The following is a 230,153-nucleotide window of genomic DNA, read 5'->3' as shown; positions in this document are numbered from 1 at the left end:
GTGAGGTCATGACGGGCACCCGCGGGTACGGTCCCCACGAGGTCTCCGGTGGTGATGGTCTTCTTGGTCGTTGATCCATCTACCGGAGGCCTCACTCATCTCCGCCGACCGACACGCGCTGGCCGACGACGAAGATCCACTTTCTAAACAGGCGCTAGTGCTTCCCGCCGGAGGTTCGTCGGGGGTATCGGTGGATCCAGCTTCTCGCTGGGCGTGGCGGCGGACAGCCCTCGTACCGGGCGTACTCGGGCTGGTCGCCGCTGCGTCCAGCGTGGAGCTGGGCCGCCGAGACCCTTGGCGAACCTCCGGCGGGGAGCACTAGGCCGCGCTGGAACGTCGTGTACAGATCGTGGTCGAGCACGGCGATGGCGACCGTCCTGCTGGGAACGGTGTTCGGCGCAACCGTCGGCTGACCCCGCAGTGCGGGCTCGGAGACGCTCCCTCGATGAGGGCGTTGACGACGCCGAGCCCTGGGCCGAGAGTTCTGGAAGGCAGTCCCTCCGAACCGCGCTCCGGTCGGGTCGAGCGCTTCCGGCCGGAACCCGATTCAGTGTGTGCCTACGCAGTGCAGGTGGAGGAGAGGCGTGAGCCAGATGTCGTCGTCGGGGCCGTTGCCGGCCGCGTTCTTCGGTCACGGCAACCCGATGAACGCGCTCGAAGTGAACCGGTACAGCCAGGCGTGGCGGGCCTACGGGCAGGCAGTGGCGCGGCCCCGCGCGATCCTGGTCATCTCGGCGCACTGGTACATCCAGGCCACCGCGGTCACCGCGATGCCCCGGCCGCGCACCATCCATGACTTCTTCGGCTTCCCCGAGCGGTTGTTCGAAGTGGACTACCCAGCTCCGGGGCTGCCGGAGCTTGCCGAGGAGGTCAGCGATGTGGTGCACCCGATGTGGGTCGGGGCGGACCTCGACTCCTGGGGCATCGACCACGGCACCTGGTCGGTGCTGACGCACGCGTTCCCGGCCGCCGATATTCCCGTCGTGCAGCTGAGCATCAACGCGAACAAGCCGTTCGACTACCACCTGGAGCTGGGAGCGAAGCTGGCGCCGCTGCGGGAACGCGGGGTGCTCGTCGTGGCCAGCGGGAACGTGGTGCACAACCTGAGGGGCATGAGCCGTCACATGACCGACGACGGCTACGACTGGGCCAAGCGGTTCGACGAGGCCGCCAAGGCGGTGATGCTCGATGCACCGACCGAGGCCGCGACACTGGACGCCCACCGCGAGTACCAGCAGGCGGTGCCGACCCCCGACCACTTCATTCCGCTGCTGTACCTGGCCGGCCTCGCCGGCGCCGCCGGTGGCGGCGGTACCGAGGTCCTGGTGGACGGCTACGCGTACGGGTCGCTGTCGATGACCGCCTACACCCTGGGGCTTTCCTGTCCCATCGACGCTCAGCTCCCCGGCACGCCGGTGTTCCCGACGGACGTGCCAGGCGACTCCTCGAACATCTGACCCGCTGCAGCATCCATCTACTACGTCCACGCGCCGTGGCACCGTGCCGGCCGAGTGGTCATCCGACGGTGGCGTGGGTCAGCGGGACGTCGAGGTCGGTGAGCCGGTTGGCGTCCACTTGCGTGCCGGATCGGATCAGCTCCCGGATCGGTTCTGTCACCTCCCAGACGTTGACGTTCATCGCAGCCGTGAGGCGCCCGTTGTTCAGCCAGAACGCGATGAACTCGCGGGTCGCGGTGTCGCCCCGGATCACGACGTCGTCGTGGCCGTCGGGGTCGGTGTACCCGGTGTACTCCATGCCGAGGTCGTACTGGTCGGTGAAGAAGTACGGCAGCCGGTCGTAGCTGGCGGCCCGGCCGAGCATGGTCTGGCCGGCGATCACCGGCTGGTGCAGCGCGTTGGCCCAGTGTTCGACGCGGAGCTGCCGGTGCAGCAGCGGGTGGTAGGCGTTGGCGACGTCGCCGGCGGCGAGGATGTCGCGGTCGGAGGTGACCAGGTGCCTATCGACCAGGACGCCGTTGTCGACGTTGAGCCCGCAGGATCGGGCCAGCTCGACGTTGGGGACGACCCCGATGCCGACGACGATGACGTCGGCCTCCAGCTCCGTGCCGCCGGTGAGCAGCACGGTGCCGGCGGACGACGGGTCGCCGGCAGCTGGCCGGATGGCCTTGACGGTGACCCGGCAGCGCAGGTCGACATCGTGGTCGCGGTGCAGGTCGGCGAACACCTTCGCCACCCGGGGTCCGAGGACGCGGAGAAGGGGCAGCTCGGCGCGTTCGAGCACCGTGACCTCGGCGCCCGCGCCGCGGGCGGCGGCGGCGGTTTCCAGGCCGATCCATCCTCCGCCGATGATCACGACCTTGGCGCCGGGCCGGAACGCGGACGCGAGGTGGTCGCTGTCATCGAGGCTGCGCAGGTAGCGCACACCGTCGAGTTCGGATCCGGGCACCGTCAGCTTGCGTGGCGTTGCGCCGGTGGCCAGCAGCAGCTTGTCGTAGTGCAACCGGCCGCCGTCGCCGGTCACGATCTCGTGTGCGCGGCGGTCGATCGCCGTGACCGGGGTGTCGAGGCGGAGTTCGACCTGGTGCTCGGTGTACCAGTCCGGCGGGTGCACGTAGACGGTGTCGCGGTCGGAACTGCCCTGTAGGTATCCCTTGGACAGCGGTGGCCGCTCGTAGGGCCGGTGCGGCTCGGCGCCGAACAGGACGATGCGTCCGTCGAAGCCTTCGGTGCACAGCGCTTCGGCGGCCTTCGCTCCGGCCAGTCCAGCGCCGACGATGGCGAACGTGCGTGGATCGCTCATGTGGGATCTTCCTCTTCTCCGCCGCCACGTTTCGCGGCCGCGAGCTTCTGCTGGAGGGTCTCTGCGAGGGCGGCCCAGGACTCCTGGAACGTGGTCAGGCCGTCGTGCTCGAGCTTGTCGACCACGTCGTCGTAGTCGATGCCGAGATCGGCGAGCGCCGCCATCGCCGTGGCCGCGTCGCCGTAACGGCGGCGGATGGTGTCTCCGCGCACGACGCCGTGGTCGGCCACGGCGCGCAGGGTGGCTTCGGGCATCGTGTTGACCACGCCGCCCGTGACCAGTTCGAGGACGTAGCGGGTGTCGGCGTAGGCCGGGTCCTTGACCCCGGTGGAGGCCCACAACGGGCGCTGTGGTCGCGCCCCGGCCTCGGCGAGTGGCCGCCATCGGTCGGAGGCGAAGACCTCCGCGTAGCGCTGGTGGGCCAGTCGCGCGTTGGCGATCGCAGCGTGGCCACGCATGCCCTTCGTCTCGACGGAGCCGACCGCGTCCAGGCGCTGGTCGATCTCGGTGTCGACCCGGCTGACGAAGAAGGAGGCGACCGAGGTGAGCCGGGTCAGGTCGTGGCCGGCGGCGCGGGCCCGCTCCACACCTTCCAGGAAGGCGCCCATCACCTCGGCGTAGCGCTGCAGGGAGAAGATCAACGTGACGTTGATGCTGATGCCCTCGGCCAGGCACTGCGCGATGGCCGGCAACCCGGCCCTGGTCGCCGGGATCTTGACGAACAGGTTGGGCCGGTCCACCAGCCACCACAGCTGGCGGGCCTCGGCGACCGTCCGCTCGGTGTCGTGCGCGAACCGGGGGTCGACCTCGATGGACACCCGGCCGTCCACGCCGTCGCTGGCATCATGGGTTCCGCGCAGCACGTCACAGGCCCACCGCACGTCGAAGGTCGTGATCATGCGAGCGGCCTCCTCGACCTCGACGCCGCGCATGGCAAGATCGCTGAGCTGTTGGTCGTAGCAGTCGCTGTGGCTCATCGCGCGCTGGAAGATCGTGGGGTTGGTGGTGACCCCGACGACGTGGCAGTCGCGGACCAGGTCCGCGAGGCTGCCCGAGGCCAGCCGGGTGCGGCTGAGATCGTCCAGCCAGATGGCCACCCCGGCTGCGGTCAGCTCGGCGAGCGGATCAGCCACGACGACTCCCGGTTGCAGCCGAGCCGGCCCCGGTGGTCAGGGCCAGGAACTCGGCGCGGGACCGGGGATCGTCCCGAAGACCACCGAGCAAGCTCGAGGTGACGGTGCTCGTGCCACCGGCGCGTACGCCGCGCAGGGTCATGCACATGTGCTCGGCCTCGATCACCACCCCGACCCCGCGTGGCTTCAGGTGGGTCTGCAGCCAGTCGGCGACCTGCTTGGTCAGCCGCTCCTGGACCTGGGGTCGGCGGGCGAACAGCTCGACCACCCGCGCGAGCTTGGACAGGCCCAGGATCCGCTGGCCCGGCAGGTACCCGACGTGCGCGGTGCCCAGGAACGGGAGCATGTGGTGCTCGCAGACCGAGTGCACCGGGATGCCGCGGGCCAGCACCAGCTCGTCGTAGTCCTCGTCATTGGCGAACGTGGTCAGGTCGAAGGACCGCGGGCTGAGCATCTCCGCGTAGGCGTGCGCCATCCGACGGGGCGTGTCGGCGGTCGCGCCGCCGTCCGTGGCTACGCCGAGCGCGGTCAGGAAGGCCGCCGCGGCACGCTCGGCGCCGACGAGGTCGACACCCTCGACGGGAGGAACGACCCGCAGCGGAGTGGGCGGCGGGAACGCGCGAGCCGGCGAGGTCACGACGTCCGCCCCCAGTGACGCACCCAGGAACCGCGGTGACCGAACGCGGCGGCGAGGCGTGCGAGGGCCAACGCGCCGACGAGCAGCCCGAAGTCGCGCAGGGCGATGTCGTAGAAGCCGCCGAGGAGCAGCAGGTTGACGATGATGCCGGCCAACCAGGCGGCCACGACGTACCCGCCGATGCGCGGCGACACCGCGACGAGCACACCGGCAAGGATCTCCACCACGCCGACCGCGAGCATCGCCTGGTGGGCAGTGCCGGGTACGAGACCGTCGATCTGCGGGGCGAGGTAGCCCTCCCAGTCGGTGAGCAGCCCGAAGAACTTGTCCAGCCCGAACAGCACCGGCGCCACGGTGAACACGGTGCGCAACAGCAGGAACGCCTGGTGAGCGGCCGGGCCGGGGTCGATGCCTGGACGGGGTGCCGGGGTGTCGCGGTGGGTGGTCATGATTTCCTCCAGGCTCTAAAAGACGATAGCGTGGACGTTAGAGCGTCCCGCCTGTTACGTCAATGCCTGTGTCTTTTAGAAGGAGTCGATCATTGGACGAGTTCGTGTCGCAGGTCAGCGGGGTCAGCGCGCTCGCCGAGCCGGCGCGCCGCGCGCTCTACCTCTACGTCGCCGCGCAGCCCCAGCCGGTGAGCCGGGACCAAGCCGCGGAGGGCGTCGGCCTGCCCCGGCACACCGTGAAGTTCCACCTGGACAAGCTGGTGGAGGAAGGACTGCTCGACACCGAGTTCCGGCGGCTGTCCGGTCGGAGCGGCCCGGGCGCAGGACGGCCGACAAAGCTGTACCGGCGTTCCGCCCGGGAGGTCGCGGTCACGCTGCCGCCGCGGCACTACGACCTGGCCGGGCGGATTCTGGCGGGCGCCGTCGAGGCCGCCGCCCGCGACGGGGCCCCCGTCCTCGATGCGGTGCACCGAGTGGCCACCGAGTGCGGACGTCGCCTCGGGGCGGAGGAACAGCTACGCGACAGAAGCCCCGCTGCGTCCCCGCTCGACGACGTCGCCATGACGCTCGCCGGTCACGGATACGAACCGCGCGCCCAGGACGGCGTGCTCGAGCTCGCGAACTGCCCGTTCCATGCGCTGGCCCGGGACCACACCGCCCTCGTGTGCGGCATGAACCTCCACCTCATCAGGGCCATGCTCGGCGAGCTGGGCCACACCGACGTGCAGGCGAGGTTGGATCCGGCGCCGGGTAGGTGTTGCGTGACCCTGACCCGCGCGCCGGCGTAGATCGTTCAGGACGGGCGCCTTACTGGCAGAAGGGCCGTCCGGCGCCGTCAGGACCCGGTCGAAGTGACACCTTCGGCCGACAGCTGGCACACCCGGCACAACGTGGTCGTCGGGATCGCGGCGAGGACGGCGATCGGGATGCCGGCGTCACAGGCGCGACACCGGCCGTAGCCGCCCTCGCTCATCCTGGCCAGCGCGAGCTCGATGTCCGCCAGGGCCCGCCTGGCACCGCTGACGAGCAGGGCGCGGACTTCACGCAGCGCTCGAGCCGCGTCCCCGTCCGTCGCTCGAGGGCCGTACCCGATCAACGACGTCCCGTTCTCGTCGTGGGCGAGGAGATGAGCGAGCTGCTCCTCGCGGAAGTCACGTTGCCGCTCGAGCTCGTCCCGCAAGGCGGGTAGCTGCCGCACCAACCAGCGGGCGCCGGCGTGCTGACGCCGCGACGACGCGAGCGACGACTGAACCATGCTGACCTCCACGAGACTGGAGAACGGCCGGAACGGCACCGGCACCGCACGGACGGGCCGTTACGGCAGATGCGGGCCATGACGCGGGGCGGTGGCGCGGCCGGGTACCGCTCCCGGGCGGCGGGCCCTGACCTGCTTCCACCATGCGCGCCCCCGGGCCGGCGGGGCAGGGGATGTCATCGGCCGAGAACGCTGAGGTTGTGTTGCCGGGCCCCGGCAAAGCGACCGGACGACAGCCGAGGTCGGGAGCCACCAAGCACCCCTCGGCCGGGCGCATCGATCAAGCTCCGTCGGAGTCGCTCGTCACCGGTTCGTCGTGCCAGGTGGGGAGCGCGAGCGTGGAGTCCATCCGGCGCAGTTCGTCGCGATGCAGAGCGCTGAGGCGGCCCAGGATCTGCTCCCCGTCGGCGGTCAGCTGTACCCGCACCGCGCGCGCGTCGTCGGGATGTGGCACGCGCTCGACCAGGCCCTGCCCCTGCGCCCGGTTGACCAGCTCGACCACGCTGTGGTGGCGCAGCTGCAGCCGGTCGGCCAGCTCCCGCACCGTCGCCCAGTCCCGTCCGGGGAATCCCTTCAGCGCCAGCAGCAACTGGTACTGCTGCGGCGTCAGGCCGTGGCTGCGCACCGTCTCCTCGCTGAAGCGCAGGTAGCGGCGGATCCCGAACCGGAACCGGGCCAGCGCCTCGAAGTCCTGCTTCGTCAGCGCTCCGGAGCCTGCCTGCCCGTCGTCCGCCGCCACGGTCACATGACACCACTCATCCGCCCCATCTCGCTCCGTCACGTTCGAACTATATCGCCTCACGATACATCGTGCTACGATACAAATCCTTGATCACGAAACCGGCTGCCGCGAGGCAGGAGCTGATCAGGAGGTGCACCGTGCTCAGTGACCGTGAACGGGAGACGCTGCGCGAGGTCGAACGCCGACTCCTGATCGAGGATCCGGAGTTCGCTCGATACTTCAAAGCTCGCGCGCAACGCCTGCCCCACCCCGCCGACGGGCTGGGCATCAAGATCTTCCTGATTGCCGGGCTTCTGATCAGCGCACTCGTGCTGGTCGCCGGGTCGCTGGGTGGAGCAGCGGCATTCGCCGCCGCGACCGGGCTCATCTGGCTGACGTGGCGGTGGGCAGGCCGGATGGACCAGCCGCCCCCATGACGGGCCGATCACCGACCGGGCCGGCCGGCTGATCGTCGAGAACCGGAACGGCCGAATCCCACGGACGGAAGCGGAGGACAAAGATGATCACCATCGTCGTGCTGATCGCGGTCGTGGCCGCGGCCCTGGCGCTGGTCGGCTCGAGCGTCCGGATCGTCACCCAGTACGAGCGGGGCATCGTGTTCCGCTTCGGCCGGGTCCTGCCCGAGACCCGGGGCCCCGGGCTGGCGCTGATCGCCCCGGTCGCCGACCGGCTCGAGAAGGTCAACATGCAGATCGTCACGCTGCCGGTGCCTTCCCAGGACGGGATCACCCGGGACAACGTGACCGTCCGGGTCGACGCCGTCGTCTACTACCGGGTCGTCGACCCGGTGCGGGTGGCCGTCGACGTGCAGGACTACGGCTCGGCGATCCTGCAGGTCGCACAGGCGTCGCTGCGTTCGATCATCGGCAAGAGCGAGCTGGATGACCTGCTGTCCAATCGGGAACGGCTCAACCAGGGCCTCGAGTTGATGATCGACAACCCGGCGGTCGGGTGGGGGGTGCACATCGACCGCGTGGAGATCAAGGACGTGGTCCTGCCGGATTCGATGAAACGGTCGATGTCACGGCAGGCCGAGGCCGAGCGGGAGCGCCGGTCCCGGGTGATCACCGCGGAGGGTGAGCTGCAGGCCTCGCAGAAGCTCGCTCAGGCCGCCGAGGTGATGGCCGAGCATCCGGCCGCGCTGCAGTTGCGGTTGCTGCAGACGGTGGTCGAGGTGGCCGCGGAGAAGAACTCGACGCTCGTGCTGCCCTTCCCGGTCGAGCTGCTGCGCTTCCTCGAACGGTCCACCCCGGCCGAGGCCCGCAGCGGCGACCCGGCGACCGTTCCCGAGCCCACGCCGGCCATGACACGGCCGGAGACCAACGGCGCCGGCACGGCCGAGTCGTCAGCACCCGCGAAGCCGATCGTTCCCGCGGCCACGCACGCGGCGGTGCAGCCATGAAGCCGGATGAGGCGCGGGGGCCCGTCGTCGTGGGGGTCGACCACGTCGGCTCCGCGAGCGACGCCGTGGACTGGGCTGCTGCAGAGGCCGCGACCCGCGGATGTCCACTGCGGATCGTGCACGCGATCCATCCGCTGCTTCCCGCGGATCCCTACGGAGTCGGCTCGCCGATCGAAAGTCTCGTCATGGCAGGAGCGGCAGCCCGGTCCGTATTGCAGGGCCACGCGGCTCGCGCCCGATGCGTGGCGTCCGACCTGGAGGTGACGACGCGGCTGCTGTGCGGATCCGCGACATGGGCCCTGCTCGACGAGGCGAGCCGCGCCCGGCTGCTCGTCATGGGCAGCCGCGGCCTTCATGGTCTTCGCGCGCTGCTGGCCAGGTCGGTGTCGGTTCGGGTTGCCGCGTGCGCGCCCTGCCCAGTCGTCGTCGTCCGAGCCGAACGAGCCGAGGATCGTTCCGGTGCCTCGCCGCGGGTCGTCGTCGGCGTCCATTGCGACTCCGCATGCAGCCCTGCGATCGGGTTCGCGTTCCAGGCCGCCCAGCAACGCGGTGTCCCTCTTGCCGCCGTGCACGCCTGGGACCCGGACCCTCCGGCGGACCTGGAAGCGGTTCACGCCCCCTCGACGATGGCCGAGGCCGCCGCGCGCAGGACCCTCGAGCGCGCTCTCCAGCGGTGGCACGCCCGGTACCCCGACGTCCCGGTCGTCACCAGGCTCGTCCGCGGTGACCCCGCTCGCGCCGTGGCCGCCGAGTCCCGCGGTGCGGCCTTGGTCGTCGTCGGTTCGCGAGGACGAGGGCGGTTGACGGGAACCGTGCGCGGGTCGGTGAGTCAGGCGGTGCTGCGCCACGGCCGCGGCCCGATCGCGGTGGTTCGCCACGGCCTGGGCCACTCGAGCACCCGCCGGGCCCGCTACGGCTTCGGCGCCGCGACGGGGCGCTGACTAGTGCTAGCGCAACGGGTCGAACGGGATCAGTGCAGAGGGCGTCCGGCCGGTGGTGATCGCCTCGGCCAGTAACTGTCCGGTGAGCGGGCCCAGCACGATCCCCCACATGCCATGGCCGCCCGCGGCGAACACCCGGGGGGAGGTCGTCCGACCGATGAGAGGGAGGCCGTCCGGGGTGCAGGGGCGTGAGCCGACCCAGTCGTCGTGGCGGTCGCCCAGTTCGAGCCCGCCCAGGAACGGCCGAACGGCGTCGACGAGGGCTCGGGCGCGGCGAGGATCCCACGGTTCGTCCGGGCGCCGGAACTCCATCATCCCGGCGACCCGGAGCCGATCGCCCAGCGGCGTGCACGCCACGCGCTGGGCAGGCAGGTAGATCGGGCCTGCCGGCATCTGCCGGGTCGGCACGCTGAAGCTGTAGCCGCGTCCCGCCTGCACCGGCCGGCGGATTCCGAATCGGCGCGTGAGCCGGCCGAGCCACGCCCCGGTGGCGACGACGACCGCGTCGAAGCGGCGTCCGTTCTCCTCGGAGTGCACGGCCACGTGGTCGCCGACGTCGCGCACGTCTCGGATCTCGTGATCCTCGAGAATGGTCGCGCCCCGCGCCCGGACGGCGTCGGCGAGGGCCCGGACGTATGCCGGAGGGTTGATGTACCGCTGCCCGTGCAGGCGTACCGCTGCGCCGACCTGCTCGGTCAGCGCGGGCTCGAGGCGCCGAGCCGCTGCCCCGTCGAGCACCTCGAAGTCGACCTTCTGGCCGACCGAGCGCATCGTCTCGAACTCCTCGAGCAGGTCGCGCCGGTCCGCCTCGTGGGGAAAGCACAGCAGGAACGGATCTGCTCGGTGCGTGGGTGTGACGACTCCCCCGGCGCCGAGCTCGTCGAACGCATCCAGCGCGCGGTCGTTGACCGTCACGTAGGCCTCCATCGCCCGACGCCATTGCCGTGCGGTGCATCGGCGGGCGAAGCCGAGGAGGAACCGCCACAAGCGCAGATCGGCGCGGATCGGCAGGTACACCGGCGAGCTGGGATCCGCGACCGCACGCATCCCGTAGCGGAGCACCGCCGGGTCGGGCAGCGGGGTCGTGAGAGCCGGGGCGAGCCACCCGGCATTTCCCCATGAGGAGCCCGCGGCGACCCGGCGCCGTTCGAAGATCGTCACCTCGACCCCGCGTTCCTGCAAGAACCATGCGGTGGCCAGCCCCACCATGCCGGCACCGATGACCGCAATGCGGTGCGGACGTCCACGCTCGGTGTGGGCTTCCTCGACCGGGCACGGCCAGGACGGGCGATCCGTGTGGGGCAAATGCGACACACCACCACGTTGCCGAGGCGGGGCGGTGCCGTCGGGAGCCGGCCCCGGCCAACTTGGGAGGGGCGTTGTTGCCGCAGTGCGGCAAGGCTGCGCGAGTGCACGTCCAGAAGGGCTTCCCGCAGCACCCGAGACTCCCGCGTATCCCGCTCCGGCACTGTGCGCACGGTCGCGCCGAGCTTCCGGCGAGCCCGCCCGATCGAACCCCGCGTGACGGTCCCCGCGGCGCGGGCATTTCGCCGGGCGGGACTTCGCAGGGGTCGAACCCGGCAGACTCCGCGACGTCGCCATTGCCGGTGGCCGGAAACAGCTGAGTCATCGCGGCATCGCCGTCGAGCAATGCCGACGATTCGGGCCTTTTGTGCTCGACGTCGTCGTATCGTGATGCGTGAGCACGGCCGGACCCGGCCGTGCTCATTCTCATCCGGGCATGGCGCGCTGCGTCGGCTGGTCTTTGCCGGGAGCGCGACCGAACGTCCACCGCCGATCGAGGAGCACGATGACGACCGACAGCCAACAGGTCTGGTTGACCCGGGATGGCTACGAGCAGCTGCAGGAAGAGCTTCTGAGGCTCGTCAAGGAGCGGGCCGGGGAAGCACCTCCGGACGGGCGGTCGGGGGTGGCCGACGGTGCCGGGGACAGCTCGGGCGAGGACCCGTTCGCCGTTCGGCGGGAGCGGGATCATCGGATCCGGAAGTTGCAGCAGATGCTGCAGGACCCGATTGTCGGCGGAGTGCCCCCCGATGACGGGATCGCCGAACCGGGAATGGTGCTCACGGTCTCCTTCGCCGACGGCGGGGACGAGGAGACGTTCCTACTGGCTGAACGGGAGAAAGAGGTCTACCCCGACGTCGAGATCTGCTCGCCGGACTCGCCCCTCGGCAGGGCGCTCGTCGGCGCGAGGGAGGGTGAGCAACGCCGGTACCAGCTGCCGGACGGTCGGGTGATGACCGTGACGCTGAAGCGGGCCGTGCCCTACGGCACCCACTCCGGCTGAACCCGGGCACGGCCCAGCCGATACGAGTCCAGGCGCACGGCCGGGATCGGCCTGCACGAGCGGTGCGGACCCGCTGCCGGGCTCCAGCAACGTAGCGGGTGCCGAGTTCGCCGAGGAGGACCCCTGCCGGCAACTCCACGCACAGGCAGCGTGGAAGGTGCCCGATGGGGCAGAAGGGCATGCAGATCGACCCCCTTGACGGTCTGCATGCCCTTCTCGTCGGGTTCGAACCGTCTCTGACCGACGTGCGCTTCCGGCGATCCGAGTCAGAGCTCGATCGGAGGCTGTGATGGGTGTGTCCGTGAGCCTGGACCAGGTGAGGTGCCGCAGTGAGGCCCGACATCATGACGTCGCGCCACCTCGAGCCACCGCCCTCCCGGGTGCGGATCTCGACATGAACCTGGTCGCGTGGATCGTGGAACGGGCAGGAGTGCGATGCCTGATCGAGACCCCCGATGACGGCACGACCACGATTCTGGCCGAGCCACAGCTTCGGAACGGCCGGACGCACTGGGCCGTTCGCGCCACGCGGGTCCGCGCACCCGACCCCGACCGCTGTGACCACGTTCGCGTCGGGCCGAACAACGACAGCCCGACGGCGATGCGCGTCCTGGACCCGGACGAACGTCGGCTGGCCGCGCTCATCGTCGCCCAGGCACTCCGCGTCGAGCCGGAGGAGACGTTGACGTCCGGCGAGGTCGAGGCACTCGGGCTCGGGTAGCGCCGGGCTCGAGGTGATCTGGACGCACCCGGCCGGACGTCATGACCTGGTCAGGAGTCGGCGACGGTGTCCTCGGTGAGGAGGGCCGGCGGCGCCTGCAGGTCGCGGGCCCGGAACAGCATCGCGTGCTCGACCCCCATCTCCTTGCCGTTCAGCGCGAGGAACATCGGGATGAAGTCCGCGGGCGCGGGATGGTCCGGGAGCGCGGCCAGATATGCGGCGTGCGCCTCCAAGGACGCGACGCCGCGTCGCAGCGGTTCGCCGGTGACGTCCACACCGTGGGTCACGCCGGGATCGCCGGCGATCGCGGGGACGAGGATCCAGCGCACGCTGCACGGTTCGAGTCCTTCGTCGTCGACCTGCTCGGCGAAGACCCACCGGTTGCCGGCATCGCGCACCGCATCGAGGGTGGCCAGACCGGCGACACGATGGTCGGCCTGGTCGTAGCCCATCGGCGTCTCGACCGCGTACCCGAAGGTGACCACGACGTCCGGCTGGAACCTGCGGATCTCCCGGCAGATGTCGCGGCGCAGATCCAGGCCGTAGACGAGCATCCCGTCGGGGTGTTCGAGCACGGTGAGGTGCTCGACGCCCACGGCCGCGCACGCGGCCCGTTGCTCGCCGAGGCGCAAGCGCGCGGTCTCCTCGGGCGGGTTCGGCATGCCTGCCTCCCCCCGTGTGAGCAGCAGGTAGCCGACTTCGATCCCGCCCGCGGTCCAGCGCGCGACGGCGGTGGACGTGCCGTACTCCATGTCATCCGGGTGCGCGACGACGCAGAGCACGCGCCGGAAGGACTCCTCGGGCAGGGCAGGCACCAGCTCGGTCATCGGGCGAACCGTCCTTCCGTTGCAACGTTGCGACGACGGCGAGTCCAGCGATACGCGCGCTGCTCAGTGAACCCTGCAACGGAACGATGACCAAGCTCGGACGAACCTCAGCAAGGTCCTGGCCACACCGAGGGCCTTCGGTAGGAGGTCGACTCCGGCATCCAGGTCCTGCGTGAGCGGGTCGACCGGAGCAGACTCTGGCAGATGAAGTGGCGTCGGGTGTTGCCACTGGCCGCCGCAGCCGGGGTCGCCGCGCACGACCTCGTGCAGCGCCGGCACGCGTTGCTGCGCAACTTCCCCGTGATCGGGCACGGCCGCTACCTCGTCGAGAGGATCGGGCCCGAGCTGCGGCAGTACATCGTCGCGGGCAACGACGAGGAGCGCCCGTTCAGCCGCGACCAGCGACGCTGGGTGTACGCCTCGGCCAAGCTCGAGAACAACTACTTCGGCTTCGGCACCGACAACGACGTGGAGCACACGCCGGGCTACGTGATCGTGAAGCACCGGACGTTCGGCCGCGCCGTGCCCGCGTCGAGTCCCCGCGTGGGACGAGAGGCGTGGCTCCCCTGCGCCAAGGTGCTCGGTGCCGCCCGCGGGCGCAGACGCGCGTTCCGCCCGGACTCGGTCGTGAACATCTCCGGGATGAGCTTCGGGTCGCTCTCGGGCAACGCGGTGGCGGCGCTGAACAAGGGCGCGGCGCTCGCCGGGTGCATGCAGAACACCGGCGAGGGCAGCGTCTCGCCCTACCACCTGCTCGGCGGGGAGCTGGTGTGGCAGATCGGCACCGGCTACTTCGGCTGCCGTGACGAGCGCGGGCGATTCGACCTCGCACGGCTGAAGGACGTCGTGGCGGCGGCCCCGATCCGCGCGCTGGAGGTGAAGCTCAGCCAGGGCGCCAAGCCCTCGCTGGGCGGGCTGCTCCCCGGTGTCAAGGTCTCCCCGGAGATCGCCACCACGCGCGGGGTCCCCGTGGGGCGCGACTGCGTGAGCCCGTCCCGGCACGCCGAGTTCACCGACACCGACGAGCTGCTGGACTGGGTGGAGATGCTCGCCGCGGAGACCGGCCTCCCCGTCGGCATCAAGTCCGCCGTCGGTGACATGGAGTTCTGGGACGAGCTGACCCGGCTCATGGCCGACACCGGACGCGGCGTCGACTTCGTCAACATCGACGGCGGCGAGGGCGGCACTGGGGCGTCGCCGCTGGTCTTCACCGACTCCGTCGCCCTGCCGTTCCGGATGGGCTTCAGCCGGGTCTACCGGACGTTCGCCGAGCGGGGGTTGCACGAGCAGGTCGTGTTCGCCGGCGCGGGGAAGCTGGGGCTACCCGACAACGCCGTCACCGCGTTCGCGCTCGGTGTCGACCTGGTCTACGTCGCCCGCGAGGCGATGCTCGCGATCGGCTGCATCCAGGCCCAGAAGTGCCACACCGACACCTGCCCGACCGGCGTGGCGACGCAGAACCGCTGGCTCGCCCACGGTCTCGACCCGGAACTGAAGTCCGTGCGGGCGGCGAACTACATCCGCACCCTCCGCCGCGACCTCCTGAAGGTGGCAGAGGCCACCGGTGTCGAGCACCCCGCCCTGATCAGCACGGACGACGTCGAGATCCTCACCGGCCAGACCGTGGGCACGCCGCTGCACGAGATCTACGGCTACGAACGCGGCTGGGGCCATCCGTCCGCCGCCGATCGGGCCGAACTCGTGAAGCTCATGGCGGGGACGGCATCGCAGGGCGGTTCGGCGCAGCCCTCGCCCACCGCCGCCGGTCGATCCTGAGGCGGCCCGATCGGGGTGCGGTCACGAGCGGCCCCCTGCAGCCCGAGCGGCCCGGGCAGCACTGCTCGGCGAACGCGGCGCGGAGCTCCGGCGGGCCCACGACCTCGATGTCGGCGTCGAAGCGGGCCAGTACGGCCGCGAGGCCGGGCCACGACCAGGAGCCGGCCGTCACACCACAGCGGTGCTCGTCCAGTGCCTCCACGACAGCATCACCGGCGAAGGGGATCACCTCGGCGGCGGGCAGGGCCAGCACCGGCGCGGTGGGCACCCGCCTTCGGCATGCTCACCGACCGCTTCGGCGTCATGTGGATCCTCGACGTCGCCGCCGGCGCCTGATCACGACGCCGCACCCACGCACACGTTCATGCTCGAGCTCGTGCGGACTCGCCAATGAGGTCCTCGGACCGCTGGAGGTGCCCGAGCAGCTCGCGGTTCACGATGTCGGGGGCCTGCTGGTGGACCCCAGTGCCCGGCCCCCTCCACGACCACGGTGCGGAGGTCGGCGAACGTCCGCTCGGTCGTGTCCACGCGCATGAAGGTCGTGACGGGGTCCTCGCCACCGGTGATGAAGAGGGAGGGCCTGCGGATCACGTGGTCGAGGCGGGTGCACGCCTCTCGCCAGTTGTCGTCGATGTTGCGGTAGTAGCCGAGCCCGCCCGCGAATCCCGTTTCCCGGAATCGGTCGACGTACTGCGCGAAGAGCTCCCGCGGCAACCAGGCCGGCGGGCTCACCGGCTCCGATCCTTCTATCAGCTCGTAGCGGTCACGGAGGATCGCGGCCAACGTGCGTGCCACGTCGTGCTCCAGCATCGCCTCGGACGGACCGGGCTCCTGGAAGCGGATCTGGTAGAACTGCTCGCCCCAGCGGGCGCGCAGGATGTCCGTCGGTGGAGCGGGGGCCGGGAGGACGTGGGGCACGCTGAGACCGGTCAGCGAGGCGACCGCCTCCGGGTGGTCGACGCCGACCTGCCAGACGCGCGCGGCGCCCCAGTCGTGGCCGACGAAGTGGGCGGTCGTCGCGCCTTCGTGCTCGAGCAGTCCGACGAGGTCGAGGGCGATCTCGCGCAGGGCGTAGGCCGGCCGGGCGCTCCGGCCGTACCCCCGCATGTCGACGGCGACGACCCGGAATCCCGCGGCGACCAGGGCGGGCACCTGGTGCCGCCAGGTGATCGAGAGGTCGGGGAAGCCGTGCGCGAGCACGACCAGCGGCCCTTCGCCACGCACCTGCACGGCGAGATCGACGCCGTTGACCCGCCAGGTCTGTGGCGACGTCATGCGAGCGGCCGTCCGGACGCTTCGGGCAAGGGAACCACCAACACCCGCGCCGTGTTGCATATCTCGCCGTGGCGGCGATGGCGTGCTGCTCGTCGCGGTAGCGCTCCCACACCGCGGTGAACAGCTCGCCCTTGCCGCCGAAGTGGTGGTAGAGCTCGCGCTGCGAGGGCCGGCCCTGTTCCCGGGGCTCCTCGACTCCGTCCTCGCCGCCGCAATCAACCGGGCACCGCCTGGCGATCCGGCTGTGCCGGCCCGGCGCCGTCGACCGGTTCCTCGTCAGAGCCGCCAGGACCGCAGCCAGACCGCCTGCGGCGACTGACGCAGGGCGGACAGGGTGGCGTCCGGCAGCACGGTGTCGGTGTCGGTGAGGACGTACCCGTGTCCAGCGCGGGTCGACAACGACTGGCCGACCACGTTCACGCCGGCGTCTGCGAGCACCCGGTTGATCCCGGCCAGCACGCCGGGCAGGTTCTCGTGCAGATACCCCATCCTGAACGCGCCCTGCGGGTGCGGTGCGGACACCTGCGGCAGGTTGACCGAGAGCGCCGTACTTCCCCCCTCGACGAACCCGAGCAGCTTGTTCGCGACGAAGTGCCCGATCTCCTCCTGCGCCTCCTGCGTCGAGCCGCCGACGTGCGGGGTGAGGATGACGTTGTCGAGGCCCCGCAACGGCGAGTCGAACGGGTCGCCTTGCGCCTTCGGCTCGAGCGGGAAGACGTCGATGGCGGCGCCGGACAGGTGCCCGGACAGGATGTGGTCACGCAACGCGGCGTCGTCGACCACCATTCCGCGGGAGGCGTTGATGAACACCGCCCCCGGCTTCATCATCGCGAACCGCTCGGCCCCGAAGAGCCCCGCGTTGCCGGGCCTGCCGTCGACGTGGATGCTCACCACGTCCGCCTCGGCCAGCAGCTCCTCCAACGACCCGACCCGACGCGCGTTGCCGTGCGCCAACCGGTCGGCGGTGTCGAAGAAGATCACCCGCATGCCGACGGCCTCGGCGACGTTGGACAGCTGGGTGCCGATGTTGCCGTAGCCGACGATGCCCAGCGTGCGAGCGCGGACCTCGTGGCTGCCCTTCGCCGACTTGTCCCACACACCCTCGTGCATCCGCTGGGTCTTCTCCGTGAGCCTGCGGGCCAGGGCGACGATCTCGCCCAGAACCAGCTCGACGACGCTGCGGGTGTTGGAGTACGGCGCGTTGAACACCGCCAGGCCCCGGTCGGCCGCAGCCTCCAGGTCCACCTGGTTGGTCCCGATGCAGAAGCACCCCACCGCCAGGAGGTCCTTCCCGGCATCGAGCACCGCAGGCGTGACGGTCGTGTTCGAGCGGATCCCGAGCACCGACACCCCCGGCAGCTCGGCGGCCAGCTCGTCCTCGCTCAGCGAGCCCGAACGCACGTCGACCTCGAAGCCCGCACGCCGGAACGCCGCTGCCGCGACCGGGTGGATGTTCTCCAGCAGCATCGCTCTCACCCGGCCAAACCTAGGCGTGGACGGCATCGCGCCGATACCCGGCTCGCACGTCGCCCACCCACGATCACCGACCGGGTGGCACGACGCCGGGTCACAGGACGGAAAGACCGACGCCCGCCGCCGCGGTCAGGGCGCCAGGTAGTTCGCGGCGGCGATGGCGGCGACGAGCCCGGGCTGCTCGGCCCGCAGGTGCGCGATGGCGGCGGTGAGATCGCTGGGCCGCTCCCCCTCGCCGAGCATCCATCGCGTCTCCGCCCGCGCGACCGGGATCTCGAAGCCGACGATCCGCGGCACCCGCCGCGCCACACCCGCCTCACCGAGCTCGTCCACCCGCCACTGTCCGGGCCGCCCCCGCTCCATGTGCTCCACGAGCATCCGGACGCACCGGAGGGTGTGCGCATCGTCCGGCGAGAGCGCCGGGGTGCCGTGCGCGTGGACGGCCTGATAACCCCAGGTGGGAGCCATCTCGCGCCCCTCGTACCAGGACGCGGAGATGTAGGCATGCGGCCCGTGGAAGACCGCGACGGTGGGCGCGCCCGCCCCGAGCGCCTCCCCGTGCGGGTTGGCGCGCGACAGGTGCCCGACGACCACCGCGCGCTCCCCCGCCTGCGCCTGCAACAGCAGCGGGAGGTGCGAGATGTGGATCGTGTCGCCGAACGGCGTGACGAGCGTGGCCAGCGGATGCGCGGCCACGAGCGCCGCGGCCTCCACGTCGATGCGGTAGGGGTCGAGCTCGCGGCGCACGTGGTCGCCTCACATTCCGAGGTGCTGCCTCGTCGGACCTGCAGAGGTGACCACCATCCCCGAAGGAGACCGACGCGTGGAACCCGTCAACGCCGCGATCGTCTACTACAGCGCCACCGGCACCGTGCACGCACTGGCGCGAGCCGTGGCGGAGGGCGCGGAGAAGGCAGGCGCCGAGGTGCGGCTGCGCAGGATCGCCGAGACCGCGCCGCAGGCGGCGATCGACGCCAACCCGGCATGGGTGCAGCACCTGCAGGATTCCGCCGACGTGCCCGTGGCCGCCCTCGACGACCTGGGGTGGGCCGACGTGGTGCTGTTCGGCACCCCCACCCGCTTCGGCAACCCGGCCGCGCAGCTCAAGGCCTTCATCGACACGACAGGTCCGCTGTGGTTCGCGGGCGGGCTCGCCGGGAAGGTGTTCTCGGCGTTCACCGCCAGCAACACCGCCCACGGCGGGCAGGAGTCCACGATCCTGGCGCTGAGCAACGTCTTCTACCACTGGGGCGGGATCATCGTGCCCCCCGGCTACACCGACCCCGTCCAGTTCCGGTCGGGCAACCCCTACGGCGCCTCCCACGTGGCCGGGGACGGCCCGCCCGGTGAGGTCGCCGTGGAGGCGGCCCGCTACCAGGGCCGGCGGGCGGTCGAGACCGCGGCCGCGCTCAAGGCCGGCCGCGCGGCGTAGGGGACGGACATGGGAAACACGCCCGAGGACGAGGTCGGCGCGCTGCTGGACGAGCGGGTCGAGGCCTGCCGCGCCAAGGACATCGACCGGCTGATGGCGCTCTACTCCCCCGACGTCGTCTACTTCGACGTCGTACCCCCGCTGCACTTCACGGGGACCGACCCGGTGCGCCGGAACTTCCAGCGCTGGTTCGACGAGTACGAGGGCCCGATCGGCCTCACGACCGTCCACCAGCAGGTCGCGGTGAGCGGGGACGTCGCGTTCGCGCACATGATCCACCACGACACCGGGCCGCTCGACACCGAGAGCGCGACGCACGAGCAGGTCGAGGACCGCAGCCTGTGGCTGCGCTCGACCGTCTGCCTCCGCAGGACCGAGCACGGGTGGCGGATCACGCACGAGCACATCTCGCTGCCCGTCGACCTGCGGACCATGCAGGCCGTGCTGGACCTCACGCCCTGACCGGTCAGCGGACGCCGCACCGCCGTCATGATCGATCCGAGCAGCATCTCATCGCTACCGCGTCCGCACTGACGTGCTGCTCACGGCCACTGCTTCCATAAGATCGCCGACGTGCCGGGCACAACGGAAGCCAGGAGCGTGCCGATGTCACTTGCCGACGTCCGTCATGAGATCGACCGACTCGACGATCGGATCATCGAGCTACTGGCCCTCCGCCAGCGGCAGGTCGCCCGTGCAGCGGCCTACAAGCGCGACGAGGAGGGCGTTCGCGCGCCGGATCGTCGCAGACAGATGATCGAGCGGTTGCGCACCCGTGCCGCGGAGGTAGGAGTGGATCCCGACGTCGTGTCCCAGATCTGGAACGCGATGATCGACGCCTTCACCGAACTCGAGATGCGAGAACACAAGGCATCGGGGCCGCAATGAGGCAGCGGCGTGAGGTTCTCCACGAAAGATGTGGGCGGGATGTCGAGACCGGCTGGACAGCTCCGTCCCAGGGGCAGATGCGGCCGGCGTGGCCGCACCACCCCACGTACCGGAAGGACAGCCGCCATGGCCATCGCCGAGGACCTCGACCGCGCCACCGACTCGCAGTGGGACTGGGTCGCCGAGCACACCCGCACGTACCTGGGCTCGGGCGGCACAGAAGGTCATGAGAACAACGGCGTGCGCACCCTCGTGCTCGCCACGACCGGACGCCGGACCGGTACGCCTCGCCGCACCTGCCTGATCTACGGCACCTCGGGCGACGAGTACGTCGTCGTCGCCTCCAAGGGCGGTTCCGAGCAGGACCCGGCATGGTTCATGAACCTCGAGGCGGACCCCGGCGTCGGGGTGCAGGTCGGCACCCGCCGGTTCACCGCACGCGCCCGCGTCGCGTCCTCGGCCGAGCGCCCGGCGCTCTGGGCCCAGATGGTGGACATCTTCCCGCTCTACGACGACTACGCCCAGAAGACCGACCGCGAGATCCCGATCGTCCTGCTCACCCCGCTGGGCGGACCCCGTTAGCGCGGTTGGTCTCCGCCGGGCGCGTCCTCCATGCGGCGCTGCCCGGCGGCAGGACCGGGATGGGCAGATGCCGCCTCCGCACGGTCCGGCCGCAGGAGGAGCTCCGGTGGACAAAGCGGATCAGGGCTACTGATCCCCGCGCAGGTAGCGGGTCACCATGGCGACCAGCTCGTTCTCGAACGTCTCGACGGGGATGGTCCGCGGGGCCGCCATGAACTTGTGCGTGTTCATCTCCACGGTGAACAGGATGATCTCCGCGGCGACGTCGGGGTCGCCCACGCGGATGTCGGGGTGTCGGCCGATGACGTCGCGGACCTGGGCCGTGCGCAGCTTCCCGTGCCGGTCGATCGTGTCGAGCAGCTCCTGGGAGACCGGCGCCTCCTCGATCATCACCCGGAGCAGCCGGGGATCGTCGCTGTGGTTGTCGATCGCGTCGCGGATGAACGCCCGGACCGTCGCCTCCAGCGTCCCGGGCGAGAGGTCGAGCTCGTCGACGTCGGTCCAGGTGCCGCGGTCGATGTGCTGGATCAGGAGCTCGGCGAGGATGGCGTCCTTGTTCGGGAAGTACTGGTACAGCGAGCCGATGGAGATGCGGGCGCGCTCGGCGATGCGGTTGGTGGTGCCGGCGGCGTAGCCGTGCTCGGCGAAAACGTGAGCAGCCGCGGTGAGGATGCGCTCGCGCGTGAGCTCGGCGCGCACCTGACGAGGCTTCCGACGTGGCTCCAAGCGGCGGTTCGCCGACGGCATCCCGGTCCTCCTCGGAGGCGGCAAAAGCGAGTAGCAAATACCTGAGCTAAAGCTCACAATAGCGCTATGAGCTGCGAAAACAAGTCGACCGGTGCCGTCTCGTGATCCCGAAGCTGCGGCTGCCCCAGGCGCGCACGATGATCACGCTCGAGGTGCGCCGCCGCGAGTCGCTGACGCCGAGCTTCGCGAGCCTCACCCTCGGCGGGCCGGCGCTGCAGGACCTGATCGTGGCCGGCGGCGACCAGACCGTCCGGCTGTTCTTCCCGCGCGAGGGCCAGACCGCGCTGCGGATGCCGACCGCGTCGAACGAGGCGTGGATGGCCCAGGTGCTGCTGATGCCGAAGTCGGTCCGCCCGCAGGTCCGGAACATGACGATCCGCCGCGCCCGGCCCGCCGAGGACGAGATCGACATCGAGTTCGCCCTGCACGGCGACTCCCCCATGTCGTCGTGGGTGCGCCGGGTGCGGCCGGGGGACCCGGCAGGCATCTTCGACATGGGCACCACGTACCGGCCGCCGGAGTACGCGCAGTCGCAACTGCTCGTCGGCGACGAGACCGCGCTGCCGGCCATCCTGGCGATCGTCGACCAGGCGCCGCCGTCGCTGACCGCAGAGGTCTACCTGGAGGTGCCGACCTCGGCCGACGCGCGTGACGTGGTGGCGCCGCCCGGGGTGCGAATCCACTGGTTCAGCCGCGACGACGTCCCGGAGCAGCGACCGGGAGCCGTCGTGCTGGAAGCGGTTCGCCACGCGGCGATGCCGCCCGGCCGCGTCTACGCGTGGATCGCGGGCGAGTCCCGGCTGGCCACGTCGGTGCGGCGGCACCTGGTCAACGACCGCGGCGTGCCGAAGGCGGACATCTCGTTCGCGGGTTACTGGCGGCACGGCTGGTCCGCACCGGGCTGAGGGGGATTCCGATGCAGTCGAGCGCACTCCACCGCATGACGACGGTCGACGAGATCGAGGGGGCACTGGGACGGCCGCCGTCGATGATCATGCTGAAGCAGATCAGCGCCCTCGACGAGGGCTGCCGGACGGTACTGGCGCATTCCCCGCTCGCGGGTTTCGGCTACCGCGACGCCGACGGCGTCAGCCGCACGACGTTCATCGGCGGCAGACCGGGATTCGTACGCGTCCACTCGCCCACGCTGATGTCGTTCACCCTGCCCGATGGCGAGGCGCACGGCCCGGTGTCGTTCGTCTTCCTCCTGCCGGGCGTCGGGGAGACGTTGCGCGTCAACGGTTCCGTGGCCAGGCGGAAGGGTGCCGAGACGTTCGTCGACGTCGAAGAGGCGTACGTGCACTGCGCGCAGGCCGTCATCCGCTCGCGCCTGTGGCAGCCACCCGCTCCCACCGAGCCTGCGCCCGCGGTCGAGGGCGAGGGCCCGCTGTGCGGACCCGGCGTCGCCGAGTTCCTCGCCGCCGCCCCGTTCCTCGCCCTGTCCACCTGGGACGGGACGGGCGGCAGTGACACCAGTCCGCGCGGGGACCGGCAGACCGTTGCGCGGATCCTCGACGGCCGGACGCTCGTCATCCCGGACCGCAAGGGCAACAAGCGCGCGGACAGCCTCCGCAACCTCCTCCAGGACGACCGGCTCTCGTTCGCCGCCCTCGTCCCGGGGCGGACCGGTGTGCTGCACGTCAGAGGGCGGGGCTCAATCACCGACGATCCCGCGCTGCTGGAGACGATGGCGTTGCGCGGGACTCCCCCGCACGCGGCGCTGCTCATCGACGTCGAACACGCCGAGGTCACCGCCAGCGACGCCGTGACCCGGTCGCGGGTGTGGACCGCGGCCGCGCATCTCGAGACCGGCGCGACGCCGGACCTGATCGCCCTGGCCGGGGACCACCTCGCAGCGAACACGGCCGAAGCCGGGAACGGCCTGCTCGGTCGCGTGCTCGAGGTCGTCGCGGGGATCCCCGGGATCACCCGGGTGTTGCGGCTGGTGACGGACCGCGCCTACCGGTCCGGGCTGCGGAAGGAGGGCTACGAGGACGTCGAGGTCGGCTCACGCCGCGGCAGGCGACCGAAGGGTCCCGCCGTCGATCCCGCGGCGGTGAACCCGTTGCGGGAGGTGCGGATCGCCGAGGTGCGCCGGGAGACGCCCAGCGCGGTCACCCTCGTGCTGGAAGACGCCGAGCGCCCGGGTTCCTTCGACTTCCGGGCCGGGCAGTTCTTCACGCTGGTCGCGGACTTCGACGGCCGACCGGTGCGGCGTGCCTACTCCGCGTCGTCGGCGCCCGGGGCATCGCGGCTGGAGGTCACGGTCAAGCACGTCGAAGGCGGCCGGTTCTCGACCCACGTCCACCGGAACCTGCGCGCCGGCGACCGACTGTGGCTGCGCGGTCCGTCCGGGGCGTTCCACGTCGATGCGGCGGCGCACGACGTCGTCCTGATCGCCGCGGGCAGCGGTGGCACGCCGATGATGAGCATGATCCGCACCTTGCTGGCGGCGCCGGCCGCCGGCTGGATCGCGCTGCTCTACAGCAACCGCAGCGAGGAGGAGGTCATCTTCGCCGACGAGCTCCTCCGGCTGGAGAACGAGAACCCGGAGCGGTTGTCGGTCACGCACGTCCTGACCCAGGAGCGCGGGCGGCTCGACACCGCGGGCGTCCACAGCTGGCTCACCGAGCTGCGGCCGGCAGAGGACGCCCGGTACTACGTGTGCGGACCCGAGGCGCTGATGGACACGGTCCGGGGCGTCCTGACCGGGCTCGGCGTGCCGGACGACCGCGTGCACCAGGAGCGCTACACCAGCGGAGCCGACCCGACCGCCACGGCCACCGCGCCGCAGCAGATGATCGTCGAGCACGGGACGCGCGAGGTCGGCTCGGTGGTGGTCGAGCCCGGCCAGACGCTCCTCGACGCCGGGCTCGCGGCGGGGCTGCCGATGCCGTACTCGTGCACGGTCGGCAACTGCGGGGACTGCATGGTGAAGCTCCGCAGCGGGGAGGTCGCGACGAACGGGCCGAACTGCCTGACGCCGCGGCAGAAGGCCGACGGGTACGTCCTGACGTGCGTGGGATGCCCGCTGTCGAAGGTCGTCCTGGACATCGCCGAGCGGTGACGGCAGGTGATCCACCGGCCGGTGATCACGGTGTCCACCTTCGCCGAGAGAGTCGAGGAGGTGGTCGGCAGCATGTTGAAGAAGTCCGAGCGCACCGGCAGTCGTGGCGACGGGCCGTCGGCGCTCGCAGGTCACGCGGGCTCGATCTCGAGCGAAGTCCCGGAGCGAGCCTTCGCCCGCCTGCGGTTCCGCGCCTTGATGGCGAGCCGCAGCACCACCGAGCGAAGTGCCTCCGCGGGGCGGCTCGACGGCACGAACATCTGCTGCTTCAACCGTGCGATCCGCTGGTGCTTCCTGATGAACGGACGCAACCGCGACTCCCACGCGGCCAGTGCGGCCTCCAGTTCGTCCGGGTTCTCGCGCAGCGCCCTGCCCAGCTCGGCACCACCCAGGAGAGCGGAGGTCGCCCCCATTCCCGAGTAGAGGTTCGGACACCACGCCGCATCGCCCAGCAGCACGACCCGTCCGTTGCTCCACCGCGGCATCCTCACCTGGTGCACCGAGTCGAACAGGAACTCGGGAGCCTGCTCCACGGCGTCCAGCGCGTGGCGCACCGCCGGGTCGTCCATCCCGGAGAAGACGGTGCGCAGGCGCTGGATCGGGGATCCGGTGAACTGGCCCGCGACGTCATCGGTGCGGTAGGTCAGCAGGACGGTCGGGGCCCGATCGGCCAAGCCGAACACCCACACGGCACGGCCCGCGCGGGCGCTGATGATGCTGTCCGCCGCGGCGAAGGACGGCACCTGCTCCTGGAGCTGGAACGCGCAGATCATCGCGTTCCACGTCGTCATGTAGTCCTCGTGCGGGCCGAAGACCATCCGGCGCACGCCCGACCTCAGCCCGTCCGCGCCGACCACCAGGTCGAAGCCCTCGCAGTACTGCGCGCCGGTGCCGGCGTCCTCGAGCAGCACCTGCACCTCGCCGCCGGTGTCGTCGATCGCGACGGGCCCGGTCGCGAACCGCACGTCGACCCGCCCGCCAGCCGTCCCGTCCCCGGAGATGCCCTGCCAGAGCGCGGCTTCGATGTCACCGCGGAGCACTGCTGCGGGATCGCCCGGCTGGTGCAGGAACCCCACACCCGGCTCACGGTCCCCGCGTCGGGTCAGCGACCAGGCCTTCCCACCGTCCGGCGGGTTGCGCGTGTGCAGGTGGCCGTCGACGCCCAGATCGACCGCCGCCTGCCGCCCCTCCGGCATCAGTCCGACGAAGTAGCCACCCCGTCGGCGCTCGGGCGCCCGCTCGACGATCACCGGCGTCCATCCGGCCTGCCGGAGCCCGATCGCCGCGGCCATGCCGGCGATCCCCGACCCCACGACCAACGCTCGCTCCTGCACGATGCCCTCCTCGTTCTTCCTCGGTCGGGCCCGATCAGTCCGGGACGACGACGGCGCGGGTGCGCCCCTGGTGCGCCCATGCCTCGCCGATGCGGCTGAGCGGGTAGGCGGTGTACGGCGCGTCGAAGGTCCCGTCGGCGAAACGGGCGAGGACGTCGGGAATCTCGGCGATCATCTGCGCCTTCGAGACCGACCCGGTGCCACTTCCGGTCACCCGGATCCGCCGGCTGCGCAGCAGCGCAGCGGGCAGCGCCGCGTCGGTTCCGGCGAGCGACCCGATCTGCACGTAGTCGATGTCGGCGCTCTCGTCCACGCCGCCGCCTCCCAGCGCGGCGAAGGCGGCCTCGGCAACGCGGCCCCACACGAAGTCGAGCACGAGTGGGGGCGGCGCTTCGGCGAGGGCAGCGCCGAGGGCGGCCGCCCATGCGGCGGGTTCGGCGTGCGCGAGCGGAACGGTGACGGCGCCGAGACCGCGCAACCGCTCCAGCGCCTCGGGGTCGCGCCCGGCCGCGATGACCCGGTGCGCCCCGAGGGCCAGCGCCGCCCGCACGGCCAGGCTGCCCGACATGCCGGTCGCCCCGAGGACGAGCACGGTGCCGAGCGCGCCCACCTCCTCGCGCCGGGCGATCAGCGGCATCCAGCCCGACATGCCGGGGTTCATGCCGGCGGCGACCGCGAGCGGATCGGCCCCGGCGGGCAGCTCCACCTCGAACGGCGTGACCAGGCGTTCGGCCATCGTGCCCCACGGCGGCCTGGGGAGGCCGGTGTAGACCAGGCGCCCGTCCTCGGTCCGGGCCACGGCGTCGACCCCCGGCACGAGCGGGTACGCCCCGTTGCTGCCGTAGTGGCGGCCGGAGGCCAGCCCGCGGACGACGTGGTGCAGACCCGCACCCACGAGCCGCAGCGGCTCCCGGCCGGGCCGCTGCTCCGGGTCCGGGAAGTCCGCGTAGACGGGTGCCGCGTCCGGGGTGCCGACGACTGCAGCGCGCATCAGAGTCTCCTTAACTAAGTTCAGCAGGTTTGATACCCACCGTCCCTGAACATTGTTAAAGTGTCAAGCGTGGCGAAAGGCATCTCCCGGGAACGGATCGTGGCGGCGGCACTCGAACTGCTCGACGAGAAGGGCATGGACGGCCTCACCGTCCGTGCGCTCGCCGCTCGGCTCGACGTGCAGGCCCCCGCGCTGTACTGGCACGTCCGCAACAAGCAGGAGCTGCTCGACGAGATGAGCACCGTCGTCATGCGCCGCGTCACCGGCGCCCTGTCGCAGATCCCTGCCGGCTCCGGTTGGCGGAACGACCTCGCCGCCTACGCCCGCGTCCTGCGCTCGGAGTACCTGCTCCACCGCGACGGCGCCCGCATCTTCAGCGGCACGCGCATCTCCGACCCCGACGTGGTGCGGGCGAAGGAGCCCTGGCTCGCACGTTTGACCGCGGCCGGATTCACCCTCGCCGAGGCGGACGACGCCACCGATCTGGTCACCGCGTTCGTGGTCGGCTTCGTCATCGAGGAACAGGAGCGGGGGCAGTCAGCAGAGACCGACCCGGGGCGGTACTCGCTCACCGGGCGCGACGCCTGGCTGGGCGAGGACGCCGAACTGGTCAAAGCTGCCGGGCACCTGCGCGACGACGGTGACCAGCGGTTCGAACGGCATCTCGGCATGGTTCTCGACGGGCTCGCAGCCCGGCTCGGCAGCTGACGGCCATGGCCTACACCGTGCTCGTCGCCGACGACGACCGCGCGATCCGCGAGTCACTGGGCCGCGCGCTGGAGCTCGAGGGACACCGCGTGGTCGGGGTCGACGACGGCGTGCAGGCGCTGACCCGTACCCGTCGTGAAGGTTTCGACGTGCTCGTCCTGGACGTGACGATGCCCGGCCTCGACGGGTTCGGGGTCTGCCGGGTCCTGCGCGCGGACGGGAGCCGGATCCCGGTGCTGATGCTCACAGCGCGGGTCGAGACGCCGGATCGGGTGGCCGGTCTCGACGCAGGCGCCGACGACTACCTGCCGAAGCCCTTCGAGCTCGACGAGCTCCTGGCCCGGCTGCGGGCGCTACTGCGCCGGGCCGCCCCGGCCGACGGCGACCGCGAGCCCACGCTGTCGGTCGGAGACCTGCGGCTCGATCCGGCAGCCCGGCGCGTCTGGTGGGCGGCCACCGAGCTGACCCTGACCAAGACCGAGTTCGACCTGCTCGAACTGCTCATGCGCAACGCGGGGGTCGTGCTCGACCACACACAGGTCTACGAGCGGATCTGGGGCTACGACTTCGGTGCCGACTCGAAGAACCTGGCCGTCTACATCGGGTACGTGCGGCGCAAGCTGGCCGCCGCGGGCGCCCCGCCCGTGATCCACACGATCCGCGGGGTCGGCTACACGGTGCGCCGGGCGTGAACCTCGGGACCCGGCTCGCGCTGGCCTTCGCCGCGGTCGCCGCCGCCGTCGCCGCAACGGTCGGGGTACTCGCGTTCTACTCCGCGGTCGAGCGCGTCACCGGCGAGGTGGACCGCGCCCTGCAGACCGCCGCGATCGCGGTCGTCGACGGGTACGAAGAAGTGCTCCACACCCCGGTCGCCGACCTCCCCGATGGCTCGCCGGACGGGGGCGGTGACCGGTCCCGGCCGCTGATCGCGCAGCGCATCGCACCCTATGGCACCGTCACGCCTCTCGGTGGGCGGCCGGTGACCCTCCCCGTCGGGCCCGCGGACCGCGCGCTGGCCTCCGGCACCGTGCGGGGCGCGACGAGCACCACCGAGGTGGCCGTCGGCGACGCCAGCCACGGCGTGGCCTACCGGGTGCTGACCACAGCGCTCGGCGGGGGGCGCGGAGCGGTGCAGGTCGGCATCGACATCAACCTGTCCCGCCAGGTGCTGAGCGGGCTCGCGAAGGAGGTCACCCTTCTCGCCCTGCTGGTGACGGTGGTCGCGGCGGGGCTCGGCTGGCTACTGGCGCGCCGGATCGCCCGGCGGCTGGTCCGGCTGACCACGATCGCCGAGGACGTCAGCGCCGCCGGACCGGGGGCCGGTGAGGTGCCGGTGGAGGGACGCGACGAGGTGGCCCGGCTGTCGTCCTCGTTCAACACGATGCTGCGCAGGCTCGCAGCGTCGCGAGAGGCACAGGAGCGGCTGATCCAGGACGCCGCGCACGAGCTCCGCACCCCGCTGACGAGCCTGCGCACCAACGCCAGCGTCCTGCGCCACCTCGACCGGCTCGACCCGAGGTCGCGCGGGCGACTGCTCGCCGACGTCGAGGGCGAGACCCGGGAGCTGTCCCACCTCGTCGAAGAGCTGATCACCCTGGCGTTGGCCCGTCGCACCGACGAGGAGGACGACGACGTCGATCTGGCCGCGGTCGTCCGAGCTGCCGCCGACCGGACCCGGCGGCGGACCGGGCGGGAGATCAGGATCGCGTCCGACGGCACCCGGGCACGCGGGCGACGCCACGCCCTGGAACGTGCGGTCGGGAACCTGCTCGAGAACGCGGCCAAGTTCGACGTCCGCGCCACCGGGCCGATCGACGTCGGTGTGCACCGGGGCACGATCACGGTCTCCGACCGCGGACCCGGGCTCGCGGCAGGCGACGTCGACCGGGTCTTCGACCGGTTCTACCGGGCGGGCACCGCGCGATCGCTGCCCGGCTCGGGACTCGGGCTGGCCATCGTCGCCGACGTCGCCGAGGCGCACGACGGCACGACGTTCGCCCGCAACCGGCCGGGCGGCGGCGCCACGATCGGGATCACGATCGGCGCGGACCGCCTCTTACCGGACTCCGTCCCGCATCATGATCCTGGTTCACCGGTGCCCGAGACAGTGGTGGGGAGCTGATCCCCGCACCGTCCAGGAGTGCCCGTGCCCGCCCCCGCTCCCCCTCTCGAGGTCTCCCCCACCCGGCAGGCCACGACGAGCGCCCCCGCCACCGGGTTGACCGCCGCCCAGGTGGCCGAGCAACACCGTGCAGGTGCCACCAACGCACCGGTGACGGGCACGTCGCGCAGCTACGCGGCGATCGTGCGGACGCACGTCCTGTCCACCTACACCACGATCCTGTTCTCGATCGGTGTCGTGCTGCTCGTGCTGGACCGCCCCGCCGACGCCCTCACCAGCGTCGGGGTCGGCCTGGCCAACGCGCTGATCGGGGCGGCGCAGGAGTGCCGCGCCAAGCGCAAGCTGGATCGGCTCTCCCTGCTGGACGACGCCGCCGTCCAGGTGCTCCGCGACGGCGCCGAGATCGTCGTCCCCGCGGCGGAGGTCGTCCGTGGCGACCTGGTGCGCGTTCGCGCCGGCAGGCAGGTCGTCGTCGACGGGCCGGTGGTCGCGGGGCACGTCGAGGCCGACGAGTCGCTGCTGACCGGCGAGCCGGACCCGGTTCCCCGCGGCGTCGGTGAGACCCTGCTGTCGGGCAGCCACTGCGTCGCGGGGAACGGGTGGCAGCGCGCCGATCTCCTCGGCGCACGGAGTCACGCCGGCCGGCTCACCATGGAGGCGCGCAAGCTCACCACCGAGCGGACCCCGCTGCAGCGCCAGATCGACAGCGTCGTTCGCCTGACCATCACCCTCACCCTCGCCCTCAGCGGGATCGTGCTGGGGCAGGCCGTCCTCCGGGCAGAGTCGTTCCTCGCCATCGTGCAGATCACCGCGGTGCTCGTCGGCCTGGTGCCCTACGGCCTGTTCTTCCTCGTCGCCGTCGCCTACGTCCGGGGCGCAGCCCGCATCGCGCAGCGCGGCGCCCTGGTGCAGCAGGTGAACGCGGTCGAGTCGCTCAGCCACGTCGACGTCGTCTGCACCGACAAGACCGGCACGCTGACGACCGGTCGGCTGACGGTGTCGGAGATCCTGCCGCTCGGCGGGAACAGATGCGACGACGTGCGGGCCGTGCTCGGCCGGTACGCGGCCTCGGTGACAGATGCGAACCTGACCTGCACCGCACTGGCCGCCGCGGTCCCCGGCGATGCGTGGCCGCTGCGCGACGAGATCGCCTTCACCTCCTCGCTCCGCTGGTCCGGGCAGGTCACCCGGGACGGAGCGGCGTGGGTCCTCGGCGCGCCGGAGGTGGTCGCTCCGCACCTGCGCCCTGAGATCGACGGCTGGGGGATCGACGACGAGGTCGTCGCGGACCGCGCGAACCGCGGGCTGCGGGTCCTGCTGCTGGCACGTGCCACGCGCCGCGGTGCGCCGCTGCGCGGCGACGACGGCCGGCCCGCGCTACCCGCCTTGGCGCCGGTGGCGCTGGTCGTACTCGTCGACGAGCTGCGCGGCGAGGTCGTGGAGAGCGTGCGCCGCTTCCGCGAGAAGGGGGTGGCGATCACGGTGCTCTCCGGCGACGACCCACGCACGGTCGCGGCGCTGGCGAACCTGGCCGGGATCGCGGCCGGCACCCCGGTCGCCGGTCCGGTCCTCGACACCCTCGACGACGACGCGCTCGACGAGCTGGTGGAACGCACCACCGTGTACGGGCGGGTCACGCCGGAGCAGAAGGAGCGGGTCGTCGCCGCGCTGCGCCGCCGCGGGCACCACGTCGCGATGCTGGGCGACGGCGTCAACGACGCTCGCGCGCTTAAGCGGGCGCACATCGGCGTCGCGATGCGCTCGGGCAGCCCGGTCACCCGCGACGTCGCCGACATCGTGCTGGTCGACGACTCGTTCGCCGCGTTGCTGCCCGCCCGCACCGAGGGCCGTCGGATCATCGACGGGCTGTCGACCTCGTTGTACGTGTTCCTGCCCCGGCTCGCCGTGCAGGCACTGGTCATCCTGATCACCACGGCGCTGGGGCTCGCGTTCCCCTACACCCCCGCCCAGGGCGGCCTGACCGCGCTGACGGTGGGGATTCCGGCGCTGTGCCTGACGATGTGGGCGCGCCCGACCGCTCCCGACCCGCACCTCCTCCGCACGCTCGCCCGCTTCGTCGCCCCCGTCGCGGTCGTCACCGCGACGTTCGGCACGCTCGTCTACGCCCTGCTCCACGCCTGGCTCCCCGCCAGGCTCCGTGCGGGCGCGATCTCCGCGGAGGAGCTCGCGAGGTTCGAGGCCGGCACCGGCGTGGCCCGCAGCGAACCCGGGTTCGTCGAGGCCGCGGCCACCCTCGGTGCCCAGACCGGCATGTCCGCGTTCACCACGCTGTCGTCGTTCGTGCTGCTGCTCTTCCTGAAGCCGCCACACCGGTTCTTCGCGACGTGGACCGCACCGGTCCCCGACCGGCGGCCCGCCTGGCTCGCCGCCCTGCTCGCGGTGACGTTCCTGATCGTGGCGGCGGTGCCCGTGCTCGCGTCCTCCTTCGGCCTCGCGGTCGTGCCCGAGCTGTTCGCGATCGCGGTGCCCGCGGCACTCGTCTGGTACGTGGCGCTCGCGGTCGTCTTCCGCTGCCGTGCCGCCGACCGGCTGGCCGGCCTCGCGCCGCGGCAGCCGCGACGTGCCGCCGACCCGGTCACGCGGTGACGGCCACCGCGGCCGCGGTCCTCACGGCGCTGGCCGACGATCCGCTGCGGGCTGTGCTCCTGGTCGTGGTCGGCGCCCTGCTGGAAGGCCCGGTCGTGACGGTCACGGCCGCTGCCCTCGCCGGCGTGGGCGTGCTGTCGTGGTGGAGTGTGTGGCTGGCCGCCGTCTCGGCCGACGTCCTCGCGGACACGCTCCTCTACGCGCTGGGCCGGCACGGCGCCCAGGGCCGATCGCGGCGGATGCTGGTGCGCCTCGGGCTCACCGACGAGCGCCGCGAGGCGCTGACCGTCCAGGTCCGCGCGCATCTGCCACAGGTCGTCGTCTCCGCCAAGCTCGTCGACCTCGGCGCGGTGCCGGCGTTCCTCGCGGCAGGGCTGGCCGGGGTGGGCCTCCGGCGCTTCCTCACCTGGGTGGTCCCCGCCACGATCGTGCGGTCGGGCGTCCTGGTCGGCATCGGGTTCCTCGCCGGGACGCGGTTCTCCGAGGACCTGGCCAGGCGCCCGTGGCTGCTCGCCGTCGGCGGCCTCGCCATCGGAGTGGTGCTGATCGTCGGTCGCGCAGCGATCACCCGACTCGCGGAACCGCGCAGCCACGTCACCGAATAGCTGCAAGATCCGCGGGGAGCGGCACACTGGAGCCATGACGGCCGCGCTCGTCCCCCGGGAACGGCGGGTGCTCGCCCCCGGCGCGGTGCACGTGCCGGACTGGCTCGCCCTGGACCGGCAGCGGCAGCTCGTGCGTGCCTGCCGGGAGTGGGCGAGCGAGGGGCCGGGGATCCGCGCGGCCGTGATGCCGAACGGCACCCGGATGTCGGTGCGGAGCGTGTGCCTGGGCTGGCACTGGTACCCGTACCGCTACTCCCGCACCCGGGACGACCAGGACGGGTCGCCGGTGGCCCCGTTCCCCGAGTGGCTCGGGGATCTGGGGCGCGAGGCCGTCGCCGCCGCCTACGGCGCCCCGGAGCGGGCCCTCGACTACCGGCCCGACATCGCGCTGATCAACCATTACGGCGAGGGCGCGAAGATGGGGCTGCACCGCGACAGCGACGAGCACGCGCCCGACCCCGTCGTGTCGTTCAGCATCGGGGCGGCGTGCGTGTTCCGGTTCGGGAACACGGAGAGCCGCGGGCGGCCGTGGACCGACGTCGAGCTGCTCTCCGGCGACCTGGTCGTGTTCGGCGGCGAGAGCCGGCTGGCCTACCACGGTGTGCCCAAGCTGCTGCCCGACCGCGTGGTGCCCGACACCGGGCTGGCGGGCGGCCGGCTCAACATCACGCTGCGCGTCTCCGGGCTCCGCTGACGACCCGGAGCTCCATACCGTCTTAGTCCGTCAGCTTCCTGGCGTCCTTTCCGTCCTCCACCACGTGCGCGCCGATCCGGAGTGCCGTCGGACGCAGCACCTGGTGGATCGCGCCCGTGCTCGTCACCGCGCTGTCGACGAGCGTGAATCCCGACGGTGCTGAGTCCGCGTCGAACAGCCGCTTGCCGATACCGATGACGACGGGGCACACCAGCAAGCGGTACTCGTCGACCAGTCCGGCATCGTGCAGCGTCCGGGCGAGCTGCCAGCTCCCGTGCACCTGCAGTTCGCGGCCCGGACGGTCCTTGAGCGCCTTCACGGCCCCGACGGGCTCGGCGGAGATCACCGAGACGTTCTTCCAGCCCGGGTCGGTGAGCGTCGACGAGACGACGTGCTTCGGCAGACCGTTCAGCTTCGCGGCCACGACGTCACCGGGGTCGGTGACGTGGGACCAGAAGCCGCGGATCATCTCGTACGTCGACCGGCCGAGGAGGAACTCGTCGGCGTGGTCGAACCAGCCTCCGACGATCCGGCCGAAATCCTCGTCCACGGTGAAGGGCACCTGCCATCCACCCCGGTCGAAACCGCCGCCGGCGTCCTCCTCGGGGGAGCCGGGGCTCTGCATCACGCCGTCGAGGCTGACGAACTCGTGCACGATGAGCTTCATCGGATGTCCTTTCGTACGAGGTCGACGCACCCTCGACCGCATCGGGGCACAGAGCGCATCGGGTGAAGGCGGTCGGGCTCGGCACGGCATCCCGCGGCTCGGCTTCCGGCCACCGGAGTTCCTGACGCTCCTGCTCCGGCTGCGGGGTGGTCGGCGGCGACCCCGTACCGGAGCGAAGATCGGATTCGCCGACGCCGGTTCTGGATGCTTGCCTCGCTCGGGTCTGTGCCGCGCCGACCCTTTCTCATCCGACCCCGGATATGAAGAAGACGCTTGGACAGCATTCGCCTGGATCTTGCCATCGGCGACGGAGAGCGAAGGCAGCCACTCATGAAGAATGCACGGGCGGATCGTGACAACACGCACCTGTGGTCTGCGCGGCGTCGTCTCCAAGCTCGGGAACATGACACTTCTCTCGAGCCCTGTCGAGGACGGGGACCACCGTCGCGCGGGCGGAGTCGAGCACAGTCGGTTTCGGGTGAGCCCGGCGGATGTCGCGCTGGCGGTGACGCGCCGATGGCCCACCGCCCTCGGCGTCGCCGCTGGCGCGGACGCGCTGATCGGCGAAGTGACCGATGAGACCACACGGGGCTACGCCGGCACACTGCCGATCCTGCCCTTGCTCTACGTGGCCGTGGTGTTGCTGCGCCGGCGCAGCGCGACCTGGCCCGTGCTGTTCGTCTGCCTCGCCCTGGTCGTCGGCCTGGGAGTGCAGGACTGGGTCGAACCCACCGTGGTCATCCTCGCCGTGGCACTGGCGGCGACGATCTGGGGTACCGGGCACGGACGGCACCGAGACCACGAGTTTCGGCTGCAAGTGGCCGGGATGGTCGGCTTCGGTGCACTCGCGGTGGCCGGTTTGCTGGCTTCTCCCGACCTCGCCCGATACCTCGTGGCTGCAGGTTGGCTCGCTCACGGGGTGTGGGACTACTGGCACCTGGCCAGGAACCGTGCTGTTGCACGCTCGTTCGCGGAGTGGTGCGGAGCGCTCGACGTCGTGGTGGGAGCGAGCTTGATCATCGGGCCGATGCTCTGACCACCTCCACCGGCCTCGCCGGACCCGGAAGTTCGACCATCTCACTGGGACTGGGCGAGGATTCGCTCGCGGGGAGGGACGGGTGCGGAACCTGCCGGCGGGCAGGCCCGGCGCACGACCAGTACGCCGTGGACGACCCCGCGCTACGCGTCGTCTGGGAGTACGCCGCCGGCCTGGACGTGCCCCTCTACCTGCACCGGCCAACGGTGTCGACACCCCGCACGTGCTCTCCGGGCACCCGGAGCTCACCGGGCCCATGTGGAGCTGGGGCACCGACACCGCCTCCCACGTGCTGCGGCTCGTCTTCGGTGGCGTCTTCGACGACTTCCCCGAGGCCAAGCTGCTGCTCGGCCACATGGGCGAGGGCCTGCCCTACGCGCTCTGGCGCCTGGACTCGCGCTGGGCCTTCCACGACCACCACGGCATCGAACTCTCCCGCGGCAACCCCTCGGCCTACCTGCGGCACAACCTCTACATCACCACCAGCGGCGTGTGCGACGCCCCACCGCTGCTGTGCGCGCTCCTCGCGCTCGGCTCCGACCACATCCTCTTCGGGACCGACTACCCGTTCGAGGACATGGGCACGGCCACCGAGTTCCTGCGCAACGCTCCGATCAGCGAGGCCGATCGGAGCAAGATCGCGCACGGCAACGCAGAACGCCTGCTCCACCTCTGACACCGCGCGCCGCTACGGGTGGGCGCCGGTGTCACGCGTCAGTTCGGCGGACGAGGAGACGCGTCGGCGGCGTCGATCCGGGACTCCTGGAAGCCGACGACCGCTTCACCGTTCGTCCTCGCCCACTCGGTCAGCATCGCGATGGGCTCCTCGAGGGAGCGACCGAGCTCGGTCAGGCTGTACTCGACCCGCGGTGGCGCCTCGGCATAGACACGGCGCTCGACGAGACCGCTGTCCTGCAGTCGGCGGAGCGTCTGCGTCAGCACCTTGCGTGAGACGCCGCCGATCAGCTCGACGAGCTCGCCGTGGCGCAACGGGCCCTTGCTCAGGGCGAAGATCGTGACCACGGTCCACTTGGTCGCGATGATCTCGATCGCCAACCGGGCCGGGCAGTCGGTGAGGAAGACGGTGCCGGGGCGAAGGCTCACGAGCCGAACGTTACCCATCGGTACCTATCGGCTCCCTAGCGTCGTGCTGAGCGCGCCACCGGCGCGCCTCGCCGGCCGACGCCGAGCGCCCCTCCCATCGGAAGGAACTGCCATGCCCACCCGGCACAGCACCTACGTCCTCGTCCACGGCGCGTGGCACGACGGGCAGGTGTGGAACCGCGTCGCTCCGCTGCTCGAGGCACGGGGGCACCGTGTCTTCGCACCGTCACTGACCGGTCACGGCGACAAGGCACACCTGCTGAGCCCCGAGGTCGGGCTGACCACGCACGTCGACGACGTCGTCGGTCTCGTCCTCGAGGAGGACCTGCACGACGTCGTACTCGTCGGCCACAGCTACGCCGGGATGGTGATCTCGACCGTGGCGAACCGCGTCCCGGAACGCCTCGCCGGCCTGGTGTACGTCGATGCGATGGTGCCGACGCACGGCGAGAACGCCATCGACGTCATGCCCGTCACCCAGATGATGATCGACGGGGCCGCCGGTGACGACGAACCGTGGCGCATCCCGCCGCTGCCGGAGCTCCCCGCACCGCTCGGCCTGTTCGGCGTCACCGACCCCGACGACGTCGCATGGCTCACGACCACGCTCGGCGACGAGTCGGTCCTCTGCTTCGAGCAGCCCGCCGAGATGGACAACCCCGCGCAGGAATCGATTCCCCGCACCTACATCCTCTGTGTCGGCAACGAACCCGAGGGGCTCATCCGCCGGCCCGTTCCCGCGTTGCGGCCCGACGGCGAGCCGACCCGGATCCACGAGCTGAACAGCGGACACGACTGCATGATCACACGGCCTGCTGAGCTCGCGGGACTTCTACTCGAGAGCGCGTGGCGCAGCGCCAGCGCGTCGCGGACGAGGTGGTAGGGGATCCCCATGGTGCGCACGATCGGGACCAGCTCGTCGTCCGCCCGCGGCGCGAATGCGTCGGGCGGGGTGAGGAGTCGCTGCGCCGCGACGCCCTGCACGGCAGCCTCGTGCGCATCACGAACCGCGAGACCGACTTCGGCGGCGCCCGCCTGCCGAAAGGGGCGCCGCTCCTGCTGCTGCTCGGATCGGGGAACCACGACGAGACGAAGTTCCCGGACCCGGAGACGCCCGGCTACGAGCCGACCCCTCGTCAGGTGGTGACGCCGGAAGGCGTTGCCACCGGCTTGGCATCGCCTCGGAGCCGAGAGGGTCGCCCAGAGCCTTCGAGGACTACTGGGCCGGCCGTGTCATGGTCAGATGACGCGGACGCTGTCGGCCTGCGGCCCCTTCTGGCCCTGGCTGGTCTCGAAGGAGACCCGCTGGCCCTCCTCCAACGACTTGAACCCGCTGCCCTGGATGGCCGAGTAGTGAACGAAAACGTCCTTCCCGCCGTCGTCGGGGGCGATGAAGCCGAAACCCTTTTCCCCGTTGAACCACTTCACGGTGCCCTCAGGCATATTTCCTCCTAGTGCGTGCTTGCGACGACGATCGTGCCACCTCACGGTGGCAGGGGCACGTCCCGTCCCTCGCACGCGGGACGACCAGCGACGCCGCCACGGCCCGCGGGGCCTGGGTGACGCGTAGCCGGGTGGCCATCACGCCAGCCGGGCGATCTCCTCGGCCACCCGTACCGGCCGGTGCGCGTGGAGATCGTGGTCGCCGCCGTGGAACTCCACGAGCTCCGCGTTCGCCAGGGCGGTGGCCGCTTCGGTGAGCTGTTCGCGCTTCCGGGCAGGGGTGGCGTCGCCGGTCGCCGCGAGCAGCAGCACGCGGCACCGCACCAACGGGTAGAGGGTCCGTGGCCGGTGCCGGAGCAGGCTGCCGATGATCGCGCGATGCCGCTCGCGCTCCAGTCGCGGCGTCACGCTGCCGTCGGCCCGCTCGCGGAGGTTGCCCAGCACCCCCTCGACGGCCGCGTCCGACCAGTCCGGGTGACCTGCGTGCAAGCTGGCGCGCACCGCCGCCGAGGTCACGCCGTCGAACCGCGGCGGCGCCAGCACCGACCACGCCGCGTCGAGGTCGGGGAACTGGTCACCGAGGTGCAACCACCCACCGTCGACGAGCGCGAGCCCGTGCACGAGCCCGGGACGGTCGGCGGCGAGCTGGAGCGCGATGTTGCCGCCCCACGCGTGCCCCGCGACGACGGGCGCGCTCCATCCGAGGTCCGCGCAGACCGCGGCGAGGTCCTCGGCCGCCAACCGTGTGGGGTCGGTCGGAGCCGCGTCGAGGTCGTCGGTGTCCGTGTCCGGGACGTCCTCGGACGAACCATGACCGCGCAGGTCCACCGCGACCACCGGGTGACCCGCCTCGGCGAGCCGCGCGGCGACGCCGTCCCACAGCTGGGCGTTGGACGACAGACCGTGCACCAACAGCACCGGCCGGCCACCCCCACCGCGCCAGGAGCGCGCGCCCAGCCCCGCCGGTCCGACCGTGGCCACCTCGGGCATCAGCACCTGGAGAGCCTAGGGGCGCTCAGGCGGAACCGATTCGCCGCCGCTGGTTCAGCTCTCCGCGCGGCCGGCGAGCGCGCTGCGATGGGCGGCCACGGTGCAGCACCTCGGCCGCCCGTGCGCCGCGCCGAGCGTCTGCGGGTGGCGCACGCCCTGCGCAACCTGCCGCGCATCCGTGAGGCGTTCGCTGCCGGGCAGCTCCCCTACTCGAAGGTCCGGGCGATCACCCGGATCGCCGGGCCCGACACCGCGACCCTGACCCGGCTCGCGGCCGAGATCACCGCCGCGACGCCGGGTATCCGGGCAGCCATTCCGATGACCGCAACGGCGGCCTCCATGTCCTCGGCGGCTTCTGAGGCGGCGGTCATGTCTCCGGCCGGCCCGAACGTGCAGAGCCTCCGTACATCATCAGCCGATCACTCGGTTCACCCGGCAACAGTCATCCCCCCATCGATGCGCCCTGTCGCGGGTGACCGCTGGCCCGGCCTGGATCTGCTTCAAATCCGGGCGGCGGTCCTTCGCTGCCCGACAGCGGCGCCGGATGTTCCGGATCGACCTCTCAGCACGTCGGCCGGCGGGCAGTCAGGGTGCGCTCGGCGCCGGCTCCGCGTTCCCGACGACGGCGCGGGCGCCGGTGCGCTCGGCGCCGATGCCGGCGGCGATCACGAACCCGATCCCGACGACGGCGCTCCAGCCCGGGACCTGGTGCAGTGCGACCAGCCCCACGGCCAGCGCGATCGCCGGCTCGAGCGCCATGAGCGTGCCGAACGCCGCTGTGGTGAGGCGACGCAGCGCGAGCATCTCCAGGCTGAACGGCACCACTGGGAGCAGCACGGCGAGTCCGAGCCCGACGAGCAACAGCTGCAGGTCGAGAGCGTCGAGCACCGCCGACGCATCCGTCAGTGCGACGACCACGGTGGCGGTCACGGCCGCGACCGGCATCGAGACCGCGAGGCCACGCAGGCCGGTCGCCTCGTCACCGACCTTCTGGGTCAGCACGATGTATCCGGCCCAGCAGACGGCAGCGGCCAGCGCGAACCCGACGCCGACGAGATCGGCTCCGCCGTGCCACGGCTCGGTGAGCAGCAGCACGCCGGCCGCGGCGACGAGCGCCCACAGACGCACCCGTCCGCGGCCCCGCGCGATCGCGACACCGAGCGGGCCGAGGAACTCCAGTGCGCTCGCGGTGCCGAGCGGGATCCGAGCGACGGCCGCCATGAACAGGAAGGTGAGGCCCGCCGTCACCACTCCGAGGAGGGCACAGGTCAGCAGGCCGCGGCGGGTGAACTCCCCCAGCGGCGGCCGGACGAGGACCGCCAGCAGGAGCCCGGCGAACGCGAGCCGGAGCCACGCCGTGCCTTCGGCGCCGAGGCGGTCGATGAGACCGACGGACACGGCGAGACCGAGCTGGACGCAGAGCATGGCGGCGACCGCGAGCACGGTGCCGAGGCGAGGGCCGGAGCGCATGACCCCTAGTACAAGCCACACCGACCGTTCGCGTCCACGTGACTTCACCGCACATATCGTTCATGATTCATGAATGGAAACCCGGCGCCTCGAGCTACTGGTGGCGCTGGCCCGGCTCGGCTCGATGCGCGAGGTGGCCGACGAGATGGGTGTCACCACATCGACGGTCTCGCAGCAGATCGCCGCGCTCGCGCGGGAGACCGGAACCGTGCTGCTCGAGCCGGTGGGGCGCCGGGTCCGGCTCACTCCCGCCGGACGGCGGCTGGCCGACCACGCCCTCACGATCCTCGCCGCGGTGGATGCGGCCCGCTCGGACCTGGACCCGGCCGCCGAGCCCGAAGGCACCGTACGGGTCGCCGGGTTCGCGACGGCGATCCGGCGGTCGCTGCTCCCACTACTGGCCTCGTTGGAGAGCACCCGGGTGCGGATGCTGATCGCGGAGCACGAGCCCGCCGAGGCACTGGACCTGCTCGCCGAGGACGCGGTCGACCTCGCCCTCGTCTACGACTACGCGCTCTCGCCGCGGACCTTCGACGATCGGTTCGAGGTCACTCCGCTGTGGAAGGCGCGTTGGGGCCTCGGGGTGCCTGCCGAGTCCGCCGTAGGAGGCCTGCCCGCCGCCGCGGGAGTGGACCGATATCGCGATGACGGCTGGATCGTGAACTCCCGCAACGACGCCGACGAGCGGGTGGTCGCCGCACTGGCCGCACTCGCCGGTTTCACACCCCGGATCGCGCATCGCGCCGACAGCCTCGACCTGGTCCAGGACCTCATCGCCGCAGGACTCGGAGTGGGCCTGCTGCCCGAGGGGATGCCGATGCGCTCCGGCGTGCGCCTGCTCCCCTTGCGCGAGCCCGTAGTGCTGCTCCGGGCGTTCGCCGTGGTCGGACGGGGTCGCGCCGCATGGGCCCCGCTGGCGATGGTCGCAGGCAGACTCGTCCGCTAGGGACCGTCGTCAACCGGTGACGGTGCGGCGGGACGGGAACTCCGGTCGGCGGCGTTCGGCGAAGGCGGCAAGACCTTCGCGCGCGTCGGCTGAGGTGAAGGCCTTCTGGCCGTAGAGGGCCTCACTGTGCCATGTCCGAATCGCGCCGCGGCAGCGTCCGCCCGCCTGCGATCTGCCCGGCATGACGCAGGCCCCGCACGATGCACACATCGACGCGACCGTGGCCGTCGACCCAGGCGAGGCTGCCGCCGCCGGCCGCGCCACCCGGACCGCGAGCCTCAACCCCTCCGCACCAACGGCTGGAGGGGCAAGCTCACCGGCACCCCGGGCGTCGCCATGGTGACCCGCGGGCCGGGTGCGGCGAACGCGTTCGTCGCCGTCCACACCGCATGGCAGGACGCCACTCCGCTCACCGCCTGCGCGTCGGGCCCGTGAAGATCGTCTCCGACGGCTCGCTCATCGGCCGCTCCGCGGCGGTCCACGAGTGCTACTGCGGCGAGCCGGACAACCTGGGCGTCCTGCAGCTCACCCCGGAGGAGCTGCACGCCGCCCTCGTCGCGTACCACATGGCGGGCTGGACGGTCGCCACGCACGCGATCGGCGACCGGGCGATCGACCACGTCCTCGACGCGATCGCCGAGGCCCAGCGCCGCCACCCGCGCGAGGTGCGCCACCGCATCGAGCACTTCGCGATCGCCTCCGACGAGCAGGTGCGGCGGTGTGCCGACCTGGGCGTCATCCCCGTCCCGCAGGGGGTGTTCATCTCCGACTTCGGCGACGGCATCCTCGAGGCGATCGGCCCGGAGCGCTCGGCGGGCACGTACCGCATGCGCTCCCTGCTCGACGCCGGCATGATCGTCCCCGGCTCCACCGACTCCCCTGTCTCGGACGCGAACCCGCTCGTCTCGATCCACGATCTCGTCAACCGGGTCACCGGTGGAGGGCAGGACTTCGCGCCCGCCGAACGCGTGAGCGTGGCGGAGGCGCTCACCGCCTACACCTACGGATCGGCGTACGCGGTCAGCCGCGAGGCCGACCTCGGCCGGATCACCCCCGGACGGCTCGCGGACTTCGTCGCGCTGAGCGAGGACATCCTCGCGATCGACCCGGCCGGGATCAGGGACCTGCACGTCACGGCGACGGTGATCGGCGGCGAGGTCGTCTTCGAGCGCGGCGAGGACTCGGCCTGACCCCGTCCTCGTGGTGCGGTGACGTGCGTCGCCGCCCGCTCCGGGCGGCGACGCCGTGACGTCACACCGGGACGGGGCCGGCCGCAGGCTCGGCCATCCCGGCCCCCTCGATCGCCGACGACGCGGCGGCCCGCATGCGGCGGAGCAGCCGTGCGGTGACCGGGCGCACCAGCGGGTGCTGGCCGCCGTTGGCGGCCGCCTCGGCACGCCACCTCTGCTCGCGCGACCGGAAGATCTCCGGGTCGGCCAGCTCGGTGCAGTCGAGGGTGTCGTGGTCGAGGTCGATGGTGATCGTGTCGCCGTCCTCGATCAGGGCGATCGGGCCGCCGAGTGCCGCCTCCGATCCGACGTGGCCGATGACCAGACCGACCGACCCTCCCGAGAAGCGCGCGTCCGTCATCAGCGCGACGGAGATGCCCTTCTGCCGGCACAGGGCCGTGATGCGTGAGGTCGGGTCCAGCATCTCGGGCATGCCGGGCGCACCCCGCGGGCCCTCGTAGCGGATGACGACCATGTCCTGGTCGGCGAAGACGTCCGGCGTGTCGATCAGTGCCCGCAGCAGGTCCTGCTCGCTGTCGAACACCCGCGCGCGGCCGACGAACCGGTTGTCGACGATCCCGGTCTCCACGCCGGCTAGCTTGATCACCGCCCCGCCGTCCGGCGCGATGTTGCCCGACAGCATGCGCAACCCGCCGGTCTTCTTGAACGGCTCCGCCATCCGGAAGACGACCTCTCCGTCCGGCGCGGGCGGGTCGAGCCGTGCGACCTGCTCCGCCAGGGTCTCCCCCGTGCACGTCAGCGTCGAGCCGTCGAGGACGCCGCCGTCGAGCAGCTCCTTCACCACGACCTGCACGCCCCCGACGGCGTCGATGTCCACCATGCTGTACCGGCCGAACGGGCGGGCGTTCACCAGCACCGGCACGCTGCGGGACAGCTGGTTGAACTCCTTCTGCGACATGACCTCTGTCCAGAAGTCGATGCCCGCTGCGCGGGCGATCTCGGGCGCGTGCAGGACCACGTTGGTCGAGCCGCCCATCGCGATGGCCACGATGGTGGCGTTGCGGAACGCAGCAGGCGTGGCCAGGTCGCGCGGCGTGATGCCGCGCTGGGTCATGATCTCGAGGCAGTCCACGAGCTGCTCGGGGAACACCTCCACCCGCCGCGGGTCCTCGGACGCGGGCGAGACCATGTGCAGCGGTTCGAGGCCCAGCAGGGCGATGAACGACTGCATGGTGTTGTAGGTGAACATCCCCCCGCAGCTGCCGTACCCGGGGCAGGCGTTGCGCGCCCAGCGCTCCCGCTTCGCCGGGTCCGGGTCGCCCGCCACCTGGAAGCAGCTGACCAGGTCGATCGTCTCCCCCGTCTCGGGATCCGTGCCCGGGCGGATCGAGCCGTCGGAGAGCACGACGGCGGGGACATTGCGCTCCATGATCGCAGCGGCGGTGCCGACCGGCGGCTTGTCGCAGGCCACCACCGCGATGACGCCCCGGATGTCGCTGCCCTCGAAGTGCAGCGACAGGCCGTCGTTGGTCGTCTCGCGACCGATCAGCGAGTAGCGCATCTGCGGCGTGCCGTTGCGCTGGCCGTCGGAGATGCCGCCGGAGTAGTTCGGTGCCAGCAGCCGGACCGGAAGGTCCCGCTCGCCGATCCGCCGTCCCATGGCGGCCTGGATGGCGTCGACCTTGTCGCTGACGCCGATGTAGCACACGCTGTCACCGAGGGTGCCGACGACACCCCAGGGCGCACCGTGGATCCGGTCGACGTCCTGGCCCAACGCCCGTGCAGTCGCCACAGCCTGGCAGTCCTGCCCAGGCCGCCACACGTCCTGACCCCCTGTCGTGCCCATCCGTCCTCTTCTCCGCCATACGGTCTCCGACTCGTCGCGAGCGCTGGGATCGGGCGAGCGCAGTCGGAGAGCTGCCGCACCCGATCCTTCCACAGGGTCGCTCGGGTGCGGCTCGCCCCGGCGCCGGAGACGGGTCGCTCCCGCAGTCCGCACCGCCGCACTCGCGTTGTCCCTCGACGGCGCCCCGGTTCTCAGCACGCCGCAGGAACGCCGACGCGGCACTCCGGGGGGAGCTCAGACCCCTGGTCGAGCCGGCGACGGCTCCGCGACGAGAAGGTCGTGCAGCGTGAGCTGTTCGAGCTCGGCGGTGATCGCGCCGGCCACCCGGCTGTCGAGGGATGCCAGCGCCGCCTGCACCCTTCGCCCCACCGCACAGGCCGGATCGGGGCCGTGCAGGCCCAGCATCGGCCGGCTCGGTGCCCGAAAGCTACTCACCGGCCTATCCCCGCCACCCGGTGACGACCGCGACCGAGGCCCTCACCGTGCAGGCCGCGACCGGTGGAGGGCTGACGCTGGGAGTAGGGCCGAGTCATGCCTGGTACATCCAGGACCAGCTCGGCATCCCCTACACCTCGCCCGTTCGGCACACCCGCGAGTACCTGACCGTCCTACGCCCCTTGCTGAACGGCGAACACGTGCGGCACTCGGGAGAGTTCTTCACCGTCGACACGAAGCTCGACGTCACCGCCCCGCCCCCCAGGCTGCTGATGGCGGCACTGGGGCCACGCATGCTCGAACTGGCCCGGGAGCTCACCGACGGGGTCGTGACGACGTGGGTCACACCCGAACTGATCGCCGAGCACGTCGCGCCTCGCGTCGGAACCGACATCCGCATCGTGGTCCAGGTGATCACGATGCTGAGCACCGAACCCGACCGTGCCCGCGAGAACCTCGCTCGTGACTTCGCCGCGGTCGGTGACATGCCCGCGTACCACGCATCCCTCGGGCGTGCGGGGCTCTCGAGCCCGGCCGACACCGTCGTCATCGGCGACGAGACGACCATCACCAACGCCTTGGCCCGATTCCGCGACGCCGGAGCCACCGACGTCGTCGTCTCCCCTCTCGGGACCTCCGCCGACCGAGCGCGGACCCTCGACCTCGTCGGGAGCTTCTCGCGGTGAGACGAGGCCATCGTTAATGTCGGTAAATCGATCGGGCGGCTTGTTAGCGTTCTCGGGTGCCTTCTCAGCGCGCCCTACTGCCGCGGTCGAAACCGGCCGCCGCGGGGATGTCGTCCCGCGCGGTTGCCGCGCTGCTGGACCGACTGGAAGCGAAATCGGTCGAATGTCACTCCATCATGGTGGTACGCCACGGTCACGTCGTCGCCGAAGGCTGGTGGGCGCCCTACTCGGCCGAACGCCCGCACCTGCTCTACTCGGTGACCAAATCGTTCACCTCGGTCGCCGTGGGGCTGGCGATCGCCGACGGGCTGCTCTCACTGGATGACCGGGTGGTGGACATACTGCCCGACCACGTGCCGGCCGACGTCTCCGAGCAGGGACGCCGCATCACCGTCCACCACCTGCTGTCCATGACAGCCGGACACGGCACGGACAGCCTCGACGAGGCATGGCGACTGGAACCGGGCGACCTGGTCAAGGGATTCCTGCGCGTACCGTTTCCCGAGGCCGAGGGGACACGGCACGCCTACGACAATCCGACCACCTTCGTCCTTGCGCGAATGCTGGAACGGGTCACGGGCCGCGGCCTCCCCGAGTTCCTCGACGAGCGCCTCTTCGAGCCCATGGGTATCGATCACGCCGAGTGGGACCGGGTGGCGAGCGGTGCCGCCTTCGGGTTCCACGGGCTGCACCTCACGACCGAGGCCGTCGCCGCGTTCGGTGAGCTGCTGCTGCGGGGTGGCCGCTGGGGCGAGCGGCAGCTCGTCCCGCGCGAATGGGTGGAGCTCGCGACCAGGCGGCACGTCGAGACCCTGCCTCCCGCGGACGGAGCCGGAAACCCCGACTTCCTGTGCGGTTACGGGTACCAGTTCTGGATGTCGCGGCACGGTTTCCACGGAAACGGGTCCTTCGGCCAGCAATGCGTGGTCGTCCCGTCGCACGATCTCGTGGTCGCTGTGACCAGCGGCCACCCGAACGCGGACTCGCCGGCACAGGTCGTGCTCGACGCGATCTGGGAGTGCCTGCTGCCCGACGTGGACGAGCCGAGGGCCGCCGGGGACGACGGCTCCCGGGACGACGAGATCCTCGCCGAGCGGCTGCGGCGGCTGTCGCTCCCGGGGGTGTCGGGTTCGGCTGCCGCGTCCCATTCCGGGGCGACGAGGATCGACGCCTCGGCCGAGGATTCGGCCCTGCCAGACGGGACTTCAGTGATCGTCGACCCGGTGGACGGCGGCTGGCTCCTCCAACTCGGATCGTCGTCCTTCGAGGTCGCGGTCGGTCACGGCGAATGGCGGGAGAGCTCGCCGCTCGGCCGCCCCGTCGTCGCGACCGGTGCCTGGCAGGGCGACAGGTTCGTCGCCGACCTCTACGTCATCACCACGCCACACCGGGTTCGGCTGGTGGTCGACGCCGGGGCAGGGACAGCGGTGGCGACGTGGAGCACCGTGCCCCTGACCGGCCCCAGCCTGGAACTGCACGTGAGGTCGCCGCTGATGACACAGCCCGACCTCGCGTAGGTGACATCGGCGTGGCTCACGGGTCGACCGGCTCGCCGAGTGCCTCCAACTCCGCGACGAGCCAGTCCCGGTAGTCCAGCACGGTGCATCCGAAGAGGTCCGGCGGTTGGCTGGTCACGATGCGGGGGACGCGAAGGGATTGGCGTCCGCGTGCCGGTGACCCCAGACGTCCGACGTCCCGAAATCGTGGGGGATCCACCCCTCGCCCACCTCGATGCCACCGCATCCGATCTCGAGGTGGAACCCGCTGGGGTTCCTGACGTAGAACGAGATGGCCTTGTCGTTCATGTGCCGGCCGAGGCTGATCGAGATCGGCACGCCGTTGGCCAGGGCCCGGTCGTGAGCGCGCCCGACGTCGTCGATCGAGCCGTGCTCGATCTCGAGGTGGTGGATGGACGGGGTGTCCGCGCGCGCCAGCGCGATGCTGTGGTGAGTGGCGTTGCAGCGCAGGAAGTACAGGCCGGGAGCGCGGTAGTCGGTCAGCCTGAACTCGAGCACGGACTCGTAGAGCTCACGGAGCTCGGCGAGCTCCGGACCGGCCAGCACGATGTGCCCGAGACCGGTGACCCCGGGTCGCGCATCGGCCGGGCGGGCCGGACCGGTCCGCACCTTGGCCTCACCGACCGCCAACTCCACCCGGTAGCCGACGGGGTCGGTGAACCAGCGGAGCCGGGTGGCACCGCGCAGCTCGACCTCGTCCGCGGATCCCTCCCCGACAGCGAAGCCGGCGTCGGTCAGCCGCTGGGTGAGCCTGTCGAGCTCGCGCGGGGAATCGACGATCCACCCCACCTCCCGCGGGCGGTCCTGCGCGGACGGATGCAGCGCGAGGCGGTACTTGAACTCGTCGAGCTCGAGCAGGGCCACCTCCTGCGTACCGATCTTGGCGGGCGTGACCCCGACACCCAGCGTGCGCCCGAACAGATCCACCCACGCGTCGACGTCGGTGACCTCGAGACCGACGTAGCCCAGCTTGCAGATGCCCATGACGGCCTCATCCCTCCGACGTGGCGGCCGCGGCTCCGCCCTGCAGGAACTCTCGAACGATGTGGTTGAACTCCGGCGCACGCTCGTACTGCACCCAGTGCCGGCATCGGGGAAGAACGCGCAGCTCCGCGTCGGGGATGCCGCGCAGGATCGTCGACGCCCACGTCAGCGGCACGGTCTGGTCCTCCCGGCCCCACACGAGCAGCGTGGGTGCACCGATCCGCGCCAGGTCGGGCGTGAGGTCGCCGAAGTTCGGAGGGATCGGCAGCTCGGGATGAGCCCGCAGGCTCGACTCGTACCGCTCGTCGATCAGCGCATCGGTCGCCAACGACTCGTCGTACACCATCAGACGGACGAACTGTGCCATCGCCTCCCGTGAGGGCTTCTCGGCCGCCATGTAGCCGAAGAGGTGCTCCAGCCCCACCGGCCACGGCGGCGCATCCTCAGGGAGAACGCCGCCGGGCGCCATCAGAACCAGTCGATCCACCCGCTCCGGATGGGCCACGGCGATCCGCATCGCGACGCCGCCGCCGTAGGAGTTGCCCACCAGATGGGCTCGGTCGATCCCGAGCGCCGTCATCGCGCGGCACACGCGTTCCGCCGCGTGGAAGATCAACGGCTCGTCCGTCGCGGACCGTGGCGAACGGCCCCAACCCGGAAGGTCCACCACCACGTTCCGGTAGGCCGCGAAGGCCGACAGGTTCGCCCCGAAGTTGCTCATGCCGGTGGCACCCGGCCCCGAACCGTGCAGCCACACGACCGGACTGCCCGTACCGAACTCGGTGTAGGCCAGTTCGGCGTCCCCGACATCCACCATGGTCGTCACCCTGGCGCCTCCATCCGTCGTGTATGTAACGCTCACTATACGACTCCGCGTCGCGTCATCACATGGCCCGCCCCCGACTCGACGCGCGATCGCGCAGATGTGCCGCCGATGCCCGCGGTTCGGACACGGGCACGGCGCTGGGGTTGACCTATCTCCTCACGGCCGCTGTTGCCCGCCTCCACAGCGCAGGCCGTCGACCAGGACTCCGACCATCCGCCGCCCGTGCTCGGGCCCGCGTCCGGGCACGGGCCGGCACAGCTGGGCGACGGCGTACAGGAGGTCCTCGGCGCCGATGTCGCCGCGGATCGCCCCCGCGGCCACGCCGGCGTCGAGCAGCGCCGAGAGGGTGGGTCCGAGCCGTTGCATGAAGTAGTCGGGCAGCCCGGCGAACGCCGGGTCGCCCGCGTGCAGCGCCGAGGCGAGCCCCCGTTTGGTGCCGAGCAGCTCGACGTACCGGTCGATCCACCGTTCGAGCGCCTCCGCCGGCTCGAACGCGGCAGCCAGTGCCGGGCCGGCCTCGGCGACGGCGTCGATCCCGCTCTCCACCACGGCCTTCACCAGGTCCGAGCGCTGCGGGAAGTGCCGGTACAGCGTGCCGACCCCGACACCGGCCAGGTCGGTGATCTCCTTCGCCGGCGCGTCCACCCCGGAGGCGTCGAAGACGGTCCGCGCGGCCTCGAGCAGCGCGTCGACGTTGCGCCGCGCGTCGGCGCGCCGCCGGCGCGGCGCCGGCGTCGTGTCCTGCGTCACTCCACCACCTCGGCTTGCATAAGCGGAATGCCATTCCGTATAGTTCCGGAAAGTTATTCCGCTTACGGTACGGCATCCCCGGCCGCGCCGACCAGCACGAAGGAGAGATCCGTGCAGTACCGCACCCTCGGCCGGACCGGCATCAAGGTCAGCCCCTACGCCCTCGGCGCGCTGATGTTCGCGACGTCCATGGGCAACGACCCCGGGGACTCCGCCCGGATCATCCACAAGGCCATCGACGCCGGCATCAACGTCATCGACACCGCCGACGCCTACGGCGACTCCGAGGAGGTGGTCGGCGAGGCGCTGAAGGGCCGCCGCGACGACGTCGTGCTCGCCACCAAGTTCAGCCGTCCCACCGGGCAGGACCCGAACCACCAGGGTGCCTCGCGACGCTGGATCGTCACCGCCGTCGAGAACTCGCTGCGACGGCTGCAGACCGACCACATCGACCTCTACCAGCTGCACCGCCCCGACCCCGACACCGACATCGAGGAGACCCTCGCCGCGCTGACCGACCTGATCCGCAGCGGCAAGGTCCGCGCGATCGGCGCCTCCCACTCCTCGGCCGCCGACATCATCGAGGCCCGGTGGGTGGCCGAGCGGCGCGGCCTCGCGCGGTTCCACACCGAGCAGCCCGCCTACTCCATCCTCAACCGCGGCGTCGAACGCGAGGTCCTGCCCACCGCCCAGCGATTCGGTATGGGCACCCTGGTCTGGGGCCCGCTCGGGCAAGGGCTGCTCACCGGACGCGCCCGCCGCGACCAGAACGACCTGCGCCGCGCCGGCCTGGTCCGGCACCTCACCGACGAGCACCGGCTCGACGTGGTCGAGCAGCTCGTCCCGCTCGCCGCGGAGGCGGGCCTGCCCATGACCCACCTCGCGATGGCGTTCACCATCAGCCACCCCGGCGTCACCTGCGCGCTCCTCGGCGCGCGGACCGAAGCGCACCTCGACGACCTGCTCGCCGGCCTCGACGTCACCCTCTCCGACGACGTGCTCGACCGCATCGACGAGATCGTCCCGCCCGGCAGCGACATCGGTGCGCTCGACCAGGCCTACCAGCCGCCGGCCATCCAGGACCCGAGCCTGCGTCGCCGGCCTCTCGCCGCACGCGCCGCGGCCTGAGTTCCCCGGTGGTCCTCCGTCGAGCCGATTACTGCGGTCCGGCGCACGTCACGTACCCGTCACTGCCCCGGGCCGCCTCACTGTCGCACCAATCCGCGGATCAGGGCGACGAACGGGGCAACGTTCGAGCTGTACGTGGCCCCGTCGAGGCTGTTGGCCACCGACAGCCCGTCGGTCATGGCCCGCCCGAGGACGGCCAGCTGCTCGACCATGGCCTTGCCGTCCTCGTCTCCGTGCGGCGCGAGGACGGGGGTGAGGGCGTCCACCCAGGACGCGTGCGCAGAGTCGCGGATGCGCCGGACGGTGGCGCCCACCGTCTCGGAGTCCTTGTGCGGGCCGACGCTGACGGCCAGCAGGAGACGAAGGTAGTCCGGGCGCCGATCGAGGGAGTCGCACGCCGCCGTGAACCACGCCTCGAGGCGATCGATCGGCTCGAGACCGTCGAACGAGGACGGGTTCGGGAACAACGCGTGCAACTCGTCGAAGGTGCGCTCCAACAGCGCGGCCAGGACACCGAGCTTGTTGCCGAAGTGGTAGTAGACCGAACTGGCCGGCAGCCCGGACTGCGCGCACAGGTCCGAGACGGCCATGCCGTCGTAGCCGTTCTTCGTGATGAGGTCTCGAGCCGCGTCCAGGATGAGGTCGCGGCTGCTCGCGCCGACAGTGGACGATGTCGAGCCCGGTTCCCTCACCACGGAGCCATGATAGGTACGGCTCCGCGCAGGAACGCCGCCCCTGCCTGATGCTCCGCGGTTCGTGCCACGTGCTGCGACCGCTCCCCCGGGTCCCGCCGCCTCGACACCGGAGCGCCGGCCGGCGGGTCGAACGAGGCGACCGTCCTCCCGGGCATCACGCCCAGCTCCGGTAGTCGTCATCGGGCAGCGGATGGTCGACCGGGGTGACCCGGGAGTAGACGGCCGTCAGGCAGCCCGGGCAGAAGAGCTGCCGGAACACCACCTCGGCATCGACGTAGACCGACGGGTCACGCCAGATGTGGGGTCCGGCATCGGTGGGCGGGGCGTCGCGGCGGGCGAGCGCCGCCACCAAGTCTCCGCCGTCCAGGCGCCCGATCTCCGTGCCGCAGTGGGTGCAAGTGACGGTCCGCCCCGCCGGCGTGTCCAGGACGGCGAGGTTGTCGTCGAGGCGTCGCGAACCGACGAGGTCCGGCTCGACGATCGGCGCGAGCCACGCGTCGGGCAGACCCGACTCCACCGCGCGTCGGCGCCGGATCTTCTCGCGAGTCTGGTCGGTCGCGGTCTCGTCCACCTCGCCGTTCTCCAGGAGGACGACGCCGTAGACGTCGCGCGCGGCGGCGGCCGAGACCCGCACCTGCAGCACGTCGTCGCGCACGCTCTCCGCGGGACGCAGCAGCGGATCGCCGTAGCCCCCGCCTGCCTGCCAGTGCAGGAACAGCGCGTCCCCGGGCCCGAGAATCGACTCCCCCTCGCAGGGCAGGACCTCGATCTCGCCGCCGAGCTCGTCCAGGGCGGCGGGAACGGCCGTCGCGCCGGCGAGCCGGGGCACGTCGACGCCGCGCACGACCAGGTCGAGCTGGGAGTTGCCCGGGTAGCCGCCCGTGAGGCCGACGTTCTGGTTGGCGACCTTGCCGGTACCGGACACGACCAGCGACATCGTGCCGTGCTGGTCCGGGTGCTGGACATAGCAGACCGAACCGCTCATCCCACCCCGCTGCCGACCCGGCCCGCCCGAGTCGGTCTGCTCGCGGCGCCACAGCGCGACGAGCGGGTAGAGGTACTCGGTCATCTCGACGTCAGGGGCCCGCGCGGAGGGGATGATGAGCCGGCCGCCGGTGTCGACCCCGTCGTGGTGCACCTGGGCGCCGTAGCCACCGGCCATGACGTCGAAGACCGGCGTGACGAACCCCTTGCTGCCGCCGCCGCGAACGTCCACACCGGACACCACGCACAGGTCGGTGGTGCCGTTGCAGATCGACTGCACGTCGGTGCGGTGCGCGGGTTCGGCGTCGAGCATCTTGGCGAGCACCTCGGCGACGAGGTTGCCCGCGCCCCACGCCGGTCCGAAGGGACCCTTGCCCACCGCGGCCGGGAACGAGGCGTTGGTGATGGTGCCCTCGTCGGTGATGATCTCGAAGCAGCGCATGAGCCCGCCCGCCGCCCACGGGATGTCGCCCGCCAGCAGCGGCAGCATGGTGAAGACGATCCCGGCGCGCAGGCCCGGGTACGGGCAGTTGATGATCCCGGTCTGCTCGGCGGTCCCGCGGAAGTCGAAGACCAGCCGGTCCCGCTCCTTCGTCATCGCCACCTTGATCGCGTGCAGACCGCGGTCGCCGGTCTGCGACTGCTCCTGGTAGCCCACCGCGGTCCAGGTGCCCTCGGGCAGGGCCGCGAGCTTCGCCCGCAGGCGGCGCTCGGCGTCGTCCATCATGCGGCGCATCACCGCCTTGACGGTGTCGACGCCGTACTTGGCGATGAGACGGAGGATCTGCTCCGCCGCGCCCTTGTTCGCCGCGATTTTCGCTCGCAGGTCCAGCCCCACCATGTGCGGGAGCCGAGAGCGGCGCACCCACGCGTCGGCGACGTCGCGCTGCAGCACCCCACCCCGGACGACCTTGATCGGTGGGGTGGGGAGCGCCTCACCGAACACGTCCTGGGCAGAGGGGCTGAACGAGCCCGGGCGCGGGCCGCCCAGGTCGACCTGGTGGGCGATGGCCGTCGTCCAGCCGAAGAGCCTGCCCTCGTGGAAGATCGGAGCCAGGATCGCCGCGTCGTTCTGGTGCAGCCCGCCGCCGATCCACGGGTCGTTGCACAGGAACATGTCGCCCTCTTCGATCCCCGGGTTGTCGCTGCGGTGGCGCAGCGTCCAGGTGATCGCGAGGTCCATCGAGCCGATGAGGCCGATGTTGTAGGTGCCGACCTGGACCTGCTCGCCGAGCTCGTCGCAGATGGAGAAGTTGAAGTCGTTCGACTCCGTGACGACGTGCGAGCCCGACATCCGCCGCAGCGTCTCCCCCATCTCCTGGGTGATCGCCCAGAGCCGGTGCCGGACGACCTCGTAGGTCAGGGCGTCGACCTGCTCGGCCTGCTCGTCGTCGATCTCGTGCAGCGGCAACGCGGGCGAGATCTGCGCCAGCAGCTCGGCGCGAGGGAGGGGGCGGCTGGTGAACTCGTCCGCCCCGGGAATCGTCGATGCCATGGGAGTCGTCCTCACTGGTAGCCCGTCCTCATCGGTAGCGCAGCACGAGGTTGCCGAGGCGGTCGACGCGGCCGGTCACACCGGCGGGGACCACGACCACGGTGGTCGGCACGTCGACGATCGCAGGCCCGGTGATCTCGTGGCCCGCGCGGAGCCGGGCGTAGTCGTACACGGGGGTGGGCACGAAGCCGATCTGGGAATCGAGGCAGACGGCGCGTTCCTCGAGGAGTGCGCCGGCCGGGTCGGGGCCGTCGGCCCGCCCGAGATCCGGCAGCACGACGGGGAAGCCGAGGGACGCCTTGGCCCGCATGCGGTAGGTGATCGCCTGCACGCCTGCTTCGCGGTAGCCGGCTCCGGAGCCGTTGATGCGCTCGTACTGTTCTTCGAAGCGCTCGAGGATCTCGTCGCCGGTGCGGTGGGTGAACCCCGTGTCCGGGAGGGTGACCGCGAGCTCGTTGACCTGCATGGAGTAGCGCAGGTCGATCTCGCGCTGCAGCGTCACGTCGTGGAACTTGACCTTCTGCTGGTCGAGGGCGCGCTCGAGGTCGGCCTCGAGCCGGGCGTAGTGGGACTCGAGCACGGTGTGGTCGACCGGGAAGGACGACGGATCGGACAGCTCGGCGCTCAGGGCGACGTCCGAGGCCGCGAGCCCGTATGCCGAGAACGCGGACGCGACGGGCCCGAGCGGCACGACTACCTCGCTCACTCCGAGGTCCTGGCAGTAGCCGGCGCAGTGGGCGGGGCCGGCGCCCCCGAAGGCGTAGGCGACGAAGTCGCGGGGGTCGTAGCCCGCCTGCACGACGGCGCGGCGCAGGAGGTCTCCCGCCTGCGCGTTCTGCACCTCGTGGATGGCGATCGCGGCTTCTTCGACGGTGAGCCCGAGCGGCTGCGCCACGTGCTCGCGGATCGCCTCGCGGGCCAGGTCCAGCCGCAGCGGCTTGCGCCCGCCGAGGAGTCCCCGCTCGCTCAGGATGCCGAGCACCAGGTTCGCGTCGGTGTTGGTGGGCCGCGTGCCGCCGGCTGCGTAGCAGGCGGGGCCGGGGACCGCCTCGGCGCTCTGCGGGCCCAGCCGGAGGTTCCCGCCTGCGTCCACCGCCGCCAGCGCGCCGCCGCCGGAACCGATCGTGTGCACCCGGATGGTCGCGGCGTTGATCGGGAACTGGTTGACGATGGAGCCCGGCGCCATGACCGGCGCCCCGTCGACGATCAGGCCCGCGAGGAAGGTCGTGCCGCCGACGTCGGTGGTGATGACGTTGCGGTGCCCGAGCTGCTCGGCCAGCCGCTGACCGCCGATGACGCCGCCGGACAGGACGGACCCGACCGTCGTGATGGCGTGCTCGGGCGCCCGGTCGGCCGTGATGGTGCCGCCCTCGCTCTGCATGACCAGCAGCGGGCCCTTGAGCCCACCCTCCTCCAGCTGCTCCTGCAATGGGGTCAGGTAAGTGCGCAGGCGGGGCCCGACCTGTGCGTTCATGATCGTCGTGGAGGCCCGCGCGAACTCGCGGATGCGCGGGCTGACCTCGCAGGAGAGCGTCACGTACATCTCGGGGGCGATCTCGTGGATCAGCTCGCGGACCCGCCGCTCGTGGGCGCCGTTCTTGAACGACCACAGCAGGCACACCGCGATCGCCTCGACGCCCTGCTCCACCAGGGTCCGCGCGACGCTGCGGACCTCGTCCTCGTCGAGCGGGACCAGGACCGTGCCGGCGTGGTCGATCCGCTCGGTGACCTCCAGCGCGCGGTACTTCGGGATCAGCGGCGCGGGCTTGCGCTGCCGGAGGGTGTCCTGGATCTCGTGGGCCGAGCGGCCGAGGGTGCGGCCCTCGGCGTTCATGATGTAGATCGAGTCCCGGTGCCCCTTGGTGGCGATCAGCCCGACGTCGGCGACCGTCCCCTGGACCAGCGCGTTGATCGAGGCCGTGGTGCCGTGCGCGATGTAGTCGGTCTGCGCGAGCAGCTCACCGACGCCGATGCCCAGCTCGGCGGCGAGCTCCTCGATCGCACGCATGACGCCGACCTCGCGCTGCGGCGGGGTCGTCGGCGTCTTGGCCGAGACGATCCGGCCGGCGCCGTCGGAGGCGACGGCGTCGGTGAACGTCCCGCCGACGTCGATGCCCAGTGCGTATGGCATGTGCTCTCCTGGTGGGTTCTTACCGCTGGTGGGCGGCCCCGCGCCCGGTGACTGTCTGCAGCAACTCGTCGGGCCGGCCGTCCGCGCCGCCCATCCAGGCCACGTGCTGGTCCGGGCGCACGAGCAGGAGCGCGGCCGGATACCGGTCGGGCAGACCTGCGGGCAGATCGACCACGGTGAGGGGAACCTTCTGCTCGCCGGCCGCCTCGATCCACGACTCGACGTCGACGCCGGTGTCGGTCCGCAGCAGGGTGAAGTCGGGTCCGAGCACGTCGAGCACGGACCGGCCGTCGGGGAGCCAGGCGTGCGGCAGCCGGAAGCCCACCCGCGCCCGCTCCTGGTAGTCGCCCATGCTGATGACCGGCTGCTCCTCGCCTCCGACCACCAGCGGCGAGCCCGCGTAGTGGTAGCCGAAGCTGAAGCCGTCGGGCGAGTACCGGTGCGGCTCGGTCACCGCGAGCCGGTCGGCGAGCGCCGCGCGGGCGCGCTCGCCCTCCGGGCCGGCCAGGTGGATGTCGGGCGAGACCTCCGCGAGGGACGCCCGCGCGGCCGAGGCCACCGCGCCGGCGAACTGCTCCCCCACCGGCTTGCGTTCGGACTCGTAGGCGGCCAGCAGGTCCGGCGGCGCCCAGCCGTGGTGCACCGCCGCCAGCATCCAGCCCAGGGTGGCCGCGTCCTGGATGCCGGCGTTCATCCCGAACCCGCCGACGGGGATCCAGAGGTGGGCGGCGTCGCCGGCCAGGAACACCCGCCCGTCCCGGTACCGCTCGGCCACCAGCTGGCGCCCGGTCCAGCGCACCACGCCGAGGACCTCGTGCTCGACGGGGCCGCCGACGGCCTCTCGCAGCAGTCGCTCGGGGTCCTCGCCGTCGGTGTCGTGGTCGGGGTCGAAGGCGACGTGGTGGAGCCACAGCTCGTCCCCGTCGATGGCGATCAGTGATGCGAGGCTGCGGCCGTAGGTCCAGTACGTCCACGCCCGGTCGCGTGCGGCCAGCCGCCCCAGCTCGGGCGAGCGCACGAACGTCGAGACGAACTTCCGGATCGCGTCCACACCCTGGTAGCGGATCCCGAGCTGCCGCCGGACCGCGCTGTGGGGGCCGTCGCAGCCGACCACGTGGTCGCAACGCAGAACCCGCGTGGCGCCCTCGTGCTCGCCGGACTCGACGACCGCCTCGACGTGGTCCACGTGCCGGCGCAGCTCGATCAGCCGGGTACCGCGTTCGAGGGTCAGCCCGGGGAGCTCGCGCGCGTGCCGCTCCAGGATGGGTTCCAGGAACAGCTGCGAGATCCGGTGCTGCGGCTCCGGGGTGGGCCAGGAGTCCCTGCCGACCCCGGCCAGCACCTCGGCGGCGGACGGCAGGTCGAGGCGGAAGATCTCCTCGCCGCGCAGCGTCGTCCGGTACTGGACCGAGCTCGGGTGGTCCTCGGGCAGGCCGGAGCGCCGGATCTCGTCGGCGATCCCGAGCCGCCGGAAGATCTCCATCGACCGCGCGGACGTCGTGTTGCACCTAGGGTTCACGGGCCGCTCGGTCGTCGCCTCCACGACGTGGCACGGCACACCGCGCCGCGCGAGGTCGATGGCGAGGGTCAAGCCCGTGGGCCCGGCGCCGACGACGAGGACACCGACGCGGTTCTCGTGACTGCCGGCTTCGTCGTTCATGCGCTCAGGAACTCCCCCACGAGGGTGCAGAACTCGTCCGGTCGGTCGACGTGGATCCAGTGACCGGCCCCCGCCACGACCTCGAGGCGCCCGCAGGGCAGAGCGTCGACCAGACGCCTCGAGACGTCGACCGGGCTCACCTGGTCGCGCTCCCCGTGCAGGGCGAGGACCGGGGTGCGCACGGTCGCGGGGTCGACGCGCGGCGCGTCGGCGACGTCGTCGAACATGGACCGGAAGGCGGCCTCGGCGCCGGGGCGCAGAGCCTGCTCCAGCCGGCGGGCCGCGAGGTCGTCGAGGAGCTCGCCGTGGGCGCGCTCGTCGGCGACCAGGCGGGCGAGGGCGGCGCGCATGGACTCCCTCGTGGGCTCGTCGTAGAAGGGGACGGTGCCGGGCAGCGGCCCGGTGCCTGCGCCGCCCATCAGGACGGCGCGCTCGACCCGGCCGGGCGCCGCGGCCATCAGAGCCAGCGCGGCGGCACCGCCCGCGGCCGAGTTGCCGACGAGGTGCACGCGCCGCAGCCCGTGATCATCGAGCAGGCGTACCACCTGTCTTGCCCGGGCCCGGGCCCAGGCGGCCGGCCCGCGGAGCCCGCCGACGCCGGCCTCCCCTCCCGCGATCTGCGTGCCGAAGCCGAGCAGGTCGGGAGCGAGGCAGCGGAACCCGGACGAGAGCCGGGAGCGCACCGTCGCCCAGTTGCTCGCGGCGTCGACACCCGGTCCGCCGCCGTGGAGCAGGACGAGGACCGGACCCCGGCCGGCATCCTCCGAGACGCTTGCCACCTTCACCTCCTGTATGGAACGCACGCTATAACAGATCCTGTGTTCACCGACGACGGTCGCGCCAGCTCAGGGCAGCTCGCCCGCCGCGAGCGGCGGATACAGGTCCGATGGATGCCCAGGTCCGACCGCGTCGGCGCGGTGGACATGCGCGGCGTAGATGACCGCCATCCCGCGCAGGCGCGCTGCGTCCAGGACCTTCTGGGTGGCCGGGAGCATGCGGCGGCCCTCCGGGAACTCCAGCGGCGCCCCCACCTCCACGAAGTCGTTCTGCATGTCGACGACGAGCACCGCCGTGCGACCGACGTCGACCACGGGTGCGTTCACGAGTCCCTCCCGACCTGGGATGACACGCCTTGCGTCGCCGCTTCCTGGGCGACTCCGGACGGGCCGGAGGGAGCCGACGGACCCCCCTCGGTCGCACGGGGAAGCGACTCGCGGGCGAGCAGCAGCGTTGCGCCGGCACCGACCACGGCCGGCCCGGCGAAGATCAGGAACATCGACCCGGGAGTCCATCCTGCCTGCAGCAGGAACCCCGCCAGCAACGGCGCCAGCACGGCACCGAGCCTGCTCACCGCGACGGCCAGTCCGAGCGCCGTCGCCCGTGCCCCGGCCGGGTAGAGGACCGGGACGATGACGTTGATGCCCGACACCGAGCCGTTGAGCAGGAGCCCCACGAGCACGGCCACCACCAGCGCGCCGGCCAGCGACCCCAGGGAGACCGAGAAGAGGACCAGTGCGATCGCGGCGCCGAGGAAGTAGGCCGCCGTGAGCCGCCGGGGCTCGACACGCATCGCGAGGAACCCCAGCAGCACCGCACCCGTGACGCCGCCGAGGCTGAACAGCACGCCCCCGCTGACGCCCTGCTGGTCGGACATCCCCGCCTGCAACAGCAGGCCCGGCGTCCACGAGCTGGCGAAGTAGAACGTCATCTGCGCCGCCGTGAACGCGATCCAGACCAGCACGGTGCGCAGTGCGTTGCGGCCGCGGAAGACCGCGTCGAGGGCCACTTTCCGGGAAGCGGGCACGGCCTGCGGCAAGCTCTCGACCGGCGGGTGACCGATCGAGACGAGAATCCGGTTCAACCGGGCTAGAGCGTTCCGAGGACGGCAGATCACGAGGTAGTCCATCGACTCGGGCAGGTAGCGCACACCCACCGCGAACAGGATCGCGGTGGCGACGCATCCGAGCACGAACACCGCCCGCCACCCGTACGGACCCATCAGCAGGCTCGTCGCGACGCCGGCGATGATCGCGCCGAGGCCGTACCCGGTGGTGATCAGCGCAACGACCAGCCCTCGCCGCCTGTGGTTGGCGTACTCCGAGGCCAGCACCGGCAGGCTCGCCGCCATCGCCCCCACCGCCGCGCCCGTTACGAGCCGGCAGACCACGAGCTGCCCGAGGTCCTGCGCCACGGCCGCGGCCAGCATGCCGAGCGAAGCCAGGGCGAGACAGCCCAACGTCAGGCGACGACGACCGATTCGGTCGGCCAGCGGGGCGAGGAACAACGCCCCGACGGCCATGCCCGCCAGGCCACTGCTGAGCAGGATCCCCAACTGCGACGGTGACAGGCCCCATTCACGGGCGATCGTCGGCCCGACGAAGGACGTCACCAGGAGGTCGAACCCGTCGACCAGGTTGATCACGAGACACAGGGCGACCGCCCTGGCCTGGACACGACTCATCGGTGCGCTCTTGACCTGCTCAAGGACGCTCATACGAACCTCGCTTCGTTGCGACGTTGCGACCCGGGCCCGCGCACGCGGGCCGTGAGCCGATGTGGAAGAAGGCGTCGACCGAGCGATACGCTCTCTGTATGGAACGCTCACTCTACAAGATCGAAATGTTGATGGCCACCCCCTTACCGGGTCCAGCCCGGACGGCCGGTCACGGGACGTCCGCCGGCGCCCTCACGGCGAGGCGCGACGGGGCAACGCGGCGCCCGTCCTCGCAGCGTCGATCACCGCGCGGCCAGCGCTGACGACGGCGCTGCCGCGGTCGCGCGAGCAGTGGCGTGCATCACTTTTCCTTGCGGTGACAGACCCGGCGCGGAACCGTGATCGCTAGGTAGACGAACCAGTTCGTCTACCTAGCGGAGAAGGGCTCACCAGCAAAGCGGATCGTCTCGCCCGTGTTCCGCGGAGCCGCTCGCCCGCCAGTCGATCCGACTGCCCACTTCATCTGCACCATTCGGAAGGATCAACCATGACCACCGCTGCCGCGTCGAGTTCGACGGGGAACGCGTCCGTTCTTCGATATCTGTATTTCGTCCGTTTCGGGTTCGCGATCGTGTGGGCCGCCTTGATGTTCGCGGTCGGGTCGGGCGTCGGGCCCGTGAGCGTGACACTGATCGTGCTGTACCCGTTGTTCGACGTGGCCGCCGCGATCGTCGATGCCCGCTCGTCCGGGGCGAGCGGATCGGCCCGGCTCCTGTACGTGAACATCGCGATCAGTTCGCTCGCCGCGATCGGCCTTATCGTCGCCCTCACCTCCGGCATCCCTGCGGTCCTGCGGGTGTGGGGCGTATGGGCCGTCGTCGCGGGGATCGTCCAGCTCGTCGTGGCCCTCACGCGCCGCAAGCTGGGCGGCCAGTGGGCGATGATCGCCAGCGGCGGCATCTCCGTGCTCGCGGGCACCTCGTTCTTCGTGCAGGCCGCCGCCGACGGCCAGACGCTGGGCAGGGTCGCCGGCTACGCCGTGCTCGGCGGGATCTTCTTCCTCGTCTCGGCCCTGCGCCTCGGCCGCGCTGCGAAGGGCAACTGACATGACCACCACTTCTGATGTCGCCGCCTTCGACGTCATCGTGATCGGCGCGGGCCCGGTCGGGGAGAACGTCGCCGACCGCGCGGTGCAGGGCGGGTTGAGCGTGGCCATCGTCGAGCGGGAACTGGTCGGCGGTGAATGCTCCTACTGGGCGTGCATGCCCACCAAGGCGCTGTTGCGCAGCACCGCGGCGGTACGGGCGGCTCAGCGACTGCCCGGCGCACGGGAAGCGGTGACCGGCGGCCTGGACACCGCGGCGGTGCTGCACCGGCGCGACAACTTCGCCTCGCACTGGAAGGACGACGGACAGGTGTCCTGGCTGCAGCAGGCCGGGATCACCCTCTACCGAGGACAGGGGCGCATCAGCGGCCCCCGCACCGTCGACGTGCCCGACAGCACCGGCGACGGCAACGGCACGGTCACGTTGACCGCACGCCACGCCGTGGTCGTCGCCACCGGGACCAGCGCACTCGTCCCCGACGTCCCCGGGATGGCGGCCGCGGCACCGTGGACCAGCCGGGAAGCCGCCACCGCCCACACCGTCCCGGCCCGGTTGGCCGTCATCGGTGGCGGTGTGGTGGCCATGGAGATGGCCACCGCCTACGCCGGCCTCGGCTCCGTCGTGACCGTGCTGGCCCGCGACGGGGTACTCCCCACCGCCGAGCCGTTCGCCGGTGAACGGGTCACCGAAACCCTGGAGAAGACCGGGGTGTCGATCCGGGTGGGCGCCGAAGCCCACGCCGTGCGCCGCGACGACACCGGAACCGTGCACATCACCCTCGCCGACGGTGAACAGGTCGAAGCCGACGAGCTCCTCGTGGCCATCGGGCGCCGCCCCAACACCACCGACCTGGGCCTGGAGGCTGTCGGTCTGACACCGGGTGCCTGGCTGACCGTCGATGACACCCTGCGTGTCCTCGACGCCCACGGCGGTCCGGTCGGGGACGGCTGGCTCTACGCCGCCGGGGACGTCAACCGCCGGGTGCTGCTCACCCACCAGGGCAAGTACCAGGCCCGCGCCGTCGGCGACCTCATCGTCGCCCGCGCCCGCGGGGCGCACGTCGACGACCGGGCATGGGGTCGGCACGCGGTCACCGCCGACGAACGCGCCGTGCCCCAGGTCGTGTTCACCGAACCCGAAGTCGCCTCCGTCGGACTGACCGCGGCCGCCGCCACCGAAGCCGGCCTGCGCGTGCGCATCGTCGACCACGACCTCGGCGCCGTCGCCGGAGCCGCCCTGCACGCCGACGGCTACGACGGACACGCCCGCATGGTCGTCGACGAGGACCGGAAGGTCATCGTCGGATTCACCCTCGTCGGCCCCGACGTCGCCGAACTCCTCCATGCCGCCACCATCGCCATCACCGCCGAAGTCCCCCTCGATCGGCTCTGGCACGCCGTCCCCGCCTTCCCCACCCTCAGCGAGGTCTGGCTTCGACTCCTTGAAACCTACGAACGACCCGCATGACACAACCGCTCGCCACCCCGCTCGGTCCTCCCCATCGACCGCCCTGCCCAGTCCGTGCGGAAACCGACGGAGCGGCGATCAGAGAGGTCGCCGCGCTACGACGTAGAGGCGGTCGGTGGGCGTCTCGACGTCACGGAGTGGGGAACGCAGGTACCACTCGATGTCCACCAGTCCGGCGGCGCGGACGGCGTCCACCACCTCGGAAGGGTCGTGCAGCACGAATTCCAGGTCGACGGGCGCACCGAAGAGCTCGTCGACGTGGCGCACCTCCTCACCTGCGTGCAGCGCGAACGCCAACCGCCCGCCGGGGACCAGCACCCGGGCGAGCCCGGCGATCACGGCCGGAAGCTCGGAGGTGGCCATGTGCACGAACGCGTACCACGCGGTGATCGCCGACCATCCCGCGGCGGCGCGCGGTCTCAGCAGGTTCGTCAGGTCGCCGACCTCGAACTCCAGATCCGGGAACAGGTTCCTGGCCTGGTCGATCATCGCGGGCGACAGGTCGACGCCGACCACAGAGGCCCCGGACGCCGCGAGCCGGGCGGCAACGTGTCCCGGCCCGGTACCGACGTCCGCGACCGGTCCGCCGTCCGCGTCGCGGGCGATGCGGTCGAGCAGCCAGCAGTCGAACGGTTTGTGCTCCAGCTCGGCCGACAGTTCCCGCGCGTAGCCCGCCGCGGCGGCGTCGTACCCGGCGAGCACACGGGCGTCGCGGACATCGGCGCCCGCGGCGATGACGACGTCCCGATCGACGGGCGCGGGTGGGGGTGTCGCCTCCGGCAGCGGGCCGAGCAGATGAGCCCACCGGCGATCCTGCTGACCCGGCCTGCGTTCCAACTCGACGACCAGGGGCTCTGACCGCGCTGCGAGCCCGCGGAGCGTGGCCTCCACCTCGGTGCGATCCTCGAACGGATGCAGCCGCGCGGCCCGGCTCCGCAGCTCGCCGGGGGTCTGCGGCCCACGCAGCAACAACACGGTCAGCACCGCCACTTCGGGCTCGCCGATCCCGACGTGCTCCTCGAGCCGCTGGTGGAACTTCACGACCCGGGATCCCGCGCCGGTCCACACCGGGCGGACCAGCTCGCGGTCCCTGAGCTCCTTCAGCGTCGCCTGCAGCAGCGAGTCGTCGTAGTCGGTGACCGGATCACGGCTGCTCGCCTGGTTGCAGGCGGTGCGCAAGGAGTTGAGGGTGAGCGGGTAGCTCGCCGGGACCGTGCGTTGCTTCTCCAACAGCGCACCGAGCACCCGCTGCTCGACGGCGGACAACTGCGGTCGTGACTCGGCCACGCCGGGAGCGTAGTACTCCCCCAGCATGATGATCATCACCCTTGCCGATCAAGGGTCCGCTCGGCGGCGGCGACCACGAGCGCCTTCGGCCACGCGACGCCCCGGTCGTCCATGGCCGTCGTCACGACCATGAACGCCCGGACCCGTTCGCCGGGTGGTGCAGCAGGGGCAAGGGCAGCCGGAAGCAGGCGCCCTCCCCCAGCGCCGTCTCCAGTTCGACGTCCCCGTCGTGGGCACGGGCCAGCGACCGCGCATGAACTCGCTCATGCCCGTGTCGGCGATCAGCCGGCCGCGCCCGATGACCACCAGGTGGTCGGCGGTCTGCGCCATCTCGCTCATGAGGTGGCTGGAGACGAGCACCGCCCGGCCCTCGCGGGCGAGCGACCGCATGAAGTCCCGGATCCAGCGGATGCCCTCCGGGTCGAGGCCGTTCACCGGCTCGTCGAAGATCAGCACCCGCGGGTCGCCGAGCAGCGTCGCCGCGATCCCGAGCCGCTGCCGCATGCCGAGCGAGAACTCCCCGGCACGGCGGCGGGCCACCCCGTCCATGCCGGTACGGGCCAGCACCTCGGCGACCCGGCGGCGCGGAAGGCCGTTGCTCGCGGCCAGCGCGAGCAGGTGGTCGTACGCCGTCCGGCCACCGTGCACCGCACCGGCGTCCAGCAGCGCACCCACCTCGGCCAGCGGCACGGGCAGGTCCCGGTAGCGCCGGCCGCCGATCGTGACCGAGCCCCCACTCGCGGCGGCCAGACCATGATCATCCGCATCGTGGTGGACTTGCCGGCGCCGTTGGGACCGAGGAACCCGGTGACCTGCCCGGCGGAGACGGTGAACGACAGGTCGTCCACCACGGTCCGGGGCCCGTACCGCTTGGTCAGCTTTCTCACTTCGATGCTCGCCACAGCCGGGATCGTGGCGACCCGCTCCGGCCGGTTCCTGGGAGCTTCTGTGCGAACCCTGTGAATCCACGGCTCCGAGCTCGCCCCGCGGGCCCCGCAGCCGCGGGACTCACAGGAAGGTCTCCGGGAGGTGTTCGGAGGGAGGGGTTGCATCCGATCGGAGCGACGATCTAGATTTTATCAAATGTTTGACACGACTGAGGCCTCCGAGCTCCCGCTCTCCGGAGTGCGGGTCGTCGACGCGGCGACGATCTACGCCGGCCCGATGATCGCGACCCTCCTCGGGGACTTCGGCGCTGACGTTGTCAAGGTCGAGCACCCGCGCGGCGACGGCCTGCGTTCCTGGGCGTGGCACAAGGACGGCGAGTCGCTGTGGTGGGCCCTCGTCGGGCGCAACAAGCGCGCGATCACGCTCGCACTGTCCGATCCGCGCGGCGCGGACCTGCTGCGGCAGCTGCTGGCCGAGACCGACGTCTTCGTCGAGAGCTTCCGGCCGGGCACGCTCGAACGCTGGGGTCTCGCCCCCGACGACCTGTTGCGGGTCAACCCGCGGCTCGTGGTCGTGCGCGTCTCCGGGTTCGGCCAGACCGGCCCGTACCGGACGCGGCCCGGCTTCGGCACCCTCGCAGAGGCGATCTCCGGCTTCGCCGACACCAACGGGCAGGCGGACGGGCCGCCGGTGCTCCCCCAGTGGCCGCTCGCCGACGGCGTCGCCGCCCTCGCAGGCGCGTTCGCGACGATGACGGCCCTGCGCCACGCCGAACGCACGGGCGAGGGGCAGGTCGTCGACCTGTCGATCTACGAACCGCTGTTCTGGATCCTCGGCGCCCAGACCACCGCCCACGACCAGCTCGGCATCGTGCCGAGCCGCCAGGGCAGCCGCACCGCCTTCAACGTGCCGCGCGAGTGCTACCGCACGCGGGACGGGCGCTGGGTCGCGCTGTCGGGTGCGACCACCGCCACCGGGCGGCGGATCCTGCGCGCGGTCGGACGCGACGACCTCGCCGACGCACCGTGGTTCGACGAGATCACCGGGCGCATCGCCCACCGCGACGAGATCGACGAGGCCATCGCGAGCTGGGTCGCCGACCGCGACAACGACGAGGTCCTCGCGACGTTCGAGGCCGCAGGCGCCACCGTCGGGCCGGTCTACTCGATCGCCGACATCGCCACGGATCCGCACTTCGACGAGCGGGGCAGCATCACCACCGTCGAGCACCCCGCACTGGGCCCCCTGCGGATGCAGGGCCTCATCGCGAACCTCACCCGCACCCCTGGCCGCATCCGCACCCCCGGGCCGCTGCTGGGCGAGCACAACGACGAGATCCTGCGCGACCTGCTGGGGTGCCCGCCCGACGAGCTCGCACGGCTCGTGTCCGAGAGCGTCGTCGGGCCCAGCGGCACCCGGCCGGAGGTCCCGTCGCCCGAACCCGCCCCGGACGCCCCGTCCGTCCGCACGAGCTGACCGAACGGCATCGCATCTCAAGGAAGAGGACAACCCCCGGATGTCGACAACCACCCCACCGGAGCCGCGGCAGGTCCGCCGCGTCGCCCTCGCCAGCGGCATCGGCACGATGCTCGAGTACTACGACTTCTACCTCTACGGGGCGCTCTCGGCCACGATCTTCGGTTCGCTGTTCTTCCACAGCACGGACCCGGCGGTCGGCACCCTGCTCGCCCTGGCCACCTTCGGTGTCGGCTTCGTCGCCCGCCCGCTGGGTGGGGTGATCGCCGGACACTTCGGGGACCGGGTCGGGCGCAAGTCGGTGCTGATCGCCACGCTGGGGCTGATGGGTGCCGCGACCGTCGGGATCGGCCTGCTGCCCACCTACGAGACCATCGGCATGGCCGCTCCGGTCCTGCTCGTCACGCTGCGCCTCCTGCAGGGCCTCGCCCACGGCGGGGAGTGGGGCGGGGCGGCGATCATGACGGTCGAGCACGCCCCCGAGGGCCGCCGCGCCTTCTACGGCACCTGGCCGCAGATGGGCGTCTACGCGGGGATCGTCGTGTCGAACCTCGTGCTCGGCGCGTTCCTGCTCCTCCCGGAGGACCAGTTCCGTTCCTGGGGCTGGCGCGTCCCGTTCCTGCTCGGCTTCGTGCTCGTGGTCGTCGGGCTGTACCTGCGGCGGTCGATCACGGAGTCACCGGAGTTCACCCGCGCCGCCGCGCAGGCCCAGGAACCGGTCAAGGTCCCGATCGTCGAGGCTCTGCGCACGAGTGGACGCAGCGTCTTCGTCACCTTCGGCGCCAAGGCGGCCGAGACCGGCACGTTCTACCTGATCACGGTGTTCGCCCTCACCCTCGCGAACCGCGAGTCCGGGCCTGGCCAGAGCGTCGCGCTGAACGGCGTGCTCGTCGCGAGCCTCGTCGCGATCGGCACCGTGGGCCTGTTCGGCGTGCTCGCCGACCGCGTCGGCCGCAGGCCGGTGTACGTCTTCGGCGCCGCGTTCATGGCGGTGTTCGCCTTCCCGTTCTTCTGGCTCGTCGGCACCGGTTCCTCCGGTGCGCTGTGGGTCGCGCTGGTCGTCGGGCTCGCCGTCGGCCACGCCTCGATGTACGGCGCCCAGACCCAGTACTTCTCCGAGCTGTTCGACGCGCGCGTCCGCTACAGCGGCGCATCGCTCGGCTACCAGCTCGGCGCGGCGCTCATCGGCGGGTTCACCCCGCTCATCGCCGCCGCCCTGATGCTGCGCTCGGGCGGCGAACCCTGGCCCGTCGCGCTCTACATCATCGGACTGTGCCTGGTGACAGTCCTGGTCATCACACTGTGGGGCCGGGTCCGCACCCGCACGACGACGCCGGCACCCGCGGCCGGCGCGCCCACCGCGTTGTGAAGGAGATCCAGCGGATGACGACGATTCCCGACCGCACGCTCGCGGCGGTCGTCCGCGCGTTCGGCGAGCCGATCGGCATCGAGGAGGTGCCGGTGCCGCCCACGGTCGAGGCGGGCGGCCTGCTCGTCGAGGTCGTGGCGTGCTCGCTGTGCGGCACGGACGTGCACTGCTGGGAAGGCTCCTTGGCCCTCGACATCCGGCTGCCCCTGATCCTCGGGCACGAGATGGTCGGGCGGATCGTCGCGATCGGCGAGGGCGCGGACGTCGACTCCGTCGGCCAGGACCTGCGGGTCGGCGACCGCGTGATCTGGACGCACTCGTTCTGCGGGCGCTGCGAGATGTGCACGCGCAAGCGGCCCGCGATGTGCCTGAAGCGCACCGCGTACGGCCACGTCTCGATGCAGGAGTGGCCGTACCTGATGGGCGGGTTCGCCCGCCACTCCTACGTGCTGCCGGGATCGGGCCGGGTACGCGTACCGGAGACGATCCCGGACGCGCTGGCCAGCATGGCCAGCTGCGCGCTGCGCTCCGTGGTCAACGCCGTGGAGCAGGCCGGCCGGGTCGGCCCGGAGCACACCGTGGTCGTGCAGGGGGCGGGCCCGCTCGGGATCCTCGCCACCGGGCTCTTCGCACAGGCGGGCGCGGGGCGGGTCGTGACGGTCGGCGCGCCCGCCGCGCGCCTGCAGCTCGCGACGGAGTTCGGCGCCGACGAGGTGATCTCGCTCGAGGACACGCCCGACCCCGCCGACCGGCTCGCCCGCGTCCGCGAGGCGACCGACGGGCTGGGGGCCGACCTCGTCGCGGAGTTCTCCGGGCACCCGGCCGCCTTCGCCGAGGGGGTCGAGATGGCCGGTCTCGGGGCCCGCTACCTGGTGGTGGGTCAGCTCGGGTCCGGCACCACGCCGATCGCGCCCGGCACGATCACGAAGAAGAACCTCACCGTGATCGGCTCGTTCTCCGGCGACGTCTCGCACTACCACAAGGCCCTCACGGTGCTGGAGCGCTACGCCGACCGGCTGCCCTTCGACCGGCTCATCAGCGGGCAGTACCCGCTCGACCAGGTCAACGACGTGATCTCGCGCATGCAGGCGTTCCAGGAGATCAAGCCCGTGCTGCTGCCCGCCGCCACCTCATGACACCACGCACGCTCGCAGGAGGTTCTCCTCGATGACCGTCCAGGACCGGATCGACACCGGTACCGACCTCGTCGCCACCCTCGCCTCGACCGCGCGGTCCGGCGCCGGCACCGGGGGTCCCGTCGCCCTGCCGATGCTCGTCGGCGGGCAGTGGACCGGCGCCGTGGACGGGGCGGTGTTCGACTCGTACGAGCCGCGCAACGGCGGAGTCTGGGCCACGCTCCCCCGGTCGTCGGCCGCGGACGTCGACCGCGCGGTCTCCGCGGCCCGCCGGGCGCTGACCGGTGCGTGGTCGCGGGTCAGCGCCGCCGACCGAGCCCGCTTCCTGATCCGCATCGCCGCGGTCGTCGACCGGCACCGGGAGGAGCTGGCCGTGATCGAGTCGCGCGACAACGGCAAGCCGCTGCGGGAGGTCCGCGCCGAGATCGACGCGATCGTGCGGTACTTCGAGTACTTCGCAGGCGTCTGCCAGACCGTCCTGGGCGAGACGCACCCGCAGCCGGCATCGGCGTTCAGCTACACCCGCCGCGAGCCCGTCGGGGTGGTGGGCGCGATCGTGCCGTGGAACTCCCCGCTGCTCATGCTGGCCTGGAAGCTCAGCCCGGCGCTCGCGGGCGGAAACACGATCGTGCTCAAGCCCGCCGAGGAGACCTCGGTGTCCTCGATCGCCTTCGCGCACCTGATCGCCGAGGTCGGGCTGCCGGACGGGGTGTTCAACGTGGTGACCGGGTTCGGCGAGTCGACGGGAGCCGCGCTCGTGGCGCACCCGCAGGTCGACAAGATCGCCTTCACCGGGTCGACCGAGGTGGGCAGGCAGATCGCCGCCACGGCCGCGGCCGACCTCAAGCTCGTCACGTTCGAGCTGGGCGGCAAGTCCCCGACGCTCGTCTTCGCCGACGCCGACCTCGACGCGGCCGTGCACCGCACCGCGTACGGCATCTTCTCGGCGGCAGGCCAGACCTGCCAGGCGGCGTCGCGCATCCTCGTGCAGGACTCCGTGCACGACGAGTTCCTCGACCGGTTCGCCGCGCTCGCCCGGCGGATCCGGGTCGGTGACCCCCTGGCCGAGACGACCCAGATGGGCTCGCAGATCTCCGCGCAGCACCGCGACAAGATCGCCGGTTACGTGGAGAGCGGCACGCAGGAGGGCGCGACGCTCGTGTGCGGCGGCTCCCGGCCCACCGAACCGGCGCTCGCTGACGGCTACTACTTCACCCCGACGATCCTCGACGGCGTCGACAACTCGATGCGGATGGTCCGCGAGGAGATCTTCGGGCCCGTGACCGGGGTGATGACCTTCACCGACGAGGCCGACGCACTGGCCAAGGCCAACGACACCGAGTACGGCCTCGCCGGGTCGGTCTGGACCCGCGACGTCGCCAGGGCCCACCGGGTCGCCGCCGGCATCGAGGCCGGGCTGGTCTGGGTCAACACCACCCGGACGATCAACCACCTCGTGCCGTTCGGCGGCTACAAGCAGTCCGGCTACGGCCGGGAGGGCGGCCTGCAGGTCATGGAGCACTACACCCGGGTCAAGTCGGTGTGGGTGGACATGCAGGACGAGCTCCCGAACTGGTACGCGGACTGACGATGGGAGCGAGGAATCCCGCACACCTGCGGCTGCGCACCCTGCTCTTCGTGCCCGGCGACCGCCCGGACCGCATCCCCAAGGCCGCCGCGGCGGGCGCCGACGGGATCGCGATCGACCTCGAGGACGCGGTCGCCCTGTCGCGCAAGGACGCGGCCCGACACGCGGTCGCCCAATCGCTCGGCGCCCTGCCGCCGAGCGGGCCGGTCGTCACGGTGCGGATCAACGCCGTCGACACCGGCCTCGCCGAGGCGGACGTCGACGCGCTCGAGCCGGTGCTCGACCGCGTCCACCTGGTGATCGTCCCGATGAGCTCCAGCCCGGACGCCGTCCGCGCGGCGGCCGCCCTCCTCGGGAAGGCCGAACGCCGGGCGGGCCTGGAACCGGGCCGCACGGGGATCATCCCGCTGGTCGAGACCGCGGCCGGGATCGCGGAGGCGCGCGAGATCGCCGCCGCCGACGAGCGGGTGCACACCCTCGCCTTCGGCCCGGCCGACCTCTCCCGGGAGCTCGGTGTCACCCCCACCGCCGACTGCGAGGAGCTGTTCGTCGCGCGCTGCCAGCTGGTGCTGGCCGCGGCGGCCGCCGCGAAGCCGCAGCCGATCGACGGGCCCCACCTCGACCTCGACGACGCCGATGGCCTCGCGCGGTCCGCGGCGAAGGCGAGGCGCCTGGGGTTCGGGGGCAAGCAGGTGCTCCACCCCCGCCAGGTCCCCGTCGTCGCCTCGGCGTTCGCCCCGACCGCCGACGAGCTGCGGTGGGCGCGGCGCGTCGACGAGGCCTTCCGCACGGCGGAAGCGGCCGGTGTCTCCTCCATCCGCCTCGACGACGGTACGTTCGTCGACTACCCGATCGCCCACCGTGCCCGGGCCCTCCTCACCGAGGACGACGACTCGCAGCACGGCCACGAGCAGAGCCCGAGGAAGCCCTCCGCATGAGCCCCGACTCCCCGCGCATCGTCGTGACCCGCGCGCTTCCGCCCGCCGCACTCGAGCCGCTGTACTCCGTCGGTCCGGTGTGGGTCTCCCCGCACGACCGGCCGCTGTCCGTCGCCGAGCTGCACCAGGCCGTCGACGGCGCGAGCGCGATCATCAGCATGCTCAACGACACGATCGACGACGACGTCCTCGACGCGGCGGGTCCGGACCTGCGGATCGTCGCGAACACGGCCGTGGGCTACGACAACCTCGACGTGCGCGCGATCACCGCCCGCGGGGCGATCGCGACCAACACACCCGGCGTGCTGGTCGACGCCACGGCCGACCTCACCATGGCGCTGCTCCTGGACGTCACGCGGCGGGTGTCCGAGGGCGACCGGCTCGTGCGCTCCGGGGCGGGGTGGTCGTGGGACATCTCGTTCATGCTCGGGTCCGGGCTGCAGGGCAAGCAGCTGGGCATCATCGGGATGGGGCACATCGGCCAGGCCGTTGCGGCGCGCGCCGCGGCGTTCGGGATGGACGTCGTGCACCACTCCCGGCGGCCCGTCGAGGCGGGCGGTTCCCGCCCGCTCCCCCTGGACGAGCTGCTGGCCACGTCGGACGTCGTGTCACTGCACTGCCCGCTCACGGTGCAGACCCGCCACCTCATCGACGCCGACGCGCTGCGGTCGATGAGGAGCAGCGCCTACCTGGTCAACACCGCCCGTGGGCCGATCGTCGACGAGGCCGCGCTCGCCGCGGCCCTCGCCGACGGTGAGATCGCGGGCGCCGCCCTCGACGTCTACGAGAACGAACCCGAGGTGCACGACGCCCTGCGCGGGCTCCCCAACGCCGTGCTGGCCCCGCACCTCGGGTCGGCCACGGTCGAGACGCGGACCCGCATGGCCGAGCTGGCGGTGGAGAACGTCGTCGCCACGCTCCTCGGGAAGGATGCGCCGACACCGATATCGGTACCGTCCACCTGACGCGGGGACCGACCAGGAAGGGGCTCGATGCCGGGCAAGCGGGATCGCGGGACGACGACCAAGGCCGAAGAGGCCTTCACCGTGATCCGGCGGCAGATCGAACGCGGGCAGCTCCCCGGCGGCGCGAAGCTGACCCTGCAGAGCCTCTCGGACGAGATGCAGATGAGCCTGACGCCCATCCGCGAAGCGCTGCGGATGCTCCAGGCGCACGGTCTCGTCGAGTACCGCCCCCACCACGGACACGTCGTCACCCGTTACTCGATCCCCCGCGCCGAGGAGATCTACCTGCTCCGCGAGACGCTCGAGCCGCTGGCGACCCGCCTCGCGGCGCAGCGGGCGTCCGAGCGGGAGCTCGAGGAGATCCGCGGGCTGCACGAGGAGTTCCGCGCCGCCGCCGAGAAGGAGGACGGCGGGCAGGGGGTGATCGTCGACCTCAACGCGCTGTGGCACCGGGCCGTGTACGAGGCCGCCCACTCCGGGTTCCTCGACGACTTCATCGACCGGCTCTGGACGGGCGTGCCGTACCAGGCGATCTGGTTCATCCACCGCCGCCACCGCTCGGTGCTCGACCACTCGGCGGTCACCGAGGCGCTGCTCGCGCGCGAGGCCGACGCAGCGGGATCGGCGATGCTCAACCACATCGAGCGGGGCAAGAAGGCCACGATCGAGCACCTGCGGGCCATCGGTGCTCCCGAGACCTGACGCCGTCGCTGCCCACGACCGGGAGCACCCCGCCACCGCGGATCATGAGCGTGAAGATCGCGGGTGTCGGTCGTCCATGGCTGTCGCGACAGCCATAGGGAACCGATACTGCGGATCAGCGGGACCCGTCATCGCGTCCAGCCGGTGCCGGGCGGTGCGGCGTTCCGCGGACCGGCCGTCGGAGGCCGCAGCAACAGCGTCCTCGTAGGAGTCGAAGCCGGCGATCACGCCACCGTAGGCCAGGTCACGAGCGCACGAGCGACGCGATCGGATCTTTCGGGGCCGGCTGGGTGTCAGGCGGTGGGCGGGAGGACGACGACCTTGCCGGCCAGCGTGCCTGCGGCGGCCTGGGCGTGGATGGCCGGCAGCTCGGCCAGCGGTACCCGCTGGGCGACGTCGACGCGCAGCTCGCCGCGGTCGATCAGCGCCACCAGCCGGGACAGCTGTTCGGCATCGTTGCGGACGAAGACGTCGATCCCGCGCACGCCGCGCTCCTCGTCGGTGGGCGCGGGCATCCACACCGTCGTGTTCACCACGACACCGCCCGGGCGGACCAGGCCGGCCAGCGCGGCGAGCTCGGCCGGGTCGATCGGCGCGAGGTTGAGCACCACGTCGACCGGCTCGGCCACCGCCGCGGTCACCCCGGTGGTGGTGTGGTCGATGATCTCATCGGCGCCGGCGGACTCGACCGCCGCGCTGCTGCGCGGGCTGGCCGTGGCGATCACGTGCGCCTCGGCCCCCTTGGCCAGCTGCACGGCGTAGCCGCCGACCGCTCCGCCAGCGCCGTTGATCAGCACGCGTTGCCCGGCCTGCAGCTTGCCGTGGTCGAACAGCGCCTGCCAGGCGGTGAGGCCCACCACCGGCAGCGCGGCGGCGTCGGGCAGCGGGACGCTCTTGGGTGCCGGCGTCAGGACCGCGGCCGGCGCGAGGACGTACTCCGCGGCGGCGCCGTTGCCGTCCATCGGCAGGAAGCCGACGACTTCGTCCCCGACCTCGACGCCGTCCACGCCCTCGCCCAACGCGTCGACCGTGCCGGCCACGTCGAGGCCGGGAGTGTGGGGCAACACCACCGGGATCGGGCCGCGCATGAAGCCCCCGCGAATGTTGCCGTCGACGGAGTTGAACGACGTCGCGGCGACCCGGATCCGGACCTCACCGGCTCCGGGGACCGGCTGCTCCACGTCCTCGTAACGCAGGACAGCGGGGTCGCCGTACTCGTGGAAACGCACTGCCTTCATCGACTTTCTCGCCTTCACTCGAAGTGGATCTGCTTCGAACTCGAAGCAACTACGGCCACGCTACCGCTGCTTCGAATTCGAAGCGAAGTGACGTCGGTCACCGCCCCGTGGGGCCGTCGCCGGTGGATGGCGACGCGCACGACGAGGTGCCGACGGCCCGTACGCCGAATCGCGCGCGTTCCGCAGCCGGGAGTGTCATCATCTGGGGGGTAGGCTCGCCCCTGATCGAGCAAGCTGTTGCGGCTCTGCGAGCGGGCGACGCGGCGAAGGCGCGCCGGGTGGTCGAGCAGGCCGCCGCCGACGGCGCATCGGGCACGACCCTCGAAGCCCTGGGTGAGGCGCTGTACCTGGAGCGGGAGTATGCCGCCGCCGCCGGCTGCTACGAGCGGGCGTACGTCGCCTACCGACGCGAGCGCCAGGTCATCGCCGCCGGCCGCGCGGCACGCACCGTGGCGTGGATCGTCGGGAACGTGCTCGGCGACTGGGCCGTGCAGAGCGGGTGGCTCGGGCGATTCCGCCGCATCCTGGCCGAGGTCGGCGAGGACAGCTCCGAGCACGGCTGGGCGCTGATATACGAATCTTTCGCGGAACCGGACGCACTGGCGCGGGAGAACCTGCTGCGCGACGCGATCGCGATCGGGCGCAGGCTCGGCGACCCCGACGTCGAGTTCGAGGCGTTGGTGTGCCTCGGCGGGGTGTTCCTCATGACCGGTCGGGCCGAGCAGGGGCTCGGCATGATCGACGAGGCGCTGGCGGCGGTCTGCGCAGGCGAGGTGGCCGAGACCGCCACCGTCGATTCGATCTTCTGCTTGTTCTTCTGGGCATGCGAGCTGGTCACCGACGTCCCGCGGGCCGACCAGTGGATGCGCCGCGCGGCGAAGCTCGTGCAGCGGCACAACGTCGCCGGCGCCTTCTGCCGCGCCCACTACGGCGGCATCCTGACCGCGGCCGGACGCTGGGAGGAGGCGGAGGTTCAGCTCGTCGAGTCCACCCGGCTGTTCGACGTCGGTATGCCGCGTGCTGCGGCGTTGATCCGCCTGGCGGACCTACGCCTGCGGCAGGGGCGGCTGGAGGAGGCCGCCCAGCTCCTCGCAGGCCTCGACACCCATCCGGACGCGGCCCGCACACTTGCTGCCCTGCACCTGGCCTGCGGCGAGACGGCGCTGGCCCGGGATCTGCTGGAGCGGTGCACCGCCGGTTCGGACGACGCCGTGCCCCGGGTCGGGGAGACGACCAGACTCGGCCCGCTGCTCGCGGTGCTCGTCGACGTCCATCTCGCCGAGGGCGACCTCGACAGCGCCGAGCGGGCCGCCCGCCGTCTGGGCCGTCTCGCCGAGGCGCAGCGCGGGCCCTACCTCGCGGCGGCCGCCGCGCTGGCCAGGGGGCGCGTGTGCGTGGCCAGCGGGCAGGGCGACGCCCGCGGCTGCCTCCACTCGGCATTGGACGGCTTTGCACGGGCACAGCTACCGATGGAGCTGGCGACCACCAGGCTGGAACTGGCGCGGGCGATGGAGGGGCTCTCCCCCGAAGTCGCCGTCGCAGCGGCGAAGGCGGCGCTCGAGGCCTTCGAGCGGCAGGGCGCCGCCCGGCACGCCGACGTCGCCGCAGCGCTGCTCCGGTCGCTCGGTGCGCCCGTCCGGACCGGCCCCAAGGGGGTCGGCGCGCTGACGAAACGGGAGACCGAGGTCCTCCAGCTGATCGGCATCGGGCTGTCCAACGTCGAGATCGGCGAGCGGCTGTTCATCACCCGCAAGACGGTCGAGCACCACGTCGGCAACACGCTCGCCAAGCTCGGGCTGCGCAACCGCGCCGAGGCGGCCGCCTATGTCGCCCGGCACAAACCAGCCGGGAACTGAGGGATCTCCCCGATACTGGCGCGCTCCTGCATCCACATCCTGGTCTCCCAATCTGCTGACCGGGGGCAGGAGATGAGCGAGAACCGATACGACGTCATCGTGGTGGGCGCCCGGTGCGCGGGTTCCCCGACCGCGATGTGCCTGGCCAGGGCGGGGTACCGGGTCCTGGTCGTGGATCGGGCGACGTTCCCCAGCAACACCATCTCGACGCACCTCGTCCACCCACCAGGCGTGGCGGCGCTGCGGCGATGGAGCCTGCTCGACCGGGTGACCGCGACCGGGTGCCCACCGATCCACACCTATGCATTCGACCTCGGGCCGTTCACGATCTCCGGAGCCCCCGGGACGCCCGACACGCCGGTCGCCTACGCCCCACGGCGAACGGTGCTGGACAAGATCCTCGTGGACGCCGCGGCCGAGGCCGGAGCCGAGGTGCGGGAGGGCTTCACCGTCTCCGAGGTCGTCCACTCCGACGGTTGTGTGACCGGCGTCCGCGGGCACGGCCGCACCGGTGCGACCGTCACCGAGCATTCCCGGGTCGTCGTCGGCGCCGACGGCCTGTACTCCCGTATCGCCGAGGCCGTCCGGCCCGAGCAGTACCACTGCCGGCCCCGCCTGCAGTGCAGCTACTACACCTACTACACCGGGCTGCCGACGAACGGTCGGTACGAGGTCCACCTCCGACCCGACCACGGGCGCGGGTTCGGGGTGATTCCCACCAACGACGACATGACGCTCGTCATCGGCGGCTGGCCGATCGCGGAGTTCGAGGCCAACAGGACCGACATCGAAGGCAACTTCTTGCGGATCTTCAACCTGGTGCCGGCCTTCGCCGAGCGGATCCGGGCTGCCCGCCGCGAGGCCCGTTTCGTCGGGACGGCCGTGCCGAACTTCTTCCGCAAGCCCTACGGCCCGGGGTGGGCGCTGGTCGGCGACGCCGGCTACAACAAGGACTTCATCACCGCTCAGGGGATCACCGACGCCTTCCGCGACGCCGAGCTGTGCGCCACAGCACTGCACGAGGCGTTGTCCGGGGAGCGTCCTTTCGATGACGCGATGGCCCGCTACCACTCCACCCGGGACCAGCACGTCCTGCCGATGTACGAGTTCACCACCCAGCTCGCATCGCTCGAGCCGCCACCGCCCGAGCTGGCGCAGGTCCTCGAGGCCGTGCACGGCAACCCCGACGCGATGGACGCCTTCGCACAGGTCAACGCAGGGGTGATGTCCCCGGCCGAGTTCTTCTCCGACGGGAACGTCGCCGAACACCTACGGCGCCGCCTCCGGGAGACGACGGGGTAGGTCGGTCGACGGTGTGACAGTTGCTTCCTGATCGTCGGCGCCGTGGCAGGTGGACAGCGGTTCCGCCTCGGGCATTCACGTGTTCACCCGCGCACCACGGAGGAGGGGTCGCCATGGCTCAGAATCAACCGTCCAGCGGCAGCGCTGCTCGGTGGGGGCCGTTGTTCGGCTCACACGCTCGGGACTGGGCGGAGACCTGGGAGGGGCCCGATGGTTGGGGAACGACGGTGTACGAACACGTTCTCGGCCGGGCCGAGATCGGACCGGGGAAGAAGGTGCTGGACTGCGGATGCGGCGCCGGGCGCTTCGCGCGAATGGCCGCTGACCGCGGCGCGCGCGTCGCAGGCATCGACGCGGCACAGCAGCTCGTCGCCATCGCAGCAAAGCGGGTGCCGGGCGGGGACTTTCGAACGGGCGATCTCGAGGCGCTGCCGTGGCCCGATGACGCAGTCGATGTGGCGACCGGATTCAGCTCCTTCCAGTTCGCCGACGACAAGATCCGCGCCCTGATCGAGGCCGGCCGGGTATCGCGCGATCTCGTGGTCGTGGTCATCCCCGCACGGGTGCCGGAGTCGGGCATCGCGGCGGTGTTCAAGCCCCTGTTCCCGCTGTTCCCGCCCGAGGCGCTGGAGAGCATGAAGCACAGCGGCATGTTCGCCCTCTCCCAACCGGGCGAACTCGACGACCTCCTGGCAGCGACCGGGCTGGTTGTTCACGATGACGACGAGGTCGACTGCCGCGTGCGCTTCGACGACACCGACACCGCGGTGCGGGCTCTCATCGGAGCAGGTCCGACGCAACTCGCGATCCACCGGTCGGGCGCGCACACCGTCGCCCAGGCGATGCACGAGGCGCTGACTCCCTTCATCGAGCCGGGCGGCCGGGTCACACTCCCAGCCTGGTTCCGAGCCGTGATCGCCAGAACCGAGAACGAGCGATAGGACGACCAGGACGTGGGCGGAGGCCCCGAAGTCCCGCGACGGGCCGCGGTCTCGGCTCGAGTTGCCGGCACCGCCCTGTGCAGATGCCAACACCGGCGCCACAGCTACGCAACGCCCGCATCTGTGCAACCTATTTGCAGTTCTTGTGGTTGCCTGCCACGTTGCCAAAAGAAATCGGATTGCCTGTGACGATGTTTGGCGGAAGCGGCCTGTAGCGGGCAACGATGCACCCTTTTCTCTTCACGGCTGCATCCAGGTTGCCCTTCATCTGACTGAAGCTGTTGACATCCGCGCAGTAAGGGCCGACAGGGGTCTCGCTGAGCAACTTGCAGAAGTTCAGCGCAGGGGATCCACTGAGACCGCTCACCTTCTTCTGCATCGCAACGGTCTCCTGCTTCGAGTAGTAGACGGAGCAGGTGATGATCCCGCACTCTCGCACCGCTGTGGGCAGCAGCGCCAGACGTCCTCCCATGGGTTGACCCCTCTTCAGATCGGGGCCCTCGGATGATGCGGACACGACTTGCATCGCGCTCGACTCGATCGCCTTGCGGCCGCCCTCTTCGGCGTACGCCGATGGCCCTGCTGCACCGAAGATCATGATCGAGGTCAGGGCGACCACAAGGGCCCCGGGAAGTATCTCTCTCATCTTTCACCTCGCAGACCGGCTTCGTTGCCCCAGTCCCAGGCTGCAGCCATCGAACCTCAGGTGTCGATGTCAGATCACGCATGGCAATTGACTCGCAGTGCACATTGCGTCGTCCCCGTCGCCGACGCCCCGGCCGATCGATGTGCATCGGGGCTCGGCGGCCGGCGGCGGCGTCGAGTCGCTACTGCTCGCTCATCAGCCGCCGGTATGCGCCGGGGGGTGTTCCGTGCGCGGCGCGGAACAGCCGGTGGAAGTTGGTCGCGTCGGCGAATCCCCACCGCGCGGCGATCGCGCCGATCGACCGGGTGGCCAGGGCCGGGTCGGTCAGGTCACGGCGGCACCGGTCCAACCGTCGCCGGCGTATCCACTCGGCGACGGTGTGCGGTTCGGGCTCGAAGAACTTGTGCAGCTGTCGGAGGGAGATGTGGTGTGCGGCGGCGATCGCGGTCGGGGACAGCCCGGGGTCGCCGAGGTGTTGGTCGATGTGGGCGTAGATGCGCCGCAGCAGCATGTTGCGCTGCGCGTCGGGCGGGAGCGCAGGCCGCCGGTCCAGCCGCGCGGCAAATGTGGTGGCGATCAGGTCGATCACCGCGGTGGACACCGGGGTCGCTTCGGCAGGGTCGTAGGCGGCTGCATCGGTGGTGATCTGCCGCAGCAGCGTGGACACCAGCGCAGCGGTGCCGTGCCGCCCGGAGACGGGTACGGCGGTGAGCTTGGCGACCTCGCTCTGCGGCAGCGGCAGCGTCCCACGGGGTAGCGTCAGCGAGACCACGCGCTTGGGCCCGCGGCCGCTCGCCATCGCCGACGAGGGCCGGGTCATGTCGACGATCGCGAAGTCGCCCGGGCGCAGCTCGGCCTGCCTGCCGTCCTGGGTCACGACGAACTGTTCGCACGCGATGGAGAACTTGATCTCGTACGCGTCCAGCTGGTCCGGGTACCCGGCGGTGCGGCGGGCTTCGCCTGCGGTGAGGGCCGGGCTACCTCCATAGGAGAGGATGGCGGCTTCCACCGCCCCGAGGGTGTGGATCGCGCAGCGGGCGCGGAACCAAGGGTGCCGACCGGTGAGGAGGCGGAGGTCGGTGTCGAGAGCGTCCCGGTGGCGGTGCAGCCAGTAGTCGTAGCGCTCGTCGTCCTGCACGTCGTCGGTACTGAACTGGACGCCCACGTCGCCGCCTCCTCGGTCCCCGTGGAAGAGGTTCGAGTGGCGCGACGGTAACCCGCCCTGGTGCGTCCCGCTCAACCGAGAATCAGCCGCATCGCTCCGTGGCGACGGCCTCGACCAGGTCGAACGGCCCGATGCGGTCGACGATCCCCGACATCTGCAGACCGGCGCGCGTGAACAGCTCGCGATATTCGGTCGCCGTGCGCTGCCGCGCTCCGCGGACGTTCATGACGAGCATCTCCAGATCCATCAGCTTCGCCGGCGACGCCTCCAGCGTGTCCGGGAGCACCGCCTCGGCGAGCAGAATCCGGCCACCGGGCTTCATCGCATTGCCGCAGTTCCGCAGGATCTCCGCCGCGCGTTCGTCGTCCCAATCGTGGATGATGTTGGCGAGCACGTACACGTCCCCACCGGCCGGCACCTCCTCGAAGAAGCTGCCGCCGATGTATTCACAGCGGTCTCCGACGCCGGTCGCCTCCACGATCTGGCCGGCCACCACGTGGGGCAGGTCGAACAGCACCCCGCGAACGCCGGGATTTGCCGCCAGGATGGCGGCGATCAGCCCACCCCGCCCACCGCCGACGTCCACCACCATGCCGGCCGCCCCGAAGTCGTACTCGCCGGCGATCGCCGCCAGAGAGCGGCTCGACGCCACGGTCATGGCGGCGTCGATGATCCGCCCGTCCTCCGCCTGATCGCGGACGTGGTCCCAGCAGGATGCGCCGTGTACCTGCTCGAAAGCCGGCTCCCCGGTCCGCACGCCACCCAGCAGGCCGGTCCACGCCATGCGGTGGAACGGCCTGCCGACCATGATCGCCCACTCGCGCAGCGAGTCCGCCACGTCGCTACGCAGCAGGTCGCCGAGTGGGGTCGTGGCGAACCGCCGCCCGTCGAGCTCCTCGACCACCCCGACGTCCCCGAGCGCCCGCAGCAGCCGGTACAGGCTCGACGCGTCCGCCCCGACGGTCGTCGCGATCTCATCCACCCGACGCGGACCAGCCGCCAGCGCGTCGACCACCCCGAGATCGGCCGCAACGCTGATGGCCTGAGAAACCATGGAGCCCCACGTCAACTGCATCATGTGCGCCCTGAGCGGCGCCCCCGACTCGTCGCTGGACATGCCCCGAACATGATCACGAGCCACCTCACCGTCGATGGCTCCGAACGCATGGACGTCGGCAACGCGTGCATCGTCGAGACCGGGGCCTCGAAATCACCCCCACCGTGCGGTGGCGGCGGTGCCGCCGATCGGCTCGGCGCTACACCTGGTTGCCGAGCTTGAACTCACGAGGAGCCTCCCCGGCGCGGGTGTAGGAGAACCCGTCCGCCCCGATCGTCACGTCGGCCTCGCGCGCTTCCGTGCGTTCCTGCAGCGCACGTGGCGTGCCGTCGAGGTCGAGCACGGTCGACGCCTCGGCGTACCAGGACGGGACGACCGGGTTGCCCCACCAGTCGCGGCGCTGGTTGTCGTGCACGTCCCAGCGGACCACCGGGTTGTCCGGGTCACCGGTGTAGTAGTCGTGGGTGTAGATCTCGATGCGGTGCCCGTCCGGGTCGCGCAGGTAGAGGTAGAACGCGTTGGACACACCGTGGCGGCCCGGCCCGCGCTCGATCATGTCCGGGCGGCGCGCCGCCCCGAGGTGGTCGCACAGGTGCAGGATCTGGCTGCGCTCATGTGTGGCGAAGGCGATGTGGTGCATGCGGGGGCCGTCGCCGCCGGTGAGGGCGATGTCGTGCACGGTCGGTTTGCGGTACATCCAGGTCGCGTACACCGTGCCCGCAGCGTCCTCGATGTCCTCGGACACCGTGAACCCGAGGCCCTCGTAGTAGCGCTGGGCCGCGGGGACGTCGGGCGTCACCACGTTGAAGTGGTCCAGGCGGCTGATCGCGCCGGCGCCGTGCAGGTCGTAGCGCTGGGTGAGGCGCTCCACGTGCTCGGCGTCGAAGAAGAACTCCACGGGGAAGCCCAGCGGGTCCTCGATCCGGACGGCCTCGCCGATCCCCCGGGTCGCCCCCGCCGGTACCCGCTCGACGCGGACGCCCAGAGCCCGGTAGTAGGCCTCGGCGCGATCGACCTCGGCGGCCGAACGCACCCGGTAGGCCAGCCGCGCGCAGGCGGCCGTCTCCCCCTGGCGCAGCACGAGCGAGTGGTGCAGGTACTCCTCGAAGGCGCGCAGGTAGAGCGCGTCGGGCTCCTCGGCGGTGACGACCAGCCCGAGCAGGTCAACGTAGAACCACCTGGCCGCGGCGAGATCGGTGACCACGAGCTCGGCGTAGGCGCAGCGGATCACATCGGGCGGCGGCACGGACGTCATCGGTCCCTCCCCGCCGGGCCGGCGCCGAACCGGGGCGTGTGCACCTCGCCGAGCGTGACGTGCACGGCCTGCTCCTCCGTGTAGAAGTCGATCGAGCGGTGGCCGCCCTCGTGGCCGAGCCCCGACGCCTTCACCCCGCCGAACGGGGTGCGCAGGTCGCGGACGTTGTGGGAGTTCAGCCAGACCATCCCGGCCTCGATCGCCTGGGCGACCCGGTGACCGCGGGTCAGGTCGCGGGTCCACACGTAGCCCGCGAGCCCGTACTGGACGTCGTTGGCCAGAGCCACCGCCTCGGCCTCGTCGTCGAACGGGGTGAGCGCCGCGACGGGGCCGAAGATCTCCTCCTGGAAGATCCGCGCGGTCGGCGGGACGTCGGCGAACACGGTGGGGGCGACGTAGTTGCCCTCGGGCAGGTGCTCGGGGCGCCTGCCGCCCGCGACCAGGCGGCCCTCGGTCTTCCCGATCTCCAGGTAGCGCAGCACCCGCTCGTGGTGCTCGGGGTGCACCAGCGCGCCGACCTCGGTCCGCGGGTCGTGCGGATCGCCGACGACGACGTTCCGGGCCCGCTCGGCGTAGCGCTCGACGAACTCGTCGTAGACGCTGCGCTGCACGAGGATGCGCGAGCCGGCCGTGCACCGCTCCCCGTTCAGGGAGAACACGCCGAACACCGACGAGTCCAGCGCCGCGTCGAGATCGGCGTCGTCGAAGATCACGACCGGCGACTTGCCGCCGAGCTCCATCGACAGCCCCTTGAGGTGCGGGGCGGCCGCGCGGAAGATCTCCCGGCCGGTCGTCGTCTCGCCGGTGAACGAGATCAGCCGGGTGCCGGGGTGCGCCACGAGCGCGGCGCCTGCCTCCTCGCCGATGCCGTTGACCAGGTTGAACACGCCCCGAGGCAGGCCGGCCTCGGTGAAGATCTGCGCCCACAGGCTCGCCGACAGCGGGGTGAACTCCGCGGGCTTGAGCACCACCGTGCAGCCCGCCGCGATCGCCGGGGCCAGCTTCCAGGACTCCAGCATGAACGGGGTGTTCCACGGCGTGATCAGCCCCGCGACGCCGACCGGCTTGCGGTTGACGTAGTTGAGCTGCCGGCCCGGCACCTTGTAGGCGTCGTCGGTCTGGCCGACGATCAGGTCCGCGAAGAACCGGAAGTTCTCCGCGGCCCGCTGCGCCTGGCCCAGCGCCTGCGTGATCGGCAGCCCGGTGTCGAACGTCTCCAGCTCGGCGAGCCGGGCGTCCTGCGCCTCGACCAGGTCGGCGATCCTGTTGAGCACGCGGGCCCGGGCCCGCGGCGCCATCGTCGGCCACGGGCCCTCGGTGAACGCGCGCCGCGCGGCGGCGACCGCGGCATCCACGTCCTCCGCCCGCCCCGCGGCCGCGGTGGCGTACGTGCGGTTGGAGACCGGGTCGAGCACGTCGAACGTCGCGCCGCCGACCGAGTCGCGCGGCTCGCCGTCGATGAAGTGCTGCAGGTGCGTGGGCAGGCCCTCGGGGACGTGCCGGGTGGCGGGCTGCGTCTGTGTCATGCGGTCACCTCGGTGTGCGTCTCGGCAGGGAGCGCGACGGGGGTCAGGTACTGCTCGGCGGCCGCGGCGAGAGCGCGGACGCGTCGCTGCCCGCTCTCGGTGAGCGGGATCAGCGGGGACCGGACGTGGTCGCTCCCGATCAGCCCGCGCTCCTTCATCAGCCACTTGGCCGGGGCCGGGTTGGTCTCGACGAACAGCAGGTCCACCAGCGGGTGCACGCCGTAGTGGATCTCGCGGGCCCGCTGCGCGTCGCCCGCGACGGCGGCCTCGTACATCTGCGCGACGGCGGCCGGGGCGATGTTGGCCAGCGCCGAGACGAACCCGGCGCCGCCCAACGGCAGGAGCGGCAGGCACAGCAGCTCGATCCCGGACCAGACGAGCAGGTCGGGGCCCGCGGCGTGCAGCACGCGGGAGAAGTGCTCGAAGTCCTTGGTCGTCTCCTTGACCCCGACGAAGTTGTCGTGGTCGCGGAACAGGCGCCCGACCGTCTCGGGGGCGATGTCGACGGCGGTGCGCGACGGGACGTTGTAGGCCACGATCGGGAGGTCCGGGAACTCGCGCGCGACCGTCGAGTACCAGACGTACAGCGCTTCCTGCGTCGGCCGCGCGTAGTACGGGGTGATGACGAGCGCGGCGTCCGCCCCGGCGTCGCGGGCGGCGGCGGTCAGTTCAAGGGTCTCGGCGAGCTTCTCCGAACCGGTGCCGGGGAGGAACGGCACGCGGTCGCCGATCTCGGCGGCGACGGTGCGGAAGCCCTCCGCGCGCTCGGCGATCGACTGCGCCGACGGCTCGCCCGTCGATCCGCCCAGCGAGATGCCGTGCGAGCCCGCGGCGAGCTGCCAGCGCACGAGGGTGCGCAGGGCCTCGTGGTCCACGTCCCCCGCGTCGGTGAACGGGGTGACCAGTGGCGCGATCGAGCCGGTGATCCGGGCGGGGTCGGAGCGGAATCTCATGGCTGTCCTTCCTGTGCGGGTGCGGCCTGGCTCTGCAGGACCGCGCGCACGGTCGCTTCGCGGTGGGCGCGGGCGGCGGCCTCGATCTCGGCCGGGGGCGCGCCGCGCGCGACGAGGTCCAGGAGGCCGTCGTGCTCGCGCACCGACTCCGCCGCGCGGTCGGGCACGAACGAGAACACCGACGAGCGCAGGCCCGACACCCGCGCCCAGCCGCGCTCGACGAGGTCGAGCAGGTGCGGGTTCGGGCACGGGTCGGTGAGCACGCGGTGGAACTGCTGGTTGAGCCGGGTGTGCCGGAGCGGGTCCAGGTCGTCGAGGCCGGCGCGCATGGCCTCGTTGAGCCGCCGCGCCTCGGTGAGGGCGGACGGCGGCAACAACGGGGCCGCCAGGCCGGTGGCGGCGCCCTCGACGACGGCGAGCGTCTCCACCGCCCATCGGTACTCGACGGGGTCCAGCCCGCGGACGGTGGCACCGACGTTGCGGACGACCTCGACGAGGTCCTCCGCCTCCAGGCGGCGGACCGCTTCGCGCACCGGCACGGTCGAGACGCCGAGCTCCTTGGCCAGCACGCCCAGCACCAGCCGGTATCCGGGCGTGTAGGCCCCGCTCTGGATGCGCCCGCGGATGAGGTCGTAGGCGAGGTCGACCTTGGAGACCGGCTGGGCGTCGGAGAGGGACGTCACGACGGGGCCTGCTCGGCGTCGTACCGGTCGCGCCACGGCCCGGACAGCGGGTAGAGCCCTTGCAGCCCGGCGCCCTCGGCGACCCGGGCGGCGATCCACGCCTCCTCGCGCTCCTGCTGCTCGGCGGCGCCGAGCACCTCCTCGACCAGGCCCGGCGGGATCACCACGACCCCGTCGTCGTCGGCCACGATCACGTCGCCGACCTGCACCGTGGCGCCCCCGCAGGCGATGGTGACGTCGCCCTCCCACGGGACGTGCCGCCTGCCCAGGACGGCCGGGTGCTGGCCCGACGTGTAGACCGGCAGGTCGATCGCGGCGACGGCGGCGGCGTCGCGGGCGGCACCGTCGGTGATGATCCCGGCGGCGCCGCGCACCTGCGCGCGCAGCGCGAGGATGTCGCCGAGCGTGCCGGCCGTGGGGTCCCGGCGGGCCTCCATGACGAGGACCTCCCCCGGGCCGATCGAGTCCACCGCCCGCTTCTGCGCGTTGTAGCCGCCGCCGTGCGCGGCGAACAGGTCGGGCCGGAACGGGACGTAGCGCAGCGTGCGCGCGGTGCCGACCAGCCGGCGGCCCGGGACCAGCGGACGCACCCCGTCGATGCTCGCGTCGTCGAAGCCGCGCTTGCGCAGCTGCACCGACAGCGTCGCGACGGCGACCCGGTGCAGCCGCTCGCGGATCTCGGCGGACAGGCCGGGCGGCCCGGGCGGCGGCGTGCCCCAGGCGTCGGCGCGCACCGCGTCGTCGACGTGTGCGGGCGAGCCCCACGGGGCCAGCGGCGGACCCTCGACGACCGCGGTGCGCAGCAGTCCGGTGCTGCGGGTGCCGTCGACCGTGCCGACCTCCACCTCGACCACCTGCCCCGGCTGCGCCACGGACGCGCCCGCGGGCGTGCCGGTGAGGATGACGTCGCCCTCCTCGAGCGTGAGCATCCGCGACAGGTCGGCGACCAGGTGACCGAACTCGAACAGCAGCGTCGCGCTGGTGTCGTCCTGCACGAGCTCGCCGTCCAACCAGGTGCGGATCCGCAGGTCAGCGGGGTCCAGCTCGGCGGCGGGCAGGAGCGCGGGCCCGAGCGGCGTGTAGCCGTCACCGCCCTTGGACCGGACGTTCGAGCCCCGGTCGGCGGTGCGCAGGTCCTGCAGGCCCAGGTCATTCGCTGCCGTTACCCAGCCCACGTGCGCCCAGCCGTCCTCCGGCCGCACGTGCCGGGCCGGGCTGCCGATGACGAGCGCGATCTCGCCCTCGAACGCCAGCAGCTCGGTGCCGCCGGGCTTCTCGACGCTGCCGGAACCCGTCAGCGAGGAGGACGGCTTGAGGAAGTACGACGCGGCGGTCGGCGTCCGCCCGCGCTGGGCCGCGCGCGACGGGTAGTTGAGGTGGACCGCGACGACCTTCCCGGGCCGCCTCCCCAGCGCTGCGGTCACCGCATCCGGGCCGCCGGGCTCCGGTCCAGGCATGTGAGGTCCCTCCGTACGGTCGCATCGTTTACAGGATCGTATATCTTCTCGTGTCCGATCGCGACCCTCTCGTCGCGTTTCAGCTCCGCTGCGGGACCCGGCGCGGGTCGAGCACCGTCGCGCCGCCCTCCTGCTCGGCCTGGTTCTCCACGCCGAGGTCGATTCCGGTCCGGTCCCGCAGGAGCGCGTTGGCCGCGACCGCGAGCACGAACATGCCGAGCAGGTACACCCCCACCGCGTGGACGCTCCCGGTCGCCTGCACGAGCGCCGTGGCGATGGTCGGTGCGAACGCACCGCCGAGGACGGCGCCGAGCGCGTACGAGATCGCCACGCCGGAGAAGCGCACCGACGCGGGGAAGATCTCCGAGTACCACGCGGCCTGCGGGCCGTAGGCCAGGCCGAGCCCGAACGTGAACAGGGCAAGGCCGAGGAACAGCAGCCCGGCATCGCCCGAGTCGACCAGCAGGAACATCGGGAAGACGGTCACGATCAGGCTGCCGTAGCCGATGAGGTAGGTCCGCTTGCGGCCGATGCGGTCGGCGAGGTACCCGGACAGGTAGGTGGTGAGCACCCACAGGGCCGCGGCACCGGTGATCGCCAGCAGCACCGGGGTGCGGCCGAGGCCGACGGGCCCGTCGGGGTTCGTGGCGTAGCTGGTGATGAAGCCGCCCGTCGTCATGTACCCGGCCGCGTTGTTGCCCGCGAAGACGAGGGCCGCGAGCACGACCAGGAGCCGGTGCCTGCGGAACAGCTCCACGACGGGCACCTTCGTCCGCTGCTTCTTCTCCGCCATCTCGGCGAAGACCGGACTCTCGTCCACCGAGCGGCGCACGACGTAGCCCACACCGATCAGCACGACGCTGAGCAGGAACGGCACCCGCCAGCCCCACTCCAGGAACGCGGGGCCCGGAGAGACCACGCCCGTCATCAGCGCGGTGACGCCGGAGGCGAGCAGCATGCCCAGCGGCACGCCGAGCTGCGGGAACGCCCCGGCGCGGCCCCTGCGGTCGCGCGGGGCGTGCTCGACGGCCATCAGCACGGCGCCACCCCACTCCCCGCCCGCCGAGACGCCCTGCAGGATCCGCAGGACGAGCAGCAGGACGGGCGCGAGGACGCCCGCCGTCTCGTAGGTGGGCAGCAACCCGATGAGGCTGGTCGCGCCGCCCATGAGCAGCAGCGTGAGCACGAGCATCGCGCGGCGCCCGATCCGGTCGCCGAAGTGCCCGGCCAGGAAGGCGCCGAGCGGGCGGAAGACGAAGCTGATCCCGACGGTCGCGAACGACAGCAGCAGCCCGATCTCCGCGCCGGCCGGGGCGAAGAACAGCTGGGAGAAGACGAGGCCCGCGGCCGTGCCGTAGATGAAGAAGTCGTACCACTCGATCGTCGTGCCGACGACGGTCGCCACGGCGACGCGCCGCTGGGTGGCCGCCGCGGTGCGGGCAGGCGCGGGTGCACTGGTCATGTCGGTTCCTCGGGTGGGTGGGTCAGGCGTCCCAGCTGACGGGGAGGGCGGTCAGGCCGCGGAAGACCCAGCCGTGCCAGGCCTCGGGGCGGCGGGGGTCGGTGCGCAGGCCGGGCAGGTCCGCGTGGAGCAGGGGCACCGCGATCTCGCCGACGGACATCCGGGCGGCCCAGTGCCCGGCGCACAGGTGCACCCCGCTGCCGAACCCGAGGTGTGGCTGTCGCGGGCGCGCGATGTCGAATGCGTCGGGCCGCTCGAAGACGGTGGCGTCCCGGTTCGCCGCGGCCACGACCACGCCGATCGGCGCGCCCGCCGGGAGCGGCACGCCCTGCAGCACCACCGGGCGCGTCGTCTCCCGCGGGTACATCCCGATGGGCGAGAGCCAGCGCACGGTCTCCTCGAAGACGGCGGGCCACAGGGCCGGGTCGGCGAGCACGCGGTCGCGCTGGTCCGGGTGCCGGGAGAGCGCCCACACCGCGCCGGTCACGACGTGCTGCGGCTCGTTCATGCCACCGGAGATCGTCAGCTTGACGTTCGCCGCGACGTCCGGGAGCGGGAGCCCGCCGTGGACCAGCGCCGAGGTGATCGTGCCGTCGGGGTGCGCGCGGTAGTGCGGGACCAGCTCGTCGAGCAGCGCGTCGACCTCGCTGCGCGCGGCGTCGCAGCGCCGCCAGATCTCGGGGTCGTCGTGCAGGTTGCCGGTGCCGGCGATGAACGCGTGCGACCACCGCTGCATGTCCGCGACCCCGGCGCCCTTCAGCCCGAGGAGGTCGATGAGGTTCTGCGCCGCGACCGGCCCGGCGTAGTCCCGGTCGAGGTCGGCGTCGTCCGGGCCGCGCTGGCGCAGGACCTCCAGGTGCGTGCGCGCGTTGCGCTCGAACACCGGCTCCCACCGCGCGCGCAGGGTCTTCGGCCGCAGCACCGGGTTGACCGCCCGCCGCTCGCCCGCGTGCTCGGGGTCGTCCTTGCGCAGCATCGGCCGGGCCCCGAGGGCCCGGGCCAGTGTGGCGGCGCCGCCGCTCACGTTCGCGCTGAACGTCTCCTGGTCCTCCTCGACGGCGCGGCACGCCGCGAAGGAGGTGACGAGGTAGCGCCCGAGAGACGGCACCCACGCGACCGGCGACTCGTCCAGCAGCCGGCGGTAGGTGGGATACGGGTCGGCCGGCATCGCCGCGGGCTCGACCCAGTCGGCGGTGGGGACCGCGGGAGTCGACGTCGTTGTCATGGAGGCTCCTTCGATGGGCTCGGTCAGGCCACGGCCGGCTCCCGGGCGAACTCCTTCAGGCAGAACGCCGGATCGCGGAGCCGCCCGGGTTCCGGCGAGCGCCCTGCCGCGAGGAGTCGTCGCGCAGCCATGTGGTCGGCCGGCCGGTTGAGCGACTCGACGACGACGAGCCGCCCGTCGCGGAAGCGGCAGACGGAGAACCGGCCGGTGGCGGGATCACCGCAGAGGACGTTCTCGTCGCCCGGCAGGCGCACCCCGGCGATCTGCAGCTTCAGCGCGCCCTGATGGCTCCAGAACCACGGCACGCCGGTGTAGGGGCGGGCGCCGCCGAGGATCGCGGCGGCGACGTGCCTGCCCTGATCGGTCGCGTTCTGCACCGACTCGAGCCGGATCCGGGTGCCGGTGTGGACGCTCGGGTGGCTCGCGCAGTCGCCCACCGCGTAGATCGCCGGGTCGGGTGTGCGCAGGCACTCGTCGACGACGATCCCGTCGACCACCGGCAGCCCCGCCGCGGCGGCGAGCGCGGTGCGCGGTGCCACCCCGGTCCCGACCAGCACGAGGTCCGCCCGGTACTCGGTGCCCGCGCTGCTCACCGCGCCGGTCACGCGCCCCCGGCGACCGGTGAACGCCGCGACGGCCTCGCCCAGCCGCAGGTCGGTGCCCGCCCGCCGGTGCACCTCGGCGACGTGGCCGGCCGCCTCCCGGGACAGAGCCCGGGCCAGCGGCCGGTCCGCGGCCTCGAGGACCGTCACGGCCGGCCCGTGCGCGCGGGCGGCCGCCGCGACCTCGAGCCCCACGAAGCCGGCGCCGACCACGAGCACGGAGCGCGCCCGCGACAGCCCGGCCCGCAGAGCCTGGGCGTCGCCGAGGGTGCGCAGGGCGTGGATCCCGGCCAGGTCCGCCCCGGGAACCGCGGGCACGCGGTTCGCCGCCCCGGTGGCGAGCACGAGGACGTCGTAGGGCAGGGCGGCACCGTCGTCGAGCAGGACGGTGCGGGATGTGCGGTCCAGCGCGGTCGCGGTCACCCCGGTGCGCAGGTCGATCCGGCGGTCGGCGAAGAACCGCTCGGCCCGCAACGGCAGCGGCACGGGCGTCCCACCGGGCGCCAGGTGCTCCTTCGACAGCGGTGGCCGCTGGTAGGGCAGCACGGGCTCGCCGCCGACCAGGGTGATCGGCCCGTCATGGCCGCCGGCGCGGAGGGCGTCGGCGGCCTGCACGCCCGCGTGCCCGGCGCCGATGACGACGACCCGCTCAGATCTGGGTCGCGGGCACATCGACCTCGACCTCCTCGAGGCCACCGGCGCCGAGCGTCAGCTGGCAACCGAGCCTGCTGCGCCGTTCGTCGCGCGGCGCGGCCGTGCACTCGAGCATCTCCTCCTCGTCCTCGCTGATCGCGGGCAGCGCGTCGAGGTGGGGCTCGCGCACGTACACGTGGCAGGTGGCGCACATGGCCTGTCCCCCGCACTCACCGACGATGCCGTCGACGCCGTTCTGCACGGCCGCGCGCATGACGTTCGAGCCGGCGTCGACGTCGACGACGTCGGTCGCTCCCCCGTCGCGATGGAAGATCACCTTGGGCATGCAGCACTCTCCTGGAAGAACGGTCAGCCCCACAGCACGGGCAGGTCGGTCACGCCGCGGAACACCCAGCCGCCCACCACCGCCGGGCGGGCAGGATCGAGGCGCAGCCCCGGGAGCTCGGCGAACAGCCGCGGCAGCGCGACGGCCACCACCGACGCCCTGGCGATCCACGCGCCCGCGCAGAAGTGGTTGCCGCCGCCGAACGCGAGATGGGGCTTCTTGGGGCGGTCGATGTCGTAGGACTCCGGGTCGGTGAAGACCGCGGGGTCGCGGTTGGCGGCGCCGACGACCACGCCGAGACGCGCGCCGCGCGGCACCGCCATGCCGGCGAGCTCGGTGTCCCGGGTGGCCTCGCGGGGATACATGCTGATCGGCGCGACCCAGCGGATCGACTCCTCGAAGGCGTCCGACCAGCGCTGCCCTGCGAGCACGCTCGCGAGCTGGTCGGGGTGCGACAGCAGCGCCCAGGTCGTCGTCGCGATCGCGTCGCGGGGCTCGTTCAGCCCGCCGCCGATGGTCATCTTCAGGTTCGCGCGCAGCGACTCGAGCGGCATCGGGGTGCCGGCCAGCTGCGCCAGCAGGCTCGCGTCCGGGTCGGCCCGCAGGACGGGCAGCATCTCGTCGATCGCGGCATCGACCTCGGCGGACGACCGCTCCGCCAGCGCCCAGACGTCCGGGTCGTCGGCGTAGTTGCCGGTGCCGTCGATGAGGGTCTGCGACCAGCGCTGCATGTCCTCCTGGCCTGCGTTGCGGAAACCGAGGACGACGCGCAGGTTCTCCGCCGCGTACGGCGCCGCGAACTCCGACACCAGGTCCGCGCCCGGACCTGCGTCCTTCAGCCGGGCGAGGTACGTCGCAAAGCTGCGCTCGAACACCGCACGCCAGTGCTGCTTGATCGCCTTGGGCCGCAGGACGCCGCCGTAGGCCTTGCGTTCCACGTCGTGCTCGGGGTCGTCCTTGCGGAGCATGCTGTGCCCCATCGACCGCTTCATCAGCGACCCGGTCTCGTCGGCCGAGAACCGCTCCTGGTCCAGCTCGACCGTGTGGCAGGCCTCGTAGCCGATCACCAGGTACCGGTTCACGGCAGGGACCCAGTGGATCGGGGCGGTGCTCCGCAGCCGCTGGTAGATCGGGTAGGGGTCGGCGTACAGGTCCGGGATCGTCACCCGGTCCGCCGCCGGGATCGGCCTGGCCCCCGTCACTTCCACGGTCATCGTCGAGCCGCCCTTCCACTCCGCTCCGAGTCGCTGACGAGTGTGGGCAGGGCCACCTCCACAGGTAAAGTTCAAATAAGCTCGCTTGGAGCAAAGGAAGGGTTCGGTATGGCGGCGTACACCCTGCGGCAGCTCGCGTACTTCGTGGCGGTCGCCGAGGCCGGATCGATCTCCGGTGCCGCGGCGACGCTGCACGTCACGCCGACCGCCGTCGCCTCCGCGATGACCGACCTGGAGCGCGTCCTGCGCACCCAGCTCATGGTGCGCCGCAAGGCGCACGGGGTGGCGCTGACACCGACCGGCGCCTTCCTGCACGAGCGCGCGCGGACGCTGCTGCGCGACGCCGACGAGCTCGAGCTCGCGGCGGCCAGCGGCGGGACGGAGCTCGCCGGCCCGCTGGTGCTCGGCTGCTACGTCACCATCGCGCCGACGATCGTCCCGATGCTGATGGAGTGGATCGCCACGCACCACCCGAAGGTCGAGCTCACCGTCGTCACGGGCAGCCAGGCGGAGCTCCCGCAGCGGCTCCTCGCCGGGGCGCTGGACCTCGCGATCGGGTACGACATCGCGCTGCCCGACGGGCTGGAGTCGGTGCTGCTGTACCGGACACCCGCCTACGTCCTGCTGCCCGACGGCCACCCGCTGGCCGCGCGGGAGGTCGTGCCGCTGGACGCGCTCGCGGACGAGCCGCAGATCCTCCTCGACATCCCCCCGGCGGCGCAGCACACGCTCCTGCTGTTCGAGCGCGCCGGGGTCACCCCGCGGATCGCCCGGCGCACGTCCGACTTCGAGCTCACCCGCTCGCTGGTGGCCAGGGGGTTCGGCTACGCCATCCTCATCCAGCGGCCCGCCGTGGACCGCACGTACGAGGGCCTGCCGGTGGTCGTCCGGGAGATCACGCCCGCCAGCCCGAGCGGTGGCGTGCGGATGATCTGGCCGCGGGGGGTGCGGCTGTCGGACCGGGCCGCCGCGATGGTCGCCTTCGCCACCGAGCACGCCCGCGACCTCGACCCGCGGATGCGGCGCCAGGCGCTCGGCCTGCGGTGAGGCGAACCGAGGGTCAGGGGCGCCCGACCGAGGACCAGTACTGCACGGCGCGCGTGTGGTCGACGTCGCCCAGGTGCTCGAGCGCATCGTGCAGCGCCCCGTACACCCGCTCGCCCGCGCCGGCCGCGGTCGCGGTCCCCCGCAACAGGTCCACGGCGATGCCCACGTCCTTCGTCATGAGCGGCAGCGAGAACCCCGAGGCGTACCGGCCGCCGACGACGTGCTCGCCCAGCACCTCACTGCTGACGAAGCTGCGTCCGGTGGAGGTGTTGAGCACATCGACGAGGACCGCGGGGTCCAGCCCGAACCGCTCCGCCGCGACGAGCGCCTCGCCGCACGCCACGAACGTGGACGCCGCGACGAAGTTGTTGAGCGCCTTCACCGCGTGCCCGGTGCCGAGGCCGCCGGTGCGGTGGGTGCGGGCGCTCATCGCGTCGACGACCGGCTGCGCGCACTCGGCGGCCGCCGGGTCGTCCGCGCCCATCATGATCGACAAGGTGCCGGCGACGGCCCCGGGCACACCGCCCGAGACCGGTGCATCGACGAGCGCCACGCCGTGCTCGGCAAGCCGGGCGCCGAGGGCCACCGTCTCCTGGGGCACCGACGAGCTCATGTCGACGACGACGGCGCCGGCAGGGAGGTGCTGCGGCACCCCGCCCTCCCACTCCAGAAGCGCCTTCGCCACGATCGCCGACGTCGGCAACATGGTCACGACCACGCCGCACCCCGCCAGGTCCGCGGGCGTGCGCGCGACCCGCCCCCCGGTCTCGGCCGCCAGCCGCTCCTCGACCTCGGCCGACTCGTCGCGCAGCACCAGGGAGAACCCGGCAGCGGCGACGTTGCGCGCCATCGGGGCGCCCATCCGCCCGAGCCCGATGAACCCGACCTCCCCACCGGCCTCGCCCGTCACGCCTGCCCTCCCACCGTCGTCCGCTCCTCGACTGCGGCCCGCGCCGCCCGGAGCCCGTCGACGGCGGCCGGGATCCCGCAGTAGACCGAGGCGTGCAGCATGAGCTCGCGCAGCTCCTCGGGCGTGACGCCGTTCGACAGCGCTCCGCGCAGGTGGATGCCGACTTCGTGCGAGCGGTTCGTGGCGACCAGCATCGCGAGCGTCACGAGGCTGCGGGTCCTGCGGTCCAGGCCGGGACGCTGCCAGATGTCGCCGAAGATGTGTCGGGTGACGAGGTCCTGCAGCTTGTCGTCCCACTCGTCGGTCGAGCCGACCTGCTCGTCGGCGCCTGCGGGGCCGAACATGTCGCGGCGCAGCTCCAGGCCGAGGTCGTACAGCTCGTCGTGGATCATCGAGCGATGGCTCCTTCGGGGTTCGTGGTGACAGGGGTCTCGAAGCTGGACGGGATGCGCCGCAGGGCCAGGATCGCGGCGCTGGAGATGGCAGCGAAGCCGATCATGAACACGCTCACCGAGTAGACGGTTCCGGTCCAGCCCTGCAGCGCGGTGGCGACGAGCGGCGCGATGCCGCCGGACAGCGCCGCTCCGAGGGCGTAGGACAGGGAGGCGCCGCTGGTGCGCACCTCGGGCGGGAAGAGCTCGGCGAACAGGGCCGCCTGCGGCCCGTAGGTCGCGGCGAGGCCGAGGGTGAGCACCACGACGGCGACGACCACGAGCACGGGTTCCCCGGTCTGCATCAGGGCGAAGAACGGGAAGGCCCAGACCGCGATGAACCCGTAGCCGAGCAGGTAGACCGCGTGCCGGCCGATCCGGTCCGACCACGCGGCGAACGCGATCATCGACACGAACCACGAGACGCAGCCGACGAGCAGCACCGCGAGCATGAACCCGCGCGACAGCCCCAGCGTCCCGGTGCCGTAGGAGGGCAGGTAGGCGAGGAACAGGTAGCCGACGGCGTTGTTGCCGACGAACGACGCGATGGCCAGTGCGATCCGCCCGGGGTAGCGCCGCACGACGTCGACCACCGGCAGCCGTGCCGTTCGCTCCGCGGCCCGCACGGCTCGGAACGACGGGCTCTCCTCGACTGCGCGCCGGATGACGAACCCGATCACGACCATGACCACGCTCAGCAGGAACGGGACCCGCCAACCCCAGCTCTCGAACGCGTCCTGCGGCATCACCGCGACGAGCAGGAGCATCACCGAGTTGGCGAGGAACATCCCGGTCGGGGTGCCGAGCTGCACGAAGTTGCCGAAGACCCCACGCCGGCCGGCCGGGGCGTGCTCGACGGCCATCAGCGCGGCGCCGCCCCACTCGCCGCCCGCGGAGAGCCCCTGCAGCAGCCGCAGCGCGACGAGCAGCACGGGAGCCCAGACACCGGCCTGCGCGTAGGTCGGCAGCAGGCCGATCAGGGTCGTCGCCGCACCCATCATCGTGAGCGTGAGGACCATGACCTGCTTGCGACCGATGCGGTCACCGAGGTGGCCTGCGAGCACACCGCCCAGCGGGCGGGCGACGAACCCGATCGCGAACGTCGCGAACGCCGCCAGCGTGGCGGTGAACGGGTCCATCTCCGTGAAGAACAGCCGCCCGATCACGAGCGCCGACGCCACGCTGTAGACGTGGTAGTCGTACCACTCGATGCTCGTGCCGACCGCGCTCGCGAGCGCGACCCTGCGGTACATGCCTGGGCTCGGCGCCGGAACGACCGGCGAGCCGCTGTGACTGGTCATCCTTCTCCCTTGAAAGAGCACCGCGTCGTTCACAGAGCAGCGTCGTACTCCGTCCAGACGGTAGGAGCCGGACACGGCAGCAGGCTTGGCCGTGCGCGACGGGCACCGGTCGATCCGCGCCGCCCGCTGCACGGACGCCGCGGCCCGGCCGCGCAGATGCGACGATGCCGGAACGGACCCGCGGAAGGAGTGCACGGTGCAGGACGACGTCCGGGAGCTGCGGCCGACCGGTACCGCCGCACCGGCCACCGTCGCGGCCGGCAACCTGGAGGAGTGGCGCGGCGTCGTGCACGCCGACCACCTGCCGGTCGTGGTCGACGTGCCGGGCGGCGGGGCGTTCTCGGGGACCCTCACCGCGCACCGGTTCGACGAGCTGGTGGTGCGCGAGTTCGAGGCCCGCCCGCACGTCGTCGCGCAGACCTCACAGGTGCCGGCGGACGACGGCTGCTACAAGTTCGGGGTCCAGCTCGACGGCTACAGCCTGTTCTGCCAGGACGGGCGCGAGGCCGCGCTGACCCCGGGTGACCTGGCCTTCTGCGATGCCACGCGGCCGTACGAGCTCGTGTTCCGCGAGAGCTTCCGGATGCTCACCGTGATGTTCCCGAAGTCGTGGTTCACGTTCGGGCCGGACACGATGGCGCACTTCACCGCCACGCGGTTCTCAGGCCGGCAGGGCGCCGGGCCGCTCATCGCGAAGACGCTGTGGGACGTCGTGCACCACGCGGCGGAACCACGCAGCCGGCAGGCCCAGCGCGAGGTCGCCCGCAGCGTGGTCGGCCTGCTGTCCGGCTACGTCGGAGCCCGCTGCGCCGACGAGATCGCCACTCTGGCGGCGCCGGAGACCCTGTTCTCCCGCGCGACCGAGTTCATCGCGGCGCACCTCGCCGACCCCCAGCTCACCCCGGCCGCGGTGGCCCGCTCCCAGCACGTGTCGCTGCGGCTGCTGCAGCGCGAGTTCGCGGCGCACTCGACGTCGGTCGCCGGCTGGATCCGCGAGCAGCGGCTCGAGCGCTGCCGCCGCGACCTCGAACGCTCCGACGCCCGCACACCCATCGGCGAGGTCGGCGCGCGCTGGGGACTCATCGACGCCGGGACGTTCTCGAAAGCGTTCAAGGCCGCTTACGGCGCCAGCCCCCGGGAATACCGCGTCGTCCATCGAACGACGATGCAGCGGTCACGCCGCGTGGCGATCTGACGAACCGCCCCCAACAGATCGATCAGAGAGGGGGCGCCCCGGACGAGCCGATCGCGTCTGTCGCGATCGGCCGGCCCGGCTACGGGACCCCGAAGGCCGCCGTGTTCGCCGACGCCCTGCCCGCGATCATCGGGGGCGAGATCCTGGAGTGCCGGCTGGCGGGCGCAGCACCCCGGGCTGTACGGCTGACCCGGCTCGGCAAAGCCGCGCCGGCCCGGTACCTCGTGGACACCCGGGCGCGATCAGCACGCCTCGGCGGCGCCGTTGCGGCGGGGGTCGGCGCACGATCGCGGACACAGCGCGGCTCTACTCGTGGCACTCCCTGTACTAAGCGGACTCCCAGCGCTCCTCGACTGGTCGGCAAATTCCCGCCGACAGACCGTCCGGGCGAGAGGACCACCGATGGCACGTCTGACCCATGGCGAGATCATCAAGGAACCCGACACCACGCAGGCAGGGCTGGCTGCCGCGACGAGCCGCGGGGCCGACGCCGCAACGGCCACCGCTCCCGTCGACCTGCACAACTTCGACCTGCTGTTCCCTGACCTGCAGAACGATCCGGCGAACCTGCTCGAGGTGTCGCCGAACACGGTGACGCAGCTCGAGGACCTGGGCAAGGCGATGCTCGACCCCACCACCCCGAACCAGGCCGACGCGGCGAACAACTCGCCGGTCCCCGCCGTCTACACCTACTTCGGGTACTGGTCGGGCTCGCCCGACGCAGCTCCGACTCGATCATGCGGAACCCCGGCTGGCTGCCCGGCCTGCCGGCGCAGCACGCTGACGGCTTCGAACTTGCCGACCTGCTGCGCTACGCCGGCGTCCTCTCCGGGGGCACACCGCCCACGGTGTACACGGTCAAGGCGGACGACACACTGTTCGGCATCGCCCGCGACGAGCTGGGCGACGGCGCACGGTGGCCGGAGATCTTCGCCCGCAACCGCGCCGTCATCGCCCGGCCCGACCGGATCTTCCCCGGCCAGAAGCTGTACCTGCCGACCGGCCCTGCGCTCGTGCCGCAGCTGCGCTTCCACGTCGTCGCCCCCGGCGAAACGCTCAGCGAGATCGCCCGCAACCACATGAACGACGCCTCACGGTGGCCGGAGATCTTCGCCCTCAACGCCAGCATCCTGACCAACCCCGACGTCATCATCGTCGGCCAGGTCCTGCAGCTGCCGCCGAAGTAGCGACGGGCTGAGTTGCGCCGTCGTCCGACGTCTCGGACGACGGCGCAGTTTCGCGCATTCCAAGGAGGGACAGCGGCCGGCAGGCTGCACGTAGTCGCAACCGGGCCGCTACGGCACACCGATGCTGGCTACTTCCTGTCCGTCCGGCAGTTCACCACCGAGTGAGCCAACGGGGTGCACGATGACCAGTCGCTTCCGCTGCACGCCTACGTCGTGCTGTCACTGCTCACAGCTCGAACAGGCCTGCCGCACCCATGCCGCCCCCGACGCACATGGTCACGACGACGTACCGGGCGCCGCGCCGGCGTCCTTCGAGGAGGGCGTGGCCGACCATGCGGGCCCCGCTCATGCCGTAGGGATGGCCGATCGCGATGGCGCCGCCGTTCACGTTGTACTTCTCGGGGTCGATGCCCAGCCGGTCCCGGCAGTACACCGCCTGCGAGGCGAAGGCCTCGTTGAGCTCCCACAGGTCGATGTCGTCGACCGTCAGGCCGTGCCGTTCCAGCAGCTTCGGGATGGCGAAGACCGGGCCGATGCCCATCTCGTCCGGCTCGCACCCGGCGACGGCGGTGCCGCGGTAGGTGCCCAGCGGCTCGAGCCCGCGGCGGGCGGGCTCGCCCGCTTCCATCAGGACGACGGCGGCGGCACCGTCGGAGAGCTGCGAGGCGTTGCCCGCGCTCACGGGACGTGGCCGCCACGATCGCGTTCCTCGCCTCGTCCGATGCGGACTTCATCTCCGGCGCGGACATCGTCGTCGACGGGGCGATGATCGCATCAGCGTCCTGGGGCACCGCGCGAACCGCCTGGCGGGCGCACGAGCCCGGTCATCGGTGAGTGCTCGTGCGGCGGGGGCGACTTGTCGCACGAGTGATCACCCGCCCGTCCCGCCCCGTAGACCAGCGCCGGCCGGCCGCGCCGTCCAGGCCCTCGTCCTCCCTCGGAGGTCTGCGGCCGCGACGCCGGGACCGGCACGCTGACGCCGCCGAGAGCGGATCTACTTCCCGGTGCCCGGCGGATCCGTTTCCACATCCGCCGGCCGAGTTCGGCGGCATCCGGTGCCTGGAACTGCTTCCGCCATTCGTCGATGTCCGCCTCATTCATCGGAAAGGTCGTGTGTGGTGCGGTTGCCTGGCGATGGGCGATCCGGGCGCGTTGGACGTCCTTGTCGACGGGCAGGTAGACCACTCGGCACGAGGCCCCGGCCGATGTTGCCAGCCAGCGCAGTGCCGACCGTTCGTCGCGGCTCCAGAGGCCGAAATCGAGTACGACGTTCGTGCCCAGTTGCAGCGCTTGCAGGGCTAGTGCAATGAGCTGTCCTTCCAGCAAGTCGCGCTTGCCGTCGGGCTGAGACCCGTCGAAAAGGGAGATCATCCACTCGTCCGGGGTCAGCCGTAGCGCGCGGTTCACCGCGGCGAGCTCTTGTGCTCGAATGGTCTTTCCGGCGCCGGGGAGCCCGACCATCAGCAGCAGATTGGCGGGTTCGGATCGCACGTCGTCATGCTCCGGCGATGGCCGGTGATGCGGGATGATGCTCCTTGAGATGGCACTCAGCTTTCGCGGTCTGGTCGCCGTGTGTCGGGCACGATTCCGTCAAGTACGTTCCTGGCCGCTGTAGTCCCCTGCCCACGAGGGCTTCCTTCGCCCCTCGTCGCGACGGCGGGCGAGCTCATCCAGGTGGACGGCGAGGCGGTGAGCTACGAGATAGACAGCACGTTGTGCGCAGAGGAACTGGCTGTCCCAGATCACTGCGACGAGCTGCTGCCACGGCTTCATTCCGCCTCCACTTGTCGCTGGACACCGGTGGACCCGCCGTTCCGCCTGCAGTCAGATCGGACTGGACGCGGTGCTCATGCGTCGCCTCCGGTTGACGTGATCGTGCCGCCCATCAGAAGCATCACCCTCGTCACTGTGAACACGCTGAAATCGACTGTGAGCCAGCTGAAAGCCGAGCCGATCAGGACGAACGTGACACCACTTCAGCGGCGCTTGCGATTCTCAGCGCGGCTTCAGCAGGCGCGCCGCACACTACGAGCCACCACCTCAGGCCGCCCGCACCGAGGCCGTCGACGACCAGGAGGCCGTCCGGTTCGGCTGATCAGGCAGAGGAAGGGCCATGACGACCTTGCAGGACGACACCGACACTTCAGCAACTGCGGAACGTGTGTTCCCAGACGATGGCGGGCGGGCGGAGCAGACACTCTCCGCCTGCCCGTGGCACCCTCTCCCGGAGGACGCCATCGTCCAGCTCGTCGCGATCGAGCGCCGCGCCGTCCACAGGCATCGAGCCGGGTCACCGAGCCAGCCGGCGCACGTGATCTGGAGTGTGCTGATCCGCCGGAACGCAACGGCCCACGAGCGGCACGACCTACCGCTGGGTGTGTACCGAGCCCTCGCCCGGGATGGAGGCGAGCGGGTCCAGCCCATGAGCGAGATCAGAGGCCGGCGACTCAACGCCGCAGTCGAGCGGGCAACGGGCCGCCAACGGGCACGTGACGGCCACGCCCACGGACCCATCGCGCAAGGAGTACCTGCGGATTCTCAGGCATGAGCATGCATCCCACGTCTCGTGGGTCCCGATCCGGATCGGATCCTCGCCTTCGACCAGCTCTGGCGCGGGGGTGGAGCCGGTGGCCACCGCTATGCCACACGGCCCCAGGACTGGATCAATGTGAAGGTGGTGCCCCAGCGTTCGGGCTCCTTCAGTTCTGCTTCCGCCTCGGTGCGCAGTCGTGCCAGCTCCGTCGCGTCCACAAAGGAGAGCAGTCGTGCCTCGAGCGCTGTCGTGAACTGCAGGGGAAGCCGCAGGTACGGGTGCCCCGGGGGAAGTGCCAGAACCTCGGCTCGAACGTTCGCCTCGACGCCGACGCGTCGGAACAACTGCAGCTGTTTGCGTCCGGCCTCGGCATCACCCCATCGACGGAAGGCTTCGCGGATGAAGGTGATGAGCTGCTGGAGGGCCGGCGCCGGCGGGTTGAAGTGCCAGCTTCCCCAGTCGGGGTCCTCCAGCACCACGACGCCGCCGTGGTGGGTCAGCCGGAGGTAGGTCGCCAGCTGTTCCTCGACCCGCCCGAGCGGGGTGAGCTCGAACCGCGCGTGCACCAGGTCGAACGAGGCCGGCTCCAGTGCGGTGGCGAACAGATCGTCCTTGATGAGCCTGACGTTGGATAGCTGCTCGTCTTTGACGAACTGTGCGGCCGCGGCGAGCATCGCGTCGTCGATGTCGGTTCCGACCACCTCCCCGTCGGGTCCGACCCATCGGCTGAGCAGACGGAGCCAGCCGAGGACACCACAGCCGACGTCGAGGGCGCGGCCGCGTCCCGGGCCGATGGCCTCGAGTAGCCTCTGCCCACTGGGCTCCCACACCCGGGACTGAAGCTGTAGCCGCTCCAGCTCAGAGGTCTGACCGGCTAGCAGGTACTCACCCGCAGCCATCGCGTTCTCCTCCACGTCGGGCTGCTTGGACGTTGTCGAGAAACGTCGACCGCTCCTGCAGGAGCGGGGCCGCATCGGGCAGCCGAGTGTCCGCTCGACCGGCAGGAGCGGCAAGCCGCCGGCCGGAGCATCCACAACGCCCCCGGGTGCCAGCGCCGCGTCGGTGCAGCTCATGACGCAGCCGAGCGGGTTCGTCCGACCTGTGGACCGACCAGCTCCCGGTCGGGACACCGCTGCCGACGCGCATGGGATGTTCGGCCACGCGGTGGTCCGTGGTTGGGTCCTCTGCCCGACGACGGCACGAGGCGACCCAGCGGAGACTGAGTCTGTCGCGGCTGTCGCGCGGACAAGCCGACATCGCGTTGGTCAACCGAACGAACTACTTCCTGTACCTGCCGCTGGCGTCCTGGGAGTGAATCGTGCGCATACGACACATGCCGGCGACCCGGCTGGATTCCGTTGGATTCTCGGTCATGGGCTGTGGGCTGGCGACGACCTTCTTGTGGTTGGGCGCACTCAAGTTCAAAGATTACGAGGTCCAGAACGCAGAAACTCTGGTCACGGCGAGTCCGCTGACTTCGCGGCTTCGTGAGAAGCTGGGCGCACAGAAGCTCGCGCGTCTGATCGGGATCACGCAGATCACCTTGGGCTCTTTGATCGCGGCAAAGCCGTTCGCCCCACAAGCCTCGGCGGTTGGCAGCTTCGGAGCCGCGACGATGATGCTCGGTACGCTCAGCTTCCTGGTCACGACACCGGAAGCTTGGCAGGAGGGGCAGGGAATGCCGCAGCTGTCCATGTTGGGCGAGGCCCTGTTGAAGGACGGCGTGCTCCTCGGCGCCGCCATCCTGACGGCTGCCGAGTCGCTTCGAGCCGCTCGTGCGGGTAATCGGTCGCAGGGTGCCGCTGGACGAACCCGTGGGCACGCTCTGAGTTGACTCCGAGAAGCCACACCGTCCTGGACGATGTGATTCTGTCTCGACTCGATTTGCTCGCGGCCGATCTGCTTGCTCCGCGCAGCTCTCGATCGTGTCGGGTCGGCGGCTCGCTGTAGGAGCGAGAGGCGCCGGGTCCCGCCCCATCCACCGCGGCGCTACCGATTCCCGGGATGCAAACCGGTCGACGATCGGGTCGCGCTGGCCGGGATCGTGTTCGTTCTCGAGACCGGGACAACTGGAACCAGCTGCCCGCCGTTCCGCGGCCTTGCTGAGCTAGGTCGATGCGGCTGGATCGGCTTTCACAACCGCCCACACCGACTTGCCGGGACCCCGATCGGTCACACCCCAGGCCGCGGTCAAACCATCGACCAGGCGAATCCCGACGGCGCACGGGCCGGCTAGGTCGACCGGACCTCGTCCGGGAATCGGCATCGGGCACGGGCAGTCATCGTTGACGTCGATCCGCAGGCCGGCGCCAGCGCGCGCTACGCGGACAACGCAGGGGGCCTGCGCACGCACCACCGCGCACGTCACGAGCTGGGTCACCACCACCAAGGCGTCACTGATGATCGTCTCGTCGATGCCCCAGTCCTCACACACCGCCCGCATGAACCCGCGTGCCTCGCGCGGGGACGTCCGCGCCGGGGGCAGCCACAGCCATCGGCTCACGCGATCCCGGACGTGCGGCAGCTTCACGTGATGCCATCTACCCCGAATGGAAGGTACGAACCCCGGCAGCGGGAAGCGCTCGCCGGCGTTCCCGCTCGCGAATCAGTGCACGGACTCGCCGGTCCGATCGACTCGCGCCCAGTCCTCGACGGCGTCGCCACGAACACGGCCGCCGGGCCGGAAGCTCCCGGATCGCGTCGATCCGGCACAACCGGGCCACCGGCCGGCCCATCACCCGGTCCCTGATCGCCTACGACCACTGACCAATTCGGACTTACCCATCTAGTCCAACCGAGCTCGCGGCGCCTGAAAATGCCCCCGGGATCAGGGGCTGAACAGGTGAACCTGCCCGCTGCTGTGGCAACCGTCACGCGGTTCCGGTACGCCCGAAGCAGCGGTAGCGCATCGGAGGCGGGCTTTGGGGTTCGTGCTGGGGGTCCTGCCGTGGGTCCTGTACTGGGTGCTGATCGGCAACGTGATGTTCCGCCTTGTGGTGTGCCTCGTGCTCGCCGTTGCGGTGGGGACACAGGTGGTGTCCAGGCTGCGCCGCCAGCCCTGGCGCATCTTCGACCTCGGCAGCATCGTGGTGTTCGCGATCCTGACGCTCACCGCCTTCGTGTTCACCGACGCCATCCTCGAACGCTGGCTCCAGCCGCTGGGCAACCTCGGCCTCTTCCTGGTCGCGCTCGTCGGGCTGCTGGTCGGGCGGCCGTTCGTCTGGGAGTACGCGACCGAGTTCGTTGACGCCACGACCGCTCGCAGCGACAGGCTTCACGCTGTGACCACCACCATGACGTGGTTGTGGGTCGCGGTCTTCGCCGCCATGACGGTTGTCACGATGATCCCGCCCCTTGTCGACGAGGCCGCGACGATCCGCGACGCCGCCGGGTTGTTGTCCGTCCTCTGCTACTGGGTGCTTCCCTGCGTGCTGCTCGGGCTGGCCGCGTCGGCATCGGGCCTTGTCCCGCCTTGGTTCGAGATCCGCTCCGTGCCGGTCGAGCAGCGTGAGACCGAGGAAACGCCGGCCGCTGCGACGCAGTCGTCGGCACCGTCTGACATTGCCTCCGACACGCTTGTGCTCGACGTGCCGCAGGACTCCCGCCACGACGAGCCGTTCGCCGTGGTGCTCCACGGAGCGCCGGCCGGATCCGCGGTCGAGCTGACGGCGACCGGTAACGATCTGCACGGGCGCTTGTGGCGGTCTGCTGCGATGTTCGCCGCGCCGGCGTCGGGCCCCGTCGACATCGCCCTACTCGACCCGCTGTCCGGGGACTGGGAGCGGGCCGATGGCGACGCGCCGTTGTGGGCCATGCGGTTCGCTGCCGACGGCGTGACGCCCGACCTGTTCGTTCCGCCGACCGATCCGTGGCTGGTGACCGTGACTGCCCGTGTGGAGCGGGTCGGCGAAGTTCGGCGCACGGTCCGTCGGCACCCTCCGGCGGAGGGTGTGCGTTCCTCCACAGTGGAGATCGACGGCAGGCCGGGGCTGCTGGCGTTGCCCCCGGGCACTGCGCCGGCTGACGGCTGGCCGGCGGTTGCCTGCTTCGGCGGTTCAGAGGGCGGCTTCGAGTCGCAGGTCGGGCCCGCGATGCTCCTCGCGTCCCGCGGCTTCGCGGCCCTTGCCGCGAGCTGGGTGGATGAGGGCGCACCCATCGTCGCCGTGCCCTTGGAGCGGTTCGGCACGACCGTCCGGTTCCTGGCAGATCACTCCGAAGTCGACTCGGACCGGGTGGCGGGCATGGCGGTATCGCGCGGTGCGGAGGGTCTGCTGTCCGCTGTCTGCGCACACGAGGGTCCCCGTTGTCGCGGCTTGGTGCTGATCAGCCCCAGCAGCGTTACGTGGCAGGCGATCGGATCCGAGGGTGAGATACCCGACGCTCCATCGTGGACAGTCGCGGGTCGGGACGTGCCGTGGTTGCCGGTGCGCAGCGGCGCGCTGATGTCGCAGCTGGTGCGCAACGCTTGGTGGGCGAGCCGCGACGCCGCGGCACACCGTCCGACGCTGATTCGCCTGCGACCCGCTTACGAGGCCGGACTGCGTGGGCCGGCAACGGGGGCGGCCGATGCGCGGATCCCGGCCGAGCAGGCTGACGGCCCTCTGCTGCTGGTCACCGGAACCGAGGACGCAGTGTGGCCGTCCGGACCGATGGCGCAGGAGGTACTCGGCCGCCGGCTCCGCCCGTCCGACGAGCATCTGAGCTGCCGGGGCGCCGGGCATCTCGTCCGGCTCGGTGTGCTGCCCACCGACGCCCAGTGGACGGGCGGCATCGCCCTAGGCGGCACCCGGACTGCCCAGGCCGTCGCTCAGCGCAGTGCAACGACGAGGATCACAAGGTTCCTGTCCGCGGTGACGGCGAACTCCGGCGACGACCGTCGGCGCGCGGTGGGGACCCGCAGGCGATAGCCCTCGAACTGGAAGCGGTTATTACTCCAGCGATCGTGTCTGGTCGCGCTGGTACTGGCCGACCCAGCGCCTTCACGCCGGGTCGCCGACCGGGAGTGTTGAACGGTCGACGTCGCGGGCCAGCTTCTGCTCACCGTCCACCACGATCTGCTCGAGGGCCGGCCTGGACGATGTTCCCGGTCCGGGCCATATCCATATCAGGCTGTCCCCGACCGCCAACAACGTGCCGGGGTTCGACGACTACGCCGGACCGAGCGATCCGCGGCATGTTCCGCTCGCGATCTGGACCGCCCACGACCCGACGCTGAAGCTGGTGAGATGCGTTTCGGTCCATCTCGAGGACCTGACGATCCGTCACGGCACCCGGGCGGTGAAGCTCGACAACTGCAGGGATGTCCGGCTCGACCACGTCACGGTGTTCGCGGCCCCCACGGTGTGGACATCGGCGAGAACTGCCACGGGTGCATGCTCACCCACTGCGTCGTCGACGGCGGTTTGCCGACGTGGTACTCACCGACCCGCCACCCGAGAACCGCCGATGCCCCTTCATGCCTCGGCGTTCGTTCAACAACGTCTTCGTGGCGGTCAACACGGTTCCCCCGCGCCCGAGGCCGACCAGTTGGCTCCCGAACCCGACCTGGCCCGCCGCAGCGGACGGCAACTGCTACTTCCGCACCGGTGAGTTCCCGGACGGCGAACTGTTCCGGCGCTTCGCGTACTCGTTCCCCGGAGTGGCCGATCAGGTGGACGGCACGGGGTTCCCCACATTGGAGGCGTTGCGAGGTGGCGGTTCACCCCCACTGCCGCCGAGCACCATCTTCGAGCACAGCACGATCGTCCGGCCGCCCGGGTACGAAGAGTCGAGCATCGCGGAGGACCCGCACTTCCGCCATGTCCCGGCGCCGGCGGACAGTTCGCCCGACGACGACTTCCGGCTCGGGATGGAGAGCCCGTGTCGCGGAGGCGGCGTCGTGCTCACGGCCGACCTGCGCGTGCTCGACGGGGCGTTGCCGCGTGAGCATCCCGACATCGGGTGCTTCCGGTCGCATGCACCACCCCTGTCCGTCGGCGTGGACGGACACCGCACGTTCCCGGCGAGCTGATGCACGGAGCATTCGCGAACTGGTCCAGTGCATCGAGTGCATGCAATAGCGATATTTGACTTGCTTCTTCCCGAGCCGTTGGTTCAACCGTCGTCCGAATCCCGCCGCAACGTCAGCAGATCGTCGAAGTCCGACTTCGACTACGTCAGGACCCTCTGCACTGTCTCGCGCTCGGCCGCCAACACCTCTGGCCCACCAATCTCGTCAACTTTATCGGACCGGTCACCGACTGGCGTCCCTACGCACAGGCTCGTATTTGCAGCCGGGCTTTTCCCGCGTGCCGGGGCCGAGGTGCGCGATGCGGCCGTCGAGGGAGCAGCTCGATCAAGCGGCCGCGCTGCCGCGATCGCAGCCGGGCTGGCGGAGTAGGCCTGGGTCGGCCCGCAGCCTCGGCACCCACGGACGCTGCGTGCCTGGCTCCGGACGGTCCAGCAGGTACCGCTCCGTATCCGCTGGACCGCGAGAGCACGACATCTCCCCCAGCCGATGGCGTGCGGCACACGCTCGATCGGCATCGATCCCCGACTCAAGGCGTCCACGCGGCACGGCGTTGGTGTCAATGCTCGTGGGGGCCGCACAACGCACTCGGGGCGGCTGCGACGAAGTGTGTCGGAGGGCCCTCCCTACCCCGGGGCTCGTGCCGCCTCCCTGAAGTGGGGGGCGTGCACTGTGTGCATCTCCGTTCCCCTCGAAGAGAATTTCTCTTGCGGGTAGTAGCTATTCCCCCCCGTCGGAGCAGCAAGCTCACCCCAGGCCGAGGAGGAGGCCATGCGTCCAGTAGTTGAAGGTGACGAAAACGCAAGGACAGCCTGGCAACTCACGAAGAGTTGGTTGACTGCATCCTTGACCGCACTCGGCGCCGTCGCGGTGCTTGCGAGGATCTTACTTGCCTCGGTACAACCACTCGACCGACTCGCCAAAGCGCCCAGCTCGCCGTGCGGGACAACTCAGACCACCGGGGGGTCCGTCGACGTGGACTCGGGAACACCTCCGCTCAGTCGGTCCGAGCAGGGCCAGGAGAGGGCGGGGAGACCGAACGGGCAGAAGAGTCGGTGGCCCACGAACAAGTGGTGGGCCGCCAACACAACTGCGATCGGCGGTATTCTCATACTTTTGATCGAGCATGGCGCATCCAAGGCCGTGTTGACCACACTTGTTGCCACCGTCGTTCAGGCGATCGTTGCGTACATTTGCCCCAACTGTGACACTCTGGGCGGAGTTCCCGCGAAGACGTCGACAATGTGATCGGCCCGCGAAGCCAAGATCGTTCGAGTTGTCGGAGACCTGACGCTCCACGCTGTAGCCGGTGTCGGTGCGAGGGCCGGGCGGACGGCGGTGGTCGATGTGGACCGACCTGGCGCGACCCGGATCAGGTGGCGTCGCCCCGATCGAGCCTGCGCCGGTCCAGACTGATCGGGCCGGGCCCGAGCACGAACAGCAGGAGGAACACCCAACTGTAGAGAGCCGGTGGCTCCCCTCCGTTGTCCAGCCAGTTCCCGCCGTTCGGCAGGTGTATGACGAAGAAGGCGAAAGCCATCATCCCCGACAGGAGGAACGCGGCGACTCGCGTGTGGAACCCGACGGCGACGAGCACGATCAGGACGATCTCCACCACGGAGACCGCGACCATGAAACCGCCCCATGACTCGCCGCCCAGCAGCCCCAGTGCAGTGAGGGGATGCAGCACGAACAGGACGGCCACCGCGCAGCGGAAGGCCAGCATGGTCCACGGCTGCGCTCGGACCAGGAACTCTTGGGTGGATGTCGGCGAGACCGCTGTCGTCGTCTCAACTGGTTGGGACATGCGGACCAATCTGCCGATTCGTACACATATCCGCCAACGCGTGATGCGGATACCCGCCATTCGTCTCCCGCATGGTCGTCAGCGGCTGGGGAAACGCAGGATGCGATCGTCACCCTCGGGGGCGTCGCCGCTGCGTTGGTGCGGTGAGGAACAGGATGCCCAGGCGACGACCCACCGCCGCGGCAACGCGCGGGGCGAGGATCGGACGGCCCGGCGAGGAGGAACGAGGCATGGGGCCGAGGTCTGCCGAGGGGCGCCGGGGCGACCAACGCATACTCTGATCGCATACTATGCACATGCCGCATAGCGATCTCGGGCTGCTCCACGACCTGCGTGCCCTGTCCATCCTGCTCGAGGAGCGCAACGTGACCCGGGCCGCCCTGCGCTTCCACCTGAGCCAGCCGGCGATGAGCCGCACCTTGCAGCGGCTGCGGGGACTGTTCGACGACGAGCTGCTGGTGCGGTCCGGCGGTGACTACGAACTGACCCCCCGCGCACGGGCGATGCAGCACGAGCTCGCTCTGCTCCTCCCGCGACTGCAGAACTTCGTGGCCGGCAAGGAATTCGACCCCACGACGGCAACCGGGATCGTGCGCATCATCGGCACCGACTACACCACCTCGACGCTGGGCCCCCACCTGCTGCCCAAGCTGTTCCTCGCCGCTCCCGACCTGGAGGTGCGGATCGAGCCGAGGGAACACGACAGCTACCCGGCCCTCGAAGGGGGGCGGGCCGACATCGCGCTGTCCGTTCTCCGCCCGGCCGCCCCGCTGCGCTGGGAGCAGCTCTTCACCGACGACCTCGTCTGCGTGGTGGATCGAGACCACCCGGAACGGGACCGCTTCTCGCTGGCCGACTACACCGCGGCCCGGCACGTGGCCGTCACCGTCATCGACCAAGAGCAACCGATGATCGAACGGTGGTTGCAGACCCGCGGGCACAGCCGGACCGCCGCGGTCCGGGTGCCGCACTTCGTGTCGGCGCTCGCCGCCCTACCCGGCACCCCCCTCGTGGCCACGATCCCCCGCAGGCTCGCGGAGCTGCAGGCCGCCGCTGACCCACGGGTGCGACTGGTCGAGGCCCCGGAAGGTCTCGACCCCTTCCCGTACGGCATGGTCTGGCATCCCCGACTGGAAACAGACCCGACGCACACCTGGCTGCGCGGCATGATCCGCGCAGCAGCAATGGATCTCACCGAATCGTCCAGCGAAGAAGCACATTCTGAGGATTTGCTGAATCCCTTCACACCGATTACATGAGAGGGGGGTCAGCAGCCCCTGTATAGGCGCGCGGTTCGACGCCACCATGGCAGACGCCTGCCGATCCGACCGAACGCCACCTCGTGCGGGACTCGCCTTTCGGATCGCTTTCGCCGACATCCTGGAGCAACCCGATGCCACGGTTCCTGAGACGACCGACCCGGAAGAATCAGCCGAGCGGATTGTCTCGCCGACAGTTCATCGGCGGTGCCGGCGTCGTGGTCGCCGGCGCGGCGGCGGTCGCCGTGCCGGTGGTGGTGACCCGGTCCTCGACCCCGACGGTGACGACGCCGGGCGAGAACCTGGTGACCGTCGGTCTGCGGGTGAACGGCGAGAGCACGCGCCTGGAGACGGACCCGCGGTCGACGCTGCTGGACACCCTGCGCGAACGCCTCGGGCTGACCGGAACCAAGAAGGGATGCGATCGCGGGCAGTGCGGCGCGTGCACCGTCCACGTCGACGGGCAGCGGGTGCTGTCGTGCCTGACGCTGGCCGCATCCCTCGACGGGGCCGACATCACCACGATCGAGGGACTGGCCGACGGGGAGCAGCTGCACCCGATGCAGCAGGCGTTCATCGACCACGACGGCTTCCAGTGCGGCTTCTGCACCTCGGGGCAGATCATGTCCGCCGTCGCTCTCGTCCAGGAAGGCCACGCCGGGTCCGACGAGGAGATCCGGGAACACATGTCCGGCAACCTCTGCCGCTGCAGCGCCTACCCGTTCATCACCGACGCGATCAGGGACGCCCGCGAGGTGATGGCCTGATGCGCGCGTACGACTTCACCACGCCCGCCTCGCTGGACGGGGCGCTGCGCGACGCCCGCGACGGCAGCGCCTACCTCGCGGGTGGCACGACGCTGGTTGACCTGATGAAGCTCGAGGTGATGACGCCGTCGCGCGTCGTCGACATCAACCGGCTACCCCTGCGCGGCATCAGCGTCGACCGGGACGGACTGCACATCGGGGCGCTGGAGCGGATGAGCGACGTGGCCCGGCACGAGGACGTCCGGTCCCGCTACCCGATGATCAGCCAGGCACTGGAGCTGAGTGCGTCGCGGCAGCTGCGCAACATGGCCAGCATGGGCGGCAATCTCCTGCAACGGACCCGGTGCGGCTACTTCCGGGACGTGTCGACACCCTGCAACAAGCGCACACCCGGCAGCGGCTGCGCGGCGCTCGCCGGACACAACCGGATGCATGCCATCCTCGGCACCAGCGACGCGTGCGTCGCCGCCCACCCCAGCGACGTCGCGGTCACGCTGGTGGCGCTGGACGCCCAGGTGCACCTCACGGGGCGGGACGGCGCGCGGACCGTTCCGATCGGCGAGTTCTACCAGCTGCCAGGCGAAACCCCGCACGTCGAGAACCAGCTGCGCGCGGGTGAGCTCGTCACCGGGCTGACCGTGCCGCCCCTGCCGTGGGCGACCCGCTCCGCCTACCTCAAGATCCGGGACCGGCAGTCCTACGAGTTCGCCCTCACGTCGGCCGCGATCGCGCTCGACGTCGCGGGCGGCGTGATCCGCGATGCGCGGGTCGCAGCGGGTGGAGTCGGCAGCCGGCCCTGGCGGTTCACCGCCGTCGAGCGGGCACTGGTCGGACGGCCAGCGGCGGCCCAGACGTACGAGGCCGCCGTCACGCACGCCACGGACGGCGCTCGTCCCCTGACGCACAACGCGTTCAAACCCGCGCTGCTGCGCCGCACGCTGGTGCGCGCGCTCACCGGGCTCGGTGCGGCCCGATGACCACTCCGCTCGGTTCCGACGTCCCACGCGTCGACGGCCGGCTCAAGGTGACCGGCGCCGCCCGCTACAGCGCCGACCACTCCGAGGACCACTGGGGCGACCGGCTCGCGTACGCCCACGTCGTGCTGAGCACGGTGGCGCGGGGCAGCGTCCGTTCGATGAACGTCGACGCGGCGCGCGGTGCTCCCGGTGTGCTCGCCGTGTACACGCCGTTCGACCCGTTGCGGATCTACTCGGCTTCCCGGGGCGAGACCTACGCGCCGCTGCAGGACCGGGACGTCCGCTTCCGGGGTCAGGTGATCGGGCTGGTCGTCGCCGAGACGATCGAGCAGGCGCGGGAGGCGGCCGCGCTCGTCTCCGCCGAGTACGACACCGTCCCGGCCCGGCCCGGACCACCCTCGCCGCCGGGATGCCGGGCGAGCCGGTCGAAGGGGACGCCGAGTTCCCGGCGCAGGCCGGGCCCGTGCTCGCTCCCGGCGTGGCCTCGATCGACGACGCGCTCCGCGCGAGCGCGGTCACGGTCGACATCACCGTGACCCAGCAGCCGCAGAGCCACGTCGCCATGGAACCGCACAGCACGACCGCGGTCTGGCAGAACGACCACCTGACCGTCTACAGCGGATGCCAGGGGCCTGCGAACTACGCGAACACGCTCGCCGAACGCGTCGGGGTGAGCCGGGACAACGTCCGGGTGATCAGCCCCTTCGTCGGCGGCGGCTTCGGCAGCCGGGTCCCGACCTGGGGTGACGGTCCGCTCGCTGCCGTGGCCGCGCGGGCGCTCGGCCGCCCGGTCAAGCTCACGCTGACCCGCGAGCAGTCCTTCGTCCTGACCGGGCACCGCCCCCTCATCGAGCAGCGGGTCCGGCTCGGCGCCTCCCGGGACGGCGTGCTCAACGCCGTCAGCCACCAGTGCTGGTCCGAGATGCCCGTCGCCGGGGGATGGAACGAAGCACCCGCAGGGGAAACCACGACGGTGCTGTACCGCACGCCGAACCTCGCGATCGAGGAGCGGCTGGTGCCGATGGACACCCCGGCCACCTGGGCGATGCGGGCGCCCAACGAGGCACCGGGGATGTTCGCGCTGGAAACGGCCATGGACGAGCTGGCCGTCGCGCTGGGGATGGACCCGGTCGAGCTCCGGCTGCGCAACGACGCGACCACCGTTCCCGGCACCGACCGCGGCTGGACCAGCAGGCGGCTCGCCGAGTGCTACCGCGTCGGCGCCGAGCGCTTCGGCTGGGCCGACCGCAACCCCGTCCCCGGCTCCCGGATCGACGGCGAGTGGCTCGTCGGGCAGGGGACGGCCACCGCGATCTACCCCGCCAACCGGTCCGACGTGCCCGTGCGCCTGACGCTGCGGGACGACGGCACCGCCGTCGTGTCGACCTCGACCCCGGACATCGGCACCGGCACGTACACGATGGCCTCGATCGTCGCGTCCGACGCGCTCGGCATCCCGCTGGACCGGGTCGTCGCCGAGCTGGGCGACTCGGCGCTGCCGGCGGGAACGGCCGCCGTCGGTTCGCGGGCCGCCGGCACCCTCGCCCCGATGATCCAGGACGCCGCACGCACGCTGATCGGGGAGATCACCGCACTCGCCGTCCGGACCCAGCGCTCCCCGTTCCACGGGCTCGACCCGGCATCGCTGACCTACCGTGAGGGTCGCGTCGAGGGCAACGGCAGAGGTGTCACCTTCGCCGAGATCATCGACATGGCCGACCTGCCGCACGTCGAGGTCACCACGGAGGGCGGGGCGGGCGGGCCCGGCGGCGGGCGGGGCTCCGGAAGGCCCCGTGGCGCACGGCTTCGGCGCCCACTTCTGCGAGGTGCGGGTCAACCGGTTCACCGGCGAGCCGCGGGTCAGCCGCTTCACCACCGTCGTCGACGTCGGGCAGGTGATCAGCGCCCGGACGGCCCGCAGCCAGCTGGTCGGCGGCGTCGTCTTCGGCATCGGCGCCGCACTGCTCGAAACCAACCCGATCGATGAGGACAGCGGCCGCTTCGCAGGCGCGAACCTCGCCGACTACCTCGTGGCCGTCAACGCCGACATCCCCCCGATCGACGTCAGCTGGATCGACTACGCCGACACCGCCTTCAGCTCCGCGGGAGCACGCGGACTGGGCGAGCTCGCGACCGTCGGAAGCTCCGCCGCGGTCGGCAACGCCGTCTTCAACGCGACCGGCATCCGGATCCGGGACCTACCGATCACCCTCGACAAGCTCATCACCTGAGCGCGGGAGCAACCTCTGGGTGCCCACGACGGCCAGCAGCTCGAGCTTCGCGACCGAGTCGGTGCCGACCGCCGGGGTGAACCACAGCAGCCGCTGCGTGCCGTCCTCGCTGAACAGGCTCAGGCAGTTCACCTCGAGCAGCCCGAGCTCGGGGTGCACGATGCGCTTGCGGTCGTGGCGGCGGAACCCGACATCGTGGCGTGCCCAGTGCTGCGCGAACTCGGGGCTGCGCGCGGTCAGGTCAGCGATCAGCGCGGCCACCTCGGGGTCGTCGCCGCCGCGGCGGGCCATGGCCGCGCGGAGGTCGGCCACGAACGAGCGAGCATGCTCGTCGTGGTCTTCCGCGGGGTAGATCGCGCGCGACGCCGGGTCGGTGAACCACCGGTACAGGAAGCTCGCGGTCCACCCGGTCGTGGTCGGCGGCGGGCCGAGCAGCGCGGCAGCCAGCCGGTTCTGCACCAGCATCACGCGCAGGTCGGTGACCACCTGCGCCGGGGTGCCGTGCATCCGGTGCAGCAGGTCGAGCATGCCGGGGTGGACGTGGTCGGCCGGGCCGCCGGGTGCGGGAAGCGGGCGTCCGGCGAGGGAGAAGAGGTGGTCGCGCGCGTCCCGGCTCAGCCGCAGGGCCCGGGCCAGCGCGGCCAGCATCTGCTCCGACGGCTGGGCGCCGGCCCCGCGTTCCAGCTCGATGTAGTAGTCGACCGACGCACCGGCCAACTGGGCCACCTCGTCACGACGCAGACCGGGCACCCGACGGCGTGGGCCGGCCGGCAGGCCGACGTCCCCGGGCCGCACCCGGTCCCGGCGCGACTTGAGGAAGGCACCCAGCTCGACGAGGTTCACCTCCGCCACTCTGCCGGGGGCCTGGGTGCGCAGCCAGGGGGCGCCGGCCCTGGCGAACACCCACCGGTTGCCGCTGAGCTGCGACCGGTGGTTGCTCGTCGGAGAGGCTGCACGAGGGCCGGCCCTCATCCCTCGCGCAGCCTCGGCCGTGCTGGAACCGTCAGGTCGAGGTCGCGGTCGCCGCTCGGTCGACATCGTCCTCTGATCGTGCCGGCTGGAACTCGACCTGCGCCCGAGCCCGGGGAGCCGCTGCGATGACGAGGCCGCAGACCACAGCAGCGAGGATCACGTAGACCGCGATCGCCGAGGAGGAACCGAACTCGGTCAGCAGCAGGGTCGCGACGATCGGCACCGGAGCCGCCGTGACCGCACCACCCAGGTGGTAGGCCACCGATGAGCCGGTGTAGCGCGCCCGCGGCGGGAACAGCTCGGCGGTGAAAGCCGAGATCGCGCCGTAGACCAGGGCGTGCAGGACGGGAAGGGCGAGCAGGTAGGCCGCGAACACGCCGGCAACGGTCCCGGTGTCGAACAGGAGGAAGACCGGGAAGGCGCCGACCGCGACGGCCGCGCACCCGGCCATGAGGAAGTTCCTCGTGCCCGTCCGGTCGGCGACGATCGCGAACAGCGGCAGGGTCACCACCTGGATGGCGGCGGCGACCAGCAGCGCGACGAGGACGAGGCCCCGACTCAGCCCGAGGTGAACGGGGCCGTAGTTCAGGAAGAACGTGCTGGCCAGGTAGAAGATCGTGTTCGGGGCGAGCATGCAGAGCATCCCGACGACCAGCGCCCTCTTGTACGAGGCGAAGACCTCGGCCGCCGGGACCTTGACGACGTCTCCGCGCTCCCGGAGCGCGAGGAACTCGGGCGACTCCGTCACACGCAGGCGGATGTAGAGGCCGACCACGATCAGCAGCGCCGAGCACAGGAAGGGGATGCGCCAGCCCCAGGAGAGCAGTTGCTCCTCGGGCATGAGGGTCACGAGGAAGAACGCGCCGCTGGACAGGAAGGTCCCGGCCGGCACGCCGGCCTGGGGGAAGCTGGCGTAGAAGGCTCGGCGGTGCGCCGGCGCGTGCTCGAGGGACATGACGACGGCGCCGCCCCACTCGCCGCCCACGGCGAAGCCCTGGACGAACCGCAGCACGACCAGCAGGACCGGCGCCCAGGTCCCGATCGTCTCGTAGGTCGGCAGCAGCCCGACGGCGAACGTGCCTGCGCCCATCATGACCACGGAGAGCACGAGCATCTTCTTCCGCCCGATCCGGTCACCGAAGTGCCCGAACACCAGCCCACCCAGGGGGCGCGCGAGGAAGGCGACGGCGATCGTCGCGAACCCGGCGAGGGTGCCTGCCAGTGGGTCGAGCGCGGGGAAGAACAGCGGGTTGAACACCAGGACGGTGGCCGCGCCGAAGACGAGGTAGTCGTACCACTCGATGGTGGTTCCGATGAAACTCGCCACGGCGACTTTCGCGGCCGACGGCTTCTTGTGGGCATGCGGTTCGGAACGCATCGTTGCCATCCCCATCTCCCTGATCCGGGACTACTGGATACTGCGGCCGCCGTCGATGTCCAGGCAGACGCCGGTGAGGAAACCGGCCTGCTCGGACGCGAGGTAGAGAATGCTGTTGGCGACGTCCTGGGGGGTTGCGGTGCGCGCCATCGGAATGCCGGCGACCCAGGTCGAGCGGAGGTCGTCCGGCAGGGCATCCGCACCGGTGAAGCTCTTGACGAAACCGGTCTCGGCGATGACCGGGTTGACGGCGTTGACGCGCACGTCGGGGGCGACTTCGACAGCCAGGCCGCGGGTGAGGGTGATGACCGCGCCCTTCGTCGCGTTGTAGACGGTCAGGCCCGGGCGAGGGCGCTTCGCCGCGATCGAGGCGACGTTGACGATCACTCCCCCACCCCGGCGGCGGAGCGCGGGCACCGCGTGCTTGCAGCCGAGGAACACGCTGCGCACGTTCACGGCGAGTTGCCGGTCGACCGTCTCGACGTCGAGGTCGACGAGGGCTCCGGCTCGATGGGGCACGCCTGCGTTGTTGACCATGACGTCGATCCCCCCGAACGCCGACTCGGCGGCGTCGACGAGGCCTCGCACGGCGTCCTCGTCGGTGACATCGGTGGTGACCGCGATCGCCGACGGCAGGTCGGCGGCGACCTTCTCCGCGCCGACCGTGTCGACATCGGAGACGACGACGTGGGCTCCGGCGTCGGCGAACGTCCGCGCGGTCACCGAGCCGAACCCGCCTGCGGCCCCGGTGACGACGACGACCTTGTTCTCGAAAGACAGTTCCATGACAGCTCCTGTGCGGGCTGGGGTTCCTCGGTACCGGGCTTCGCGACGGCCGAAAGCCGCCGGCCCACCACGCGTCAACCGACGCCGGTCATCCGCCGCGGGTCGAGCAACTCGGAGAGCTCGTCCTCCCGCAGGTCCGTGCGCTCGCGGGCCACCTCGCGGATCGTGCGCCCGCTGGCGCGCGCCTCGCGGGCGACGGCGGCCGCCTCGTCGTACCCGATGCGGGGGGAGAGCGCGGTGACCATCATCAGAGTTCGCTCGACGGCCGCCGGTCCCGCCGACGTGGCCCGGATCCCGCTGATGCACCGATCGGCGAAGACGACGGCCGTGCCGGCCAGTAGCTCGATCGACTCCAGCAGGCTGAACGCGACGACCGGGGTCATCACCGTGAGCTCGAAGTTGCCGCGGCCGCCTGCCACGGCGATCGTCGCGTCGTTGCCCATCACCTTGGCCGCGACCTGGCACACCGCTTCCGCGACGATCGGGTTGGTCTTCCCCGGCATGATCGACGAGCCCATCGAGAGGCTGGGCACCTCGATCTCGCCCAGTCCCGCGCGGGGCCCGCTGTTCATCCAGCGGACATCGTCAGCGATCTTCAGGAGGCTGGCGGCAGCCGTCCGCAGGGCGCCCGAGGCGAACACGACGGCGTCGAGGTTGTTCTGCGCCTGGAAGTGGTTGTCGGTCTCGCGCAGCTCCACGTCGAACTCGGCGGCCAGTGCCGCGACGACCCGACCGGCGAACTCGGGGTGGGTGTTGAGGCCCGTGCCGACCGCCGTGCCGCCGAGGGCGACCTCGGCGAGGCCGCGCTGCGCCGCGCGGAACCTCTCGATGCTGCGCTCGATCTGTCCGGCGTGGCCGAGGAACTCCTGCCCGAGCCGGATCGGCACCGCGTCCTGCAGATGGGTGCGCCCGGGCTTGACGATCCCGTCGGTGGCCTCGGCGATCGCGCGCAGCGCGGTCTGCAGATGCGAGAACGCAGGCACCAACCGGTGGGTGATCCCCGTCTGCGCGGCCAGGTGGACGACAGTGGGCGTGACGTCGTTGGAGGACTGCCCGAGGTTCACGTGGTCGTTCGGGTGCACCGGGTGTCTGGTCCCCAGCGGCATGCCCAACAGCTGGTTCGCCCGGTTGGCGATCACCTCGTTGGCGTTCATGTTCGTATTGGTGCCGCTGCCGGTCTGGAACACGTCGACGCGGAAGTGGTCGTCGAGGAGACCGTCGCCGACCTCACCGGCCGCGGCCACGATCGCTTCGGCGAGCGCCGGGTCGAGCCGGCGCAGATCGGCGTTCGCCCGGGCGGCCGCTCGCTTGAGCGCTCCGAGTGCGCCGATGTAGCGCCGCGGGAGGCGCAGGTCGCTGATGGTGAACGTCTCGATCGCGCGCTGGGTCTGCGCACCCCACAGGGCGTTCGCGGGGACGATCACGGCCCCGTCGAAGTCGTTCTCCTCCCGGTACGCGGACGACCGGGCGGGGCCGCGCAGACCGGCGCCGGACGTGATCGGCTCGGCACTCACCGGTCCACGTCCAGCGCCACGTACTTGACCTCGAGGTACTCCTCGATGCCGAGCCTGCCGCCTTCCCGTCCCAGGCCGGACCGCTTCACGCCTCCGAACGGGGCGGCCGCGTTCGAGACGAAGCCGCGGTTGAGGCCGACCATCCCGGTCTCGAGACCCTCGGCGAGGCGGATCGCCCGACCGATGTCGCGGCTGTAGACGTAGCTCACGAGGCCGGACTCGGTGTCGTTGGCGGCGCGGAGCACCTCGTGCTCGTCGGTGAAGGTCGAGATCGGCGCTACCGGCCCGAAGATCTCCTCCCTCGTCATGCGCGCGGAGGACGGAACACCGGTCAGCACGGTCGGCGGGTAGAAGTAGCCGGGTCCGGACGGCGCCGTGCCTCCCGTGTGCACGCGAGCACCACGGCTCACGGCGTCGTCGACGAGCGCGGCGACCTTGTCACGCTGGACGGCGTCGATCAGCGGGCCGACCTCGACACCCTCGTCGACACCCGGACCGACCACCATCTTGCCCATCCGGACCGTCAGCTTGTCGGTGAACTCCTCGACCACGTCCGCATGCACGTAGAACCGGTTGGCCGCGATGCACGCCTCACCGATGTTGCGCATCTTGGCGATCATCGCGCCGTCCACCGCTGCGTCGATGTCGGCGTCCGCGCACACGATGAACGGGGCATTTCCCCCCAGCTCCATCGACGTCCGGAGCACCTGGTCCGCCGAACTGACGATCAGTTTCCGGCCCACCTCCGTGGACCCGGTGAACGACAGCTTCCGCAGGCGGGTGTCGTGGATCAGAGGCGCGGCGACCGCCTCGGGGTCGGACGTGGTCACGACGTTGAGGACCCCGTCGGGAAGACCCGCCTCGGCCAGTACCGACGCGAGCAGCAACGCCGTCAGCGGAGTCTGCTCGGCCGGCTTCAGGATCATCGTGCAGCCCGCGGCGATCGCCGGGCCGATCTTGCGCGTCGGCATCGCCAGCGGGACGTTCCACGGCGTGATCAGCAGGCTCGGTCCCACCGGCTGGCGCATCAGGACGACCCGCCCCGAGCCACCGGGCTCGACCGTGAAGTCGCCCTGGATGCGCACGGCCTCCTCGGAGAACCAGCGGAAGAACTCGGCTCCGTACGCGATCTCGGCGCGCGACTCGGCCAGCGACTTGCCCATCTCCAGCGTGATCAGCAGCGCGATCTCCTCGGTCCGCGCCACGAGGAGCTCGTAGGCGCGCCGGAGGATCTCGCCGCGCTCGCGGGGCGGCGTCGCCGCCCAGGAGCTCTGCGCCGCCGACGCCGCCGTGAGGGCGTCGACAGCGTCCTCGGCCGAGCCGTCCGCGACCTCGCACAGCGTCGCCCCGGTCGCCGGGTTCTCCACCGCGAAGGTCCGTCCGCCGGCCGCGGGACGGAAGCGCCCCCCGATCAGCAAGCCCTTTTCGATTCCGCCCAGCAACTCGATTTCGGAAAGCGTTCCGCTCATTTGCCTCGGAGTCCTCGTTCTGCCTCGGGTAGCCGACCGGCCGCTACTGTGCAGCGCCGGACTCCTCGTTGTCACCGGCGGCGACGAGCAGCGCCCTTTCGCCGGGACAGCGGGTCGTCAATCCGTACGTCACCGCCTGCTCGTATTCACGAACGAAGATCACCTATTCAGTTCTGGTCACCCCGCTGTTCCGGATCGGATGTCGCGGGTGCCACGAGTTCGCACTGGCGCGTCGAAGGCGAAGTACGATGCCGGAATGCTCTCGCCGTCGTCGACCGTCGCGTCGGATCTGATGCCGAGGCTGATGCTGCTGCACGCCATGACCGAGCGCGGTCACCTGAGCGCCGCGGCGGAGGCGGTCGGCGTGCCCCAGCCCACCGCAACGCGCTGGCTCTCGGCGCTGAGCCGGACGGTCGGTGTCGCGCTCACCCACCGTGTCGGCAGGCGGATCGAACTCACCCGGGCAGGCGTCGCGCTCGCCGAGTCCGTGGGGTCGGCGCACACCACGTTGGCGATGGGTGTGGCGCGAGCCCACGAAGCCGCCGACCCGGGGCGGGGCCAGGTCGTGTTCGGCTTCCTCCGGACGATGGGAGCGAGCCGAGCTCCCGAACTCCTGCGTGACTACCGCGCCACGCGGCCCCGCGTCCGGTTGGCGCTGGTGCAGGCCGCTCACGAGGAGCTGATCGAGAAGCTCCACGACGGGACGATCGACATCGCCATGAGCTCGGTGCGGGAGAGCGACGTCGACATCGTCGCGACGGAGCTCTTCCAAGAGCCGTTCGTCCTCGTCGTTCCGGCCGATCACCGCCTGGCACGCCGCGAGTCGGTCCGCCTGTACGACTGCCGCGACGAGACCTTCGTCGGGCTCTCCGTGGGGATCGCCCTCCGTCGCAGGGTCGACGAGCTGTTCGGCGCGGCCAGGGTCCGGCCGCGCTACGGGTTCGAGACCGACGAGGTCGAGACCGTGCGGGGGCTCGCCACCGCGGGTGTCGGGATCGCGGTCCTGCCCGCCCGCCACGGCGGACCCCTTGCCGGCTCCGCCGAGGTGCCGATCGTGCCCCGGCACTACCGGAACATCGGGTTGCTCGTTTCGACGCGCCGTCCGCTCGAGCCGACCGCTGAGGGCTTCCGGCAGCGGGCCTCCGAGCACAGCTGGACCCGGTCGCTCCGGGCCCGGCGAACGTCCGGCAGGGCGTGACGGGACGTTCGGTCGCGCGCTGAGGCTGTGCCCGCGCGGTTCGCGGATATCTGGCCCGCCCGCACTCCACTTAGCGTTCGTCCATGACCGAACGCACGTACGACGGGGTACAGGAGGCACGTCCGGTCGACGGAGCCCGGATGCGGGCGGTCCTCGGCCATTTCGCCTCCGGTGTCGTGGTCATCACCGCATCCGGACCGGACGGGCCACTCGGCTTCACGTGCCAGTCGTTCAGCTCGCTGTCCCTCGAACCGCCGCTGGTGTCGTTCTGCCCTGCCGGGACCTCGACGACCTGGCCGAGGATCCGCGAGGTCGGCAGGTTCTGCGTGAACGTGCTGGCTGCCGACCATTCGGACCTGAGCACCGCGTTCGCCCGCTCCGGCACCGACAAGTACGCGGGCGTCCGGTGGAGGCCCGCTCCCTCGGGCGCTCCCGTCCTCGACGGGGTCGCCGCCTGGATCGACTGCACCCTCGAGCACGAGTACCCGGGGGGCGACCACACCATCGTCGCCGGGCGGGTGCACGACCTCGCAGCGGACGAGACGCGGGAACCGTTGCTGTTCCACCGTGGCGCCTACGCGGTCACCGCGCCGTCGGCGCGGTGACCGGCTGTCAGCCGGTGTGCTCGTTCAGCACCAGGACGTGGCCCATGCGTTCTTGCTTGGTGCGCAGGTAGCGCATGTTGTGGGGGCTGGGAGTGGTGGCCAGCGTGACGCGGTCGAGGATGTGCAGGCCGTAACCGTCGAGACCGCCGTGTTTGGCGGGGTTGTTGGTGATCAGTCGCAGCCGGGTGATGCCGAGGTCGGTGAGGATCTGGGCGCCGGTGCCGTAGGAGCGGGAGTCGACGGGCAGGCCCTGCACGGTGTTGGCGTCGATCGTGTCCAGGCCGGTTTCCTGCAGGGCGTAGGCGCGGATCTTGTGGGCCAGCCCGATCCCGCGCCCTTCGTGGCCACGCAGGTAGACGACGGCGCCGGCGCCTTCGGCGGCGATCGCGCGCATGGCTTGTTCGAGTTGGGCCCCGCAGTCGCAGCGCAGCGAGCCGATGATGTCGCCGGTGAGGCACTCGCTGTGCACACGCACCAACGCGCCGCGGGGGCTGCGGGAGGCGGCGGCGGCATCCCCGTGGACCAGGGCGAGGTGCTCGGTGGCGTCGATGGTGGAGCGGTAGGCCACTGCCCGGAACTCGCCGAACACCGTGGGCATCGCCGAGGTGGCCACGTGTTCGACGAACCGCTCGGTCGCGCGCCGGTAGCGGACCAGATCCGCGATGGCCAGCATCGGCAGGTCGTGCTCGTCGGCGAACGCCCGCAGTGTCCGACCGCGGGCCATCGAGCCGTCCGCTGCCACGATCTCGGCGATCACTGCGACCGGATCCTGGCCGGCCAGGCGCAGCAGGTCCACCGCGGCTTCGGTGTGCCCGGCCCGGGCCAGTACCCCACCCTCGCGGGCTCGCAGCGGGAACACGTGCCCTGGCCGGCGCAGCTGCTCGGCGCGGGTGGCCGGATCGGCCAACGCCCGCAACGTGGCAGCCCGGTCGGCCGCCGACACCCCCGTCCCGGTGCTCGTGTGGTCGACGGTGACGGTGAACGCCGTGCCGTGCGCGTCGGTGTTCTCGGCAACCATCAACCCCAACCCCAGCACATCCGCGCGCTCGGCCGGCATCGGCGCGCACACGATCCCCGTCGTGTGCGCCACCACGAACGCCACCTGCTCCGCAGTCACAGACCCCGCGGACAGCACCAGATCCCCCTCGTTCTCCCGATCTGCATCATCGATGACGACCACCATCAGGCCCGCCGCCAACGCCGCCACCGCACACTGCACCGCCGACGTCCCCGGCAGCCCGGAGACGTGGACGCTCGGGTCCCCGATGGAGTGCGGCATCGTCGGCTCCTCACGGTCGCGTTGGCCCCGGGCTCGGCGTGGAACGATCGGGGTGCTGCGACGGTACGAGTGCCGACCCGGCACGAGCTATCCGCGCGCAGCCGTCACGTAGCCACAGAGCGCAGCGGCCCGGAGGGTGCGCACCTCACCGGCTCCGGCTACGCAGCGTTTCCCGCGGCAGTTCACCGAACCGTCCCCTGTACTGCTGCGCGAACCGGCTCTGGTGGAAGAAGCCCCACCGCAGGGCGACATCCGTGACCCGGGTCGACCTCGGGTCGCATCGCAGGAGTTCGGCTCGAACGTGGTCGAGTCGGATGCGACGCAGGTAGCTCATGGGTGACTCGCCGAGCTCCTGCTGGAAGGTCGCATGCAAGGTCCGGACGCTCATGCAGCCGATCCGGGCGAGCTCCTGCGGGCTGAGTGGTTGGTCGGCGTGCTCTTCCATGTAGCTGATCACCGGTCGGAGCCGGCCCGACCGGACTGGATCGGCGGGAGCGGCCAGGGCGTCGGTGTACTGGTGCCGGCCGGCGTGCAGCAGCTGAGTCATCACGAACGCCTCGAGCTGCTCGCGGGCGATCGGCATGTCGGCGAGCCCGCCGGGTCGGTTCAACTCACGGGCGAAGAACTCGACCGAGGCGAGCAGCGAGCTCCCGGCGGGCGTCGTCAGATCGATCCCGAAGTCGAAGTCCAGCACCCCGTTCACCGGCAGGTGGAGCTGCTCGCTGAGGTGGCCCTCCAAGCTCTCCCGGGAGATCTTGAGGATGAGCTGCCCGGCATCCGGTGACCACCGGACGGTGGTCTCCTGGTCCGGAAGGAGCACGAGGCCGCTCGACATGGCCCGGGTCGTCGCACGGGCGCCGTCTGTTCGGCGGGCCTCGGTGCGTCCCTCGACGGTGAGGTTGATGTGGTAGCAGTTCTCGGTCGGGGGCATCACGAGCTTCGCGCTGGACTGGTACGTGAGGTAGCCGATGGTGAACCGGCGGTTCGACGCGGCGTTGAGCGTCGCTTCCAGGCGATCCTCCGGCGCCGACAGCGCGTGGTCGAGATACACGCGGCTGACGACGTCGCGGGCCTCCTCGAGGCTGCGCGTGTCCATGATCGAGTACCTCGACAGCCGAGCTGACGGAGCGGCGGGGCCCGATGTCGTCGAAGGGTTCATGGGCCCGCCGCCTCCTCGCGTTCTCGCCCGTCCCGCCTTCGCTCGTCCGGGGATCGGCCACGCCGGCCCGCACGAGCCGGCGCCGCCGTCCCGAGAGGTAGGCCACAGTATGCGGCCCGCGCAGGCGCTGAACAGCCGATGAGCGCACCGCGCCAGCCGGAGAGCGCGGGCTCGGCTTGCTGATGTCCGAGGTCCGGCTCGCGTGGAACGGCTCTGCCGCTGCGTTCCGCGGCTATCGACGGGCGTCGGGCCGTTCCTATGGTCAGCCTCCATCCACTGCGCGGTCGGCGCGACGAAGGTCGGACGGAAGGAAGATCAATGACGACATCCTTGGAAGAGTTGAAGCTCTTCATCGGCGGCAAGTCGGTCGACGCCCGCTCGGGCCGCACGTTCGAGTCGCAGAACCCCTACACCGGTCAGCCCTGGGCGCGCCTCGCGGATGGCGGTCCGGAGGACATCGACGAGGCCGTGGCCGCCGCCCGCTCCGCCTTCGAGGGCGAGTGGGGACAGATGACGGGATTCCAGCGGGCCGCGACCTTGCGCAGGTGCGGGGACGCGATCGCCGCGAACGCCGAGCGGCTGGCCCGGCTGGAGGTCAACGACTCGGGCAAGCTGCTGCGCGAGATGCTCGGCCAGCTGAACAGCCTGCCGCAGTGGTACTACTACTTCGCGGGGCTGGCCGACAAGGTCGAGGGTCGCACCGTGCCGCCGGTCAACCCGAACTACTTCGGCTTCACCACTCGCGAGCCGATCGGCGTCGTCGGCGCGATCACGCCGTGGAACTCGCCGCTCCTGCTGCTGACCTTCAAGCTCGCTCCCGCGCTGGCCGCCGGTTGCACGGTGGTGGCCAAGCCATCGGAGCACTCCCCCGCTTCTACCGTCGTGTTCGCCGAGATCCTGCACGAGGCGGGACTCCCGGCGGGCGTGTTGAACGTCGTCACCGGCTGGGACCGCGCGACCGGTGAGGCGCTCGCCTCGCACCGGGGCGTGGACAAGATCGCGTTCACCGGTTCGACGACGACAGGTGCCAAGGTCGCGCAGGCCGCGGCGGCGAACCTCAACCGCGTCACCCTGGAGCTGGGTGGGAAGTCGCCGCAGATCGTCTTCCCCGACGCCGATCTCGACGCCGCCGCCAACGGCCTCGTCGCCGGTGTCTTCGCCGCTACGGGCCAGACCTGCATGGCGGGCTCGCGCCTGATCGTGCATGCCGCCGTCCACGACGCGTTGATCGAGAAGGTCGTCGCCCGTGCCGACACGATCAAGCTGGGCGACCCCACCGCCGCCGAGACCGAGATGGGCCCGGTGGCCAACCGACCGCAGTACGAGAAGGTCCTCTCCTACCTGCAGGGCGCGGCCGCCGAGGGCGCCGCCTTCGCCTGCGGCGGTGAGCCCGACGCCGAGCGCGGGGGCCTGTTCGTCAAGCCCACCGTCGTCACGAACGTGACCCCGGAGAACACCATCGTCCGCGAGGAGGTGTTCGGCCCCGTGCTCGCCGCTTACACCTTCCGTGACGAGGACGAGGCCCTCAAGCTCGCCAACGACACCCCCTACGGCCTGGCCGGCGCTGTCTGGACCAAGGACGTGCACCGGGCCCACCGCGTCGCCGCGAAGCTCCGCGCCGGCACCGTGTGGATCAACGCGTACCGCGTGGTGTCCCCCGCCATGCCGTTCGGTGGCTTCGGCGCGAGCGGCATCGGGCGCGAGAACGGCATCGACGCGATCAACGAGTACACCGAGAACAAGTCCGTGTTCGTCGAGCTCACCGGCGGCACCCGCGACCCGTTCCAGCTGGGCTGAGCACCCTCGTCGAAGGAGACGACCATGACCGCGACCGCCAACGAGCGCCTCGGGCTCGCCCCCACGGCCCCGCGCCCCGCGAGCGAGACCCGCCCCCTGCAGGACCGCAGGGAGACCAACCCGCTGTTCGGCGACCAGAAGATGAAGCTGGGGCTGTTCGGCATCAACTGCTCGTACGGGCTGATCATGAGCCACGCCCCGTCGTCGTACCGGGTGACGTGGGAGCACACCAAGGAGATCGCGCAGCGCGCCGACCGCATCGGCTTCGACGTGCTCGTGCCGGTGGCCCGCTGGAAGGGGTTCGGCGGCTCCACCAACTTCAACGGCAACTGCTTCGAGACCTACACCTGGGCCGCGGGCATCGCCGAGGCGACCGAGCGGATCGGCGTCGCCGCGACCTCCCACCTGCCCACCGTGCACCCGATCGTCGCCGCCAAGGCCGCCACCACGATCGACCACATCTCCAGGGGCCGGTTCGCGCTCAACCTCGTGATGGGATGGGTGCCACCGGAGATGGAGATGTTCGGCGGCGAGCAGCGCGAGCACGACGAGCGCTACGCCTTCGGCCAGGAGTGGATCGACTACGTCACGAGGCTGTGGACCGAGCCCGGCTCGTTCGAGGTCGACGGAGAGCACTTCCAGGGCGCCCTGCTCGAGGCGTACCCGAAGCCCCACCAGGCGCCCCGCCCGGCGCTGCTCAACGCAGGCAACTCGCCGGCCGGTATCGAGTTCTCCGCCCGCAACGTCGACATCAACTTCGCCTCGCTCGACACACTGGAGAACATCAGGGCCTACACCGACAAGGTGCGGTCGAAGGCCCGCGACGACTACCAGCGGGAGATCCAGGTCATGACATACGGCCTGGTCGTGTGCCGCGACACCGAGGACGAGGCAAAGCGCGCCTTCCAGCAGGTCGTCGACGAGGGCGACTGGGGGGCCGCCGGCAACGTCATCAAGATCGCTGGTTCCGGCGCGAGCCAGTCCTTCGACCACGCGGTCAAGAAGATGCAGGAGCGCTTCATCGCCGGCTGGGGCGGCTACCCCGTCGTCGGCACGCCGGAGCAGGTCACCGAGCAGCTCGCCGCCCTCAACGAGGCCGGCATGCAGGGCATGATCTTCGGGCTCATCGACTACAACGAGGAGCTCGAGTACTTCGGGAACAACGTCATGCCGCTCCTGAAGGAGGTAGGCCTGCGCCAGTGACCCCAGCGACGCGGCGTCCCGGCTCGGCATGGCGATCGCGCTCGTCAACGGGGTAGGTGGGGTAGATGAAGCGCGTCCACGCGGCGACGGGTTCCAGTAGGCGGTGTCGGTCATTCACTTGCGGCTGTCGGCTTCCACGGTCTCGAACGCCTTGCGTGCGGCGATGAGCACCGGATCCCACACGGGTGCGAACGGCGGCGCGTAGGACAGATCCAGGCTCAGAATCTCGTCGACATGCATCTCGTTCCAGATCGCGGTGGCGAGCACATCGATCCGCTTCGCGGCACCCTCCCGCCCGACGATCTGGGCGCCGAGCAGCCTGCCGGTGCGCTTCTCGGCGAGCAGCTTCGTGCGGATCGGCTCGGCGCCGGGGAAGTAGCCGGCGCGGGTCGTGGAGTCCACGGCGGTTGTCAGATAGCAGAACCCGGCCGCGTCGGCCTCAGCCTCGGACATGCCGGTACGGGCCACCTCGAGATCGCACACCTTCGTGACGGCGGTGCCGATGACCCCGGGGAAGGTGGCGTATCCGCCGCCGATGTTGATGCCGACGACGCGGCCCTGCTTGTTGGCATGCGTCCCGAGGGCCACGACGACCCGCCGCCCGGACAGCCGATGGACCGACTCGACGCAGTCGCCGGCGGCCCAGACGCCCTCGACCTGCGTCCGCATCCGGTTGTCCACGGCGATACCGCCGGAGGTGCCCAGCGGGATCCCGGCCTCCTCGGCCAGGGAGACGTTCGGCCGGACGCCGAGGCCGAGTACGACGAGGTCGGCGGGCAACCTGCGGCCGGCCTCCGTGTGCACCGCGACGGCCCGGCCGCTACTGCCGGTCTCGATCTCCGCTGCCCCGTCAGAAAGGATCATCGAGATGCCCATGCCACGGACGGCGTCGGCGATGAACGAGCCGATATCCGGGTCGAACGTGCCGACCGGAGTAGCGGCCTTGTCGACAACGGTGACATCCAGGCCCCGGACCTGGCACGCCTCGGCGATCTCCAGCCCGATGTAGCCGCCACCGATGATGACGACCCGACGCACGCTGTCGTCGAGCTCGTCGCGCAGGACCGCGCCGTCGCCCAGGGTCTGCACGCCGAACACGCCTGCGGCATCGATGCCCGGGATCGGCGGGCGGATCGGCACGCTGCCGGAGGCGTAGACCAGACAGTCGAAGTGCTCGTCGTACTCGTGGCCTGCCTCCAGATCGCAGGCGTGGACCGTGCGGGAATCCAGATCGATCGCCGTGACCCTGGTGCGGATCCGCACGTCGATCCCCTGCTTGCGGTGCTCCTCCGGGCTGCGCGCGACGAGCTCGTCCGGCCCGCCGACGCTGCCACCGATCCAGTACGGGATCCCGCACGCCGAGTACGACGTGAACCGGCCCTGCTCGAACGCGACGATCTCCAGATCGCCCGGATCCCGCCGCCTGCGAGCCTGGCTGGCGGCGCTCATCCCGGCGGCATCGCCACCGATCACCACCAGACGTTCCCGAGGCATTCCTGCACCATAGTGCGGCGGCGATCCGACGCGACCCACCTCCGCGCACCATCGGTCCCGGACGGCCAGCGCGCCGGAGCCGCTGACACCCGCGCCTGACCGGCTACGCCAGAGGTTCGACCACCAGCGTCGGCCAGCGCGGCTGCTCAGTGACTGAGCTCGCCGTTGTGAGCAACACCGGGCAGGTCGCGATGCTCGACCGCGGTCGTGTCCGGAGGCCCTTCGGGGCCTGCGGGCAGTGGGCGGGGTGGCTCGCCCTGCGTCTGCCACGCGCTCACCAGGCGCGGTACGACCTCGGCTCCGACCGTCGCCGTCCCGGCCCAGGCGAGGACGACCAGCCAGGAGAGCGGGTCGAGCGGTCTGCAGCCGAAGAACCGGCTCACCCCGGGCGTCTGCACGACGGCGGCGAGCGCGGCGAGCGATCCGGCGGCGGTCATCACGACCAGCGGGCTGCGCCGACCGGCCCACGCGGTCTGGCCGAGCTGGCTGGCGATCAGTGCGGCCAACCCCATCGTGCTGGCCCGGGCGGTGGTGCCGGTGAGCCGGCCGACGGCCCACGCTCCGCTGGCCCCGGCCGCCGTTGCCGCGCCGCGCACCAGCACCATCTCCCGAACCGAGCGGGTGAAGCCGCGGTGCGGGCCGGCGAGCAGGACGTCCCTGAGCGGATGCGCGGCCAGCAGCCCGTCGTCCTCACCGCCCGCGGCTGCGCGACGAGGCGCGGCCACCGCGACTGCCAGCGCCGGGAACATGTCGGTGAGCATGTTGACCAGCAGCAGTTGCCGGGTCGTGAGCGGGGACCGCCCGCCGAACGCGGTGCCGAGGACCGTGAACGCGATCTCTCCGGCGTTCCCGCCGACGAGCACCGACACCGCGTCGCGCACCCTCGCCCACATCGCCCGCCCTTCGCCGATGGCGTCGACCAGGCGGGTCAGGTCGATGTCGGTGAGCACCACGTCCGCGGCCTTGCGCGCGGCCGGCGACTCGGTACTCGTCACCGCGACGCCGACGTCGGCCAGCCGGATCGCGGCCGCGTCGTTGATCCCGTCACCGGTCATCGCCAGTGTGGCCCCGGCCCGCCGCAGCGCCGCCACCAACGTGACCTTCTGCTCCGGCGACAGCCGGGCGAAGACGGCGGCGCCGCGCACCAGCTCGGTCCGTTCGGCCTCGGAGGCCCGGGCGAGCTGGGCGCCGGTCACGACGCGGTCGGCGTCGGGAATGCTGGCCTGGGCCGCGATCGCGCTCGCCGTCTCCGGGTGGTCCCCCGTCGCGACCAGCACCCGGACCCCGGCGGCGCGCAACTGCTCCACGGCCGCGACCGTCGACCCACGAACGGTGTCGGCGAGGGCGACGAACCCGCGCAGCCGCAGCTTCCGCGCGGCTTCCTCAAGGTCGTCAGGGCACTGGCCGACCTCACGGTCGGCCACCGCCAGCACCCGCAACCCCTCGGCGGCGAGCTCCTTCGCCCGCTTCCGAGCGGCACCCACTCGATCGCAGCGCCGCAGCACCACCTCCGGGGCACCCTTCACGACGAGCCGTCCGTCCCGCACGGCGGCGGAGAAGGCGCGCCCGGTAGCGAACGAGAGGGTGCGGTCCGGCTCGTCCGCCGCCAGCATCCCGCGTTCCGACGCGGCCTCCAGCACCGCTCGGTCCGTCTCGTGCGCCTGGTCGTCCCCGCTGCCGACGGCCGCGGCGGCGAGCCCGAGCAGCTCGTCCTCCCCGATCGCGTCGTCCTGGTCAGCCGGCACCAGGCGGACCACGCGCAACTGGTTCTCGGTCAGCGTTCCGGTCTTGTCGAAGCACACGCTGTCCACCCGGCCGAGAGCCTCCAGTACCCGGGCGCTCCGCACGACCGCACCGCGGCTGGACAGCCGACGCGCGGCAGCCAGCTGCGCGACGGTCGCCACGAGTGGCAGTCCCTCGGGCACCGCGGCGACCGCGATGGCCACGCCCGCCCCGATCGCCTCGCGCAGCGGCCGCCCCCACAGCACGCCGAGCGCGGCCACGACGGCGCCCCCGGCGAGGGTCACCGGCAGCACGGCCCGGGTGAGCTCACCGAGCCGCGCCTGCACGCCGACCGGCGGTGGCGCCGTTCCGGCCGCGGTGGTGGCCCGCCCGGCCTGCGTCGCCTCCCCGGTCGCCACCACGACGGCCCGCCCGGTGCCTGCGACCGCTGTCGTGCCGTCGAAGAGCATGCACGTGCGGTCCGCGACGTCGGCTCCCGGCGTGGCCATGGACGATTTGGCGACCGAGAGCGACTCGCCGGTCAAGCTGGACTCGTCGACCTCCAGGTCGCACGCCTCCAGCAGCCGGGCGTCGGCGGGTACCACGTCCCCGGCTTCGACGAGGATGACGTCCCCGATCCGCAGGTCACCGGCGGGCACGTCCTCGCGCCCCCCGTCGCCCTCCCGGTGGGCGACCGTCTCCTGCTGCAGCAGCAGGGATTCGAGGGCCGTCTCCGTGCGCAGCCGCTGCAGGCTGCTGATCAGCGCGTTGCCGACCATGACCCCACCGACGAGCACGGCGTCGGTGAACTCACCGAGGATCGCGGTGGCCCCGGCCCCGGTACCGAGGATCGGCGTGAGCGGGTCGGACAGCTCGGCCGCGACCGTGCGGGCGAAGCGGACGGGCCAGCCGACGGGCCAGTGGACGACGGGGAGCGTGGACACGAACGGCCACGGCGGGTGCTGCACCTCGTCGGGTTCCGGGCGCCGATCGGCGAGCCGGCGGAGGACCTGCTCGGGTTCGAGGGCGTGCCAGGGCGTGTGCACGGTCGCGGGGGCCGGGGGCTGGGCGTCGAGCCGCAGCGCAGCCCACGTCCCGTAGGCCATCATCGCGACGGTCGCGATCTTGCCCGGCGTGGGGGCTTCCTTCTGTCCGCGGCGCGGATCGCCGACCGCGGCGAGCAGCGTTCCGAGCACGTTGCCGGTGATCGCCCCGCTCACTGCCCGGCGGCTGATGTCGCGGGCCACCTCGGTCGCGGCGACGATGCGGCACGCGTCCACGAGACCGGCCCCGGCCACCAGGTCCGCAGCCCACGCAGGGGCGCACTCGGCCCGCACCGGGGCGACGGCGACGTCGGCCGCCATCAGCGCCGGACCGTCCACTGCGGACACGACGAGCACGCCCCGCCCCTCCGTCTGCACGCGGCGCACGGTCGCCAGCAGCGGCTCGTCCGCGGGCGCCACCTCGTCGGCGAGGCCGGTGAGCTCGCGCGTCCCGACGTGCTCGGTGAGCACGAGGCGGTGGCCGGCACCGGTCGCCGCCTTGAGCAGCGCCTCGGCGCGTGGGTCGAGCTCCGCCGCGATCACCGCCGTCCCGACCCGCCGGTCGCCGTCCAGCACGGCCCTGGTCTCGCCACCGGGTGCGTCCGGCGACTCCTCCGGCGGGCCCAACCGGGTCCCGTCCCCGCGGTCGGGGCTGTCGAGCAGCCGTGCCGCCGCCGTCCAGATCGCCGGGTCGTCCCAGCCCTCGACCTCGGCGCTCGCCATGGCCACGATCGGTGGGCCGGTGCAGAGCGCGTCGCTGTCCACGACGACGGCGTCGATCCGGTCCAGGCGGCGGTAGGCGGAACCGTCCATCGGCAGCACGTCGCGCCGACACATCAGCAGGTCCAGCACCGACGCGAACGACTCCCGGCCCAGCGTCGCCGTCCTGGGGGTCAGGGCCTTGAGCAGATCAGCGGACCTCGCCGGCGCGCGGGTCAGGGCGAGCACGCCCAATGCGGCCGCGAGTGACGTCGGGCCGAGCCGGGACTGGTACGACTCGACCGGTCCCGGCAGCAGCGGGACCGGCCGCTCCCCCGGCGGCGCGATCGGATCGGATTCGTCGGCCAGGTCGGATCGGCACAGCTCCGGCTCCAGGCGGCGCCAGACGTCGCGGCGCGCGTACGTCTCCAGCGCCCGCTCGATGGCCGCGACGGCGTTGAGCGCCGGGACCGTCGGGCTCTGGGTGAGTGCGTGGAGCAGGGCGCTCGCGCCGGTGAACACGAGGTCCGTGCCGACCGGCCCGATCCGCTCCGTGACGCGGCTCGAGATCCAGCGCTGCGAGTCCGCCAGGGCGAGCACCAGGGTCGCGTGCCGGGTCAGCGCGGGCACCGGGAGGACCTTGCCCGCGAAGGCCACCCCGATCGCCGCGGTGTCGACGGCCGCTGCGATGAGCGCGGCCAGCAGGGGTTCGAGGTCGGCCGGGTGCTCGTCGTGGCGCGAGAAGACCTGCCGCCCCCCGCGCGCCTGCTCGATCGAGCTCACCACGCCGACGACGTCCTCCACCCGGACCCGCCGCTGGTCGAACGCGACGAGGACGCGACCGACCACGTCGTTGACGGTCGCCCACTCCACGCCCTCCAGCCGCTCGAGCCGCCTCCGCAAGGTGCGGCGGACCTCCGGGTCAGCCGCGACGGCCGGCTCGGCGAGCTCGACGTGCGCGTGACCGCCGTCGACCCAGACCCGGCGGTGGTGCCGCTCCTCCGCCGGTTCGAACATGCCTCGGGCGGCCTCCGCCGCCCGCTCCAGCCCGTCATCGGCCAGCGGGTCCGCCCCCGTCACCACGGTGCCGGCGAACCGGACCGTCTCGACCGCAGCATTCCGCGCAAGCCCCAACGAACCACCGGCCGCGGCCGCGGTCGCGCCGGCGGCGGCGCGGGTGGCGCGGACCCCGACCTTGGCCGTGCCGGCCACCAGGCCCGCCGCCAACCCGACACCGGTCGCGGTGACGGTCAACGCCGCCCCGGCCGTCGAGCGGGCAACGTCGGTGAAACGGGGTAGGGCCACCGGAACTCCTAGCGCGGAGGACATCCGTAGCGCACGTTTACCCCGTCCCCGAGACTCGCATCCGGTTGCAGACGATCCGGCAGGATTCCCTGATCCACCTGGGTTTGAATCCCGGCCGTTCGGGCATACCTCGAACCGATCCATGGATCGGGCCCAGCGAGGTGAGCAGTGGCCGGGAAGACGAGGAACGCAGACGCACGCAACGGCGGCACCGCGACGCCGGCTCGCGCGCAGGCAGGCAGCAAAGCCGAGGCAAGCGGGGACAGCGCACCGGCCGAGGAGATCCGCCCGGAGCACCCCGCGGAGGGACGTTTCGAAGGCCATCGTTCGGCGACGGTCAACCTCCCCTTCGTCACGGCGCAGTTCCGGATGCCGGACCTGCGCACCCCCACCCGCGAAGATCTCCAGGCCGCCGCACGCGGAGTCCGATCGTTGCTGCCCTCGCAACCGCCTTCGCGCAAGTCGATGCTGTTCTACGGCGGGCTGGCCGCGACCGCGGCCGCCGGAGTGATCGAATGGCCGGTGGCCACCGCCATCGGTATCGGCAGCGCACTGGCGAGCCGAGGCGCTGCCGACCCAGCGCCGCCCGCCCAGAAGCCGCCGACAGACGCGTCGCGGGACACGTGATCTGACCAGTTGAGACGGGATCGCCGCGCTGCGCCTGGGCAGGTAGCGCTGGCGCCCGGGTACGCCGGGAACTGGGATCGGGTCCGTCGACCGAGCCGCGTCGCGCTGTCCGCTACGCCCTGCCGGCGCTGATCGCGGGTGCCCGAGGTCGGGCTCGGGTCGCGTGCAGACTCTGCGGTGCGCCTACGAGACGGAATCGTCAGTGTCGCCGGGAGCATGCGGTATCCCAGGACGCCTCGAACCGGGTGGGCGGAGCAGGGCGTCAACACCGGATGCGCCCCGGCGATCCCGGGTGTCGTCGATGTCGGTGCCGTCGGCGGGCATGGCGGGCACCAGGCGGCACAGCAGCACGGCGATGGCGCCGGTGACCACGCCGACGAGGGTGCCGGTGACCAGGCTGGAGATCACCGCGGCGGTGCGAAGGGTGCCGTCCTCGACGGCGGGGCCGGTGCCGGCGAGCTCGCCGCCCAACGCGGGTGCGTCGCCGCCGAACGCGGTGTCCCACAGGAGTTGGTGGCCAAGGGCGAGGAACACCCCGTAGATCGCGCCGATGACCACGACGGTGGCGAACGGGCGGCGGGGGCGCTTCCACAGCACCGTCGCGATCCAGGAGGCGGGTGGGACGAACACCAGCAGCCCGTTGACGAACGAACCTTCCTCGATCAGGCCGAGGTCGTGCAGCACGACCCGGGGGGCGGCCAGCGCGGCCAGCCCGATCAGCACCGGCCAGGGGAATCCCAGCACCCGCGTCGCCCGGCTCACCGCAGTCCCTCGACGGTCCCGGCGCGCTCGCGGCGCTCGGTGCTGGCCGGCGCGGTCCGGCCGACCCACCGCAGCAGCGCGGTGAACGCCAACGCAGACGTCACCGCGCCCCCGGCCAAGCGCACCCAGTGCCCGGCCACGAACTCCTGGGCCACCTGACGCAGGTACTCCGGGGAGTGGGTACCGACCGGATCCACGAACATGATCTCGTTGCGCGGCCAGAAGAACAGCACCGAGAACAAGAACTCGCATGCGATGAACACCGCGGCCGCCGCCACGATCCACCAGCGCAGCCGCGGCTCCCGCCAGGTGAACGCCGTCGCCGCCAGGCACGTGAGCACCACAGTGGCACCCAGCGGCGGGAAGTAGTCACTCGGACCCCCCGCGACCAGGAACTCCCGCGCCCGGTCCAAGGACGCCGGCGCGTCGCCGAAGATGTTCGGATACAACATCACGGTCTCGGCGGCCACCCCGCCGAACGACATCATCGAAGCCCACACCAGCACGATCAACGCCACCGTGGTCCACCTCGTACGCGACATCCCCCTCGCGTCTCCTCTCGTCATCGGTCCTCGACGACCCACTGGGGGCCGCCATCACCCGACCGACGCTAGGTCCGCCCACCCCACCCCGACTGCCTCCTGACCGCGCGACCACGTGTCGCTCCTCGACGTAACCGGGCCCCGCCACCGCCGGCCGCCGAGCGACACCCGCGCGACGCCACCGGAGCGCACAAGCCCCCGGAGGGGCGACCGAGGCATCGCTTCTCGACGTACGCCGAGCGCCCGGAGTCACGCGTCTCGGCGACAGCGCCGACGGCGTCCGCGGCGCTAACCTGCGGCATCGTGCGAGCCGGCCGTCCCACCCGTTCCGATGCGCTGCTGGCCATCGCGGTGTCCTGTCTCGTGGGGGCCGCGGTCGTCACCGATGCCGGGCCGGTCGGCCGGGCCGCGCTCGCGTACGCGTTCGCGGCCGGCTTCGGCGCACTGGTGCTGGCGAGCCGCCGGTGGCCGCTGTGGGCGCTGGCCGCGACCGCGGCCGGCCTCGTCGGCTACTACCTGCTCGACCTGCCCCCGATCGGCTTGGCGGTTCCGGTGGCGGCGGTGCTGTTCGCCGCTGCCGACCACGGCCGACCCTTCGCCGCGGCGGGCATCGCGGCGGTTCTGCTCCTGGTCTCGCTGGCCGCGCGGCTGATCGAGGGCGACGACGTCGCCTACGTCGTGGGGCTGGCCCTCGGCTCGGACGCCGTCCTCATGCTCGCGGTGATCGCGCTGGGCGACGCCATGCGCAGCCGGCGCGCCCTGCGGGCGCAGATGGCCGGGCAGGCCGCTGCGGCGGCGGAGGAGCGACGCCGGGAAGCTGCCCGCCAGGTCGACATCGAGCGGATCCGCATCGCGCGCGAGCTGCACGACACCCTCGGCCACACCATGTCGGTGATCACCCTGCAGTCCGCCGTGGCAGCGGAAGCGATCGACGGCGGCTCGACCGCCGACGTCCGCGGCGCGGTCACGGCCATCGGCGATGCGGCCAGGAGCGCCATGTCCGAACTCCGCGCCACCCTCGGCACCTGGCTCGGCGGCCCCAGCACCCGCGAACCGCCGCCGGGGCTCGACCGGCTCCGCACGCTCACCGACGGCGTCACCCGCAGCGGGCTGCCGGTCGATCTGCACCTCACCGGGGACGTCAGCGGAGTTCCCTCGGTCGTGGGCACGACCGCCTACCGCGTCGTGCAGGAGGCGCTGACCAACGCGCTGCGGCACGCCGCCGCGTCTCGGGTCACCGTCTCGGTCCGCGCGTCCGCCACGGGGTTGTCCCTGGAGGTCTGCGACGACGGCCGTGGTGCACCGGCCGATGAACCCGCCGGGCACGGTCATGGTCTGCGCGGCATGACCGAGCGGGTCGCCCTGCTCGGCGGCACGGTGCACGCCGGCAACCTGGATGGAGGCGGCTTCCGCGTGCAGGCGCACCTGCCCCTCAGGAGGGCGGCCCGATGAGCGAGATCCGCGTCGTGCTCGTCGACGACCAGCACCTCGTCCGCGCCGGGCTGCGCGCTCTCCTCGAGCGGGCACCCGACATCGCCATCGTCGGCGAGGCCGGCGACGGGGCGACCGGGGTGACGGTCGTGCGCACCCACCGCCCCGACGTCGTGCTCATGGACGTCCGCATGCCCGGGACCGACGGGCTGCAGGCCACCCGGCGCATCCTCACCGACCCGGCGCTCGGCGACGTCCAGGTGATCATGCTGACCACGTTCGACGACGACGAGTACCTGTTCGAGGCCATCCGCGCGGGTGCGGCGGGGTTCCTGCTCAAGGACACCGCACCCGACGCCCTCCGCGACGCGGTCCGCATCGTCGCCGGCGGCGACGCGCTCCTCTCGCCCGCCGTGACCCGGCGCGTGCTGGCCGCGGCAGCCCGATCCGCCGCCGCGCAACCCGAGCGCCTCAAGGAGCTCACCGACCGTGAGCGCGACGTCCTCGCCCAGGTCGGGGCCGGTCGCTCGAACGCCGAGATCGGAAGCGTCCTGCACATCAGCCCCGACACCGCGCGCACCTACGTCGGCCGCCTCCTCAGCAAGCTCGACGCCCGCGACCGCTCCCAACTCGTGGTGATCGCCTACGAGAGCGGGCTCGTCCGGCCCGGAGAGCAGTGACATCGGGCTGCGGACGAGCAGCGACGCGCCGGCGGCACGGCACCAGCACCCGATGGGCGGTTGGCGGAACACCCGTTCTCCCCGATGACGGCCGCGCCCGTTGCGCGAGTCGTCTCCATCGCGCCCGGCCGGATCGTGCTCGTCGACTCCGAGGCGATCGCTGATCCCGCCCTCGAGCGCGGGACTCCATCAGCCGTTCGGTCAGCGCTCGGTGCTCGCCGGCCTGCTTCCTCTGGTGGTTGAACTCCGATGCGCCCGACCACCGCGTGGGCGTCGCCCCAGGACCAAGCCAGTCGCGTGACACATCGTCCTGGCCCGCCGTAGTGCCCGCCTGCAAATCGGCCTGAAGCGACTCGATCAGATGAGATGTTCACGAATCTGCGTCATTCCGGGTGCGGCGGTGCAATCGCGGCCGTCAGCCGCGCAACGAGCGCGCCCGGCCCACCAAGCGTGTACGGAGCGTCAAATTCACGAGGTCCCGTCAATGTGGGATCGCGCCCACAATCATCCTTGGACTGCAGTCGGCCGAGCGGGGCCGCATGGCCGGACCACCATGCCGTCACGTTCCGCTCACGTATCCGTCGTTGTGTACTCGCGGCGCATACTCGCAGGTTGCCGCGGCGAGTCACCCTCGATCCCTCACGTCGTGGCGCCGCTTCCCGCCCCGACATCAGTACCTCACGCGGCGGCGAGATCACAATAGCGAGCCGCTGCTGGTCGGTTCAGATCTCAGGGCGTGGGAACGGACTCCCAGCCAGGAAGATCCGGATCCGATCATGTTTCCCGTCCCGAGAAGAGGGCCTGCAACGCTGAAGCGAGGCAGGGGTTGCGCGGATCAACGATGAAGGGCTAAATGACGTCCCGGGCCGTTTGCGGATCGCGTTCGGATCACCAGCAGCGGCAGGGACTCGGCAGTACAGGCCCACGAACCAGGGAGTCGAGCGCATGATCACAACGACTCCGCTCGATCACGTCCCCTCGGCCGCCACACCCGCGCCGGACGTGGGGGACGTGCCCGCGGTGACGATCCGAGCCGTCTGGCCCGATCGCGAACACGCCCTGATCGGGATGATCGGCGCCGCGACGGACGCCGACAGCCTCGCCGAGTTGCGCGAGCGGGTGGAAGCGCTGCTGATCGGCGGAGTCCGCCACCTCCTGGTCGACCTGACCGAGGCGCCGGCCTTCGACCGTCCGGTGCGCGCGCTGCTCGCCGACGCGGCCGCTCGTCTGGCGGACCGGTCCGGGTGGCTGCGCATCCACCCCGGCTTCGACGAGACGTCGCCCCCGAACCCGGACGTCGACGATGCGACTCTGCCGGACCTGTTCGTGATCTACCGTTCGATGGCCGGTGGCACCGGAGGCCGTGGTGGGCGCTGACCACCACCGGGCCGGCACCGCCGACCCGGATCCCGATCCGTACGGGCTGCCCACGTCCACGCGCATGGCCGCGCTCACCGCGATCAGCGCGGTCCTGATTCCCCGTCAGGGCTTCCGCGCGACCCCGCAGTACTGGGTCACCTCGACGGGGTCCCCCAGCTCGCTCCCGTCGGGGCGCCACAACGAGCAGGACACGACACCGGGGTCGAGCAGCTCGAGGCCGTCGAAGAACCGGGTGAGCTCCGTCCGGCTGCGGGTCCTGATCGGTGGAGCACCGCTGGCGTTGTAGTAGGCGACCGACTCCGCCATCGCCTCGGCGTGCACCTCGGCCGTTGGATGGGACATCGCCAGGTAGCTCCCCGAGGGCAGGGCGTCCACGAGGCCGGCGACGATGTCGTGGGCGACGTCGTCGTCGAGCACGTAGTTGATGATCCCCAGCAGCATGAGCGCCACCGGGCGCGTGAGGTCGAGAGTGCTGGCTGCGTCCCGCAGGATCGTCTCCCAGTCGCGCACGTCGGCGTGCAGGTACTGGGTGGCTCCCTCGGGGGTGGAGACGAGCAGAGCACGCGCGTGCGCCAGCACGATCGGGTCGTTGTCGACGTACACGATGCGGGACTCCGGGGCGATCGCCTGCGCGACCTGGTGCGTGTTGTTGACCGTCGGCAGGCCGGTGCCGACGTCCAGCAGCTGCCGGATGCCGGCGTCGCGCACGAGGTGCGTGACGGCGCGGACCAGGAATCCCCGATCCGCCCGCGCGGAGTCGATCAGCTGCGGGAAGATCCCGAGCACCTCCCGACCGACCTCGCGGTCGACCTCGTAGTTGTCCTTGCCGCCGAGCAGGAAGTCCCAGAACCGCGCCGCCTGGGGGATCGTCGTGTCGACCACCACCGGTGGTGTGTTCGGCTCACCCATCGCAGCGCGTCCCCCTCGGCTCGTCACCCGTTCCGGGCGGCGGCCAGGTTATCCGAAAGCGATCCACGCCGCCCCGATGGCGCTGCACGGCGACGGCACCCACGTCGTCACGCTGGACAAGACGATCCGCACGATGTGCGAGACCCGCGCGTGGCGAGTCGCTCCTCCCCTACGGCCGCTGACCGTTCGCCTCGTGCCGGCCGTGACCGGTTCCGACGGGCGCGGTGAAGGTCCGGCGGTATGAGCCCGGCGACAGTCCGATCGTGGCGTGGAGGTGCTTGCGGAGCAGCGTCGCACTGCCGAACCCGGCGACGGTGGCGATCTGGTCGACGGTCAGGTCGGAAGTCTCGAGCAAGCGGCGCGCCGCGTCGACCCGTCGCTGGATCAGCCACTGGGCCGGGGTCTCGCCGACCTCGGCGCGGAAGCGGCGGGAGAAGGTCCGCACGCTCATGTTCGCGTGACGCGCGAGGTCGAGCAGGCCGATCGGCTCGTCGAGGTGGGCCAGTGCCCAGGTCCGGGTGGCCGCGGTCGACGATTCGGGGTCGATCGGCAGCGGGTGGTCGATGAACTGGGCCTGGCCGCCATCCCGCCAGGGGGCGACGACGCACCGCCGTGCCGCGCCGTTGGCCACCTCGGCCCCGTGGTCGCGCCGGACCAGGTGCAGGCACAGATCGATCCCCGCGGCACCGCCGGCCGAGGTGAGCACCTGGCCGTTGTCGACGAACAGCACGTCGGGATCGACCGATACCTGCGGGAAGAGGTCCGCAAACGCTCGGCACAGTGTCCAGTGGGTCGTCGCGGACCGGCCGTCGAGCAGGCCCGCTGCGGCGAGCACGAACGCCGAGGTGCAGAGGCTGACGATGCGACTGGACGGCGGGACGAGGGCGAGCGCCGCGGTGAGCTCGTCCGGAAGGGCACCCGTGGCCAGCAACTCGGGCGTCGGTTCCTGCGTCGCGATCACGACCGTGTCCGCCCGTGCGAGCAGGCGCTCGTCGTGCTCCACCGTGACGACGAAGTCCTGGCTGGTGCGCACGGGTCGCCCGCCGAGCGAGCACGTGGACACGCTGTAGAGGTTCCTGCCGTGCCGATCGAGGGCCTCCCGGAAGACCCGGGCGGGGATACCCAGGTCGAACGGGATCACCCCGTCGAGAGCGAGAACGGCGACGCGATGGGACATGGCCGGAATGTTACGCATGATGTCCTTCTAGCCACTGCCCTGTGTTCTCGAGCCGGACGAGGCTGGACGCATGCCCGAACAGATCAACGCCATGCGTGCAGTCGTCCAGCACTGCCTCGGTGGTGGCGAGGTGCTCGCCGTCGAGACGCTCCCGCGGCCCGTGCCACTGCCCACCGAGGTTCTCGTCCGCGTCCACGCCGCCGGGGTGAACCCCGTCGACTGGAAGACCCGGGAAGGACACGGAATGGCCAGAGTCCTCGGCGAACCGCCCTTCGTCCTCGGCTGGGACGTGGCCGGCGTCGTCGAGGAGGTCGGTTTCGGTGTCACGACCCTGGCCGTGGGAGACCGGGTCTACGGCATGCCGTGGTTCCCGCGCGCAGCAGGTGGCTACGCCGAGTACGTCACCGCGCCGGCGCGACAGTTCGCCCACTCACCGACCTCGCTGAACGATGCGCAGGCCGCGGCGGTGCCGCTGGCGGCGCTCACGGCATGGCAGATCCTCGTCGACACCCTGCACGTGCAGCCGGGACAGCGGGTCCTGATCACGGCGGCGGCCGGGGGTGTGGGCCACTTCGCGGTCCAGTTCGCCCGCCATCTCGGCGCGCACGTGGTGGCGACCGCGAGCACTGCGAACCACGAGTGGCTGAGCGAGCTCGGCGCGAACGAGGTCGTGGACTACCACGAAGCCGGGTACGAATCGCTGATCAAGAACATCGACAGCGTCGTCGACCTGGTCGGCGGGGGCGAGGACCTGCGGCTGGTCGCCACCTTGCGCGAGGGCGGGTCGATCGTCGCCGTGCCCGGCGGGGTGTCCGAGGCGCTCGCCGCCGCGGTCGAGGCCATCAACGGCCACGCGTCCTCGTTCCTCGTCGAGCCCGACGGTGCCGCGCTCGCGCGCATCGCCGAACTGATCGACGCCGGCGACGTCCGGGTCGAGGTCGCACGCACCTTCCCCCTCGAACAAACCGCCATCGCGCACGCCCTCGGCGAGACGAACCGCACGCGCGGCAAGATCGTCCTGACCCTCGACTCCTGAGGACCACCATGTTCTACGAGATTCGCCGCTACCGGGCCCGCCCCGGACGTCGGGACGACTGGGTCCGCTACATGGAAGACGTCGTCCTCCCGTTCCAGCAGGCCAAGGGGATGACCGTGATCGCCTCGTTCATCGACGAGGAGGACGAGGACGGCCACGTCTGGATCCGCCGGTTCGACGACGAGGACGACCGCGTGGGGCGCTCCGCCGCCGTCTACGAGGACCCCGAGTGGCGCGAGCGCATCGGCCCGACGGTCGGCGAGCTGCTGCTCACGGACCGCACCGTCGTGACCCGAGTGCGCCCGACGCCGGCGTCGGCGATGCAATGAGCCCTGTTCCGTCCAGGAGCAGCCAGAGGTGGTCGACCGCACGGGCGTGCGTGAGTGCGGAGCACACCCCGACCTCCGGGACCCGGCTGCCGCAGCGGGGACGGTACGCACGTCAGGCCTTCAACAGAGCGTGTGCGAGACCTTCCGGCGCGGTGAAGCAGGCCTCGTGGCTTCCGGGGGCGACGAGCGGCTCGACGCCGAGCCGCTCGGCGAAGCGGTCCCACCCGTACTCGCCGGGCGGCAGTGCGATGTCCTCACGGCTCAGGACGTAGGCGACCGGGATCCCGGCCGCGGCGTCGAGTGGTTCGACGGTCTCGGTGAAGTACTGGTACGGGTGCGGCACCATCAGCTCGTGGAGGGCCCGCTGCACGTCCTCGGGCGCGTCGTGGACGAACGCGGCCTGCCACACGTCCAGCGGCAGCGCCACGGTGTTGTCGTCGGACGCCCTTGCCAGGTCGGCGAACAGCTCCTGGTACCCCGGCGGGATCTCGTCGTGGAGCGAGCGGCCGCGAGCCGGGACGAAGGCGCTCCAGTAGACGAGCTTGCGCAGGCGTGTCCGAAGGTGGTGAGCGGCACCGGTCATCGGGTAGCCGCCCCAGCTGTGGCCGACGAGGGTCACGTCGCGCAGGTCCTCCCGTTCGACGAGGTCCACCACGGCGTCGACCACGTCCGACAGGTGCAGGTCCGTCGGATCGTCGCCGTCGTGCAGGCCCGGCAGGGTGGGCGTCAGCACGCGGTGGCCCGCTGCTCGGAGGTGTCGGGCCACCGGCCGCCACGCCCAGCCGCCGTGCCAGGCGCCGTTGATCAACACGAATGTCTCGGGCATCGTCGCTCTCGTCTCCGCTGTGGTGGTTCAGGACCGGGCGGACTGCTCGAGCACGCCCAGCGTGGAGAACACGATCTCCTCCGCGACGACCTCCAACGGCAGGCGTTCGAGGGCGTCGGAGACGGGCTCCACGCTGATCGGCGGGAGCTCGGCGGTCGACTCGCGGACACGGCGCAGGAAGCCGACCGTGTCGAGGGTGCCCCGGCCCGGATAGGTCCGGAGGTGGCGGGCCTCGCGCGCGAGGTCGACTCCGGGGCGGGAGGACACGTCGGAGAGCTGGACCACGGCGACGTCACGCAGACAGTCGGCGTCGATCTCGTCGACCGCGCTGCCCGAGCGGAAGAAGTGCACGATGTCCAGGACGATCGCCGCGTTGGGCGCACCGGCGTGGGCTACGAGACGCCGGGCCTCGGGGAGGTCGCGCACCACCGAGTACGGCATGAACTCCACCGCGATCAGCGTGTCCGGGTGCCGTTCGCACAGCTCCGCGAACCGGTCCGCGGCGGCAGGGAGGTCGCCGGTGAAGGCCGCGGTGTGCACCCGGTCGGGGCGAAGCGTCTCGATGAGCTCCTCGACCAGGCCGTTCGCGTGGCGCGTCGGGCCGTTGTCGCCGAGCCGGACGAGCTCGAACTCGGCCAGCGTGAGTCCGGCGTCGGCGAGGCGCTTCGGGATCTCCTCGAGCGGGATCCCCCGTTCCAGCGCGGAAACGCACTGGCCCACCGTGAGCCCGATCCCGGGGAAGCCCCCGGACGATGCCGCGGCGAGAATCTGCGGGAACGGGCGGTCACGGAAGCACATCGCACCGAGCGTGAACGGTGCGGGTGGCGACGCGTAGGCGACGGGCACAGGGCCTCCCCATTCGGGACGGTCGGATGATCTGAGTTGCCTGGGGCGACGCGCCGCTGTCGGGCGCCACCAGGGTGCCCGCGGCCCCGTCCTCGAACTCGACGGTGGCCGCGCGGACAGGGTCACACGGGCTCGTCGGCGGTCAGGGGCTCGGGTCGCCGGTCACGGGTGTCGTCGGACGTGGCCTTCGGCGTGCGCGCCGCCCGACCCTTGAGCACGACGGCCGAGATGGTGACGGCCGCCGGCACGAGCAGGACCAGGAAGACCTGCTGGTACTGCAGTCCCAGGGCGACCAGGAGGGTGCCCGCCGCAGCGCCGCCGATCGCCCCGATGCGCGCGATCCCGGTGGCCCAGCTCGTCCCGGTCGCGCGGATCGCCGTGGGGTAGAACGCAGCCGACAGGATGGGGAAGCCGGTGCCGGCAGGGTGGAGGAACACCCCGAGGAGGAAGATCAGGACGCCGACGACGACCATCGTCGGCGGGGCGACGGCGATCAGCACCAGCATCACGGCCGCACAGGCCATTCCGACGGCGGCGGTGCGGTGCAGGCCGAAGCGGTCCATCAGCCAGCCGATACCGAAGTTGCCGATCGTGGCACCGAGCTGCAGCAGCACACCGATCGTCGCCGTCGCGGTCAGCGAGAAGCCCACGTCGGTCAACAGGATGGGCAGCCAGCTGTTCACCAGGTAGATGATGAAGAAGGCCGCGACGAACCCGAGCCAGATGGTCGCGGTGCCCAACCGGAAGCGGCTCGCCAAGAGCCCTCCGACCGAGACTCCGGCGCCGGTGGACGGCTCGTCGAGCGTGAACCGGGTACCCGCCGGGACGGGTTCGGGCAGCATCCGGTTCACCAGGACCGCCAGCTCGTCCGCGCGATCGGCGCGCCGGGCCAGGAACTTGGGTGACTCGGGCAGCCACCGGTGCACGACGACGGCGTAGGCCAGCGGCAGCACACCACCGACGATCAGGGCCCAGTGCCAGCTCGCGATCTGCACCATCGCGCTGGTCAAGTACCCGGCGAGCGCGGCGCCGAGGGTCACGCCGCAGTAGGCGATCGCCATCATCACGCCGCGACGTCGCGACGGGGCGTACTCCGAGACCAGGGTCGTCGAGCTGGGCATCGCCGCGCCGAGCCCGAACCCGGTCAGCACGCGCAGGATCGAGAACCACCAGATGTCGGTGGTGAGAGCGGTGGCCGCGCACATCAGCCCGAAGAACACCAACGAGGCGATGATGATCCGACGGCGGCCGAGCCGGTCGGCAAGGGGGCCCCCGACCAACGACCCCAGGGCGAGACCGACCAGCCCGCTCGTCACCACCGGCCCGAGCTGGGCCTTGGACAGGCCCCAATCGGCCATCAGCGAGGGCGCGAGGTAGCTGACCATCGCGATGTCGATGCCGTCGAGGAGAAGGACCCCGGCGCACAGCAACAGAACGCGTCGTTGCAGGCGGCCGACCCCGTGGCGGTCGATCAGGCGCTGCAGGTCGGTCGAGGGTGGCGCACTCATGTGTCCTCCTTTGGACGAGGGTGCGGTGACGGTGGTGCGGGGATCAGGCGGGCGTCGGCGGGACGCCGGCGCGGGCGTTGCGCAGCACGTGGCGCAGAGCGGGCCCGGCGACCGGGACGGGGATTCGCGTACGGGGCGGCCAGGACCTACTCGACGACGGCGTCGACACCGTCGGCAGGCAGACCGAGCGCCGTGAGGGACATCTCGGCACCGAGATCGCGCGCGAGGTGGAACAGGTGCCCGGAGGGATCGGTGGTGCCGAGCGCAGCCTGCAGGGCCACGAGCGCGGTGGGGGCGGCCGGGAGGTGCTCGACCAGGCCGGTCAGGATCGTGCGGAGGCGTGCGTCGGGGCGTTCCGCAGGCTCTCGACGACGACCCGGGCGGACTCGGGCTCACTGGAGCCGGTCCGGACGGTGGTCCCGAGCGTCATCGCGGGGCCTTGGTCGTGTCCGGGTCGCTGGTGGTCAGGGGTTGACGCCGCGGCTGAGGTTCGTCGCCCACGTCCCGGAGGCCCAGCCCGCGGCGGCGAGCACCTCCGCGCACGCCGCCGCGGTGATGGCCGCTGTACGGGCCGCCGGCAGCGCGTCGAGCTCGTCGGAGAACATCTCGACCGCGACCGGGCAGGTGAGCCCCTGTGCAGCCATACCCGCGAGCAGGGCCGCGGTGCCGCCGTCCGCGCCCTGGCCCCGACCGGGCAGCTCGCGGTGGTGGCGGGCCTCCTCCCGCATGTCCGGCAGCGCCTCGGTCCGTGCCTCGCACAGCTGAAGGGAGGTGATCCGGTCGGTCGGCACGGCGGCGAGGTCGTCCAGGGTCGCCGAGGTCCGCCGCCAGTGCCACACGTCGATCAGGACCCCGGCGTTCGCGCGATCCGCCGCACACACGATGTGCCACGCCTCCGGCAGGGTCCGGATGGTGGTGAACGGCATGAACTCCAACGCGACCAGCACACCGTGCTCGGCGGCCCGATCGCAGAGCGCGCCGAACCTCGCCACGAGCGCAGCGGTCTCGTGCTCGGCGAACATCGACACGTTCAGCTGGCGGAACCCGACGGTGTCGGCCAGCGCCCAGATCTCATCCTCGGCCGGGTCGCACGTCGGGTCGGCCCAGTCCCAGAGGTGCTCCATCTCGAGCAGGCGCAGGCCGTGGGCGTCGAGCCCGGCCCGCAGCTCGCCCGCGCCGAGGCCACTCGCCCGGTGGTCGGCGAGGCGCAGGCCGAGCCCGGTGAAGCCGGCGGCGGACACCGCCCGCAGCCGCTCGGACATGTCGGCGTGGCGCAGCGTGTTGGCGCTGCAGGTCAGGGCGAACGGCCCGACGTTGGCGGTCACGAGGCGCCCCCGGCGTGCGGGTCGCCCGCGGTCGCGGAACCGGCGAGCCATTTCTCGCCCTCCTCGTAGAGCCGTTCGACGACGTACCCGGTCAGGCCGGGCAGGCCGGTCCTGACGGTGAATCCCGCCTTGGTCTGCAGGTAGCCGAGGTGGCGGTACCCGGCCGGGAACCGCCCCAGCAGCTCGGGATCGAGCTCGAGCCGCGCCGCGGGGTCCACGACGTCCAGCCGGTCCTTCTCATAGATCGGCTGGCGGCGGACGATCTTCCACTCGTTGTCGACCCGGGCGCAGAAATCGTAGAAGCGTCCGGCGCAGACGACGTCGACCTCGACGCCGTCGACCTCGGCCCGCTGGTCGATCGTCATCTTGGTCTGGGCGATCGCCCGGTCGTCGACGACGTCCGAAGTGTGCCCGCCCAGGAAGTGCAGGATGCGGACCCCGGACTCGAACCCGCTCCGGCTCGCGGCGATGAACTCCGTGGCGGGCCCCTGGAACCAGGTCGCCGTCATCCAGCCGTCGATCGGGTCCCACGCCGTGGCGAAGCGCTCCCAGTCACCGGCGTCGCGCCACAGCACCCAGTTGTCGACCAGCTCCCGCAGGGCCAGTCCGTCCTCCCGGCTCGTCGACACTGATGGACCTCCTCGTTCCCGCCCTGCCTCGCTGACCCCAGGATCGTGCGGGCCCGCCGAGCTCGGACACCACCCTGGACTGCCATCCAGTGGCAGGACTCAGGTCAGGCTGAGTCGGCGGGAGATGCTGAGGGCGGCGGTCCGCACAGCCGGGGCCAGGTGCTCGAGCCGGGTGTGCGAGTGGGTCACGATCCCGAGCGCCCCGCTGAGCCGCCCGGCGGAATCCCGGACCGGGGCAGCGACGGAGACCGCGCCGAGCGTCATCTCCTCGAAGGAGTAGGCCACGCCCTGCTCGCGGACGAGGTCGAGGTTGGACGCCAACCGCCCGGCCTGGGTGAGGGTGTTGCGCGTCAACGGCGCCAGTCCCCCCTCGACCGCGCCGCGGAGCAGGGGCGGCGGGGAGAAGGCGAGCAGCACCTTGCCGACGCCGGTGGCGTGCAGCGGTAGCCGACCGCCCACCTGGGTCGCGGTCGGGACCGCGCGCTGGGCGGAGATCTTCTCGATGCAGAGGGCCTCGCCGTCGTCGAGCACCGCCAGCTGGACGTTCTCCTGGGTCGCCTCGCACAGGTCCTGCATGATCGGCACGGCGGCCTCGCTGAGCCCGCGCTGCTGCGGGGCCAGCGACCCGATCCGGAAGAGCCGCAACCCCACCTGGTAGCGCTGGTCCGGCAGCCGCTGCAGGCCGCCCCATGCGACGAGTTCGACGATCAGCCGGCGGGTCGTGGACAGCGGGAGCCCCGAGCGCGTCGCGATCTCGGTGAGGCTCAGCGCCGGGTTGGCGATGTCGAAACAGTCCAGCACCGCCAGCAGCTTGCTCGACACGCTCCGACCCGGGACGGCGTTGTTGCCCGACATCGGTTCCCCTTCCGCTCGCTTGCCGACCACCCACACTGCCACTGAGCGGCAATCATGGCTGGTTCGTGCGCGGCCTCCCGCAGCATGATCCGAGCCGACTCCGACGAAGGGCAGGCCCATCCATGACCCCGCACGACCCGCCGCGCAGCCGACTCGGACTGATCGGGGCCGGCACCTTCGGCCTGCGCCACAGCCGCTTCGTCGCGAAGTCGGACCGCGCCGACCTCGTGGCCGTCGCCGATCCCACTTTCGCCTGGGACCGGCCGCTGCCGGACGAGCTGCTCGACCTCGCCCGTTACCCCGATCACCGGGAGATGCTGGCCCGCGGCGACCTGGACGGGGTGATCGTCGCGAGCCCCAGCGAGCTGCACGTGGCCCACGCCCTCGACTGCCTCGACGCCGGCGTCGCGGTCCTCGTCGAGAAGCCCGTGGCCGTGGACCGGGACCAGGCGCAGCCGCTGCTGGACCGGGTCGCCGCTGACCCGGGCGCCCGGGTCCTCGTCGGCCACCACCGCCGCCACCATCCCGGGGTCGCAGCCGCGCGGGCCCTGATCGAGGAGGGGCGGCTCGGCGAGATCCGCGCCGTCGCCGCCGTCTGGGCCACCCACAAGAACGACTCCTACTTCGACGTCGAGTGGCGCCGCCGCCGTCCCGGCGGGGGGATGCTGCTGATCAACCTCATCCACGAGGTCGACCTGCTCCGCCACCTCGTGGGGGAGATCGTCGGGATGGAGGCCATCGTCTCGAACAAGGCGCGCGGGCTCGAGGTCGCGGACACGGCGGGGCTCGTCCTGCGGTTCGAGAACGGGGCCGTGGGCACCCTCGTCGGCTCCGACTGCGCCGTCTCGCCGTGGGGCTGGGACCAGGCCACGCAGGACGATCCGACCTTCCCCCACCACCCGGGGCAGCCGTGCCTGCTGATCGCGGGATCGCGGGGCTCGGTCTCGGTGCCGGACATGACGGTCTTCTCCCAGTCCGAGCCGTCCTGGCTCGAGCCGGTGACCGAGGACCGCCGCCCCGTCGCGGGTGCCGACGCGTTCGCACGGCAGCTCGCGCACTTCGCGGACGTCGCCGCCGGTCGGGTCCGTCCGCTCGTCACGCCCGACGACGCGTTGCGCAGCCTCGAGGTGGTGCGCTCCGCCGGGCTGTCCCTCGCCGGCTGACCCGGCGCCGTCACGAGAGAAGGAGAACAGGATGTCCGACACCCCCGACGGCTTCGACCACGTGATGAGGGAGGTGGCGCCCGGGGTACGGCTGCACGCGGTGATCGGCGGCTCCGGCCCCGCGGTCGTGCTGCTGCACGGCTGGCCCCAGACCTGGCACGAGTGGCGGCCGATCATGCCCGAGCTGGCTCGCACCCGCACCGTGGTCGCGGTGGACCTCAAGGGCGCCGGCCGGTCGTCGAAACCGCTGACCGGCTACGACAAGGTCACCATGGCCCACGAGCTGGACGCGCTGCGTGCCCAGCTCGGCTTCGACACGGTGCAGGTCGTCGGGCACGACATCGGGGCGATGGTGGCCTACGCCTGGGCGGCGACGTGCCGGGACACGGTCACCCACCTCGGCTTCCTCGATGCCCCGCTACCCGGCGCCGCGGTCTGGGACGGCATCTTCGCCGACCCGATGACGTGGCACTTCCCCTTCCACATGAACCGGGACATGCCCGAATTCCTCATCCACGGCCGCGAACACGGCTACGTCGAGGCGTTCCTGCGCGGCCGAGCCACCAACCACGGCGCCATCACCGACGAGGAGATCGGCCTGTACGCCCGCTCCCTCGCCCAGCCGGGCGCCACCCGCGCCACGCTGGAGTGGTACCGCGCCTTCCCCCAGGACGCGGAGGACAACCGCACGCTGGCGAAGGAGCCACTCACCATCCCCGTGCTCGCCCTCGGCGGCGCGGACCGCTGGGGACCGCGGATCGTGGACATGCTGCGCGAGTTCGCGACCGACGTCACCGGCGGCTCGATCCCGGAGTGCGGACACTGGGTGGTCGCGGAGCGCCCCGGCGCCGTCCTCGCCGCCCTCGACACGTTCCTCACCGGTTGACCGGGCGATCCGAGTACGCCTCCGATGACGGCTTCGGCCGTCAGGCGGGTTCGGATCTTCACCCTTGTCTGCACCGAGCAACGCGACACGCGGGCGAGAACCTGCGCTCCGGCCCGATCGTCGTTCTGTGCTCGACTCCGGCGCTCCGGGTGCGGGGGTGACGATGTGCCTGCTCCGGCAGGTGGTGTTCCTGAGCGGCGACTGCTGCTGCCGCCCGGCATCTCGCGCCCTCATCTGTCTTCGACGGTGGTGTAGAGCGCGGCGGTTTCGGCCGCCTTGCGGGCGAGGGCCTGGCGCAGTTCGTCCGGGGCGAGCACTTCGACATCGGGGCCGAACGCGAGGAGCGCCTCGGCTGCGATCAGGGCGCGGAAGCGCAGTTCGACGATCTCCCGGGCTGGATCGCCGACGGCCTCGTGGAGCCCGCCGTCGGCGGGCGACGCGGCCAGGTCGGCTTCGTGGACGCGGAGGAACTTGGCCAGAACCTCGCGGTGCACGCTGACCGTGACCGCGAGCGGAGCGGGGATGTCGTCGATGCGGCGCCGGAGGGTGTCCCACACCTCTGCCAGTTCCACGCCGTCACGGCGCTGGACGGGCTCGTCGATGACGCCGGCGGACAGTGTGCGGTCGGCGCGGAAGAGCCCGGCTTCGCCGCGGTGGTCGGCGACGAGGTACCAGACGCCGGCCTTGTTGACCAGGCCGTACGGGTCGAGGGTGTAGGAGCGGACCCGGTTGTCGCGGCGGTGCCGGTACCGCAGCCGCAGGCGCCGGTCGGTGAAGACGGCCTGCTGGAACACGACCAGCTCGCCGGCGGGACGCTCGGGTCCGGGTGTCCCGCCCCAGCGGGCCGGGTCGATGAGGATGCGACGGCTCGCCAGGTCGGCGCCCGGCCGGTGCGGCGCGGGCAGCGCGGCCATCACCTTCCGCAGCGCGGACCCGATGGCCTGACCCAGGCCCAGGTCGGCGTGGGCGCTGCCGGAGAGCAGTACGAAAAGGGCCCGCGACTCGTCCGCGGTCAGCCCGGTGACGTCGGTGCGGAAGCCGGGCAGCAGGGCGATGCCGCCGTGCGGGCCGCGCACCGTGTAGACGGGAACGCCGGCCGCGGACAGGGCCTCCACGTCCCGCATGATCGTGCGGACCGACACCTCCAAACGCGCGGCCAGCTCGCCGGCGGGCAGCTGCCCATGGGTCTGCAGCAGCAGCATGATCGAGAGCAGTCGGTCGGATCTCATGTCCCGGAAACTTCCTCAGCTATATGACGGAGGATGTCATATAGCGCTGTGACAGTGGGGCCGTCATCGAGGCACTGACCGCTGGAGACCCGACGGACAGACCGGCGGGGACGATGAAGGAGCGCTGCCATGTTGCGAGGTTTCTGCACGATCACCTACTGGGCCGAGGACATGCCGGCGGCGACGCAGTGGTACGCGGAGCTGTTGGGCGTGGAGCCGTACTTCGTACGCCCCGTCGACGGGCCACCTTCCTATGTCGAGTTCCGCATCGGCGACTACCAAGCCGAGCTGGGGCTGCTCGATCGCCGCTACGCCCCAAAAGGCGCGGCGACCACCCCGGGCGGCGTCGTGATGAACTGGCACGTGGACGACATCGAGGCGGCATTCAGCAGGCTGCTGTCGATGGGTGCCACGGAGTACCAGCCCATCACGCCCATGCCGCCCCCACCCGAGCCGGAGTCAGGCTTCGTGATCGCGTCCGTCATCGACCCGTTCGGCAACATCCTGGGCATCATGTACAACCCCCACTACCTGGAGATCCTCGAGAGGACCGGCAGGGCGTGACCCCGCGCCTCGAGCCGAGCTGCTCGGGTCGCCCGGAAGTCCAGTCAAGGGCTTCGTCGAACTTCGGCTCGAACGCGAACGGGCCCACGGGCAGCAAGCGCTGTCACGGCCGGCCGGCGGGCCGAGAGCGGGGTCACAGCCAGCCGCTGTCCCGCGCGATCTGGACCGCCCCGGTGCGGGTGTTGGCCCCGCCCACCAATCACGACCGGAACGGACGGTTCCCCTGAACCGGCCGTGCACGGCGGAGGATCCCAGGCGCGCCGCCGTCTGAGCCTCGCTGGACCTGGGGCCAGACGCTGTAGGACCGTGGGGAGTCCAGGAGGGGAGCGGCAGCGATGGAGCCCTACTTCGATCTCGGCACCTACACGCGCGGGACGTCGACGGCCTCGACGAGCGCCCAGACGTGGTTCGACCGCGGACTTCTGTGGTCCTACGCGTTTCACCACGAGGAGGCGATCCGGTGCTTCGAGCGCGCGGTCGAGTTCGACCCGGGCTTCGCGCTGGCCCACTGGGGGATCGCCTACGCGATCGGTCCGAACTACAACAAGCAGTGGGAGGCGTTCGACCCTGTCGACCTCGCGGCGTCGCTCGAGAAGGCGTGCGACGAGGTCGCAGCGGCGCGCGCGTGCGCCGACCGCGCCGCGCCGGTCGAACGGGCGCTCGTCGAGGCGCTCGAGAGCCGCTACCAGGCCAACGACCCGTCGGCCGACCTCGTCGCGTGGAACGCCGACTACGCCGGGGCGATGCGTGAGGTGTATCGCGCGCATCCCGACGATCTCGACGTCGCGGCGCTCTTCGCCGACGCGCTGATGAACCTCACGCCGTGGGCGCTGTGGGATCGCTACACGGGCCAGCCGTCCGAGGGTGCGGCGACGCTCGAGGCGAAGGACGTGCTCGAGCGCGCGCTCGAGCGGCCCGGCGGCCGCAAGCACCCCGGACTCGTGCACCTCTACGTGCACCTGATGGAGATGTCGCCGTTCCCCGAGCACGCGCTGCCGGTCGCCGACCAGCTGCGCTCGCTCGTCCCCGACGCCGGCCACCTGGTCCACATGCCGACGCACATCGACGTGCTGTGCGGCGACTACAAGAGCACGCTCGAGTCGAACCTGCGCGCGATCGAGGTCAACGAGAAGTACGTCGCGCGCGAGGGCCGGGTCGGGTTCTACGCGCTCTACCACGCGCACGACCGCCACTTCGCGATCTACGGGGCGATGTTCCTCGGCCGGTCGCAGGTTGCGCTGGCCGTTGCGGCCGACCTCGAGGCCTCGCTGCCCGAGGAGCTGCTGCGGATCGAGCAGCCGCCGATGGCCGACTACCTCGAGGCGTTCGTCCCCATGCGCCTGCACGTGCTCATCCGCTTCGGGATGTGGGAGGACATCCTCGCGCTACCGCTGCCGTCCGACCCCGGGCTCTACTGCACCACCACGGCGATGACGCATTACGCGCAGGGCGTCGCGTACGCCGCGACCGGGCGCATGGAGGAAGCCGAGGTGGCGCGCGACGCGTTCCTCGCCGCCGTCCAGCGCGTACCCGACTCGCGCTACCTGTTCAACAACACGTGTCAGGACATCCTCGCCGTCGCCGGGGCGATGCTCGACGGCGAGCTCGAGTACCGGCGCGGCCGGTTCGACGCGGCGTTCGAGCACCTGCGCCGGGCGATCGCGCTCGACGACGCGCTGCCGTACGACGAGCCGTGGGGCTGGATGCAGCCCACGCGCCACGCCTACGGCGCCTTGCTGCTCGAGCAAGGTCGCGTCGAGGAGGCCGAGACCGTCTACGCCGAGGACCTGGGGTACGACCCGTCGATCCCACGCTCGTCCTGGCACCCCGGCAACGTGTGGAGCCTGCACGGCTACCACGAGTGCCTCGTTCGGCTGGGAAAGGCCGAGCCCGCTCGAATCGTCAAGCAACAGCTCGACGTCGCCCTCGCCCGCGCCGACGTCCCAATCAAGTCGTCATGCTTCTGCCGCACGACGCACCACGCAGGCGGTCTGTAGTTCCTGACCGATCACGACTACAACACCGGGGGCGCCAGAGGTGATCCTCGTACGGGGGGCGTACTCAGGTCGTCCGACAACGCAGCCAGCGGGCGAGACCGCCTGCTCAGGGCGGCAGATAGCTCGACCGTCGTAACGCCGACGGCGTTTCCGCTGATCGCACCCGTTCCCATCTGTTGCGAGCCCTGCCAGGGCGGCGGCCATCAACCGACAGCCTCCGACGCCATGAGCGGCCGCCGCCGTCGCCATCCGCCAACATGTGAGGCACGGACCCGGCGAACGCTTGATGACACGCTGGTCCAGAACTCTCCGCGCTCCAGCAAGGGCATGGCCGCCCCCGATCCGAAGCAGATCAGACCCGGCCGGGGCGACACCGGCCGGACCGACCGGCCGCCTGCCTATCTGCGGCACCAAGTCACCCGGTTCGCGCCTGCGACGGTGAGCAGCCGAACCGGGCGCGGAACAGCCGGCTGAAGTGCGCCTGTGAGGAGAATCCCCAGCGGAAGGCGATGTCGGCGATGCGGAAGTGCGCCAGCTGCGGCGACGTGAGGTCTGCCCGCGCCCGCTCGAGCCTGCGGGCGAGGATGTACTGGGCGACGGTCGTCTGCTCGGGGGCGAATGCGCGATTCAGGTGCCGGGGTGTCACGCCGGCCGCGCGGGCGACGACGTCGACGCTCAGCCCCGGGTCACCGAGATGACCGGCGATGAACGCTTTCGCGGCCAGCAGGTGCGACATGCTGCTCGACGAGCCTCGGCCGGTCCGCATGGTCTGCACCAGATCGAGGACCTGCTCCCCCGCGGCGTCGGCCCCGGCGGACGGCTCGGCGACCATGTCGAGCAGCACGCGGCGCAGCGCGCGTGCACTCGTCCCCGGCACCCCGGGGTCATCGCCCGGCACCAGCACCGGGCCGTGGCTCGCCGGCCGCTGCTCGCACCGTTCGGTGAACAGCTGATGGGGGATGTCGACCAGCAGCTGCCGCATGGAGGTGCCGAACCCGAACAAGTAGGGCTGGTCGGTGTCGTAGACGACGGTGTCGCCCGGCCGCAGGATCAGGCACCCGCCCGAGTGGTAGAAGAACGCGTCGCCCTCGACCATCATCGACACGAACGTCGCATCCTTCGGTCGCGAGCGGACCATCCCGGGGGCCCGCTCGATCGCGTGCGGGTTGCCGGCGATGTCGGCCACGCGGAAGGCATCCAGGCTCAGGTTGCACTGGCGGGCGAGCAGCCCGTCGGGCTGGTAGGTGGTGCAGGTCAGCCCGACCAGCGCGTCCGCGTTGTAGTCCTCCCAGTACGCCAGCCGGTCCCCGATGGCGACCGCAGCGGTGGACACGGAAGAGACCACGGTCGCAGCTGGCACACCGACCTCCTCGACGGCGCAGGTGGCCCATTCTCACGTCGTGAGGTAGCCCCCGTCCACCGGCAGGACGACTCCCGTCACGTAGGACGCGGCCGCGGACGCGAGGAACACCACCACGTCGGCGACGTGGCGGGGCCGCCCCCAACGCCCGAACGGCATGCGGCGCAGGATCTCCCCGCTCGCCGCCGCGTCGGCCTGCAGGCCGCGGGAGAGCGGCGTGTCGATCCAGCCGGGCGCGACCGCGTTGACCCGGACCCCGTCCGCGGCGTACTCGGCGGCCAGCGATCGGGTCAGTTGCGCGATCCCGCCCTTGCTCGCCGCGTACGCCGGCCGGTCGGCCGCGCCGAAGAAGGAGTACATCGACGCCGTCGTGACGATGCTGCCACCCGACCGGGCGAGCAGCGGCCGGCCGAGTTCGGCGGCGCGCATCGTGGCGGTGAGGTTGACCTCCAGCACCGATCCGAACACGCCCAGCCCGTACTCGTCGCGGTCGCGGCTGATCCCCGCGCAGCAGACGAGCACGTCGAGCGCGGGGAGGCCGGCGAACGCCGCGGCGAGGCCCGGGGCGTCGGTCACGTCGACCTCCGCGACACCGACCCGTTCGTGTCGCGGCGCCTCAGCACCTCCTGCATCGAGGCCCCACGCGTGCACGGTCGCCCCGAGCTGGGCGAAGCGCAGCGCGGTGCCGGCGCCGATGCCCGATGTCCCGCCGGTGACGGCCACGGTGCGGCCGGCGAACAGATCGTCGGCGAACGTCATCGGTCCTCCCCGCACCGGACGAGCGTCTTGATCGCCGTCGGCGCTCCAGCGGCCATGTCGAGCAGCGCCGCCGGGGCATCGGCGAGCGCGACCACGTCCGAGACCAGCGCGGCCAGGTCGAGCCGGCCGCGCGTGACCAACCGGATCAGCTCCGGGTGGCAGCCGCGGTAGCCCACGCTGGTGGTGACCCGCAGCTCTGCGTTGACCATGTCGTACGCGGGGAGCGTCAGCTCGTCGACCAACCCGAGCAGCAGCAACTCGCCGCCGCTGCGCACGCTCGACAGCGCGACGCCCACCGCGGCCTGGGAGCCGACCACCTCGAACGCGACGTGCGCCCGATCGCCGCCGGTGAGCTGCTCGAGAGCGGCGGCGACGTCCGCGTCCGGGGCGAGCGCCGCGTCGACACCGAAGCGGCGCCCCATCTCCCGGCGCGCAGGCACCGGGTCGACCCCGACGACACACGCCGCCCCGGCCTCCCGCAGCAGCGCGCACACGATCAGACCGACCGGCCCGAGCCCGACGACCACCGCGGTCTGCCCTGCGTCGAACGCGGAGCGGCGGATCCCGTGCAGTGCGACCGCGGCCGGCTCGAGCACCGCCGCGACGGCGAGGTCGAAGCCGTCGGGCAGCCGGTGGACCATGTACGACGGGACGAGCGCGTACTCGGCCATGCCGCCGTCGCCCATCAGCCCGGCGAATCCGAAGCCGGCGCACACCTCCGTCCTCCCCTCGCGACAGGCCGGACACCGCCAGCACCGGTAGTTCGGCTCCACGGCGACGGGCGCGCCCACGGGAAGGCCCTCGACCCCCGTGCCGGTGGCGGCCACCACCCCGGAGAACTCGTGCCCGAGAGTCAGCGGCGCCACGGCGCCGGACAGCGAGTGGGGCCGGTCGACGGGGATCGCGTGCGGCCCGTCAGCCACCTCGTGCAGGTCGCTGCCGCAAACCCCGCAATACGCAACCCGCACCAGCACATCCCCCGCACGCGGAGCCGGCAGGTGCACCGCCTCCAGGCGCAGGTCCTTCGGTCCGTACCAGCGGACGGCCTGCCCGCTCACCCCACCGGTCACCGGCCGGTCCGGGCGGGCGCGGTCTCGATCAGGGCCAGGCTGAGCAGCGTGACGACCAACGCGGCGCCCGCGGAGACGAGCATCGCGGCGTCGAGCCCGAACACGTCCGACAGCTGCCCGGCGAGCGCGGGCGCCACGAACCCACCCACGACCTCACCGACACCCATGATCAGGCCCAGCGCAGTGGCCATGACGGCACGCGGCACGGTCTCCGCCGGGATCGTCGCCATGAACAGCGTGAAGCAGCCCAGCCCGGTGTAGGTCAGCACGAGCGCGCCGAACAGCAGGCCAGGGCTGTCGATCATCATGATCGCCAGCGGCGACACCGCCGCCACCGCCGAGAAGCCGATCATCGTCGGCTTCCGGCCGATCCGGTCGGAGATCCCGGGGACCAGCGCGCCCCACAGCACCCACGCGATCCCGATCCCGCTCAGGACGAACCCGACGTCACCCGGCCCGAACCCCTTCACCTCGACGAGGTAGAGCGGGGTGAACGTCTGGGTCGTCAGGAACCAGGTCAGGAAGAACACCGCGATCGCCAGGCAGACCACGATGTTGCGGTGCCGCAGCACCCCGCCCCAGCCGCTCGCGCCGGGCTCAGGCGCGTCCTCGCCGTCGAGCGCGACCGTCGCGGGATGCCGCATCCGCAGGTCGCGCACGAGCCAGAGCACCAGCCCCGCCATGACCAACCCGGGGATCACGGTCGCGTAAAAGGCCGTGCGCCACCCGAACGACTCGGCGAGCCACACCGTGACGATCGGGCCGAGGACGCCACCGAGCAGCCCCGCCGACGACCCCTGCACCAGGCCCATGTTCAGCCCACGGCGGTGCGGCGTGGACGAGTACAGCATCAGCGGCTGTGACAACGGGAGCACGGCACCCTCGGCCGCCCCCATCAAAGCCCGGAACAACAGGAGGCTCGCGAGCCCACCGACGAAGCCCGACAGCGCCGAGAACACGGTGAAGGCGAGGATCGCCGCGATCAGCAGCGGCTTGCGCCGATCGGCGCGATCGGACAGGTAGCCGACGCTGATCCCGGCGATCGCCCAGGTCAGCGCAGGGATCCCGCCGAGCAGCCCGATCTGGGCGTTGTTCAGCCCGAGTTCGTCCTTGAAGTACGGGGTCAGGAAGTTCAGTGCGAGCCGGTCGAAGAAGACGAACCCGAAGGTCGCGAACAGCACGGCGAGCAGGACGTTCTCGTAGCGACCGCCCCGCGGCGGTGGCACGTAGTCCGCGGGAACGCGGGCAGGTGCGGTGTCAGCCATGGCCGCCTCACCGAATCAGCGTGTCGATGACGTCGGCGCCCAGCCCGGTCTCCGCGTAGTGCTTGCGGCAGAGCGCGAGGTAGTCGTGGACGTCGAAGTGGCCGCAGCTCTCCCCGTTCTCGTCGAGCCAGATCAGCGGCCCCTTGACCACGAAGAAACAGCGCATCGGCTCGTCGGACTCATAGGCGACGAGCGTGTGCCCCTCGCCGGGCGTCTCGAAGACGAACGAGCCCGGCGTCGCCGTCCACTCCTGCTCGAGGTAACCCCACCTGCCGGAGATCGTGTAGGCGAACACCTCGTGCGGGTGGTAGTGCCGGTTGACCAGCCCGGCCGAGCGCGCCCACAGGATGTCGGCCCACCGGTTGTCCCGGGGCGAGATCCACAGCGGCCGCGAGCCCACCGTGGGGCTCAGCGGGACGTAGTAGCGCTCGTCCTCGATCGGCGCGAACTGGTGGAACACCTCGGGCTGCGCGTCCGGCTTCAGCGCGTCGGTGATCGGCGCGAGCCCGCGCCAGAACTCTGTTCCCACCTCGGACACCATCGTCTCCGCTCCTCTCCGGGACCGGCGAAACCACGCGGTCCCCGCAGGACGGAGTCAAGGCGACGAATGGGGCACTCGTCTTTCCCGAGCCGGACACATCCTTTGCCTGTTTCGGACACGGCTGCTGGTCCTGCCTCCCCCACCGAGATGACGGCGGCAGAGCAAGTCGCCTACTGGTGCACACTCCGAGGAACGCCACACCGGCACCACTGACTGGGCCCGCTCCCGAGTGAGAGCTGCAGCCGTAGACCATGATCATGATGCTGTCGGGGGGCGGTGATGGTTGTCCCGTGCGCGGTTGTTGATGCCGGGCCGTGTCGTCCGACCCCGACTTCCTGCGTCGGCATCGGATCGGGGTGGCCATCGGCTATCTAGCGCTGCCCAAGGGCAGGAGGCGACGGAGCCACCGACGCCCTCTGCGCGTGGCCTCGGTTGGCCGAGCCGACCGGATCGCGGCGCACAGCGAGCAGGGAGGCCCGTCCGGCGCAGCCATGGGCGCCGCGGCCAATACGTGTCCGCAGATCGCTCGGACCCTTCCGTCGCGTCGCTGTACGGCAGCGGCGAGTTCGAGATCTGGGACCTCATGGGCGCGCTTGTCGCCGCAGCACGTGACTGTGACTGTCAGAACCGAGGAACCCCGGAGTCGCCGCTGCGATGACGAATGGCCTGGCACATCCGGGTCGCCCACAAGAAGCACGATCACGTCCGCGGCATGCAGATGCAACTCGGGAATGCAAGTGCACTCGGGAAGGGCACGTGAGCCGATGGCCTGGTAACGGCCTGCACATGTACCGACCCGAACGGCCCAACAGCACTTGACGACCGCGGACAAGGTGGAGGGCGACAACGCCGTCCTCGCGGCCGGGGGCACGGGCGTCGACGCCGGAGTGCTCGACGCCGGACCGGAAAGCACCAACCGGCGCACGGTCGGATTGGAGGCCGCGCCGCCGTTCGACCTCGGCGTGACGGTCATGGCGCGGGCGATACCCAACGCTGCGGTAGGCACGGCGGGGGGCGACTCGGTCGACGGCCGCCCGCGAGTGCGCGGCCGCGAGCAACCGCCGGGAGACGCGACGAGGTGGCGACGAACCACGAGAACAGATGGGCGCTGCGCGAGCTGGCCGAGAACCGGGGTGCTGCGGCGCGACGCGGGTGGCTGGGACCCGCTTCGCCACCGTGTGGGACCCCGACGAGGGCTGGATGACCGCGACGTGGTTCCAGGGGCCCGCCCCGGACTTCATCGCAGCCAGCAGGCCGGCTTCGAGAGCCGGGGGGAGCATCCTGCACTTCCTGGGCGGGCAGACCGCCGACGTCGTCGGCGAACGGGCCGTCGCGCAGACGAAGATTGGCGCGCCGCAGAACGACCGCCATCGCAACCAGCGGAGAGATGGGAGAGTCATCAGTACTGAGGAGCGCAACCGTGCGACGGGACACGGGACGGCCGAGGCGGTGGCGATGAAGGCGATCGTGCAGGACTCCTACGGTGAGGCCGAGGACGTCATGCGCCTCGCCGAGATCGACCGACCCGAGATCGGCGAGGGCGAGGTGCTGCTGCGGGTGCGCGCTGCCGGCGTGGACCGGGGCGTCTGGCACCTGATGACCGGCCTGCCGTACTTGTTGCGCGTCATCGGCTACTGCGGGGTGCGGGCGCCCAGGACCAGGGTCCGCGGCTCGGATGTCGCGGGGCGCGTCGAGGCGGTCGGCGCGGACGTGACCGGACTGCGGCCCGGCGACGAGGTGTACGGCGTCGCCGACGGTGCCTTCGCCGAGTACGCCGTGGCCACCGCGGACAAGCTCGCACCGAAGCCGAGAAACCTGTCAGCGGAGCAGGCTGCCGCCGTCCCGATCTCGGGCCTCACCGCCCTGCAGGCAGTCCGCGACGGTGGGCAGGTGCAGCCGGGACAGAAGGTGCTGATCATCGGCGCCTCGGGAGGCGTCGGGACGTTCGCCGTGCAGGTCGCGAGAGCGTACGGAGCGCACGTCACCGGGGTGTGCAGCAGGGCGAAGGTGGACCTGGTCCGCTCCCTGGGCGCGGACAACGTCATCGACTACGCCGTCGGCGACATCGCGGACGACGGGCAACGCTACGACGTCGTTCTCGACATCGGCGGGCACCGCTCGCTGACCCACCTGCGGCGCGCCCTCACCGCGACGGGCAGGTTGGTCATCATCGGGTCGGAGACCGGCGGACGATGGCTGGGCGGCTTCGACCGGTCGCTACGGGCGCCGCTGCTGTCCCGCTTCGTGCGGCAGACGCTGACCATGCTCGCCAACTCGGAGAACGCGTCCGACCTCATGGTGCTCACCGACCTCATCGAGTCCGATGAGGTAACTCCGGCCATCGACCGCATCTACCCGCTGAGCGAGACCCCCGCCGCCATCCGATACCTGATCGACGGGCATGCCCAAGGCAAAGTCGTCGTCACGGTGTGACGCAATCACATGGCGCGGTCGTTGCTCAATGAAACTCGCAACGGCTTGCCGGTGCAGCGCGGGCATTCGAACCATTCGGATTCGCGCGCGTTGCCGATGCAGGAGGGTCGAGCGGAGGTGGGCGGCTCGGAGGCGCGCTGCGGGGTTGTCGGAGGCGAGGCTCATCGCCGTGTTGCCGTCGCCGTCCGGCCCTCGTAGCATCCTTGAACAGCGGTCCAATCGCCGCTGCCGAGTGAGCGCACGCGCGGGCATTGTCACGGTCCCTGGTCCCCGGGCTTTGATCTTTCGTCCGGCGCTCCGCACGTTCATGCTTGCCAGCTATAGGGGACACCATGCGCGGAGCCGTGCAGCCGGAGAACAGCGCTCGCGACCGATCGGGCGTGCGGATCATGTCCGTTCAGCCGGATCGGGACCATGCCTTCGTCGAGGTGATCGGTGTGTGTGGCGACGAGGGCGTCGCCGAGTTGCGACAGAGAGTGGATGGGCTGCTGATCGGCGGTGCACGTTTCGTGCTGGTGGATCTGACCGGGGCGGGCGAGGTCGCGCCGTCGACGAGTTCCGCGCTCGCGGCCGCCGGGCGGCAGCTGACACGCCGCCAGGGATGGCTTCGGACGGTTGGGCCCGACTCGTCCTCGTCCGCGGCGCGATACGAGGCCTCGCTGCTGGACCTGTTCACGATGTATCGGGCGGCCATGCGGATGGGCCCAGGAATGGCGGCTGGCGCTGGGTGAGCACGGGCGTACGGCTCAACTGGATGTGCCGGCGATCGCGAATGCCAGAAATCCGTTACCGGCGGGCCCGCGTCTGCTCCCGGACATTTCGACGAGTTGCTCAGCGCTGCGGTCTCAGACCTTCTGCGGTGTGCGGAGCAGGCTCAGCAACCGGTCACCGATACGGGCGACCTCGTGCCGGTAGGGCGTGTCGGAGAGGACGAAGTGGGTGACGCCCAGGTCGGCGTAGCGGCGCAACGCGGCGGCGACGTCCTCGGCCGAGCCCACCAGCCAGGTCGTGCCCGCGCCACCGCCCCCGTAGCGGCCCGGTGCCGTGTACAGGCAGGAGTCGAGCACGTCGCCTCGGGCGGCGAGATCGAGCAGGCGCTGCTGCCCGACCGAACCGTTACGCGCGATGGTGCGCGACCCCGGACCGCGGACCTGGACTGCCCGCTCGTCCACGGCGACTTCGACAACCGTCATCGCTCGCGGCCGCCTTCGCCGGCGCCGGCCAGCTCTTCCTCAACGCGGGGGGCGCGGAGCCCACCGACGGCCCGCAACCGATGGTCCGCCGGCAGATCGCCGCGATCGACGCCGCCGCGGCCGCGGGGATCAGGCACGTCGTCAAGATCTCGGTGTGGCGGGCGGCGCCCGGCCGGCTGCTCGCGGAGGGCGCGCACGGCGAGATCGAGCGCCACCTCGCCGCATCCGGGCTCGCCGCCACCGTGCTGCAGCCGAACGCGTTCATGCAGAACTTCGTCACCGGGGCCGGGGCGTTCACCGCGGACGGCGACCTCGTGGGCGCCTACGGCCACGGGCGCATCTCCTATGTCGACTGCGCCGACATCGCCGCGTGCGCCGCCACCGTGCTCACCGACCCGGCGCGCCGCGGCGGCACCCACGTCCTCACCGGGCCGGCAGCCCTGTCGCACGAGGAGATCGCCGCCGAGATCTCGGCCGTGACCGGCCGCACCGTGTCCTACGTGGACATGGCACCCGCGGAGATGGCCGCGGCGCTGCGTGCGCATGGCCTGCCCGAGCGGTTCTCCGCCGACGTCGCCGCGCTCGCCGCCGACGTCGCCGCCGGGGCGCTCGCAGGGACGACCCCTGCGGTGCGGGAGCTCACGGGGTTCCCGCCACGGACCTTCTCGCAGTTCCTCGCCGACCACGCCCTCGCGTTGCGGCAGGCGATGAGCGGCGCCGCGAGCTGAGCCCCTCCGCACGAGCATCACGCCCGGGTCGAGAACCGCACCGTCGACGTTCCCGGCCTGACGCTCCCGAACTGGCAGCAGGTGGTCCAGCGCGAGTACGAAACCGCGGGACCGGAGGCATCTGGTCATCGACACCGCCGTCACGAGCGTCCCGAAGGGCACGGTGACGTAGGCCTTGAGGTGCGGCCCGCCGTCGATCCAGTCGATCGTGGTCTGCTCGACGACGTGCGCCACCCGCGGTTCGCGCCGCCGACCGCTGTAGTCGGACGTGACGCTCCCCGCTTGCGCAGCTCGTGGAGCAGACCGTTGATCGCGGAGTCGTGCTGGCGCGGGTCGTCGATCCCGCCCGCAGTCCCTACAGCGTCACCACCACGGTGGGGTCTGACGGGAGCAACACGGCGTCGCGACGGCTCCGATGCCCTAACCGACCCCATGCGACGTCGGCCACCCTTGGCCCATTTGGTGAGATCCAGACAAGGAAATCGACCTCATATGCCGGTCCAGCCAAAGCCGGGGGCATGCCGCTCCAGATTCGCTCCTGTTTGACGCCCAGCGACCACTGCGGATCGACGTCGCCGGCACGCCATTTCATGCTCCTTGCTTGCGCCGGTCCACCGGCGACGGGCCGGCGACCTCGACGAGATCCAGTACGGGTACGGCGTCAGGCGCGCAGCCGGCGGGCGACCGCGGGGATCACGATCGCGGCGGCCACCAGGTGCGTCACCATCAAGAGCACCTTGGTGCTGGTGGCGGCGTCGGCGAGCACGTCCGGCACCAGGGAGAGAACGGTGAGAGCCACGGTGGTGCGGATCCAGGTGGTGCGCGGGCGGCGGGCGAACCGGCGCAGGCCCACGGCGATGAGCAGGCCGATGACCGAGAAGATGACGGTCAGGGTGGCGAACCCGGACGCCGGGATCGACGCGCCGGCGACGTCGAGGCTGAACCCGACCGCCTGACCGGCGGCGGCGACGGCCGCGGTGGCGACCGCGGCGAGGACGGTGGCGACGGCCCCGTCCCGCAGGAGCGAGCCGACCGTCGGGACGGACGAGGTGGCGGCGGTGGGGGTGGCGGTGATGGCGGACATGGTGACCTCCGGTGGTGGACCGATCGGCTCCGTGCCGGTCGCTCACCAGATCAGACTCGCAACCCGGCTGGAACTCATCGGAGCCTGACGGGACTGAGCGCTGCGGCAATCTCGTGAAGGCGCGCGTTAAGGATCACTGCTGGCGGATAACAGTCGGACACGCATGCGCTCCACTCGGGCGATGCAGCGACTAGCAATTCACTGAGCTCCGCATGTCTGGCGTCCGGCAGGGGGCCAACGTCGGAACGTCCGCGGGATGTAGGTCCGAGGGGACACGGACGAACCGCGCTCCATGGCACCACCGGTGATGTTCGAAGGCGGTGTCGACGTCGAGCTCGACGACCCGATCCGGCAGGACGGGCTGGTCGGTGGCCGGTTTGCTGGGAAGCTGTCCGAACCAGCTGGACGGGATGGTCGGCGGCCAGGGGTGGACGGTGGCTATGGGTGTCAGCAGGGCGGCGATCTCGGTGCGCGCCGCGGGTGACAGGCGCCCGGTACGGCCGACGACCCGCAGCCGGCCGTGCGGGTCGGGTCGGGTCGGGTCGGGTCGGGTCGGGTCGGGTCGGCCGAGGATGAGTGCTTCGGGGCGTTCGAGCGAGCCGAGTACCCCGCCCACGGTGGCTTCAGCGGCAGCTGGTGCGGATCTTCAACCAAGGCCGGCCTTCGCCGAGGCGGTAGGTGTGGGCGAGGTGCTTGACGACCACCGCTTCGACTCCAGCGTTGGTGTGGTTGCGCATCCAAGCGCGGGCGACGTCGAGGCCGATGGTCATGGGCATCAGGACGAGGCCGTGCGGGAGCTGCCGCCCAGGAGGTCCTCCAGAACGGCCCGACGGGCGGCGTAGGGCTTCGAGCGCACGTGTCGGTGCCGGCGATGGCGAGGATGGCTGCCCACCAGCGTCAAGCGTGCGGGGCGCCCACGTCCCCTCCCGATCGCCGACGGAGGCGAGCACGGCGTGCCGACGGCTCCGACTGTCTCTCATCGTTGGCCCAAACGGGTGGCCAAGAGGCCCGAGAGGTATCGGGCTGGACGACGTCGCACTCGGTCCTGACGCAAGTCTGCGCGAGCGCCGGGGATGTGTCGGACCACTGGACGAGCGCCAGATTGAGCAGTCTCGGAGGGGAATCATGCCGACTAGTCCACGACCCCAACGGACCGACTTCTCCATCGACATCCCCGGTCGCTACGTCTGCAACGGGCTCGACGAGGCGATGATGAGCGTCGCGCTTGGCGGGCGGCCGTTCGACCTGATCGTAGTCGGTGGCGGCAGTTTCGGCGGCGCGTTGGCTCAGGATCTGTTTACCAACGATCAGGCTCGGGTGCACCGGATCCTTGTGCTTGAGGGCGGCCCGCTGGCCCTGCCCGAGCACGTGCAGAATATGCCGCTGCAGTGGCTGGGCGTCCCGCCGCCGGCGACGAGCATCGCGCAGCTGCGCAGCCAGGGCCTCGATGGGCAGCCGCGGGCCGAGGTGTGGGGGCTGGCATGGCACTCCAGCACACCGTTCCAAGGGCTCGCTTACTGCCTGGGCGGCCGGTCCCTGTTCTTCGGTGGCTGGTCCCCGCAGCTCCTCGATGACGAGATGCCGACCGCCGCGAACGCGTCCGGCCGCTGGCCCCAAGCAGTGGTCGACGATCTCAATAACCGCTACTTTGCCGAGAGCGCTGCGCAGATCGGTACCGAGGAGACCAACGACTTCATCTTCGGGTCACTGCAGAACGCGCTCCGCCAAACCCTCTTCTCCGGAGTCAACAACGGCGCCGTCGTCGACGCGATCCCATTAGGCAACCTGCCCGACCGCCCAGTGCTGCGCGGTAACCCGAACGCCGCCGCCGCGGCGCTTCGCGAGCTGCTCGGCAACCCGCTCGGAACGGCCGGCCTGTCGGTTCAGGAGCTGAAGAACCTGCTCAAACTGGAGGCGCCGCTGGCCGTCCAAGGCCAGACGCTGCCGGGGTTCTTCCCGTTCAACAAGTTCAGCAGCCTCCCGCTTCTGATGAAGGCAGCCAGATCCGCCCAGAACGAGGCCAACAACGATACGCGCAAGCGGCTCATGGTGGTGCCCAACTGCCACGTCAACCGGCTGCAAGTTCAGGGCGGCCGGGTCGCCGCGGTGGAAACCAATCAGGGGCTGGTGCAGGTGCCGGCCAACGGCAAGGTGATCGTGGCACTCGGCACGATCGAGAGCGCTCGGCTCGCCCTCAACTCGTTCGGCGGGCTGCCCGGGGCGCAGGAAATCGGCCGCAATTTGATGGCCCACCTGCGCTCGAACCTCACCATCCGCATTCCCCGCAACGCGCTGGCGAACCTGGCGGGAGCCGAGCCCAACCTGCAGGCGGCAGCGCTGTTCTGCAAGTGTCGCCATCAGTTCGCCGGCAATGACGTCGGCCACTTCCACATGCAGATCACCGCCGCCGGCCTCGGCGCGCTCGGCACCGACTCCGAGGCCGAGCTATTCAAGAAGATTCCCGACATCGACACCCTGAATCGGTTCATGTCGGCCTCCGACACCCACGTCGTCATTACCATCCGCAGCATCGGCGAGATGGAACCACAGAACCCGAACAGCTTCGTCGGTCAGGATTCCGAGATCGACCCCCTATTCGGTGACCAGCGCGCCTTCGTGCAGCTCCAGCCCACCGCCAGGGACAACCTGCTCTGGCAGGCCATGGATACCGCCGCTGACCAGACGGCGCGGGTCTTCGCCGGCGGCAGCCCCTACGAGGTCCAGACCCCCAACGGCTTCGTGCCGGTACAGGCCGGACAGGCGCCCTCCACCGTGCTCGCCGGCCCGCAACGCCACGACGGCCTGGGCACCACTCACCACGAGGCCGGCACGCTAAGGATGGGCGACGACCCGGGCAGCTCGGTGACCGACAGCAACGCCCGCTTCCATGCCGTGGCCAACTGCTATGCCCTCGGACCCGCCCTCCAGCCCACCGTGGGCTCACCCAACCCGATGCTCACCAGCATCGCCCTCGGTCGCCGACTGGCCAACCACCTGATCCCGGTCGCCCCCAGGCCAGGCGAGGCGCCCCGCGACCTGTTCAATGGCACCAACCTCGACGGGTGGGAGATGGCCGGCCAAGGCACCTTCGTGGCCACGAACGGCGTCTTGCAGGCCAACCCCGGCGGAGACCTCGGGCTGCTGTGGTCCACTACTCCAGCCCCGGCGGACTTCATTCTCCGCTGCGAATGGCGACTCGCGCAGCCCAACAACAACTCCGGAGTCTTCATCCGTTTCCCCAACCCGAATAGCAAGGGCTATAACAACACTGCTTACGTTGCGGTCGACTTCGGATTCGAGATCCAAATTGACGAAACCGGCGCACCGGACGGCGCCGACCAGCACCGGACCGGGGCGATTTACGGCGAGCCCAATCAGGCTTTCAATCTCCAGCCGGCGCTACCAGTCGGACAATGGAACGCCTACGAGATGCGCGTCCAGGGTCAGACCTACACCGTTCATCTCAATGGCGTGCAGGTAACACAATTCAACAACCCGAGCCCTGGACGCGGCCTGCCGAGCAAGCCCGACTCGCCCAGTTTCGTCGGACTCCAAGCTCATACCGGCGCTGTCGCCTTCCGCAATATTCAACTCCAGGCACTCTAAGGCGGTCCGCTGATACGCTCAGAAGTCCGAAGGTTAGCATTACCGCACCCGCCTCCCGCTCCTTCCGGCGAATAGACGGCGCAGCCGAGGGTGCGCTCTGCCGTGCCCACCGCCTCGGAACAGTGCCAATGCAGGTCAATTCTTTCAAAGGAGGCAGGATGATTGCAGTCCGCTTGCTGAGCGCGACAAAGAAGACCGCAGTTGGAACGCCCGGCTCTAGCGCCGTGGACGCGGAGTCGCGGTGCGCTGCCTGTTGAGGGTGCGCTCCTGATCAGGGCGCGGCTGCTCATTCGCGGGAGAGTCGTTGCCGAAAGCGGAAGCCCGACGGCTCACCCGATCCCGAAGTTCAGTCAAGGAAGCCATCGAGTTTCGGTTCCGCGGCCCACTGACCGGGCTGGCCGTTGGGCAGCTGCAGCGCGGGCACGGCGAGCATCGGGCGGACCGGATACTCGATCCCTGCGATGCCCGGCAACTCGCTCACCGGCGGACTCTATGCAGGTCACGGCGATGCCGGCGGAGTGCACGATCACGCGGTCGCCGGCGGCTTTGCTCATCAGCCCGGCGGCCATCTGCGACTTGCCGCTGTTCTTGACGCAGACGAACAGCACCGACGGTGTCATGACGTCGAGTTGTCGGCCGGGGTGGGCGCGGTGAGCTCGGCGAGTAGCGCGCGGACCCGGGCGTCGATGTCGTCGCGGATGGGGCGGACCTCCTCGGCGGTCTTGCCGGCCGGGTCGGTCAGCTCCCAATCGAGGTAGCGCTTGCCGGGGTAGACGGGGCACGCGTCGCCGCAGCCCATGCTGATCACGACGTCGGCGGCGCGGACCACGTCGTCGGTGAGGGGCTTGGGGAACTCCCTGGACAGGTCGAGGCCGATCTCCGCCATGACTTCCCGGACGGCCGGGTTGATCTGATCGGCCGGCGCGGAGCCGGCGGAGCGGACGTGGACACGGCCTTCGGCATGGTGGTCGAGCAGGGCGGCGGCCATCTGGGAGCGGCCGGCGTTGTGGACACAGACGAACAGGACCTCGGGGACGTCGGACACGAGGGCTCCTTCGGCGTGGGCGAGGGCGGTGAGCCGGTCGGTGGCGAACCGTCGGGTCAGCCCTGTCAGGTGGGTGGTGACGGTCGCGGTGCGCCGCGGCGCGGTGCAGGACTCGAAGACGTCGCGGTAGATCATCTGCTCGGAGAAGGTCTCGGCGAACCGGGCCGCGATGCCGGTCACGGTGCGTTCGGGCACCGCGACGTCGGTCAGCAGGCGGGGCCGCTGCAGCCCGGCGGGTGGGACGGTCACCGCCGCTCCGCCGCGGCCGAGGCGGGCCACCAGCGCCGACGCAACGCCAGGGACACGTAGACGAGGGCGACGAGGACCGGGACCTCGATCAGCGGGCCGACGACCCCGGCGAGCGCCTGCCCGGAGGTGACACCGAACGTGGCGATGGCGACGGCGATGGCGAGTTCGAAGTTGTTGCCGGCCGCGGTGAACGCGAGCGTCGCCGACCGCTCGTAGCCGAGTCCGATCGCTCGGGCGAGGGCGAGCGAGCCCAGCCACATGACCGCGAAGTAGGCCAGCAGCGGCAGCGCGATCCGCGCGACGCCCAGCGGCTGTGAGGTGATCGCCTCGCCCTGCAGGGCGAAGAGGATGACGATGGTGAACAGCAGCCCGTAGAGGGCGAGCGGCCCGACCCGGGGCAGAAACCGGTCCTCGTACCAGACGCGTCCCTTGGCGCGTTCCCCGAGCCGGCGCGAGAGGTAGCCGGCCACCAGGGGGACGCCGAGGAACACCAGCACGGATGCGGCGATCTCCCACGGGGACACGTCGAGCGCGGCCTGGGGCAGGCCGAGCCAGCCGGGCAGCAGATCCAGGTAGAACCAGCCAAGAGCGGCGAACGCGACGACCTGGAACACCGAGTTCAGCGCGACCAGCACCGCGGCGGCCTCGCGATCGCCGCAGGCGAGGTCGTTCCAGATGATGACCATGGCGATGCAGCGGGCCAGCCCGACGATGATCAGCCCGGTGCGGTACTCGGGCAGGTCCGGCAGCAGCAGCCAGGCCAGCGCGAACATCAGCGCCGGCCCGAGCACCCAGTTCAGCAGCAGCGAGGCAGCCAGGAGCCGGCGGTCGGCGGTGACGGTGTCGAGGCGGTCGTAGCGGACCTTCGCCAGCACCGGGTACATCATCACGAGCAGGCCGAGCGCGATCGGCAGCGAGACACCCTGCACGGCGACGGCGTCCAGCGCGGGCCCGAGTCCGGGAACCAGCCGGCCAGCGGCCAGCCCGAGGGCCATCGCGGCGAGGATCCACACCGGCAGGAACCGGTCCAGCGTCGACAGCCGCGCCGCGACAGGCTCCGCCTCCAGCTGATCGTTCTTGGTCACGCGCGGACGCCCTGCTCGATCGCCAGCACGTCCGACAGCCGGGCCAGCGCCGCCGGCTCGACCCGGTAGTACACCCAGGTCCCGCGCCGCTCGCCGCTGATCAGCCCGGCCTCGCGCAGCACCTTCAGGTGATGCGAGATCGTCGGCCCGGACAGGTCGAAGCCCGCAGTCAGGTCGCACACGCACGCCTCACCGCCGTCGTGGGAGGCGATCAGCGACACCAGCCGCAGCCGCACCGGGTCGCCCAGCGCCTTGAACGCGCGCGACAGGTCGATCGCCTGCTCGGCCGGGATCGGTTCCCGCGCCAGCGGGGCGCCGCACCCGACGACGGAGGACAGCTGCGAAAGCTCGATCAGCTCCTGCTCTTGCTTCGACACTCGTCTACCTTGACAGGTTTCGATTCAGCGGCGCAACCTCTGTCTCGACAATCGTCGATGCAGACGAGGTGAACGATGAGCGAGCATCCAGACCAGCAGGCCGGCGGCGGGGTCGCGGAGCGCGTCCGCTCGGCCGTGCAGGCCCGCTACGCCGAGGCCGCAACCAGGGCAGCCCGGGGCGAGCACGAACGAGCGCGCGCCGTGGAGGTCGAGGCGGGGTGCTGCGGGCCCGGCGGCTGCGGACCAGGGCCGGGGCAGGTCGAAGTGGCCTTCGGCGGCCAGCTCTACGAGCCGGGCGAAGCCGCGGGCGCCCCGACCGCGGCGGTCGCGGCGTCGCTGGGATGCGGGGTGCCGACCGCGGTCGCTGAGCTGCGGCCCGGCGAGGTCGTCCTGGATCTGGGCTCGGGGGCCGGCGCGGACGTGCTGATCTCCGCGCGGCGGGTGGCACCAGGCGGGCGGGTGTTCGGGCTGGACATGACCCTGGAGATGCTGGATCTGGCCCGCCGCAACGCCGCCGAGGCTGGGGTGGACAACGTGGAGTTCCTGCGCGGCTACTTGGAGGAGATCCCGCTGCCCGACGCCAGCATGGACGTAGTGATCTCCAACTGTGTCATCAACCTGGCTGCCGACAAGGCGGTGGTGCTGCGGGAGGCGGCGCGGGTGCTGCGGCCCGGCGGCCGGTTCGCGGTGTCGGATGTGATCGCCGATCCGGACGTGGACGATCAGACCCGGGCTGCGATGGGCCAGTGGACCGGCTGCGTCGCCGGCGCCCTGACCCACGCCGAGTTCACGCGGGCGCTGGTGGACGCCGGACTGGTGGACGTGGAGATCGTCGAGACCCACCGGGTGCACCAGCACGCGGCGTCGGCGATCGTCCGGGCCCGCAAACCCGCACCTTCACCGGGGTAGCTGACCGCCCGCGACTGCGCCGCCTGCCAGCGCGACCCCCTGCCAGCACCAGGCGGCGAAGAACCACGGCAGCGACCTCGCGGTCGCGATACCGATCACCGCGTTTGTGCCAGCGATGTGGGGTAGAGAGCGCGTACGGCGGGCCGCATTCGTCGATGTGCGCCTGGAGGCGTTCGTCGCGGGCACCGCGATACCCGTGGATGAGCTTGACCAGGCGGTGCGCGCGACGCTGCCGCCGCGGGAACACCGCGGCGATTCCTGAGCCCCAGGATCGGAAGCGCAACCGGGCCCGCCGGTGGTCACGCGGCGGGCGACCGGTCACCCTCGACGTCGAGGACGACAAGAACCGCAACGTCTGCCTTGCACAACTCAGCGGGCGCGGCGCCCCAGTGCGAGTGAGGTTCCGAGCACGGCCAGGCAGATTGACGCTGAGAGGATGTTGACCTCGACACCCATGACTCTGTTCGCCGGCGAGTCGCTGAACTCTTCGTCGCTCAGCGCGGTGCCCGGGAAGGCGGCGGCGCCGAACATGCCTACATACGGCACAGACAAGATCGCGGTGGCAATCACCCGATTATGGTCCGGATTTCCGTTCGGTGAACTCAGCAGTCGCAGGCCGACACTACCGAGTACTGCGCTCATGACGATGTACTGAGCGTTGTGGAATTTGGCGTGCGCGGGCCAGTGGGGATTGCGCATGTGCTGTCGGGCTGTCTCCGGCAGGATGGCGTCCACGAACAGTGCCCCGACGGTCGTCCCCCCTGCGACCAGGCCGACCAGCAGGCGTGACGCCTTCTTCCTCGCGCTCATGGGAGAAACCTCGATTCAGATCGTGGCCCCGACGGGGCCCGGACGATGGAGAAGAGAATGGCGCGACCGCCGCGCGACGGCGTACGTTGCGACAGCAATCGGATGGCTCTTCAGTATGACGCAAGCAACAGAAGTCAAAGCGCTTGCGATTTCCCCGACTAATCGACCACCCGATTGGCCGGCACGAGGGTTTGAAGGAGATCCATCGCGGCGTCGGTGAGTTTCCTCAGGTCGGCGCCGCCATCCCTCTCAACCCATTGAGCATACGCTGTCGCGAACAGCTGGATACCCACGCGCGTTGCGAGTCGGGCCGCATTCTCCTCGACTCCGCGCCGCCGCAGGGCTTGGGTGATCTCGATCGCGATGTCGTTCTGCTTGATCAGGTCGCGTTCCAACAGTCCTGGATTAGCCGCGATCACAGCGTGACGCCGGCGCTGGAGTTCGATGCCGGGGACGCTCCAGTCGAACTCCGCCAGGATGGCGGTGACTACCTGGAGCGGCTCCGTGACGTCGGGAGCATCGAGGATCGCCTGCACGAGCGCCGTGCGTAGGCGGTCCGATTCGGCGAACAACACCTCGCGCTTGTCCGGGAAGTACCGGAAGAACGTGCGGGTCGTGACACGCGCGCGGTCGGCGATCTCGACGACGCTCGTGTTCTCGAAACCTTGTTCCTCGAACAGCTCCAGGGCGGCCTTCGTCAGTCGGTCCGCGCTGCCCTGTTCCCAGCGGGGCATGGCCTCCACCCTAGCGGTGTCATGTAGAGCAATGTCGGCGGGAATCCGGTCAGGTCGGCGGTGAGGGCGGGACTCAGCAGTGGCTGATGTACATCCTCTCCGGGACAGTACATGGCGAGGACCGGCCTCGGCGTCTCGCGCGTGAAGATCGGATCGATGCCCTCCTTGCCGCTCATGCTCCCGCTGCTGAGGGTCAGGTCGAGGCTCGCCGAGAAAGGCGATGATCGCCGCAGGAGCGGGCAGGCCACGTTCGCGGGCCTTCATGACAGTCGTGACGACGAGGCCGCCGCCGGCCGAAGTGCGAACCGCCTCGGGAATGGTCCTGAGCGCCTGTTCCAGATATTGCGCATTGCCGTCCGACCGAAGCCTCTTGTCCCACTCCTCCCGGTACTTCTGGCGCAGCCCGACCGGGTCGAACTCGCTTGACTAAGCCTGATCTGCACCCGCGGTGTCGTCCACGTCGACCTCACTCGTAGCTGTTGTCGCGGCGTGACATCAGCGTAGCACCTGATGTCACGCCGCGACATCAGCCATCCTGGCAACCACGCCGCAGAGGCCACGCACGATCCTCGCTGGGGGCGGCACAAGCTGACCGGCATGGCAGGCCGCGGCTCGCGAAGCCGCCCACGGTCTGATCCGCCGCAGCGCCGCCCGACCGCTGCACGAGACCGGATCACCGGATCACCGGAACGCCCCGCCGGCGCAGGTCCCGCCGGCCGGCGCCGCGAGCGCCCTGGTCTCAGGGGTAGTCGCCATGCCGCGTCTGGGTGTAGGCACTGCATGAGCTAGGTCCGACCATGCCCGGAGGTGTCGGATGGAGCCAGGCGGAGTACTGCCAGGCCGAGGTCCACCTGCTCGGGCCGAAGTCCTGCACGAGAGCCAACGCACGCGCGTCACCCGGCTCTTCCTCTCTGGACGCACGATCATCCGGAAGGAGCCGTTGGGACCGGACGCAGACCGCCGGCTCGGGCATGAGCTTTCGATTCTCGATCGACTACGCGGGCTCGCCGGGGTCGCGCAGCTACTTGATACGCCACGGTATGCCGGATCGATCGTGATGGCTGACGTTCGTGGCACGAGCCTGGCCACATCGGCGACGCCGCTCGCTGTCGGTCCGCTGATCAGGCTCGCCGTGGAGTTGGCAGGGGCCGTCGCGGGGATGCACCGCCGGGGCGTGATGCACCGCGACATCGCTCCCGCGAATATCGTGATCTCCCGCGAGGGCGCCCCGTGTCTGGTGGATTTCGCGTTGGCCACCCCGTTGGCCGAGATCCGTCCCGAGTTCAGCCACCACACAGAGATCGTGGGCACGTTGGCGTATCTGGCGCCCGAGCAGACCGGGCGCACGGGGCGGTCGGTGGATCAGCGTGCCGACCTGTACGCGATGGGCGCGACGCTGTACGAGCTGGCAACGGGCGAGCCGCCGTTCGGCACCGGCAACCCGTTGCGGCTAGCGCATGATCATTTGGCACGGGTGCCGGTACCGCCGAGTGAGGTGAATCCGGCCGTACCGGCGTCGCTGTCAGAGATCATCATGCATCTGCTCGAGAAGGAACCAGACAACCGTTACCAGACCGCCGAGGGCGTGATCTACGACCTGTATCGGCTGCGGGACGCCCTGACAGATCCGGCGGCGGGTCCGGTACGCATCGGTGAGCATGATCTTCCGCTGTGGCTCCTTCCGCCCTCGCGGCTGGTGGGACGCGATGCCGAGATGGCGATGATGCAGGCGGCGTTCGAGGACGCGCTGGCGGGCCGGTCTCGTGGCGTATTGGTCAGCGGCGCACCCGGAGTGGGCAAGACGAGTTTGGTCGATGAGCTGCGGCCGGTGGTGACCGCCGTGGACGGCTGGTTCGTGGCCGGCAAGTTCGACCAGTATCGGCGGGATCTGGAGTTCGACGCCGTCTATCAGGCGTTTCGCGCGTTGGGTCGGCTCTTGCTGGCCGAGCCGGAGGACGAGCTGGCCGAGGTCCGCGAGCGGATCTTGCGGGGGGTCGGGCCGAACGCGGGTCTGCTGACCGCGACGGTGCCGGAGTTCGCGGCGCTGCTGGAGGTGCCGCCCGATGCCGGGGATCCGCTGACCGCGCAGGTGCGGGCACAGCAAAACGCTGTGAAGGTGCTGCGCGCGGTCGCCTCGCGGAAACGGCCGGTGGTTCTGTTCCTCGATGACCTGCACTGGGCCGGGCGCACCCCGCTCGGCTTCGTCGACCTGGTGCTGGGCGAGGAGCCGATCGAGGGTCTGCTTCTGGTGGGCGCCTACCGCGAAGACGACGTGGACGCAGTGCATCCGCTGGCGGCGCCGCTGTCCCGCTGGCGTGACCAGGCCGCAGTGCGGCACCTGCGGCTGGCCAACCTGTCGGAATCCGGCTCAGTCGCCATGATCTCCGAGATGCTGCACGTCGACCGCGCCGCGGCGGCGGTCCTGGCGGAGGTGATCGGTCCGTGCACGTCGGGTAATCCGTACGAGACCGTTGAGGTGCTCGACGCGCTGCGTCGGGACGGCTTGCTGACCGCGACTGCCGCCGGTTGGCGGTGGGACGCGGCGGCCGTGCACGCCCGCCTGGGCCACTTCGAGGTCGCCGCGCTGCTGGTGGCGCGAGTTGAGGCCCTGCCCGCGCCGTCCCGGGCGGTTCTGGAGGCGATGGCGTGCCTCGGCGGGCGGGCCGACCTGAGCCTGCTGCCAGCCGCGACCGGCAAGCCGGTCGGTGTGGTGGAGCAGGCGCTGGCGCCCGCACTGAAGGAGGGTCTGCTGGTGGCCGAGCCCGGGCCGAATCAGGCGGTGCGGTTTCGCCACGACCGGCTCCGCGAGGCGGTCGTGGGCGGGCTGGACCCGCGGCGGCGGCACGCGTTGCACCTGGCCATGGCGCGGCGGCTGGCCGCCGTGCCGGAGCTGTTCGCGGCCGCGGCCGGGCAGTACCTGCCCGTGGCCGGCGCAGTGGACGATGCCGCAGAGCGGCGGCTGGTGGTGGAACTGCTACGGGCCGCAGCCGACCAAGCCGCGCTGATCGGGGATCACGCCCTGGTGAACGAGCTCTTGGCCGCCGCACCACAGCTGATCGGCGGCGATGACAGAGCCACGCTGATCGCCGTGCACATCGGCCGGCACGCCGCCCTGTACGGCCTTGGCCGCTTGGAGGAGGCGGACGAGGAATACCGCGCGATCAAAGGGCTGTGCACGACCACGACGGAGCACGCCGGCGCGACGGCGGCGCAGGTCAGAAGCCTCACCTACCGGAGCCGATTCGCCGAGGCGATCGCTCTGGGCATCGAGTCGCTGCATGAACTCGGCATCGCCGTCCCGGCCGCCGGTAGGCTCCCCGCCGACCTCGACCGCCAGTTCGGGCATCTGTACCGGTGGCTGGACCACACCAGCGCCTCCGACGACCTGGCCCGGCCGGACATCACCGACCCCACACTGCTCGCCACCACCCATCTGCTCAACGCAATCCTCCCGGCTTGCTACATCACCGACCACGCCACGCTCGCCTGGCTGAGCCTGGAGGCGCTGCGGATCTGGATCGAGCACGGCCCGGCGCCCGGTCTGCTCGGCCCAGCGAGCCACGCGCCCTTCGTCGCCGTGACGCTGCGCGGGGACTACGCCGCCGGGTACCGCGGGTTGCGGCGCGTCCTGGCGCTGGGCGAGTCCCGCGGCTACGAGCCCTTCACCTCGCAGGCGCGCTCGCTGTTCGCCATGCTCGCCTGTTGGTTCGAGCCGATCGAAGACAATGTCGATGCAGCTCAGCGGGCCCGGGAAGGGCTGATCTTCGGGGGCGATCTCGCCAACGCCGGCTACACCTACCACCGAACCGTGACTGGCCTGCTGGACTGCGCGCCATCGCTGGACACCTACGCAGCCGAGGTGGAGGCGGGGGTGGTCTTCGCGCGCCGAACCGGCAACGAGCAGGCCGGGCAGTGGCTCGACAGCTACCGGTGGCTGGTTCATGTGCTGTGGGGTGGCGGCTCCGCCGCGGCGGAGGCGGTCCCCATCGACAGGTATGCCGGCAACCCGTTGGCCCATTTCCACGCGCACCTCACGCGCGCGATCGTCGCAGCCATCTTCGGCGATCCGGCCGGCCTGGCGCGGCACACCGCGGCGGTGATGCCGCTGCCGCCGGCCGCCTTGGGCATCTACTCGAGCGCCGTCGCCCACGTGTTGCGCGGGATGGCAGTGGCCGGGCAGGCCCGCACGACGGACGGCGACGAACGCGGCCATCTGCTGTTCGAACTGGACGATGTGACGCGATGGCTGGCCGCGCGGGCTGCGGACGCGCCGGACAACTTCCTGCACCTGCTGCGATGGCTCGAGGCCGAACGTGCGTGGACCATCGGGGACTTTCGCGCCGCCGCCTTCGCCTTCGACGCCGCGCGGCGGGAGGTCGCTCAGCGTCGGCGGCCGTGGCATCGAGCCCTGATCGCCGAACGCGCGGCCCGCTTCCATCTCGCACACGGCCTCGAGCACTCTGGTTACGAGCTGCTGGCCCAAGCCCGCCAGCACTACGTCGCATGGGGCGCGACCGTGAAAGCTGGTCAGCTGGACTGGGCCTACCCAAGCCTGAACCCGCACCCTGACGTGATCACCGAGCAGACCCCTGGCCAGCCCGAAGATGTCCTTCATCAGCGGGTCACTGTCACGTCGGGAACTCTTGATCTGCTCGGCATCCTGTCGGCGTCGCAGGCGCTGAGCTCCGAGACCAGTGTTGAGCAGCTGCACGCCCACGTGGCAAAGGTGCTCGGCACGATGACCGGTGCCACCGGCGTACAGCTGCTGCTGTGGGGCGAGGACCGCCAAGATTGGCTGCTGCCCGCACCGGGCGGCCGCCCCGTCCCGATCAGCGGCACCGGGAACGAACACGCGATCCCTATGTCCGTGCTGCGCTACGCCCAGCGGACTGGTGAACCGCTGGTCGTGAACGACGCCACCCGCGACGACCGCTTCGCCCGCGACCCATACCTCGCCGGCGTCGACCACTGCTCGCTGCTGGCCCTGCCCATCCTCAGCCGCGGCACCCTGAGGGCGGTACTGGTACTGGAGAACCGCCTGATCCGCGGAGCGTTCAGCATCGAGCGGCTCGACGCCGTCCGCCTCATCGCCGGCCAGCTCGCCGTCTCCCTCGACAACGCCCAGCTGTACGCCGAGCTCACCACGTCGCGGGCGCGGATCGTCGCCACGGCCGACCAGACGCGCCGGCGCATCGAGCGGGATCTGCACGACGGCGCACAGCAACGGCTGGTCTCCCTGGCCATCCGAGCGCGCACCGCCCAGGCCGCGATACAGGCGGTGGCGCCGCCGGAGGCCGACGAGCTGGCGGCCCAACTGGACGAGCTGGCAGTGGAAGCGACCAGCGCGCTGGACGAGCTGCGCGAGCTGGCCAGCGGCATCCACCCGGCGATCCTCGCCGAGGCCGGGCTGCGCCCGGCGCTGAAGGGCCTCGCCCGCCGTTCTTCGGTCCCGGTCGAGCTAACCGTGCGCGTCGACGGGCGGCTGCCGGAGCCGATCGAGATCGCCGCCTACTACCTGGTGGCGGAGGCGCTGACCAACGCGGCCAAGCACGCCGACGCTTCCGTCGTCCACGTCGACATCAACATCGACACCGCCGAGGACGACGCCGGCAACGCCGGCGACATGCTGCGGGTGTCTGTGCGCGACGACGGCCGCGGCGGTGCCGACTTCGCCGGCGGCTCCGGCTTGGTCGGGCTCAAGGACCGCGCGGAGGCACTCGGCGGCCGGCTCCGGGTGCGCAGCCCGCTCGGTGCGGGCACCACCCTGCAGGCCGAGCTCCCGCTGGGTCCTGCCCGCCCGGTCGCGGGGTGACCGAGCCGACCCGGAGCAGCGACATGGGTCCGTGCGCCTTCGCCGCGCTCGGCATCGCAGAAAAGGCCGTCGGGACGACAGGATTTGAACCTGCGCACCCCCAGGCACTGATCTTGATCCGGGGTACTGCGGCCTGCGCCGTCTGTGCACGTCAACTGTTCGTTGACGTCCGGTACCCGTCCACGCTGCGTCGCATCGGTTGCCACTCAGTAGTCACTCAACCTGGCGCCTGGCGCCCCAGGGACGAGCACTAGCGATCAGCCAGGTCAGCCGAGGACTTCGCCCCCATAGGGATTGTCGATGGCGTACTTCCAGGTCCCGTCCGGCTGACGGCGGGCCACCTCAGCCGACGTGTGTTCCATCGCCTCGCCGCCGGGAATGTCCAGCCGCCAGTGGCTGTGCGTCAGCGCCAGGTCGCCCTTGACCACTGCCGACGTCGACACGATGGTTACCGTTCCCTTCGTCTCCAGGAAGCCCTGGAGCGCTGCCCGCAATCCGGCGGCATCTGAGCTCACCGTGCCCGGCTCCGGTATGAAGGCGGCTCCGTCCTCGTACAGCGAGGCGAGGCCTTCAAGATCACCCGAGTTGAAGCACTCCGTGAATTGTTCGATCACCTGGCTTGGTTCGGTCGCGGCCATCGCCCGCCCCTCCCCTTCGTCGTGCGGAAGCGCCCAGGCTAGCGCTGGCCGGCGCCAGCGAACAGTGGCCGTGTATCGCGCCCTCCTTCGCGACCGCTTCGGTGTGAACTGCGCACTGGCACGAGGTTGACCTCGACGGCCGCCCCGACGCAGACCCGCCGATCTCGCCCTCGATCGCCGTCCACCGATCGGTCAGAGCAGGCGGCGATACCAAGACCGAGAAGTCCCGACGCAAGCTCGCCATGCCACAACGCTGTGTCGACGCGCTCTCACCGTGTGACTGCCGTGGCCACGTCCGCGAGTCCGCGACTCCGTTCGACTGAGGCTCAGGGAGCCGAAGAACGACTCGGCGTGGAGTGGACAGAGCATTCCTGATGCTCAGCCCCGCGTCCCACTCAATGCGTCAGATCATTTGAACCACAAGCGGCTGCCAAATGATCATCAGATTCGAGATGACGACCAATCTCTCAGCTCCGCTTGACAACGGAGATCAGCGGGGCCTTCCACATACCGGCGAGCGATGGCAGCTCGACCGCAAGGCGTCATGTCTGCTCGGCCCGCAGCCGCCTGCTGCGCTCCAGGAACTCGACGTGGACCGACCGCCGTCGGTCGAAGTGCGACGGGTCGAACACGGAGCGCCCCGCCGCCAGCCGCTCGAACTCTGCGTAGGCCTCGTCGAGTCGGCCCTGCCGCGCCCAGACGCGTGCCAGGTGCTCGCGTACGGCGAGCGTGTCGCGGTGCCCCTCGCTCAGCACGCGCTCCGCGTCGGCCCGCAGCGCGGTGAACAGCGCCTCCGCCTCGACGAGCCGTCCCGCGTCGAGCAGGACGAGTCCGAGGCCGTCGCGGATCCGCAAGGTCATCACGGCGTCGGGCCCGAGCTGCTGCTCGTGCTCGCGCAGCAGAACCCGGTACTCGTCCACCGCCTCGGCGATCCGACCGGTGAGCCGCAGGGTCCACGCCCGCCCCGAGCGGGCCCGGAGGGTGTGCGGGTGGCGCGGGCCGAGGGTACGGCGCATGTGTGCCACCAGCTCCCCGAACTCCGCGTGGGCACGCTCCGGTTCACCGGCCAGCACACGCAGCCACGCCTGCCGGTAGCGGGCGACGAGGGTGTCGGGATGGTCGGGCCCGTGCACGGACAGGCACCGCTCGAGCAGCCCTCGGCACGTCTCCTCCGCCTCGTCGAGCCGGCCCTGGCTGCCGAGCACCCACACCAGCGACTCGCCGGTCGCGACGGTCTCGCGATGCCGCTCGCCCAGAACCGCCGTCCGATCCGCGAGCAGACGCCGCAGCAGGAGCTCGCTCGCGGCGAGCCTGCCCCGCAGCCCGGTCAGCACCGCGACGGCGTGGCGGATGTCGAAGACGAGGCGGCTGTCGGGCTCGAGCTGTCCCGCCGTGTCCGACATGAGGTCCGCGAGCTCGTGCTCCGCCTCGGTGAGCCGCCCCTTGCGGATGTGCACCTGGGCCAGGAAGAGCCGCATCATGAACGTCACCGGGTGCCGTTTGCCGAGCACCCGTGAGCGGTCGGCCAACAGTGCCTGGAAGGCGCGCTCGGCTTCGTCGTACTTGCCCGCGCGGGCGAGCGCGTCGGCGAGGTAGGACCGGCTGTCGAGCGTGTTGCGGTGGTCGGGGCCGAGCACGCGTGTGCGGTCGGCGAGCACGCCCCGCAGGGCCTTCTCTGCGTCGGTGAGCCGGCCGCGGTGCACCAGCAGGCACGCGAGGCCGTGCCGGGTGCGCAGCGTCCGCGGGTGGTCCACCCCGAGCGTCTTCTCCTGGTCAACCAGGAGCTGCTGGTAGAGCTGCTCCGCCTCGTCCAGTCGCGCCTGCCAGTGCAGTGCCCAGCCCTGCCGCCAGCGCACCATCAGAGTGATCGGATGGGTTCGGCCCAGCATGCGCTCGACGTCGGCGTGCAGCGAGCGGTAGTGCTCCTCCCCCTCGGTGAGCTTCCCGCACAGTGTGAGCGCCCACGCAAGCCGGTAGCGGGTGCTGATCACGTCGAGGTGTTCGGGTCCGCACACGGCCAGCCGCAGGTCGAGTACCCGGGCCAGGTCGTCGGCGGCGAGGTGTCGCTTGCCGACCAATGCCGTCACCCAGGCCATCCGGTGGCGCACCGCGAGGGTGTCCGGGTGCTCGGCTCCGAGCACGGCGCTGCAGGCCTCGAGCAACCGCGCGAACCGCACCGTGGCCCGGCGGAGGTCGCCCTGCTCGGCGATGGTCCAAGCCAGGCAGTCCCGGGTGGACAGGGTGTCCGGGTGGTCACGGCCCAGCAGGTCCTGCTGCTCGCGGAGCAACCGGCGGAGGATGTTCTCCGCAGCGGGGAGGTCGCCGTCCAGGCCGGTGAGCCAGGCGCGCGTCCTGCGGAGGGCGAGCTGCACGGGGTGGCGTGCTCCCAGCACCGCGGTGCGGACGAGCACGCGGTCGAGCAGGTCCCCGCTCCTGAGATGGTCACCGGATCGGACGAGCCCGACCGCGACGCGGTCGGCGAGCTCGCCGATGTCCGCGAACTGCCCGCGGTCGTCGCCCCGCAGGCTCTCGATCAGTTCCTCCACCAGCGGGAACAGCGTGCGGACCCGCGGCCAGTCGCGCAGTGCCCCAGGGTCGAGCCCGTCGGCGGCGGCGCGCAGGAGGTCGATCGCCGAGCGCTGGAGCCGCAGCACGGTGGCGGCGTCGAGTCGGCGGTCGCGGCGGGACAGCTCCGCGATCGCCTGGGGCACCTTCAGGCTCGGCCGGGACGAGTCACCGGTCGCGATCCGCTCGACGAGGGCCACGCGCACCAGGCTCTCGAGCGTCGCCGCGAGGCCGGCGGGCGCGAGCAACGACTCCGGGACGGGCGCGTCCCCGAAGCACGCGAGCATGCGGAGCACCTCGCGTGCGACGCCTGGACCTGAGCGGTCGATCGCCGAGAGCGACCCGTCGTAGACCACCTCGACGGGCGCGCCCTCTGGGGTCGCACGGTCGAGGGCCAGGGAGTGGAGTGCGTCGAGGATGCCGGTGCCGGCCGGCATCGCAGCGAGGAGAGCGCCCACGTTCCGCAGTGCGAGCGGCGAGCCGGCGAACCGACGCGCGACCTCCTGCGCGTCGCACGCGTCGCGTTCCGCCTGCGGCGCAGCGCGCACGCCGAGGTGGTCGAGCAGCACCTTCCCGCCGTCCACGGCGTCGAGCGGCTCGACCGGCACGACCACGCTCTGCGGCCCCCACCCGTCGGCGTCCTCGGTTCTACTGGTGACGAGCAGGGCCGGGCCGCCCGGCGCGTCCGCCACGGCCCGCGCGACCGCTGCGTCCCCGTCCTCGAGCACGAGCACGCCGCGCGGCACGACCTCGGCCAGCAGCGTCCACAGCCGCTTCGTCTGCTCGCCCCGACCGAGCCTCCGCACGTCTGTGAGCCGGCCGACGGTGGCGCCCGCGGCCGCCGCGACGCCATACAGGCCGTCGGCGAGTTCCTCCGCTGACGCGGCCGGCACCCACCACACCGGCGCGTCCGGCCGGTCGAGCTCGCGCGCCACGGCGAGCGCGATCGTGCTCTTTCCGCATCCGACCGGTCCGGTCAGCACGACGACGGCCCCGTCGGACTCGACGAGCCGCTCCCGCACCGAGGCGATCAGCCGGTCGCGGCCGTGGACCCGCGGGGGCAACCGGTGCGCCGGCGGCCGGTGGAGCATCCGGTACGCGCTGACGTCGATCGCGTTCGCGCCGGAGACCCCCGAGGCGCTGCGCTCGAGCACCCGGGCGCCGCCCGGCGTCCCGTCGGCCCACCTCGCCGCCTCGTACAGCGCGGAGAAGCTGCTGCCCGCCGACCACTCGCCGCCGAGGGCGTTGACGACCGCGGCGACGAGATCCTCGTCCGGGTGCACGCGCGGTGCCCTGAACAGGGCCTGGACCGCGGCCAGGTCCACGCCGAAGCCGAGCGCGTGGAGCCGGGCGACCAGCCAAGGCCCGGTTCGTCCGGAGTCAACGAGCAGCTTGCCGATCGCCGTGCCCCAATCTGCAACGGGCCCGGTGGGCCCCCGCCCACCGGAGTCCGGCCAGGGGAACCCAGGATCGCGTCGGTCAGCTGCTGCCCTCACCCGGCGGACGAGGTCGGCCGGAACCCTCTGGTACGCCTCGGAGACGACCGGCGAGCCCACCGAGGAGCGGTCGAGAAGCGCGAGGCGCTCGGCCTCGCTCGTTCGCGGGAAGCGGTCCATCAGAACGACGCCTCCCTGCGGCGCTTGGCCTTGTACCGGTCGATCCGCCCTTCGAGGGCACGTGGCGTCATCCCGATGTCCGCGGCCACGTCGGCGACGCTTTCCCCGTAGAGCGCCATGCGGATCATCGCTTGCTGGATCTGCGGGGGCATTCGTTCGAGTTCCTCCTCGGCGTGCAGTCGGTCGGCGACGCGATCGGCTGGATCTCGTTGGGTGGGGAAACCGTCGACCGGGGCGACGGCCTCGAGGGTCTCGACCGGAAGTGAGAGCACGGATCGCAGCCTCGATCGCCTGCGCTGCCACTTTCGGAACACGTTGGGCAGGCACAGCAGGCACGCACCGACGAAATATGTGCGGAGCGAGGCGCCGAGTTCCGGCGACCACTCGCCACCCACCAGACCTTTGCGGCGGAACAACGCGAGACCTTCGATCGTGGCGTCGAGGACGAGTTCCATCCGGTCGGGTTCCGACGCGCAGAGCAGCTCCGTCTCCTCGGCGGTGTGGCGCAGGGGAAAGGCATGCGACGCCACAGTCCGGTAGATCGTGCGGTTGCGGAACATCCCGTCGAGAACGTCGATCGCGTACGTCACCAAACGATCTTCCATCCGCTCGTAGGCGAGCCCGGAGAATCCGGCAGCTCGCAGCTCCTCGATCAGGACGGCGTCATCGGGTTCGCGTTCGTCGATCGACATGCACGGACCTCCGATCACGTGGCCGTCATTGCCCGTCCTATGTCCGGCCGCGCTGCTCTGCCCACGCCAACTCGCGGTGACACCGAGCGTGACGGCGCGTTGACGAGCGGTACAGGGGCGGAAAGGCGCATTTCGCGCGACTGTCCGTAACCGACCCCGCGCCAGCCGCCACTCATCGTGACGCTAGGTTGCTGCCCGTGTCCTGCAGGCACGGCCTCCGGAGCCCACGAGTGGTGATCGTCGGCGCTGCCGGCAGGGTGGGGAGTTCCCTGGCCCGCTCCTTCCCCGAAGCCACGTGTCTGAAAAGGGGCGACCTGGACGTCGGCGACCCGTGCACCGTTGCGCGGTTCGGTTGGTCGCGCGACGACGTGGTGCTGAACGCCGCCGGGTACACCGACGTGGATGCGGCGCAGTCGCGGGCCGGCAGTGCCGCGGCCTGGCGGACGAACCACGTCGGCGCCGCCAACCTGGCCCAGGCGGCCATCCGGCACCGGTTCGTGCTGCTGCACCTCTCGACCGACTACGTGTTCTCGGGCCGCACCACCGGTGCGATCAGCGAAGACGCTCCCGTCGACCCGCTGAACGTGTACGGGGAATCCAAGGCGGCCGGCGATTCGGAGGTCGCCAGAACGCCCCGGCACTACATCGTCCGCACCTCGTGGGTCGTGGGCGAAGGCGAGAACTTCGTGCGCCGGATGCTGCGCCTCGCCCACGCCGGTCAGCGACCGACCATCGTCGACGACCAGTTCGGCCGGTTGACGTTCGCCGACGACCTCTGCGCCGCGATCCGCCACCTCGTCGTCCACCGGCCGGCCTTCGGCACGTACAACGTGACGAACGACGGCACGCCGGCGACCTGGGCGGCGATCGCGCGGAAGGTGTTCATCGCAGCAGGCCGGCGTGACGAGGACGTCTCGGGACGGACCACCCGGGAGTTCCTGGCCGAATTCCCGAAGAAGGCGGAACGGCCGCTCAACAGCGTGCTCGATCTCGGGAAGGCACGGGGAGTCGGGATCGAACTCCACGACTGGGAGCCGCGCCTGAAGGAGTACCTGGAGCGCGAGCTGACGCGCTGAGCGTTCGTCCTATGTCGGTCGCCGGCCGACGCCCCACGACTGTCGCGTTCTTTCTCACTGACGTGGCCTCACCGTGCGGTGAGGGGCATATGAGCGTGCATCGATCGCGAGAAGCGCGATCCCGCCACTCAACGGAGAAGCCAGTGCACCCTCGGCACACCCCGCACGAGGAACCGAGCCGACGACGTCCCGTCCGCCGCCCCATACCGGCGGCGAGCGAGCGCATCGTGCCGGCGCTTCTGCTGGCACTGATCGCGGCACTCACGGCCTGCACGCCCACACCGGACGGCGACCTGCGCGGGCGAGCGACGACGATCGTGGTGGCCCACCACGCGAACGAGCTCGCCCCACTGCTCGCCGGGCCGGAGCTCGACACTCTGCAGGCAGCCGCGAGCGAACCGGACACCGACGACGTCGTCGCCTACGTCGTCGCGGCCGGGAACCCGGAGGTGGAGGTCGTCGACCTCGAACCCCGGCGGCCGAACGGTCGGATCGAGCGCGGCCCTCGCATCGACGCCCTCGTCGACGAGCGGCTCGCGGCGTTGCAGCAAGCCGTCGACCGGGCCGCCGCGAACGGCATGGATGTCGACCTGCTGCGCGCCCTCGCCGTCGCCGCCACCACCAACGCGGCGACGATCATCGTGCTCACCTCGGGGCTCAGCACCACCGATCCGCTCGACCTGCGCGTCACGGGTTGGGACCGCGATCCCGCGGGTCTGGCCCGCGACCTGCACGAGCGTCGTCTGCTGCCCGATCTCTCCGGCCGCACCGTGGTGATCAGCGGCCTGGGTCGCACCGCGGGCGCCCAGCCCGCTCTCGGCGTCCGGGAGCTCGCGCAGTTGCGCGACATCTGGATGGCGGTGTGCGGGGCGGCCGGCGGCACGTGCCGGGTGGACGAATCCGTGCGCCCAGCGGCGCCGCCGGTGTCCAGACTCCTGCCCCCGGTGGTGGCGGTTCCGGCCGTGAGCAGCTCTCGTGGCCCGGACGGTGTCGAGCGGGTGGAGATGCCCGCCCCGGCCCTGTTCGCGCCGGACAGCTGCGCGCTCGCCGACCCGGCCGCGGCGCAGGGCGTACTCGCGCCGGTGGCTGCGCGGGTAACGTCGGGCGGGTTCGCCGTCTCGATCTCCGGCCGGACCGCCCCGGTCGGGCCGGGCGACGGGATCGAGCTCTCGACCTGCCGGGCCCACGCCGCGGCGGACCTGCTGCGGCGGCTCGGCGTGCCGGCGCACGCGATCACCGAGATCCGCGGTGACGGCGCGCTCCTCGATCCCCCCGACGCGGCCTTCGACGAGGCCGGCAGCCCCGATCCCACCCGGCTCGCCGCGCTGCGGCGCGTCGTGTTCACCCTCGTCCCGCTGAAGGAGGTCCGATGAACCCGATCACCGGCCCGTCCCGTCCGTGGAGCCCGATCGTCGCCCGACTGCAACGGCGCCGGGCAGCGCACGAGGCCGCGGCCGCGCGCGTGCCCCTGCGCCCCGTGCGCGATCCGCGCGGCGGCCTCGTCTCCCTACAGGATGCGCTCGCGCGGCAAGCACAGCTCCGCGCGCGGATCGATGCGGACGAACGAGATGGATCGCACGTGCACGACCGGATCTCCCCGGGTCAGCGCTGGCAGCTTCGATTGCTGCCCCTGCTCGACGGCCTGATCCTCTTCTGGTTCCTCGCCGGCGTGCTGAACGCCGACCTCCGCACGGTGGACACCACCGCCGTGGTCGCGGCTTCGCTCGCCCTGCTCTGCACGGTCGCGGTGGCGGCGTGGACGGCCGCCGTCGGTGAGCACCTGCAACGCTGCAAGGACCGCGACCGCAACCTCGTGTGGGGTGCGGTGGACGGAATTGGGCGCGCCATGCTCGCGCTCACGGCCGCGATGGCGGGGCTACTCGGAGCGATGATGTACGTGCGGATGAGCGACGAGGTGTACCAAGCCACGGGTGCGCCGGGCGCCGGCGCCACGATCATCGGGCTGACGCTCGCGGCCGCGGTGGTGCTCGTGAACGTCTACATCCTCCACCTCGCATTCAGCGACGGCTCTACGGTCACCCGCGAGCTCGACCGGCTCGGGCGGATCGTCGCGCCGCACCTGCGCAGGCGCGCCCGCCACCTCGCCCTGGCCGAACGCCTGCGCGGCCGGATCCGGTTACGCCTCGCGGCCGAGGAGCAGCTGCGCGGGCCGCTCGACGGCGGCCGGCGCCACCAGCTTGCGGCGACAGGAGAGACCTGGAAGGCCGCCGGATGAGACGTCAGCCGGGTAGAGCTGTCATTGCCGCCGGTGGAGCCGCTGCCACACTCGTACCGCGCCTTCCCCCGATCCGGCTGGAAAGGTCGGGGCGATCCAGGAGGGCGGCTGATGACGGCTGCTGTTGGCGCTGGACCCGGCGCGAGCGCCCACTGTTGGCCGGCGGTCTGGCACACCGGGTGTCGACCATCGTGGCTGCGCTTCTGCTCGTGCTCGCCTCCGGCTGCACCTCACAGATCGAGGGACATCCCGCTCCGCAGCCGAAGGCGGAGCAGGAGCGCGCATACCGAGCTGCCATCCGCTCGATCAGTCCGGCGCTCGACGACGAGCGAGCGGTGGAGCGCGGGCGGGCTACCTGCGAGGACCTGCAGATGGGCCGCACTCGCGGCCTACTCCTCGGCAGCGTCATCTTGCGCCACTTCGAGGCCTACCCCATGAACGTCCCGGAAGCTCAGGAGCTCATCCGGATCACGCGCCGGATGCTCTGTTGACGACGGGGCGTGGTTCGCGCCCGCGGCCGGTCGGTTCAAGCTGCGCCGGGCGTGCGAACCGCTGGTGGTCGACGCGATCGACGAGTCGCGCGAGCACGTGTCCGGCACCGGGCCGGCCGCAGTAACCAATCATCGAAGCTGGCTAGCTCGGCTTGGCCGGGACGAACCGCTTGACGAAGTCGAGCGCGGTCTGCGCGACCTCCTGCCAGCCGTGGTCGATGGTCAGCGAGTGGCCGCGGTCGAGCATCTTCTTGATCTCGGTGACGCTCGGGTTGCGCTTCTGCCGCTCGTAGGAGGCGTTGGCGATCGCCCAGGGAACCGTGTGGTCCTTCTCCCCGTCGAGGATCAGCAGCGGGCCCCGATCGGGGTTCTTCGTGTCGACCTTCGACTCGGTCCAGGGGTTGAGGTTGGCGTTGGCCATCTGGGCCAGGGCGATCCCCGACCCGGCCACGTGGTGGGTGTCGTAAAGGTGCTTCGCCTCGTCCTCATCGAGGGCGTTCGTCCAGCCGTATGTGAACTGGTCGAAGGTGAGCGTGATGGCGCGGCCTCGATACCGGGGGTTCAACAGGAACGGTCCAGCGGCCTTGAGCGTGGAGAAGGGCAGCGGCAGGACGCCGCGAAACACGCCCGGGTCGATGGCAACCGTGGTTGCCGAGAGCCCACGGCCGGCGAGCATCTGCGCGACCAATCCGCCGGTCGAATGACCGATCACGGCGGGCTTCGTCTCGAGCTTGCCGATCACGTCGGCCGTGTGGTCGGCAACCTGCTTCAGCGTCTTCTTGGCGAGGACGTCCGGGTTCGCCCGCGCCGCTTCAACCGTCTCCGGATCGTCTGGCCAGTCCGGCGTCAGCGGGGCGTAGCCGGCCTGCTTGAAGAAGTCCGCCCACCTGTCCCAGCTGCTCGGCAGCAGCCAGAGGCCGTGGACGAAGACGACCGGAGTGGTGCCGGAGGCGTTTGCCGCCTCGATCTCCCTGCCCTCCCGCTCCGACATGGACGCCATACCGGACTCCTCTCAGTCGCAGTGGACGTCAGGTCGGTGCCCGCCAGCCGGGCCGCCGGGCCCGGAAGTGACGCGCGGTCGCCGACCGCCACCGGCCTCCCCACTTGCGCGGAACGGTGAGGCTTCGGGGCGGCGATCGTGGCTGGCTCTGCAGGAAGGTCTCATCGCTGCTTCCCGATTTTGGGAAGATACGCGAGTACGTGCTCGGACATCTCGGTTGCCGCCGACACCACATCGTGGCTGAGGGTGTCGTTGTCGCGGATCTCACGAGCGAGGGAATCGAGCAGTCGGGCGATTCCGGACATGACGTACTCGCCGGGGAAACGAGTCCCGAAGATCTGCTCAGCTCGGGTGCCGCGCAGCGCTTCGGCCGCTTCCATGAGCCGGCCGGGGTCACCGCGAATGGCCCAGCGGTTCGTGGGGTCATCCGTCTCCATCTGATAGCTCCATCCGTGTCGGGAAAATGTGAGTACGGTACGGTTTCGCCAGATAGGACTAATGGCTCGAACGGCTGCTGGCGCGTGGCGAGCGTGTTGACCAGCGTGCGGACCAGACGCCTTCACGTGCTGATGCGGAGCGCGGCGACGCCGCTCATGTCCAACCACGTGTGCCCCGGCGTCTGAGCGATCCGCATGACCATCGCCTCACAGGTGGGGCAGCGCACGACCATGCCCGGCGCGTCGGCGTAGACGTGGTACACCCCCAGCGGAGCTGTCATCCCGCATCCTCCGCATCGGGTCTCCGCGGCGGTGACGTCGAAGACGAAGACCTCCGACAGCCGACCTGCGGCGGCGTTACCGTCGAGTCGTCGGGACTCCGGAGTCACGGCGCGCTCCTCTCACATCCCCGAATCGTTCGATCCTGATGGCGGCCGCCGGGTGCCCGGCCTCGACGAGGCTGTCCGCCACCGCCTCGACGAACGTGGTGGCGCCGCAGACGAAGACGCTCGGCCGTCTGTCGACGGGCCAGACCCGTTCTCGGATGATCTGCGGTGTCAGCCGGCCGCTGAGGCCGGTCCACCCCGGCGGCTGGTCGCGCGTCAAGGCGATCGTCACGCCGATGCCGCGTTCGGCGTGGCGCTCCAGGCGTGGATGGCCGATCACGTCGTCGAGGGTTCGTGCCGAGTAGAGGAGCCGCACCGGCGCGCCGGAGGCCGCTGCGGCGTGGTGATCCAGCATCGCCAGGAACGGCGCGACCCCCGAGCCACCGGCCACCAGCTGCAGCGGCGAGTCGAGCTCGGCATGCCACACGAAGTAGCCGCCGATCGGACCGCGCAGCTCCAACTGGTCGCCGGGTCGGAGGCCGTCGGTGAGGTACGGCGAGACCTCGCCGTCGTCGAGCCGTTGCACCACCAGGTCCACCGTCGGGCTCTCCGGAGCCGACGCGATGGAGTAGCTGCGCTGCGCCTGGTATCCGTCCGGCGCCGTCAGGCGGACGTCGACGTGCTGTCCCGGCAGGTGTCCGTCCCAGCCGTCGATCCGCAGCGACAACCGGTGGACGGCACGGGCCTCGGAGGCGTTCGCGGCGACGGTCGCGAGCCGCCACGTCAGTCGCCGGCGTATCGCTGTTCGCGCCACGGGTCACCGTAGATGTGGTAGCCCAGCGACTCCCAGAAGCCGGGTTCGTCGACGCTCGACAGCCGTAGGCCACGTACCCATTTCGCGGACTTCCAGAAGTACAGGTGCGGCACGAGCAGCCGGGCCGGGCCGCCGTGCTGCGCCTCCAGCGGCTCACCGTCGTACTGATCGACGATCCAGGCACGGCCACCGGTGACGTCCTCGAGCGGGAGGTTCGTCGTGTAGCCGCCGTCGCAGAAGGCCAGCAGGTAGTCCGCCGAGGTCTCGACGCGATCGAGCAGGGTGTCGAGGGAGACGCCGCTCCACGTCGTGTCGAACTTCGACCACTTCGTCACGCAGTGGATGTCGACGGTGACCTCTTCGTGCGGCAGATCCTGGAACTCCTGCCACGTCAGCCGGTCGGGCGCATCGACCTCTCCGCTGATCGTGAAGTCCCAATCGTCCAAGGCGGTGCGAGGCGTCGGGCCGGCGGACAGCACCGGGAAGCCGCCTCCGATGTCGTACTGCCCTGGAGGCAGCAGCACCGTGCCCTCGCGGGCCTCGGGCCGGCCGACGAATCCCCGCGAGACGAATCCCATGCTCCCCACCCTGCTTCCGTCGGCGCCCGGTCGCGACGGGCCAGTGTCCTCGTCAGGCCACCCGGCGCCAACCGGTGAAAGCGCGGGTGGTGTCCGCGAGCCTTGTCCTACTGCGAGGCTTGCTGCGGTCGGGCGACACCCGTCAGTGACGGCGCTTCCGGCGGGCGGCCCCAGGTCCGGTGTCCTGTCCGCCCGCCCCGATGGCGGAGCCGCTCCCCGAACGACGGCAGTGATGCGCCAGCCCGATACCTCAGCTGCCCTAGCCGTGCGCTCTTCGGGGGTGCAGCACATGTTCGGCCACACGGCCGCCCGTGGTTGCGTCCTCCGCCCGACGACGGCACGAGCGACCCGGCGGAGACTGGGTCCGGTCGCAGCAGGACCCACGGGCGGGGACACCAGGACCCGCCCCAGTCACATCGCTGCACGGCGACCACCCACCCGACACCGCGGCGTCGCGTGAGGCGCGGCGTTCCGAGGGGGTTGGGGATGGCCCGGCCGAGGATCGTCATCGTCGGTGCCGGATTCGCCGGCTACCACGCCGCCCGCGCCCTGTCGCGGCTGTCGCGGGGGCGCGCCGACATCGCGCTGGTCAACCCCATGGACTACTTCCTGTACCTGCCGCTGCTGCCCGAGGTCGCCGCCGCTGTGCTCGACCCGCGCCGAGTGGCGGTCTCCCTGCCGGAGACCCTGCCCGGCGTGCGGCTCATCCTCGGCGAAGCCGACCGCATCGACCTCGCCGCCCGGCGGGTGGGGTGGGTCGACCCCGAAGGCGGACGGGGCACCTGCGGCTACGACCGGCTGGTGCTGGCCGTCGGCAGCGTGACCAAGCTGCTGACGATCCCGGGCGTCAACGAGCACGCCCACGGCTTCCGGGGCATCGCCGAGGCGTTGTACCTGCGCGACCACATGACCCGGCAGGTCGAGCTCGCGGACCTGACCGACGACCCGGCGGAACGCGCCGCCCGCACCACCTTCGTCGTGGTCGGCGCCGGCTACACCGGGACCGAGGTCGCCGCGCAGGGCGTGCTCTACACCGACGTCCTGCACGCCCGGCACCCGCGGCTCGGTGCCGGGCGGCCCCGGTGGATGCTGCTGGACCTGGCCGAGCGGATCCTGCCCGAGCTCCACCCACGGCTGTCGCGCGCGGCGGACGCGGTTCTGCGCGCCCGTGGGGTGGACGTGCGCACCGGCGTGTCGGTGCGGGAGGCGACCCGCGAGGGCGTCCGACTCAGCACCGGCGAGTTCGTGGCGACACGCTCGTTGATCTGGTGCGTCGGGGTACGCCCCGACCCGCTCGTCGACGAGCTGGGCCTCAAGACCGAACGCGGCCGGCTCGTCGTCGACGAGTACCTGAGCGTGCCCGGATACCCCGAGGTGTACGCCGTCGGCGACGCGGCCGCCGTGCCCGACCTGACCCGTCCCGGCGAGCTCACCCCGATGACCGCGCAGCACGCCCAACGCCACGGCAAGCGCGCCGCCCACAACATCGCCGCCTCGTACGGTCACGGCAAACGCCGCCCGTACCGGCATCACGACCTGGGTTTCATCGTTGACCTCGGTGGCACACAAGCCGCCGCGAACCCGGTCGGGCTGCCCCTCACCGGCTTGCCGGCCAAGGCGGTCGCCCGCGGGTACCACCTGCTGGCCCTACCCGCCAACCGGATCCGCACCGCCGTGGACTGGCTGCTCGACGCCGCCCTGTCCCGTCAGGTCGTCCAACTCGGCCTGGTGGCCCCCACGGCCCTACCGCTCGACTCCACCGTCAACTGACGACCGTGCGAGACGTGCCTGGCATCACCGAAACCGAACGCCGTCAGGAGGCGCCCGATGTCCTTGCCCACCGACCCCAGTTTGCGCACCACCAACGCCGCTGCGGTGCCTGCGCAGCGCACTGTCCCGGATGCCGATCGGATCGCGATCCGCCCGTTCGAGGTCCACGTCCCGGAGGAGCAGCTCACCGAGCTCCGCCGCCGCCTCGCCGTGCCGCGCTTACCCACCAGGGAGCTGGTCCCGGATCGCTCGCAGGGCGTGCAGCTGGCGACGGTCCAGGAGCTTGCCCGCTACTGGGCGACCGACTACGACTGGCGCGCGTGCGAGGCGAGGCTGAACGCGCTGCCGCAGTTCACGACGGAGATCGACGGCGTCGACATCCACTTCATCCACGTGAGGTCGCCGCACGAGAACGCGTTGCCGCTGATCATGACTCATGGCTGGCCCGGCTCGGTGATCGAGCTGCTGGAGACCGTCGGCCCGCTGACCGACCCGACGGCTCACGGCGGCACCCCTGAGGACGCGTTCCACCTGGTGTTGCCGTCCTTGCCCGGCTACGGCTTCTCGAGCGAGCCGACCGAGCTCGGCTGGGAGTCCGGCCGCATCGCACGCGCGTGGGCGGAGCTGATGGACCGCCTCGGCTACCCGCGCTACGTCGCGCAGGGCGGCGACGTGGGCGCCGACGTCACGGACGCGATGGGCCGCCAAGCACCCGAAGGGCTGCTCGGTATCCACGTCAGCCTGCTCGCCGCGGCGCTCGGTCTCAAGGACGGGCTGCCGGCGGAGTCCACGCAGGAACTCGCGGCGCACGAGGCGGTCAACACGTTCACGATGGACGGCTTCGGCTACTTCCTCGAGCAGTCCACGCGGCCGCAGACGATCGGCTACTCCCTGCTGGATTCACCCATCGGGCTGGCGGCCTGGATGCTCGACCACGACACGGACAGCTACCACAAGATCGCCCGCGCGTTCGTCGGCGGGGAGCCCGTCGGCAATCTCACCCGGGACCACATCCTCGACAACATCACGCTGTACTGGCTGACGGGCACCGGTGCCTCGGCCGCCCGGTGGTACTGGGAGTTCGGACGGGCCCTGGCCGCTGCGGCCGGGCAGGCTCCTCCGGCGGTCGCGGTTCCGGTCGGCTTCACGACGTTTCCCGGGGAGATCTGGGCTGCCCCGCGCAGCTGGGTGGAGGCGGTCTACCCCAACCTCACCTACTTCAACGAGGTCGACAAGGGCGGGCACTTCGCCGCATGGGAAGAGCCCGACCTGTTCGCAACCGAGATCCGGGCGGCGTTCGCGCCGCTTCGCTAACCGGGATCTTCCACCCGGCGGTGACAGGGTTGGTCTGGCGAGGCCAAGGCCGATTCTGCGGACGCCGCTGGGCCTCGAGGTGCGCCTCGCCCTGAAGGAACCGGATGTAGCTGACGTCGGCCACGCTCGCACCCGCGGCCGGTCCGGCGCGCAGGGAGTCGTCGCAGGTCAGCGCGCCTTATGCACGCGACCAGGCCTTAGGGGTTACGACACGTCGCCCCTCGGCGGTACAGTGGAGCGCTTTTCGATGAGGACGCAATGAGTGGATCCAGCTCCGCGTCTGGTCGGGTGCTCGTTCCCGCGCGGCTCTCGGCGGCACCACCGCCCGCACATTGCATCGTCTGCTCCGCACAGTGCCATGCGTGGGGCGTGGTCGCAGGCCTCTCGAGACGATCGGTTAGTCGTCATTTGAAGTTCACACGCCGAAGTTCTCATTCGAGCACGAAGCCAACCCCTCGTACGGCAGGCGATCACCGAACGAGGTGTGCGCGGCAGGCCGATCTGGAAACCGCTCGCCGGTCGACCTCGCACCACCGATTCAACGCCGCCCCTCCAAGGCGAGGGAAATTGGTGCTCGCCACCGGGGCCTTCCCCCCGCACACCAACTTCGGTGAGCGCGAGAAGGGTGCCCACTTCGCCGCCCGGGGAGCAGCTGGACCTCTACGGCAGTGGGGCCACGAAGCGTTCGTTCACCGGACCGTCAGGAGACATCGATGGAAGCGACAGGCTCGACCGGGACAGCAACCGGGACGGAGGTTCGTCCGTTCACGATCGACGTTTCCGAGGAGCAGCTCGCCGACTTGCGCCGTCGTGTCAGCGCGACGAACTGGCCCGACCGGGAGACGGTCCCCTCCCAGGGCGTGCGGCTCGAGACGATCCAGGCACTGGCCGAGTACTGGGCGACGGACTACGACTGGCGCAGGTTCGAGGCGCGCTTCGCGGCCCTCCCGCACTTCATCACGGAGATCGATGGGGTCGACATCCACTTCCTCCACGTCCGCTCGGAACACGAGGACGCGTTGCCGCTCATCGTCACGCACGGGTGGCCGGGCTCGACGATCGAGCAGCTGAAGATCATCAGTCCGCTCACCAGGCCGACGGAACACGGCGCGAGCGCATCCGACGCCTTCCATCTCGTCATCCCGTCCTTACCGGGCTACGGCTTCTCAGGGAAGCCGACCGCGGCCGGCTGGGACCCCATCCGCATCGCCCGTGCGTGGGTCGAGTTGATGAGCCGGCTCGGCTACACCGAGTTCGTCGCGCAGGGCGGCGACTGGGGTAATGCCGTCACGGAGCAAATGGCCCTGTTGAAGCCCCGTGGGCTGCTCGGCATCCACACGAACATGCCGGCGGCGGTTCCCCCCGATATCTCGAAGGCGATCGCGATCGGCGACCCACCGCCACCCGGCCTGTCCGCCGAGGAGAAGACGGCATTCGAGGTGCTGACGCACTTCTTCGCGACCGGCGTCGGCTACGCCATCGAGATGGCCAACCGGCCGCAGACGCTCTACGGCATCGCGGACTCACCGGTCGGCCTGGCGGCGTGGATGATCGATCACGACGTCCGCAGCTACGAGCTCATCGCGCGCGCGTTCGCCGGGCAGCCCGGCGGTCTGTCGCGGGACGACGTCCTGGACAACGTCACCCACTACTGGCTGACGAACACGGCGATCTCCTCCGCACGTCTGTACTGGGAGAGCAAGCTGGCGTTCTTCGACGCCAAGGGCGTCGAGATCCCGGTGGGCGTGACCGTCTTCCCGGACGAGCTGTACCCGGCGCCCCGGAGCTGGGCGGAGCGGGCGTATCCCAAGCTCATCCACTTCAACAAGGTCGCCGAAGGCGGCCACTTCGCGGCCTGGGAGCAGCCGCAGACCTTCTCGGAGGAGATCCGGGCAACCTTCAGGTCGCTGCGGTGACCGCGAAGGCTGAGTTGCGCGTCGAGGGGCGGCTCCCGGAGCTCGGCGGTGCGACCGCCTGGCTCCACTCCCGCCCGCTGACACCGGCGGACCTGCGCGGCAAGGTCGTCATCGTCCAGTTCTGCACCTTCTCCTGCATCAACTGGCTGCGCACCGTGCCCTACGTCAAGGCATGGGATCGGAAGTACCGCGACCACGGGTTGGTCGTGATCGGCGTCCACTCACCGGAGTTCCCGTTCGAGCACGACTTGCAGAAGATCAAGTCCGCTCTGGGGGGTATGGGCGTCGACTACCCGGTCGCGGTCGACAACCAGTTCGCGGTCTGGCGTGCCTTCGACAACGCGTACTGGCCCGCCCTCTACTTCGTCGACGCCGAGGGACGGATCCGGCACCACCACTTCGGCGAGGAGGACTACGAGCGATCGGAGAGGGTCATCCAGCGGCTCCTCACCGAGACGGGAAGCAGTGATGTCGACGAGGACCTGGTGTCGGTGGAGCCGGACGGCGTCTACCTCTCCGCCGACTGGGGCACGCTGCGGACGCCGGAGACCTACGTCGGCTACGCCCGGGCCACCGGCTTCGCATCGCCCGGGGGCCTCGAACCCGACGGCCGCACGGTCTACGTCGAGCCGTCGAAGCTCGAGCTCAACCAATGGGCGCTCTCCGGCGACTGGACGGTGGGTGAGCAGATCACGACCCTGAACGAGCCAGGCGGCCGGATCAGGCACCGCTTCCACGGGCGGGACCTCAACATCGTGCTGGGCTCCCGGGCGGGCGCCGGGCCGGTGCACTTCCTGGTGCTGCTCGATGGGGAGCCACCGAACGGCGCCAGCGGACTCGACGTCGACGAACGGGGCATCGGGACCGTCTCCGAGGAGCGGCTCTACCAGCTGATCCGCCAGGACGCCCCGATGGCCGAGCGCACCTTCGAGATCACCTTCCTCGACGCAGGCGCCCAGGCCTACGTGTTCACCTTCGGCTAGTCAGGAGGTCCGATGGACGTCGAGCCGATCGATATCGGAGAGCTCGCCGCGTCGGCAACGCCGATGCCGGCCCGGAGGATCGCCCGCCGGCCTCCTCCCGCACGGCCGGCCATACGGACAGTGATGGTCGGCCCTGGAAACGATTGTCCGGCAAGGAGCCACTGATGAGTGGTCGACCGAATATCGTCCTCGTTCACGGCGCGTGGGCCGACGGCTCCAGCTGGAGCGCGGTCATCGAGCGCCTACAGGCAGAGGGCTACAACGTCACCGCGCCCCAGTTCGCGGAGGCCTCGCTGGAGGTGGACGTTGCTCGCCTGCACCAGGTGCTGGCGCGCCAGGACGGTCCGACCATCCTGGCCGGCCACTCCTACGGCGGTCAGATCGTCACCGCTCTGGGTGGGGATGCGCCGAACGTCGCCGGCCTTGTCTACATCGCGGCCTTCGGGCTGGATGAGGGCGAATCGATCGGCAAACTGCTGGCGCAGCGTCCCGGGGGCCCGGCACTCGCGCACCTGGACGTCGACGAGCAGGGCTTCGCCTGGATGCCCGAGGACGATTTCCTGAACCACTTCGCGGCCGACGTCGACCCGGTCAGGGCGCGGGTCATGTACGCCGTGCAGCAGCCGCTGGCCTGGTCCGCTGTCGAGGAGGTGATGGGCGTACCGGCCTGGAAGTCGCAGCCGTCCTGGTTCCTGGTCGCCGAGGGCGACCAGACCATCCCGCCTGACGCGCAGAGGCACTTCGCCGCCCGCATGAACGCCACGACCGTCGAAGTCTCGACGAACCACGTGGCGATGGTCTCCCATCCCGATGACGTGCTGCAGCTCATCCAGACCGCGGCCGAGGCTGTCCAGGGCGACAATTAACGCTCGCATCGGTGTCACAGCGGACGCAAAGATCCGCCGATATGGACCGATGTGATCACGATGGCGCGGGCGCCAACGTCCTACCGCTTCCGCATATTCACCGGCCGCGTGTCGCCGAGAAATCGACCTCGATGAAAGCTCGAGGCAAAGTGATGTCCATGTCCTAGCCTTGGTGTGAGGAGCATTGTCATGACTGACACTGTCCGATCGTCCTTGAGCCTGCAGCACAGCAGGTCGCTGACGCGTTCTCGAAACCGCCGTTCTTGTACGAGATGGCGCCGGCCGACGCGCGGAAGGTCCTCGAAGACGCACAGTCGGCCCCGGTCAGCAAGCTGCCCGTCGACGAGGAGTGGATCACGGTGCCCGCCCCGGTGGGAGACGCCCGGGTACGCATCATCAAGCCGCTGGGTGCTACCGGCATGCTGCCGGTCATCGTGTACATGCACGGCGGAGGCTGGATCCTCGGCAACGCGGGGACCCACGACCGGCTCGTGCGCGAGCTCGCCGTCGGCGCCCGCGCGGCGCTCGCGTTCGTGGAGTACCCGAACTCGCCGGAAGCCCGCTACCCGACCGCGATCGAGCAGGGCTACGCCACCGCGCAGTGGATCAAGCGCAACGGTGCATCGAAGGGCCTGGACGCCAGCCGCATGGCGGTGGCCGGCGAATCGGTCGGCGGAAACATGACGGCCGCGCTGGCGCTGATGGCAAAGGGACGCGGCGATGTCACCTTCGTGCAGCAGTCGATGTACTACCCGGTGACCGACGCAGCCATGAACACCGCCTCCTACGAGCAGTTCGCCACCGACTACTACCTCAGTCGCAAGGCGATGGAGTGGTTCTGGGACGCGTACACCACCGACCCGGCACAGCGCGCCCAGATCACGGCATCGCCGAATCAAGCCAGCACCGAGCAGGTCGCCGGGCTGCCGCCCACCTATCTGTGCGTCGACGAAGCCGACGTGCTGCGCGACGAGGGAGAAGCCTACGCCGCCAAACTCCGGTCAGCGGGCGTCCCCGTCACAACCGTGCGCTACAACGGCACCATCCACGACTTCATGCTGCTCAATGCGCTCAGCGAGACCCGCGCCGCGCGCGCCGCTATCGACCAAGCCATCGCCTTCCTGCGCGCCGGGCTCGAAACGCCGGCAACAGCGGTCATATCGTGATCGCCGGTGCAGGCTACGCCGGGCTGCGCGTCGCCTTGCGCCTCACAGCCGAGCTGCACAACGACCTCGAGACAGAGCTACGACCGAGGAGCAAGATGGGCAAACGACACACACCGGTTTGCGGCCTGACTTCCGTAGGATTCTCGGTCACGCGTGGCGGGCTGGCGACGTGCTTCTTGTGGATCGGGGCACTCAAGTTCAAGGACTACGAGGTCGAGAACGCAGAGCCATTGGTCACCGCGAGTCCGCTGACCTCGCTACTGCGTCAGAAGCTCGGTGCGCAGAAACTCGCGCGACTCATCGGGGTCATGCAGATCACCTTGGGCTCACTGATCGCGGCGAAGCCGTTCGCGCCACGAGCCTCCGCGGTCGGCAGCTTCGGGGCCGCGGGGATGATGGTCGGCACGCTCAGCTTCCTGGCCACGACGCCCGAAGCCTGGCAGGAGGGGCAGGGGAAGCCGCAGCTGTCGCTGCTGGGCGAGGCCCTGTTGAAGGATGGCGTGCTGCTTGGCGCCTCCCTCCTGACGGCTGCCGACTCGCTGCGAGCCGCTCGCGCCGGTGATCGGCCGTCGGGCGGGCGCCCCGCGACCGGGTAGACGCGGCGCGGGTGACCGGGCGCCGCGGCCACATGGTGCCCGTCCTGGCGATCGGCAGAGTCAGAACCCGGGGTGAACCGGTCGGGAGCGGCATCATGCCGGCGGCGAAGGACGTGCAAACCGTGGCCATCCCCGCCGGCGACTGGGGCGCCGTGCAGCCTCCCAGCAAGATGCCGGCGGCGCTGGCCAAGTTCCTGGCCCCGTGACGCGCTGCCGTCGCATCCGTCGGTTCATAGTGGAGGTCATCATGAGGAGCACCACCTTGCCGATGCTGGAGCCCTACCCTCAGCCGATCGACCTCGACCTGGGCAAGCTCGAGGCCACGATCGACGCCCTCGTCGCGTGCGGTGAGGCGGGCACCGAGAAGGGGCAGTTCGCGATGTTCGGGGCCGGGGACGCGCTGACCGTCAGCGCGAGCGGCAGCCAGCCCACTGCGGAGCCGGGACTGGAATCCTGCTCCTCGGCGGCCGGCCGATCCGGCACCCCGTGGTGCAGTACGGACCCTTCGTGATGAACACCCGCGCCGAGGTCACTCGGGCCTTCGAGGACTACCAGGCCGGCCGGTTCGGCGTCATCCCCGCCGATCACGTCCCCCACACGGACCGACCAGCGCGTTCCAGACTTCCAGAGCCGGGGTGATCGTAGATGGAACTCTTCCCGTCGTTGCCGTACACGTCCTGGGCGGACACCAGGGACACGCTGCACCGCTTCACCCAACTGGTCGGCAAGGTCCGGCTCGCGGCGAGCGTGCGCCGCAACCACTGGTGGAACGTGCCGTTCCACCTCACCGGGCGCGGAATCACCACCCGCCCGATGGGTCTGCACCCGACCTTCACGATCGACTTCGACTTCCTCGCCCACCAGCTGGTGGTCACGTCGCTCGACGGGCGGTCGGCCTCGTTCCCGCTCGTGGGGCAGTCGGTGGCCGGCTTCCACGCTGAGCTTCAGCGCGCACTGCGAGGTGTCGGCGTCGGACCCGGCACGGTCGACATCAGCGCGGCGCGGCCGTTCGACCTGCCCGATTCGGACCGCCCGTTCGCCGAGGACACCGAACACGCCTCCTACGACCCGGCGGCGGTCACCCGGTACTGGCAGGTGCTCAGCCAGGTCAACCAGGTGCTGGAGACGTTCGCCGCCCGCTTCTCCGGCAAGACCAGCCCCGTCCACCACTTCTGGCACACCTTCGACATCGCCCTGACCCGATTCTCCGACACCGCGGTCCACCAGCCGCCGACCACCGACCCGGTCACCCGAGAGGCATACTCCCGGGAGGTGATCAGCTTCGGATTCTGGTTCGGCGACCCGACGTTCCCCGAGGCCGCGTTCTACTCCTACACCGCGCCCGAACCCGACGGACTGGCCGACGAGCCACTACCTCCCCCGGCCAATTGGCTCGAACGCCGTCCTGGTAGCCACCTTGCGGTCCTGACCTACGACACCGCCCGCAAACCGCCGGACGCACAGGCCGCGGTGCTCGACTTCTACGAAGCCGCCTACCGCGGCGGAGCCTCCCGCGCCGGCTGGGACATCGCCCGCTACGCCTGCACCGACGGGATCACCGACCCACAACTCTGCTGACGCGCGCCGACCCTGCGTCAAGGCAGCCAGCGCGATGCACGGCACCACCAGGTTGCCGACCGCAATCCCGCCGGTGACATCCGTGATTTCCTGGGCGATCGGGACTGTCCGATCAACGGTGTAACCGGTGTTGATGGGTCTCAGGCGGTTCCTGGAACGATACGTCCTTCGAAAGTGATCGCGAACGCGTTGAGCGCCGGCTTCCAGCGCATCGACCACCGCGTCCGCCCCTTCCCGGTCGGGTCGAGTGAGCGGGTGACCAGGTAGAGGCACTTGAGTGCGGCCTGCTCGGTGGGAAAGTGCCCGCGGGCGCGGACCGCGCGTCGGTAGCGGGCGTTGAGTGACTCGATGGCGTTCGTGCTGCAGATGACCCGGCGGATCTCCACGTCGTAGTCGAGGAACGGCACGAACTCCGGCCACGCCCGCTGCCACAGCGTGCCGATTGCCGGGTACTGCGCCACCCAGCGCCCGGCGAACTCGTCATAGCGCGCCTGAGCGGCCTGCTCGGTCGCGGCGGTGTAGACCGGCCGCAGGTCTTTGGCCATGGCCTCCCAGTCGCGGCGGGAGGCGTAGCGGAAGGTGTTGCGGATCAAGTGCAGGATGCAGGTCTGCACGACCGTGCGCGGCCAGACCGTGGTGATCGCCTCGCCGAGCCCGGTCAGGCCGTCACAGACGGCGATGCACACGTCGGCGGTGCCGCGGTTCTTGATCTCGGTCAGCACCGCAAGCCAGTACTTCGCGCCCTCGCCGCCGACGCCGGCCCAGATCCCCAGCACGTCGCGGCGGCCGTCGACGGTGACACCGATAACGACGTAGAAGGGCCGGTTGGTGACCTGCCCGTCGCGGACCTTGAGGTGGATGGCGTCGATGAACAGCACCGGATAGACCGGGTCCAACGGCCGGTTCTGCCACTCGGTCATCTCCTCCACGACCTTGTCGGTGATCCGCGAGATCGTGTCCCGGGAGACCTTCGCGCCGTAGACCTCCTCGAAGTGTGCTGCGATCTCCCCGGTCGTGAGACCGCGGGCGGTCAACGACAACACGATCTCGTCGATGCCGTCCAGGCGGCGTTGCCGCTTGCGCACGATGACCGGGTCGAAGCTGGCGTCGCGGTCGCGCGGGACCTCGATCTCAACCGGGCCGATCTCGGTCAGCACTGTTTTCGTGCGAGTCCCGTTGCGGGAGTTCCCGCCGTCGCGGCCGACAGGGTCGTGGCGCTCGTAGCCCAGGTGCTCGATCATCTCCGCTTCCAAGGCGGTCTCGAGCACCGTCTTGGTCAACCCGGACAGCAACCCACCCGGGCCGACGAGCTCGACCCCGTCCGCGCGGGCCGCCTCGACGAGTTGCTGGGCAAGCTGCTGCTGGTCAATCCGGTCCGGCACAGGCTCGATCGTGCTGGTCATGACTGCTCCTCCCGCCGAGCCAAGCTCGGCGTGTCGGACCAGTTACACCGAAGATCAGACAGTCCCGGGCGATCAGCCGGGGTGCGGCGGGTGACGCGCACTACCCGCCACCCGCCCGATGCGTGGTCAGCGCAGTGAACGGAATGCGGTGCGAAGTTCCTCGGCGAAAAGCTGCGGCTGCTCCCAGGCGGCGAAGTGGCCACCCTTGTCGACCTGGTTGTAGTGGATGAGGTTCGGGTAGGCCCGCTCGGTCCAGCTGCGCGGTGCCTGGTACTGCTCGCTCGGGAAGACGGTCACGGCGACGGGGATGGTGACGCCCTTGGCGTTGAAGAAGCCGCCCTTGTACTCCCAATAGAGCCGGGACGCGGAGACACCGGTGTTCGTCAGCCAGTAGAGCGTGATGTTGTCGAGGACCTCGTCGCGCGTGAGTTCACCGGTGACACTTGTGGTCCGGCTCAAGGCCTCGACGACCGCCGCGGCAGGCTGGCCGTCGGCGTCGTTGTGGTCAAGGAGCCAGGCGGCCAGGCCGACCGGGGAGTCCGCGATGCCGTACAAGGTCTGCGGGCGCGCAGCCATGTACAGGGCGTACTCGACTTGACCGAACGTCCGGATGAGCTGGTCGTAGGCGCGTCGTTCCTCGGCGGAGAGCCCGGGCGGCGGCGCCTGGCCTGCCTGCGCGGCGTCGTTGACATCAGCGGGAACCGTGGCCGGCATGTTGGTGTGGATGGCGAGCAGGCCCTCCGGTGCCTGCAGGCCCATCTGGTCGACGACGAACGCCCCCCAGTCGCCGCCCTGTGCGACGTAGCGCGTGTAGCCGAGGCGGGTCATCAGTTGCGCCCAGGCACTGGCCATGCGCTCAGGACCCCAGCCGGTCGTGGTCGGCTTGCCTGAGAACCCGTAGCCCGGCATCGACGGGATCACGACGTGGAAGGCGTCGGCGGCGCTCCCGCCATGAGCGGTCGGATTGACGAGCCGATCGGTCAGCTTCAGCTGCTCGATGATCGAGCCCGGCCACCCGTGATTGATGACGATCGGCAACGCGTCATCATACTGTGAGCGCACATGAACGAAATGGATGTCGAGACCGTCGATCTCGGTGATGAAGTGCGGAAGGGCGCTGAGAGCCTTCTCAAACCTGCGCCAGTCGTATTCCGTCGCCCAATAACGTGCGAGGTGCTGCATCATATCCAGCGGCACACCCTGCGATTGATCGGAAACAGTCTCCTTCTCGGGCCACTGTGTCACCGTGATGCGCCGGCGGAGATCGGTGAGCTTCTCCTCCGGCACCTCCACTGCGAAGGGGCGGATCTCGGTGGTGTTTCCTGCGATGCTGGTCATGACGATCCCTGTCTGCGAAGAGCCCTGAAGGCGGCCCGACGCTCCGAGGTGAATAGTTCCGGCTCTTGCCTGGCGGCAAATTGGTTGACGTCGCCGACGTCGTGGAATTGGTACCGATGCCACCCGCGGTTGTGCACGTGATGCCCGCCCTGGTGGGCGCCGCGGCGCAGCTGACGGCGCGGATTGCCGCGACCGAACGGCAGTGGTTCCCGGACGCGGCCCGGGACTCGAGGTCCTGGCGGTTCTGGCCGGATCCTCGGTCGATCACCAGGCCGTCTGCCCGACCGCCTGGACCTCCTGCTTCCACACCCTCGTGCCGCTCATCCCTGGAGGTGCCGCGCCGGGTCGACCTCCTCGCGGCGCGGCCCGGCGATCTCGTGCATATGGCGCAGCCAGGTGTCCACCGTGTCAGCAGGGATCGGAGCAACCGTCGGCATCAGACCACCTCTTCCAGACGGGTGCCCCACCCAACTCCTGCCACCAGGCCCTGTCACCCACCAACCGAACGACACCCCTGGCACTCCAGCTGCGATTCGTGATCATGTTGCTGGTCGGCGGCGGTAGTGGCTGGTTCGTGCGCGGTGTTGGCGGCGGCGTCGCCAGTGGCTCCAGTGCAGGATGCTGGTCAGGGACCGGATCGGGTTGGTGATCAGCCGGTCCGTCTCACATGCCCTCGTTCGGGTAACCCTCCTCGCGGACCCGACGAATGAGGCTCGGGTCGAGCGGCCCCTCGCCGACCGCGGCGTCGACCTCCAGTTCGGCCGCCGGCCCGTGCTCGTGCATCCAGGCGTCCGCCCGCTTCTCGGCGGCGAGGCCGGGTTCGGTGAGGTGGGCGTCCCCGATGCGCCTGCGGTTGATGAAGAACGCCACGAGGACGACGCCCCACGCGAGCAGGCTCAGGAGGATCTGCGAGCGGGTGTCCTCCCGGACGGCCATAGACACGAGCACCGCGAGGATGGCCGCGGCGGTCAGCAGCGTCAGCACCGGGTAGAGCCACATCTTCACCTTGAGCCGCTCCGGCGGGACCATCCGCCGCATCCGCAGCTGGGACAGGGAGATGAGCAGGTAGACGAACAGGATGATCGCGCCCGACGAGTTGAGCAGGAACAGGAACACCTGGTCCGGCGAGACGTAGGCGGCGATCACGCAGAGGAAGCCGACGACACTGGACGAGATGATCGCCCACATGGGGACGCCCCGTTCGGTGACCGACAGCATCCGCATCGGCGCCTCGTGGCGGGCGGCGAGGACGAACAGCATGCGCGACGCGGTGTACAGCCCGGAGTTCAGGCAGGACAGCACCGCGGTCAGCACGACGAAGTTCATGATGTCGGCCGCTGCCGGGATGCCCATCACCTCCATGGCAGCCACGTACGGCGAGTCCCCGAGCTCGGTTGAGTTCCACGGCAGGATCGTGGCCAGCAGGAAGATCGATCCGACGAAGAAGATCGTGACGCGGAAGATGACCGAGTTCGTCGCCTTGACGATCGCCTTTTCCGGTTCCGCCGACTCCGCGGCGGCGATGGTGGCGATCTCCGCGCCCACCATCGAGAAGATGACGATGACGATGCCGGAGAACAGCGCGCTGGCGCCATTGGGGAAGAACCCGCCGTGCGCGGTCAGGTTCGAGAAATCCATGTCACGGCCAGGCCACAGGCCGAACACGAACAGCAGGCCGAGCGCGATGAACACGACGATCGTCGCGACCTTGACGCCCGCGAACCAGTACTCGAACTCCCCATATGAGGCCACCGAGAACAGGTTCGTCGCGGTCATGAGAAGCATGAGAACCAATGCCATGAGCCACAGCGGCACCCCAGGGAGCCACCGCTGCAGGATGCCCGCGCCGGCCACCGCCTCGAAGCCGACCACGATGACCCAGAAGTACCAGTACAACCAGCCGACGCTGAACCCCGCCCATCCGCCGAGGGCCTGCCGCGCGTAGTCGGAGAAGGACCCGGTGGACGGGTTCGCCACGGCCATCTCGCCGAGCATCCGCATGACCATGACGATCAGGACCCCGGTGATGGCGTAGGTCAGGAATGCCCCCGGACCCACCTCGCCGATGATCGCCCCCGAGCCGACGAACAGACCGGCGCCGATGACACCGCCGATCGCGATCATCGCCAGGTGCCGTTGCTTGAGGCCCTTCTTCAGGTGGCTTTCGTCGCCGGGTCCGTGCGGCATGACCGGCCTCCGTTCCACGAGCCCCTGACCAGCCAGGAAGCGGGTTTGGGGCCCTGCCGCTGGGGGCTACCCAGTTGCCGCGGCCGCCACGCCTACGTGGTGGTCGACGCACGGGAGGCACGATGGTCAACCGGCTCCTGGTGTGGGCCTCCGGCAGCCCCCGCCTCCAACAGCAAGTCACCCAGCACAAGCTCACCCGCCGGGTTGCGCACCGCTTCGTCGCCGGCGAGCGACTCGAGGAGGCGCTCGCGGTGGCCGCCGAGCTCAACGCGCACGGTATCGGCGGCATCCTCGATCTCCTCGGCGAAGGGGTCACGGATCTGGCCGGCGCGGCGCACGCCGTCGACGAGTACGAGGAAGCGGCCGGTGCGATCGCTGACCGCAACCTGGACGCGACGATCTCCATCAAGCTGTCCCAGCTCGGGCAGACCGTCGACCGCGCCGCCTGCGTGCGGAACCTGAACCGGATTCTCGACCGGGCGCACGCGGTGAACGTCCGGGTCGAGATCGACATGGAGGACAGCAGCCTGACCTCGGACACGCTACGGCTGTTCCAGGAGGCCGCGACCGGATATCCGAAGACGCGGCTCGCGATCCAGGCCGCCCTGCGTCGCACGCCGTTGGACCTGGAGGCGTTGGCGCCGTTGAAGCCACGGGTCCGGCTGGTCAAGGGCGCCTACTCGGAGCCGGTCGAGGTGGCGCACCGGGGCCGCAGCGAGATCCGGGCGCAGTTCAAATACCTCACCGACTGGCTGTTCCAGTACGGCGCCGACCCGGCGTTCGGCACCCACGACGGGGAGCTCGTCGACTACGCGCGGGCGGCCGCGGTGCGGGCCGGCAAGGCGCCGAACGAGTTCGAGATCCAGTTGCTCTACGGCATCCGCCGCGACCTGCAGCAGGAGCTGGCGAACAGCGGCTACCGGGTCCGCGTGTACATCCCGTACGGAATGGCCTGGTACCCCTACCTCACCCGGCGGATGGCGGAACGGCCGGCCAATCTCCTGTTCTTCCTGCGCGCGCTGGCCGGCAAATGACGTGACCCGAGGAGAGGGTGATGCGACATGATCGATGCGATCACCGACGTCCCGCCGCCCGTCAACGAGCCCGTCCGCGGCTTCGCCCCCGGCAGCGCGGAGCGCACTGCGCTCGAGCAGCGGCTCGCGCAGCTGGCCGGCGAGCGGGTGGAGCTCACCATGACGATCAGTGGCGAGCAGCGACTGTCCGACGGCGAACGCATCGAGGTGGTGCAGCCGCACCGCAAGGCAGCCGTGCTCGGAACGCTCAGCAATGCCACGACCGCCGACGTCAAGGACGCGATCGAGGCCGCCCGCGCCGCCGCCCCCGGCTGGCACCAGATGGCCTACGACGACCGCGCCGCCATCTTCCTCAAGGCCGCCGAGCTGCTCGCCGGACCGTGGCGCGACACGCTCGCCGCGGCCACCATGCTGGGCCAGAGCAAAACGTGCTACCAGGCCGAGATCGACACCCCGTGCGAGCTCGTCGACTTCTGGCGTTTCAACGTCTTCTTCGGGCGCCAGATCCGCACCGAGCAGCCGATCAGCTCCGCGGGCGTGTGGAACAGGTTCGACCACCGGCCCCTCGAGGGCTTCGTCCTCGCGATCACGCCGTTCAACTTCACCGCGATCGCGGGCAACCTGCCCACCGCGCCGGCCCTGATGGGCAACACGGTGCTGTGGAAGCCGGCACCGACCCAGCAACTCGCCGCGCACTACACCATGCGGTTGCTGGAAGCGGCCGGTCTGCCACCCGGGGTCATCAACATGATCACTGGTGACGGGCGGGCGGTGAGCGAAGTCGCGCTCGTCCACCCCGACCTCGCCGGCATCCACTTCACGGGCTCCACCGTGACCTTCGGCCACCTGTGGCGCACCGTGACCGAGAACCTGACCGGCTACCGGTCCTACCCGCGGCTGGTGGGCGAGACCGGCGGCAAGGACTTCGTCATCGCCCACCCCTCAGCCGACGTCGACGTGCTGCGCACCGCGCTGACCCGCGGGGCGTTCGAGTTCCAGGGCCAGAAGTGCTCCGCGGCGTCGCGCGCCTACATCCCCCGCTCGGTGTGGTCGCGGCTGCGCGACGGGTTCCTCGACGAGGTGAACAGCATCTCGATGGGCGACGTCACGGACTTCTCGAACTTCATGGGCGCTGTCATCGACCAGCGCTCCTTCGACCGCATGGCCGGCGTCCTGGACCGGGTGCGTGGGGAGGCGGGCGTCGACGTCCTGGCCGGCGGCACCGCCGACGACACCGAGGGCTACTTCATCCGGCCCACGGTCGTGCAGGCCGACAACCCGGCGCACGAGATCTTCACGACGGAGTACTTCGGGCCATTTCTCGGTGTGTTCGTCTACGACGACGCCGACTACCACCAGGTGGTCCAGGAGGCCGCCGTCATCGCTCCATACGGGCTGACCGGCGCGGTCATCGCCCAGGACCGCGCCGCGATCGTCGAGGCCATGGAGGTGCTCCGGTTCTCGGCCGGCAACTTCTACATCAACGACAAACCGACGGGTGCGGTGGTCGGGCAGCAACCCTTCGGCGGTGCCCGGGCGAGCGGCACGAACGACAAGGCGGGATCGGTGCTGAACCTGCTGCGGTGGGTGTCGCCCCGGTCGGTGAAGGAGACCTTCGTGCCTCCCACCGACTACCGCTATCCCCACATGGGCTGACGCGCCCGCGTCCGGCAGGTCCGACCACATCATCATCGACCGCCAGGAGCGCGCCGCAGGCACGGACCGGATTGGCGTCCCGGTGGGCGAGATCCCGGCCGACCGACCCCACCCAGCCAACAGCTACCGCACCACGTGAGCGGAACTCGACCAGGTGGTGCACCGGGTCGACGAGTGAGGCAGCTGGAGGTCATTCTCGGGCCAGCGTGATGGCCTGGTCGATACGCAGGGCCAGGCGCCGCGCCAGCGTCTCCGGGGCCACGCCGAGCAGGACCCGGAAGTAGCCCTGTAGGCCCCACTCGATCCAGCGAACGGTCTCGGCATCGGCATAGCGAGTTGCCTTTTCGGCCCCGAGGCGGTGGCGTCTACTGCCTGCTTGAGCGTGACGCCATTCACCGCTTGGAGAGCGGTCCAAGCCGCGCCGCTCGCGATGCTGGTCGTGGCCGAATCTGTCAAAGTTGCGTCCTTGCTGGGCCGATGATCGTCGTCGAGCATGACCACCATGGGCTCAGCGCCGACGGCCGATCCCCGGGTCGTGGTCATCGTCGCGTTCCCCGGGGTGCTGGGCCTGGACGTCGTAGGTCCCCTCGAAGTGTTCGCGATGGCCAATCGATTCGGCGCGCGCCCCGCGTACGCGACGTCGGTCGTGTCGATGACGGGCGGGATGCTCACGGCCTCGTCGGGACTGGTCATCGGAACCGAGCCGGCCGGGACTATCGCTGGTCCTGTCGACACGTTGATGGTGGCCGGCGGTTACAGCACGCGTCAGGCCGCTGATGACCTCGACCTCGTTCGCTGGTTGGCCGGCACGGCCTTGTCGGCGCGGCGGGTCACGTCCGTGTGCAGCGGCGCCCTGCTGCTCGCTCGGGCGGGCCTGCTCGACGGGCGTAGGGCGACGACCCATTGGTCGGTGTGCGACACCCTCGCGTCGCACTTCCCGTCGGTTCGAGTCGAGACCAGCCGCGTCTACGTGCGCGACGGCGATGTGTGGACGTCGGGGGGTGTTACCGCCGGGATCGATCTCGCGCTCGCCCTCGTCGAGAACGATCACGGTCCGGCACTCGCCATGGCGGCGGCCCGCGAGATGGTCGTCTTCGTCCATCGGCCGAGCGAGTTCCCCCAGATCAGCGCACAGCTCGCGGTGCGCAGGCCCCTGCGGGAACCACTCCGCGACCTCCTGGCGCTCATCGCCGAGCATCCCGATGCCGACCTGTCGGTACCCGCGCTCGCCCACCGGTGCGCGATGAGCGTGCGAACGTTCAGCCGGGTCTTCCACCGCGAGACGGGCACCACGCCCGCAGCCTTTGTGCAGGCGAGCCGGCTCCAGACGGCCCAACGCTTGATCAAGGCCAGCGAGGCTACGTTCGAGGACATCGCCCGCACGTGCGGATTCGGGACCGTCGAAACGATGTACCGCACCTTCCAGCGCGTTCTCGGCACCACCCCTGGCCAATTGCGGGGACAACCGCGAGGCGGCAGCGAACCAGTGATCGAACGACGGAGAAACCCATGACGGACCTGTCCGGATCCGAGCGGTTCCCCGACGACACCGGCGAGCAGGCCGCAAGGTCCGGGCCGCTGCGGCTACTGTCGCGGTGGTGGCCGGCGTTGATCGGCATGGCGGCCGGCGTCGTCAGCCTCCTCACCGTCGAGCCGTGGACTCGAACGGACCCGCCCACGCTGCTCCTGCCCGGGCTGGCGATCGCTTACCTCGTCTTCGGGGCGGTGCGCGGCCGGCTCCGCCGCCCCGGCGTCCTCAGGTTGGAGATCGTCGGGCTCGTCGTCTTCGGGGGCTGTGCGTTGCTGGCCGTGCTCGTCGACCCGAGGGCCGGCCAGTACGTCGCGGGTCTCGCCTGGATCGGCCACGCCGCATGGGACGTCGCGCACCACCGCGACCTGAGCCGCCACCACGCGGTCGGCGTCGTCCCCCGCGGCTACGCGGAGTTCTGCATCGTCCTCGACCTCCTGATCGGCGCCTCCCTCATCGCCGCACCTCTCGCCTGAGAGCATGCGGGCAACGACCCGAGGGCTGCGCCGTAGGCGGTGGCCTACATGGGTAGATCTTCGGTCTCGACGCTGCCGACACGGACGTTTCCGGGCCGGCGGCCGAGGGCGTCGTCAATGCAGCGTGCGCTGCGTCCGGCCGGGCCGTCCGCCTTTGCCCGGGCCTGATCCGCGCCGCCAGCCCGGCGAGCAGGCTGCGCAACAGCTCGCTCTTCCCGGAGCCGTTGGTGCCGCCCACAAGCCCGTGCGGCCCGGCGTCGAGGAGATCGAGCGCGATCACGCCCTCCTCGGACACACCGATCGGCGCCGCGCTCGACCTGGAGTACGTCGGGTTCGCGATCGTGGTGCTGCTTGCTCATGCTCACCCGCGCCGTCGCGGTTGCGGTGTAGAAGCTGGAACGCATCGAGGAGCGGCGGTGCACGCCCGACCCGGCTCCGAGTACCGCCGAGGCAGATCGGTAGCGGAGACTCACTCGGTGGACGCAGCCGCGAGGAGCGGTAGCAGCAGGCCACCGACGACGCCCAGCGCCACCGCGCCGGCCGCGCATGCGTAGGCCGTAGCCGCCGACGCGCCGCCGGTGACAGCAGTGCCGCGTTCACGGTTGGGGCGGCCTCGCAGTCGGGCCTGCCGACTCTGCATCGTCGCGCTTCCGGACGACACGCCTCAGGCAGTCGATGACGCCTTTGTCGCATCAGGGACTTTCGCCGTTGATACGACGTAGGAGGGCAGATCGGTGGATCCGGCGGAGGCGCCTGTGCCAGAAGTACCTCGCACGCAATATCAACGGCTACCGGTGCAACAGCACGCAACGCGGTCGCGGTCGGTGAGGACACGCCGTGCTGGTCGGAACCAGGCGGCACGAGCGCCTCGAGGCGATCACGATGGCAACGTTCGCACCAGCGAGCTGGCCCGCCAGGCCGGTGTGAATAGCCAGGCGCCGCGGCACTACGAGCGTATCCGAGCGTCCTGTCGCGGGCTTTGCGGCGCCGAATTCACGTGGTCCTGGGAGGCCGAAGTAGCGACACGGCCAGCAACGCTGCGCCGGCGTAGGCGACATCGGCCAAGTTGAACGATGGCAGCCACGGGGTCTCGATCCAGTGGATCAGCGCGCCGCGGAGGGGCCCCGGCGGTCGCGCTATCCGGTCGATGAGGTCGCTGGCCGCTGCACCGCCCGCGAGGCCGGCCGCGAAGGCCCACTGCGGGTTCGAGACGTAGCGAACCAGGCCAGCGAGGATGACGAGGACAACGACGTCGAGGGCGGCCATCGTGGGGGCCGCGCCGGATCCGAGCCAGGACCCCGCTGAGGACACGAGCGAGTTCTCCAGCATGTCGCCCGGGAATTTCCGTGGCGCGTCGGCGAGCGCCCACAGGGCCACGGACTTGCTCACGGCGTCGGCGGCGACGACGGTCAACGCGACCTTCCCGGCGAGGTGGCCGTTGCGCGCGGGATACGGGCTCTGCTGCATACGAACCGTCCCTGGAGAGAGGGTGAGGAACTCGCGATCGGTCGCGCGATGGGTTTAGGCCAAGCGGCCGCTCCGACGCACGGCTGGTGCTGGAGCGGGTCAGCGGCTGCGCCGGAGAGCGGGCCGCGGCACGACAGTCGAGGGGGCCGCAGCCCCTCACCGTCGCGGAACGAGGCGCGCCACGAGATCTCCCTGCGGGCCGGAAGGGCGACCGCGCCGGGAGGAGCCGGGAGCGCGGTCAGAGCTGGTGTCGGTGGGGTGGCCCACGGCGGGAGTCGAGGGCCGCGCGGCCGCGGCGTCCCTGCCGTCGCGATCTCCGGGGCGCTGTCCGTGGTTGTACGGTGGCCCGCTCGTCGGCGGATTCGGGTGGTGGGGCGACGAGAAGTCGCGCTGGGTCGAGGGCGGACCCGAGCAGGCCACTGCACTGCGCCAAGACCGCCGCCGCGACGACGATCGCAGTGGAGAGTGCAACCTGCATGCCAGCAGCCGGTCCGTCGGAGACGACGACATGCACGACACCTGCTCCGTCGAGTGCCTGGCCGGCTCCGACGAGCTCGCCGACTTCGTGGAGCACAGGCTGCAGAACGACGACACCGGCAACGGACCCGACCAGCCCTGCGGAGCCGGACAGGCGGAGCCACACGAGCGCGGCGACCGCAGCCACGAGCACGACCACGACGGTGTGTGTCGGATGCTCCTCGCCCTGTAGGTCAGAGGTGACCGCCGCGGTCAGTGCGAGGGCCACACCCACCCACAACCACCTGTGCAGCCCAGATCCCGTCCCAAGAGGGACCACAGGACGTCGCGAGGGGACGCCGGCGTCGAGCTGCACCATCATCGGCAGTGTGCCGGGGCCGAACTGTGATGGCGCTGAAGAAGGACCCGGGACCGGGTCGGCCACGCCGAGAGACCCTCAGTCATCGACCTCCACCGGCGCCTACCGGACCGCCGTCCTGACAGCGCAGGTCCACCTCGACCTCCGACTCCTCCGACCTGAACCGCACCCGGGAGCCCTCGTGCTCCTCGTGGAGCCGGAACCCCTGGGCCGGCGGCAGCGAACGTGACTTATCGACGTCCCGTACCCCCGGGTGCCCGAGGATGCCGTAGACCACGTCACCGACGTGGCGGCCCTCGAGCTGACCCCGCAGATGTGCGCCGGGTTGGGCCGGCGCATCGGCCTCGACCCATGGCCCGCCCGGCTGCTGTTCGTGGGGATCCTTCTGATTGTGCCGGGGAGCCAGCTCTTGATCTACCCGATCCTGTGGATCCTGATGCCGAACGAGGCACCGGCGGGTACGTTCGTTCCGGAGTCTTCCGAAAAGGGAACCGCATCCGCGGCGTAATCGTCTGGTTGGTGCCGGTCGGCACATCACGGTCGGCCGGCATTCTCATGTCGGCAGCGTCATCGGTATCCACGCCGCCACGACCGCGGTGATCCTCGCCGAGATCGCCGCGCAGCCGTCTACTCGGCCCCCAGGTGACGGGCAGGGAGGCGAGGCCGCGGAAGACGCAGCCGTAGCAGTCCTCGGATCGCCGGGGATCGGTTCGCAGCCCGGAGAGCCGGTCGTAGAGCAGGGGCACGGCAATATCGCCGACGGTGATGGGCGGGCCAGTGCCCCGCGCAGTTGTGGACGCCGCTGCCGAAGCCGAGGTGCGGCTGCCTGAATCGAGATGTCGAAGGACTCGGGGCGCTCGAAGGCGGAGGAGTCGCGGTTGGCGGCCGGCCACGACCACGCCGACGCAGGCGCCCGCGCCGGCAGCTCGACGCCCTCCAGTACGGCCGCCTTCATGGTCTTGCGCGGATACACGCCGATCGGTGGCAGCCAGCGGAGCGCCTCGTCGAAGATCACGGGCCACAGCCCCAGGTCGGCCAGCACCTGGTCGCGCTGCTCCCGGTGGCGGCTGAGCGCCCACACAATGGTCCTGATCATGTGCTGGGGCTCGTTCATGGCAACGGAGATGGTGGTGACCGGGGTACCTTCGTCCGCGCGGAGGCGCACCACGCGCAGGCACGGCATGAGGTGTGTCCGACGGCGCACGGAGGTGTCGGGTGGTGACGGGCACGGCGGTTTCGGGTCACGATCCATCCGCGCGGGCAGACGTGCTGCACCAGAGCGAGCGCACGCGCGTCACCCGGCTGTTCCTCCCCGGGCACACGGTCGTCCGGAAAGAACCGCTGGGCCCGGACGCGGAACGGCGGCTGCGCCACGAGCGGGAGATGCTGGAGCGGCTGCGCGGCGTTCCGGGGGTCGCGCAGCTGGTGGACGAGCCGCAGTACCCGGCCTCGATCGTGGTGGCGGATGTCGGCGGCACGAGACCGGCGAGACCGCTGGCGGTTGACGCCCTGATCCGGCTCGGGTTGGGGCTGGCCCGGGCCGCGGCCGGGATGCATGGGCGAGGGGTGATGCACCGGGACATCACTCCGGCGAACGTCGTGCTCTCCCCCGACGGGACTCCGTGCCTGGTGGACTTCGCACTGGCGACCTCGATCGCCGAGCTCCGTCCCGAGTTCACCCCGCGCAGCGAGATCGTGGGGACGCTGGCGTACCTGGCGCCGGAGCAGACCGGGCGCACCGGCCGGCCGGTCGACCAGCGGGCCGACCTGTACGCGTTGGGGGCGACGTTGTACGAGCTGGCCACCGGTGCTCCGCCGTTCGGCTCCGATGACCCGCTGCGCCTCACCCACGCCCACCTGGCGCGCGTGCCCGTCCCGCCGGCGGACGTGGACCCGGCTGTACCGGCGCCGCTCTCTGAGATCATCATGCATCTCCTGGAGAAGGAGCCGGACAACCGGTACCAGACCGCGGAAGGCCTGGTCCACGACCTGGAGCGGTTGCGGGACGCCCGGACGGATCCGGCCGCTGCACCGGCCCGCGTCGGTGAACGGGACTTCCCGCCCCGGCTCCTGCCGCCGTCGCGGCTGGTGGGGCGCGATGACGAGTTGGCGCAGTTGCGGGCGGCGTTCGAGGATGCGCTGGCGGGTCGGGCCCGCGGAGCACTCGTTGCCGGCGCGCCGGGGGTGGGGAAGACGGCGCTGGTCGACCAGCTGCGGCCGGTCGTGGCGGGCAGGGACGGCTGGTTCGTGGTGGGCAAGTTCGACCAGTACCGACGGGGTCTGGAGTTCGACGGGGTCAATCAGGCATTTCGCGCGTTGGGCCGGCTGCTGCTGGCCGAGCCCGAGGAGGAGCTGGCGCACATCCGCGAACGGATCTTCGAAACCGTCGGCCCGAACGCGGGTTTGTTGACCGCGGTGGTGCCGGAGTTCGCGGCTCTGCTGGCGGTGCCGCCGGATCCCGGGGATCCCCTGACCGCGCAGGTGCGCGCACAGCACAGCGGCATGCAGGTCCTGCGGGCCGTCGCGTCACCGGACCGACCGTTGGCGCTGTTCGTCGACGACCTGCAGTGGGCAGGGCGTACCCCACTGGGCTTCGTCGACCTCGTGCTCGACGAGGAGCAGATCGAAGGTCTGTTCGTGGTGGGCGCCTACCGCGACGACGAGGTGGACGCGGCTCGTCCGCTGGCGGCGCTGCGGTCCGGTCCGGGGGAACGCGCCGGGGTGCGGCATCTGCGGCTGGACAATCTGCCGGTCGCGAGCCTCGTCGACATGGTCGCCGAGATGCTGCACGTGGACCCGGCCGCGGCGGTGGGCCTGGTCGAGGTGATCGCGCCGCACACGTCCGGTAACCCGTACGAGACGGTGGAGCTGCTGTGCGCTTTGCGCCGCGACGGGCTGCTGGCCCCGATGGCCGACCGGTGGCGATGGGATGCGGCGCAGTTGCGCACGTACCTGGGCCGGTCGGAGGCGGCCGGCCTGCTGGCGGCGCATGTCGCGGTGATGCCGCCCGCATCGCGGCAGCTCGTGGAGGCGATGGCGTGCCTCGGTGGTCGCGTCGAGGTGCGGGTGCTGCAGACCGCGACCGGCGCGCCGGCGCGCGTCGTGGAAGGGCAGCTGGCGCCGGCCCTCGACGAGGGGTTCCTGGTGGTGGAGCCCGGGGCGGACGAGGCAGTTCGGTTCCGCCACGACCGCGTCCGCGAGGCGGTCCTCCGCGGGCTGGGTCCGCGGCGGCGACGCGCTGTCCAGCTGACGATGGCACGGCGGTTGGCCGAGGTCCCGGGGTGGTTCGCGATCGCCGCCGAGCAGTACCTGCTGGTGGTCGATGCGATCGACGACCGCGCGGAGCGACGACGAGTGGTGGAGCTGCTGCGACGCGCCGCCGATCAGGCGAGGACGGTCGGGGACCACGCGCTGGTGGACGCCCTGCTGGCCTCCGCGCTGAGGCTGGTCGATCCGGGTGAGATCGGCAGGCGTGTCGAGCTGCACACCGGCCGCCACGCCGCCCTGTACAGCCTCGGGCGCCTGGACGAGGCGGACGAGGAGTACCGCACGATCGACGGGCTGTGCACGACCGCCATCGGGCGGGTCACCGCAACGTGCCTGCAGGTGCGCAGCCTGACCCATCGGAAACGGTTCGCCGACGCGATCGGGCTGGGCCTGGAGTCGCTGCACGACTGCGGCATCACGGTACCGGCGGCGGACCGGCTCTCCGCTGGGCTCGACCAGCAGTTCGACCGCCTGTACCGGTGGTTGGACCAGGCGGAAGCCGCAGACGATCAGGCTCGGCCGGAGATCACCGAGCCGAGACTGCTCGCTGCGGCCCGCCTGATCAACGTCGTCCTGTCGCCGGCCTACTTCGTCCCCGACCTCGACACGTTCGCGTGGCTGAGCCTGGAGGCCGTGGGGATCTGGCTCGAGCACGGGCCGAGCCGTTCCTTGCTCGGCCCGGTCGGCCACGTGGGCCTGGCCGCCGCGGCGTTGCGCGGCGACTACTCGGTGGGCCACCGGGCGAAACGGCGGGTCCTCCCGCTCGGCGAAGCGCGGGGATACGAGCCCGAGACCTCGCACGCGCGCTTCCTGTTCGCGCTCCTGGCCTGGTCCTCCGAGCCGATCGAGGTCGGTGTCCAGGAGTTCCGGCGAGCTCGGGACGGGCTGATCGCGGGAGGCGATCTGGCGAACGCCGGCTACTCGTACGACACCGCGGTGCAGTACCTCGGGGACTGCGCGCCGACGCTCGACGGCTTCGTCGCCGAGGTCGAGGCGGGCCTGGCCTTCCTGCCGCGAACGGGCAACGAACAGACCGCCCAGGCGCTCGACTGCTACCGGTGGCTGGCCGGTGTGCTGCGCGGCGAGTCCGCAGCCGCTGCGGGCGTCGGCGATCCGGCCCACCGGTACGCCGACAATCCCCTGGCACTCCTCCTCACCCACATCGCTCGCGCGGTCGCAGCCGCCGTCTTCGACGACCCGCCAGGCCTGGTGCAGCACACCGCGGCGGCGATGTCGCTGCTGCCGGCGGCCCAGGTCACCTACCCGGCAGCCGTGGTCCGCCTGCTGCGCGGGCTGGCGCTCGCGGGGCAGGCGCGCGGCACGGGCGGCGCAGAGCGCGGCGCATCGCTGTCCGAGTTGGACGAGGTGATGCGATGGCTGGCCGCCCGCGCGGCGGACGCCCCCGACAACTTCCTGCACCAGTTGCGGCTCCTCGAGGCCGAGCGGGCCTGGGCGGTCGGCGACTTCCGCGCCGCCGTGTTCGCCTTCGACGCGGCGCGACGGGAGGCCCTGGGCCGTCAGCGGCCATGGCATCGGGCCCTGATCGCCGAGCGCGCGGCGCGCTTCTACCTCGCACACGGTGTCGAACAGCCGGGCTACGACCAGCTCGCCCGGGCCCGCGAGTACTACGCCGCATGGGGCGCGACCGCGAAGGTCACCCAGCTCGACTGGGCGTACCCGGCTCTGCGATCGGGATCGGAGACGACCGCCGGGCTCGGCGGTCTCGGACCCGCCGACGTCCTCCGCCAGCGCTCGACCGTCATGACGGGCGCGCTCGACCTGCTCGGCGTCCTGTCCGCCTCGCAGGCGCTGAGCTCCGAGACCAGCATCGAACGCCTGCACTCGCGCGTTGTCGAGGTGCTCAGGGCGATGACCGGGGCAACTGATGTGCACCTACTGCTGTGGAGCGATGACCGCCAGAACTGGCTGCCGCCCGCTCGGGACGACAGCGGCGTCGCTCCTGCCCTGCCGATGTCCGTGCTGCACTACGTCCAGCGGACCGGTGAGTCGCTCGTGTGCGACGACGCCACCCACGACGACCGCTTCACCCGCGATCCCTACTTCGCCGACCTCGCATGCTGTTCGCTGCTGGCGGTGCCCATCCTCGGCCGCGGCGCGTTGCGAGCGGTGCTGCTGCTGGGGAACCGGCTCATCCGCGCCGCGTTCACGATCGAGCGGCTCGACGCCGTCAAGCTCATCGCCGGCCAGCTCGCCGTCTCCCTCGACAACGCCCAGCTCTACGCAGAGCTCACCGCGTCGCGGGCCCGCATCGTCGCCGCCGCGGACGAGACCCGCCGACGCATCGAACGGGACCTGCACGACGGTGCCCAGCAGCGCCTGATCTCCCTCGCGATGCGGGCGGGCGTGGCGAAGGCCGCAGTGCCACCCGGGTCCGGCGAGCTGGCCGCGCGGCTGGACGACCTCGCCGCCGAGGCGTCCAGGGCGCTGGCCGAGCTGCGCGAGCTCGCCCGCGGCATCCACCCCGCGGCCCTCGTCGACGGCGGCCTCCTCCCGGCGCTCAAAGCGCTGGCCCGCCGTTCCACCGTCCCGGTGCGCCTGGCGGTGCAGGCCGACCGGCGACTGCCCGAGCAGGTCGTGATCGCCGCCTACTACCTGGTGGCCGAGGCCCTGACCAACATCGCCAAACACGCTCACGCCTCGGCCGTGACCGTCGCAGTCGAGACCGACGACGCCGTCCTGCGAGTCCGGGTGCGCGACGACGGCCGTGGCGGCGCCGACCTCGGCGGGGGATCCGGCCTCGTCGGGCTCAAGGACCGGGTCGAGGCGCTGGGTGGCCGGCTCTCCGTGCAGAGCGCTCCGGGCGCCGGCACCACGGTGCAGGCCGAGCTACCGCTGCGCCCGGCCCCCACGGTCCACGGATGACGACGAAACGATCTTCCGGTCGGGTCAGTGGTTGTCGAGGAAGGTGAGCACGGCCAGCACCCGGCGGTGGTCGCCTGGGGTCTCCGGGATCGCGAGCTTCGCGAAGATGCTGCTGACGTGCTTCTCCACCGTCCCCTCGGTCACCCACAGTTGCTGGGCGATACCTGAGTTGGACCGGCCCTCGGCCATCAGCTTGAGCACCTCGCGCTCGCGGGGCGAGAGGGCCTGCAGCGGGTCCTCGAACCGCCGGGCGGTGAGCAACTCCTGCACGAGTGCGGGGTCGACGACCGTGGCGCCCTTCACGATCCGGTCGAGGGTGGCGATGAACTCGCCGACGTCGCTCACGCGGTCCTTGAGCAGGTAGCCGGTGCGCTGCCCGCTCCGCAGCAACTCGGTGGCCTGCTCGACCAGGACGTGAGCGGACAGCACCAGGATCGCGATCCGGGGCAGCTCCTCGCGGATCGCGACGGCCGCCTCGAGCCCTTCCGTGGTGTAGGTGGGCGGCATCCGGATGTCGACGATCACCAGATCGGGGTTGAGCTGCCGGACCTGCGTCACCAGTTCGCTGGGCATGCTCGCGCGCCCGACGACGTCGAGCCCGGAGCCGGCGAGCAGGCTCGCCAGCCCTTCGCGGAGCAGCACGTCGTCGTCGGCGACGACCACCCGCGTACCGCTCTCCACCACGACGAGGATTATCCGCCACGTCGAGGACCGTCAGCGGCCGGACAGGCCGCGGCGGGGGTTGGGGTCAGCACCAATTCGCTCCTTGGGGCTGACCGGTATTCGGAATTGACGGTTGCCGGGCGGACGAACCAGCCCACGACCGGAACCCTTGGGCGGTGCCACCCGGCGACGCCCGCCGGCCCGGCCTCCCATCCCCGTCGAACGGAGGCTTCGCCATGCTCGCCGACCCACGCGACCTGTCGGTCTCATGACCGGGAGTCCTGCACCCGTCGGCCGTCCCCCGAGCGCGACGCCCCGGGACGTACGGCAGGGCGAGGGGAGCTGGCTGGCCCGCCAGCCCGGGCTGGGGCTCGTGGGCGGGCTGGTGTTCGTCGTGCCCTTCGCCGTGCCCCTCGCGTTCGGTGTGGGTGGCGCCGAGGGGTCGCTGCGCGTGCTGGGGCCGCTGGCCACGTTCGCGCTGCCGGTCGTGGCCGTGATCGCGTTCTGGTGGGAGGACTGGCCTGGCACCCGGTTGCGCGCGGGCTGGGCGGGTTGGGCGGACACGGTCCTGGTGATCGTCGGGGCCGTCCTCCTGACCATCGCCGGACAGGCCGTGACCGCACGACCGGACCTCACGGGGATCTTCGATCCGGGGGCGGGCCCGGAGCACGCCGCCACGTTCCCGACCACGATGCCGCTGGCCGGCGCGGCCTTCGTGGTGATGCTGCAGCTGACCCTCGCCTGCGAGCGGTGGCCGCTCGTTCGGTTCAACCGCACGTGGTCCGGGGTGCTCGCCTTGATCACGGCCTGGGCGGTCGCGCTCCTGCTGACCCGGACGCTGGTCGCGCCCGGCGTGGTGGGCGGCGCCGACTTCGGCGCGCTGATGGTGACCACCGGCGTGTGGCAGACCGTCCTGTTCGTGGTGCTGCAGGGCTGGCCCCTCGACAGGATCGAGTCCCGGGCACCGCGGCTGCTGGCGAACAACGCCGCGGTCCTGATCGGTGCGCTGCTGACCTACTCGGCGCTGTCCACGTCAGTGGGTCTTGCGGCGGACACGATCAGCGCCGTCTGCGGATGCGTGATCGCCGGCGGTCTGCTGGTGGGAATCCTCTTCGAGGGCCGGCCGCGCCGGGTCCGGAGGTGGCGGGCCCTCACCCTCGTGGCCGTCGTCTCGGCGGCCCTGTTCATCGTGCTCACCCGCTTCGCCGGCACGGTGCCCTGGCAGCGCGCCACCGCGTCCGACTGGGTGGCTCACGCCGCGTTGAACGCCATCGGGCTCCCAGTGATCTTGCACGTGGGGATCGGGCGGCGCTGGCCGTTCCCACGCATCTGGAAGGAACGAGAGGAAACGCCGTGACCGTATTCATCGTCAACGGGCAGAAGGTCGATGTGGACCTCGATCCACGGGAGTCCCTGCTCGACGTCCTGCACACCCGGCTGCAGCTGTTCGGCACGAAGAAGGGATGCGACCACGGCCAGTGCGGCGCGTGCACCGTCCACCTCGACGGTCGCCGGGTCGTCTCGTGCCTCACCATGGCCGTGCAGGCCGACGGGCGGGAAGTGCGCACCATCGAGGACGTCGCGGCCGAGGACGGCACGCTGCACCCGCTCCAGGAGGCGTTCATCGACAACGACGGCATGCAGTGCGGCTACTGCACGCCGGGACAGATCATGTCCGGCCTCGCCTGCATCGCCGAAGGCCACACCGGCGACGACGACGAGATCCGCGAGTACATGAGCGGCAACCTGTGCCGGTGCGGCGCCTACGTGGGCATCGTGGCCGCCATCCGGCAGGCGGCTGGGCAGACGGCCACAGAGCGGATGGCCACAGAGCGGACGGCCACAGAGCAGACGGCCTCAGAGCAGACGGGGGCCTGAGGGATGCGTGCATTCTCCTACACCGCCCCCTCATCGGTTGCCGAAGCCGTCGAGGCCATCGCCGCGGCGGGCGGGGGTGCGAAGTTCCTGGCCGGCGGTACCACGCTGTTCGACCTGATGAAGCTCGGAGTGGAGCAGCCGCCTGCGCTGATCGACGTCAGCCGGCTCGCCGAGCTCACCACCATCGACACCTCCCGCGGCGACCACCTGGTGTTCGGTGGCGGCGCCCGGATGGGCGACGTCGCCGCAGACCCCGTGGTGCGCCGCGACTACCCGGTCCTGTCGGAGTCGCTGTGGCGAGCGGCGTCGCAGCAGCTTCGCAACATGGCCACCGTCGCGGGCAACCTGCTGCAACGGACCCGGTGTCCGTACTTCCGGGATGCGGTGTACCCCTGCAACAAGCGCGAGCCGGGCAGCGGCTGCGCGGCCCGCGAGGGCATCGACCGTGGCAACGCCGTACTCGGCACCAGCGAGGCGTGCATCGCCACCTACCCGGGCGACTGGCCGGTCGCGCTACTCGCCTTCGACGCGGTCGTCGACGTGGTCGGCCCACGGGGCGAGCGGACCGTCGCGCTGGCCGACCTGCACCTCGAGCCCGGCGATACGCCGCAGCGCGAGCACACGCTCGCATCGGACGAGCTGATCCTGCGGATTCGGGTTCCGGTCACCCCGGCCGGCCGGGGGTCGACCTACCTGAAGATCCGCGACCGGGAGTCCTACGCGTTCGCGCTCGCCTCGGCCGCCGTCGGGCTCACCCTGACCGGCGGGGGTCAGGTCCAGGAGTGCCGGATCGCATTGGGTGGGGTCGCCACCCGGCCGTGGCGCGCCAGTGGTGCCGAGCAGGCCGTGATCGGCCGCCCGTTGACCGACGAGACCACACGCGCGGCCGGCGAGGCCGCGCTGGCAGGCGCCCGCGCCGGCGCCCACAACGCCTTCAAGATCGAGCTGGCCAAGCGCACCGTCGCCGACGCGCTGCGCATCGCCGGAGAGCGGGCTACCCGATGAACCCGACCAGCACAGTACAGCGCGTCGACGCCCACGCGAAGGTCACCGGTGTTCTCCGGTACGGCGCCGACCGGCTGCCCCATGACCTGGCATACGCGGTGTTCGCCGTCGCCACCATCGGCAAGGGCCGAGTTGTCGACATCGACACCGATGCTGCGCAGCGGGTGCCGGGCGTGCAGTTGGTGATCACGCGTATCGACCCGGACGAGCTCCGGTCACCGGGTTTCATCATGGCGAACGGCTACGGTTTCCAGAGCCTCCAGCCGCTCGTGGACGACCGCGTCGCCTATCGCGGACAGCCGATCGCGCTGGTCCTGGCGGACACGCTCCTCGCAGCGACCGAGGCGGCCGAACTCATCACCGCCACGTACGAGGCCGAACCGATCGCGGTCACCCTGGACGACCCCGGCGCGGAGACGATCACGCAGGCCGAGGCCATCCCGATCCCGATGCTCGCCGACACCGTCACCGGCGACGCCGACGCCGCATTCGCCGCGGCCCCGGTGCAGGTCGACGTCGAGGTCCACGGCCCCGCCCAGCACCAGGTCCCGATGGAGCTCATCAGCAGCGTCGTCGAGTGGCGCGGGGACACGCTCGTCGTGCACGAGGGCACTCAGAACTCCGGCGCGATCCAGAACGGCGTCGCCCAGCAGCTCGGCATCGACCCGACCCAGGTGGAGGTCATCTCCCCGTCGGTCGGCGGCGGCTTCGGGCAGAAGAACTCGCTCCTGCCGCACATAGGGCCGCTGGCCATCGCAGCACGCAGGCTCGGCCGCCCGATCAAGTTGGTGCTGACCCGCCCGCAGACCTTCCACCAGGCCAGCTTCCGACCGGCTAGCCGGCAACGCGTGCGGCTCGGTGCCGACGCCTCGGGGCGGCTGCTCGCAGCGATCCACGAGATCGACCAGCAGACCTCCCGGCACGACCTGTTCCCGGGCCTGTACACCGAGGTGTCCTCCCGGCTCTACGGCATCAGGGACTTCCGCGGCCGGCAGCGGCTCGTCCGCACCGACGTGCAGACCCCCGGCTACATGCGGGCACCGTTCGAACACATGTCCGTCTACGCGATCGAGTCCGCCGTCGACGAGATCGCGTACGCCACCGGCCAGGATCCCGTCGAGATCCGCCTCGCCAACGACGCCACAGCGGACCCGGTCACCGGGCTCCCGTTCTCCTCCCGCCATGTGGCCGAGTGCCTGCGGCGGGGCGCAGTGCGGTTCGGATGGGCGGAGCGCAACCCGCAACCACGGTCCATGCGGGCCCCCGACGGCTCGCTGATCGGCTGGGGTGTGGCGATCGGCGCCTACCCGGGCAGCGTCACCCCGGCGATCGCACGGCTGTCCGTCAACGCCGCCGGAACGGTCACCGTGGCGGTGGCCGGCCATGAGATGGGCCAGGGTATCCGCACCGCGATCGCGCGCCTCGTGGCGGACGATCTCGGCATCGACCCCGTGACGGTCGAGATCAGTGTCGGCGACACCCGCCACGCACCCCAGCACCTGACGGCCGGTTCGTGGGGCACCGCGTCGGCGCTCCCGGCGGTGCACGCCGCCCTCCGCCGGCTCCGCACCGAACTCGACCTCCCCTCGACGGGTGCGCCCGACCTGCGCGCAGCGGTCGCAGCAGCCGGCCGCCCCCGGGTCGACGTGGAAGCCACCACCGTCGGTGCCGGCCAGCCCACCGAACCCGTCGTGGACCGGCTGCGCACGGGACTCGTCACCATCGCCGGCCCCGAATACCCCGAGTTCGTCACGTTCAGCTACATCGCGCACTTCGTCGAGGTCACGGTGGAGCCGACGACCTGCCGGATCCGCGTACCGCGCGTGGTCAGCGTCGCGGACTGCGGCAGGGTAGCGAGCCCGGTGACGGCCGCCAGCCAGGTCCGCGGCGGCGTGGTCTGGGGAATCGGCGCCACGTTGCGCGAACAGAGCCTGGTCGACACCCACTACGGTGGCTTCCTCAACTCGACCATGGAGGAGTACCCGATCCCCGTCAACGCCGACATCCACCGGATCGACGTCGACTTCGTGGACCAGCCCGACCCGCTGCTCAACCCGGTCGGCGTCAAGGGACTCGGTGAAGTCGCCATGGTGGGTGTTTCCGCAGCCATCGGCAATGCCGTCTTCCACGCCACCGGCACCCGCTTCCGCCGCCTGCCGATCCACATCGAGGACGTTCTCGGCAGCATCTGAAATGGCCTCGAAGCGGCGCTCGCTGCCGCCGGTGACGTCCCCATGGGAAACGGACGACGGCCGGACGGCCACGCCGTCGGCGGCGAGCTGCAGGTCGGCACTCGGTGAATGCGCCGATCGACAGCTTGATCATCCACGCCGACAGCAGCGTCCCGGTTCTGACGCGCGACTTGGGGCACGTACCCATCAGGGCGGAACTTGACCGATCGCCAAGTCCAGCTCTCCGAGGCGCATGGAGCGCGTTCGGCGTGAGGATGATCGACATCGGGACCGCCGTCGCATCGAGGACCACCGCAACAACTGGTGCGGGGCGGTTCTCGCCTGCTCGGTGAGCTCGCGGTCCGCCTCCTCCAGATCCCTCCGCAGCGCGGTCCGGGCCGGGTCCGCGTCGCGCAGCTGCTCGTAGCGGGCCCGCAGCTGTTCGGCGAGCGCGGCGGCGTTGCGGTCGTGGCGGTGCCCGGTGTGTTCGGCGCCGGCAAGGTGGAAGTCCCACTCGTGGCGCAGGAACCGCTCCCACCACACGGCGAATGCCGGCTCCTGCCCGATCAACCGGTCGACCAGCGACGCGACCCGAGCCGGAACCAGGATCACCCCCTCCTCGGGGACGGCACCCTCGGGCCGCCAGCCGAAACCGATCAACCGGCCGTCGAGGAGGTCCTCGTCGGTGATCCGCACCATGTTCACCAGCCCCGGCGGCCCTCGGGCCAGGTGCGGGAACTCCTCGGCACGGATCGGCGGCGCGTCCGCCACGACGGCCGGCATCAGCGGGAGCAGCTCGTCGCGCGCGGCGGCGCTGTCCACACCATCCGCGACCGGCCCACCGTCTGCGTGGTACGCGCCCCCGCGATCGGCCGCCGAGCCGGTGGCGCCGCCGGTTCCGGTGCCCGTGCCGGGCATCGGCTGGTCGAGTCGGATGACGATGGTGCTCTTGTTGCCGCTGCCCAGGTGGGCGACCTGCTCGATGAGGTCGTCCGCGGCCTGGCCCGGGCTGGTCGCGGCGCGTATGACGGCGCCCAGGTCGGCGGCGTCGGGGTAGAAGTCGTGCAGTTCGTCGGTGGTCAGCACGATGGTGCTCGGCTCGGTCAGCTCGCGCGTCTCCACGTCAGCCGGGTGGCCGCGGCCACGACCGAGCCAGCGGGTGACGTACTGGACCGGGTCCGGCGCCGGGTTCATCTCGACGGCTTCGGCAACGCTCCAGGTGTGGTCGCTCGTGGCCTGCTCGGTGACGTCGGAACGGATGAGGTAGCCGCGGCTGTCGCCGACCCATCCGAACGCCGCCGACGCGGTGTTCGGGCCGGTCGGGGTGACGACCACCAACAGGAGTGTCGTTGTGCTGTCCCCTGCGGCGCCGGCCTCGGCGGCGGCCGCGAACGCCATCCGGACGACCTGCTCGGCGGGCGTGGCCGGGGCCTCGGCCAGCGCGGCGGTGATTGCGGCGGTCACCGCGATCTGGGCGTTGTGCGGCCCGTGCGTGCCCTGCTGGTCGGCGACCGCGGCGAAGATCCGGCCGTCGGCGGAGCGGACGGCCCCGGCCATCGCGTCGAGGTTGGGGTTGTCCGGGTGCCCGGGGTCGCTGCGCCCGGCCATCACGTCACCGAGGTCGAACCCGACCCGCCCCGCGCCAGGAGCCGCCGATGCGCCCGGCAGCGTGCCGGACTCCACCACCCCGGCCCGCTCGGTGCGCGCGGGGAGCAGCGTCAGCGTCACCGGGGGCGGCGGGGTGATCGGTTCCCGGGTCGAGCCGGGGCCTTCCTCGATCGCCGCGCGCCGGGCCTGGTTGACGGCGATCGTCTCGATCAGGCGGTCGCGGAGCCGCTCCAGCAGAGCCCGCCGGGCATCGGCCGAGGTCAGCGCAAGCCCGGCCCCGGGGATCGGGTCGCCTGCGCGGTCGCTCAACGTCCTGATCACGTCTTCGACATCGCGCAGGTCGCGAAGCACCCCGGCCAGCTGGGTCAGCTGGGCGGCGATCACGGCATCCAGCTGCCGCAGGCCACGCCCCCGCAACCGCTGCTCGTGGGCGCGGCGGCGCTCGGCCAGATCGCGCCGCCACACCAGCGCCCACAGGATCCGCGCGTCGGTGCGCACCCTGGCGGGGACCCGCCGACCGAGTCGATCACCAAGCCGGTGGGCCAGTCGGCCCAACGCCCGGCCCAGCACCGGACCCGGGTCCTGCACCATGTGGATCTTGCGTACCGGCTTCCCGTGCCGGCGGATCTCCAATGTCTGTGCTGAACCGCGGTGTTCGTAGAAGTTCGGCAGCAGCGGGTCGCGCGGACCGATCCCGATCCCCCATTGCGACTGCGAGATGAACTGCCACGGCTTCCACGTCCACGGGCTGAGGTCGTGCGTCCGGATCCAGCGCCAGAATCGCAACGGCACGTTGAGCCGGTTCCAACCTGTCAGCTGGGGGGTGGCGAACTTCTGCTCCAGCTTCTTGCCCGGGACGTCGAAGTGCAGCAGGAAGAAGTCCAGCCGGACGGAGTCCGCGAGGTAGATCTGCAGCGAGACCCGCACGACCGGGAACAAGCCGAGCACCCGGTTGCGGTTGTTGGTCGTGCCGCCCAGCTCGGCCAGATCCAGCACTGTGAAGCTGCCCAGGTTGCCGTAGCTGACCTTGAGCCCGACGCCGAACCAGCCCCAGTGGAACTCCGGCCCGGCGGCCGGGGTCATCCAGGGGAACACCGAGGTGAACGCCCGGTTGTAGCGCAGCTTCGCCACGAAGGCCCGGGCGCGCCCGAACCACTCCACGACCGTCTGCCACCCACTCGGCCCGGTCTCGGCTCCACAGGTGGGGCAAGTAGCAGGGCCCTTGATCTTGCCTTGCCACACCTTGGCGGTCCTGGTGAACACCTTGAACTTCAGGTGCAGCAGCTGGAAGAGATCGAGCGAACCCGCCAGCCACGGACCCACCACCGGGATCCACGCGATGACGTACTGCACCGCGGTCGGGTAGGCCCGGTGTTCCCAGGTGAGCTCGACGTTCCAACCCCGCAGCGCCCCGACGACCGCCCGGACGCGGTCCCGTCCGGCAGCGACCTGGAACCGCGCTGCTGTGATCCACCAGCCGGCCTGCTCGCGCGCCGCGCCGACCAACGCGGCAACCTGCGCCCGCGCTGCGGCGAACCACCAACCGGCCAGATCGCGCGCCGGCCCGGCCCACGACCGCGGATCGGGGAACCGGAACCCGTAGGTGTCCTCCAGCGCGATGCGCGTCTGCTCGAACCAGGCTCGGACCGCCCGACCGGCCGCCGCAACCGCACGCGGCGGCGCCCGCGACTGCCGCGGTGTCCACCAGGCCCGGACCGCACCCACCACCGACACCACCGCGACCAGCACCCCCGCCAGAACCACCGGCGGTCCTGCACCCGACAACACCAACCCGAGGCCCGCAGCGGCACCCGCGACCGCGCCCGCCCACAGCCGGGCACGGACCGGCCCCGGCACCATCGGCGCGCCCCAACCTGGGAACACCGCGCCCACCGCGTCCCGAACACCCCCGACGGCGCTGCCCAGCCCGCGTCGAACCCCGCCGAACAAGCCACCGAGCACGGCGCGGATCACCGGACCGTGCCGCCGCATCGCCCGGATGCCGAAGAAGACCGCAGCCGCACCGAGGACCGCGCCGGCAATGCCCAGCAGAACCGGCCACGGGGACCCGCGCACCGAGGGCCGCTCGTGGGCCGGCATGACCGGCAGCTCTTGGTCCGGCTCGGGTACCGCCACCCGGTCCGGATCGTTTCGGGTCGGGTCGCGCAGGTCCCGCTCCTGGCGTTCCGGCTCGAGCAGAACCGTGGCCTTCTCGATCGTGTGCCTGCTGCCCGCGAAGATCCGATCCGGCGTGGGGACCCGCTGGTAGGCGCGGACAAAGCGCTGCCGGTCCCCGAACCGCTCGACGTAGATCCGCCACAGGTGGTCGTTCCTCTGCGCGACCCAGACGCCGGTCCAGTTCTCCGGCGTCCACACCCTCTTCCCGGCGATCGATTCGTGCCTGCTGTCGAACCTGTCACCGTTGGCCGCGTTCAGCTCCGCGAACGACACCGGGCGCACCCGACCGGAGTCGCGGTCCACGACCCGCAGCGCGGCCATCGCGGTGGAGACCGTGTCGCGCGGAGCCCCGGTCAGCCCGACCTTCTCCCCCACCACCCGGTCACGCGGGCGCAGGTGAGGCACACCCGCGCCCGACAGCTGCACGGCGAGCTGCCTCACAGGTGCGAAGCCGGCCACGGGCACGCTCGGCGTCGTCACCGCCCCCGCCGCCGGGGTCAGCAACG

General features: G+C 71.2%; 204 protein-coding genes and 6 pseudogenes (2 of these 210 only partly in view). 99 read left to right on the top strand and 111 right to left on the bottom strand.

The window, feature by feature from the left end:
* Positions 1-38, bottom strand: the beginning of a protein-coding gene (locus FHX44_RS31770) for an IS5 family transposase (RefSeq protein ID WP_147254064.1). The gene continues 868 nt to the left of window position 1, outside the view; only the first 38 of its 906 coding nucleotides appear in the window; it begins with the start codon at positions 36-38; its stop codon lies beyond the left edge, outside the window.
* Positions 39-593: 555 nt separating this feature from the next.
* Between FHX44_RS31770 and ygiD the strand changes: the two genes are divergently transcribed.
* Positions 594-1,457: a 4,5-DOPA-extradiol-dioxygenase gene (ygiD, locus tag FHX44_RS31765; RefSeq protein WP_147261618.1), complete on the top strand. Its 864-nt coding sequence runs from the start codon at positions 594-596 to the stop codon at positions 1,455-1,457.
* A gap of 58 nt (positions 1,458-1,515) precedes the next feature.
* On the opposite strand, the gene FHX44_RS31760 is transcribed toward ygiD, so the two are convergent.
* The 4 genes from FHX44_RS31760 to FHX44_RS31745 are packed head-to-tail and all read right to left on the bottom strand — an operon-like array spanning position 1,516 to position 4,979.
* The gene (locus FHX44_RS31760; RefSeq protein ID WP_147259143.1) at positions 1,516-2,760 is read right to left on the bottom strand and encodes an NAD(P)/FAD-dependent oxidoreductase; all 1,245 of its coding nucleotides are present in this window, start codon (positions 2,758-2,760) and stop codon (positions 1,516-1,518) included.
* Positions 2,757-3,893, bottom strand: coding sequence for a transaldolase (tal, locus tag FHX44_RS31755; RefSeq protein WP_147259142.1), 1,137 nt, complete (start codon positions 3,891-3,893; stop codon positions 2,757-2,759). The genes FHX44_RS31760 and tal overlap by 4 nt, the downstream gene beginning before the upstream one ends.
* Positions 3,886-4,530 carry a GTP cyclohydrolase I FolE gene (gene folE / locus FHX44_RS31750; protein ID WP_147259141.1) on the bottom strand — a complete coding sequence of 215 codons (645 nt, stop codon included), beginning with the start codon at positions 4,528-4,530 and terminating at the stop codon, positions 3,886-3,888. The genes tal and folE overlap by 8 nt, the downstream gene beginning before the upstream one ends.
* Positions 4,527-4,979: a hypothetical protein gene (locus tag FHX44_RS31745; RefSeq protein ID WP_147259140.1), complete on the bottom strand. Its 453-nt coding sequence runs from the start codon at positions 4,977-4,979 to the stop codon at positions 4,527-4,529. The genes folE and FHX44_RS31745 overlap by 4 nt, the downstream gene beginning before the upstream one ends.
* Positions 4,980-5,071: 92 nt before the next feature.
* Here FHX44_RS31745 and FHX44_RS31740 point away from each other — a divergent pair, with 92 nt between their 5' ends.
* Complete coding sequence (locus FHX44_RS31740) at positions 5,072-5,767, top strand: helix-turn-helix transcriptional regulator (protein ID WP_246170701.1); 696 nt, start codon at positions 5,072-5,074, stop codon at positions 5,765-5,767.
* 47 nt (positions 5,768-5,814) lie between these two features.
* Here FHX44_RS31740 and FHX44_RS31735 read toward each other — a convergent pair whose 3' ends face one another.
* Positions 5,815-6,234: a TraR/DksA family transcriptional regulator gene (locus FHX44_RS31735; RefSeq protein ID WP_147259138.1), complete on the bottom strand. Its 420-nt coding sequence runs from the start codon at positions 6,232-6,234 to the stop codon at positions 5,815-5,817.
* Positions 6,235-6,514: 280 nt separating this feature from the next.
* The gene (locus FHX44_RS31730; protein WP_170309115.1) at positions 6,515-6,973 is read right to left on the bottom strand and encodes a MarR family winged helix-turn-helix transcriptional regulator; all 459 of its coding nucleotides are present in this window, start codon (positions 6,971-6,973) and stop codon (positions 6,515-6,517) included.
* A gap of 140 nt (positions 6,974-7,113) precedes the next feature.
* Between FHX44_RS31730 and FHX44_RS42400 the strand changes: the two genes are divergently transcribed.
* From FHX44_RS42400 to FHX44_RS31715, 3 genes are all read left to right on the top strand, one after another.
* Entirely contained in the window at positions 7,114-7,392 is a 279-nt protein-coding gene (locus FHX44_RS42400; protein ID WP_170309114.1) for a DUF3040 domain-containing protein, read from the top strand.
* Between the two features lie 83 nt (positions 7,393-7,475).
* Entirely contained in the window at positions 7,476-8,378 is a 903-nt protein-coding gene (locus FHX44_RS31720) for a slipin family protein (RefSeq protein WP_147259136.1), read from the top strand.
* On the top strand, positions 8,375-9,319 hold the full coding sequence (locus FHX44_RS31715) for a universal stress protein (RefSeq protein WP_147259135.1): 945 nt from the start codon (positions 8,375-8,377) through the stop codon (positions 9,317-9,319). The genes FHX44_RS31720 and FHX44_RS31715 overlap by 4 nt, the downstream gene beginning before the upstream one ends.
* Before the next feature lie 6 nt (positions 9,320-9,325).
* On the opposite strand, the gene FHX44_RS31710 is transcribed toward FHX44_RS31715, so the two are convergent.
* Positions 9,326-10,633, bottom strand: a complete 1,308-nt coding sequence (locus tag FHX44_RS31710) for an NAD(P)/FAD-dependent oxidoreductase (RefSeq protein ID WP_425469162.1) — start codon at positions 10,631-10,633, stop codon at positions 9,326-9,328.
* Between the two features lie 496 nt (positions 10,634-11,129).
* On the opposite strand from FHX44_RS31710, the gene FHX44_RS31705 reads away from it, so the two are divergent.
* Together FHX44_RS31705 and FHX44_RS31700 are read left to right on the top strand one after the other, a co-directional pair.
* The gene (locus FHX44_RS31705) at positions 11,130-11,627 is read left to right on the top strand and encodes a GreA/GreB family elongation factor (RefSeq protein WP_147259133.1); all 498 of its coding nucleotides are present in this window, start codon (positions 11,130-11,132) and stop codon (positions 11,625-11,627) included.
* Positions 11,628-12,021: 394 nt separating this feature from the next.
* Positions 12,022-12,348 (top strand): hypothetical protein, encoded by a 327-nt coding sequence (locus tag FHX44_RS31700; protein WP_147259132.1) that lies wholly within the window; start codon positions 12,022-12,024, stop codon positions 12,346-12,348.
* A 50-nt stretch (positions 12,349-12,398) separates the two neighbouring features.
* Here FHX44_RS31700 and FHX44_RS31695 read toward each other — a convergent pair whose 3' ends face one another.
* Positions 12,399-13,175, bottom strand: coding sequence for a PIG-L deacetylase family protein (locus FHX44_RS31695; protein WP_147259131.1), 777 nt, complete (start codon positions 13,173-13,175; stop codon positions 12,399-12,401).
* 204 nt (positions 13,176-13,379) lie between these two features.
* On the opposite strand from FHX44_RS31695, the gene FHX44_RS31690 reads away from it, so the two are divergent.
* A complete protein-coding gene (locus FHX44_RS31690; protein WP_147259130.1) occupies positions 13,380-14,951 on the top strand; it encodes an FMN-binding glutamate synthase family protein in 1,572 nt (523 codons plus the stop codon).
* Positions 14,952-14,972: 21 nt separating this feature from the next.
* Here FHX44_RS31690 and FHX44_RS44345 read toward each other — a convergent pair.
* A pseudogene (locus tag FHX44_RS44345) lies at positions 14,973-15,231 on the bottom strand (WCX domain-containing protein); the annotation flags it as partial.
* On the opposite strand from FHX44_RS44345, the pseudogene FHX44_RS43515 reads away from it, so the two are divergent.
* Positions 15,204-15,287 (top strand): annotated as a pseudogene (locus FHX44_RS43515) (VOC family protein); the annotation flags it as partial. The pseudogenes FHX44_RS44345 and FHX44_RS43515 overlap by 28 nt on opposite strands.
* On the opposite strand, the gene FHX44_RS31675 reads toward FHX44_RS43515, so the two are convergent.
* The 3 genes from FHX44_RS31675 to FHX44_RS31665 form a co-directional block, all read right to left on the bottom strand.
* Positions 15,288-16,226, bottom strand: a complete 939-nt coding sequence (locus tag FHX44_RS31675; RefSeq protein WP_170309113.1) for an alpha/beta fold hydrolase — start codon at positions 16,224-16,226, stop codon at positions 15,288-15,290. It lies immediately after the preceding pseudogene.
* A gap of 276 nt (positions 16,227-16,502) precedes the next feature.
* Positions 16,503-17,693 (bottom strand): phosphoglycerate dehydrogenase, encoded by a 1,191-nt coding sequence (serA, locus tag FHX44_RS31670; protein ID WP_246171025.1) that lies wholly within the window; start codon positions 17,691-17,693, stop codon positions 16,503-16,505.
* 135 nt (positions 17,694-17,828) lie between these two features.
* A complete protein-coding gene (locus FHX44_RS31665) occupies positions 17,829-18,446 on the bottom strand; it encodes an FMN-binding negative transcriptional regulator (protein ID WP_147259127.1) in 618 nt (205 codons plus the stop codon).
* 76 nt (positions 18,447-18,522) lie between these two features.
* Between FHX44_RS31665 and wrbA the strand changes: the two genes are divergently transcribed.
* The 4 genes from wrbA (at position 18,523) to FHX44_RS31645 (ending at position 20,601) form a co-directional block, all read left to right on the top strand.
* Positions 18,523-19,131 carry an NAD(P)H:quinone oxidoreductase gene (gene wrbA, locus FHX44_RS31660; RefSeq protein ID WP_147259126.1) on the top strand — a complete coding sequence of 203 codons (609 nt, stop codon included), beginning with the start codon at positions 18,523-18,525 and terminating at the stop codon, positions 19,129-19,131.
* Between the two features lie 9 nt (positions 19,132-19,140).
* Positions 19,141-19,593, top strand: a complete 453-nt coding sequence (locus FHX44_RS31655) for a YybH family protein (protein ID WP_147259125.1) — start codon at positions 19,141-19,143, stop codon at positions 19,591-19,593.
* 111 nt (positions 19,594-19,704) lie between these two features.
* Positions 19,705-20,019 (top strand): chorismate mutase, encoded by a 315-nt coding sequence (locus FHX44_RS31650; protein ID WP_246170699.1) that lies wholly within the window; start codon positions 19,705-19,707, stop codon positions 20,017-20,019.
* Between the two features lie 126 nt (positions 20,020-20,145).
* Positions 20,146-20,601 carry a nitroreductase family deazaflavin-dependent oxidoreductase gene (locus FHX44_RS31645; RefSeq protein ID WP_147259124.1) on the top strand — a complete coding sequence of 152 codons (456 nt, stop codon included), beginning with the start codon at positions 20,146-20,148 and terminating at the stop codon, positions 20,599-20,601.
* 126 nt (positions 20,602-20,727) lie between these two features.
* Here the strand turns inward: FHX44_RS31645 and FHX44_RS31640 are convergent, their stop codons facing one another.
* Positions 20,728-21,300: a TetR/AcrR family transcriptional regulator gene (locus FHX44_RS31640; protein WP_246170698.1), complete on the bottom strand. Its 573-nt coding sequence runs from the start codon at positions 21,298-21,300 to the stop codon at positions 20,728-20,730.
* 149 nt (positions 21,301-21,449) lie between these two features.
* Here FHX44_RS31640 and FHX44_RS31635 point away from each other — a divergent pair, with 149 nt between their 5' ends.
* Positions 21,450-22,253, top strand: coding sequence for a siderophore-interacting protein (locus FHX44_RS31635; protein WP_147259122.1), 804 nt, complete (start codon positions 21,450-21,452; stop codon positions 22,251-22,253).
* 35 nt (positions 22,254-22,288) lie between these two features.
* On the top strand, positions 22,289-24,415 hold the full coding sequence (locus FHX44_RS31630) for a 2Fe-2S iron-sulfur cluster-binding protein (protein ID WP_246170697.1): 2,127 nt from the start codon (positions 22,289-22,291) through the stop codon (positions 24,413-24,415).
* A 131-nt stretch (positions 24,416-24,546) separates the two neighbouring features.
* Here FHX44_RS31630 and FHX44_RS31625 read toward each other — a convergent pair whose 3' ends face one another.
* The gene (locus FHX44_RS31625; RefSeq protein WP_147259120.1) at positions 24,547-25,749 is read right to left on the bottom strand and encodes an FAD-dependent monooxygenase; all 1,203 of its coding nucleotides are present in this window, start codon (positions 25,747-25,749) and stop codon (positions 24,547-24,549) included.
* 34 nt (positions 25,750-25,783) lie between these two features.
* Complete coding sequence (locus FHX44_RS31620; RefSeq protein WP_212612741.1) at positions 25,784-26,740, bottom strand: zinc-binding alcohol dehydrogenase family protein; 957 nt, start codon at positions 26,738-26,740, stop codon at positions 25,784-25,786.
* A 69-nt stretch (positions 26,741-26,809) separates the two neighbouring features.
* Between FHX44_RS31620 and FHX44_RS31615 the strand changes: the two genes are divergently transcribed.
* Genes FHX44_RS31615 through FHX44_RS31590 form a run of 6 tightly spaced genes read left to right on the top strand, consistent with a single transcriptional unit; the run spans position 26,810 to position 33,476 of the window.
* Positions 26,810-27,448, top strand: a complete 639-nt coding sequence (locus tag FHX44_RS31615) for a TetR/AcrR family transcriptional regulator C-terminal domain-containing protein (protein ID WP_147259119.1) — start codon at positions 26,810-26,812, stop codon at positions 27,446-27,448.
* A 5-nt stretch (positions 27,449-27,453) separates the two neighbouring features.
* Positions 27,454-28,140 (top strand): response regulator transcription factor, encoded by a 687-nt coding sequence (locus FHX44_RS31610; protein WP_147259118.1) that lies wholly within the window; start codon positions 27,454-27,456, stop codon positions 28,138-28,140.
* Positions 28,137-29,570: a HAMP domain-containing sensor histidine kinase gene (locus FHX44_RS31605; protein ID WP_147259117.1), complete on the top strand. Its 1,434-nt coding sequence runs from the start codon at positions 28,137-28,139 to the stop codon at positions 29,568-29,570. Before FHX44_RS31610 ends, FHX44_RS31605 begins: the two co-directional genes overlap by 4 nt.
* A gap of 24 nt (positions 29,571-29,594) precedes the next feature.
* Positions 29,595-32,177 carry an HAD-IC family P-type ATPase gene (locus FHX44_RS31600; protein WP_147259116.1) on the top strand — a complete coding sequence of 861 codons (2,583 nt, stop codon included), beginning with the start codon at positions 29,595-29,597 and terminating at the stop codon, positions 32,175-32,177.
* Complete coding sequence (locus FHX44_RS31595) at positions 32,174-32,782, top strand: DedA family protein (RefSeq protein WP_147259115.1); 609 nt, start codon at positions 32,174-32,176, stop codon at positions 32,780-32,782. The genes FHX44_RS31600 and FHX44_RS31595 overlap by 4 nt, the downstream gene beginning before the upstream one ends.
* A 34-nt stretch (positions 32,783-32,816) precedes the next feature.
* Complete coding sequence (locus FHX44_RS31590) at positions 32,817-33,476, top strand: alpha-ketoglutarate-dependent dioxygenase AlkB family protein (RefSeq protein WP_147259114.1); 660 nt, start codon at positions 32,817-32,819, stop codon at positions 33,474-33,476.
* A 22-nt stretch (positions 33,477-33,498) separates the two neighbouring features.
* On the opposite strand, the gene FHX44_RS31585 is transcribed toward FHX44_RS31590, so the two are convergent.
* Positions 33,499-34,143, bottom strand: coding sequence for a dihydrofolate reductase family protein (locus FHX44_RS31585; RefSeq protein ID WP_147259113.1), 645 nt, complete (start codon positions 34,141-34,143; stop codon positions 33,499-33,501).
* Between the two features lie 337 nt (positions 34,144-34,480).
* Between FHX44_RS31585 and FHX44_RS31580 the strand changes: the two genes are divergently transcribed.
* Both FHX44_RS31580 and FHX44_RS31575 read left to right on the top strand, forming a co-directional pair.
* Complete coding sequence (locus FHX44_RS31580; RefSeq protein ID WP_147259112.1) at positions 34,481-35,179, top strand: hypothetical protein; 699 nt, start codon at positions 34,481-34,483, stop codon at positions 35,177-35,179.
* Positions 35,180-35,402: 223 nt separating this feature from the next.
* Positions 35,403-35,855: an amidohydrolase family protein gene (locus FHX44_RS31575; RefSeq protein ID WP_212612739.1), complete on the top strand. Its 453-nt coding sequence runs from the start codon at positions 35,403-35,405 to the stop codon at positions 35,853-35,855.
* A 38-nt stretch (positions 35,856-35,893) separates the two neighbouring features.
* Here the strand turns inward: FHX44_RS31575 and FHX44_RS31570 are convergent, their stop codons facing one another.
* The gene (locus tag FHX44_RS31570; protein ID WP_246170696.1) at positions 35,894-36,283 is read right to left on the bottom strand and encodes a winged helix-turn-helix transcriptional regulator; all 390 of its coding nucleotides are present in this window, start codon (positions 36,281-36,283) and stop codon (positions 35,894-35,896) included.
* A gap of 112 nt (positions 36,284-36,395) precedes the next feature.
* Between FHX44_RS31570 and FHX44_RS31565 the strand changes: the two genes are divergently transcribed.
* Positions 36,396-37,166 (top strand): alpha/beta hydrolase, encoded by a 771-nt coding sequence (locus FHX44_RS31565; RefSeq protein WP_147259110.1) that lies wholly within the window; start codon positions 36,396-36,398, stop codon positions 37,164-37,166.
* Between the two features lie 356 nt (positions 37,167-37,522).
* Here FHX44_RS31565 and FHX44_RS31560 read toward each other — a convergent pair whose 3' ends face one another.
* The 4 genes from FHX44_RS31560 to FHX44_RS31550 all read right to left on the bottom strand — a co-directional run bounded on the left by FHX44_RS31560 (position 37,523) and on the right by FHX44_RS31550 (position 40,186).
* Positions 37,523-37,726: a cold-shock protein gene (locus FHX44_RS31560; RefSeq protein ID WP_147259109.1), complete on the bottom strand. Its 204-nt coding sequence runs from the start codon at positions 37,724-37,726 to the stop codon at positions 37,523-37,525.
* A gap of 138 nt (positions 37,727-37,864) precedes the next feature.
* On the bottom strand, positions 37,865-38,716 hold the full coding sequence (locus tag FHX44_RS31555; RefSeq protein ID WP_246171024.1) for an alpha/beta fold hydrolase: 852 nt from the start codon (positions 38,714-38,716) through the stop codon (positions 37,865-37,867).
* A gap of 206 nt (positions 38,717-38,922) precedes the next feature.
* Positions 38,923-39,087 carry a hypothetical protein gene (locus tag FHX44_RS42395; RefSeq protein WP_170309112.1) on the bottom strand — a complete coding sequence of 55 codons (165 nt, stop codon included), beginning with the start codon at positions 39,085-39,087 and terminating at the stop codon, positions 38,923-38,925.
* A 214-nt stretch (positions 39,088-39,301) separates the two neighbouring features.
* On the bottom strand, positions 39,302-40,186 hold the full coding sequence (locus FHX44_RS31550) for an EamA family transporter (protein WP_246170695.1): 885 nt from the start codon (positions 40,184-40,186) through the stop codon (positions 39,302-39,304).
* A 73-nt stretch (positions 40,187-40,259) separates the two neighbouring features.
* Here FHX44_RS31550 and FHX44_RS31545 point away from each other — a divergent pair, with 73 nt between their 5' ends.
* The 3 genes and pseudogenes from FHX44_RS31545 (at position 40,260) to FHX44_RS31535 (ending at position 42,322) form a co-directional block, all read left to right on the top strand.
* On the top strand, positions 40,260-41,132 hold the full coding sequence (locus tag FHX44_RS31545; RefSeq protein ID WP_147259107.1) for a LysR family transcriptional regulator: 873 nt from the start codon (positions 40,260-40,262) through the stop codon (positions 41,130-41,132).
* A 126-nt stretch (positions 41,133-41,258) separates the two neighbouring features.
* A pseudogene (locus tag FHX44_RS44340) lies at positions 41,259-41,537 on the top strand (thiamine pyrophosphate-binding protein); the annotation flags it as partial.
* Complete coding sequence (locus tag FHX44_RS31535) at positions 41,432-42,322, top strand: amidohydrolase (protein ID WP_425469205.1); 891 nt, start codon at positions 41,432-41,434, stop codon at positions 42,320-42,322. The pseudogene FHX44_RS44340 and the gene FHX44_RS31535, both read left to right, overlap by 106 nt.
* A 61-nt stretch (positions 42,323-42,383) precedes the next feature.
* Here FHX44_RS31535 and FHX44_RS31530 read toward each other — a convergent pair whose 3' ends face one another.
* Both FHX44_RS31530 and FHX44_RS42390 read right to left on the bottom strand, forming a co-directional pair.
* On the bottom strand, positions 42,384-44,114 hold the full coding sequence (locus FHX44_RS31530; RefSeq protein ID WP_246170694.1) for a dihydroxy-acid dehydratase domain-containing protein: 1,731 nt from the start codon (positions 44,112-44,114) through the stop codon (positions 42,384-42,386).
* Positions 44,115-44,402: 288 nt separating this feature from the next.
* The gene (locus FHX44_RS42390) at positions 44,403-44,603 is read right to left on the bottom strand and encodes a hypothetical protein (protein WP_170308687.1); all 201 of its coding nucleotides are present in this window, start codon (positions 44,601-44,603) and stop codon (positions 44,403-44,405) included.
* A gap of 20 nt (positions 44,604-44,623) precedes the next feature.
* Between FHX44_RS42390 and FHX44_RS31525 the strand changes: the two genes are divergently transcribed.
* Entirely contained in the window at positions 44,624-45,289 is a 666-nt protein-coding gene (locus FHX44_RS31525) for an LLM class flavin-dependent oxidoreductase (protein ID WP_246170693.1), read from the top strand.
* A 107-nt stretch (positions 45,290-45,396) separates the two neighbouring features.
* The gene (locus FHX44_RS31520; protein WP_147261613.1) at positions 45,397-46,806 is read left to right on the top strand and encodes a serine hydrolase domain-containing protein; all 1,410 of its coding nucleotides are present in this window, start codon (positions 45,397-45,399) and stop codon (positions 46,804-46,806) included.
* A gap of 114 nt (positions 46,807-46,920) precedes the next feature.
* Here the strand turns inward: FHX44_RS31520 and FHX44_RS31515 are convergent, their stop codons facing one another.
* The 3 genes from FHX44_RS31515 to FHX44_RS31505 form a co-directional block, all read right to left on the bottom strand.
* On the bottom strand, positions 46,921-47,790 hold the full coding sequence (locus tag FHX44_RS31515; RefSeq protein WP_147259103.1) for a VOC family protein: 870 nt from the start codon (positions 47,788-47,790) through the stop codon (positions 46,921-46,923).
* A 7-nt stretch (positions 47,791-47,797) separates the two neighbouring features.
* Positions 47,798-48,607 carry an alpha/beta fold hydrolase gene (locus FHX44_RS31510; protein ID WP_246171023.1) on the bottom strand — a complete coding sequence of 270 codons (810 nt, stop codon included), beginning with the start codon at positions 48,605-48,607 and terminating at the stop codon, positions 47,798-47,800.
* A 165-nt stretch (positions 48,608-48,772) separates the two neighbouring features.
* Complete coding sequence (locus tag FHX44_RS31505) at positions 48,773-49,366, bottom strand: TetR/AcrR family transcriptional regulator (RefSeq protein WP_147259101.1); 594 nt, start codon at positions 49,364-49,366, stop codon at positions 48,773-48,775.
* A gap of 111 nt (positions 49,367-49,477) precedes the next feature.
* Here FHX44_RS31505 and FHX44_RS31500 point away from each other — a divergent pair, with 111 nt between their 5' ends.
* Positions 49,478-50,494, top strand: a complete 1,017-nt coding sequence (locus FHX44_RS31500) for an aldo/keto reductase (protein WP_147259100.1) — start codon at positions 49,478-49,480, stop codon at positions 50,492-50,494.
* 77 nt (positions 50,495-50,571) lie between these two features.
* Here FHX44_RS31500 and FHX44_RS31495 read toward each other — a convergent pair whose 3' ends face one another.
* The 7 genes from FHX44_RS31495 to FHX44_RS31465 all read right to left on the bottom strand — a co-directional run bounded on the left by FHX44_RS31495 (position 50,572) and on the right by FHX44_RS31465 (position 59,920).
* On the bottom strand, positions 50,572-51,189 hold the full coding sequence (locus FHX44_RS31495; protein WP_212612736.1) for a TetR/AcrR family transcriptional regulator: 618 nt from the start codon (positions 51,187-51,189) through the stop codon (positions 50,572-50,574).
* A gap of 154 nt (positions 51,190-51,343) precedes the next feature.
* The gene (locus tag FHX44_RS31490; RefSeq protein ID WP_147259098.1) at positions 51,344-53,668 is read right to left on the bottom strand and encodes a hydantoinase B/oxoprolinase family protein; all 2,325 of its coding nucleotides are present in this window, start codon (positions 53,666-53,668) and stop codon (positions 51,344-51,346) included.
* 28 nt (positions 53,669-53,696) lie between these two features.
* The gene (locus tag FHX44_RS31485) at positions 53,697-55,799 is read right to left on the bottom strand and encodes a hydantoinase/oxoprolinase family protein (protein ID WP_147259097.1); all 2,103 of its coding nucleotides are present in this window, start codon (positions 55,797-55,799) and stop codon (positions 53,697-53,699) included.
* A 19-nt stretch (positions 55,800-55,818) separates the two neighbouring features.
* Positions 55,819-57,459 (bottom strand): FAD-dependent monooxygenase, encoded by a 1,641-nt coding sequence (locus FHX44_RS31480; protein WP_147259096.1) that lies wholly within the window; start codon positions 57,457-57,459, stop codon positions 55,819-55,821.
* Entirely contained in the window at positions 57,456-58,238 is a 783-nt protein-coding gene (locus FHX44_RS31475; RefSeq protein WP_147259095.1) for an alpha/beta fold hydrolase, read from the bottom strand. The genes FHX44_RS31480 and FHX44_RS31475 overlap by 4 nt, the downstream gene beginning before the upstream one ends.
* A gap of 66 nt (positions 58,239-58,304) precedes the next feature.
* On the bottom strand, positions 58,305-58,562 hold the full coding sequence (locus tag FHX44_RS42385; protein WP_170308686.1) for a cysteine hydrolase family protein: 258 nt from the start codon (positions 58,560-58,562) through the stop codon (positions 58,305-58,307).
* A complete protein-coding gene (locus FHX44_RS31465; protein WP_246170692.1) occupies positions 58,559-59,920 on the bottom strand; it encodes an MFS transporter in 1,362 nt (453 codons plus the stop codon). The genes FHX44_RS42385 and FHX44_RS31465 overlap by 4 nt, the downstream gene beginning before the upstream one ends.
* Positions 59,921-60,440: 520 nt before the next feature.
* Between FHX44_RS31465 and FHX44_RS31460 the strand changes: the two genes are divergently transcribed.
* Both FHX44_RS31460 and FHX44_RS31455 read left to right on the top strand, forming a co-directional pair.
* Positions 60,441-60,998 (top strand): hypothetical protein, encoded by a 558-nt coding sequence (locus FHX44_RS31460; protein ID WP_147259092.1) that lies wholly within the window; start codon positions 60,441-60,443, stop codon positions 60,996-60,998.
* Position 60,999: 1 nt separating this feature from the next.
* The gene (locus FHX44_RS31455) at positions 61,000-62,466 is read left to right on the top strand and encodes a dihydrolipoyl dehydrogenase family protein (protein WP_147259091.1); all 1,467 of its coding nucleotides are present in this window, start codon (positions 61,000-61,002) and stop codon (positions 62,464-62,466) included.
* Between the two features lie 78 nt (positions 62,467-62,544).
* On the opposite strand, the gene FHX44_RS31450 is transcribed toward FHX44_RS31455, so the two are convergent.
* Together FHX44_RS31450 and FHX44_RS43940 are read right to left on the bottom strand one after the other, a co-directional pair.
* A complete protein-coding gene (locus tag FHX44_RS31450; RefSeq protein ID WP_212612735.1) occupies positions 62,545-63,753 on the bottom strand; it encodes a DUF480 domain-containing protein in 1,209 nt (402 codons plus the stop codon).
* Positions 63,754-64,002: 249 nt separating this feature from the next.
* Positions 64,003-64,655, bottom strand: a pseudogene (locus tag FHX44_RS43940) (ABC transporter ATP-binding protein); the annotation flags it as partial.
* Positions 64,656-64,836: 181 nt separating this feature from the next.
* On the opposite strand from FHX44_RS43940, the gene FHX44_RS31440 reads away from it, so the two are divergent.
* The 7 genes from FHX44_RS31440 to FHX44_RS31410 are packed head-to-tail and all read left to right on the top strand — an operon-like array spanning position 64,837 to position 72,815.
* The gene (locus FHX44_RS31440) at positions 64,837-66,117 is read left to right on the top strand and encodes a CaiB/BaiF CoA transferase family protein (protein WP_147259090.1); all 1,281 of its coding nucleotides are present in this window, start codon (positions 64,837-64,839) and stop codon (positions 66,115-66,117) included.
* Positions 66,118-66,157: 40 nt separating this feature from the next.
* Entirely contained in the window at positions 66,158-67,486 is a 1,329-nt protein-coding gene (locus FHX44_RS31435) for an MFS transporter (protein ID WP_147259089.1), read from the top strand.
* A 14-nt stretch (positions 67,487-67,500) separates the two neighbouring features.
* Complete coding sequence (locus tag FHX44_RS31430) at positions 67,501-68,622, top strand: zinc-binding dehydrogenase (protein ID WP_147259088.1); 1,122 nt, start codon at positions 67,501-67,503, stop codon at positions 68,620-68,622.
* A 31-nt stretch (positions 68,623-68,653) separates the two neighbouring features.
* Positions 68,654-70,210, top strand: a complete 1,557-nt coding sequence (locus tag FHX44_RS31425; protein WP_246170691.1) for an aldehyde dehydrogenase — start codon at positions 68,654-68,656, stop codon at positions 70,208-70,210.
* 2 nt (positions 70,211-70,212) lie between these two features.
* Positions 70,213-71,148 carry an HpcH/HpaI aldolase/citrate lyase family protein gene (locus FHX44_RS31420; RefSeq protein ID WP_147259087.1) on the top strand — a complete coding sequence of 312 codons (936 nt, stop codon included), beginning with the start codon at positions 70,213-70,215 and terminating at the stop codon, positions 71,146-71,148.
* Positions 71,145-72,113 (top strand): 2-hydroxyacid dehydrogenase, encoded by a 969-nt coding sequence (locus FHX44_RS31415; protein ID WP_147259086.1) that lies wholly within the window; start codon positions 71,145-71,147, stop codon positions 72,111-72,113. The genes FHX44_RS31420 and FHX44_RS31415 overlap by 4 nt, the downstream gene beginning before the upstream one ends.
* A 27-nt stretch (positions 72,114-72,140) precedes the next feature.
* On the top strand, positions 72,141-72,815 hold the full coding sequence (locus FHX44_RS31410) for a GntR family transcriptional regulator (protein ID WP_147259085.1): 675 nt from the start codon (positions 72,141-72,143) through the stop codon (positions 72,813-72,815).
* A gap of 293 nt (positions 72,816-73,108) precedes the next feature.
* On the opposite strand, the gene FHX44_RS31405 is transcribed toward FHX44_RS31410, so the two are convergent.
* On the bottom strand, positions 73,109-74,053 hold the full coding sequence (locus FHX44_RS31405; protein WP_147259084.1) for an NADP-dependent oxidoreductase: 945 nt from the start codon (positions 74,051-74,053) through the stop codon (positions 73,109-73,111).
* A 278-nt stretch (positions 74,054-74,331) separates the two neighbouring features.
* On the opposite strand from FHX44_RS31405, the gene FHX44_RS31400 reads away from it, so the two are divergent.
* The 3 genes from FHX44_RS31400 (at position 74,332) to FHX44_RS31390 (ending at position 78,152) form a co-directional block, all read left to right on the top strand.
* On the top strand, positions 74,332-75,909 hold the full coding sequence (locus tag FHX44_RS31400) for a LuxR family transcriptional regulator (RefSeq protein WP_147259083.1): 1,578 nt from the start codon (positions 74,332-74,334) through the stop codon (positions 75,907-75,909).
* Positions 75,910-75,981: 72 nt separating this feature from the next.
* Entirely contained in the window at positions 75,982-77,211 is a 1,230-nt protein-coding gene (locus FHX44_RS31395) for an NAD(P)/FAD-dependent oxidoreductase (protein ID WP_147259082.1), read from the top strand.
* Positions 77,212-77,438: 227 nt separating this feature from the next.
* Positions 77,439-78,152, top strand: a complete 714-nt coding sequence (locus FHX44_RS31390) for a class I SAM-dependent methyltransferase (RefSeq protein WP_170309111.1) — start codon at positions 77,439-77,441, stop codon at positions 78,150-78,152.
* Positions 78,153-78,282: 130 nt separating this feature from the next.
* Here FHX44_RS31390 and FHX44_RS31385 read toward each other — a convergent pair whose 3' ends face one another.
* The 13 genes from FHX44_RS31385 to FHX44_RS31325 all read right to left on the bottom strand — a co-directional run bounded on the left by FHX44_RS31385 (position 78,283) and on the right by FHX44_RS31325 (position 92,376).
* Positions 78,283-78,798 carry a hypothetical protein gene (locus FHX44_RS31385; protein ID WP_147259080.1) on the bottom strand — a complete coding sequence of 172 codons (516 nt, stop codon included), beginning with the start codon at positions 78,796-78,798 and terminating at the stop codon, positions 78,283-78,285.
* 181 nt (positions 78,799-78,979) lie between these two features.
* Positions 78,980-79,963 carry a helix-turn-helix domain-containing protein gene (locus FHX44_RS31380; protein WP_147259079.1) on the bottom strand — a complete coding sequence of 328 codons (984 nt, stop codon included), beginning with the start codon at positions 79,961-79,963 and terminating at the stop codon, positions 78,980-78,982.
* An 82-nt stretch (positions 79,964-80,045) separates the two neighbouring features.
* A complete protein-coding gene (locus FHX44_RS31375; RefSeq protein WP_147259078.1) occupies positions 80,046-81,080 on the bottom strand; it encodes a methyltransferase in 1,035 nt (344 codons plus the stop codon).
* A 139-nt stretch (positions 81,081-81,219) separates the two neighbouring features.
* Positions 81,220-82,275 carry a 3,4-dihydroxyphenylacetate 2,3-dioxygenase gene (gene hpaD, locus FHX44_RS31370; protein WP_147259077.1) on the bottom strand — a complete coding sequence of 352 codons (1,056 nt, stop codon included), beginning with the start codon at positions 82,273-82,275 and terminating at the stop codon, positions 81,220-81,222.
* Complete coding sequence (gene hpaE, locus FHX44_RS31365) at positions 82,272-83,801, bottom strand: 5-carboxymethyl-2-hydroxymuconate semialdehyde dehydrogenase (RefSeq protein WP_147259076.1); 1,530 nt, start codon at positions 83,799-83,801, stop codon at positions 82,272-82,274. The genes hpaD and hpaE overlap by 4 nt, the downstream gene beginning before the upstream one ends.
* On the bottom strand, positions 83,798-84,754 hold the full coding sequence (gene dapA, locus FHX44_RS31360) for a 4-hydroxy-tetrahydrodipicolinate synthase (protein WP_147259075.1): 957 nt from the start codon (positions 84,752-84,754) through the stop codon (positions 83,798-83,800). Before dapA ends, hpaE begins: the two co-directional genes overlap by 4 nt.
* Entirely contained in the window at positions 84,751-85,437 is a 687-nt protein-coding gene (locus tag FHX44_RS31355) for a GntR family transcriptional regulator (protein WP_147259074.1), read from the bottom strand. Before FHX44_RS31355 ends, dapA begins: the two co-directional genes overlap by 4 nt.
* The gene (locus FHX44_RS31350; protein WP_147259073.1) at positions 85,434-86,894 is read right to left on the bottom strand and encodes a fumarylacetoacetate hydrolase family protein; all 1,461 of its coding nucleotides are present in this window, start codon (positions 86,892-86,894) and stop codon (positions 85,434-85,436) included. Before FHX44_RS31350 ends, FHX44_RS31355 begins: the two co-directional genes overlap by 4 nt.
* Positions 86,895-86,973: 79 nt before the next feature.
* Complete coding sequence (locus FHX44_RS31345; RefSeq protein WP_147259072.1) at positions 86,974-88,356, bottom strand: MFS transporter; 1,383 nt, start codon at positions 88,354-88,356, stop codon at positions 86,974-86,976.
* Positions 88,357-88,378: 22 nt separating this feature from the next.
* Positions 88,379-89,581: a cytochrome P450 gene (locus FHX44_RS31340; protein ID WP_147259071.1), complete on the bottom strand. Its 1,203-nt coding sequence runs from the start codon at positions 89,579-89,581 to the stop codon at positions 88,379-88,381.
* A 23-nt stretch (positions 89,582-89,604) separates the two neighbouring features.
* Positions 89,605-90,855, bottom strand: a complete 1,251-nt coding sequence (locus FHX44_RS31335) for an NAD(P)/FAD-dependent oxidoreductase (protein WP_147259070.1) — start codon at positions 90,853-90,855, stop codon at positions 89,605-89,607.
* Complete coding sequence (locus FHX44_RS31330; protein ID WP_147259069.1) at positions 90,833-91,162, bottom strand: 2Fe-2S iron-sulfur cluster-binding protein; 330 nt, start codon at positions 91,160-91,162, stop codon at positions 90,833-90,835. Before FHX44_RS31330 ends, FHX44_RS31335 begins: the two co-directional genes overlap by 23 nt.
* A gap of 23 nt (positions 91,163-91,185) precedes the next feature.
* On the bottom strand, positions 91,186-92,376 hold the full coding sequence (locus FHX44_RS31325) for a cytochrome P450 (RefSeq protein WP_147259068.1): 1,191 nt from the start codon (positions 92,374-92,376) through the stop codon (positions 91,186-91,188).
* 108 nt (positions 92,377-92,484) lie between these two features.
* On the opposite strand from FHX44_RS31325, the gene FHX44_RS31320 reads away from it, so the two are divergent.
* Complete coding sequence (locus FHX44_RS31320; protein WP_147259067.1) at positions 92,485-93,423, top strand: LysR family transcriptional regulator; 939 nt, start codon at positions 92,485-92,487, stop codon at positions 93,421-93,423.
* Between the two features lie 13 nt (positions 93,424-93,436).
* Here FHX44_RS31320 and FHX44_RS31315 read toward each other — a convergent pair whose 3' ends face one another.
* Genes FHX44_RS31315 through FHX44_RS31305 form a run of 3 tightly spaced genes read right to left on the bottom strand, consistent with a single transcriptional unit; the run spans position 93,437 to position 96,065 of the window.
* Positions 93,437-94,333 (bottom strand): NAD(P)-dependent oxidoreductase, encoded by an 897-nt coding sequence (locus tag FHX44_RS31315; RefSeq protein ID WP_212612734.1) that lies wholly within the window; start codon positions 94,331-94,333, stop codon positions 93,437-93,439.
* Positions 94,330-94,725, bottom strand: a complete 396-nt coding sequence (locus tag FHX44_RS31310; RefSeq protein WP_147259066.1) for a carboxymuconolactone decarboxylase family protein — start codon at positions 94,723-94,725, stop codon at positions 94,330-94,332. The genes FHX44_RS31315 and FHX44_RS31310 overlap by 4 nt, the downstream gene beginning before the upstream one ends.
* Positions 94,722-96,065, bottom strand: a complete 1,344-nt coding sequence (locus FHX44_RS31305) for an MFS transporter (protein ID WP_170309110.1) — start codon at positions 96,063-96,065, stop codon at positions 94,722-94,724. Before FHX44_RS31305 ends, FHX44_RS31310 begins: the two co-directional genes overlap by 4 nt.
* Before the next feature lie 196 nt (positions 96,066-96,261).
* Here FHX44_RS31305 and FHX44_RS31300 point away from each other — a divergent pair, with 196 nt between their 5' ends.
* Together FHX44_RS31300 and FHX44_RS31295 are read left to right on the top strand one after the other, a co-directional pair.
* Complete coding sequence (locus FHX44_RS31300; RefSeq protein WP_170309109.1) at positions 96,262-97,260, top strand: AraC-like ligand-binding domain-containing protein; 999 nt, start codon at positions 96,262-96,264, stop codon at positions 97,258-97,260.
* Positions 97,261-97,997: 737 nt separating this feature from the next.
* A complete protein-coding gene (locus tag FHX44_RS31295) occupies positions 97,998-98,447 on the top strand; it encodes a LysM peptidoglycan-binding domain-containing protein (protein WP_147259064.1) in 450 nt (149 codons plus the stop codon).
* A gap of 226 nt (positions 98,448-98,673) precedes the next feature.
* Here FHX44_RS31295 and FHX44_RS31290 read toward each other — a convergent pair whose 3' ends face one another.
* The 3 genes from FHX44_RS31290 to FHX44_RS31275 form a co-directional block, all read right to left on the bottom strand.
* Positions 98,674-99,129, bottom strand: coding sequence for a thiolase family protein (locus FHX44_RS31290; protein WP_212612733.1), 456 nt, complete (start codon positions 99,127-99,129; stop codon positions 98,674-98,676).
* 92 nt (positions 99,130-99,221) lie between these two features.
* Positions 99,222-99,938 (bottom strand): P-loop nucleotide/nucleoside kinase family protein, encoded by a 717-nt coding sequence (locus FHX44_RS31280; RefSeq protein WP_212612732.1) that lies wholly within the window; start codon positions 99,936-99,938, stop codon positions 99,222-99,224.
* Positions 99,939-101,084: 1,146 nt separating this feature from the next.
* The gene (locus FHX44_RS31275; protein WP_170309108.1) at positions 101,085-101,894 is read right to left on the bottom strand and encodes a methyltransferase domain-containing protein; all 810 of its coding nucleotides are present in this window, start codon (positions 101,892-101,894) and stop codon (positions 101,085-101,087) included.
* A gap of 419 nt (positions 101,895-102,313) precedes the next feature.
* Here FHX44_RS31275 and FHX44_RS31270 point away from each other — a divergent pair, with 419 nt between their 5' ends.
* Positions 102,314-102,814: a YkgB family protein gene (locus tag FHX44_RS31270; RefSeq protein WP_147259062.1), complete on the top strand. Its 501-nt coding sequence runs from the start codon at positions 102,314-102,316 to the stop codon at positions 102,812-102,814.
* Between the two features lie 273 nt (positions 102,815-103,087).
* On the opposite strand, the gene FHX44_RS31265 is transcribed toward FHX44_RS31270, so the two are convergent.
* Positions 103,088-103,510, bottom strand: a complete 423-nt coding sequence (locus tag FHX44_RS31265; RefSeq protein WP_147259061.1) for an ATP-binding protein — start codon at positions 103,508-103,510, stop codon at positions 103,088-103,090.
* A gap of 400 nt (positions 103,511-103,910) precedes the next feature.
* On the opposite strand from FHX44_RS31265, the gene FHX44_RS31260 reads away from it, so the two are divergent.
* Positions 103,911-105,887, top strand: coding sequence for an acyl-CoA thioesterase/bile acid-CoA:amino acid N-acyltransferase family protein (locus tag FHX44_RS31260; protein ID WP_246171021.1), 1,977 nt, complete (start codon positions 103,911-103,913; stop codon positions 105,885-105,887).
* Positions 105,888-106,435: 548 nt separating this feature from the next.
* Positions 106,436-106,990 (top strand): hypothetical protein, encoded by a 555-nt coding sequence (locus FHX44_RS31255; protein ID WP_147259059.1) that lies wholly within the window; start codon positions 106,436-106,438, stop codon positions 106,988-106,990.
* A 1,369-nt stretch (positions 106,991-108,359) separates the two neighbouring features.
* On the opposite strand, the gene FHX44_RS31250 is transcribed toward FHX44_RS31255, so the two are convergent.
* Positions 108,360-108,794: a DoxX family protein gene (locus FHX44_RS31250; protein ID WP_147259058.1), complete on the bottom strand. Its 435-nt coding sequence runs from the start codon at positions 108,792-108,794 to the stop codon at positions 108,360-108,362.
* Positions 108,795-109,090: 296 nt separating this feature from the next.
* Here FHX44_RS31250 and FHX44_RS31245 point away from each other — a divergent pair, with 296 nt between their 5' ends.
* From FHX44_RS31245 to FHX44_RS43935, 6 genes and pseudogenes are all read left to right on the top strand, one after another.
* On the top strand, positions 109,091-110,053 hold the full coding sequence (locus tag FHX44_RS31245) for a LysR family transcriptional regulator (protein WP_170309107.1): 963 nt from the start codon (positions 109,091-109,093) through the stop codon (positions 110,051-110,053).
* A 182-nt stretch (positions 110,054-110,235) separates the two neighbouring features.
* Entirely contained in the window at positions 110,236-110,820 is a 585-nt protein-coding gene (locus FHX44_RS31240) for a (2Fe-2S)-binding protein (protein ID WP_342793140.1), read from the top strand.
* Positions 110,820-111,797: an FAD binding domain-containing protein gene (locus FHX44_RS31235; protein ID WP_147259055.1), complete on the top strand. Its 978-nt coding sequence runs from the start codon at positions 110,820-110,822 to the stop codon at positions 111,795-111,797. Before FHX44_RS31240 ends, FHX44_RS31235 begins: the two co-directional genes overlap by 1 nt.
* The gene (locus tag FHX44_RS43495) at positions 111,794-112,333 is read left to right on the top strand and encodes a hypothetical protein (RefSeq protein WP_246170689.1); all 540 of its coding nucleotides are present in this window, start codon (positions 111,794-111,796) and stop codon (positions 112,331-112,333) included. The genes FHX44_RS31235 and FHX44_RS43495 overlap by 4 nt, the downstream gene beginning before the upstream one ends.
* Positions 112,261-113,469, top strand: a pseudogene (locus tag FHX44_RS31230) (xanthine dehydrogenase family protein molybdopterin-binding subunit); the annotation flags it as partial. The gene FHX44_RS43495 and the pseudogene FHX44_RS31230, both read left to right, overlap by 73 nt.
* Positions 113,453-114,028, top strand: a complete 576-nt coding sequence (locus tag FHX44_RS43935; RefSeq protein WP_342793138.1) for a molybdopterin cofactor-binding domain-containing protein — start codon at positions 113,453-113,455, stop codon at positions 114,026-114,028. The pseudogene FHX44_RS31230 and the gene FHX44_RS43935, both read left to right, overlap by 17 nt.
* On the opposite strand, the gene FHX44_RS31225 is transcribed toward FHX44_RS43935, so the two are convergent.
* The 5 genes from FHX44_RS31225 to FHX44_RS31205 form a co-directional block, all read right to left on the bottom strand.
* Positions 113,996-114,871, bottom strand: coding sequence for an MmyB family transcriptional regulator (locus FHX44_RS31225; protein WP_170309106.1), 876 nt, complete (start codon positions 114,869-114,871; stop codon positions 113,996-113,998). The genes FHX44_RS43935 and FHX44_RS31225 overlap by 33 nt on opposite strands.
* A 160-nt stretch (positions 114,872-115,031) precedes the next feature.
* Positions 115,032-116,387: an MFS transporter gene (locus tag FHX44_RS31220; RefSeq protein ID WP_246170688.1), complete on the bottom strand. Its 1,356-nt coding sequence runs from the start codon at positions 116,385-116,387 to the stop codon at positions 115,032-115,034.
* A gap of 21 nt (positions 116,388-116,408) precedes the next feature.
* Complete coding sequence (locus tag FHX44_RS31215) at positions 116,409-117,164, bottom strand: SDR family oxidoreductase (RefSeq protein ID WP_212612731.1); 756 nt, start codon at positions 117,162-117,164, stop codon at positions 116,409-116,411.
* 74 nt (positions 117,165-117,238) lie between these two features.
* Positions 117,239-118,678, bottom strand: a complete 1,440-nt coding sequence (locus FHX44_RS31210; protein ID WP_246170687.1) for a class II fumarate hydratase — start codon at positions 118,676-118,678, stop codon at positions 117,239-117,241.
* Positions 118,675-120,147, bottom strand: coding sequence for an NAD-dependent succinate-semialdehyde dehydrogenase (locus FHX44_RS31205; RefSeq protein ID WP_147259053.1), 1,473 nt, complete (start codon positions 120,145-120,147; stop codon positions 118,675-118,677). The genes FHX44_RS31210 and FHX44_RS31205 overlap by 4 nt, the downstream gene beginning before the upstream one ends.
* Positions 120,148-120,403: 256 nt before the next feature.
* Between FHX44_RS31205 and FHX44_RS31200 the strand changes: the two genes are divergently transcribed.
* Together FHX44_RS31200 and FHX44_RS31195 are read left to right on the top strand one after the other, a co-directional pair.
* Positions 120,404-121,345, top strand: coding sequence for a LysR substrate-binding domain-containing protein (locus FHX44_RS31200; protein ID WP_170309105.1), 942 nt, complete (start codon positions 120,404-120,406; stop codon positions 121,343-121,345).
* Between the two features lie 83 nt (positions 121,346-121,428).
* Entirely contained in the window at positions 121,429-121,950 is a 522-nt protein-coding gene (locus FHX44_RS31195) for a flavin reductase family protein (protein ID WP_212612730.1), read from the top strand.
* A 7-nt stretch (positions 121,951-121,957) separates the two neighbouring features.
* Here FHX44_RS31195 and FHX44_RS31190 read toward each other — a convergent pair whose 3' ends face one another.
* Both FHX44_RS31190 and FHX44_RS31185 read right to left on the bottom strand, forming a co-directional pair.
* Positions 121,958-123,229: a bifunctional 3,4-dihydroxy-2-butanone-4-phosphate synthase/GTP cyclohydrolase II gene (locus FHX44_RS31190; protein WP_147259051.1), complete on the bottom strand. Its 1,272-nt coding sequence runs from the start codon at positions 123,227-123,229 to the stop codon at positions 121,958-121,960.
* A 145-nt stretch (positions 123,230-123,374) separates the two neighbouring features.
* Complete coding sequence (locus FHX44_RS31185; protein WP_246170686.1) at positions 123,375-124,325, bottom strand: AraC family transcriptional regulator; 951 nt, start codon at positions 124,323-124,325, stop codon at positions 123,375-123,377.
* Positions 124,326-124,706: 381 nt separating this feature from the next.
* Between FHX44_RS31185 and FHX44_RS31180 the strand changes: the two genes are divergently transcribed.
* Both FHX44_RS31180 and FHX44_RS31175 read left to right on the top strand, forming a co-directional pair.
* Positions 124,707-126,185, top strand: coding sequence for an aldehyde dehydrogenase (locus tag FHX44_RS31180; RefSeq protein ID WP_147259049.1), 1,479 nt, complete (start codon positions 124,707-124,709; stop codon positions 126,183-126,185).
* A gap of 24 nt (positions 126,186-126,209) precedes the next feature.
* Complete coding sequence (locus tag FHX44_RS31175; protein ID WP_147259048.1) at positions 126,210-127,388, top strand: LLM class flavin-dependent oxidoreductase; 1,179 nt, start codon at positions 126,210-126,212, stop codon at positions 127,386-127,388.
* 114 nt (positions 127,389-127,502) lie between these two features.
* On the opposite strand, the gene FHX44_RS31170 is transcribed toward FHX44_RS31175, so the two are convergent.
* The gene (locus tag FHX44_RS31170) at positions 127,503-128,882 is read right to left on the bottom strand and encodes an FAD-dependent oxidoreductase (protein ID WP_147259047.1); all 1,380 of its coding nucleotides are present in this window, start codon (positions 128,880-128,882) and stop codon (positions 127,503-127,505) included.
* Between the two features lie 146 nt (positions 128,883-129,028).
* Positions 129,029-133,651, bottom strand: coding sequence for an HAD-IC family P-type ATPase (locus FHX44_RS31165; RefSeq protein WP_212612729.1), 4,623 nt, complete (start codon positions 133,649-133,651; stop codon positions 129,029-129,031).
* 168 nt (positions 133,652-133,819) lie between these two features.
* Here FHX44_RS31165 and FHX44_RS43490 point away from each other — a divergent pair, with 168 nt between their 5' ends.
* Positions 133,820-134,278: a hypothetical protein gene (locus tag FHX44_RS43490; RefSeq protein ID WP_246170685.1), complete on the top strand. Its 459-nt coding sequence runs from the start codon at positions 133,820-133,822 to the stop codon at positions 134,276-134,278.
* Between the two features lie 183 nt (positions 134,279-134,461).
* Here the strand turns inward: FHX44_RS43490 and FHX44_RS31155 are convergent, their stop codons facing one another.
* Positions 134,462-135,040: a hypothetical protein gene (locus FHX44_RS31155; protein ID WP_212612728.1), complete on the bottom strand. Its 579-nt coding sequence runs from the start codon at positions 135,038-135,040 to the stop codon at positions 134,462-134,464.
* On the bottom strand, positions 135,037-135,582 hold the full coding sequence (locus tag FHX44_RS31150) for an anthrone oxygenase family protein (protein ID WP_147259045.1): 546 nt from the start codon (positions 135,580-135,582) through the stop codon (positions 135,037-135,039). Before FHX44_RS31150 ends, FHX44_RS31155 begins: the two co-directional genes overlap by 4 nt.
* Positions 135,583-135,885: 303 nt before the next feature.
* On the opposite strand from FHX44_RS31150, the gene FHX44_RS31145 reads away from it, so the two are divergent.
* The 3 genes from FHX44_RS31145 to FHX44_RS31135 all read left to right on the top strand — a co-directional run bounded on the left by FHX44_RS31145 (position 135,886) and on the right by FHX44_RS31135 (position 139,070).
* Positions 135,886-137,034, top strand: a complete 1,149-nt coding sequence (locus tag FHX44_RS31145) for a sensor histidine kinase (protein WP_246170684.1) — start codon at positions 135,886-135,888, stop codon at positions 137,032-137,034.
* Entirely contained in the window at positions 137,031-137,693 is a 663-nt protein-coding gene (locus FHX44_RS31140; protein WP_147259043.1) for a response regulator transcription factor, read from the top strand. The genes FHX44_RS31145 and FHX44_RS31140 overlap by 4 nt, the downstream gene beginning before the upstream one ends.
* Positions 137,694-138,638: 945 nt before the next feature.
* A complete protein-coding gene (locus FHX44_RS31135) occupies positions 138,639-139,070 on the top strand; it encodes a hypothetical protein (protein WP_147259042.1) in 432 nt (143 codons plus the stop codon).
* 105 nt (positions 139,071-139,175) lie between these two features.
* Here the strand turns inward: FHX44_RS31135 and FHX44_RS31130 are convergent, their stop codons facing one another.
* Positions 139,176-139,982, bottom strand: coding sequence for an SAM-dependent methyltransferase (locus FHX44_RS31130; RefSeq protein ID WP_147259041.1), 807 nt, complete (start codon positions 139,980-139,982; stop codon positions 139,176-139,178).
* A gap of 169 nt (positions 139,983-140,151) precedes the next feature.
* Positions 140,152-141,159, bottom strand: a complete 1,008-nt coding sequence (locus FHX44_RS31120) for a GlxA family transcriptional regulator (RefSeq protein ID WP_147259039.1) — start codon at positions 141,157-141,159, stop codon at positions 140,152-140,154.
* 70 nt (positions 141,160-141,229) lie between these two features.
* Between FHX44_RS31120 and FHX44_RS31115 the strand changes: the two genes are divergently transcribed.
* Together FHX44_RS31115 and FHX44_RS31110 are read left to right on the top strand one after the other, a co-directional pair.
* The gene (locus FHX44_RS31115) at positions 141,230-142,195 is read left to right on the top strand and encodes an NADP-dependent oxidoreductase (protein WP_147259038.1); all 966 of its coding nucleotides are present in this window, start codon (positions 141,230-141,232) and stop codon (positions 142,193-142,195) included.
* 8 nt (positions 142,196-142,203) lie between these two features.
* Entirely contained in the window at positions 142,204-142,524 is a 321-nt protein-coding gene (locus FHX44_RS31110) for an NIPSNAP family protein (protein ID WP_147259037.1), read from the top strand.
* Positions 142,525-142,636: 112 nt separating this feature from the next.
* Here FHX44_RS31110 and FHX44_RS31105 read toward each other — a convergent pair whose 3' ends face one another.
* The 7 genes from FHX44_RS31105 to FHX44_RS31075 all read right to left on the bottom strand — a co-directional run bounded on the left by FHX44_RS31105 (position 142,637) and on the right by FHX44_RS31075 (position 148,513).
* Complete coding sequence (locus FHX44_RS31105) at positions 142,637-143,350, bottom strand: alpha/beta fold hydrolase (protein ID WP_147259036.1); 714 nt, start codon at positions 143,348-143,350, stop codon at positions 142,637-142,639.
* A gap of 27 nt (positions 143,351-143,377) precedes the next feature.
* Positions 143,378-144,196 carry a sugar phosphate isomerase/epimerase family protein gene (locus tag FHX44_RS31100; protein WP_212612726.1) on the bottom strand — a complete coding sequence of 273 codons (819 nt, stop codon included), beginning with the start codon at positions 144,194-144,196 and terminating at the stop codon, positions 143,378-143,380.
* 122 nt (positions 144,197-144,318) lie between these two features.
* Positions 144,319-145,704, bottom strand: coding sequence for an MFS transporter (locus FHX44_RS31095; RefSeq protein ID WP_147259035.1), 1,386 nt, complete (start codon positions 145,702-145,704; stop codon positions 144,319-144,321).
* 146 nt (positions 145,705-145,850) lie between these two features.
* Positions 145,851-145,985, bottom strand: a complete 135-nt coding sequence (locus FHX44_RS43930) for a maleylacetate reductase (RefSeq protein WP_147259034.1) — start codon at positions 145,983-145,985, stop codon at positions 145,851-145,853.
* A gap of 183 nt (positions 145,986-146,168) precedes the next feature.
* Complete coding sequence (locus FHX44_RS31085) at positions 146,169-147,029, bottom strand: sugar phosphate isomerase/epimerase family protein (protein WP_170309104.1); 861 nt, start codon at positions 147,027-147,029, stop codon at positions 146,169-146,171.
* Positions 147,026-147,658 (bottom strand): nuclear transport factor 2 family protein, encoded by a 633-nt coding sequence (locus tag FHX44_RS31080; protein ID WP_147259032.1) that lies wholly within the window; start codon positions 147,656-147,658, stop codon positions 147,026-147,028. The genes FHX44_RS31085 and FHX44_RS31080 overlap by 4 nt, the downstream gene beginning before the upstream one ends.
* Positions 147,659-147,757: 99 nt before the next feature.
* Positions 147,758-148,513, bottom strand: coding sequence for an IclR family transcriptional regulator (locus FHX44_RS31075; protein WP_147259031.1), 756 nt, complete (start codon positions 148,511-148,513; stop codon positions 147,758-147,760).
* A gap of 122 nt (positions 148,514-148,635) precedes the next feature.
* Between FHX44_RS31075 and FHX44_RS31070 the strand changes: the two genes are divergently transcribed.
* Both FHX44_RS31070 and FHX44_RS31065 read left to right on the top strand, forming a co-directional pair.
* Entirely contained in the window at positions 148,636-149,676 is a 1,041-nt protein-coding gene (locus FHX44_RS31070; protein WP_147259030.1) for a Gfo/Idh/MocA family protein, read from the top strand.
* A gap of 31 nt (positions 149,677-149,707) precedes the next feature.
* Entirely contained in the window at positions 149,708-150,562 is an 855-nt protein-coding gene (locus FHX44_RS31065; protein WP_147259029.1) for an alpha/beta fold hydrolase, read from the top strand.
* Between the two features lie 230 nt (positions 150,563-150,792).
* Here FHX44_RS31065 and FHX44_RS31060 read toward each other — a convergent pair whose 3' ends face one another.
* Positions 150,793-151,791: a helix-turn-helix transcriptional regulator gene (locus tag FHX44_RS31060; protein WP_147259028.1), complete on the bottom strand. Its 999-nt coding sequence runs from the start codon at positions 151,789-151,791 to the stop codon at positions 150,793-150,795.
* A gap of 129 nt (positions 151,792-151,920) precedes the next feature.
* On the opposite strand from FHX44_RS31060, the gene FHX44_RS31055 reads away from it, so the two are divergent.
* Positions 151,921-152,355, top strand: coding sequence for a VOC family protein (locus FHX44_RS31055; RefSeq protein ID WP_147259027.1), 435 nt, complete (start codon positions 151,921-151,923; stop codon positions 152,353-152,355).
* Positions 152,356-152,690: 335 nt separating this feature from the next.
* Positions 152,691-154,352, top strand: a complete 1,662-nt coding sequence (locus tag FHX44_RS31050; protein WP_147259026.1) for a tetratricopeptide repeat protein — start codon at positions 152,691-152,693, stop codon at positions 154,350-154,352.
* 415 nt (positions 154,353-154,767) lie between these two features.
* Here the strand turns inward: FHX44_RS31050 and FHX44_RS31045 are convergent, their stop codons facing one another.
* From FHX44_RS31045 to FHX44_RS31025, 5 genes are read right to left on the bottom strand one after another with little or no spacing between them, the layout of a single operon-like run.
* Complete coding sequence (locus FHX44_RS31045) at positions 154,768-155,685, bottom strand: helix-turn-helix domain-containing protein (RefSeq protein ID WP_212612725.1); 918 nt, start codon at positions 155,683-155,685, stop codon at positions 154,768-154,770.
* Positions 155,686-155,745: 60 nt separating this feature from the next.
* On the bottom strand, positions 155,746-156,471 hold the full coding sequence (locus tag FHX44_RS31040; RefSeq protein WP_147259024.1) for an SDR family NAD(P)-dependent oxidoreductase: 726 nt from the start codon (positions 156,469-156,471) through the stop codon (positions 155,746-155,748).
* Complete coding sequence (locus FHX44_RS31035) at positions 156,468-157,541, bottom strand: alcohol dehydrogenase catalytic domain-containing protein (protein ID WP_147259023.1); 1,074 nt, start codon at positions 157,539-157,541, stop codon at positions 156,468-156,470. The genes FHX44_RS31040 and FHX44_RS31035 overlap by 4 nt, the downstream gene beginning before the upstream one ends.
* Positions 157,538-158,806, bottom strand: coding sequence for an MFS transporter (locus FHX44_RS31030; protein ID WP_147259022.1), 1,269 nt, complete (start codon positions 158,804-158,806; stop codon positions 157,538-157,540). The genes FHX44_RS31035 and FHX44_RS31030 overlap by 4 nt, the downstream gene beginning before the upstream one ends.
* A 7-nt stretch (positions 158,807-158,813) precedes the next feature.
* Positions 158,814-159,347 carry a 2,4'-dihydroxyacetophenone dioxygenase family protein gene (locus tag FHX44_RS31025; RefSeq protein WP_147259021.1) on the bottom strand — a complete coding sequence of 178 codons (534 nt, stop codon included), beginning with the start codon at positions 159,345-159,347 and terminating at the stop codon, positions 158,814-158,816.
* A 1,200-nt stretch (positions 159,348-160,547) separates the two neighbouring features.
* Here FHX44_RS31025 and FHX44_RS31015 point away from each other — a divergent pair.
* Positions 160,548-161,780 (top strand): NAD(P)-dependent alcohol dehydrogenase, encoded by a 1,233-nt coding sequence (locus tag FHX44_RS31015; protein ID WP_246170683.1) that lies wholly within the window; start codon positions 160,548-160,550, stop codon positions 161,778-161,780.
* A 344-nt stretch (positions 161,781-162,124) separates the two neighbouring features.
* Positions 162,125-162,511, top strand: coding sequence for an STAS domain-containing protein (locus FHX44_RS31010; RefSeq protein WP_170309103.1), 387 nt, complete (start codon positions 162,125-162,127; stop codon positions 162,509-162,511).
* Positions 162,512-162,625: 114 nt separating this feature from the next.
* Here the strand turns inward: FHX44_RS31010 and FHX44_RS31005 are convergent, their stop codons facing one another.
* Entirely contained in the window at positions 162,626-162,973 is a 348-nt protein-coding gene (locus FHX44_RS31005; RefSeq protein ID WP_246171068.1) for a hypothetical protein, read from the bottom strand.
* Between FHX44_RS31005 and FHX44_RS31000 the strand changes: the two genes are divergently transcribed.
* Positions 162,937-163,701, top strand: coding sequence for an NmrA family NAD(P)-binding protein (locus tag FHX44_RS31000; RefSeq protein WP_246171019.1), 765 nt, complete (start codon positions 162,937-162,939; stop codon positions 163,699-163,701). The genes FHX44_RS31005 and FHX44_RS31000 overlap by 37 nt on opposite strands.
* A 661-nt stretch (positions 163,702-164,362) precedes the next feature.
* Here FHX44_RS31000 and FHX44_RS30995 read toward each other — a convergent pair.
* Positions 164,363-164,785 carry a DUF6069 family protein gene (locus tag FHX44_RS30995; RefSeq protein ID WP_147259017.1) on the bottom strand — a complete coding sequence of 141 codons (423 nt, stop codon included), beginning with the start codon at positions 164,783-164,785 and terminating at the stop codon, positions 164,363-164,365.
* Positions 164,786-165,408: 623 nt separating this feature from the next.
* On the bottom strand, positions 165,409-165,555 hold the full coding sequence (locus tag FHX44_RS42380; RefSeq protein ID WP_170309102.1) for a DNA ligase-like domain-containing protein: 147 nt from the start codon (positions 165,553-165,555) through the stop codon (positions 165,409-165,411).
* Between the two features lie 355 nt (positions 165,556-165,910).
* Between FHX44_RS42380 and FHX44_RS30990 the strand changes: the two genes are divergently transcribed.
* Positions 165,911-168,391: a 3-keto-alpha-glucoside-1,2-lyase-like domain-containing protein gene (locus FHX44_RS30990; protein WP_147259016.1), complete on the top strand. Its 2,481-nt coding sequence runs from the start codon at positions 165,911-165,913 to the stop codon at positions 168,389-168,391.
* A 346-nt stretch (positions 168,392-168,737) separates the two neighbouring features.
* On the opposite strand, the gene FHX44_RS43925 is transcribed toward FHX44_RS30990, so the two are convergent.
* From FHX44_RS43925 to FHX44_RS30970, 5 genes and pseudogenes are all read right to left on the bottom strand, one after another.
* Complete coding sequence (locus FHX44_RS43925; protein ID WP_281287972.1) at positions 168,738-168,872, bottom strand: hypothetical protein; 135 nt, start codon at positions 168,870-168,872, stop codon at positions 168,738-168,740.
* Between the two features lie 135 nt (positions 168,873-169,007).
* Complete coding sequence (locus FHX44_RS30980) at positions 169,008-169,436, bottom strand: arsenate reductase ArsC (RefSeq protein ID WP_281287959.1); 429 nt, start codon at positions 169,434-169,436, stop codon at positions 169,008-169,010.
* Positions 169,437-169,466: 30 nt separating this feature from the next.
* Positions 169,467-169,616: pseudogene (locus FHX44_RS44055) on the bottom strand (hypothetical protein); the annotation flags it as partial.
* 65 nt (positions 169,617-169,681) lie between these two features.
* Entirely contained in the window at positions 169,682-170,770 is a 1,089-nt protein-coding gene (gene arsB / locus FHX44_RS30975; protein WP_212612724.1) for an ACR3 family arsenite efflux transporter, read from the bottom strand.
* Complete coding sequence (locus FHX44_RS30970; protein WP_147259015.1) at positions 170,767-171,147, bottom strand: ArsR/SmtB family transcription factor; 381 nt, start codon at positions 171,145-171,147, stop codon at positions 170,767-170,769. Before FHX44_RS30970 ends, arsB begins: the two co-directional genes overlap by 4 nt.
* Positions 171,148-171,222: 75 nt before the next feature.
* Here FHX44_RS30970 and arsM point away from each other — a divergent pair, with 75 nt between their 5' ends.
* Positions 171,223-172,056, top strand: a complete 834-nt coding sequence (arsM, locus tag FHX44_RS30965) for an arsenite methyltransferase (RefSeq protein ID WP_147259014.1) — start codon at positions 171,223-171,225, stop codon at positions 172,054-172,056.
* 369 nt (positions 172,057-172,425) lie between these two features.
* On the opposite strand, the gene FHX44_RS30960 is transcribed toward arsM, so the two are convergent.
* From FHX44_RS30960 to FHX44_RS44335, 3 genes are all read right to left on the bottom strand, one after another.
* Positions 172,426-172,866 (bottom strand): DUF6640 family protein, encoded by a 441-nt coding sequence (locus FHX44_RS30960; protein ID WP_147259013.1) that lies wholly within the window; start codon positions 172,864-172,866, stop codon positions 172,426-172,428.
* A 158-nt stretch (positions 172,867-173,024) separates the two neighbouring features.
* Positions 173,025-173,600 (bottom strand): TetR family transcriptional regulator, encoded by a 576-nt coding sequence (locus tag FHX44_RS30955; RefSeq protein WP_147259012.1) that lies wholly within the window; start codon positions 173,598-173,600, stop codon positions 173,025-173,027.
* Positions 173,564-173,848, bottom strand: a complete 285-nt coding sequence (locus FHX44_RS44335) for an alpha/beta hydrolase fold domain-containing protein (protein WP_425469161.1) — start codon at positions 173,846-173,848, stop codon at positions 173,564-173,566. Before FHX44_RS44335 ends, FHX44_RS30955 begins: the two co-directional genes overlap by 37 nt.
* 692 nt (positions 173,849-174,540) lie before the next feature.
* Here FHX44_RS44335 and FHX44_RS30945 point away from each other — a divergent pair.
* Positions 174,541-179,412, top strand: coding sequence for an AAA family ATPase (locus tag FHX44_RS30945; RefSeq protein ID WP_170309101.1), 4,872 nt, complete (start codon positions 174,541-174,543; stop codon positions 179,410-179,412).
* A 266-nt stretch (positions 179,413-179,678) separates the two neighbouring features.
* Here FHX44_RS30945 and FHX44_RS30940 read toward each other — a convergent pair whose 3' ends face one another.
* From FHX44_RS30940 to FHX44_RS30925, 3 genes are all read right to left on the bottom strand, one after another.
* Positions 179,679-180,050, bottom strand: a complete 372-nt coding sequence (locus tag FHX44_RS30940; protein WP_147259010.1) for a YybH family protein — start codon at positions 180,048-180,050, stop codon at positions 179,679-179,681.
* A gap of 542 nt (positions 180,051-180,592) precedes the next feature.
* Complete coding sequence (locus FHX44_RS30930) at positions 180,593-184,231, bottom strand: tetratricopeptide repeat protein (RefSeq protein WP_147259009.1); 3,639 nt, start codon at positions 184,229-184,231, stop codon at positions 180,593-180,595.
* Positions 184,231-184,923: a hypothetical protein gene (locus tag FHX44_RS30925; RefSeq protein WP_147259008.1), complete on the bottom strand. Its 693-nt coding sequence runs from the start codon at positions 184,921-184,923 to the stop codon at positions 184,231-184,233. Before FHX44_RS30925 ends, FHX44_RS30930 begins: the two co-directional genes overlap by 1 nt.
* A 197-nt stretch (positions 184,924-185,120) precedes the next feature.
* On the opposite strand from FHX44_RS30925, the gene FHX44_RS30920 reads away from it, so the two are divergent.
* The 4 genes from FHX44_RS30920 to FHX44_RS30905 all read left to right on the top strand — a co-directional run bounded on the left by FHX44_RS30920 (position 185,121) and on the right by FHX44_RS30905 (position 188,726).
* Complete coding sequence (locus FHX44_RS30920) at positions 185,121-185,999, top strand: SDR family oxidoreductase (protein ID WP_342793123.1); 879 nt, start codon at positions 185,121-185,123, stop codon at positions 185,997-185,999.
* 227 nt (positions 186,000-186,226) lie between these two features.
* Entirely contained in the window at positions 186,227-187,372 is a 1,146-nt protein-coding gene (locus FHX44_RS30915) for an OmpA family protein (RefSeq protein ID WP_147259006.1), read from the top strand.
* Positions 187,369-188,235 carry a hypothetical protein gene (locus FHX44_RS30910; RefSeq protein ID WP_147259005.1) on the top strand — a complete coding sequence of 289 codons (867 nt, stop codon included), beginning with the start codon at positions 187,369-187,371 and terminating at the stop codon, positions 188,233-188,235. Before FHX44_RS30915 ends, FHX44_RS30910 begins: the two co-directional genes overlap by 4 nt.
* 155 nt (positions 188,236-188,390) lie before the next feature.
* Positions 188,391-188,726 carry a hypothetical protein gene (locus tag FHX44_RS30905; RefSeq protein ID WP_212612721.1) on the top strand — a complete coding sequence of 112 codons (336 nt, stop codon included), beginning with the start codon at positions 188,391-188,393 and terminating at the stop codon, positions 188,724-188,726.
* Between the two features lie 142 nt (positions 188,727-188,868).
* On the opposite strand, the gene FHX44_RS30900 is transcribed toward FHX44_RS30905, so the two are convergent.
* From FHX44_RS30900 to FHX44_RS30880, 5 genes are all read right to left on the bottom strand, one after another.
* Positions 188,869-189,726, bottom strand: coding sequence for an alpha/beta hydrolase (locus FHX44_RS30900; RefSeq protein WP_212612720.1), 858 nt, complete (start codon positions 189,724-189,726; stop codon positions 188,869-188,871).
* Between the two features lie 161 nt (positions 189,727-189,887).
* Positions 189,888-190,163, bottom strand: coding sequence for a hypothetical protein (locus FHX44_RS30895; RefSeq protein WP_147259003.1), 276 nt, complete (start codon positions 190,161-190,163; stop codon positions 189,888-189,890).
* A gap of 122 nt (positions 190,164-190,285) precedes the next feature.
* On the bottom strand, positions 190,286-190,552 hold the full coding sequence (locus tag FHX44_RS30890; protein ID WP_147259002.1) for a DUF6510 family protein: 267 nt from the start codon (positions 190,550-190,552) through the stop codon (positions 190,286-190,288).
* Complete coding sequence (locus FHX44_RS30885) at positions 190,521-191,303, bottom strand: FAD-binding oxidoreductase (protein WP_147259001.1); 783 nt, start codon at positions 191,301-191,303, stop codon at positions 190,521-190,523. The genes FHX44_RS30890 and FHX44_RS30885 overlap by 32 nt, the downstream gene beginning before the upstream one ends.
* Positions 191,273-191,881 (bottom strand): sulfite oxidase-like oxidoreductase, encoded by a 609-nt coding sequence (locus FHX44_RS30880; RefSeq protein WP_147259000.1) that lies wholly within the window; start codon positions 191,879-191,881, stop codon positions 191,273-191,275. Before FHX44_RS30880 ends, FHX44_RS30885 begins: the two co-directional genes overlap by 31 nt.
* A 486-nt stretch (positions 191,882-192,367) precedes the next feature.
* On the opposite strand from FHX44_RS30880, the gene FHX44_RS30875 reads away from it, so the two are divergent.
* The 10 genes from FHX44_RS30875 (at position 192,368) to FHX44_RS30835 (ending at position 202,070) form a co-directional block, all read left to right on the top strand.
* The gene (locus FHX44_RS30875; protein WP_147258999.1) at positions 192,368-193,651 is read left to right on the top strand and encodes an NAD(P)/FAD-dependent oxidoreductase; all 1,284 of its coding nucleotides are present in this window, start codon (positions 192,368-192,370) and stop codon (positions 193,649-193,651) included.
* Between the two features lie 57 nt (positions 193,652-193,708).
* Positions 193,709-194,965: an epoxide hydrolase family protein gene (locus FHX44_RS30870; protein WP_147258998.1), complete on the top strand. Its 1,257-nt coding sequence runs from the start codon at positions 193,709-193,711 to the stop codon at positions 194,963-194,965.
* 713 nt (positions 194,966-195,678) lie between these two features.
* Positions 195,679-196,881: an epoxide hydrolase family protein gene (locus tag FHX44_RS30865; protein WP_147258997.1), complete on the top strand. Its 1,203-nt coding sequence runs from the start codon at positions 195,679-195,681 to the stop codon at positions 196,879-196,881.
* Positions 196,878-197,864 (top strand): redoxin family protein, encoded by a 987-nt coding sequence (locus FHX44_RS30860; protein ID WP_147258996.1) that lies wholly within the window; start codon positions 196,878-196,880, stop codon positions 197,862-197,864. Before FHX44_RS30865 ends, FHX44_RS30860 begins: the two co-directional genes overlap by 4 nt.
* 164 nt (positions 197,865-198,028) lie before the next feature.
* Complete coding sequence (locus FHX44_RS30855) at positions 198,029-198,730, top strand: alpha/beta fold hydrolase (protein WP_147258995.1); 702 nt, start codon at positions 198,029-198,031, stop codon at positions 198,728-198,730.
* 263 nt (positions 198,731-198,993) lie between these two features.
* Positions 198,994-199,896, top strand: coding sequence for an alpha/beta hydrolase (locus FHX44_RS30850; RefSeq protein WP_246170682.1), 903 nt, complete (start codon positions 198,994-198,996; stop codon positions 199,894-199,896).
* Positions 199,893-200,492 (top strand): YkgB family protein, encoded by a 600-nt coding sequence (locus FHX44_RS30845; protein ID WP_147258993.1) that lies wholly within the window; start codon positions 199,893-199,895, stop codon positions 200,490-200,492. The genes FHX44_RS30850 and FHX44_RS30845 overlap by 4 nt, the downstream gene beginning before the upstream one ends.
* Positions 200,493-200,739: 247 nt before the next feature.
* Positions 200,740-201,003 carry a hypothetical protein gene (locus FHX44_RS30840; RefSeq protein WP_246170681.1) on the top strand — a complete coding sequence of 88 codons (264 nt, stop codon included), beginning with the start codon at positions 200,740-200,742 and terminating at the stop codon, positions 201,001-201,003.
* A complete protein-coding gene (locus FHX44_RS43480; protein ID WP_342793119.1) occupies positions 200,979-201,131 on the top strand; it encodes a pirin-like C-terminal cupin domain-containing protein in 153 nt (50 codons plus the stop codon). The genes FHX44_RS30840 and FHX44_RS43480 overlap by 25 nt, the downstream gene beginning before the upstream one ends.
* A 6-nt stretch (positions 201,132-201,137) precedes the next feature.
* Entirely contained in the window at positions 201,138-202,070 is a 933-nt protein-coding gene (locus tag FHX44_RS30835) for a DUF5996 family protein (RefSeq protein WP_147258992.1), read from the top strand.
* 140 nt (positions 202,071-202,210) lie between these two features.
* Here the strand turns inward: FHX44_RS30835 and FHX44_RS30830 are convergent, their stop codons facing one another.
* The 3 genes from FHX44_RS30830 to FHX44_RS30820 all read right to left on the bottom strand — a co-directional run bounded on the left by FHX44_RS30830 (position 202,211) and on the right by FHX44_RS30820 (position 206,998).
* Positions 202,211-203,473 (bottom strand): IS256 family transposase, encoded by a 1,263-nt coding sequence (locus tag FHX44_RS30830; RefSeq protein WP_147258991.1) that lies wholly within the window; start codon positions 203,471-203,473, stop codon positions 202,211-202,213.
* Positions 203,474-203,599: 126 nt separating this feature from the next.
* Complete coding sequence (locus tag FHX44_RS30825) at positions 203,600-204,811, bottom strand: epoxide hydrolase family protein (protein ID WP_147258990.1); 1,212 nt, start codon at positions 204,809-204,811, stop codon at positions 203,600-203,602.
* A gap of 663 nt (positions 204,812-205,474) precedes the next feature.
* Positions 205,475-206,998, bottom strand: coding sequence for an amino acid permease (locus FHX44_RS30820; protein ID WP_147258989.1), 1,524 nt, complete (start codon positions 206,996-206,998; stop codon positions 205,475-205,477).
* Between the two features lie 122 nt (positions 206,999-207,120).
* Here FHX44_RS30820 and FHX44_RS30815 point away from each other — a divergent pair, with 122 nt between their 5' ends.
* The 4 genes from FHX44_RS30815 to FHX44_RS30800 all read left to right on the top strand — a co-directional run bounded on the left by FHX44_RS30815 (position 207,121) and on the right by FHX44_RS30800 (position 211,692).
* Entirely contained in the window at positions 207,121-208,032 is a 912-nt protein-coding gene (locus FHX44_RS30815; RefSeq protein ID WP_147258988.1) for a proline dehydrogenase family protein, read from the top strand.
* A gap of 30 nt (positions 208,033-208,062) precedes the next feature.
* Complete coding sequence (gene pruA, locus FHX44_RS30810) at positions 208,063-209,688, top strand: L-glutamate gamma-semialdehyde dehydrogenase (protein WP_147261598.1); 1,626 nt, start codon at positions 208,063-208,065, stop codon at positions 209,686-209,688.
* Between the two features lie 493 nt (positions 209,689-210,181).
* A complete protein-coding gene (locus FHX44_RS30805; RefSeq protein WP_246170679.1) occupies positions 210,182-211,201 on the top strand; it encodes a GlxA family transcriptional regulator in 1,020 nt (339 codons plus the stop codon).
* A complete protein-coding gene (locus tag FHX44_RS30800; protein WP_147258987.1) occupies positions 211,198-211,692 on the top strand; it encodes a hypothetical protein in 495 nt (164 codons plus the stop codon). Before FHX44_RS30805 ends, FHX44_RS30800 begins: the two co-directional genes overlap by 4 nt.
* Here FHX44_RS30800 and FHX44_RS44330 read toward each other — a convergent pair.
* Both FHX44_RS44330 and FHX44_RS30790 read right to left on the bottom strand, forming a co-directional pair.
* Positions 211,670-212,032 (bottom strand): FtsK/SpoIIIE domain-containing protein, encoded by a 363-nt coding sequence (locus FHX44_RS44330; protein WP_147261596.1) that lies wholly within the window; start codon positions 212,030-212,032, stop codon positions 211,670-211,672. The two genes, FHX44_RS30800 and FHX44_RS44330, sit on opposite strands and share 23 nt — an antisense overlap.
* 653 nt (positions 212,033-212,685) lie before the next feature.
* Positions 212,686-213,159, bottom strand: a complete 474-nt coding sequence (locus FHX44_RS30790; protein WP_147258986.1) for a signal peptidase II — start codon at positions 213,157-213,159, stop codon at positions 212,686-212,688.
* A gap of 508 nt (positions 213,160-213,667) precedes the next feature.
* On the opposite strand from FHX44_RS30790, the gene FHX44_RS30785 reads away from it, so the two are divergent.
* Complete coding sequence (locus FHX44_RS30785) at positions 213,668-213,868, top strand: hypothetical protein (RefSeq protein WP_147258985.1); 201 nt, start codon at positions 213,668-213,670, stop codon at positions 213,866-213,868.
* A 379-nt stretch (positions 213,869-214,247) separates the two neighbouring features.
* A complete protein-coding gene (locus FHX44_RS30780; protein WP_246170678.1) occupies positions 214,248-214,502 on the top strand; it encodes a PspC domain-containing protein in 255 nt (84 codons plus the stop codon).
* 45 nt (positions 214,503-214,547) lie between these two features.
* On the opposite strand, the gene FHX44_RS30775 is transcribed toward FHX44_RS30780, so the two are convergent.
* A complete protein-coding gene (locus FHX44_RS30775; protein WP_147258984.1) occupies positions 214,548-215,108 on the bottom strand; it encodes a cytochrome P450 in 561 nt (186 codons plus the stop codon).
* 152 nt (positions 215,109-215,260) lie between these two features.
* Here FHX44_RS30775 and FHX44_RS30770 point away from each other — a divergent pair, with 152 nt between their 5' ends.
* Complete coding sequence (locus FHX44_RS30770) at positions 215,261-220,144, top strand: AAA family ATPase (RefSeq protein WP_147258983.1); 4,884 nt, start codon at positions 215,261-215,263, stop codon at positions 220,142-220,144.
* A gap of 24 nt (positions 220,145-220,168) precedes the next feature.
* Here FHX44_RS30770 and FHX44_RS30765 read toward each other — a convergent pair whose 3' ends face one another.
* Positions 220,169-220,828: a response regulator gene (locus FHX44_RS30765; protein ID WP_246170677.1), complete on the bottom strand. Its 660-nt coding sequence runs from the start codon at positions 220,826-220,828 to the stop codon at positions 220,169-220,171.
* A gap of 247 nt (positions 220,829-221,075) precedes the next feature.
* Here FHX44_RS30765 and FHX44_RS43475 point away from each other — a divergent pair, with 247 nt between their 5' ends.
* Genes FHX44_RS43475 through FHX44_RS30750 form a run of 4 tightly spaced genes read left to right on the top strand, consistent with a single transcriptional unit; the run spans position 221,076 to position 225,882 of the window.
* Complete coding sequence (locus tag FHX44_RS43475; protein ID WP_246170676.1) at positions 221,076-222,164, top strand: hypothetical protein; 1,089 nt, start codon at positions 221,076-221,078, stop codon at positions 222,162-222,164.
* Positions 222,161-222,685 carry a (2Fe-2S)-binding protein gene (locus tag FHX44_RS30760; RefSeq protein WP_246170675.1) on the top strand — a complete coding sequence of 175 codons (525 nt, stop codon included), beginning with the start codon at positions 222,161-222,163 and terminating at the stop codon, positions 222,683-222,685. The genes FHX44_RS43475 and FHX44_RS30760 overlap by 4 nt, the downstream gene beginning before the upstream one ends.
* A gap of 3 nt (positions 222,686-222,688) precedes the next feature.
* Positions 222,689-223,690: an FAD binding domain-containing protein gene (locus FHX44_RS30755; protein ID WP_147258980.1), complete on the top strand. Its 1,002-nt coding sequence runs from the start codon at positions 222,689-222,691 to the stop codon at positions 223,688-223,690.
* On the top strand, positions 223,687-225,882 hold the full coding sequence (locus tag FHX44_RS30750; protein ID WP_147258979.1) for a xanthine dehydrogenase family protein molybdopterin-binding subunit: 2,196 nt from the start codon (positions 223,687-223,689) through the stop codon (positions 225,880-225,882). The genes FHX44_RS30755 and FHX44_RS30750 overlap by 4 nt, the downstream gene beginning before the upstream one ends.
* Positions 225,883-226,068: 186 nt before the next feature.
* Here the strand turns inward: FHX44_RS30750 and FHX44_RS30745 are convergent, their stop codons facing one another.
* Positions 226,069-230,153, bottom strand: partial view of a hypothetical protein gene (locus tag FHX44_RS30745; protein ID WP_147258978.1) — the 3' portion only. It continues 2,485 nt past the right edge of the window; the window shows 4,085 of its 6,570 coding nt (coding positions 2,486-6,570); its start codon lies beyond the right edge, outside the window; the stop codon is at positions 226,069-226,071.

Origin of the sequence: Pseudonocardia hierapolitana, from assembly GCF_007994075.1 — a bacterium.
GTDB lineage: Bacteria > Actinomycetota > Actinomycetes > Mycobacteriales > Pseudonocardiaceae > Pseudonocardia > Pseudonocardia hierapolitana.
Note: the sequence above shows the minus strand (reverse complement) of the source record. Positions and strands in the feature narration are given on the sequence as shown.

Coding starts and splice junctions, on each gene's coding strand:
- ygiD (WP_147261618.1), top strand. CDS start 594: ATGTCGTCGTCGGGGCCGTTGCCGGCCGCGTTCTTCGGTCACGGCAAC.
- FHX44_RS31760 (WP_147259143.1), bottom strand. CDS start 2,760: ATGAGCGATCCACGCACGTTCGCCATCGTCGGCGCTGGACTGGCCGGA.
- FHX44_RS31745 (WP_147259140.1), bottom strand. CDS start 4,979: ATGACCACCCACCGCGACACCCCGGCACCCCGTCCAGGCATCGACCCC.
- FHX44_RS31735 (WP_147259138.1), bottom strand. CDS start 6,234: ATGGTTCAGTCGTCGCTCGCGTCGTCGCGGCGTCAGCACGCCGGCGCC.
- FHX44_RS31720 (WP_147259136.1), top strand. CDS start 7,476: ATGATCACCATCGTCGTGCTGATCGCGGTCGTGGCCGCGGCCCTGGCG.
- FHX44_RS31715 (WP_147259135.1), top strand. CDS start 8,375: ATGAAGCCGGATGAGGCGCGGGGGCCCGTCGTCGTGGGGGTCGACCAC.
- FHX44_RS31705 (WP_147259133.1), top strand. CDS start 11,130: ATGACGACCGACAGCCAACAGGTCTGGTTGACCCGGGATGGCTACGAG.
- FHX44_RS31700 (WP_147259132.1), top strand. CDS start 12,022: ATGAACCTGGTCGCGTGGATCGTGGAACGGGCAGGAGTGCGATGCCTG.
- FHX44_RS31695 (WP_147259131.1), bottom strand. CDS start 13,175: ATGACCGAGCTGGTGCCTGCCCTGCCCGAGGAGTCCTTCCGGCGCGTG.
- FHX44_RS31690 (WP_147259130.1), top strand. CDS start 13,380: ATGAAGTGGCGTCGGGTGTTGCCACTGGCCGCCGCAGCCGGGGTCGCC.
- FHX44_RS31675 (WP_170309113.1), bottom strand. CDS start 16,226: ATGACGTCGCCACAGACCTGGCGGGTCAACGGCGTCGATCTCGCCGTG.
- serA (WP_246171025.1), bottom strand. CDS start 17,693: ATGCTGCTGGAGAACATCCACCCGGTCGCGGCAGCGGCGTTCCGGCGT.
- FHX44_RS31655 (WP_147259125.1), top strand. CDS start 19,141: ATGGGAAACACGCCCGAGGACGAGGTCGGCGCGCTGCTGGACGAGCGG.
- FHX44_RS31645 (WP_147259124.1), top strand. CDS start 20,146: ATGGCCATCGCCGAGGACCTCGACCGCGCCACCGACTCGCAGTGGGAC.
- FHX44_RS31630 (WP_246170697.1), top strand. CDS start 22,289: ATGACGACGGTCGACGAGATCGAGGGGGCACTGGGACGGCCGCCGTCG.
- FHX44_RS31620 (WP_212612741.1), bottom strand. CDS start 26,740: ATGCGCGCTGCAGTCGTCGGCACCCCGGACGCGGCACCCGTCTACGCG.
- FHX44_RS31610 (WP_147259118.1), top strand. CDS start 27,454: ATGGCCTACACCGTGCTCGTCGCCGACGACGACCGCGCGATCCGCGAG.
- FHX44_RS31590 (WP_147259114.1), top strand. CDS start 32,817: ATGACGGCCGCGCTCGTCCCCCGGGAACGGCGGGTGCTCGCCCCCGGC.
- FHX44_RS31585 (WP_147259113.1), bottom strand. CDS start 34,143: ATGAAGCTCATCGTGCACGAGTTCGTCAGCCTCGACGGCGTGATGCAG.
- FHX44_RS31580 (WP_147259112.1), top strand. CDS start 34,481: ATGCACGGGCGGATCGTGACAACACGCACCTGTGGTCTGCGCGGCGTC.
- FHX44_RS31565 (WP_147259110.1), top strand. CDS start 36,396: ATGCCCACCCGGCACAGCACCTACGTCCTCGTCCACGGCGCGTGGCAC.
- FHX44_RS31560 (WP_147259109.1), bottom strand. CDS start 37,726: ATGCCTGAGGGCACCGTGAAGTGGTTCAACGGGGAAAAGGGTTTCGGC.
- FHX44_RS31555 (WP_246171024.1), bottom strand. CDS start 38,716: ATGCCCGAGGTGGCCACGGTCGGACCGGCGGGGCTGGGCGCGCGCTCC.
- FHX44_RS42395 (WP_170309112.1), bottom strand. CDS start 39,087: ATGACCGCCGCCTCAGAAGCCGCCGAGGACATGGAGGCCGCCGTTGCG.
- FHX44_RS31550 (WP_246170695.1), bottom strand. CDS start 40,186: ATGCGCTCCGGCCCTCGCCTCGGCACCGTGCTCGCGGTCGCCGCCATG.
- FHX44_RS31545 (WP_147259107.1), top strand. CDS start 40,260: ATGGAAACCCGGCGCCTCGAGCTACTGGTGGCGCTGGCCCGGCTCGGC.
- FHX44_RS31520 (WP_147261613.1), top strand. CDS start 45,397: ATGTCGTCCCGCGCGGTTGCCGCGCTGCTGGACCGACTGGAAGCGAAA.
- FHX44_RS31515 (WP_147259103.1), bottom strand. CDS start 47,790: ATGGGCATCTGCAAGCTGGGCTACGTCGGTCTCGAGGTCACCGACGTC.
- FHX44_RS31510 (WP_246171023.1), bottom strand. CDS start 48,607: ATGGTGGATGTCGGGGACGCCGAACTGGCCTACACCGAGTTCGGTACG.
- FHX44_RS31490 (WP_147259098.1), bottom strand. CDS start 53,668: ATGGCATCGACGATTCCCGGGGCGGACGAGTTCACCAGCCGCCCCCTC.
- FHX44_RS31485 (WP_147259097.1), bottom strand. CDS start 55,799: ATGCCATACGCACTGGGCATCGACGTCGGCGGGACGTTCACCGACGCC.
- FHX44_RS31480 (WP_147259096.1), bottom strand. CDS start 57,459: ATGAACGACGAAGCCGGCAGTCACGAGAACCGCGTCGGTGTCCTCGTC.
- FHX44_RS31465 (WP_246170692.1), bottom strand. CDS start 59,920: ATGAGTCGTGTCCAGGCCAGGGCGGTCGCCCTGTGTCTCGTGATCAAC.
- FHX44_RS31460 (WP_147259092.1), top strand. CDS start 60,441: ATGACCACCGCTGCCGCGTCGAGTTCGACGGGGAACGCGTCCGTTCTT.
- FHX44_RS31455 (WP_147259091.1), top strand. CDS start 61,000: ATGACCACCACTTCTGATGTCGCCGCCTTCGACGTCATCGTGATCGGC.
- FHX44_RS31440 (WP_147259090.1), top strand. CDS start 64,837: ATGTTTGACACGACTGAGGCCTCCGAGCTCCCGCTCTCCGGAGTGCGG.
- FHX44_RS31435 (WP_147259089.1), top strand. CDS start 66,158: ATGTCGACAACCACCCCACCGGAGCCGCGGCAGGTCCGCCGCGTCGCC.
- FHX44_RS31430 (WP_147259088.1), top strand. CDS start 67,501: ATGACGACGATTCCCGACCGCACGCTCGCGGCGGTCGTCCGCGCGTTC.
- FHX44_RS31425 (WP_246170691.1), top strand. CDS start 68,654: ATGACCGTCCAGGACCGGATCGACACCGGTACCGACCTCGTCGCCACC.
- FHX44_RS31420 (WP_147259087.1), top strand. CDS start 70,213: ATGGGAGCGAGGAATCCCGCACACCTGCGGCTGCGCACCCTGCTCTTC.
- FHX44_RS31415 (WP_147259086.1), top strand. CDS start 71,145: ATGAGCCCCGACTCCCCGCGCATCGTCGTGACCCGCGCGCTTCCGCCC.
- FHX44_RS31410 (WP_147259085.1), top strand. CDS start 72,141: ATGCCGGGCAAGCGGGATCGCGGGACGACGACCAAGGCCGAAGAGGCC.
- FHX44_RS31405 (WP_147259084.1), bottom strand. CDS start 74,053: ATGAAGGCAGTGCGTTTCCACGAGTACGGCGACCCCGCTGTCCTGCGT.
- FHX44_RS31395 (WP_147259082.1), top strand. CDS start 75,982: ATGAGCGAGAACCGATACGACGTCATCGTGGTGGGCGCCCGGTGCGCG.
- FHX44_RS31385 (WP_147259080.1), bottom strand. CDS start 78,798: ATGAGAGAGATACTTCCCGGGGCCCTTGTGGTCGCCCTGACCTCGATC.
- FHX44_RS31375 (WP_147259078.1), bottom strand. CDS start 81,080: ATGTCCAGCGACGAGTCGGGGGCGCCGCTCAGGGCGCACATGATGCAG.
- hpaD (WP_147259077.1), bottom strand. CDS start 82,275: ATGACGTCCGTGCCGCCGCCCGATGTGATCCGCTGCGCCTACGCCGAG.
- hpaE (WP_147259076.1), bottom strand. CDS start 83,801: ATGACACAGACGCAGCCCGCCACCCGGCACGTCCCCGAGGGCCTGCCC.
- dapA (WP_147259075.1), bottom strand. CDS start 84,754: ATGAGATTCCGCTCCGACCCCGCCCGGATCACCGGCTCGATCGCGCCA.
- FHX44_RS31350 (WP_147259073.1), bottom strand. CDS start 86,894: ATGCCTGGACCGGAGCCCGGCGGCCCGGATGCGGTGACCGCAGCGCTG.
- FHX44_RS31345 (WP_147259072.1), bottom strand. CDS start 88,356: ATGACCAGTGCACCCGCGCCTGCCCGCACCGCGGCGGCCACCCAGCGG.
- FHX44_RS31340 (WP_147259071.1), bottom strand. CDS start 89,581: ATGACAACGACGTCGACTCCCGCGGTCCCCACCGCCGACTGGGTCGAG.
- FHX44_RS31335 (WP_147259070.1), bottom strand. CDS start 90,855: ATGTGCCCGCGACCCAGATCTGAGCGGGTCGTCGTCATCGGCGCCGGG.
- FHX44_RS31330 (WP_147259069.1), bottom strand. CDS start 91,162: ATGCCCAAGGTGATCTTCCATCGCGACGGGGGAGCGACCGACGTCGTC.
- FHX44_RS31325 (WP_147259068.1), bottom strand. CDS start 92,376: ATGACCGTGGAAGTGACGGGGGCCAGGCCGATCCCGGCGGCGGACCGG.
- FHX44_RS31320 (WP_147259067.1), top strand. CDS start 92,485: ATGGCGGCGTACACCCTGCGGCAGCTCGCGTACTTCGTGGCGGTCGCC.
- FHX44_RS31310 (WP_147259066.1), bottom strand. CDS start 94,725: ATGATCCACGACGAGCTGTACGACCTCGGCCTGGAGCTGCGCCGCGAC.
- FHX44_RS31305 (WP_170309110.1), bottom strand. CDS start 96,065: ATGACCAGTCACAGCGGCTCGCCGGTCGTTCCGGCGCCGAGCCCAGGC.
- FHX44_RS31295 (WP_147259064.1), top strand. CDS start 97,998: ATGCGGAACCCCGGCTGGCTGCCCGGCCTGCCGGCGCAGCACGCTGAC.
- FHX44_RS31270 (WP_147259062.1), top strand. CDS start 102,314: ATGCCGGCGACCCGGCTGGATTCCGTTGGATTCTCGGTCATGGGCTGT.
- FHX44_RS31255 (WP_147259059.1), top strand. CDS start 106,436: ATGCCTCGGCGTTCGTTCAACAACGTCTTCGTGGCGGTCAACACGGTT.
- FHX44_RS31250 (WP_147259058.1), bottom strand. CDS start 108,794: ATGTCCCAACCAGTTGAGACGACGACAGCGGTCTCGCCGACATCCACC.
- FHX44_RS31245 (WP_170309107.1), top strand. CDS start 109,091: ATGCCGCATAGCGATCTCGGGCTGCTCCACGACCTGCGTGCCCTGTCC.
- FHX44_RS31235 (WP_147259055.1), top strand. CDS start 110,820: ATGCGCGCGTACGACTTCACCACGCCCGCCTCGCTGGACGGGGCGCTG.
- FHX44_RS43495 (WP_246170689.1), top strand. CDS start 111,794: ATGACCACTCCGCTCGGTTCCGACGTCCCACGCGTCGACGGCCGGCTC.
- FHX44_RS31220 (WP_246170688.1), bottom strand. CDS start 116,387: ATGGCAACGATGCGTTCCGAACCGCATGCCCACAAGAAGCCGTCGGCC.
- FHX44_RS31215 (WP_212612731.1), bottom strand. CDS start 117,164: ATGGAACTGTCTTTCGAGAACAAGGTCGTCGTCGTCACCGGGGCCGCA.
- FHX44_RS31205 (WP_147259053.1), bottom strand. CDS start 120,147: ATGAGCGGAACGCTTTCCGAAATCGAGTTGCTGGGCGGAATCGAAAAG.
- FHX44_RS31200 (WP_170309105.1), top strand. CDS start 120,404: ATGCTCTCGCCGTCGTCGACCGTCGCGTCGGATCTGATGCCGAGGCTG.
- FHX44_RS31195 (WP_212612730.1), top strand. CDS start 121,429: ATGACCGAACGCACGTACGACGGGGTACAGGAGGCACGTCCGGTCGAC.
- FHX44_RS31190 (WP_147259051.1), bottom strand. CDS start 123,229: ATGCCGCACTCCATCGGGGACCCGAGCGTCCACGTCTCCGGGCTGCCG.
- FHX44_RS31185 (WP_246170686.1), bottom strand. CDS start 124,325: ATGGACACGCGCAGCCTCGAGGAGGCCCGCGACGTCGTCAGCCGCGTG.
- FHX44_RS31180 (WP_147259049.1), top strand. CDS start 124,707: ATGACGACATCCTTGGAAGAGTTGAAGCTCTTCATCGGCGGCAAGTCG.
- FHX44_RS31175 (WP_147259048.1), top strand. CDS start 126,210: ATGACCGCGACCGCCAACGAGCGCCTCGGGCTCGCCCCCACGGCCCCG.
- FHX44_RS31170 (WP_147259047.1), bottom strand. CDS start 128,882: ATGCCTCGGGAACGTCTGGTGGTGATCGGTGGCGATGCCGCCGGGATG.
- FHX44_RS31150 (WP_147259045.1), bottom strand. CDS start 135,582: ATGTCGCGTACGAGGTGGACCACGGTGGCGTTGATCGTGCTGGTGTGG.
- FHX44_RS31140 (WP_147259043.1), top strand. CDS start 137,031: ATGAGCGAGATCCGCGTCGTGCTCGTCGACGACCAGCACCTCGTCCGC.
- FHX44_RS31135 (WP_147259042.1), top strand. CDS start 138,639: ATGATCACAACGACTCCGCTCGATCACGTCCCCTCGGCCGCCACACCC.
- FHX44_RS31130 (WP_147259041.1), bottom strand. CDS start 139,982: ATGGGTGAGCCGAACACACCACCGGTGGTGGTCGACACGACGATCCCC.
- FHX44_RS31120 (WP_147259039.1), bottom strand. CDS start 141,159: ATGTCCCATCGCGTCGCCGTTCTCGCTCTCGACGGGGTGATCCCGTTC.
- FHX44_RS31115 (WP_147259038.1), top strand. CDS start 141,230: ATGCCCGAACAGATCAACGCCATGCGTGCAGTCGTCCAGCACTGCCTC.
- FHX44_RS31110 (WP_147259037.1), top strand. CDS start 142,204: ATGTTCTACGAGATTCGCCGCTACCGGGCCCGCCCCGGACGTCGGGAC.
- FHX44_RS31105 (WP_147259036.1), bottom strand. CDS start 143,350: ATGCCCGAGACATTCGTGTTGATCAACGGCGCCTGGCACGGCGGCTGG.
- FHX44_RS31095 (WP_147259035.1), bottom strand. CDS start 145,704: ATGAGTGCGCCACCCTCGACCGACCTGCAGCGCCTGATCGACCGCCAC.
- FHX44_RS31075 (WP_147259031.1), bottom strand. CDS start 148,513: ATGTCGGGCAACAACGCCGTCCCGGGTCGGAGCGTGTCGAGCAAGCTG.
- FHX44_RS31070 (WP_147259030.1), top strand. CDS start 148,636: ATGACCCCGCACGACCCGCCGCGCAGCCGACTCGGACTGATCGGGGCC.
- FHX44_RS31065 (WP_147259029.1), top strand. CDS start 149,708: ATGTCCGACACCCCCGACGGCTTCGACCACGTGATGAGGGAGGTGGCG.
- FHX44_RS31060 (WP_147259028.1), bottom strand. CDS start 151,791: ATGAGATCCGACCGACTGCTCTCGATCATGCTGCTGCTGCAGACCCAT.
- FHX44_RS31055 (WP_147259027.1), top strand. CDS start 151,921: ATGTTGCGAGGTTTCTGCACGATCACCTACTGGGCCGAGGACATGCCG.
- FHX44_RS31050 (WP_147259026.1), top strand. CDS start 152,691: ATGGAGCCCTACTTCGATCTCGGCACCTACACGCGCGGGACGTCGACG.
- FHX44_RS31040 (WP_147259024.1), bottom strand. CDS start 156,471: ATGACGTTCGCCGACGATCTGTTCGCCGGCCGCACCGTGGCCGTCACC.
- FHX44_RS31030 (WP_147259022.1), bottom strand. CDS start 158,806: ATGGCTGACACCGCACCTGCCCGCGTTCCCGCGGACTACGTGCCACCG.
- FHX44_RS31025 (WP_147259021.1), bottom strand. CDS start 159,347: ATGGTGTCCGAGGTGGGAACAGAGTTCTGGCGCGGGCTCGCGCCGATC.
- FHX44_RS31015 (WP_246170683.1), top strand. CDS start 160,548: ATGACCGCGACGTGGTTCCAGGGGCCCGCCCCGGACTTCATCGCAGCC.
- FHX44_RS31005 (WP_246171068.1), bottom strand. CDS start 162,973: ATGACGGTTGTCGAAGTCGCCGTGGACGAGCGGGCAGTCCAGGTCCGC.
- FHX44_RS30995 (WP_147259017.1), bottom strand. CDS start 164,785: ATGTCCGCCATCACCGCCACCCCCACCGCCGCCACCTCGTCCGTCCCG.
- FHX44_RS42380 (WP_170309102.1), bottom strand. CDS start 165,555: ATGACCATCGGCCTCGACGTCGCCCGCGCTTGGATGCGCAACCACACC.
- FHX44_RS30990 (WP_147259016.1), top strand. CDS start 165,911: ATGCCGACTAGTCCACGACCCCAACGGACCGACTTCTCCATCGACATC.
- arsM (WP_147259014.1), top strand. CDS start 171,223: ATGAGCGAGCATCCAGACCAGCAGGCCGGCGGCGGGGTCGCGGAGCGC.
- FHX44_RS30960 (WP_147259013.1), bottom strand. CDS start 172,866: ATGAGCGCGAGGAAGAAGGCGTCACGCCTGCTGGTCGGCCTGGTCGCA.
- FHX44_RS30955 (WP_147259012.1), bottom strand. CDS start 173,600: ATGCCCCGCTGGGAACAGGGCAGCGCGGACCGACTGACGAAGGCCGCC.
- FHX44_RS30940 (WP_147259010.1), bottom strand. CDS start 180,050: ATGGCCGCGACCGAACCAAGCCAGGTGATCGAACAATTCACGGAGTGC.
- FHX44_RS30930 (WP_147259009.1), bottom strand. CDS start 184,231: ATGGACCGCTTCCCGCGAACGAGCGAGGCCGAGCGCCTCGCGCTTCTC.
- FHX44_RS30925 (WP_147259008.1), bottom strand. CDS start 184,923: ATGTCGATCGACGAACGCGAACCCGATGACGCCGTCCTGATCGAGGAG.
- FHX44_RS30910 (WP_147259005.1), top strand. CDS start 187,369: ATGAACCCGATCACCGGCCCGTCCCGTCCGTGGAGCCCGATCGTCGCC.
- FHX44_RS30900 (WP_212612720.1), bottom strand. CDS start 189,726: ATGGCGTCCATGTCGGAGCGGGAGGGCAGGGAGATCGAGGCGGCAAAC.
- FHX44_RS30895 (WP_147259003.1), bottom strand. CDS start 190,163: ATGGAGACGGATGACCCCACGAACCGCTGGGCCATTCGCGGTGACCCC.
- FHX44_RS30880 (WP_147259000.1), bottom strand. CDS start 191,881: ATGGGATTCGTCTCGCGGGGATTCGTCGGCCGGCCCGAGGCCCGCGAG.
- FHX44_RS30875 (WP_147258999.1), top strand. CDS start 192,368: ATGGCCCGGCCGAGGATCGTCATCGTCGGTGCCGGATTCGCCGGCTAC.
- FHX44_RS30870 (WP_147258998.1), top strand. CDS start 193,709: ATGTCCTTGCCCACCGACCCCAGTTTGCGCACCACCAACGCCGCTGCG.
- FHX44_RS30865 (WP_147258997.1), top strand. CDS start 195,679: ATGGAAGCGACAGGCTCGACCGGGACAGCAACCGGGACGGAGGTTCGT.
- FHX44_RS30855 (WP_147258995.1), top strand. CDS start 198,029: ATGAGTGGTCGACCGAATATCGTCCTCGTTCACGGCGCGTGGGCCGAC.
- FHX44_RS30840 (WP_246170681.1), top strand. CDS start 200,740: ATGAGGAGCACCACCTTGCCGATGCTGGAGCCCTACCCTCAGCCGATC.
- FHX44_RS30835 (WP_147258992.1), top strand. CDS start 201,138: ATGGAACTCTTCCCGTCGTTGCCGTACACGTCCTGGGCGGACACCAGG.
- FHX44_RS30830 (WP_147258991.1), bottom strand. CDS start 203,473: ATGACCAGCACGATCGAGCCTGTGCCGGACCGGATTGACCAGCAGCAG.
- FHX44_RS30825 (WP_147258990.1), bottom strand. CDS start 204,811: ATGACCAGCATCGCAGGAAACACCACCGAGATCCGCCCCTTCGCAGTG.
- FHX44_RS30820 (WP_147258989.1), bottom strand. CDS start 206,998: ATGCCGCACGGACCCGGCGACGAAAGCCACCTGAAGAAGGGCCTCAAG.
- FHX44_RS30815 (WP_147258988.1), top strand. CDS start 207,121: ATGGTCAACCGGCTCCTGGTGTGGGCCTCCGGCAGCCCCCGCCTCCAA.
- FHX44_RS30805 (WP_246170679.1), top strand. CDS start 210,182: ATGACCACCATGGGCTCAGCGCCGACGGCCGATCCCCGGGTCGTGGTC.
- FHX44_RS30800 (WP_147258987.1), top strand. CDS start 211,198: ATGACGGACCTGTCCGGATCCGAGCGGTTCCCCGACGACACCGGCGAG.
- FHX44_RS30790 (WP_147258986.1), bottom strand. CDS start 213,159: ATGCAGCAGAGCCCGTATCCCGCGCGCAACGGCCACCTCGCCGGGAAG.
- FHX44_RS30785 (WP_147258985.1), top strand. CDS start 213,668: ATGCACGACACCTGCTCCGTCGAGTGCCTGGCCGGCTCCGACGAGCTC.
- FHX44_RS30775 (WP_147258984.1), bottom strand. CDS start 215,108: ATGAACGAGCCCCAGCACATGATCAGGACCATTGTGTGGGCGCTCAGC.
- FHX44_RS43475 (WP_246170676.1), top strand. CDS start 221,076: ATGACCGGGAGTCCTGCACCCGTCGGCCGTCCCCCGAGCGCGACGCCC.
- FHX44_RS30755 (WP_147258980.1), top strand. CDS start 222,689: ATGCGTGCATTCTCCTACACCGCCCCCTCATCGGTTGCCGAAGCCGTC.
- FHX44_RS30750 (WP_147258979.1), top strand. CDS start 223,687: ATGAACCCGACCAGCACAGTACAGCGCGTCGACGCCCACGCGAAGGTC.